A 225,980-nucleotide genomic window follows, 5' to 3' on the forward strand; every position below is an offset into this window, starting at 1 on the left:
TTTGCTGAGAAACGAATTCAGGAGGACTGACCAAGCGCCTGCGGCTCGGCTTTGACGACGCCTGCATGGGCGAACTCGCGCGCCTTCTCGGCCGAAACAGGTCGCGAGAGCCAGTATCCCTGCAACTCGTCACAGCCCAGATCGCTCAATACCCTGCACTGTGTCTCGTTCTCGACACCTTCCGCGAGGGAGCGAGCGCCAAGGTTGCGACACATCTGGATAATGGTCTTGATCATGTCGCGTCCATCATAGGGATCGCTGACCCGCACAACGAAACTTCTGTCGATCTTGATTAGATCGGGACGGAAATGGTGCAGGGAGCTAAGGCTGGAGTAACCGGTGCCAAAATCATCGATCGCGATGCTGCTGCCGATGGCCCGCAGCATATTCAACGCACTGAGTATGATATCGAGTTGGTCGCTGAACGCACTCTCGGTGATCTCGAAGGTCAGTTGCTGGCCGGAAACACCCGATCGCTCGATGATAGTCAAAAGGGCCAGCATCTGGGACGACGAAGACAGGTCGTAGATCGACAGATTGACCTTTAGTCTCAGACCTTCAGGCCAGTTCTGCATCTCGCTCAGCGCCCGTCGCAGAACAACGCGGGTGATCGCATGGATGGTGCCGCAACGCTCCGCCACCGGAATGAACTCTCCAGGCATGACGTCGCCAAGGTGCGAACTTCGCCATCGCACAAGGACTTCGAAGCCAATGAGCTGCAAGTTTCTGGCATCGACGACAGGCTGAAAAACGAGGTGCAGTTCCTCTTCCAGGTCGGCGCTTTTGAGAGATTGCTCGACGATGGCGGTACGCCGGATCTGGTCTTCATGCTCCGGCGCATAGAGCTCGACCCGGCCCCGACCGGTCTGCTTGGCATGAAAGAGGGCAAAATCCGCGCGCTCGATATGCTTGCTGGGCTTCTCGTCAATGTCGGTCTCGGTAACCTCGTTGATGCCGATCGACGCCCCCACGGTAACGACCAGATCGCCCTCGTAGATCGGCATGGCACACTGTCTGATGATGCGCTCGCCATAGTCGATCAGTTTCTGCGAACCGCCTTGCTGCGGAAGAAGGATAGCGAATTCATCCCCTCCCATGCGGGAAATGGAGAGAACGCCTTCTCCTTCGCTGGCCTCGGCCAGACGTTCGGCTACGACGCGAAGCACCTGATCGCCGACCGCATGTCCGTGCGCATCATTGAGCTTCTTGAAGCCATCGAGGTCCATCATCAGGACTGTAAATGCGCAGCCGCTTTGAACCGCCTCTTCAAGCTTGTCGTTAAAACTGCGCCTGTTGTCGAGTTGTGTCAGAGAATCGGTAGACGCCAGTCGTTTCTGCCGAACATACATCTCGTCCAGTGCGGCGCGGGATTCGACCAGATTGGCAAAATCGCGCGAGAACACATAGGCGACATACAGCATAGCACTGGCCACTAGCATCAGGTTCACGGCGACGGCCCATTCGATGGGCGATCCATTCGCAGCAAGGATCAGAGAGAACGCCGGAATCACCAGGAGCGTCGTGAGCATGGCGAGCGTGCGCACATGCATTAGCAGCGCTATACATGACACCACGGTCACACCTACGAAAAGAACAATATGTCCACGGCGACTAATGCCTGCGCCAAAGCCGGGTCCCGGCTCGGGATACATGTAAAGAATTCCCGACCACGCCATGAGTGTGACGGACAACAGAACGGTCAGAAGGGTTGTCTTGACGACGACCCGACGCGACTCGTCAGGCGAGAGCACCTGATTGCGAGCCCGAAACCACTGGACGCAGCGGATCACCATGACGGTGATTGCAATCAACGAAGGATAGACGCTTAAATAGGTAGGAACACTACCGAAATGAGTGATGGCCATTGCAAGGGTTTCGATCCCGAGCACGACATAGAGAATCGGGACGCGATGCTTGAGCGCCTCGACTTGAGAGACGACGAGCGTGTCGGAGGTTTTCCCTGTCAGAATCTTGGCCAGCACTTCACCCATACGCTAAGATCCTGCTGCCCGTCGCGCCTGACAGCAAGTGCAGCGACATGTGCGTTTCAATGGCATATTCTTTCGAGATTCTATTCCCATCGAATTCCGTTTTGCCTTCACGAGTAGATAAGTTTCGCACGCAGCCGTAGACGAGAGCTTAACGCCGCAGAATATTCAGGCATCGGAAACAACAGACTACTCTAACCTACCTTCTATTTTAAGATAATGATTCGAGCGCTGGGATACAGCCCATCTTGCTCCAGGCAAGAAAATCTGTCTGACGCATCTGCATTTTGTAAAAATCCATACAAATTCACAGACCTCGCCGTACTGCGCCGCACAACGTGACACGTTTTTGACAAACGAGTCGTCAGTTTGCGCGTGACATTGGGAAGACCGCAGACCATATGGCTTGGCAAGCGGTTCGGTGGATCGCGGGAGGGGTCTCTTCCGCACTGCCGCATCAAAGAAGCGTTACAGATTTTTACATTGTCATAGAGGAGGGGCGAGATGAGCGCCTATCAGCAAGATATCCAGGCCATCAAGGATCTGAAGAAGAAGTTCGAGAGCTGGGGTGACATCGAGCCCGAAGCGGTCGCTCGCATGCGCGCCCAGAACAAGTTCAAGACCGGTATCGACATTGCCCGCTATAACGCTGCGATCATGCGCGAAGACATGGCGGCCTACGACAATGATCCCGCCAATTACACGCAGAGCCTCGGCGCATGGCATGGCTTCATCGGCCAGCAGCAGATGATTTCGATCAAGAAGCACTTCGGATCGACCAAGCGCCGCTACATCTATCTTTCAGGCTGGATGGTCGCAGCGCTGCGCAGCGAGTTCGGTCCCCTGCCCGACCAGTCCATGCATGAGAAAACCTCCGTGCCGGAACTGATTGAGGAGATCTACACCTTCCTCAAGCAGGCCGATGCCCGCGAGCTTGGTATGCTGTTCCGTGAGCTGGATGACGCCCGCGAAGCCGGCGACACCAACCGCGCCACCGAATTGCAGCACAAGATCGACAATCACGAAACCCATGTCGTGCCGATCATCGCCGATATCGATGCCGGCTTCGGCAACGCGGAAGCGACCTATCTGCTGGCCAAGCAGATGATCGAGGCGGGCGCTTGCGCGCTGCAGATCGAAAATCAGGTTTCGGATGAGAAGCAGTGCGGACACCAGGACGGCAAGGTCACGGTCCCGCACGAGGATTTCCTGCAGAAGATCCGCGCCCTGCGCTACGCCTTCCTGGAGCTTGGCGTTGAAGATGGCGTCATCGTCTCCCGCACCGACAGCCTCGGCGCCGGTCTTACCAAGCAGATCGCCTACAGCAAGGAGCCGGGCGATCTCGGCGACCAGTACAACGCTTTCCTCGATTGCGAGGAGGTCACGGTCGACGACCTCAATTCCTCCGACGTCGTCATCAAGCGTGACGGCAAGCTGATGCGTCCGAAGCGCCTGCCGTCCAACCTGTACCAGTTCAAGCAGGGCACCGGCGAGGACCGTTGCGTGCTCGACTGTATCACAAGCCTTCAGAACGGCGCGGACCTACTCTGGATCGAAACCGAAAAGCCGCATATCGGCCAGATCGGCGGCATGGTGAAGCGCATTCGCGAAGTCATGCCGAACGCCAAGCTGGTCTACAACAATTCGCCGTCCTTCAACTGGACGCTGAATTTCCGTCAGCAGGTCTTCGATGCTTGGAGCGAAGAAGGCAAGGATGTCTCGGCCTATGATCGCGACAAGCTGATGAGCGTCGATTATGACGGTACGGAACTTGCCGAAGAGGCGGACCGTCGCATCCAGTCTTTCCAGGCGGATGCAGCCCGTGAGGCCGGCATTTTCCACCACCTCATCACGCTCCCGACCTATCATACGGCAGCCTTGTCCACGGACAATCTCGCCAAGGGTTATTTCGGAGACGAGGGCATGCTGGGTTACGTCAAGCCGGTCCAGCGGGCGGAGATCCGTCAGGGCATCGCCTGCGTCAAGCACCAGAACATGGCCGGCTCCGACATTGGCGACGACCACAAGGAATACTTTGCCGGTGAAGCAGCCCTAAAGGCTGGCGGCAAGGATAATACGATGAACCAGTTCGCCGCTGAGTGACCTCCGGCACTGCGATTGGTTACATCAGAAAGGGCAGGCTCAACGTCTGCCCTTTTTGTGTTCCGCAACCCCTTCCCGATGGCGTAAACAATCCGTTAAGCGTTTCGGCGCATCATCCCGGTATGAAACACGGTCGACCAATCGGATTGTCATCCCTCGACCACCGGCTGCCCCATTCTCCAGTCGGCGACGACGATCATGTGATCGATTTCGCCGATCTGTTTCTTCTGCCACAACGTCCGACGATCCATGCCCTCGTCTCGCGTCTGATCCAGCATTGCCTTCGCTGGCGTAGCGTTTCTCGCGATCATCGCGAGAGGCTTTGATCCTCTTCAGCCCCGACTTCGTACTTGGCCAGAAAGGCCTCGATCGGCAGGCTCTGCATATCCTCGATCGCCGAATAGAGAGCATCGAGCGACCAGTCCCAGATGCAGAGAGCCTCCAGCCGCTTTGCAATCAACTCGGAAAAGCGCTGCCGGATAGGCCGCGCGGGTACGCCGCCGACGACCGTATAGGGTGGAATATCGCGCGACACGACGGCATTGGCGCCGATAACCGCACCGTTACCTATGGAAACCCCCGGCAGGATGACGGCGCCGTGACCGATCCAGACATCATGGCCGATGATCACCCTTTGGCTGGCACGCTTGGACCGCCAATCCGCATCGAGCGATTTCCAGCGGAAATACTCATTGGGCCGATAGCTGATCTTGTGGCTGAGAGGCCGCTCGATCGGATGCGCCAGAGCGTTGATCCGGACATTGGCAGCGATGGAACAGAATTTGCCGATATCGGCATGGATGGCTTCACCGTGCCGTTCGAAATAGGAAAAGTCGCCAACGACCACGTCGCGAAGGACAACCTTTTCACCGATCTCCGTATAAGGGCCGAGCCGGCAGCCTTTTAGCCGGGCCGTACCGGCGATACGCGGCTTGGGGTCCAGAAAACGCAGTTCGGACTCCACGCTCTCTTCCTCGCCTGCCTGATCGCCCCTATCGCTACTCACTGGCTGGGCTCGCCCTCTTCCCAAACGACATCGGCATTCCAAAGCGGCACAGTCGAAATGCTCATCTTGGCCGATCCGTCCTGCACCTGCGTGGCGTGGGCGAGATAGATCAGCGTCTTATTCGCCGCATCATAGATGCGGGTCACACGGACGCTCTTCCAGATCAGGGATTGCCGCTGCGAGAAGACGTGCTCGCCTTCCTCGTCGAGTTCTATATCGCCGATCTCGACTTGTTCAGCCGTTTGTCGGCAGGCAATCGAGCTGTTCGATGGGTCTTCGAACCAGTTACCCTTCTGCAGGCGGTCAATCACGCCACGTTCGAAATAGGAAACATGGCAGGTCACGCCCTTCACCTTTGGGTCGGCAATCGCCTCGACAACGATGTCGTTACCGAGCCAGTCGACATCGACCTCTCCGATCTGCTCCGCGAAGGATGGTTGGGCGAAAGCGCACATCGCAGCAAGTGCGGGCAGGAAAATCCTCAATTTCGAATACATCAGAAGAAGCCTTTCTGGACGTCTGGGGGCATGAAATGGCATATAGGCGAAATGATATGGCAATCCCACACCAGAAGACTGATCGGCGTAAGCGTTCTCGGCGGTATTCTCGCAATCGGTGGCGCCACGCTTCTGGCCGGCTGGCAACAGCATGGCATGGCCATATACCAGGCTCTGCTGATCAACGGGCTGAATTGCTTCTGACCCGATAAAGCGGCTTGCTGCCGTGAGAAGAAACGCCAAGCCCGTCACCCATATTGCCTCGGAGGGTCTTTCGGCTATCTTTGGCACCTCTTGAGGTTGCACCTCGCCGCGGAGCGGAACTCTTGCACGATATTGCACTGAAACTGGCCTTTATCGGCGCGGCTGGCATCGCTGCGCAATGGATTGCCTGGCGGCTTCACCTGCCGGCGATTGTTCTGTTGCTGGTCGCCGGCTTCACCGCCGGGCCATTGACGGAATTCATCGATCCTGTTCGCGATTTCGGCGATATTTACCGACCCGTGGTCTCGCTCGCCGTCGCTATCATCCTTTTCGAAGGCGGTTTGACGCTGAACTATCGCGAAATTCGCGAAACCTCGATCGGCGTAAGGCGGCTGATCTATTTTGGCGGGCCGCTTGTCTGGGCCTCGACCGCTCTGGCGGCACACTATGTCGGCGGCCTGTCATGGCCGACAGCCGCGGTGCTGGGAGCGATCCTCGTGGTGACGGGTCCAACAGTCATCATGCCGATGCTACGCCACGCGCAACTCGCCAATCGCCCCGCTTCGCTCCTGAGATGGGAAGCCATCGTCAATGATGCGCTCGGAGCGCTTTTCGCCGTCATCGCCTTCGAAACCTATCTGGTGGTCTCCGGCTATCACGAGGCCGGCAATTTGCTCGTCAGCATTGCTTTGGCTTTCGTGGCTGCGGTGGGCGGCGGCTATCTTCTCGGACGTTTCATCGCCTATGCCTTCACACGGGGCCATGTCCCTGAATACCTCAAGGTGCCGACCCTTTTCGCATTGGTCATCGCAGGTTTTGCGCTCACCAACCTGATCCTGGAGGAAGCCGGGCTTCTGACTGTCACGGTGATGGGTATCACCCTTGCCAATAGCCGCATGGCGAGCCTTGGCGATCTGCGACGCTTCAAGGAAGCGATGACCGTTCTCTTGGTTTCGTCGCTGTTCATCCTGTTGACGGCTGCGCTGGATATGGAGGTTATCCGCCAACTCGGCTGGCAGGCCCTCGCCTTCGTGGCTCTCGTCATGTTCGTGATCCGGCCGCTGATCGTCGGCCTGGTCACCATCGGTGCAAGCCTTTCGTGGAAAGAGCGGCTTCTCGTCGGCTGGATTGCGCCGCGTGGCATTGTGGCCGTGGCCGTGTCCGGCCTTTTCGGCGCCGCTCTGACAGCCAATGGCGTCGAAGACGGCCCCGTCATGGTCGCCTACGCTTTCGCCGTGGTCACGGCCACGATCCTTGCTCATGCGTTCACTCTCTCACCCCTCGCCCGCCTGCTGGGCCTGCGAACGGCGACACGACCCGGCGTTCTCATCGTCGGTGGTTCGCGCTTCACGACCAACTTTGCCGCACGGTTGAAGGATGAGAAGGTTCCCGTGCTCGTGACCGATCGCGAATATGACAGGCTGCGCGAAACGCGCTTGCGCGAGATCCCGACATGGTTTGGCGAAGTGCTGAGCGAGGAGGCTCATCACCGGCTTGACCTGAACCGCTTCTCGACCATTATCGCGGCGACAGCGGACGATGCCTACAACACGCTCGTTTGCACCGATTTCGGCCCTGAAGTCGGCCGCGATCGCGTCTTTCAGATCGGCGATGGCCGGCCTCGACCCGAAAGCCAGACCATGAACTTCACGCTGGGAGGGCGTCCTCTCACACGCGATCCGGAACTGGCCTATTTTGATCTTCGCGCGCTGATCGACCGTGGCTATGTTTTCACATCGACAACGCTGACGGAGGAATTCACCTTCGAGCGTTATCAGGAGACACGGCCCGAAAAGACCATTCTTCTGCTCTGGATCACCAATGCGGGCGATCTTGTCTTCCGGTCCACAACCCGCGAGACCGATCCGGCGCCGGGGCACCGTCTCATCAGTTTCGGGCCGCCGCCGCGCGATGCGGAAACACGCAAGCGCGAGCACGAGGAATGGCGGAGTGGAAAACCGGCCCAGCCGGACACCGAACGTCAGACTCGGGAACCCGTGCCGCTGGAAAACCTCCCCTCCGATCCACCGAAGCCCAACCTGCCATGACCGACGAGAGCTGCCGCCTCTATCTCACAGCGGACAAGCCGACGGCGACCGCTGCTTATGAGTGGCTTAGCCAAAACTATGAGGATGACGGCTATGCCGTCGCCCTTCAGGAGATCGATGAGAAAAAGCAGGTGTTCGAAGCCTCCGTCTACCCGCTCGACCAGGTCGACGCGATAGCGACGAGGTTCGAAGACTGGATCGCCAGGAACGCGTCCAGTTTCAATCTGCAAAGAGAGACGTTTGAGGACGTCGATTGGGTCGCGCGGTCGTTGGAAGGGCTGAAGCCTGTCCATGCGGGACGGATCAGCGTCCACGGCCACCACGATTGTGACTCGATCGCTCCCGGACGTCTCAAGATCGAGATCGAAGCAGGACAGGCTTTCGGCACCGGCCACCACGGAACGACATCAGGATGCCTGCTGATGCTTCAGCAGATCATGCGTTCGGAAAGGCCAGGCAGGATCCTGGACCTTGGAACGGGCAGCGCAGTGCTCGCCATCGCGGCGGCAAAGCTCGCGCCAGCCTCCGTGCTCGCAACGGATATCGATCCCGTGGCGGTTTCGGTGGCAAGACAGAATATTGATCTGAACGGCGTCGCTTCGCGGGTGAAATGCTGCACCGCAACAGGATTTGCGCATCCGGCAATCGCAGCCGGCGCGCCATATGATCTGATTGTTGCCAATATCCTTGCCGGGCCGCTCAAGAAGCTGGCGCCCGAGATGGCACGCCACGTTACAGCGGGCGGGTCTATTCTGCTATCCGGGATTCTGGATGAGCAGAGACGGAGCGTCATAGCCGCCTATAGCGGCCAGAATTTTCGTCATATCAGGACCATCCATCTTGAAGGATGGTCCACCATTCATCTCAAGCGTTGAAAGGCTTAGCGCTCGCGCTTGGTGCTCGTGAAGCCGGCGCGGCGGAGGTCTTCGCCGTCGACCATGGAGAGCGGGCCACGAACATAGGCTGCTGCCTGGCGGGTGCGGGCTTCGACAAGGGCGTCGAACATACCGCGAAATACGTTTCTGCTGGTCATCGCATTGTTCCTTGCTGGGAGTTTTCTCTGTTTGGTTGATGAGAAGATGCGACCTTCAGCCCGTCTGCACCAGAGTCATATGTGCATGACTATCCTTCGTTTTTTGCATATGCGAAGAGACCATCCAATTAATCGTTTGTTTAGCACGCTTAAGGTGCGGCCTGCCTTGAACGGGGGCTCGTTGCGCCTTAGCGTATCGTCCTCTTTTGATTGAATAAGGCAGATTGGAATTATGGCGCGTTTTCAGTCGTTTACGGACCCTTCTTCGAAATCGCCCGTCGCGGAACGCGTCGCGGCGCTGAGGAAGCTGATGCGACAGAAGGAACTCGACGCCGTACTCATACCCCATGCCGATGAGCATCAGAGCGAATATCTGCCCGAGCGCGCCGAGCGTTTGGCCTATGTGACCGGATTCACCGGATCCGCCGGCGCTGCCATTATTCTTGCGGACGAAGCGATTCTCTTTGTTGATGGCCGCTACACGGTTCAGGCCGGGAATCAGGTCGATCCTCAACTCTTCCGTATCGAGAGCCTTGTTTCGGATCCCCCCGCCCGCTGGCTCAAACAGCAACGCGCTCCGCTCCGGCTTGGGATCGATCCCTGGCTCCATACGATCGGCGAAACCAAGGCCCTCGATAATGCCCTGCACGCAAGGAACGGGGAACTGGTCCTGCTCGAAGACAACCCCGTTGACGTGATCTGGTCGGACCAGCCGCCCCCGCCCCTCGGCCAGACGCGTATCCAGCGTCAAGAACAGGCTGGCAAACTGGCGAGTGAAAAGCTCGAGGAATTGCAGGCCAGCATCAAAGAGGCCGGTTTCGATGCGACGGTGCTCACCGACCCGGCGTCGGTTGCATGGGCGCTCAATATTCGCGGTTCCGACGTCACCCATAATCCGTTGACCCTGGCCTATATGATCCTGCTGGCAGACGGTGAGCCTGTGCTGTTCGTTGATCGGCGAAAGCTGGACCGTGAAACCCATGCCTATCTGCGGCAGATGGTGACGCTGAACGAACCCGACGAGTTTGCAGGGGCCTTGAGCGCGCTCGGCAAAGAAGGCATGCGGATCGGGTTGGACCCCGCTCTCGCCTCGCGAGGTATCGGCGACGCCATCACAGGCGCCGGAGGATCGGTTGATCCTTTCGAAGATCCCGCACGGTTGCGCCGAGCGATCAAGAACGCCGTCGAAATGGAAGGCGCAAGACGGGCCCATCGGCGAGACGGCGCAGCGATGGCAACCTTCCTGCACTGGCTGTCGGATCAGGCGCCGGGAAGCGTCACCGAGATTCAGGCCGTGGAAAAGCTCGAGAAATGCCGGATCGAGATGGCGGAAGCCGACGGGGTCGCACTGGAAGACATTTCATTCGACACGATTTCCGGCGCAGGCCCAAACGGCGCGATCATCCATTATCGCGTGACGGAGCAGACCAATCGCACATTCGGCGAAGACGAGCTCTATCTCGTTGATTCCGGTGGCCAGTATATCGACGGCACGACCGATATCACACGGACCGTCGCGATCGGCACGCCGACCGGTGAGATGAGACGCCACGCCACCACCGTCCTGCGCGGTATGATCGCCCTTTCGCGCGCTCGTTTTCCCGAGAAGAGTTGGGGCTCCGAGCTTGATCCAATCGCCCGCGCGCCGCTCTGGTCGGCAGGTATGGACTACGCCCATGGCACGGGCCACGGCGTCGGCTCGTTTCTGGCGGTGCATGAGGGACCGCAGCGCATTGCCAGAACGGGCAAGGTTCCGCTGAAAGCGGGCATGATCGTCTCGAACGAGCCGGGTTTCTATCGCGCCGGCACCTACGGAATCCGCATGGAAAATCTTCTGCTAATCGAGCCGGCATCGGAGATCGCGGGCGGCGACACGCCGATGCACAGCTTCGAGACGCTGACGCTTTGTCCCTTCGATCGTGCCGTCCTCGACAAAAACCTGATGAGCCCGGATGAAGTTGCCTGGCTCGACGCCTATCATGCCCGTGTGATGGAAGAGATCGCACCGCTGGTTACGCCGGAGGTGCGTGCATGGCTGGAACGTGCCTGCGCGCCGCTCGCCAGTGTCTGACTCGGATTAGCTGAACCCGATCTGCCGCAGAGCGATCAGCAGCACGGCGGAAGAAAAGAACATCCCCGTCAGCTTGGCCCGAAGGCCGACAAAGGCTGCGAAAACGATGGCGACCCACTCGGCCGGCCCCGCGTCTATCAGGGCGGGGGCCACCAGCGTCGTCAGCACCGCAGCGGGAACCGCGTTCAATCCAGCCTGAACCCGCGGGTGGATGTGGTCGAATCGACTCAAGACGAGATGGCCGCCAATGCGCGTGCCGTAGGTCGCAATTCCGCCGAAGATGATGATCCAGATCATCGGATTCATGTCGGCCGCTCCTCCGGTTCTGCGTCCGTCGCCGGAGCGCCGATAACGACGGCCGCCGCAATGCCGCAGAAAGCGCCCAGAGAAACATGCCATGGCGAGCCGACAGTCACCATTGCCACAATGGAGCCGATCGCGCTCGAGATCACGATCGGAAAGAACGGCTTTCGCGAGCGGAAGTCGTAGAGCATCCCGAAGAAGTAAAGAGGCAGCATGAAATCGAGGCCAAGCGCCTCGGGATTATCGATCAACGAGCCGAACCTCGCACCAAGGTAGCTTTCCAGAACCCAGAGACCGTAGAGGATCAGTCCGAGACCGAGATACCAGGAAAACGGCACAGGGCGCTCCTCGGCCATCTTAGCCGATTCCGCAAATTGCGGATCGGTCAGGACGAACCAGGCAACGGCTCGCTGCCAGACCGGCCAGTGCATGAGCTTCGGGCCGATCGCCGCAGAATAAAGGATATGGCGGAAATTGACGGCGAAGATCGACAGCACGATCAGCCAACCGGGCACTCGCCCGTCGAAAAGCTGCAACCCGACCATCTGGCTCGCACCGCCGAAGATCACCGCGCTCATGAAGGTTGCTTCGAAGATGGAGAGGCCGGAATCAACCGCGAGTGCGCCGTAAAGAAGACCGAACGGCGCGATTGCCGCACAGACTGGCAGGCCCCGAAGAACACCAGCCCAGAAACCGGGCGCGGATGAAGACTGCGTGAGCGCACTCATCAGTTCAGCCTCCAGCAGGGAGAAACGCGCGCGATGGCTTCACCGGCAGGAAAACGGGCTGCCCAGATCGTTTCAAGCACCGTATTCATGCACCTTCACCCACCCGCTCGAACCACTCTTCTTCGGAGATAACCTCGATGCCGAATTCTTCCGCTTTCTTAAGCTTGCTGCCAGCGCCCGGGCCCGCCACCACCAAATTGGTCTTCTTCGAAACCGAGCCGGCAGCTTTCGCGCCAAGGCGTTCGGCCATGGCCTTGGCTTCGTCCCGTGACAGCCGCTCGAGCGAGCCCGTGAAGACGATCGTCCAGCCGGCGACAGGGGAGTCGGCTGCAGCCGGTGCTTCGCTTTCCTGCACATCCAGCTCGGCGATCAGGCGATCGACCATCGCGCGATTTTCTTCCTCGGAGAAATAACGGCCTGACGCTTCGGTGACCGCACCGCCGATATCATCGAGCGCCTCCATCTCGGCCTTCGCCTCATCATCGCCCTCGGCAAGTTTTCGCGCGGCATCCTCAAATGCAGCCCATGAACCATACGCTCGGGCGAGCGTTCGTGAGGTCGTCTCGCCGACATGCCGTATACCGAGCGAATAGATGACGCGGTCGAGAGGAACGCTCCGCCTCGCTTCGATAGCATCGAAGAGGTTGCTCACGGAGGTTTCTCCCCAACCTTCCATGTTTTTCAGTTTGTTGAGGGAGACCTGCTGCCGTCTCTGCAAGGTGAAGATATCGGCCGGTTCCCGGATGCGGAGGTTGTCGTCATCACGCTCGTAGAACCAGTCGATCTGCTTGTCGCCGAGCCCGTCAATATCGAAGCCCTTGCGGCCAACGAGGTGTTTCAGATGCTCGCGGCGCTGATAGGGACAGGCGAATTCGCCGGTGCAGCGACGCACCACGCCTTCGACGCCGCCAGCCGTCGTCTCCCGCACCAATGGCGTTTCGAGATGGCAAACGCAGTGGCTGGGAAAGCTGTAGGGTTCGGAATCGTCCGGTCGCTTGTCTTCGTCCACTCCGAGAATCTGTGGGATGACGTCCCCTGCCCGCTGAATCTGCACCGTGTCGCCAATACGCACGTCGAGCCGCGCGATTTCGTCGGGATTGTGCAATGTCGCATTGGTCACCACCACGCCGCCAACCGTCACCGGTAGCAACCGGGCGACCGGCGTATGCGCGCCGGTCCGACCCACCTGAATGTCGATAGCCAGAAGCTCGGTGACCGCCTTCTCGGCCGGAAATTTATGGGCGATCGCCCAACGCGGCGAACGGGAGACGAAGCCGAGGCGCTGCTGCAGTCCGAGATCGTCGACCTTGTAGACCACGCCATCGATATCGTAGCCGAGGGACGCCCGATCTTCTTCAATCCGATGATAGTGTGCGATCAGCGTTTCCAGATCGGTGAAACGCTCCATCAAAGGGTTGATGGAAAACCCGATCTCCGACAGCCATTGAACCATGCCCATCTGCGTTTCGCGCGGACGTTTGGACAATTCGCCCCAGGCATAAGCAAAAAAGGCGAGCGGACGGGAGGCGGTAATCGACGAGTCAAGCTGCCGTAGCGAACCGGCGGCCGCATTACGGGGATTGGCGAAGACACTCTTGCCCGCTTCTTCCTGACGCTTGTTCAGCTCTGCGAAATCATCGTGGCGCATATAGACTTCGCCGCGCACTTCCACGATTTCCGGCACGTTCCCTGTCAATTCGACGGGGATCGTATCAATGGTCTTTGCATTGATCGTTACGTTCTCGCCCACGCGGCCATCGCCGCGCGTTGCGGCAGTCACCAGGCGCCCCTTCTCATAGCGAAGCGAAAGCGACAGGCCGTCTATCTTCGGCTCTGCCGTCAGCGCCAATTCGCTGTCGGGGTTCATTTTTAGAAATCGGCGGACCCGCGTGGCAAAGTCCCGCACATCTTCATCCGAGAATGCGTTGTCGAGAGACAGCATGGGCAGCGCATGCGTGACCTTCTCGAATTTCTCGGACACCGGTGCTCCGACACGCTTCGAAGGTGAATCCGGCAGCACCAGTTTCGGAAAGCGCGTTTCGATCGCAGCATTGCGCTTGCGCAGTTCATCATAGGCGGCATCGGAAATGGTAGGATCGTCTTCGCCATGATAGTGGCGGTCATGTTCTGCGATCTCGGCTGCAAGCCGGTCGAGTTCGGCGCGTGCCTCAGTTTCGGTCAGTTCCTCGACCGTCTTCTTGCTGGCCACCTTCGATCTCCCATACGCCCGACAGACGGACAGCGATAGCGGCCCGACGCTACGACGATCAAGCGTAAACCTGTCGCGACGACAACAAGTCAGCCGGCCTGTGTCGCGTGAAGCAATTTTTCAGCTGCGGCGCGCGCTTCATCCGTCACCGACGCACCGGACAGCATTCGAGCGATCTCCTCGCTGCGCTCCCGGCGCTCCATCAGCGAAACGGATGTCGCCATGCGGTCCTCTCCGCTCTTTGCGATGAGGAAATGGTGCTTGGCCTGCGCCGCAACCTGCGGCGCATGCGTAACGGACAGGACCTGAACGTTTTCAGCCAAACGGGCCAAGCGCGCTCCGATGGCGTCGGCCACCGCGCCCCCCACTCCGGTATCGATCTCGTCGAACACCAGCGTCGGCGCCGATCCGCGATCCGCCAATGCGACCTTGAGAGCGAGGAGGAAGCGCGACAACTCACCACCCGAGGCGACCTTCATCATCGGTCCGCCATTGGTGCCAGGATTGGTCTGGACCCAGAATTCGGCACTATCGATACCGTCCGCCGCCCGGTTGGAGCCATCGCTTTCGAAATGGACGAAAAACCGGGCGCGGTCGAGCTTGAGAGCAGGCAACTCAGCCATCACGGCGTTGGACAGGGCATCCGCCGCCGCCTTGCGCTTTTCAGACAGCACAGACGCCGTAGCGTCATATTCCGCCTCTGCCTCTGCCACGGCTTTTTCCATTGCCGCCAAGCGCTCTTCACCAGCGTCGATATCGGCGAGATCGCTCACCATTCGGTCGCGAAGTTCCGGCAGGTCGTCAACCGACACCCCGAACTTCCGGCTGGCTGCGCGAAGGGCGAACAACCTTTCCTCGGTTGCCTCAAGATCGTGGGGGTCGAACTCGGCGGCGCGCTGCGCCTCATCCACCCCGGCCTGGACAGCATCCAGCGCAATCATCGCCTCATCCAGCGCCGAGACGATTCCGGAAAGCAGCTCGGGCTCGTCCTGGCTCTTGCGCTCAAGTCGCCGCATTAGACCGGCAAGTTGGCTCATCGGGGCATTCGGGTCCGACAAAACCTCCTGCGTGTCTGCAATTTCGACCGCAATCTTCTCGGCCTTCTGCATATTGGTACGGCGGATCGCGAGATCCTCTTCCTCGCCGGGCTGAGGGTCGAGTTCCGACAATTCTTCCGACGAAGCCCGCAGATAGTCGGCCTCACGCGCGGCCTCCTCGATCTTTGCCCGGTGCGCCGAAAGCTCATGCTCGGCTTTCCGCCAGGCCGCATGGATACGGCCAAGGCTCTGCACCTCCCCGACGAGACCGCCGAAAGCGTCGAGGAGCAAGAGATGCGCCGCCTGATCGACCAGCGCTCGATCGTCGTGCTGTCCGTGAATTTCGACGAGTTCCGCCCCAAGCCGACGCATGAGAGCGACGGATGACGGCCGATCATTGACGAAAACGCGTGTCCGCCCGTCGGCAGTCTGGACACGGCGGAGAATGATGTCGCCATCATCCTCCAGTTCGTTATCGCGCAGGACCTGCCTCGCCGGATGGCCGGCAGGAATGTCGAAAACAGCCGTCACCTGTCCCTGAGATTGTCCGGCGCGGACCAGGCCGGCATCGCCACGCGCACCAAGCGCAAGAGAAAGGGCGTCGAGAAGAATGGACTTTCCGGCTCCGGTCTCGCCCGTCAGAACGGACAAACCGTCCGACAAATCGAGATCGAGCCTCTCGATCAACACAATGTCACGAATCGAGAGAGAAGCCAGCATCGCTTGCCGATAGGTCCGTTTCGTCGGTTGCCGGCGCGGCCTCAGCTTCCCGACGTCTCGCCGAAGACGACGCGGCTCAACCACCCACCGGAGCTCTTCTGCGGCTCATAGCCACCCTTGTTCAGCAGAGCATAACTGTCCTTATACCACTGACTGTCCGGGAAGTTATAGCCGAGAATGGCGGCAGAGTTCTGGGCTTCATCGACGAGCCCCATAGCCAGATAGGACTCGGTCAGACGAGCAAGCGCTTCTTCCACGTGGCGGGTGTTGGAATAATTTTCAACCACGTAACGAAACCGGCGGATTGCTGCGAGATATTCGCGGCGCTCCAGATAATAGCGGCCGACCTGCATTTCCTTGCCGGCGAGCTGATCGCGACCGAAACGGATTTTCGCCTGCGCATCCGGAACATATTCACTGTCGGGCCAGCGCGTCACCACCTGATTCATGGTGCTGATCATCTTCTGCGCCGCGTCCTGATCGCGCGTGACGTCCTTGATCTGCCGCCAGTAGGACAGGCCGGCAATATAGGTCGCATAGGCGGCGTCATCGGTCGCCGGATAGAGCGTAGTGTAACGCTTCGCGGTCAGAATGGCGTCATCGTACTGGCCTTGGCGATATTGCGTGAAGGCCTGCATGACGAGCGCCTTGCGCCCGAAGTCGGTGTAGGGATGCTGATTCTCGACGGCCTTGAACTTGCGGCCGGCTTCAGTCATCCGGCCAGCTTCAAGATTGGCAAGGCCCTGATTGTAAAGTGTATCGGCGGGCTCGATGTTTTCGACGTACAGAGCCAGATCCGCGTCGTCCGTCGACGAACATGCCCCGAGGGCCGGTAATGCCGCCAATGCGACAAGACCCGCGATCATTTTGATGCGTCCCATTGGAAAGCGCTCGATCTGCTCGACCATTTCTATTCCCTCAACCCCAAATTCCGGACTACGCCATAAAGGAAGCGAAGCCCGGCGGCAATCACGCATCTCTGGTGTTCCGTCAATGTGGCAGCGCTGGGGCGAAACGGTCATTTGAGTCGCATGCCCGCGACTGATGCCGACCGTGTGATGCGCGAGCCTCAGTCAATCAGTCGGTCTGCGGAGACAAATTCGGAGCGGCTGCAACCGGCATGGCCATAGCACCGGCTCGCGCCCCGGTCCGCGTTTTGGCGCTCTCGACACGCCAGGCGCTCTTGTCATCGAGCAGGGCCTTCAGCGCCATCGCGTTGATGCGATGGCCACTGCGATACGAGTGGAAAGTGCCGATGAACGGCATGCCGGCCAAGGCCAGATCGCCGACCGCATCCAGCAGCTTGTGACGAACGAACTCGTCCGCTCCACGAAGACCACCGGGATTGACGACACGTTCATCGTCTCCGACGACAACGGTGTTCTCGAGGGATGCGCCAAGGGCATAGCCAGCGGCCCAGAGGCCTTCAACGTCCTTCATGAAACCGAAGGTACGAGCAAAGGCAATCTCGTCGCGGAAATCGCCGGCTGCCATATCCAGTGTCGCATGCTGCGCACCGATGACAGGATTGGCGAAGTCGATCGATACATCGAAACGCATACCATCCGACGGCAGGAATTCCGCAAAGGCCTGTCCGCTCTGCACGCGAACAGTCTTCAAAACGCGAAGATAACGCCGCGCAGCTGAAAGCCTGCGGATACCCGCTTCCATAAAGCCGTCCACGAAGGCTCGGGCGGAGCCATCCATGATCGGAACTTCGCCCTCATCGATTTCCACGATCATATTGTCGATGCCACAGCCCATCGCGGCCGCCATCAGATGCTCGATCGTGGCAATGGAAGTTCCGCAAGGCGCGCCAAGCACGGTCGCGAAAGAGGTTGCGATCACGGACTGGGACTTGGCCGGCAGGCTGACAACACGCCCATCATCCAGGGTACGATGGAAAACGATGCCGGTGTCAGCGTCAGCGGGATGACATTCGATACGTACGAGACGGCCGGAATGCACACCCGCGCTCTCGAATTGAATGCTTTCACGCAAAGTCGTCTGACAGTCTGACACTCACTTGGTCCCCAAGTCGTAAAGCATGACTCATGCTTCTTAATGGTTCTGAAAACCCGCCCCATCCCCATAGGCATTCGGGTATTGGACGTTGGTAACCGGCGGATCGGAAAGAGGGAAATCACGCTTGTTTACCTGAGTGCGACAATTCGTAACGTTCACGTCAAAGGCGTTGCCGTATTTGCCTCAATCCCTTGCAAAGCAAAGGGCCGGCTCCTTTCGGAACCGGCCCTGAAACGTGATGACTTTGTGGCGATCAGTTGGCCTGACGACGAAGGAATGCCGGAATTTCGAGCGCTTCCTCTTCGCTGCGGACGGCCGGGTTGAGGCGTCCGACATGGTCCGTCTGGCCACGGCGTGGTGCATAGACCGACGAGTCCTGACCGGTCGGGCGACGATCGGCGGCAGCCGGAGCATTCTGGCGAAGCGCCGGCGCACGCGGTGCTTCGGCGTGAGCCGCAGCGTCTGCATGACGGGCTTCTTCCTCGCGGCGGCTAAGGCCGGTCGTCAGCTTCTTGATCAGGCCGAGCGGACCCCGCTCGGCTTCATCGGCACGGACGTCGTGACGATGAGCGATCTCTGCGCGAAGCTGCGGCGGGAAATCCTCGACGCTCGGCATACGCGGCATTTCGCTGGCCGGTTCGCTCCGCTCGACGGGCTTGGGCGCGGGAGCCGCAACGCTCTCACGTGCAACGGCCTCGTTGAAAGCCAGGCTTTCCTGACGCGGTGCCGGAGCAGCGGCAGGCTGAGCCGGCATTTCGCTCTCACGACGCTGCTGAACAGCCGGGGCTGCCGGTTTCGGTGCAGCAGGAGCCGGCGCGGATTGCGGCATGGCGCCGAAGATCTGGCTCGTCGGACGAGCCGCTGGCTCGGTCACGGCCGGACGCGGCTGCTGCGGGGCTGCCGTCATTTCTGACGGACGCTCTGCTGGCGCCGGACGGGGAGCCGGCTGCGCCGGAGCAGCGGGACGGACTGACACCGGGCGCGATTCCAGAACAGGCTGCTCCATGCTCGTGGCGTTGCGATCGATACCGGTGGCGACGACGCTGACCCGGATAATGCCTTCCAGGCTCTCATCGAACGTCGCGCCGAGAATGATGTTGGCATCGGGATCGACTTCCTCGCGGATGCGGGTTGCCGCCTCGTCCACCTCGTAGAGGGTGAGGTCGCGACCGCCGGTGATCGAGATCAGCAGCCCTTCCGCGCCCTTCATGGAGCTTTCGTCCAGAAGCGGGTTCGCGATAGCAGCTTCGGCGGCAGCCATTGCACGGCCCTCGCCCGATGCTTCGCCGGTGCCCATCATCGCCTTGCCCATCTCGCGCATCACGGAGCGGACGTCGGCGAAGTCGAGATTGATAAGGCCTTCCTTGACCATCAGATCGGTGATGCAGGCGACACCGGAGAAAAGAACCTGGTCCGCCATGCCGAACGCATCGGCAAAGGTCGTCTTGTCGTTGGCGATACGGAAGAGGTTCTGGTTCGGAATGACGATCAGCGTGTCGACGGCCTTGTGCAGGTCCTCGATGCCCTGGTCGGCGATCCGCATGCGGCGCTTGCCCTCGAAATCGAACGGCTTGGTCACGACACCGACGGTAAGAATTCCCTTTTCACGGGCAGCGCGCGCCACGACGGGAGCCGCGCCTGTTCCCGTGCCGCCACCCATGCCGGCCGTCACGAAGCACATATGTGTCGACGAAAGATGATCGACGATCTCGTCGATGCATTCCTCTGCAGCGGCGCGGCCGACTTCCGGCTGGCTGCCGGCGCCGAGGCCTTCGGTCACGTTCGCGCCAAGCTGGATGATCCGGTCGGACTTGCTCATCGCCAGCGCCTGGGCGTCGGTGTTGGCGACGACGAAGTCGACACCTTCCAGGCCGGCGGAGATCATGTTGTTGACAGCGTTGCCACCGCCGCCACCCACGCCGAAAACGGTGATGCGAGGCTTCAGTTCGGTGATGTCAGGCTTATGCAGATTGATACTCATGGTCTTCCCGTCCTTTAACCCTCTAGGGAGGCTCCTGCGACTAATTCTGGCGATGGCCACGGGGGCAGCCTTCGCCGGTTCTTAAAAACTCTCCCGCAACCAGGCGCCGACCCGCGCGAAGCGGCTGCCGGACTGCATTGCGAACCCTGTACGAACGCCACCCCGCTGGCGTGTCTCGAAATGGGCGACCTGCGGATAGATCAGCAGGCCCACCACGGTAGAAAAAGCAGGCCCTTTGGCCATTTCCGGAAGGCCGGAAACACCGAGCGGCCGTCCGACGCGAACGTTACGGCCGAGAATGCGGCGCGCCACTTCCGGCAATCCGTTCAGCTGCGCGCCACCGCCGGTCAGGACGAGGCGCTTGCCGACGATACCGGCATGGCCCGACGCATTGAGTCGGTCACGGATAAGCTCCAGCGTCTCTTCCGTCCGCGCGCGGATGATCTTAGTCACCACGGACCGCGGCACGGTGGCGTGTTCCTCGCCGGCCACGGCCGGAACCGTGATCAGTTCGCGATCGTCAGCGGCACTCGGAAGCGCCGAGCCGTGCATCACTTTAAGGCGTTCAGCTTCGTCGATGGCGGTCGACATGCCACGCGCCAGATCGAGCGTGACGTGATGGCCCCCGATCGGAACGGAGTCGGCGTGAATGAACCGGCCGTTCTGGAAGACCGAAAGTGTCGTCGTTCCGCCGCCCACATCGATGCAGGCCGCGCCCATGGAAACCTCGTCGTCAACCAGCGTGGAAAGGCCGGAGGCATAAGGCGTGGCAACGATCCGCTCTACCGAAAGGTGACAACGGTTGATCGCAAGTTCCAGGTTGCGAAGCGGTCCGGCATCGCCCGTCAGGACGTGCATCGTGACGCCAAGCCGGTCGGCCACCATGCCACGAGGGTCTGAAATGCCGCTTTCCTCGTCCAGCGAGAAGCCGGTCGGCAGGGAGTGAATGACGGTCCGCTCCGCTTCTTCCGACAAGCGCGCTCCAGCGGCCAGCACACGAGAGATATCGCCGGATTCGACCTCATGTCCGGCCAGATCGACCTGCGCCATGAAGCTCTCGGACTTCAACCGTCCTGCCGCCAGATTGACGATGATGGAATCAACGGTAAGCCCGGCCATGCGCTCGGCCGACTCGACCACCTTGCGGATCGATTCCTCGGCCGCGTCCAGATCGACGATCACGCCGCTCTTGACGCCCTGGCTGCGGCAGTGACCGATGCCGATCACCCGCATCTGATGCGTGCGACCTTTCAGGACTTCACCGTGCTCTTCGCGTGGCTTCAGCCGGGCGATGATGCAGGTCAGCTTCGTCGATCCGATATCCAGAACGGTCAGGACACCGCCCCTGACGCTACGACGGCGCGGGAATGGAATGATCGTCATGTCCGGCCCTCCGAAAGAGAGTGGCGGATTTTCTTTTCGATGGTTTGGAACGCCTTTTCACGCGCTTTCATCACATCATCCGATGTTGCAACGACGAGTTGACCTTCGATCCGCATATCGATCGAGCTGATATCCCGGGCGACCAGTTCGCCGAAGAGATTGCCTTCCTCCAGCCGTGCTAGTGCCTCGGCCGGACGGCGCTCCGGCAGTTTGACGGTTACGCCGTTATCGAGCTGCAGGTCCCAGCGACGGTGACCGACGCGAATAAAGGCCCGGACGCGGTCGGCAATGGTCGGATAGGCAGCGACAAGATCGCTGATCTGACGGGCATTCTCGGCAGCGCCCTCGCCCACGACGAGCGGCAGCCCGGAAAGCACCACACCCTCATAAGGCGCAAGAACAGCTCCGGAACGGTCGATCACCTGCACGAGCGAGCCCATCTGCCAGAGCGCCGCCGGCTTGTGCTCGGTCACGTCGATCGTCAGCCGCGAGGGATAGGTCTTGCGCACTTCCGCCGACTTCACCCATGGAAGAGCCACCACGGCATTCCGGGCCTCCGCGACACTGAAACCGAGAAGCGCCTTGCCGTCATCAAGACCGACTGCGTGTGCGATTTCCGTCTCATCCGTGAACCGGTTACCGGCCACAGCCAGTTCCGCCACGCCAAAACCTGTTGCATTCGCGGTAGCCGCGGCAATGGTCGAAACATGCCCGCCGATCACGACGCCGGAGACGATCCAGGCGGAGAAGAATCCGCCGATCACGATCGGCGTCGCCGCATTGGGGACGGCCACGTCGCCCTGAAAGAAGCGCCGGCAAAAGCGGGCCGGACGCCGTAGCGGACGAGGCAACACGCCCAGACCGTGCCCAAACCGAGACTGGCCGATCAACGCCCGCATGATGCGTCCTCCACCAGCCAGCTTACCAGTTCCGCCATAGAGTGGCCGGCATAGGCTGCGAGCTCAGGCGCAAGCGACTGTTCGGTCATGCCCGGCTGAGTGTTGATCTCTAGCCAGATGATCTCGCCATCTTCGGAGTGACGGTCATCATAGCGAAAGTCAGAGCGTGAAATGCCACGGCAGCCCATGATTTTGTGAGCGCGCAGAGAATAGTCCTGAATCTGGGACTTCACATGCGGGGGAAGGTCTGCCGGGCAGACGTGACGGGCACCGCCAGCGGTATATTTTTCATCGTAGTCGTAGAACTTGTCGCTATTGGGAATGATCTCGGTCACGCCGATCGCAACATCGCCCATGACAGCGCAGGTCAGCTCGCGACCATGAATGTATCGCTCCACCATAACCATGTCGCCATACTTCCAAGAGTCAGAGGAAACAGACTGCGGCGGATGAGGCTGGTTTCCATCAACGATGAGAACGCCAAAGGACGAGCCCTCAGTGACGGGCTTGATCACGTAAGGTGTTGGCATCGGATGAGCCGAACCGATTTCGAAACGGTTCATCACCTTGGACTCTGCGATCGGAATGCCGGCGTTTCGGGCCAGCACCTTGCTGCGCTCCTTGTCCATGGCAAGAGCCGAGGCAAGCACACCGGAATGCGTATAGGGAATGCCCATAAACTCCAGCACACCCTGAACGGTACCGTCTTCGCCGAAGGGGCCGTGCAGCGCGTTGAAAGCGACATCCGGCTTCAGTTCGGCGAGCCGCGCTGCCAGATTGCGTTCCACGTCGACACGCGTCACCTGATAGCCGGCCTCTTCGAGCGCAGCCGCGCAGGCTTCGCCGGAATTCAGGCTCACCGGCCTTTCCGACGAGAAACCACCCATTAATACTGCGATATGGCGGCTCATGGTGCCCCTTGCAAATGGCAAGATTACGCTACGATTCAGCCGCCACCCTAGGAGGTGGATGGTTAATCAGTGGTTAGCATTTTAGCTTCTGGAAAGATTTTGTCAGGGTTTCGGAAACTTTTACGCGAGGGTCCAGGCGCCGGCCAAGCAAGGCTGAACCTCTCCGAAAACCATGGTTTCGAAGAGGCTTGAGAAGGAAAAAGCAGAGAGTTTGCCGCGTCTCGCGCGGCGCTCGGCCAATCAGGCGTCGCCGCCAGCTTCCAGCTGTTTCGGCAAGTCGTTGGCCCAGAGGCTGATTGAGCCAGCGCCAAGCATCAGGACGAAATCACCCGGTTTCGAAACCTCACGCACGAAGGGGGCGATGGCCTCCTTGCCCGCCAGATCGCGCGCGTCACGGTGACCGCCAGCGCGGATGGCCGAGACGAGCGCCTCGGAATTGATACCCTCGATCGGATCTTCGCCCGCTTCGTAAACGGGGAGAACCGCGACGCAGTCGGCATCGTTGAAGCAGCCTGCGAAATCATCGAAGAGATCGTGAAGCCGGCTGTAACGATGAGGCTGCGCGATTGCGATGACCTTGCCGGGCGCCGCATCCCGGGCGGCAGCGAGCACGGCTCTGATCTCAACGGGATGGTGGCCGTAATCATCGAAGATTTCGACACCGTTCCACGTCCCGGTATGGGTGAACCGCCGTTTGACGCCACCGAAGGACAGAAGGCCCTCGCGGATATCGTCGGCGCTCATCTCCAGCGCATTTGCCACCGCGATAGCAGCCGTTGCATTGGAAATATTATGCCGGCCCGGCATTGGCAGCTTCAGATTTTCGATCAGAACGCCTTCCGTGCCCTTTCGCGGACGAATCATCACATCAAAGCAGCTATGCCCTGCCTCGAAGCGGGCATTCAGAAAACGAACATCGGCCTGAGGGTTTTCGCCATAGGTGATGATCCGCCGATCCTCGATACGGGAAACCAGCGCCTGCACTTCCGGGTGATCGATGCACATGACGCCAAAGCCGTAGAACGGCACGTTTTCGACGAACCGCCGGAAGGCGGCCCGCACCGCGTCGAAATCGCCGTAGTGATCCAGATGCTCGGGGTCTATATTGGTGACCACGGCGATCTCGGAGGGCAGCTTCAGGAAGGTACCGTCGCTCTCATCCGCCTCGACGACCATCCATTCGCCTTCGCCCATGCGCGCATTGGTGCCATAGGCATTGATGATGCCGCCATTGATGACGGTCGGATCAAGTCCGCCGGCATCCAGCAAGGTTGCGATCATCGAAGTGGTCGTGGTCTTGCCGTGCGTGCCCCCAACAGCGATGGCCTGGCGAAAGCGCATCAACTCGGCCAGCATTTCGGCCCGGCGGACGATCGGCAGGGTCCGTTCGCGAGCCGCCTGAAGCTCAGGGTTATCCCGCTTGATTGCCGTCGAAACAACGACCACTTCGGCTTCGCCGAGATTTTCGGCGCGCTGACCGACATGAACCGTAATACCCTTGTCACGCAGCCGTTGGACATTGGCATTATCGGACTGGTCCGACCCCTGAACGGAATAGCCAAGGTTATGCAGCACCTCGGCTATGCCACTCATCCCGATTCCGCCAATGCCGATAAAGTGCACGGTCCCGATCGTCTGCGGCATAGCCATGGATGATGGCCCTCTCTTGTACTGGTTGATGGTTTCGCGACGCGAAATTTAGCGCGAGGCAATAGCCTCTGCCTCATCGGCAAGCAAGACAGCCGCGTTTGGACGACCGGTCGCCTTGGCGGCAGCGGCCATATCGGCAAGCCGCGACGGGCTTTGGCCGAGTTCCGCGATCAGGCCGGCCAACATTTCGGGCGAAAGGCTGCGCTGCTCACGCACCTGACATCCACCGGCCGCCTGCAGCGCTGCGGCATTCGCACTCTGATCGTGATCGAGTGCGTGAGGATACGGGACGAGAATTGCCGGGCGGCCGATCGCCGCCAGTTCGGAAACGGTCGAAGCACCGGCCCGACTTATGACGAGATGTGCGCCAGCAATGCGAGCTGCCATGTCGGAGAAGAACGGCGAGACCTCGGCCGGGACACCAAGCCTTGCGTAAACCTGCCGTATCTCATCCTCATCATCGGCGCGCGCCTGCTGCGTGATCGACATGCGCTGACGCAAGTCAGCCGGCAGAAGCTCGATGGCAAGCGGCAAGGCCTCGCCGAAATATTGCGCGCCCTGACTGCCGCCGAAAACAAGAAGCCGAAACTGTTCGTCCGGGCCAGGCGGAGCGTATGGCTGGTCCAGAACGTCGAGCACGGCGGGACGAACGGGGTTTCCGGTCTGCACCGTCTTTCCCGCAAAACCACTCGCTTGCGGCGTCAGGAACCCTCCGGCGATACGGTCAACGCGAGCCGCAAGGGCCTTGTTGGCGCGGCCCATGACCGCGTTCTGCTCGTGAACCATGCTCGGCACACCGCGCCGGGTTGCAGCGAAAACAGGCGGCAACGTTGGATAGCCGCCAAAACCGATCACGGCCTTCGGCTTCAATCTGTTCAGGACCGCGACGGATTGCCGATAGCCGGCAAACAGCGTCGTCAGCGTCTTCCACAGAGCAATGGGATTGCGGCCGCCGATTGTTGCCGAGCGCACCAGATGCACTTCTCCCGGAAAGCGCTCGGAATAGCGCTCCGCGCGCTCATCAGTGGCAAGGTGGACCGTCCAGCCACGGCCGATCAGTTCATGTGCCAGCGCTTCGGCAGGAAAGAGGTGCCCGCCCGTGCCGCCGGCACTCAGCAAAATGGCGCCCTTATGCTCGCTCATCGCTATTCCGCCGGCATCAGGGCGCCGGTCGGCGCGGGCGACAGGTTGAGCTCGAAACCAGCCCGTTTTTCCGGCCTGTGGCGCGTCAGAGCCAGCACCATACCCATGGCGATGGCAGTCGCGATGAGAGACGAGCCGCCGTAGGAAACGAAGGGAAGCGTCATGCCCTTTGCCGGCAGCAATTGCAGATTGACGCCGATATTGATGATCGACTGAAGCCCGAAAATGGTGACGAGCCCGCAGGTCGCCAGGCGGGTGAACTCGTCGCGCTCTCGAAACGCCAGCCAGAGCCCCCGAACCACGACGACCATAAAGAGGCTGAGAAGAAGAAGGCAGAAGATCGCGCCGAACTCTTCCGCAGCTACCGAAAACACGAAGTCGGTATGGCTATCCGGCAAGGAGCGTTTGACGATGCCTTCCCCAGGACCCGTACCGAACCAGCCGCCGTGCTGGATCGCCTGCATACCTTGCATCACCTGATAGTTATCGCCCTCGCCTGTCAGGAAGCGGTTGATGCGGCTCTGGACGTGATCAAAGGAGAGATAGGCGGCAGCCGCGGCGCCGACACTCATGAGGCCGAGCCCGCCGATCAGAAGCCAACCAAGCCCTGATAGGAAGAACAATACACCGAACGTCGCCGCAACCAGCATGGTCTGGCCGAGATCCGGCTGTCCGACCAAAAGAGCCGCGACCAGCAGGAAGAGCACGATGGCAAAAATATTGCCTGGAATCTCGGGCTTTTTCATGTGCTCGGAGAACAGCCAAGCGGCCATCACGACGAAGGCCGGCTTCATATATTCCGATGGCTGAATCGAGAAGCCGAGAATGTGGAGCCAGCGGCGCGAGCCCTTCACTTCCATGCCGACGAAAAGAACCAGCACCATCATAAGAAGGGTGGCCGCGAGCAACAATGCTGCAAAGCGGCGAACCTGCCTTGGCGTCAGAAACGAGACGGCCACCATCACGGCGACGGCCGGGATCATGAAGACGATCTGCCGGATGATGAAATGATAGGTGTCGAGCCCGATACGTTCGGCAACAGCAGGACTCGCCGCGAAGGAGAGCGTGATGCCGAAGAGCATGAGTGCGAGAAACGTGACCAGCAGCCAGCGGTCGATCGTCCACCACCAGTCGGATATCAGACCACGCTCGGTTCTCTTGAGGCTCATGAGGCACCCCCTGCAATAGGCTCGGCGCGCGGTAGCGCGAGGACGGCATCGCGGAACGCATCGCCGCGAACTTCGAAATTCCGGAACTGATCGAAACTGGCGCAGGCCGGCGACAGCAGCACGACTCCGCCGCCTGCGTCTTCGGCATCGCGCGCCGCGTGAGAAACCGCGATGTCCAGCGTGTCGCTGATTTCGTAAGGCACGCGGTCGCCGATCGTGGCCGCGAAAGAGGGCGCGGCCTCACCGATCAGATACGCTTTCTCGACGCGATCGAAGAGCGGCGCCAAGGCCTCTATGCCGCCCTGTTTTGGAAGGCCGCCCGCGATCCATCGCACGCGATCAAACGACGACAGAGCCGGAGCAGCCGCTTCGGCATTGGTGGCCTTCGAATCATTGACGAAAAGCGTCTCGCCGATATGGGCGACCTGCTCCATCCGATGGGCAAGCCCGGGAAAGCTCTTCAACCCGGAGACGATGGCGTCTTCATCGAGACCCAACTTGAGGCATGTGCCGATGGCGGCCATGGCATTCTGTGCATTGTGAAGGCCGCGCAGCGCGCCGATCCCTTCCAGGGAGGCGATTACCCGGCGTTCCGTTCCGGCGGCCAGAATGACGTTCGGCCCTTCGGAGAAAAGGCCTGTCCCGAGATGCTGTGTCGTCGAGATCTGAAGCGGCACCTGCCCGTCCTGGCGCATGCCATCCACAAGAGCCCGGCCGTAGCGATCATCAACGCCGACGATGGCATGCCGGCTTCCACGAACGAGCTTCGCCTTGATCGCAGCATAGTTCTCTATGGTGCCGTGCCGGTCGAGATGGTCCGGTGTCACATTCAGCAAAATGCCGACCGTCGGATCGAGACTCGGCGCAAGGTCGATCTGGTAGGACGAACACTCCACCACGTAATGCCGGCCCTCGGCGGGCGGATCGAGCGTCAGAACCGCGCGGCCGATATTGCCGCCCATCTGCACATCCTTGCCGGCATGGCGCAGGACATGCGCAATCAGCGCCGTCGTTGTGGATTTGCCGTTCGTGCCTGTGATCGCGATGAAGGGGGCCGTCGGCCCGAAGGCTCGCCTCTCGCGAGCGAACAGCTCAACGTCGCCGATCACCGGAACGTCCGCCTCTCGAGCGAGTATCGCAGTCCAGTGCGGTTTCGGATGGGTCAACGGCACACCGGGCGCCAGCACCAGCGCATCGATGCCACTCCAGTCGAGCGTTCTCAGATCGCATGTCGTCACCCCCTGCTGCGCCGCGCTTTCGACACTGTCCGGGCTGTCGTCGAACGCGGTGACCGTCGCGCCGCCAGCGGCAAGAGCGCGGGCCGTCGCAATGCCGGACCCACCAAGGCCGAACAGCGCGACATTTCTGCCGGAGAGGGAGTGGACCGGTATCATGAGGCTAACGCACCTTCAGGGTGGAAAGGCCAACGGCCGCTAAAATGAGAGCGATGATCCAGAAACGAATGACCACCTGGCTTTCGGTCCATCCCTTCTTTTCGAAGTGGTGATGGATCGGCGCCATCAGAAAAACGCGCTTTCCCGTCCGTTTGAAGACGGCGACCTGAATGATGACGGAGAGCGCCTCCATGACGAAAACGCCGCCAATGATCGCGAGGACCAGTTCGTGTTTGGTGGCGACCGCGACGGTGCCGATGAGGCCACCGAGCGCGAGGCTTCCCGTATCGCCCATGAAGATCGCGGCGGGTGGCGCGTTGAACCAGAGAAATCCCAGTCCGGCCCCGACCACCGCGCCAAGAATGACCGCCAGCTCACCGGTGCCGGGCACGAAATGAATCTGCAGATAATTGGCGAAAATCGCGTTACCGGAAAGATAGGCGATCAGGGCGAAACTGGCCGCCGCGATCATGACGGGCACGGTTGCCAGACCATCCAAGCCATCGGTCAGGTTCACCGCATTGGCGGCGCCGACCACCACGACGGCAGCAAAGACCGCGAAAAACCACCCCATATTGATCATCAGATCCTTGAAGAAGGGGAAGGTTAGCGAGGAGGAGAACGGTTTCTGCCCGGCCTGAATGATCGTCCACGCGGCTATGCCGGCAATGATGAATTCGGCAGCCAGCCGCGCCTTCCCGGAAAAGCCCAGATGGCTCTGCTTGGTGACCTTCAGATAGTCATCATAGAATCCGATGATCCCGAACGCGATTGTCACGAGCAGGACACACCAGACATAGGTGGAGTAAGGGTTCGCCCAGAGAATCGAGGACCCCAGAATGCCGACAAGGATCATTACGCCGCCCATGGTGGGCGTGCCGGCCTTCTTGAAATGGGTTTGCGGTCCATCGGCACGGATTGGCTGCCCCTTACCCTGACGCACGCGCATCGTGTTGATGATCCACGGTCCGAATAGGAAGACGATCATTGCCCCCGTCACCATGGCCGCTCCCGTCCGGAACGTGATGTAGCGAAAAACGTTGAAGAAAGAGACGGTCTCTTTCAGATCAACCAGTAGATATAGCACTGGGAATCATCCCCTCTTTCAACGTTGTCGTGGCGGCTTGCGCCGCGCCGTCATTCTATCGTTTCGCTTCGGTACCCCGAAGAACGGCAACCAGCCGTGACAGCCCAAGCCCGTTGGAACCCTTCACAAGGGCGATATCGCCCTCGCGCAAGGTTTCGCGGGTCTGTCGGGCAAGCTCATCCAGATCATCGCAATGGCGGCCCTCGACCCCTTCGGGCAAAGCCTCCTGCAGCGCCTGCATGTCGTCGCCGATTGTCAGTACCACATCCACGCCTGCCGCCTCGATCGGCCCGACCAGGGCGGCATGATAGTCAGCGCTCCTTTCGCCAAGCTCGCGCATTTCGCCGAGAATGGCGATACGTCGACCGCCCTCGCCCGGCGTCATCTGGCCCAGCTCGTCGAGCGTGGCCGCCATCGAAGCGGGATTGGCGTTGTAACTCTCATCGATCAGCGTCGCGCCTCCGCCACCGGTCAGCGTAATGGTGTGCGTTTCGCCGCGGCCCGCGCCAGCCTGCAGGCTGGCAAGTGCAATCGCCGCCTTGCCGACATCGGCGCCAGTGAGCTTGGCGGCACCGAGAGCCGCGAGCGCGTTATGGGCCATATGTCGACCGCGTACGCCCATCTTTAGTTCCATCAGGTCATCCGAAAGGCTGATCGACAGTAAGGCACCCTCGCGTGTCGCTTTGTAATCGCGAAGCTGAAAGGCCGAGCGCGGATGTTCGCCAAATCCAAGCACATGGTCGACGCCCGCCTTTCGGGCCAATTCCTCAAGAAACTCGAAATGGTCGTCATCGCGGTTCAGAACCGCAGTCCCACCCCGAACCACGCGCTCGAAAATCTCGGCCTTCGCACGCGCAATTTCTTCGATCGAGGAGAAATGCCCGATATGAGCTGGCGCTACGATGGTGATAATGGCGATGTGCGGCCGAACGATCTTCACCAGCGGGCGGATTTCGCCGGGATGGTTCATGCCGATCTCGAAAATGCCGAACTGCGTATTTTCCGGCATTCGCGCCAGTGTCAGCGGCACGCCCCAGTGATTGTTGAAACTCTTGTCCGAGGCATGCACCGCGCCCGAGGTCTCCAGCGCGGTTCGCAGAATCTCCTTGGTGGTCGTCTTGCCGACAGATCCCGTGACCGCAATGATACGCGCGCGGCTGCGTGCTCGGGCGGCCTCGCCCAGGCGGCTCAACGATTCCAGCACATCGCGGACAACGATCATCGGCGTCCGCAAACGTCCCATCGCAGGCAATTTCGCCTCCGAGACGACGAGGAGCGACGCGCCATTCGCAATCGCCTTCGTGCAGAAATCGTGACCATCGAAGCGGTCACCCTTGATCGCGAAAAAGGCTTCGCCCTGGCTGATCGTACGGCTATCGATCGATATGCCGGTGATACCTTCGGGCATGACGCCCACGGGTCGGCCGTCCATGGCCGAGATCATGTCCTCCGTGGTCCAGAGCCAGCTCATTGGGCAGCTCCGCTCGCTCGTTTTTCACGCGAGACAAGAGCCGCACGCGCTTCTTCATGATCGGAGAAATGGACCGTTTCGCCGCCGATGGTCTGCCCGGTCTCATGTCCCTTGCCAGCGATCACGAGGGTGTCACCGCGATCGAGCATATCAATGCCGATCGCGATTGCCCGCCGACGATCGCCGATCTCCTGAGCTTCCGGGACCGCGTCCATAATGGCCCGGCGGATAATGGCCGGATCTTCGGAGCGGGGATTATCGTCCGTCACGATCACCGTATCGGCCAAACGACCGGCAATCTCTCCCATGATCGGCCGCTTGCCGGGATCGCGGTCGCCGCCGCAGCCAAAAACCACCACCACCTTGCCCGTGGTGAACGGGCGAACGGCCTTCAGAACGTTTTCAAGGGCTTCGGGCTTGTGGGCATAATCGACATAGATAGCCGCGCCCGCGTCAGTTTCGCCGACTTTCTCCAACCGCCCGCTAGCGCCCTTCAATTCCCTCAAGGCAGAAAAGACGGATGCGGCGTCACTACCGGTCGCGATGGCCATGCCCGCGGCAACGAGCGCATTGGCCATCTGAAATTCGCCGGCGAGCGGAAGGTCGACCTCATGATGAAGGCCCGCATGTAGAATGTGCGCACGCTGGCCGTCGCGCAATTGCTCGCAGCGTTCGAGCTTGAGAAAGTTGCCACTACGGCCAACGGTAAGGACCTCGCAGCCCCCTTCTTCGGCGGCGGCGATTGTCGGGCCGCTCCAGGCGTCGTCAGAAAAAATGACGGCGGGCGCCCCCTCCGGCAGCAATTCCCGGAAAAGCCGCATCTTGGCGCGGTGATAATCCTCGGCTGTCGCATGAAAATCCATATGGTCGCGACCGAGATTGGTGAAACCCGCCGCGGCCAACCGAACGCCGTCCAGTCGATACATCTCCAGACCATGGCTCGATGCCTCCATCGCGCCATGCGTCACGCCTTCCGCCGCAAGTTCGGAAAGCAGAGCGTGAAGCGAAATCGGATCGGGCGTGGTGAGCGAGCCATATTGATCCCGGCCTGGCGCCGTTACGCCGGTGGTGCCGATCGAAGCCGCCGGCAGGCCGTCATGAGCCCATATCTGGCGCATGAAGGACGCAACCGATGTCTTGCCCGCCGTTCCGGTAACCGCCACCATCGTTTCAGGCTGCCCGCAGGAGAACCGCGACGCGCATATCGCCAGCGCCTTGCGAACTTTGTCGGTGTGCAGGACGGGAACGCCAACCTCGCCGATCGCGGCATCCCTGCTGGCGACGATGGCCACCGCGCCGGCCTTTGCGGCATCGCCTGCATAGGACGCGCCATCCGTCTTCGTGCCGGGTATCGCAAAGAACAATGTGCCCTTGGCCACTTTGCGCGAATCGCTTGCAATGGCTGCCACGGTGCTGTCCGGGTCCACATCGCCAAGTTCTACCAGATCAGCAATATCAGCGAGTCGCATCGGGTCCCCTTCATCTGGCCTCACCTGTTTTGAGTAGGTAAGGCCTTCGTGATTCTCAATCCGCAGCCAGAACTGACTCGTTTTCAGGGCCGAATTCGGGTTCCACCCCCAACAAGGGCGCTGACCGCAAGATGATATCCCCAACTGTCGGTGCGGCATTCGAGCCCGCCGTAACACCGCCACCCTCTGGTGGCGCCTTCGGCTCGTCCAACGTCACGAAAACGATGTAACGCGGATTGCGGATAGGGAAGGCCGCCAGAAAGTCATTGTAGCGCTTTGTCTTGGAATAGCGGCCATTCACAACCTTCTCGGCCGTACCGGTCTTGCCCCCGACATCGTAACCCGGCACTTCGGCGCGCTTGCCCGATCCTTTCTCGACATTCAGTCGGAAGAGGTAGCGCATATTGGCGCTCGTTTCGGGCTTGATGACCTGCGTGCCGACCTTTCGCGCCTCGTCCAGCGAGCGCGGAACAAGCGTCGGCGGGATCAGATGCCCCCCATTCATGAGGGCTGCGGCAGCCGATGCCGTCTGGAGCGGGGTCGTCGAAAGACCGTGACCGAAGGCGATAGTCAGAGAGTTGATCCGTTTCCACTCATCCGGATATTGCGGCGTGCCGATTTCCGGCAATTCCAGATCCATCTTCTTCATCACACCCATCTTCTCCAGGAAGGCGCGATGTTGGTCGATGCCGGCCTGATCGGCGAGCTTCGCCGTGCCGATATTGGACGAGAAGATGAAAACTTCCGGCACCGTGAGCGGCCGGTATTTGCCGTGGAAATCTCCGATGGCAAAGCGTCCGACCCGCAACTTCTGACTGGCATCCACGATCGAGCCCATGTGGACATCGCCGGAATCGAGAGCCATTGCGATGGTGAGCGCCTTGAAGGACGATCCCATTTCATAAACACCGGACGTCATGCGATTGAGACGATCGGGCGCCTGCTGATCATGCGGGTCGTTGAGATCGTAATCCGGCAGCGACGACATGGCGACGATCTCTCCGGTTAAAGCGTCCAGGACGACGCCTGCCGCGCCGATACAGCTATAACGCTTCATCGCATGCGCGAGCGCGTCACGCAGGACATGCTGCACCCGAAGATCGATCGATGTACGGACGGGCTCCAGACTTTCCGCTTCGGCAAGCCCCGCCTCCCTAAGGGATTGAAGCCCGTTGGAGTCGATCCATTTTTCGAGCCCCGCAATACCCCGACCATCTGCGCTGGTCAGACCCAGTACGTGGGCTGCGGTTGGACCACCGGGATAGAACCGCTTTTTTTCCGGCTCGAATTTGATGCCCGCAAGGCCAAGTTCGTGAATGGCCGATTGCTGGCGAGGCGTGAGGTCACGGCGAAGCCTGATATATTTCGCCGAACTGGTGAGCCGGCGGCGAGTCTGTTCGTAATTGAGGCTCGGCAGAACCGTGCGGAGCTTCTCGACCACTTCGTCTGGATCGCCAATCCGATGCGGTTCGGCAAAAAGCGATGCCGTGCGAATATCGGTCGCCATCACCTGACCGTTCCGGTCGAGAATTTCGGGTCGCGCCATTTGAGCGACGCGCGGAATCGATCCGGTGACGACGCTGTCCTGCACGGCCAGCTGCACCACGCGACCGCCCATCACGCCGTAAACGGCGACAAAGAGCGTCATCATCATGGCGACGCGGCCACGTGTACGCCCACCACCCTTTTTGCCGAGCCCGTCGAGGTGAATAGCTGCTTCGCTCACCGTCCGCTTGCCTCCGGAATCGAGCCGGTCGTCACGGCATCATGGCTGAGATTGTCACGGCCGAGAATCGCAAGAGCTTCGTCCAGCCCCGCTTCACTCGGCTCTTCGAGGGGACGAAGCGGCAATTGCCCGACCCGCCCATATTGATCGGGACGCGCGGGTTCGAGCGGCAATTGCGATTCGAAGGTGCGTAGATGCGACTGAAGCCGATTGGGCTGCGTCATGAGCGCCCAGTCGGTTTCCAGAATATCGATCGCCGTCTTGCGCTTCTTGATCTCGCGCTCGACCTTGGCGATCTCCTCAAGGGTCGTGTCCGTGCGGTGCTTGGCAGTATAGGTATAGCCGACAGCCGAAACGATAATCGCGATCATCAACATGTCGCGCAGCCGAAACATCTTCATCGGCGATCTCCTGTCAGTCTTGGAGCATGAACGTCGGGAAGACCGAGCATCTTGCGATCTTCAACCGGTCGTGAGGGCGCACCCGTCCGGCGAGCCGCCCGAAGGCGCGCCGAGCGAGCGCGTGGGTTGGCGCCCGCCTCCTCTTCCGAAGCAGAGACAGCGCCACCCATCCGCTCGAAAGTTGATTCCGGCCCGTCGGCCACTGGCATATGCCGCGAAACCGCCTTCGTTTCCGAGCGGTTTTGCAGGAAGCGTTTGACGATACGGTCCTCCAGCGAGTGGAAGGTGACGACCACCAGCCGACCACCTGGCTTCAGTGCCCGCTCGGCCGCTTCGAGTGCCGAGACCAGCTCGCCAAGTTCGTCATTGACGAAGATGCGCAGCCCCTGGAAGGCGCGAGTGGCAGGATGGATCCTCTCGCCTTGTCGGCGCGGCATGAGATCAGCAATCGCACTTGCCAGATCGCTCGTCCGCAAAAAGGGCCGCTCGGCACGCCGGCGTTCGATCATGCGGGCAAGGCGGGCGGCCTGTTTTTCTTCCCCAAGCAGGCCGAAAATCCGCGTCAGTTCCTTCGCGTCCGCGCCGTTCACCACATCCGCCGCGGACTGCCCTTCCTGCGCCATCCTCATGTCGAGCGGGCCGTCCTGCTGAAACGAAAATCCGCGCTCAGCCTGATCGAGCTGCATGGAAGAGACCCCGATATCGAGGACAATCCCGTCGAGTGGGTCGGCAACATATTCGTCGAGATGACCGAACGTGCCAGCGACGAAGCGAAAGCGCTCACCATAGCGTTCGGCAAAGGCCTGCGCAGTCGAAGCGACATCCGGATCGCGGTCGAGCGCGATCAGATTGGCGCCACGTTCCAACACCGCGGCACTGTAGCCACCGGCGCCGAACGTTCCGTCCAGAATCGTTTCCCCGACCCGGGGGGAGAGCTTTTCGAGCACCTCGGACAGAAGAACCGGAATGTGGCGAGCCGGTCCGCCAACGGAGGATGATCGATCTCCGTGACCCGCCATCATTCCCGGCCCTCCGGGCCACGCGCATTCTTTCTCATGTCCAGGAGCCGCTGCCGAACCGCCCTCGTATGCGCTTCGGCCTGAGCCGGCTCCCACATCTGAAAGAAGCGCCCACGCCCGACAAATGCCACCTCGTCGCTGATACCGGTGTGCGCTCTGACAAAGTCCGTGACGACGATCCGCCCCTCCTTGTCCAGCTTCAGAAACGTACCATCGCCGTGAATGAAGAAACTCATATCGTCCGCGCTGCCAAGAAACGGATCCTCCATCTCGATTCGCTGTTCGTAGCGATCGAGGAGATCCGGGCCGCCGACATCCATGGCGGCACAGTCCAGCGCACGAAGCGCGTAGAGTTCCTGAGTATTTGTAGAAGCGAGAATAGAACGAAAATGAGCCGGAACCGACACCCGCCCCTTGGCGTCGATACGGTTGATGGCATTGGAAAGAAATCTCTCTGCCACCGAACGGCCTCACCCTCGCACCTCACCTGAAAATCGTGCTTCTCCGAACGACGCGGGCCCGCAGGCCAGCACGCCATTCCATGAACTTTACAAAACGCGATTTCCAACGAAATCAGAATGTTACCGAGAAACCCAAGTGCCCCTGCCCGAGTCCTCATACTCCACGCTGATACCCTGGAAGGGGTATCATGGGCATTCATGGGCGTCAATGGGAACAGTCCCTCACATTGCTGGCTCCGGCCCTCTCCTGAAAGCGGAAATCGCATCCGTTCACACTTTATGAACCAAGCTGATTAAGGAATCCTTAGAGGCCGGCGGTGGCGTCGACATCCGTTGAAAAATAATGCCGTCAAGGCTGCGAACCGGGAAGTGGACGGGAGGCGTCGGATGGAAGTGTGGGACGCCATCCCACGATCTTGGAAAGAGAGGGTGTCAGCTGGCCTGTAAGCCGGGTTCTGTGCGCTGCCATCGGCAGATGGCATTGCGGTGACCATTCCTCTGGGACCGCCTTTGCAGACGGCCTCAAGCAACCAACCCGGACGGCAGAAGCGGAAACGCTCCGGCGCTCACGCACCGCGCCGTCCCTATTCGGTTTTGCTCCCGGTGGGGTTTACCTTGCCGCTTCCGTTACCGGTCGCGCGGTGCGCTCTTGCCGCACCCTTTCACCCTTACCGAACGACATTCGGCAAAACCGAAGCCGCCCGGCGGTTTGCTTTCTGTGGCACTTTCCCTGGGGTTGCCCCCGCCGGGCGTTACCCGGCACCGTGTTTCCGTGGAGCCCGGACTTTCCTCACCGGCCGCCTTTCGGCATTGGACGGTGCGGCCACCCGGCCAGCTGACCGCGCCGACTTAAGCGGTCCGGCGCAGAATGTCCACGCAGCAAAAGGCCCGCTGCGCAAAGAGCGAAGCGGGCCTTTTTTACAACTCCTCAGCAATAGCGCGCTCAGGCGCCGAGAATCCGTTTGATCTTTTCGCAATAGCGCTTGGAGATGGGGTTCATCTTCTTGGCACCGTGGCCGGCATTGTATTTGAGAATCGTGCCACAGGTCGATCCGCCGCCGAGCTTGTGAGCCTTGGCGAGATACGCAACACCGAAACGGATATTGGTGGCCGGATCGTAGAGATCCTTCGTTTTCCCCTTGAAGCCCATCATCTGAGCGGTGGTCGGCTTGATCTGCATCAGACCGATTTCGCCAGCCGCGCCAGTAACGTCGGGACGATAGCTGCTCTCCACCTCGATCACCGCTTTGACCAGAGAGGCTGGAACGCCCTGCTTCTTGGCTTCCCGGTTGATGATGGAACTGAACTTGTGGTCCACGCTCGTCGCCTTCTCGGCAGGGCCATCGACGCCCTTCTCCAGAGCCTCACTCAGCGTCTTGCTGGCCAAGGAGGACTTTCCCTCGAACGCCTTGGCGAAATGGGTCACGCCCGGCAGTTTTTTCTCGGCGGTCTCGGCATGGACGGACGCACTCATCAGAGCGGCGGCGATGAACGCCACCGTTGCAACGGTCGCTTTGCTCATAGTCTCTCGTTTCTGTTTTGTGCAGCGTTCGGCCCGACCCTCGGAACCGGCTCAGTGATCGGGCATGGCCTACTGAGCCTGCTGCTTGCCCCACATCCGGCGACGAACCCTCGCCGCCCTCGACAAGGGGACGTTTCGCAACCGAGCTTTGCTAAAATACGGCAGCGTCAGTAACGAAATGTAACAGCGATCAAATCGATGGAACCTGGTCGAAAGTCGATCTTACGCGGGATCGCTCTTTGCCTTGTTAACCAAGTGATAGAGCCGTTCCATCGTTGCCCGATCCGCCTCTCCGTCGATGCAACTTTTTCGATAGTGCATCTGGAAGGCCTGCACGACAGTGCGGGTTCTATCGTCATATTCACCCGTGTTTGCCACATCATAGCCATAGAGTGACAACAGCGCCTGCATGGCTTCCACTGGCTGTCCGCGCATTCCGGAGCGCAGCAGGATTTCGCCGCGCGGACCTTCAGGTTCGTAGAGTCCGATGCCACTCTCCGCCAGACGCTCCCATGGAAAATGCTCACCCGGATCAATCTTCCGGCCAGGGGCCACATCCGAATGCCCCAGAACACGGCTGGGCTTTATGGCATGACGTTCGACAATATCCTGTGCCAACGCGATCACCGCATCGATCTGCCGGTCGGGATAAGGCGGCAGGTTCGCGGGATGACCGCCATTGACGATTTCGATGCCGATCGAGCGGGAATTGACGTCGGCCTCGCCCTCCCAGCACGAGGCACCGGCATGCCAGGCACGCATCGCCTCCGGCACCATCTGCACGATGCGCCCATCTTCGTGAACGATATAATGGCAGGACACTTCGCTGTCGGGACGGCAAAGCCACCGCTCAGCTTCATCGCCGGTCGCCATCCCGGTATAATGGAGGAGGAGAATGTCGGGCCTTCCCGACAGTTTACGCGGCCCGCAATTGGGTGAAGGTCGCACCCGGGCCTCGCCATGATCCGGCGAAAAACTCATGCCTGCCGGTTCTCCCGATTGTTCCTCAACGCTTCGATTGCCGACATAGCCTCGTTGAGAGCGGCCATTCTCTGATTGGCAATCTCGAGAAACTCCTCCGGTACGCCCCGCGCTACCATGAAATCGGGATGCCACTGGCGTGCCAGTTCACGATAGCGCTTCTGCACCTCGGCCTTCGTCGCATCGTCGGGCAAGCCCAGCACCGCAAAAGGATTGGCAACACCAAGGGCGACATGCCGCGCTGCGATCGTTTCAAATTCATCGTCGGAGAAACCGAAAATCGAACCGACGATCTGAAGAAATTCCAGCTCGCGTTCATGCAAAACGCCGTCTGCCGTCGCGATGTGGAAAAGTCCGTCCAGAACGTCCTCGGTTAACCTTGGCGCATCATCGTTTTCGCGGCGATCTTCGCTGCAAAGCTCGGCCATCTGCTTGGCGTAGGCTTCAAACCCGGCAACGTCCTGCCGCGCCAGTTCGTACAGGCGAAAGACGTTCCGGGTCTCGTCTTCGGGTATCTCGAAAATCTGCTGGAAAGCGGCGACCTCCGACTGTGTGACAACGCCGTCGGCCTTGGCCATCTTTGCCGAAAGAGCGATCATCGCCACAGAGAAGGCCACCTTGCGGCGCGTTTCCGGGTCCCCCCAGAAGAAGGACCGGAACATCTCCACCATGGCCGACAGAATGCTCTCCGCCTGCGCCGGCAGCCGGTTGATCAGTTCACCGAATAGAGACCAAGCATTCATGCCGTGCCTTGTAACGATCCCTGCCCCCATCGCAAAGCGTCATGCGCCGTCGAAACACAAAAAAGCCGGCTCGAAAGAGCCGGCTTTTTCCACCATCAATCGATCCCGCTTAGTTTGCCGGCTCGGTTGTGGTGCTGTTTACCGTATCATCGGTTTCGCCATCATCCGGCTGAAGGGTCATGTCATCCATGTCTTCCGGCTGAGTGGCACCGGTCTCACCCATTGTCTCACTCTGCATGCCTTCGTCTGCCGGCATGGCCTGGGTTTCTTCCTGCGTCGTCATCGGCTGAGTCTCTTCCACAGTGCTCTGTGTCGTCATCTCGTCGGTGCCGCTATCGGAGCAGGCAGCAAGACCCATGACGGCGACAGCGGAGAAACTGGCGATAAGAAGCTTTTTCATAAGAAATATTCCTTTGCTTATATCTTCACGACCGGTTCTGCCGATCCTGCCAGTTCAACGCAGTCCTCCCGAGCGGGTTCAGTCACAAACTGCTAACGCTCAAGACGCTGTGTGAGACTCCCGCCGTATTACTGCCCAACTTGCTCGGTTTCCGGGTCACCGTCCTCCGTGCGCAGTTCAACCGCCGTTTCGTCAGCAGCTTCATCGATCGACGTACCCGCTTCATCAGCGGAGTTTTCAAGCGAATCTCCTGCTGCATCGACCGCGTCTCCCGTCGCCTCTGCAGCATCCTCAATGGTCTGGGCCGCATCGTCAGCCGCTTCGGCCGCGGCATCCGCTGCATTTTCTGCGGCATCGGCGGCGCTGCGCGCCGCATCGGCAGCGGCCTCACCGGCCTGGTTCGCTGCATCCTCAGCAGCATCTTCTGCCTGTTGAGCCGACTGCTCGGCTTCAGCAGCAGCTTCTTCAGCCTCAGCCGCATCGTCCGTTTCGATGTCGGCATCAGCTTCTACCGCCGCGTCGGTCTGCGTCGTCTCTTCGGTTTCGATCGCTGTATTATCGACAGCCTCATCGTCCTGGTCGCCACATGCAACCAGCCCGGTCAGGGCGAGGGCGGAAATAGAAGTCAGCAGCAATTTTTTCATTTCGAAATCTCCTATATGCGAATTTGAAAAGGATACGACGCCAACGTCCTGATGCCGATTTCGTTTCATAGTGATTTGAGGAATGGCTGGACATCGCCGCTGCAGTCATGGCCTTAAGGATCGGCCTTCAGCGGGCAGTTGATAAATCCATCCTCCTGTCACCAACCCCAGGCGACTATGGCTCGCCCCGGTGGGGTTTTCGCCTAGCTTCAACCGGGAGCCGAATCGGAACAATCGGCAGCAGGGAGGCCGCTTCGATGAACGACAGCACGGATTGTATTCGCCTCAATGCCAATGGGGGCATTCCCAATAATCCGGACCACCCGGCGCGGATCTACGTCAACGCGATCGATGCGTCCGGTGGCTCCTCGGCTGTGAGAAGACTGCTGGAGAAAAACGGCTGGACCGGTACCTGGACATGGCAGGTCTACGACTTTCATCACTATCATCCCGATGCATGGGAAGCGCTCGGCGTCGCGGAAGGGTCAGCGAAACTGATTATCGGTGGGCCGGAAGGCAGGTCAATCGACGTCAGGGCCGGCGATCTTCTTCTCGTGCCACCGGGATGGGGACACTGCCAGCTTTCGGCATCGGAGGACTTCACCATTTGCGGCGCCTACCCCCCAGGGCAGGAAAATTTCTCTCTGATCAAGGCCGATCAGAGCTATGACGACGCTATACTTCGGCAGATCGCGACGGTTTCCCTGCCAAAGACCGATCCGGTCTCTGGGGAAAGCTTCGTAGCGGATTGACGTTCAAGCCTTTTCCTCCCTGACGGAGGAGATATGTTCGCATCAACGATGACATTGCGAGGGGACGATCATGACAGGAAAAGTGGCGATGTTGACGGCTGGCGGTTTGGCCCCATGCCTGTCTTCAGCGGTTGGCGGACTTATCGAACGCTGGAGCGAGATCGCTCCCGAGCGCGAACTGCTCGCCTACACCTCCGGTTATCAGGGCCTGCTGACGGGAAAGAGCATCTCTGTTTCGGCCGATATGCGACGCGACGCCCCCTTGCTCCACGCCATGGGCGGATCGCCGATCGGCAATTCGCGCGTCAAGCTGACCAATGCCAAGGACTGTGCCAAACGCGGTCTGGTCAAGGAGGGGGAGAACCCGCTTGAGGCCGCCGCCCGACAGCTTCAGGCCGATGGGGTCTCCGTGCTTCACACCATCGGTGGCGACGACACCAATACCGCCGCGGCCGATCTGGCCGCTTATCTCAAGGAGAATGGCTACGATCTGACGGTTGTCGGCCTACCCAAGACGATCGACAACGACATCGTTCCGATCCGGCAATCTCTCGGCGCCTGGACGGCCGCCGAGGCGGGCGCCGCCTTCTTCGACCACGTCGGCAATGAACAGAGCGCCCAGCCGGGCTGCCTCGTCGTCCACGAAGTGATGGGCCGTCATTCCGGCTGGCTGACGGCGGCCACGGCAAGGGCCTATCGAGCCCGGATAGCCGGCCGTGCCTATCCCGACAATTTCCTGATGAGTGCCGCGCTCAAGGATCTGGAAGGCGTATACGTCCCGGAACTGTCGATTGATCTTGAGTCCGAGCGTGAACGCCTCAAGAAGGTGATGACCGATCATCGCTTCGCGACCGTCTTTGTCTCCGAGGGCGCGTTGGTCGATACGATCGTCGCCGAGCGCGAGGCGGCGGGTGACGATCTGCCGCGTGATGCATTCGGCCATGTTCGGCTGGATAAGGTCAATGTCGGCGAATGGTTCGCCGGACAGCTCGGGCCGTCCATCGGCGCCGACAAGGTGCTCGTGCAAAAGAGCGGCTACTTCGCACGATCCGCCCCTGCCAACACCGACGATTTGCGACTTATCAAGGGGATGGTCGACCACGCGGTCACCTCTGCGCTTGATGGCGTAAGCGGCGTCGTGGGCCATGATCTGGAAGCGGGAAACCGTCTTCGGACCATCGAATTTCCGCGTATCGGCGGCGGCAAGGCCTTCGACCCGACGGTGGAATGGTTCACGACGATGCTCGCGGAGATAGGCCAGCCCTCATCGCGCTGATCCCATTCGCCTTAGAAACGGCAAGATCGGGGTTCTCTTAGACACCACGAATTGGTGCGAAGAGCATTCTAATGTTTGGTAAGAGTTTCTGTGCGGCCATCGCGCTCGCATTTCTTTCGGCTTGCACGACAGCGAACCGAGAGTCGGTTGCGAACATGTCGGTCTCCGAGACGGAAAGCGAGCCGACCGTGCAAGCCGATGCGTCCGGTCGCGAAGAACTGGAGCCGTTGATCTCGCATTACGCGGAGAAGTACGAGATCCCGGAATCCTTGCTGCACCGCGTAGTCACTCGTGAGAGCCGCTACAATCCACAGGCGCGCAACGGCCCTTATTGGGGGCTCATGCAAGTCCGACACGACACGGCGCAGAGCATGGGTTATCAAGGGCCGGCGAGCGGGCTGCTCGATCCCTCAACCAATCTGGAATATGCGGGACGTTATCTCCGCGGCGCGTGGCTTCTGGCCGATGGCAGCGAAAGCCGCGCTGTCGGCCTCTATGCCTCCGGCTATTATTACGTGGCCAAGAAGCGGGGAATGCTATGCGAGACCGGCCTGCGCAACTGCTGAGGTCGCGTGGCAAGGGCCCTCTGATCTTCTAGCGCTTGCAGATTACTTAGAGAGACGCTGCGACGGCCTGATGATGAGCTCGACCAAGCGGGACGCAAACAGGGTCGCCGTCACGAGACCGATCTTTGCGAACCGTCGCATATCGTTTACCCTTTCTTGACCATGGCTCATGCAGCATGTCACGGGGAACGAATGCGCAGCCTCCCGACGCCGGATGCCACAAGCAAAACCATTCCGGGATTATCACGCAAGCGCGGCGCGGTGACTTTTCGCACTTTCGCCTTGGGGTTTTCCGTATGTCCGGCCGCCGCCTGATTTCCTCGCTTGCCGTAATCGGCGCAATCCTGTCCTCAGCCACGCTCTCAGCTTGCAGTTCCACCGATACCCTCGGGGCTCTCTCGCTGGCCGAGCCACCACGAAGCGGCGCAAAAGGGCTGCGTTTCGACGATCACGACCCGTTTGATTTTACCGGCACCGCACCCTGGCATCATACGGTGCATGGGGTCGATGTGGCCAAATATCAGAACAAGGTCGACTGGCCCCGCGTAAAAGGCTCCGGCATTTCGTTCGCCTTCATCAAGGCGACCGAAGGCGGCGATCGCGTGGATAGCCGCTTTCGTGAAAACTGGGCGACGACACAGGCGATTGGCCTGCCGCGCGGCGCGTATCATTTCTTCTATTGGTGCCGCTCCGGCGGCGAGCAGGCGGACTGGTTTATCCAGAACGTCCCGCACGAAACGGGCGCATTACCACCGGTACTCGACGCAGAGTGGAACCCTGACAGCCCGACCTGCCCCAATAAGGTGCCGCCGGCTCAGGCGCGGAAAATGCTGAAGGACTTCATCGCCAAGGTCAGCCGCCGCTACCGAAAGACGCCCATCATCTACACGACGGTCGACTTCTATCACGACAATGATCTCGCCCGGCTGGACAATGTCCAGTTCTGGTTGCGTTCAACGGCGGGCCATCCTTCCGAGAAGTACCCGGGCCAGCACTGGACCTTCTGGCAATACACCGGAACGGGAAAGGTGCCCGGAATCGACACGCCGGCCGACATCAATGTCTTTCGCGGCTCGCAATCCGATTTCCGTCAGTGGGTCTCTGACAACAGCTGATCCATCAGCCGCTTAACATCAAACATGTTTGCCGGCTGCATTAAGCCATTCGCCGTGCTGGCGGCCATGACGCAGTGCGGTATAGTGTCGGTCATGATCGTTTTTACCGACCTCGACGGCACCCTTCTGGACCATTCCAGCTATTCCTACGAGCCAGCTCTTCCCGCTGTTCATCGCCTCCAGACGAGCGACATTCCCATCATTCCCGCCACGTCCAAGACCGCAGCGGAAGTCGCTCCGCTGATGGAGGAGATCGGGCTGAGAGGACCAGCGATCGTGGAAAATGGCGGCGGTGTTCTGACCGCCAAGGAACCCGCGCGCCCGAGTGAGGACTATCTGACCGTTCGCGAGAAACTGAACCAGTTGCCCGCCTCACTGCGATCACGGTTCACCGGCTTTGGGGACCTCGGCGATGAAGGGATCGCCAAAGCCACCGGCTTGCCGCTCGATGCTGCACGGCGCGCTGGCAAACGTCAGTTTACCGAGCCGGGCACGTTCGAAGGAAGCGATGACGATCTTCGTGAATTCCTCGATACGCTGAACAGCCTTGGCATTTCCGCCAAGAGGGGCGGTCGGTTTCTGACCCTTTCCCATGGACGGCACAGCAAGGCGGATCGCGTTCCCGGCATCTGCGAAACGCTTGAGGCGAGCGGCCCCGTGATTGCGCTGGGTGACGCGCCAAACGACAGGGCGATGCTGGAAGCTGCTGAGATTGCCATTGTCGTAAAGAACCCGGACCATGATGGAATCGAGATCGCCGAACTGGCAAACCGCCGCGTCATTTATACGAACCAGCCCGGCCCTGCAGGATGGAACCAAGCCATTCAAAGCATTCTGGACGAATACGGGATATAATCCCTAGCGGGCGACAGCCCGGCCTTAAGGAGACAAGGTTTTGAGCGATTTTCACCAGACGGGTGCGATCACCACTTTTCATAATGTCACTCGCCGAGAGGAAGACGGCCTCATTGAGGAAGTCGCCCGCTACGCAAAATTCCGCCCCGTTACGCTGGTTCTTCCCTCACTGTTCTCCGAGCTTGAAGGCGCAGCGCTCGAAAAGATTGTCGATACGCTCATCGAGATGCCGTGGATCAACAATATTTATGTGGGCCTGGATCGGGCGAGCGAGGAGGAATTCCGCTACGCCAAAAACTTCTTCTCGCGGCTGCCGCAGCACCATCGGGTGCTCTGGAACGACGGCCCGCGAATGCAGGCCATTCACGAAAAGCTGGCTGGCGAAAACGTTGCACCGACAGAACTCGGAAAGGGTCGCAACGCCTGGTATCTGATGGGTTATGCGCAGGCCGTTCCGCGTGGGAGCCAGGTTCTGGCTCTACATGATTGCGACATTCTCACCTACAACGCCGCACTCCTGGCGCGGCTCCTTTATCCGGTCATCCATCCCGATTTCAAATTCGTCTTCTCCAAGGGATTCTATGGCCGCGTCGCCGAGGGCAAGTTCAACGGGCGGGTCGCGCGCCTGCTCGTCGCACCTCTTCTTCAGGCTCTCGACCTGGTGATCGGCCCGCACAATTTCACACGCTACCTCGCAGCGTTCCGCTATCCACTCTCCGGCGAATTCGCGATGAAGATGGACATCGTTCCAGACGTTCGCATTCCTTCGGACTGGGGTCTGGAGATCGGGTTCCTGTCCGAGGTTCGGCGTAACGCCAATCAGGGTCAGATCGCGCAGGTCGATATCGCCGATATCTACGATCACAAACATCAGGCTCTGTCGGAAGACGATGCCACCAGCGGCCTGTCGCGCATGAGCACCGATATCGTGAAGGCCATCCTGCGCAAGCTGGCGACAGAGGGCGTGGTGATCAGCGAAAGCACCTTGCGGGCACTGAAGGCGAGCTATTACCGAACCGCCCTCGACATGATGGAAGCCTATGCGGCCGACGCGGTTTTCAACGGCGCTCGGGTCGATCGCCATCAGGAGGAAAAGGCGGTCGAACTCTTCGCCAGCAACATCATGGAAGCGGGAGAGGTCTTTCTGCGTGACCCGTCCTCAACGCCGTTCATACCCAACTGGCGGCGGATCAAATCCGTTTATCCCAATATTTTCCATGATCTGGCCGAGGCCGTCAAAGATGATATGGAAGAGATTTGAGAGCAGCGGTTGCGATTGCGGCTCGCTCTCATCCGCGACGATTGGCGATCCAGACGCACTGATAAGGCGCCAGCGTCAGCGTCTCTTCTCCCTCTTCATATCGGCGGCCTGATAGAAGGTCGATCACAGGCTCGTCCATGATGAGATTGAGCCTGTTGAAGGGAATGCTCTGCGGCTCATTGCTGACCGAATGCACCGCATGGATCGATTGCGTGCGGTCGCGTGACTGACGCCAGAGCGAAAAGAGGCCCGGCCCCAGATCGAGCGTCATCTGTGTGGCGTTAGGATGGAAGGCTGGCTGCCGGGTACGGATGCCAATGCGCCGCTTCATCTCCGCGAAAACCTTGGACTGATCGCTATCCGGCTGGCTGAGCAGATCCTCCAGTTCTCGATAATCCCAGATATGCCTGTTGAGGGCGCGTTTGGTTCCGGTCCGCTCCATGCGTTCCTTGTCGTTTGGCGTCGCGAGGAGGGAATGAATGTAGATGCCGGGAATACCCTCCAGCGCCATCTGGATTGTCTGGTTCACCATGAAGCGGTCGAATTGGTACGCGTGCCCGCCGGGTCCGGCTTTCATGGCGTCCCACAAGGAAACATTGATTTCGTAAGGTTTTTTCGAGCCGTCCGGCAAGGCGCGCATCGAAACCTCTCCGCCCACCTCGGAGACAGAGCCGATCATGTCCGTCACCTGCTCGTCCGTCAGATACCCTTCCGCCGCGCGCACGCCGATCCCGTCGTGACTGGCGGTGAAGTTGAAATAGAAGCTGCCGGCCGGCGCTGGCGGCTGATGACGCTGCCAGAGTGTCAATTGCTTGGCATCGCCGGTGGTCAGCGCATGCAACATCAATGGCGGCAAGGCAAAGTTATAAACCGCATGCGCCTCGTTGCTGGCACCGAAATAAGAAATATTCTCACGGTTTGGAACATTGGTCTCGGTGATGATGACCATCGCTTCGCGACTGTAGTCGGAGAGGGTCCGCATCAGCCGCACGATCTCATGCGTCTGCGGCAGATGGACGCATTTCGTTCCGATCTCCTTCCAGATGAAGGCAACGGCGTCCAGCCGTATGATCCGAACACCCTCGTTTAGAAACAGCCGGACAATCCGGATAAATTCGAGCAGCACGTCCGGATTGGCAAAATTCAGATCGACCTGATCCCGGGAGAATGTGCACCAGACATGCTTCTCGCCCTCGCTTGTCTCGAAACTCTGCAGGAGAGGCTGAGGGCGGGGACGCACCACGTCTGAAACATCGGTCCCGGGCTCGACGGTCCGGAAGTAATCGCGGCCCGGCTCCTGTCCTTGCAGGAACTGGACGAACCACGGATGCAGCGCGGAAACATGATTGAGGACGAGATCGGCCATCAGCTTATGGTGGCTCGCAATGCGCCCCATATCCTGCCAGCTTCCGAGTTCCGAATTGACACGCGTGTAATCGACCACGGCAAAACCGTCATCGCTGGTCCATGGAAAGAACGGAAGCACGTGAGCGCCGTTGATGACGCTACCGACATGGCGGGTGAGAAAATCATCAAGGATATGAAGCGGCGGGTGCTCACCATCCTGCAGCGTATTGCCGTAGGTGATGAGAATGGCGTCGCGTTCGCTCCATGATGGGGCGGAGACGCGGCGGCGCTGCGGGCGGCAGAGAACCCGTTTATCGGCAGGCCAGAACGCGTCGAGCAGACGCCGGGTCAGCGCCGGTATATCCTGGTGCGGATAAAGAAACGACAGGTGATAGTCGAGTCGCTTGACCAGAAGGGTTGGGAAGGCTTCCAACAGATCGTCCTGGATTTCGATCTCCTCCGAACTTGTCGCCTGATCCATCCTAACCACTTCACCCATGTCTGCCCTATCCTGCGTTTGTTATCGTCAATCGTCAGGGTTGTATCCACCATATGCGAGCTTTGCGGCAGAGGTCACGCCTCTCCCTGCTCTAGATGCATGACTGCAATGCGCAAATCAGTGGTCTCGACCTTGAGGCTGTTGGCTGATGCGGGCCTGACGTTTCAAATCGCGCATCTCGCGGCGGATGCGCTGGCGCTTGCGAAAAGCATAGCGTCCCGCCCTCCAACGCACGCGCATCCCGTAGAAGCGTCGCCCGCGGCGCGCGCGGTCTTCCGAAAGAAAGAGTTGAAGCCCTTCCCTGTAGTTCCAGTAGCCCTCGGTTGCGAGATTCTCGACGCGGTGCATCAGGAACGTCCAGGCTGGTGAGACGAGAAGCGTGACAGCCGTGACGGCGATAGCCAGCCGGTAGAAATCGTAGCCCAGCGCACCGGCGGAGAGACCTGTCGTCGCCAACACGAAAGAAAACTCCCCGATCTGTGCCGTCGAGAGGCCAGCGATCAGCGCCGTTTCGCGATCATGGCCGGTCAGCGCCAGCAACTGAATGTTGAGCAGGCTCTTTGCTGCAATGACGGCAAGCGACGTTCCGACGACGAGCGCAAGGTTGGACCAGATGTAATTCAGATCGATCAGAAGGCCGATCGACAGAAAGAAGACGACCAGCAGCACGCTCTGAATCGGCTCGATGACAGGGATCACCTTAGCCCGCAGCGTGGAGTTGCCAAGCAGCAGGCCGGCCAGAAACGCCCCATAGGCCGGAGAAAGGCCACTATAGCCCGAGACGGCTGCGCCGCCAAAACAGATCGCCAGCGCACCGAGCGCCAGCATCTCGACATTGCCCTCGATCGCCGAGGTGAAAGGAAAGCGCAGCTTGCCTCGCTTGCCGAGCCACCAGAGGACAACCGCCAGGACGGTGACGGCGGCCAGCACCTTGACGATCAGAAGAAACATCGAGGCCTCGCCCCGACCAAGCGCGCCAATGATAATCAACATCGGCACGACGGCGATATCCTGCGCGATCAGAATGGCGATTGCGATCCGCCCGGCGTCGCCGCGCAGTTCGTCCATGTCGTCGAGCATCTTCATGGCGACCACGGTGGATGAGAGCGCGATGATGAAGCCGAGAATGATGCCTTCCGCCGTCGTCGCCTCCCCCGCCCATGCGATCAAAAAACCGACCAGCAGACCGGCGACCAGCTGCCCGGTCGCGATCAGCACGGCGGGCCGCAGACTGAGAACGAACGCCTTCAGCGAAATTTCGAGGCCTATGAAGAAGAGCAGAACCAGCACGCCCATCTCGGCCAGCGCGTTGACCGATTCGGAGGTGCGGATGAAGCCGAGCGCGGTCGGCCCCATCAGCAGACCCGCCAGAATGAACCCGACGAGCGGCGGCTGACGCATCCGCATCAGCCCAAGGCCGAGAATGGTGGCCACGGCGATGACCAGCGCCACATCGATCAGCGGGAAGGCGATATGATGTTCATCCATAGCGTCGAATTATAGCCTTTGCTGCCGATATAGCACCGAGGGAAACAGGTTCAGTCGTCAATTTTCCCGAAATCGGTTTTCGGGTGGAACAGCCTCACTGTATCCGGCAAGACGCCAGAAAAATAAGAGGAAATTGCGGATGACCGACAGACAAATGTCGGCGCGCGAATGGATGAAACTCATCATCCTTTCGGTGCTCTGGGGTGGAACATTCGTGCTGACGGTCGTGGCGCTCAAAGGCTTCGTCCCGGTGGCGCTTGTCGCATGGCGACTTGCCATTGCGGCCATCACGCTCTTGCTCATCTGCTCGCTCTGGCGAATTTCCCTGCGCCCTCTTTTCCAATGCGGAAGACGCCTCGTTCTGCTGGCCATCCTCAACAATGCAATCCCCTTCTTTCTGATCAGTACGGGCCAGACCGAAATCGGCGCTGGACTGGCATCGATCTTCAATTCCACGACCCCGTTATGGACGGCATTGATCGCCACCTATGTCGTTGGCCGTGAAACCTTGAAGGGATTGAAACTGGCCGGAATCATCATCGGGATCGTAGGCGTCGCCACGCTGGTGGGGCCCGCGGCGCTCGCGGGGCTCGGCGGTCCGCCCTGGGCAATGGCCTGTCTTGTCGGTGCTGCCATTTCCTATGGTTTCGGTGCCAATCTGGCGCGAGGTTTCGGCGACATACCGCCCATCCTCATTGCGACCGGCCAATGCGCCTGTTCGAGCGTGATCGTCATGGCCGCAGCGCTCTTCACGGTCGGACCGGAGGGGCTGGTCACTGAGAATGTTGCGGCCATTGCCTCGATCGTCACGATCGGCACCCTGATGACCGCTGGCGCCTATCTGCTCTATTTCGACCTCATCGCAAAAGCTGGTGCGACCAATGGCTCCCTCGTTACCGTCCTCATTCCGATAAGCGCCATTCTGGCAGGCGTCTTCTTCTTCGGCGAAACAATGACGGCGAATGGATGGCTCGGCTTCGGTCTCATTACGTCGGGACTACTGATGATCGATGGTCGCATTTTTCGGAGAGCGCCGCGCCGCGTACCGCCTACCCCGTGAGACGATCCATAATTTCCGGTTAATACACAGCCAAAAAGGTTGCTGCGACGCAGCATGAGCAAAGGCGGGCATTTCAGCATCTCAGGGCGTAGCAGCACCACTCCTGCGTGGCTGCACGTCGCAGCGCAGCACATTTTCCGACTAGGCCGCCTCGCTTTTGATGCGTAATCTCACTCCTGCCAATTCTCCTGAAGGGAGTCCGCCATGACCTCGTTGAGCTTGGTAAACCGGGTAGCAATCGGAGCTGTCTTTTTGTTCGTCGGCGTTGCCGTCATAGGGCTTCTTCCCTGAACCTGACCGGTTGCAGAAATGACTGAAAGAAGGCGCCAGCCCTAGCGACCGCCCGCCGCTTCTTTCATCGCCAGCCAGATATTAACGGTCAGCTCCTGCCCCGCCTGGGAGGGCGCGATCGTATGTCGGTTGACGACTTTAAGACCGGCTAGATCCAGCCATTCCGACATCTGCGCGTCCGAAAAACCAAGCCGCAAATGCGCGAATTCGGAGCGTAGAAATTCAAGATCGTGTGATTGAAAGTCGATGATCGCCATGCGGCCCGCCGGCCGCAGGGCCTCAGCCGCCTGTTGTACGGCGCGGCCGGGTTGATCGAGATAATGAAGAACCTGGTGGATTGTGATCAAATCGACGCTTTCCGGACCGACCGGCAGGTCAAAAACGCTGGCCTGGCGCAACTGCGCCGGAACGGGCCCTGCCTCCTCAAGCCGCGAGCGGGCAATCGTGAGCATTTCCCGCGACGTATCGATGCCGACCGCTCGTCGGAACAGGGGAGAAAAAAGGGTGATCATACGCCCCGTTCCCGTCCCGATATCGAGCATGGTATCGACAGGCCGGTCCCCGATCAGCTCTTTGAGAGCCTGCTCAACAGATGCGTCCGGCGCGTGGAGTGATCGAATCCGATCCCACTCTTCCGCATTGGCGGCAAAATAGGCACCGGCTCTCGCGGCGCGGCTATCCCGAATAGCAGCAAGACGTTCACGATCGGCAACAAACTGCGCATCCGTTTCATCAAGTGTGTCGAGGACGCTGTCGCAGAGGCCCCGTGCACCACTATCATCGGTCAGATGAAAATAAGCCCACGCACCCTCCTGATACCGTCCGACAAGCCCAGCCTCCATAAGCACCTTCAAATGGCGCGAAACACGCGGCTGCGATTGATCGAGAATGGCAGTGAGGTCCGAAACGGTGGCTTCCCCCTGACGCAGCAAGAGCAGAATGCGGAGCCGACTGGATTCCGCCATGGCTTTGGCGCTATCCAGCAAATGTTCAAAACTGAGTTGAGATCCGACGACCAAAACTGCCTCCATCGCATAAGGATAGGTTTATGTGGCTGAGATGGCTTTCGCAACCGGAGGAACCGGCATGGCCGAATTCGAACAGCGTCAGGGCGAAGCGCGACTGCCGTTTGACCCGGCTGAGCGCAAGCCGGATGCAGGACTGGTCTTCATCGGAAAGGTCTCATCGCCTTGGCTCCGCCGCGAGGATTGTCCGAAAAACCTTCGTCAGGCCCGTGAGCGGGACCGTACCGCCAGCATTATCATCGAAGAGCCTTACCGCCCTGCCCTCGCCGGGCTCCGAGCCGGCGATTATTGCCATGTCTTGAGCTGGCTCCATCACGCGCCCCGCGACCTCATCAGCCAGAAGCCGAGACATCTCGAGACTGCAAAAGGTACGTTTGCCCTTCGTTCACCGGTGCGGCCCAATCCGATCGGCCTGCATACGGTCAGGATCGTCTCGCTGGATCACCAGAGGGGAACGATCGAGATGGACGCCATCGATCTGCTGGACGGAACGCCTGTCCTGGATCTCAAACCCTATTATCCCTCAATCGATGCCTTCGCCGAGGCATCCGGCGGAGCCAAAGACTGAATGGCGCGGACGGAGCGGCAAAAGGCTCTCAGAGCTGATCTTCGTCTTCTTCTCCCCTCGGCTCCGTTGGCCGATTTCGAGACGATCTACGATGATGCCTCGCGGCCTCATATGCGCGAGCTACGGACAGGAGCCGCCGCCTGGCTCGCCGCCCTCGCCCATATCCGCCATCAATATACAGACTACGATCAATTGCGCGACGAGGGCTATGACCGCGACAGCGCCTTGCATTTCGTGGTGGACGACATCAACACCGTGCTGACGCGGTGGCGCGCCACCCGCCTGCTCGATCCCTCTGCGGCTTTTGAAGATGGCGGCGATGCAAACGACGAGGAAGCGCAGCCGAAACGCCGGAAGGCCACGAAGCGAACCGAAAAATAGGATTCGCATTCAATACCTTGCGTTCTCTTGCTGAATCAAACTCCTCACGAGTTGAATCCTTTGATGAAGAGCCCGGCAGGCAAGGCTTAACATCAATCGTGTTGCACGCCCCATCACGGTTGCCAGTTGGGTAAGAGCGGCTGGGCACGCTTTGACAGCAGGAGAAACTTCATGGATTTCAGCGCGATCTTCTATCAGGACTGGGCGGGGGTCGTCCGGACGGCGATCGTCGGCATCGTCGCTTACGCTGCCCTCGTTCTGACGCTTCGCATCTCGGGCAACCGCACTTTAGCCAAGCTCAATGCGTTCGACCTCGTCGTGACTGTTGCGATGGGATCGGTGCTGGCAACGATACTGCTCTCGGAAGACGTCGCCCTGGCAGAAGGCATCACCGCCTTTCTCGTCCTCATCATCCTGCAATGGGTTGTGGCCTGGCTGTCGGTGCGATTCAGCGGCTTTGCAAAGCTGATCCGCTCCGAACCCACCCTGCTTTTCCGCAATGGCGAAATGCTTCGAGGCGCCATGCGGCGTGCCCGCGTCACCAAGGCGGAAATGGAAACAGTGATCCGCACTCATGGCCGCCCGAATTTCGCAGGCATCGCCTCGATCATTCTGGAAGCTGACGGTTCCTTCTCCATCGTCGATAAGGAGAAGGAGAGTAAACGAGAACAACGGCAGCGTGAGAACGAACGGAACAGCCCGGCCTGAGCCGGGCCGCATTGCACTCACTGTTGACGCTGCCTACCAGCTATCGCGCTCGCTGCCGTCCCAGTTCCAGTAGCGCCCTGTCTTTTCGACGGTCAGGCCTTCCGCGAGATCGAGAATGCCCTTGGCGCTTTCCTCTGGCGAGATCGAGGCCGAAGAGCCGCCCATATCGGTCCGCACCCAGCCCGGATGCAGATTGGCGACGGCGATTCCGTCATCGCGAAGTTCCGTTGCGAGCGCCCGGCCGATCTTGTTCACGGCCGTCTTCGACGTGCGGTAGGCGATGTTGCCGGGGCTGTCGTTCAGATCGCCCATCTGTGACGAGACGATCAGCACCTTGCCCTCATCGCTTTTCTTCAGGGCGGGCACGAAAGCCTGCGTGACCATGAGAGGTCCCAGCGCATTGACCTGCAATGTCTTGAGGAAGCCGTCCATATCGTCGACCGAGAGGATTGAGCCATTCGGCCCCTTCACGCCGGCATTGTTGATGAGAATATCGACAGGCTGGTCGAGATCGCTCGCCGCTTTCGCCAGCGCGTCGCGGCTGGTGACATCGAGGACCATCGGCGTGAAACCGCCCTCCCCTTTTAGATCACCGAAATCATCGTCGCTGCGCGCCGTGCCGATGACTTGATGGCCGCGCGACAGCGCTTCTTTCGCCATGGCCCGGCCAATGCCGCGCGACACGCCGGTAATGAGAATTGTGGTCATGAAAGTCCTGTCGATAGATTTGTTCTCGATTGCATTTAGGGCGCTTCTGAATAATAATAGTGCTGAGACTGGATAGTCTCAGGTTGAAACCAGCGACTGGTTTCGGAAATTACGCTGCCGCGATGGCTCGGAACAATCCGAACCAGTCCTCTTACTATGGAGGGCTGTTATGTCCAAAAATATTATCCTTAAAATTGAGCAATGCAGCGAACAGGAATGCGGTCCGGTTCGCAAGATTATTGGCCTGATAGGGCCAAAGTCGTTCTGTCAGCTCATCGATGCAGCGGACCTCTCTGCGAATCCAAGGTCGGCAAAGAAGGGGGCAGTTACCTCCGACATCGAAACTTCGCTTGCCGAGAAGCCCGAATTGTTTCCTGCGATGACAAAAGGGATTCTAATTGCCGCTAGCAACTACAAAGAATTAGAGCGACAGCGCTATAGACTAACCTTCGAAGATACCGAAGTAGAAGGCCTCCTCGATGGTGGTCATAACGCCTTGGCCACTGGACGCCATGTGCTGACACAAGCTGACATAGATGAAAAGACACTTCGGCGTGCCAAAGATTGGGATAGTTTTTCGACCATTTGGGCAGAAAAGCGCGAGGAAATTTCTGATATTGAGGAACTTCTGGAATTTGAAATGCCTGTAGAAATTCAGGTCCCAGCCAAAATGAGCGATCCTTATGTTGTGTCAGAATTCAAATCTTCGCTGCTCGAAATTGGTTCTGCTAGAAACAATAACGCACAGCTGACAGAGGAAACCAAAGGTAATAAGCAAGGGCTATATGACGATCTAAAATCATTTTTGCCGGCACATATCTCTCAGAACGTCGAATGGAAATCGAACGACGGAGGGCGCATTAAGGTTCGAGAACTCTTGGCTTTAAGCTGGATACCTTTAGGGCTTCTAGAGCTCCCTAATGGAATCCATGTACTTCCAAATCAGATCTATCGCAACAAAGCTGTATGCGTTGACGCGTATAATAGACTCCTAAAGCATCCGGACGTTTCTTCGAATGTTGAGGGTGGATATGACTTTGAATTAACTGACGGCCGAGTAGAGGCAGCGCTTCGTATAGCGGCGGACCTCCCGGATATATATGATTCGCTCTATGCGAAATTTCCTGACGCATACAACAAATCGGGAGGAGCATTCGGCAAAATCAATGCGGTGAGAATGTATGTAGAAGAAAAAACGACGTCGAATGATAAAAAATATCTGAAAAACCCTCCGAGAACACCGTTCCGCCAAGACGAAGTTAAATACACTTGCCCTGATGGATTCCTCATTCCTTTCCTCTACGGGATGCGTTCGCTTATGGCGTTTGGCCCCGATGGTCTTCTGAAATGGGCGGTCGATCCAGATGATTTTATTTCAGAAAAGCTAGTCGACGCGCTGAAAAGTTACAGACTCGCGATTGAGTTGGGAAATTGGGATCCCCAACAGGTTGGCAAGAAACTTAGCGCGTACGATTTCTCCGAGAGTGCCATACGCAATCTGATTTGACTGAAACATGAAGAGGGATGAACTCCCTCTTCATGTATAACAGCACTACCGCGTCAGTCGCTTATACGTCACGCGCTTGGGATTGGCGGCCTCGGGGCCGAGGCGGCGGATCTTGTCCTTTTCGTAGTCCTCGAAATTGCCCTCGAACCATTCGACATGGCTGTCGCCCTCGAAAGCGAGGATGTGCGTCGCGAGGCGGTCGAGGAACATGCGGTCATGGCTGATGATGACAGCGCAGCCGGCGAAGCTTTCCAGTGCGTCTTCCAGCGCGGCCAGCGTTTCGGTGTCGAGATCGTTGGTCGGCTCGTCGAGGAGAAGGACGTTGCCGCCCTCCTTCAGGAGCTTCGCCATATGCACACGGTTGCGCTGGCCGCCGGACAGCGTGCCGACCTTCTGCTGCTGATCACCGCCCTTGAAGTTGAAGGACGAGCAATAGGCGCGGCTGTTCACCTCGTGCTTGCCGAGCTTGATGATGTCGTTGCCGGCGGAAATTTCTTCCCAGACGGTCTTGTTCGGGTCGAGCGCATCGCGGCTCTGGTCGACATAGGACAGATCGACCGTCTCGCCGACCTTGATCGCGCCGTCATCCGGCTCTTCCTGACCGGTGATCATGCGGAAGAGCGTGGTCTTGCCGGCGCCGTTCGGACCGATCACGCCGACAATGCCGCCGGGCGGCAGGCTGAATTCCAGATCGTCGATCAGAAGCTTGTCGCCATAGGATTTCTTCAGACCATTGGCGTCGATGACATTCTGGCCGAGGCGTTCGCCGACCGGAATGACAATCTGAGCATCGCCGGGACGGCGGTCGGCTGCACTTTTGACCAGTTCGTCATAAGCTCGGATACGGGCTTTGCTTTTCGCTTGGCGTGCCTTGGGCGACGACGAAATCCACTCGCTTTCGCTGCTGATCGCCCTTTGGCGACCCTTTTCCTCGCGCGCCTCTTGCGCCATGCGCTTGGCCTTGGCTTCCAGATAGGCGGTGTAGTTGCCCTCGTAAGGAATGCCGCGGCCGCGATCGAGCTCGAGGATCCAGCCCGTGACATTGTCCAGGAAGTAGCGATCGTGGGTGATCATCAGAACAGCACCCGGATATTCGCGCAGGTGCTTTTCGAGCCAGGCAATCGTCTCGGCATCCAGATGGTTGGTCGGCTCGTCGAGCAGCAGAAGATCGGGCTGGCGCAGCAGAAGCTGACATAGCGCCACGCGGCGCTTTTCACCGCCGGACAGCTTGTCGATCTGCCAGTCACCAGGCGGACACCGCAGCGCTTCCATCGCCATTTCGACCTGGCTATCGAGATCCCAGAGGTTCTGGTTGTCGATCATGTCCTGGAGTTTTGCGCCCTCCTCCGCCGTCTCGTCGGAGTAGTTCATCATCAGCTCGTTGTAGCGGTCGAGGATGGCCTGCTTTTCGGCAACGCCGGCCATGACGTTGCCCTTGACGTCGAGCATCTCGTCGAGCTGCGGCTCCTGCGGCAGATAGCCGACCGTCGCGCCTTCGGCGACCCAGGCTTCGCCGGTATATTCCGTATCGAGACCCGCCATGATGCGCAGCACGGTCGACTTACCGGCACCGTTCGGACCCAGAATACCAATCTTTGCATCGGGATAGAAAGAGAGATGAATGTTCTCCAGCACCTTCTTGGCGCCATAGGCCTTGTTCAGGCCACTCATGTGATAGATGAACTGTCGTGCCATGGGGCGGACGTTTCCTGTTTGCGAATGCATGAATGAGATTGCGCCTCACATAGAAGATCGGCGCCAGTCCCGCAACGGCGCGCAGACCCTCTGTGCAGTCGGAAGGGTTTGACCCGCTACGGACTTTCGGCTGATCTGCAGATCCGATCCCGGAGAGACCCATGGTTCAGTCATCGATACAGGAAGAGATATTCCAGTCACCGACTGGCGCGCGGTTGAAGCTCTATGTCGCCACGCCGGATGAGCCGCCGCGAGCGGTGGTGCTGATCTGCCACGGACTGGCGGAGCATGCCGGGCGCTACCGCCCCTTCATGAAGGCACTCGGCAACGCCGGTATCGCCGCCTTCGCGCCAGATCACCGTGGACACGGCCAGACCGAGATCCCGGATACGCCAGCCCACACCTTTGCGAGGGAGGATGGCGCGCGAAAGGTGCTGGATGATGTCGCAGCGGTACGGGCCGAGGCACAGAGACGTTTTCCGGACAGCCCCCTCGTCGTTTTCGGCCATTCCATGGGCGGTATGATCGCCATCAATCACGCCATGAATCAGCCGGAAAAGCTGGCTGGCCTTGTCGTCGCCAATTCCGACCTACGTGGCGGCGCGCTCATAAGTTTGGCCAAAACGGTTCTCGCATGGGAGCGCTTTCGCAAGGGGTCTGATGCCGAGAGCACCGTGCTGAAGGCGCTGACCTTCGACGCCTGGAACAAGCAGATTGGCGAGAATCGCACCGAGGCGGACTGGCTTTCGCGCGATCATAACGAGGTCGACGCTTTCATTGCCGATCCTAACTGTGGCTGGGCGCCGACGGTTTCCCTCTGGCGGGACGTCTTTCGGTTCGTCGAAGGGGGAGCCAACGACGAACGCCTGAAAAACCTGCCGAATGATCTCCCGGTTCTGCTGATCGGTGGCGGCCAGGACCCAGCGACGCGAAAAGCGGCGGCGACACGCGAACTTCAAAAAAGGATGACGAAGACCGGCATGTCGAACGTGACGTTGCGGATCGATGAAGAAGACCGCCACGAAACCCTCAACGAGACCGGGCGCGATAAAGCCATGGCAGACATTATCGCGTGGATGACCCGAGTTCTGAATTGAGCGCCGGGACGCGCCGATCTTCTGACTGATAAGAGCCCGAGCGTCGACGGAGACACCGCGTCCCTGCTCCGGCTCATGGGGAGGGCTTGATTTTCTGGCTCGAAATGTCGAGATAAAGAGAGCAACGTAACACCAGCGCACGTTTTGCAAAGAATGACAGTCAGCACACAGTCGCACTTACAGACCGCAGGATCACCTTGCTGGGCCTCGCGCCTGCGTGACAGGATGCGCGACCATGGCCTGCGCCCGACGCGCCAGCGCATGCATCTGGCAACCTTGTTGTTTACGCGTGGGAACCGGCATGTAACGGCCGAAGAGATTCACGCCGAGGCGCATGGCGAAGGCGTCTCCGTCTCGCTGGCAACTGTCTACAATACGCTGCATCAGTTTACCGAGGCAGGCCTGCTTCGCGTCCTCTCGATCGAAACCAATAAGACCTATTTCGACACGGACGTTTCTGACCATCACCACTTCCTGGTCGATGGCGGCGCGCAATTGTTCGATATTCCCGAAGGGTCTCTGGAAATGGGACGCTTGCCGACCCCGCCCGAGGGTTATGAGATTGCCCATGTGGATGTGGTAATCCGTCTTCGCCGCAAGGACTGAACCACTTTCAGGCATGCCATTCTGGAAGACAGCTCGCGCTAACATTGGCGAGGGCTGGAAAGTTCGTGCGTTTTTAGACAGCTATTCGCAAACAAAAAGCGCCGCCAGGGACGTGGCGGCGCTTTATGATGTCCGGTGCTGGAGGACACCGGATAAAGATCAGTTGGCGATGAGGGAACTATCTGCCTGAGCGTAACGCGAAGACGAAGCCATCTCGATATCGCTATCGAACTCAACGGCAGCGACCAATTCGCCCGCAGGATTGATATCCCAGGTGATCCAGGCGTCTTCTTGCAGCTCGTTAATATTCACGCTGACGCACTTGCCCAGAACAAGAGGAGCAGAAGATGCATTCTGCCTAATCGCGTCGCCCACCTGTGTTTCACAGATTTCCTGCGTCTCGTAGGCTGCCTGAGGCGCTTCAACTTCAGTGCACATGGACATATCGTCCGAGCAAGAAACCAGAAGCATGATCGCTGCGAGTTGTTCCATCACCGTATCTCCTTGCGCCATCAACGGAGCGTAGGCAGATCGGTTCCCATCGAGAAAGTGTTTCTTTTTACTTAACGCGTTAGATGACGGTGGCCGTGAGGTCCGCGACTAGGGAATTGTGGGGCAGAGCGCCTTATTGCGAAACGGTTGTAGCCCTCGCACCACAGTCAAATGAAAGTCGATGCCGATCGCTGTCCTCACGGAAAAGTGATGAAACGGGCCTGCCTTATCGGCCGAGATCACTTTCTCTCAATTCCACTCGTCGATCCATCACGAGAAAGATCATTACGACCGCTTGCCCCCTTTTAAGCAGTGCGCGTCGGCAGAAAGGCCGCGCGCACGAAAGGAATAATATAATCTATATATTTCAAATACTTATAATTTTATTGGATGGGAAGGCAAAAAAAATCGCTCTCCATGCAACCATTTCTCCCTGACCCCGTTTTGCTAGCACACCGGGACAGCCAGCCCCCACATCCCCGCACCCCAATGGCTCTCTCGGCATTCTCCTTCGTTCCCCTCACGAGGAGAGACAAACCGGCTCCGCCTCCCCCGGCGGAGCCGGTTTTTTTATGGCCTTCATGTCGAGACAAAAGAAAACCCGGTGTGGAACCACACCGGGTTGATGAACTTGTCGGAACGGAAAAGAAAAAAGCCGACGATCAGGCTGCGTCGTTCACGCGCTCATTGAAGAAGAGAGCCTGACTGATCAGCGCCTTCACCATTGCCGGATTGAAGGGCTTGGTCACAAGGAAAGCCGGCTCCGGTCGTTCGCCCGTCAGCAAGCGCTCCGGGAAAGCCGTGATGAAGATGACGGGCACATCGGCCGTCGTCAGAATCTCATTCACCGCATCGATACCCGACGATCCATCGGCAAGCTGGATATCCGCCAGGACCATTTTTGGACTGGTCTCCTCAAAGAGCTTGACCGCCTCGCCATGCGTCCGGGCAATGCCTGTCACGGTATGGCCGAGATCGGTGACAAGCTGCTCGATATCCATGGCGATCAGCGGCTCATCCTCGATAATCATGATCGAGGTCGCGACCTGCCGGCTGATCTCTTCGGACGCGCTCGCAAGAAGCGTGTTCAATTCCTCAACATCCTTGTCGAGGATCTCAGCAGCTTCACGAACAGAAAAATTCTCGACCGATGTCAACAGAAAGGCCTGGCGCGGGATCGGCGGAACGTTGGCCAGATTGGCCGCAGCCTTCTGCTCCCACGCAAAGGGCGAAGAAGGTCGAGGCTCGATTTCCACATTGATCTGACTGAAGAGTTTCGCAAAAAGCTTGTAGACGGCGACACGATCTCCACTGGCCTGCGGAAACATCGACACATCAGCGATAAGCGCTTCCAGGACGGTTGCCACATAGGCGTCCCCGGATGCCTGCGATCCAGTCAAAGCGCGGGCGTAGCGGCGCAACAGCGGTAAATGGGCCGCGATGCGTGTGGACAATGACATTATTCTAAAACTCCCCTAAGAGCCGGCGATAACGCGGCAACCGTCCTAATTGTTCCCACCGGACTGGAACTTTCGATCCCCCGCATCATTTAGTGCCAATGCCGGAGGGGCCGCGGGACTGCAAGTATGGCAGCGTACGGCCCGTAACAAGGGATAGGGATGTTTTTGCAAATGAAAGACCCCGCTCCGTCGGAGCAGAATAGCGAAATCTCGAGAAAGCTGCGCTTGCTCTACGACACTGTGCAGGAAGAGGATATCCCGGATAAGTTCTTGGATCTTCTGGAAAAACTCGACCAAGCGGAGCAGGCGTCGCGGAGCACGTCAGATGACAACTGATCCGAAGAAGGAAAAGGGCTCATCAACTGGAGACCTGGCCGAAAGCGCTGTCTTCAAGCGCGATCTGCTGGCCACCCTGCCCAGCCTCCGCGCCTTTGCCATTTCGCTTATTGGCCGACATGACAAGGCGGACGATCTTGTCCAGGAAACGATCATGAAAGCCTGGGCGAAGCAGGAGAGCTTCGAAGCCGGCACAAATATCAAGGCCTGGCTGTTCACGATCCTGCGCAACGAATTTTACAGCCAGATGCGAAAGCGTGGCCGAGAGATTCAGGATAGCGAAGGCACCTATACCGAAGGCCTTTCCACGCATCCGGAGCAATATGGTTCGCTTGATCTGAAGGATTTTCGCAAGGCTCTGGATCAACTGCCCGCCGATCAGCGCGAAGCGATCATCCTCATCGGTGCATCCGGCTTCGCCTATGAAGAGGCGGCCGAAATATGCGGCTGCGCGGTCGGCACGATAAAGAGCCGGGTAAGCCGTGCACGAACTCGCCTTCAGGAAATGTTGGGGGTGGCTGGCGAGGGTGACTACGGCCCCGATGCCGGCAGCGCGGCCGTCACTTCGCGCGCCTTCATTTCGTGAACATAAACGGGCTGCGCTTTTCTGTGCGGGGCGGCGTTCGCGCCGTCCCGTTTTTGTTGAGGCTGGATGACTGACCATGAAGGCAATTGCGGTTCTCAATACTGACGGCGGAACGCTTCAGACGACCGATCTGGATGCGTTCTCGGACCATCTTCGTCGATCGTTCGAGGAGCGCGGCCACGAGATCGAGATCAGACGGGTCGCCGGGGAAGAGATCGTCGAGGCCCTGGAGCAAGCCGCAGATGATGCCGAAATCATGGTTGTTGGCGGAGGTGACGGAACCGTATCGGCAGCGGCTGCAATTGCTTGGAAAAAAGAGCGGGTTCTGGGCGTCCTGCCTGCGGGCACGATGAATCTTTTCGCACGCTCGCTCGGTCTGCCGCTCGACCTCAACGAAGCTGCGGAAGCACTCGCCCAGATGAATATCGGCCCGAGCGATATCGCCGACATGGATGGAAAGGCATTCGTCCATCAGTTTTCTGTCGGCCTGCAGCCGCGTATTGTCGAAAAGCGCAGTGAGATCGAATATCACTCGAAAATCGGCAAGATGGCGGCTTCGACACGAGCCGCGCTCGGCGTGTTTTTTCACCCCACATGGTTTCGGGGCGAATTGAGCACCGATGGCCGCAAGCTGAAAAGCGGACGCTTTGCCGTCATCACCGTAACCAACAATCCTTATGGCGAAGGCCATATGCCTTACGCCGACAAGCTCACGACAGGCCAGCTTGGCGTCTACTGGAGCCGGCCTCTGAGCACTTTCGCCTCAATGCGTTTGACCAAGGACCTGTTACTTGGCACCTGGAAGCGCAATCAGGATTTCAAGGAAGAGGCCGGAGACACGGTCAAACTCCGGTTTTTTGGCAAGATGCACCATGTGAGCGCGTCTTTGGACGGCGAATTGATGGAGCCAAAGAACCCGACGATCATCACCATCCATCCGGGCGGCCTGCGCGCGATTTTCTGTCCCTCCGACGAGAACTCGCAAAGCGATGAAGCCGGCGGCGGTAAAGCCCCGTCACAGCGCGAAACCACAGATGAGAGAAACGCTTCGGACTGAACGGGCCGCCGCAGCGGATGAGAGCGCCCTCGGCCGCCTCAACAATTCAGGTGCAACCGTCGAGAGCTTCGCAAATAAAGGGCGTGGCATAGAGCCACGCCCTTCTTACAGTCTGACCGGTCGCAATCGACGTCAGTTGGCGGGGGCTGTCTCACTCTCCGCGCCGCTATCAGTGCCGAAATCCTCGGCCGGTTCTTCCTGGCCGGTCGTACCGCCAGGAGCCTGATCCGGCGTCGCCTGCGAGGTCGATGCATCGGGGGCTTCAGCAGGATCTTCGATGGCTGGAGATGCCGGCTTCTGCTCGACCTCCTGAACCGTCAGGTCTCCATTGCTCTGCTCGGAAATGGTCGCCGTGCCGTCTTCTTCGGGAGCGATTGCCTGGCCGTAAATTGCGACGAAGAACCAGACGATGAGAGCAAGGGCGATGCTGACGATCATGATCATCAGGATCGGCAAACCGCGACGCCCCTGCTTGGCCTCAGTACTTTGAATTTTTTCGTTCATGAATAATCCTTCAAACTACATCCGTTCCCTGCGGAACGGCCCGATCTCAAAATAACGTGCGGCGAGATAGGAACTTCCTGCAGCCGCCGTCAGCCCCAGAAGAATACGGGACTTGATGATCAGCGGAACCAACGGCACCGCCGCGCCGACAAGCGCAGACTGTCTTGCAGCCCGTTGAGCCTTCTGACGACGCCGTGCAGCCGCATTCATCAAAGATGCCACGACAACCACGATGATCGCCAAAAGCACCAGAGCGCCGGCGACGCCAAGAGCAGCAGCCACCGGGCCGTAGATCTGGCCGATATAGACGATAGCCGCCGTAAGGAGACAGGCCACGGCCAGCAGCCCCAGAACGCCCGCTATCGCATAGGCGACAGCCAGGCGCCTGGCCCGATTGAGACGAATACCCAGCTCCTCCGTCGAAAGACTGGTGAGGAGTGTGACAAGTGAACTCATAAGCGCGTCAGCTCCGCCAGATCACGCCAACAAGAAATCCGACGCCAGCCGCAATGCCGAGCGCCTGCATCGGATTCTCACGGACGCGCTCCTTGATTTCCTCTTCCTTGACACGGAGCTGGTCGGAAAGCTCGTCCCGTTTGTCATAGGCGCGGCTCTGAATATCCCGAACAGTCGAGGTGCCGAGCGATTTGATCGTATCGGTGAGAGACGCCACATCCGCGCGCAGCTGTGCGATCTCGTTCTCGACATCCGCGGTGGTCGTGCCGGTCGCAGGCTTCTTCGCCGCCGATCCGGTGGTGCCCGCCGTTGTGTTTGTCATGGAAATAGTCTCCTTCGTTTTGTTCCATTCGGTGAACGGGGCGATCAGCCTCCGGGTTCCCGTCTTTTTGACCGTAACATAGCGAAAAGCCGGCCAAAATGGCCGGCTTCCCTAAAGGTTCATCCGTGGGACGGATTACTTCAGAACAACGCTGTCAGGATTGTTCTCATATTCCTCTTCCGAGTACTCGGCCTGCTGGTCGAGCTGCTCTTCCGTGAACTTGGTGAAGATTGCGAAATCATCCGATTCCGGCTGCTTCATGAGCTCGACGGCGTCCGGCGAAATCGCGACAGGCTTTTCGCCAATACCAAGGAAACCGCCAACATCGATCACATAGGCTTCGATCGACTTGTCTTCGCCAAGAATGACGTCACCGATCTCACCAAGGCTCTCTTCGTTCGAACCGTAGACGGTTGTGCCGATCAGGTTTTCAGCCGAGATGCTCTCCATATCGGCCGGCTGCATGCCTTCGCGAAGGCTCGGCTGCTCAGCCGCTGCCTGCTGGTCGGTGGTCATTGTCTCACCATCGGCCGGAACGGTCGGAGCTGCGGCCTGGTCGTTCTCGACCATCGGCTCGGCTGTATCGCCTTCCGTCTGATCGGTTTCAGCAGTCTCTTCACCGTCCATTGCCTGGTCGGTTTCCTGAGCAACCTCGTCGCCAGCCTCTTCGGTTTCCTGGGCAACTTCGTCGCCGGCTTCTTCCGTCTCCTGAGCGGCTTCATCGCCAGTCTGTTCGGCGGAAGCGGCCGCGTCTTCAGCGCCTTCTTCCATTTCCTGGCCAGCATCGGTGTCAGCAGCGTCGGCTGCTTCCTGATCGTTCATTCCCTCAGCGGAATCGCCAGCCTCGGTGCCATCCATCTGCTCATCGGGCTCGAGCATCGAAGCATCGAATTCCTGCATCTGGTTGAGCTCTTCGCTGGTCGTATCAGCAACGAGCCATTCTTCATTGTCGCGCATTTCCATGCTGATACGATCAAACGGCAGTGCGACCGTCTTGTCGCCAATTCCAAGGAAGCCACCGACGGAAACAACCACACCGTCAACCTTGCCCGACTGATCGAGGATGACATCCTCAACGTCGCCGATTGCTTCGGCATCGTCATTTGCAGAGGTGTACACGGTCTTGCCAATGAAGTTCGATGCAAGAACATCATCTTCATTGATATCCGAGCTCATCTGCGCCGATGCGCCTTCGGTCTGCGTTGTGGAGGAAGCCTCCATCTGCTGCTGATCAGCCTCCGGCTGTTCGGCAGCATCCTGAGCCATCACCGGAGCGGTCATAAGCGCGGCGATAGCAGTCGTTGCAAACATCTTGCGTAGCATAAATACCTCCTAATTTTCAGGCGGTCGTAGAGGCCAATTTCGGCCTCCTTCGTCATGATCAATTAATTTTAGCGACCGTTGCCCGAATAACGTGAGACCCAATTCTTGGTTCCAAACCAACACCACGTTTCTTCATAATAATCAGCGGTGATATCATTTTATATGCAGCGGCATCTTGATGCACGCACGGACCCCCGATGCATTTGGCTCGATATCCACCGTCGCCCCGATCACCTTGTCGAGGCTGCGGCGGATAAGAAGCAGGCCGAAGCCATCCTCCTCGAGGCAGGAAGTCGATCCGCCCTCTTCCTGCCAGTCGATGCATATCGATTTGCGGCCCTCCTCCTCGGAGGAGATTTCGGTGAGAACATCGACCGTCCCGCGCCGACCCGAGAGAGCGCCATGGCGCAACGCATTCGTCGTCAGTTCATGGACGATCAATGCAAGGCCCACCGATTCTTCGGCGCCTATCATGGCGGACGTGCCGGAGATCGTGACCCGAGAGCGTTTTTCGCCAAGCAAGGGATCGATCTGCTGGCTTAGAAGCTCTTGCACATCCACCGCCTCCCAATCCTGTTCGGTCAGCAGATGATGGGCGTTCGACAAGGCTTGAAGTCGACCTGAGAACGCGGCGTTGAATTCTTCTGCATTGGCCGAACGTCGCATGGTCTGGCCAGACAGGCTCTGAAGCATCGCAAGAGTGTTGCGCACCCGGTGGTTCAGTTCCTTGAGCAACTGCCTGCGCTTTTCTTCAGCGAGCCGTCGGTCCGTAACATCGATCATGACACCAAAGACGGTCTGATCCGATGTGGTCTCCTGAGGCAGTTCCAGCACACGCCCAAACACGTTGAGCGTACGACCACCCTCGATGAGCGGTGCCTCGACGGAAAATTCCAGTTCGCTTTCCAAGCCCTTCGAGACGACCGCCATCAGACGGCTGCGATGGGAAGGGAGGATCGCTGCAGCGACGTCATCGATCGTCGGGCGGGCCGTAGCTTCAAGGCCAAGCATCCGACGAAACAACTCGTCTCCTTCGAACGTGTCAGTCATTCTGTTCCACGTCCAGGTCGCGATGCGGGCAGCACGCAGCGCAAGATCGTGCCGCCGCTGACTGCGCGCCAGATTGAGCGCCGTCTGCTCTGCACGCCTTTCCGACTCCCGGCTCATGATCAGCGCGCTCGCAACTTGCGACAGATGGCTCATCATTTTTTGAAAGGATGGATCGAAATCCGAGCGCGGCTCACGGCCTGCCACACAAAGGGAGCCGATCAACTCCCCTTCGAGAAGGACCGGAAACCCAGCATAGAACCGCAACTCCGGCTCGTGCCTAACGAGGTCATTCTCGCAGAAACGATCGTCGGCGAGCAGGTCCTCGATGATAAAGGGCTCAATCGTCTCGCCGTGCAGACCGTGAAGGCCATGCAGAAAGATCGACTGTTCGAGCGGAATCTCGCGGTTCTCGAAACGATGACACCCGACCATTCGCTGATGGTCGGCGTAGAGAAACGAAAAGAATGCGTAGTCTGCATTGGCGGCGAGGCTGGCGGCGTCGCAGAGCGCAGCCAGATCAGGATCGTCATCGCGAACGGCAAACATTTTCCGGTTGACGACGTCCAATCGAATGGGGTCGTTCAATCGCTCCAGAACATCGCTTGATAAGGCCTGCATGACCGACGCTTACTCCCTGGTCACTGGGTGGAACCCAGACCTGCAGTGAACACGAGAAAGCGCGCGTCAGCGGGGATAGCATTCCTGCCGCGCTGCGATCGTCTTCAATGCAGTCCACCTGGCACAGCCTCCGCCGAACGCTCGGCGCTTGTCCCGGCGGTTTTTATTTTCAAGTTACTCCACTGCAGACAATGTGAGATAATCGCGTTGGTTCCCGATATCGACGCCTGCGCGCCTCACCGCCGGGCTCCTCCAGCGGAATCATGCCGCCATCAGCCGAAAGCGAATATTGGTCTCAGCCTTCATGAATATCCTCTCGATCCTTTCCCTCATCGATATTGCGGCGCTTCTCCTGTTTTTCGTGCTGTGGCTGGCTTTTGGCTGGCTCGTGGAGCGCTCACGCTATGCGTCCCGTACGCTTTCGATGCGTATGAGCGTGGAAAGAGCTCACTGGATGGAAGCCATGGCCCAGCGTGATCTCAGAATGATCGATACCGGCATCATGGCCGGGCTGCAGCAAGGCACGGCCTTCTTTGCATCATCGGCGTTGATTGCGATTGGCGGTGCGTTCACATTGCTGGATCAGGAGCGGGGATTTACCGCCTTGGCCGAAGAACTGCCTGAGATCACCTCCAGCGAGCCGCATCTCTTTCAGTTCAAACTGCTCGGTATGATCGCCATTCTCGCCTACGGCTTTTTCAAATTCGCTTGGTCCTACCGTCTGTTCAACTACGCTTCCATCCTGATCGGCGGGGTGCCGAACGTGGCCGACGCACCAGTTCGCGAGCGTCGACTGCAGGCGCGCAAGGCAGCCGGTATGAACATTGAAGCAGGCCGCAATTTCAACGCCGGCCTTCGCGCCATCTTTTTCGCGCTTGGCTATATCGGCTGGTTCGTGAGCGGCTTGACCTTCATATGCGCGACGGTCTTCATCACCGTTGTCCTGATACGTCGGCAGTTCAGTTCCCCGGCTCGCATCGCCGTTCTCTTTCCAAGACTGGCGGATGAAGAGCGTGACGAAGAAGGAACGCCCGCATGACGCTTCCCCGCCGCAAACTTCTTTTCGCAGGTGCCGGTGCCACGCTGGCCGGTCTTCTCGGTTGGGGCCTCGCGCCTCGCAGCAATCCTTACTATCAGGGGCCCGTCACCGACCATTTCGACGGAGAGCGGTTCTTCAATCCCGGCAGCCCGATGACCACGGACCTCGGCGACTTCATTCGAATGCGCTGGTCGGAGGATAGCGCGGAATGGCCGGACAATTACCCAGCAGGGCCGAAGGACATACCACCGGCACGGGTCGAGGGAGAAGGACTCCGTGTGAGCTTCGTCGGCCACGCGACTTTTCTCATTCAGACTGCAGGCCTGAACATCCTCACCGATCCTGTCTGGTCGGAGCGTGCATCGCCTTTTTCATTTACTGGGCCGAAACGCGTCAACGCGCCCGGCATCGCCTTCGATGACCTGCCGAAGATCGACATCGTCCTGCTGTCCCACAATCATTACGATCACCTGGATGAGGCTACGATCGGCCGTTTGGCCCAGCGGGACAATCCCCGTTTCATCGTTCCGCTCGGCAATGACACTATTCTGCGTTCCATCCTCCCGGATATCGCCGTCGAAGCCTTCGATTGGGGCGGCAAGACCGTTATCGAGAATGGATTTACGATCCAGCTTCACCAATCGCACCATTGGTCGGCACGCGGGGTCAAGGACAGACGCATGGCGTTGTGGGCGGCCTTTTCGCTGCATGGCCCGGCCGGGAACATTTACTTCGCGGGCGATACGGGCTTCGGCGACGGTCATCATTTCCGTGCCGCCCGACAAGAAGCCGGGCCGTTCCGTTTGGCGCTCCTGCCGATCGGCGCTTATGCGCCGCGCTGGTTCATGAGCTATTCGCATCAGGATCCCACAGAGGCCGTCGCGGCCTTCGAAATTCTTGAAGCTGAACAGGCGCTTGCCTATCATTGGGGAACGTTCAAGCTGACGGCCGAACCCGTCGACGAGCCACCTAATCTGTTGGTGGAGGCCCTTAAAGCAAAATCATTTGATAAGAATCAGTTCCTGTCGCCCCGTCCGGGTGATATCTGGGAGACAAGTTAAGCCGCTGGCACCTTCGTGCAAGCGTCGATATAGTTACAAAATCTTGCCCCCTGAACCGGTCGATCCCATGCCCCTGCCCAAATTGAGTGCCGACACACCCAAACATCTGCAATCCACTTATCTGGAAAATGCGCGCCGAGCAGCGGATTACCTGAAAGCGCTTTCACACGAATCTCGCCTGATCATTCTTTGCATTCTCTCTCAGGGCGAAAAGTCCGTCTCCGAGCTTGAGACTATCCTACAGATGCCCCAGGCGGGCGTCAGCCAGCAGCTCGCTCGTTTGCGTGCCGACGCACTCGTCGGCACGCGGCGTGAAGGCAGAATGATTTTCTACTCCATTGCCGACCCCGCCACCTCCAAGCTGATCGAACACATCTACGATATGTTCTGCGGTGACGAACCGGCGGATGCGGCGGAAAAGTCGGCGGCGGAATGAAAAAGCGCCGGGCCCTTCGGACGCCGGCGCTTCGATCTTGAAATGCAGCAACGCTACTTGTTCTTGAAGCTCGGCTGCCGCTTCTCGATGAAGGCGGCCATGCCTTCCTTCTGATCTTCGGTCGCAAACAGCGAATAGAACAGCCGCTGCTCGAACAACAGGCCTTCTGCCAGCGTCGTTTCCTGAGCCCGGTTGACCGCTTCCTTGGCGACCATGACCGCAGGGCGTCCGAATCCGGCAATTGCCTGCGCAGCCTCGATTGCGGTTTCCATCAGGCTTTCCGGCGGCACGATCCTCGATACCAGTCCGGAACGCTCGGCTTCTTGCGCATCCATCATTCGCCCCGTCAGGACAAGATCCATGGCCTTCGCCTTGCCGATGGCGCGTGTCAGCCGCTGCGTCCCGCCCCAGCCGGGGATCACGCCGAGACGTATCTCAGGCTGGCCGAACTTCGCCTTTTCCGATGCGATCACCAGATCACACATCATCGCGATTTCGCAGCCTCCGCCCAATGCAAAGCCGTTGACAGCGGCGATGATCGGTTTGCGCACGCGCGTCAGGCGCGTCAACTCGTTCATCTTGCTGTTCATGAACATGTCCATGTAGCTGCGCTCGGACATCGCCTTGATATCAGCCCCGGCAATGAACGCCTTCTCGCCGCCACCGGTGATAATCATGGCGCCGATCCGCTCGTCGGCGTCAAATGCCTCGACAGCTTCCACCAGCCCGTCGATCACTTCATCATTCACGGCGTTTAGCGCCTCTGGCCGGTTGACGGTCAGAATGCCAACATCCCCTTCCGTGCGGGTTTCGACGACTGCCATGTAAATATCTCCCTATGATTCCGCGAGTAGCTCTAGCGGCAATGGTTGACCTATCACCGGTCGCCCGCAAGCCTCAATGAGGGCGCTACAATCAAATTGTTTCGACGATCTTTCAGATAGTCTTGTGCGATCCGTTCGGCCTGTCATCGAAGCCGCCGATGCTGAGACCGGTATGGTCGCCGAAATCGGTATGAGACGCGAAGTCAGGGCGTTCGATCTCTCCGCAGGACCAGACCCTCTGCAGGGCTTCTTCACTCAGATAGAGATAGCCCGGGTCGAATTGAGCGAGCTTCCAGAGGCCACCGAGATCGCTGATCTCAACGGTGTTATCTCGGAAGGTTGCAAGGCCGCGCTCTCGAAGCTCACGCAGGACGCGGTTGGTGTGAACAACAGTCAGGCCGGATACATCGGCGAGATCGGCCTGTGTAAGCCCCAGTTCAAAGGACGTCCCATCGGAGAGCCCTACACCTGTCATCCGCGCATGACACTCGCAGAAGAAGTGGGCAACCCGTGAAACCGCTCGAAGTCGTCCCAGGCGCCAGACCCATTTGCGATGAAGCGCTGCGTCCAGAAGGGTTGCGAACCAGAGCTTCCTCATGATCGAGGGCGACTCATGCTGCAAGGCTTCCAGGTCGGAATGGCGGATCAGCGCGACGCGCACATCGGTCAGCGAGCCGACATCGTGATCCAGCGATTTCAGTGGATAGGCATGCAGATCCAGAAAATCGCCAGCAAAGTGGATCGAAAGAAGCTGACGGCGACCGCTGCTATCATCGAGAAACCGGGAAATGATCCCCTCAAGACACAGCATCGAAAAGTCCAGCTTGTCGCCGTGACGGACGAGTGTATGCCGCGCCGGAACAAGCCTCTCCTCCAGCACGATCTCGGAAAGCACGGCCTTCTCTTCATCGGTCAACTGACCGTGATCGCGTCCATTCAGCAGATAGGGCCCGACATTATAGCTCGATCGATGGCGCTCAGAGCCGCCCTTACCATCGATTTGTACAGACATACTCTCGCTCCCCTCGGACCGCCGCCTGAAATCAGGCGTGAACACCCTCAACATTCCACAAATCAAAGAAATGGTGAACCGGCCCGTTACCGCGGCCGATCGAAAGCTCGTCAGCGGCGGCGATCGCCCGGGAAAGCCAGTCGTGAGCCAGCCTGACGGCTGTTTCCAGATCGGAGCCTTTTGCCAGCTCGGCGGCGATGGCCGAGGACAACGTGCAACCGGTGCCGTGCGTATTGGTCGTATCCAGCCGTTTGGCGCGGAAAGCACTGGTCGCACCCTCTTGCCGGACCAGAAGATCGGTGCAGATCGGCCCGCTGGCATGCCCGCCCTTGACGAGAACCGCGGAGCAGCCTTCAGCGAGAAGGTCCCTGCCCTGATTTTCCATCTCGGCTTCGCTCGTCGCCTCGCTGGCTGCCGCCAGAACGGCAGCTTCCGGCAAGTTCGGCGTCAATAGAGTTGCCAGCGGGAACATGTGCTCGCGCAAAGCCGTCACGGCATCTTCTGCCAGAAGCCGGTCGCCGGATTTCGCAATCATGACCGGATCGAGGACGATGGGGCCGGTATAGTCTGCAATGGCCTCTGCGACCGCTCTCGTCAGTTCCGCCGTCCCCAGCATGCCGATCTTGATCGCGTGGACATCGATATCCGAAAGAACGGCCTTGATCTGGCCGACCACGATTTCCGGCCTGATCGGCTCGACTGCGGTAACACCAACCGTGTTTTGCGCGGTGATCGCGGTAATGGCCGAGGCGCCATAGACCCCCAGCGCGCTGAATGTTTTCAGATCGGCCTGAATGCCGGCGCCGCCGCCCGAATCCGAACCTGCAATGGTCAACGCTGTCGGCGTCATTGGGGTAAGCATACCTTTGCTGCTTCTGCTAATGTAGCATCCCTTGTTGCACAGGATGTTTCTATGAAAAAGGGCCGGTGATCGTTCACCGGCCCCGCTTCGTCGGAATGCTGCTTTTATTGTGGAAGATCGCCTTCCATCCCTTCGACATAGAAGTTCATGCCAAGCAGCGTACCGTCATCGGCGCGCTCCCCTTCAGCAAGAAACTCCGAACCGTCCTGCTTGCTCAGTGGTCCGCTGAAGGGCTCGAGTTCGTCGCCGGCGATCTTCTGCTCGGCTTCTTCGGCGTCTGCCTTCACGTCATCGGGCATATTCGTATACGGCGCCATTTTGACATTGCCTTCGGCAAAGCCGTGCCAAGTGTCGGACTGCTCGTAATTGCCTTCCAGCAGCGCTTTCACGCGTTCGACATAGTAAGGGCCCCAATCATCCACGATGGCGGTGAGCTGGGTTTCCGGTCCGAAATTGATCATGTCGGATGCTTGGCCGAACGCCTTGATGCCACGCTCGGACGCCACCTGCATCGGGGCCGTGGAATCGGTGTGCTGGGTGATGATATCCGCACCCTGATCGACCAGAGCCTTGGCCGCATCGGCTTCCTTGCCCGGATCGAACCAGGTGTTGGCCCATACGACATTGACCTTCACGTCTGGATTGACGCTCTTGGCACCGAGAAAGAAGGAGTTGATGCCGCGAACGACCTCCGGGATGGGGAACGAGGCGATATAGCCGATCGTGTTGCTCTCCGTCATCTGGCCGGCGATGACGCCCTGGACGTAACGTCCCTCGTAAAATTTTGAGTTGTAGGTGGAGACGTTGTCGTGTTCGCGCTTATAGCCGGTGGCGTGCTCGAACTTCACGTCCGGGAACCGACCGGCGACGGCATTCGTCGCATCCATATAGCCGAAGGAGGTGGTGAAGATGATGTTGCAGCCCGAGCGCGCAAAACGCTCGATCGCACGCTCGGCATCGGCGCCTTCCGGCACGCTTTCGAGAAAGGCCGTCTCGACCTTGTCGCCAAGCTGCTCTTCGAGCTGCTGGCGGCCCTGGTCATGCTGGTAGGACCAGCCGAAATCGCCAACCGGTCCGACATAGATGAAGCAGGCCTTCACCTTATCCATCTGAGCGGATGCACCGCCTGCCGTAGCGAGGATGAGAGCCGCTGAAGCAGCCAATAGAGTACCGAGTCTTTTCATATGCAGACCTTTCTGTGATTGCCGAAAAGGGACGAACCTAGCGGTCCGGTACGAAGGGTTGGCCTAGACAGGCCGGAGTGTTGACCATTGCAAGCCGTCTGTTCTGTGAAATCAGCACCAGAACGATGACGGTTGCAAGATAAGGAAGCGAAGAGAGGAACTGGCTCGGCACTGCCTTCAGTGCGCCGATCATCGTGTCGAACGGTGCCGGCAGGCCGGAAATGGTCGACAGGCTCATGGCCTGCACCTGGAGCTGGCCAATCGTGATTGCGCCGAAAAGCCATGCGCCGAGAAGAACGCGGACCGGACGCCACGACGCGAATACCACCAAGGCCAGCGCAATCCATCCGCGCCCGGCCGTCATCGCCTCGACCCATTGCGGCGTGTAGACGAGGCTAAGATAGGCGCCCGCAAGCCCGGCGCATGCGCCGCCGAAGGCAACGGCCGCGTAGCGGATCAGGATCACGGGCAGGCCGAGGGCATGCGCCGACACATGGCTGTCGCCGACCGCACGCACTTTCAAGCCGGCCTTGGAATGGAAAAGGAACCAGGCCACGGCCACCAGCAAAACCAGGGAAAACCAGAAGATCGGATCGAGACCGAGAAAGACCGGGTCCATGCGGACGCCGGGCTGCCCCACATAGGCTTCGCCGATCTGCCCGGAGACGCCGAGCCCCAGAAGAGTCAGCGCCAGACCCGTGGCCACCTGGTTGGAGGCCAAGGATAGCGTGAGAAACGCGAAAAGCTGCGAGAACAGCGCACCGACCACAATCGCCGCCAAAGCGCCGAGCATGGGGGAGCCGGTGGCAAGAGCGACGGCAAAGCCGGTCACGGCTCCCATCGCCATCATGCCTTCGACCCCGAGATTGAGAACACCGGCGCGCTCGGCGACGAGCTCTCCTATCGCGGCAAGGAAGAGCGGCGTGGCTGCGGTGGCAATGGAAATGAGGATCGCTTCAAGCATGGCGGCCTGCCTCCGGAACGGCGCCCGCTGCCGGGTCGATGTCGCGCTTCTGCTCCGGCCCGACCGTAGCGGCAGGCGTTTCTGCCCCCTCCCCGCTTCCGCCGGACCGTCGTTTCAGGCCGATACGATATTGAATGAGCGTATCGCAACCGAGCACGAAAAAGAGGATCATGCCCTGAAACACGCGAGCGATCTTGTCGGAAACGCCGAGCGAAATCTGAGCCGCCTCTCCTCCGAGATAGGAAAGTGCGAGCACAAGCCCCGCCAGAATAGCGCCTGCTGGATTAAGCCGGCCGAGAAACGCGACGATGATGGCGGTAAAGCCGTAGCCGGGTGAAATGATCGGACGCAACTGGCCGATCGCGCCGGACACCTCAATGATACCGGCGAGACCCGCAAGGGCACCCGACAGAAGAAAGGCAAACATCGTCATCCGACCCGGGGAAAAACCGCCGAACCGTGCCGCGCGCGGGCTCTGCCCCGTGACCCGAAGCGCAAAACCCCGCCGCGTCTTGGCCAGCATGAACCAGAGCGCCAGCGCAATAACGACCGCGACGGCGAAGCCCCAATGAGCGCGGCCCGACGCATAGTCGATAGCCGGCATCGTCGCCTCCGGCGAAAACCGCACCGTTTGCGGAAAATTATAACCCGCCGGATCGCGCCACGGACCGCGAACCAGCCAATCCAGAAACAACTGTGCGACGTAGACCAGCATCAGACTGGTCAGGATTTCACTGGTTCCGAATTTCGATTTCAGAAGGCCAGGGATCGCGCCCCATAGCGCGCCACCCGCCATGCCGAGAAGCAACATCAGAGGCAGCGTGAGAATGTTGCGAAACTCCGGCATCAGAACCGGTACTGCGGCGCCCGCGATGGCGCCCATCACCAATTGGCCCTCAGCGCCGATATTCCAGTTCCCGGAGAGGAACGCGATACAGAGGCCGGCCCCGATCAGGATGAGAGGGGTCGCTTTCACGGCCAGTTCGTGTAGCGACCAACCCTCCGTCAGAGGCTCGACGAAATAGGCATAGAGCGCCGCACCGGGATCCTTGCCGATGGCGACAAAGAGGATGAACCCGGCAATCAATGTGAGCGCCAAAGCGATGAAGGGCGAAAGCGCGGCAAAGACCGGCGACGGATTGGGGCGTTTTTGGAGCGCGATCATAGAAGCGCCTCGTTCAGCTCTGTATGGTCGGGGTCGGCGCCTCCCATGAGAAGACCGATCCTTTCACGCGTCGCCTGCTCGATAGGCACGGGATGCGACAAGCGTCCATGATGCATCACGGCGATGGCATCGGCGATCTCGAAAAGTTCGTCCAGATCCTGACTGATCGCCAGCACCGCTCCGCCGCGGCGAGCAACATCCACCAGAGCGGCCCGGATACGCGCAGCAGCACCGGCATCGACACCCCATGTCGGCTGATTGATGATGATGAGCTTGGGATTTCGGTCCAGTTCGCGACCGACCAGAAATTTCTGCAGGTTTCCACCCGAAAGAGCAGAAGCCTGCGGGTCCGGTGCACCCTTGCGAACGTCCATGGCCTCCGAAATCTTTGCGGCGACCGATTTCAGTTTCGTTTTCAAAATGTTGCCGATCGACCCGGTGAAAGAGCCACGATCGGTCCCGTGCCGGGAGAGAAACAGATTGTCGGTCAAGGGCATCGCAGGCGCCGCGCCGTGGCCAAGCCGCTCTTCAGGCACGAAAGCCGCGCCGAGAGCCCGCCGGCCTTCAATGTCCATCTGACCCGCCGGTGCGCCATCAATCGAGACCATATCGGCCTTGGCCTGCAGCACCTCACCGGAAAGCGCCTCGAAAAGTTCGCCCTGGCCGTTGCCGGCAACACCCGCAATCCCGATCACCATGCCAGCAGGAACGGACAGATCGATACCATTCAGCGGCACCGCAAAGGGCGATGCCGCCGGCAACGAAAGCGCATTTAATTGGAGGAGGATGCGGTTGTCGCCGGCTGCGGTCGCGCCGCTCCGCGAAAAACCGGCAACTTCCTCCCCCACCATCATTGCAGCCAGACTGGAAGCGGTTTCATCGCTTGGCGTGCAATGAGCAACGACCTTGCCATGGCGAAGAACGGTCGCGCGGTCGCACAAGCGGCGCACCTCGTCCAGCCTGTGGCTGATATAGAGGACGCTCCGGCCCTCCCCGCGCAGTCGCTCCAGCGTTTCGAAAAGCTTCTCCGCCTCTTGCGGCGTCAGGACCGACGTGGGTTCGTCCAGAATGATCAGCTCTGGATCCTGCATCAGGCAGCGGACGATCTCGATACGCTGCCGTTCACCGACGGAAAGCTCGCCGACAAGCGCATTCGGATCGATCGGCAGTCCATAGACCTCCGAAATCTCTCGGGCCTTTTGCCCGATCGCGCCGCGCCCGGTGCCGCCCCCCTCGAAGGCAAGGGCGATATTCTCGCCGGCGGTCAGCGCTTCGAAAAGCGAAAAATGCTGAAAGACCATACCAATGCCGAGGGACCGCGCCTCGGCCGGTGTATGAATATGGACCGGCTCGCCTTCCCAGCGGATCACTCCCTCATCGGGGCGAAGAGAGCCGAAGAGCATTTTCACGAAGGTCGATTTCCCGGCGCCGTTCTCACCGAGAAGGGCATGAATTTCCCCAGGCTGAATAACGAGGTCGACGTCGTCATTGGCGAGAAGTGAACCGAAGCGCTTGGTGAGCCCTTCCACCGAGAGCATTGCCGTTTCGTTGCTCATTTCCCCCTGCAAGATCGTCAGCTTCCCTCTTTACCGCTTCCGTGCGGCCTTGGTTCAGGCACATAAGCTTCAAGGTTCCTGCATGGCCAGCTTCCGGTCAAGAGAAAACTGCCGTAGAATTTTGCAGTGCACAAAATTATGGCAGGCTTTACCGGTTGAAGTCCATGCGCCGGGCTTTGGCGAGACGTCTCTCCCGCGCCCAGATGAACAGCCCTGCACCGCTGACCACGAGAGCCCCGGCGATCGTAAGCCCGTCGGGATACTGGCTGAAAATCAGTGCGCTCCACAAGGCCATCCAGATCAGGAACGAATAGGAAAATGGCGTCAGTACACCGGCCTCGGCAAAGCCGTGTGCCCGCGAGAAGATCTCATGGCCGCCCCAGCCGAGCAAACCGATGCCGAAGAGGAGAACCCATTCGAGTGGCTGATCCGGCTGCTGCCAATAATAGATGGCGAAGGGAGCAAGGACGATCGTGCCGACAAGACCGCCGTAAAACTGCATGGTCGTCGGCGATACTGTTCCGGAAAGCCGCCGCGTCAGAAGCGCATACATCGCCATACAGAACGGCGTGAAGATCGAGATGAGCACGGCCCAGTGCAGATCGGCGCCAAACGGCCGGATTGCGACCAGAAGGCCACCGAAACCGACCATGATGGCGGACCATCGCCATATTCCGACGCGCTCTCCGAGTATCGGGCCGGAAAGAGCACAGACGATGATCGGGGCGGAGAAACCGATGGTCGCGGTCAGAGTCAGTGGCAGGTAGCGAACCGCGATGAAGTTGGAGACAGACGAGCCGATCAGGAAAAGCGCCCGCGTGACGACAAGAGCCGGCTTTTCGGTGGCGAACCGTTCGATGGTCAGTCCGCCGCGACCGATGAGCCCGATGGTTAGAACAAGGTGCACGGCATACCGCATGAAGGCGATCTGCAGTGCAGCGAGACCCGCCTGCCCCATCCACTTGGCGCTCGTATCGACGGCGGAAAAAATAGCGTACGCCGCCAGTACCATGAGGATCGCCAGTGTCAGACGATCCTCCCTTTCGCGTGATGCCAGCCCAACCATGCGCTCTACTCCGACCGATTCAGCCCAGCCTGCTCAGCACCTTGGTCAGACAAAAGAGGACTTTGACCCTCAACTGCCCCGTTCTATCTCGTCGTGCAATACGCAAATTTCGAAAGGCGGCGAGCGATGAAGCTGGTGCGATACGGCGAAAGAGGCAAGGAAAGGCCGGGGCTGATCGACGCTGAAGGAACCTTGCGTGACTTGTCCGGGCAGCTCGGCGATATCACAGGCGCAATCCTGGCGCCGGAAAGCCTCGCCCGCATCGCCGCGCTGTCACCGACAGACCTGCCGCCCGTTGAAGGCACGCCCCGGTTGGGGCCGCCGGTCGGCCAGGTTGGCAAGTTCATGTGCATCGGCCTCAACTATGCCGATCATGCCGCCGAGACCGGATCCGACCTGCCCGAACACCCCATTCTCTTCATGAAGGCGACGAGTGCCATCAATGGTCCTCATGACGATGTGGTTTTGCCGCGTGGCTCGAAACGGTCCGATTGGGAGGTCGAGCTCGGCGTGGTGATCGGCAAGGCGGCCAAATACGTTTCCGAAGCCGATGCTCTCTCTCACATCGCGGGCTATTGCACGATCAATGACGTTTCCGAGCGGCGTTTTCAGGGCAGATTGTCGGGCCAGTGGACCAAGGGCAAGAGCTGCGACACCTTTGGGCCGATCGGCCCCTGGCTTGTGACTCCCGACGAAGTGCCTGATCCGCAGAATCTTTCTCTGCGATGCACCGTCAATGGCGAAACTATGCAAAATGGCTCGACGCGGACAATGGTGTTCACGGTCGCCCAGATTATTGCTCATCTGTCCGAGCTTTTCACGCTTCACCCCGGCGACGTGATCGCCACCGGCACACCGCCCGGTGTCGGCATGGGCAGGAAGCCCGAACCGGTCTATCTCAAACCGGGCGACGTGATGGAGCTCGAAGTGGAAGGGCTCGGAATTCAGCGCCAGACCGTTCGGATGGACGAGGCACCGCGATGAGTTCGATTCTGGTGTTCGGCACCCCATCGAAGGAACGGATTTCTGCCATTCAGAAGCGTACCGGTGCGCCGGTGTACCACGTCGAAGGGCCGGATGACGCCACGCTGCCGCAATTGTTGCAAAGTGAAGCCGACAAGATTGAAATCCTCGCCGTCTTTACACATGGAATCGACGCCGATCTGATTGGCCAGTTCCCGAACTTGCGCATGATCGCCAATTACGGCGTCGGTTATGACGGCATCGATATGCGGGCTGCGACAGACAGAAGGATCGTCGTCACCAACACACCCGGAGTGCTGGATGAAGATGTAGCGGACATGGCCGTTCTGCTTCTGCTCGCGACCGTGCGCGGGCTGCTTCCGGAAGATCGTCTTGTTCGAAACGACGGATGGCGCAAGCGGCAAAGGAGCCAATTGCGACCGTCGGTTCATCGGATGACGATCGGCATGCTCGGTCTCGGCAATATAGGAATGGCGATCGCCCGGCGGCTGGAGGCTTTCGGCTGCACCATTCTCTACCACACCCGGCATAGCAAAGCGGTGGATTACGATTACCACTCCGATCTGAATGCGATGGCGCGGGCCTCCGACGCACTCATCGTGATCATACCCGGCGGCAGGGAGACACACCATCTCGTCGATGCCGGTGTTCTCGAAGAGCTCGGCGAAAACGGCTATCTCATCAATGTGGCGCGTGGCAGCGTTGTCGATGAACCGGCGCTGATCGCGGCACTGGAAAACGGCACGATCGCGGGGGCGGGCCTCGATGTTTTTGCCGATGAACCGAATGTGCCGTCTTCCTTGCGGAGCGCCGACAATGTGGTTCTAACACCGCACATCGCCAGCGCCACACCCTTCTCGCGCGATGCAATGGCGGATCTTCTGATTGAGAACATTCAGAAATTTCTTCAGGAGGGCAGAGTGATCACGCCGGTGCGCGAGAGCATGGATTATGCACAGATGGCCGAACGATAAACGCTTGGCCTTGCAGTCCCCGGCATCTTCATTGAAAGCTCTGCGGGATTGACGATCGACCGGAACTGGAGAGCCTTGGTGGCCAAAATCCTTCTTCTCAACGGGCCGAACCTGAACCTGCTTGGCGACCGGGAGCCGGACGTCTACGGCCATGAGACCCTGGCGGACGTGGAAGCCTCCGTCCGCGCCATCATGACGGAACATGGCCACGAACTACGCGCCGAACAGTCCAATCGCGAATATGAGCTGATCGACTGGGTGCACGAGGCGCGCGGCAACTGCGACGCCATCATCATCAATCCCGGCGCTTTCACACACACATCCATTGCGCTGCTGGATGCTCTCAACGCCTATAGCGGCCACGTGTTCGAGGTGCACATCTCCAACATCCACAAGCGCGAAGAATTCCGCCATCATTCCTATATCAGCGGTCGTGCCGATGGAATCATCGTAGGATGCGGCGTACAGGGTTACGACCTTGCGGCGCGTCGGATTGTTTCAGTTCTCGCGGCAAAAGGCTGAACCGGATACCTGAATGAACACCCTGCTGATCGTCTACCATTCGAAAACCGGGGGCACTCGGCAGATGGTGGAAGCGGCAGCCGACGCGGCGCGCCGTGAAGATGTGGATTTAGTGGTCAAAGCGGCCGAAGAATCCGGCTCTGAGGACATCCTGGCAGCGGATGGCTACATCTTCGCCGCACCGGAAAACCTCGCCGCGATCGCCGGGATGATGAAGGATTTCTACGACCGGACCTATTACGATGTTCTGGCCAAGATCGAAGGCCGGCCCTATGCGCAAATGGTCTGCGCGGGAACGGACGGGGAGAATGCGGCCCGGCAGACCGCGCGGATCGCCCAGGGTTGGCGGCTGAAAGCCGTGGCGGAACCGCTTATCGTCTGCACTCACGCCGATTCCAGAGAAAAGATCCTGTCAGACAAGACCATTCCGAAGGACGAACTCGATCGTTGCGCCGAACTTGGCCAGACACTCGCTGCGGGGCTCGCGCTGGGCGTTTTCTGAAGGCTGCTAGCCGAGCGCATAACCTTCGCCGCGAACGGTGCGGATCGGATCCTCACCGCCATGCTGGCGCAGCGCTTTGCGAAGCCGGCCGACATGCACATCGACTGTCCGCGTTTCCACGTCCAGATCATGTCCCCAGACCCGGTTGAGAAGCTGTTCGCGGCTGAAGACCCGCCCCGGCCGTTCGATCAGAACAGACAGAAGGCGAAACTCGGTCGTGCTCAGCGAGATGCGCTGGCCACTTCGCTCCACAAGATGCCGACCGGCATCAAGGATCAGATCATCATGCTCAAGCCGCTCGCCAACCGAAACGGGATGCGTCCGCCGAAGCTCCTTGCGGATCCGTGCAATCAGTTCCGCAACGGAAAATGGCTTGGTGATGTAATCGTCCGCGCCGATATCGAGGCCGCGCACGCGATCGCCTTCCTCCGTGCGGGCAGAAAGCATGATGACCGGCGTATTGCGGCTCTCGCGCCCCGACTTGATCTGGCGGCATATCTCGATGCCCGATATGCCCGGCAGCATCCAGTCCAGAACGACAAGATCCGGCTGGGTCTCGGCCAATCTCTCCAGCGCCTCGTCGCCCGTCTCCGCCAAAAGGACATCAAACCCTTCCGCAACGAGGTTGTAACGCAGAACCTCGCGCTGGGCCGGCTCGTCCTCGACAATCAGAATGGACGCGCGGCTACCCATCAGATTTCCGTCTCGGAGTTCTCGGCCATGTGGACCGGAGCGTTCGCCTTCGGCCGGTCATCGGACGGCAATTCACCGGAGACCAGATAGATGGCCTGTTCGGCGATGGACGTCACATGATCGCCCATCCGCTCGATGTTCTTGGCAATGAAATGCAGATGCATGCAGGCCGAGATGTTCCGCGGGTCTTCCATCATGAAGGTCAGGAACTCGCGGAAGATGGCATTGTACATCTGATCGACTTCGAGATCGCGATGACGCACCTTCTCGGCCAGAGCCTGGTCCTGCCGAATATAGGCATCCAGCGCATCGGACAGCATGACCAGAACTTCGTTCGACATGCGCTGCAAGGAACCGGTCGCGCCGTTGACCGGGTTCATTTCGGCCAGAAGGCTGGTGCGTTTGGCCATGTTCTTGGCATAATCGCCGACGCGTTCCAGGTTGCCGGCAATCTTCATGACCGAAAGGGCAAGCCGCAGGTCGGAAGAAACAGGCTGCCGCAGCGCCACGAGCCGCGCGCAGTCCTCATTGACCTCCTGCTCCAGCTCATCGATGGTTCGATCGTCCTGGCGAACGCGATCGGCAAGTTCAAGATCGCGAGTACGCAGAGCCTGGGCGGAATTGCGGATAGCGTTTTCCACGCACCCGCCCATACGCATGAGCTTGGCCTGGATCGTCTCCAGATCCCGGTCGAAGGCAGATGAAATATGCGGTTTCTCGTTCACGGGGTCCTCGCTCAGCCGATACGGCCGGTAATGTAGCTCTCGGTGCGCTTGTCATCCGGTGAATTGAATATCTTCTCCGTATCACCGTATTCGACAAGATCGCCCAGATGGAAGAAGGCGGTCTTCTGGCTGACACGCGCAGCCTGCTGCATGGAGTGGGTCACGATCACCACACAGAAATTCTGTCGCAATTCATCGATCAGCTCCTCGATCTGAGCGGTTGCGATCGGATCGAGTGCCGAGCACGGCTCATCCATCAGGAGAACCTCGGGCTGCGTGGCCACCGCGCGAGCGATGCAAAGGCGCTGCTGCTGGCCGCCCGACATGCCGGTGCCGGATTCCTTCAGCCTGTCCTTCACCTCGTCCCAAAGCGCCGCACGCCGCAAAGACGCCTCGACCACATCGTCAAGCTCCGACCGGTTCTTGGTCATCCCATGAATGCGGGGGCCGTAAGCCACGTTGTCGTAGATCGACTTGGGAAACGGATTGGGCTTCTGGAAAACCATCCCGACACGGGCGCGGAGCTGAACCGGATCGACCCGCTTGTCGTAGATATCCTCGCCATCGAGAAGGATGTCTCCCTCGATCCGTGCAATATCGATCGTGTCGTTCATGCGGTTCAGGCACCGCAAAAAGGTCGATTTGCCGCATCCCGACGGTCCGATGAAGGCCGTGACCGTCTTATCGTCGATATCGACGTTGACGTCCTTGATGGCGTGGTTGTTGCCGTAAAAGACATCGACCGAACGAGCGGCGATCTTAGCCGTATCGGCTGCCGATTGTGTGACGGGCTTTGACGACTGTGCCGTTTCCGTATGAGCCATAGCGTCCATGACGTTTCCGTTGATTTGAGGTTACCAGCGACGTTCGAAACGACGCCGCAAGATGACGGCGAGAATGTTGATCGTGAGCATGAACACCAGCAACACGATGATGCCACCCCAGGCCCGCTCATAGAAAGCGGGGTCGGCGCGCTTGCTCCACTCGTAGATCTGCGCCGGCAGGGCCGAGTTCGGAGAGACGAACCCATCGAGAAAGCCGTCGGGATAGTTCGATGCGATATAACCCACCATGCCGATCAGCAGCAAAGGAGCTGTTTCTCCCAGCGCCTGCGCCAGGCTGATAATGACGCCGGTCAGAATGCCCGGCATGGCGAGCGGCAGCACATGCTGAAACACCATCTGATTGCGCGATGCGCCAATGCCGAGCGCGGCCTGGCGGATCGACGGGGGCACCGCCTTGAGCGCGGCGCGCGCTGGGATGATGATCTGCGGCAGGCTCATCAGCGTCAGCACGAGGCCGCCGACCAGAGGGGCCGATTGAGGAAGGTTGGCGAATTGAATGAAGGCAGCCAGACCAAGAATACCGAAGACGATAGAAGGGACTGCCGCCAGGTTGGAGATATTCACCTCGATGAGATCGGTGAATTTGTTCTGCGGAGCGAACTCTTCCAGATAGATCGCGGCACCAACCCCGATCGGCACGGCAAGGACGATCACCACGAGGATCATGAAAAGCGAACCGAGCAGTGAAACACCGACGCCCGCCTCTTCCGGCCTGTTGTCGGACGCATCCGACCCGGTGATGAAGTCCAGGTTGAACTTACGCTCCACCATGCCGCGCTCTTCAAGCGAATCGGCAATATCCAGATGCTCGGGCGTCAGGACCATGCCGCGCTCGACCGAAGCCCGGTCGACGCGCCCCTTGAAGTAGCCGTCGACGCGGCTTGAGGCCAGCAGGTCGAACTCGACGGTCTTGCCGACAAGGTCGGGGTTGCTCAGGACCTGATCGCGGACATGAGACGCCGCGCCATCGGACAGAAGATCGGCCAGATCGCCACTATCTTCGAAAGATGTCTGGATACCGTTGGCCGCAAGCGCATCGACAAGGCCTTTCTCGATCAGCGGCTTGTAGCCGAAGGTCGAGACTTTGCGCATTTCCGATGCGTTTCGATTGCCGGTCTTGTCCAGCGTCGCCTCTGGCAGCGCGACGGGAATGGTCACATAGGTCTGCGTAAAAGCGGGCAGCCCATTATAGATGATCGACCCGAGGAGAATTACGAGGAAGAGAAGCCCGGTGAGAACGGCGCCGAGCCCAAGCGCCTTGAACCAGGCTTCATTCCGCCGACGCTTTTTCAGCAGCGTGTCGGGTTCGAGAAGAGAGGTGTGGCCGTTTCTTGCTGTCATCGGTGCGGATACCGTCATGTCACTCATTCATATTGCTCCCGATAACGGCGGACGATGGCAAGCGCCACGATGTTGAGACCGAGTGTGACCACAAAGAGGGTCATGCCGAGCGCGAACGCCACGAGAGCCTCGGGGCTGGCAAAGTCGGCGTCGCCCGTCAACTGGCTCACGATCTTGGCGGTCACCGTGGTCATGGCCTCGAAAGGGTTGAGCGACATGCGCGCCGCCGCGCCTGCGCCGAGCACGACGATCATCGTTTCGCCGATGGCGCGCGAAGCCGCCAGCAGGATCGCCCCGACAATGCCCGGCAGAGCCGCCGGAAGGATCACTTTCCGAACGGTCTCGCTCTTGGTGGCACCGAGCCCGTAGGAGCCGTCGCGCATCGCCTGCGGCACGGCATTGATGACGTCGTCCGAAAGGGAGGACACGAACGGAATAAGCATGATTCCCATAACGAGACCGGCCGTGATGACGGCGGTGTCACTGGGCATCCAGCCGAGCCCGCCTCGACCGAAAACGGATGAAAGGGCCGGCCCGACGATCAAGAGGGCAAAAAGACCGTAGACGATGGTCGGAATGCCGGTCAGCACCTCAAGAAGCGGCTTGGCCAAAGAACGAAATTTCGGGTGCGCGTACTCGGCCAGATAGACGGCGGAGAAGAGCCCGAGAGGCACGGAAACAAGCAGCGCGATGAATGAAATGTAGAGCGTACCCCAAAGGAGCGGCAAAATGCCCAACTCCGAGCCGCCGCCGAAACTTGGGCTCCAGATGAGACTGAAGAAAAATTCGTCGGCCGGATAGATCGAAAAGAACTCGATCGTGTTGAAGAGCAGGGAGAGGACAATTCCGAATGTCGTGAAGATCGCCACGCAGGCGGCCGCCACCAGAAGACCCCTCACCCCCATCTCTGTCCGGTTACGGGCGCGAAGGTCGGGGTTCGTGGCCATGAAACCATAGACAGCGCCGGCAAGCGCCAGAAGAATGACCAGCCCGGCTTCAAGAAGATGGCCGGTTGAAGACGCAGAGTAATGCAGGCGCGCAGATTCAAGGATCTGCGGGGGAACGTTCGAGAGAACCGGAATATCCGTGCTTTCCAGACGCCGACCGAGATCTTCGCGATCGAGACGATCGACTTCTCCGACCGAGATCTGGTCCGAAGCGATCACCGTGCCGATGGCATCGGCGACGCGGCGGACTTCACTCATCGCCAGCGAGCGCTCGCCCGACGTGTCGTATTGCTCACCAGACAGATGAGATGCGGCCATGCGGTCGACGACGACAGGCTGCAGGGCGCTCCATGCCAGCAAGACGAAAAAGGCAGGCACGACAGCGAAAAGAAGCGCATGCATGCCGTGATAGTGCGGGAGCGAATGCATCCGCCGGCGGTCACCATCCGCCAGACGCAAGACCTTCTGGCGGGACACGAAAAAGGCAATAGCAGCGATAGCGGCGATAGCCAGGAAAAGCGTTCCGAAGCTCATCACTTCTCCTTAATCGGAAAGGGATGCGGACCGGGTGGAGGCCCGGTCCGCAGAGTGCTCTATCACAAGCACCGATTAGGGCGGAGCAACCTGTGATTAGTTGCTGGCCGGCTCCATCGTCGTTTCGTTCTCAACGGTCGCCTGGACGTCCGCGAGATCCGGGGTCGGGACCAGGCCGTAATCAGCCAGCGGGCCACCAGAACCTGCGATCTCGTCGGAGACGAAGAAGGAGGCGTATTCCTTCAGGCCCGGGATCGTGCCGATATGCGCCTTCTTGATGTAGAAGAAGAGCGGACGGCTGACCGGATACTCACCGGACGCAATGGTCTCGGTCTTCGGCTCGACGCCGCCCATGGTGGCGACTTTGAGCTTGTCGGCATTGTTCTCGTAGAAAGACAGGCCGAACACGCCGATGCCATTCGGGTTGGACTGAATGCGTGCAAGTGTCTCGGTGTAGTCGCCGTCAATGTCGACTGACTTGCCGTCTGTACGGACGGACATGCACTGATCTTCGGCAGCGTCTTCGTCCATGCCGCCATCGGTGAAGGCCTTCATGGCGCCACTGTCTTCACAGCCCTGAAGCAGGACTTTCTCTTCGAAGACTTCCCGGGTACCGTGTTTCGTGCCCGGAATGAAGGCGGCGATATCGGCATCCGGCAGCTCGGAATTGAACTCCGACCAGCTGTTGTAGGGATTGTCGACGACTTCGCCGTCCTTGACGACCTTGGCCGCGAGCGCGTTGAAGATGTCTTCCGGCTCGAACGCGGTGAAGGCCGGGCCGTCCTGCTGGCTGGCGAAGACGATGCCGTCATAGCCGAACTGAACTTCGATGATCTCGTTCACACCGGCTTCGGCACATGCCTTGATTTCTTTTTCGCGGATCTGGCGCGAGGCATTGGCGATATCGATGGTGTTCTCGCCGACGCCTTCACAGAAGCGCTTGAGACCAGCGGAAGAACCGCCGGATTCAACGACCGGGGTCGGGAATTCGAAGTTTTCGCCGAAGGCTTCGGCAACGATGGAGGCATAGGGCAGAACCGTCGAGGAACCGGCAATCTGAACCTGGTCGCGCGCCATGGCGGTCGTCGCGGAAAGGGCAGTCGCAGCCGCGGCAAGCACGGTGAGTTTGGCGATAGACATTGGAAGTCGCTCCACTGTGGTTTTTTCGTCCGGGGATCGCACAAGAGTTTGTTGCACTCCCCTTGCGGACGGAGTCCCTAGTGGGGGTTTGTAACAGTGGCGTGACACATTCCGGAATCATCTTCGGAAGACCAGGAGCCCATCATTCAGCCGGCAGAAGAACCGTAAACGTGCTTCCCTTGCCGACCTTCGAAGCGATCCGAAGCCAACCGCGATGGCGGCGAATGATATGTTTGACGATGGCAAGCCCAAGGCCCGTCCCGCCGACCTGCCGCGAGCGGTGCCGGTCTACGCGATAGAACCGTTCCGTCAGTCGGGCAATATGCTCCTGACCGATCCCCCGCCCCGTATCCGTGACAGCGACACGGATAGCCGGGCCTCGCAAAAGGGCCGCGTGATCCTCTCGCGTGACGTTGATCGTCACCGTGCCGTTTTCATCGCCATACTTGATGGCGTTCTCGATCAGATTGTTGAAAACCTGGCGAAGCTGATCGGCATCGCCAAGAAGAAACGCCGGTGCATCGCAGCCCTGCAGGACAAGCGATATGCCCCGTGCTCCGGCATGATCGGAGAGGCTGCGCCTCGCCGCCTCGATGACATCGCAGAGGTTGAGACGCTCTCGCCTTGTGATGACGTCGGCGTCTTCGAGGCGATTGAGAGACAGGAGATCGGACACGAGGCGGCTCATCCGGCTGGTCTCTTCGGCCATCATGCCGAGAAAGCGTCCCCTCGCCTCCGCATCGTTCTGCGCTGCGCCGGAAAGCGTCTCGATCAGGCCGGAAAGGGCAGTCAGCGGTGTCTTCAATTCGTGGCTGACATTGGCGACGAAATCGGACCGCATCCGCTCGGCGTCGTGAGCCTCCGTCTGGTCGATCAGCGCGATAACTGCGCCTGCTTCGTTTCGCGGCGAAGCGGTCAGCGAGAAGATCCGTTCCTTCTCGTCGATTGGTCGCCGCAGTTCGGCCGCCTGCGAGGGGCGTCCATTGATGGCGGCCTCCACCTGCTGCACGCAGAAAGGTTCGCGAATAACCGTCATGTAGTGACGGCCCACCATGGCGGCACCGAAAAGCGACTGTGCCGGCCCGTTCAATTCGAGAATATGACGGTCGCCATCCACGACGATCAGAGGAATCGGGACAGCTTCGATGACGTCAGTGGGCATGAAATGAGGCACAATCCGAGTTTTGTATCGCAGCGGCAGGATAAACACAGAAGAGCGAAACGAAAGGCGCAGTTTTCAAATTGCGCGCCCCTTTTTCGTTTCGGCCTTCCGACAATTCTGAAAATCTGTTCGGCAATTGGCGATATCCTTTTGTGGCCGCATATGCTCCACAGACGAGGAACGAACATATGGACGACGTATCATGCAGGAATATTACAGTCCGGTCGGCGGACTGCCGGGACGTGACCAACTCCTGACAGGCCGGGCAATTTTCACGGACGCCTACGCCGTCATTCCGCGCGGGGTCATGACGGACATCGTCACCAGCCGCCTGCCGAACTGGGACATGACACGAGCCTGGGTACTGGCTCGCCCGCTGACCGGCTTTGCCGAGACCTTCAGCGAAACAATCCTCGAAATCGCCCAGGGCGGCGGCTCAAGCAAGCCCGAGCCCGACCCCGATGCGGAAGCGGTCCTCTTCGTTCTTTCCGGCAGCGGTCATCTGAAGGCGGATGGCGAGGATTTCGAGCTCGCAGAAGGCAGCTACGCCTATCTCGCGCCGGGCTGCGAATGGTCGTTGCTGGTCGGCAGCAACGCTGCCCATCCACTCAAATGCGTTTGGATCCGCAAGCGCTACGAGACCATCGAAGGTGTTGCACCTCCTCGGTCTTTCGTCACGCGCGATCAGGATGTCCAGCCGACCTCCATGCCGGGCTATGACGGCGCATGGTCGACGACCCGTTTCGTCGATCCCGACGATGTCGCCCACGACATGCACGTCAACATCGTGAACTTTGCGCCGGGTGCCTCGATCCCCTTTGCCGAGACCCATGTGATGGAACACGGGCTCTATATGCTCCACGGAAAGGGCGTCTATCGGCTGAACGGTGACTGGGTCGAGGTGGAGGCCGGAGATTTTCTCTGGTTGCGGGCGTTCTGTCCGCAGGCTTGTTATGCTGGCGGCCCCGCTCCCTTCCGCTATCTTCTCTACAAGAACGTCAATCGGCATATGCCGCTCTCCCCCGGCCGGTAGGAACGCCATTCGCGCTCCCGCCAGCCGAAGGGTTGCGGATCAGTGGCGCGGAGTTTCCAGCGGAACCCCTTCTGGCGGCACCGTCTCGGTAACGACCGTATCCACCGGTTCATCGCCGGCGAGTTGCTCAGGGAGGATCAGGTTGAGGACGACGGCGATGAAGGCAGCCGGCACCAGTCCGGACGTCATCAGCACCCGGAGCCACTCCGGAAGATACTGAACCGCATCCGGCTCAAGCTGAAGGCCGAGACCAATCGACAGGGCAACGGCGAAGATCACCATGTTGCGACGGTTCCAGAGAACCTCGGCAAGCATGGAGACCCCGGCCGAAACCACCATGCCGAACATAACGATAACGCCGCCCCCCAACACTTCGATCGGAATGGTGCGAATGACGGCGCCAACCTTCGGAATGAGGCCGCAGACGATCAGGAAGATCGCGCCGATCGTCACGACATGTCGGCTCATCACGCCGGTCATGGCAATCAGCCCGACATTCTGGCTGAAGGACGTATTCGGAAAGCCGCCGAAGATACCAGCGACAGCCGTGCCGATACCGTCGGCATAGGTCGCACCCGCGACTTCCTCATCCGTTGCTTCGCGCCCCGCACCGCCCTTGGCGATACCCGAGACGTCGCCCACGGTCTCGATGGCGGAAACAATCGCCATCAGGCAGAAGCCGACAATTGCCGCCACCGACAGTTCGAAGCCGTAACGGAAGGGCTCGGGCAGAGCAAAGGCGGCCGCGCTCTGCCAGGAATTGCCGATCCCCTCGAGCGTGACCATTCCGAGTAGAAGCGCATAGATATAACCGGCGAACAGGCCGATCAGCACAGCGGAGACGGCAATCATCCCGCGAGTGAAGAATTTCAATATGAGGGTCACGACGATCACAACCATCGCGGCCGACCAGTTCAGTGCCGAGCCATATTCAGGCGTGCCGATCGCTGGAACGCCGCCGGCGGCATATTGAATGCCGACGCGGATCAGGGCCAGCCCGATCAGCACCACCACCAGCCCTGTTACCAGCGGCGGCAGCGCAAAGCGTATCCGCCCGATGATCAGGCCGAGACACGCATGGAAGATGCCGCCGATCAAAACGCCCGCAAACAGCGCCGCGAGACCGTCAACGCCCTTGCCGGCCACAAGAGGAATCATGATGGGTAGAAAGGCGAATGAGGTTCCCTGCACGACCGGAAGACGCGCCCCTACCGGCCCGGCGCCGATTGTCTGCAGCAGGGTGGCGATACCGGCAAACAGCATCGACATCTGTATGAGATAGAGAAGCTCCGGGAAGTCCGGCGAATTGGAGCCGAAACCGAAACCGGCAGCCCCGGCCACCACGATGGCAGGGGTCACATTCGAAACGAACATCGCCATGACATGCTGGATTCCGAGCGGAATAGCCGTGCCGAGCGGTGGCGTGTAATTGGGATCCCTGAGTTGGGCGGGTGTCCCGATCGAGTGGTCTGCCATAAGCGATATCCCCTTCTTTCGCCGTTTCTTGCTAATTCAGAACGACCGTGAACGGAGCGTCATATCGCCACTCCTCCAGATTGGTCCCTCCACCAATCCGATCGACCACGGCAAAAAGTCCGCTGCCCGCTATCGGCGTCAAAACGCCGTGCCAGGTGCCTCGATGAAGATTGATCGCTTGTCCGGGCTCGGTCACGAACGCATGAGGGCTGCCGGGCACACCGCTTTCGTCCGGCGCTACGATCACGAGAAACGGGACCAGTTCCATCGGTATGAAGGCCTGGCTGCCCGCCGGATGCCGCTCGACAAGCGAGAACCGGTAAGGAAGCGGGCGGATATCGGCGCGAAAGATGCTGATGCCGGCACGGCCGTCGGATAAATCGAGCATCGCCAGATCATGCCAGCGGCCACATGCCCCTTCATTGATGAGTTTCGTCGGATCGCCAGCAGCTTCGAGGACATCTCCAAAGGGTGCAAATGCTTCTGCCGTCAGAGGCACCGCGAGCAGCGTCCGGTCATCGGTCATAGCAGCAGAGCCCTCAATCTCAGTTCGGCAATCCGCTCCACCTGACGCGCGGCGGTCTCGCGCTCGGTTTCAGTATCGTTCCCAATTCTCTCCTCGAAGGACCGGAGGATCGAATTCTTGTCGTGATCGCGCACCGCGATAATGAACGGGAAATCATGCTTCTGCGTATAGGCCGCGTTCAATTGCTCAAAGCGGGCGCGTTCCTCGTCCGTCAGGGCATCCAGACCGGCCGAAGCCTGCTCGGCCGAAGAATCGGCCGTCAGACGTCTTGCGGATGCCAGCTTTCCAGCCAGATCGGGGTGCGCCTTGAGAACCGCCAGCCGGTCTTCGGGCGAGGCGCGGCGAAAAGCGCGCGCCAACGCGTTGGCAAGGCCCGCCGCGCGATCATGTGCCGGACCGAGTTCGAGCTCGAACGCCTTTTCGGCGACCCAGGGCGAGTGCTCGTAGACCCCACCAAATTTCTCGACGAACTGAGCTTTATCCATGGAGCTTGGCCGCTCGCGTGTCTCGGGCGGATGGACCTGCCGCCAATGCTCGGCAATCTGAAGACGGGTGGCGAACCAGACCTCGTCGCCATGGCCCAATGCGTGTTCCAGAAAGCGCTTCACCGCCATGGCGCGCCCAGGCCGGCCCGCAAGGCGGCAATGGAGCCCGACATTCATCATTTTCGGCGCCCCGGCGCGGCCCTCTTCGAGGAGCATATCGAAGGCATCGCGCAAATAACGGAAAAACTCTTCGCCATCGGCAAAGCCGGCTGCAACGGCAAAGCGCATATCGTTGGCATCGAGCGTATAGGGGACGATCAACTGCTCGCGATCACCAAAGCGCATGTAGTGGGGTAAATCGTCGTCGTAGGCATCGGCGAGATAGGCGAAGCCGCCCTCTTCCGCGCCGAGTCGGATGGATTGCATGGAACTGCGACCGACATAGAGGCCGCGCGGGCGCGCGCCGACAACTTCCGTGTGAAGGCGGACGGCTTCGGCGATATGCTCCCGCTCTTCCTCCTCTGAAATATCCTTGTATTCGACCCACTTCAGGCCGTGCGAGGCGATTTCCCAATCGGCCGCTTTCATGGCCGCCACCTGCTCCGGCGAGCGGGCAAGCGCTGTCGCGACACCGTAGATGGTCAGCGGTACGCCGGCTTCGGTAAAGATCCGGTGCAGGCGCCAGAATCCGGCCCGGGCCCCATACTCGTAGATGCTCTCCATATTCCAGTGCCGCTGGCCCGGCCATTGCGCCGCGCCGATGATCTCGGAGAGGAACGCTTCAGACGCCGCGTCGCCATGCAATATGTTGTTTTCGCCACCTTCCTCGTAATTCAGGACGACCTGCACCGCGATCTTCGCGCCAGCCGGCCATTTGGGATCGGGTGGGTTGGGACCGTATCCGATCATGTTTCGAGGATAACGCTTCACGTCTTGGCTCATATCGGTCACTTTCTCGTCATCATCACGTATCCCGCAGGACAAGTCTTTCAAATCATGGCAGAAGGCGTTTCGGCCTGATAGGTGCTGTATCGGTAGGCGGCGTGCGTCATTCTTGAGCACGCGATCTGGAAGAAGGGATAAAGAGATGGCCGGATATCTGACGACGCACGTGTTGGACACCGCACGCGGCACCCCGGCGTCGGAGCTTCTCATCCGCCTTTTCAGGATCGAGGATGGCGCGAAGCGCCAACTTGCCGAGATGACCACCAATGATGACGGGCGGACCGATAGCCCGATCCTTCCCGAAGATCGTTTCGAGACAGGAACCTATGAATTGGTGTTCATGGCAGGCGCCTATCTTCGCAGTCAGCCCGGAAGCCAGGATGGACTGCCCTTTCTGGACGACATTCCCATTCGCTTCCGGATGGAAGACCCCGACGCCCACTATCACGTCCCGCTTCTTCTGAGCCCTTATGGATACAGCACCTATCGCGGCAGCTAGAAGGCCAGTCCGCCGTCGCGGGCCTGATCGAGAATGCTGTCGATCATGAAATCCATGAAAAGACGCGTCTTCGGATCCTGATGCTTGCGATGAATGTAAAGACAGGCAAGCTGCGCCGGAACGGGCGGCGTTTGCTCGCAGACCCGAACTAGAGCGCCGGTCTCCAGATGGTGGGCGACTTCAAATAGCGGCTTCATGGCAATGCCGAGGCCCGCCAGCGCCCAATCGGTCAGGACATCTCCATCGTCGCATTCCAGCGGACCACGCACGGAAAATGCCTGCTCTCCATCATCGGTCTGGAGCGTCCAGCGATATTCTGCTGCACCCGGAAACCGGAGATTGAGGCAATCGTGACGGCCCTCGGCGATGGCCTCGCCATGGGTGGGATGACCTCTTTCCGAAAGATAGGCAGGGCTTGCCACCAGTACGCGCTGGCATTGGGCGATCTGACGAATACGCAGATTGCTGTCTTTTGGCCGGCCCAGGAAGAAGGCGATGTCTAGCCCCTCATTCGCGAGATCGATGCTGCGATCCGACAGACGCAGCCGTACCGAAATCCGCGGATAGGCCTTGCGGAACTCTCCCATCGCGGGAGCGATGAAACGGCGGCCGAGGCCGAGAGGCGTCGCGACGGAAAGCGTGCCCGCCGGAGCGCCGGTGACCGCCGAGACACCGGCTTCCGCCTCCTCCACCGCGCCGATGATCCGCGTTGCACCGTCATAAAAGATGCGGCCCTGCTCCGTCGGCGAAAGGCTGCGCGTCGTCCGCTGGAAAAGCCGGACATCGAGATGCTGCTCCAGTTGCGAGATCCGGGCCGATGCCACGGCCGGAGAAATATGGAGATCGCGCGCCGCCGCGCTCATCGAGCCCAGCTCGTAGATTCGCACGAAAGTGCGCACATTATCCAAATAGGCCATTCTTCGGCTTTCCTTGATGACGCTAACAGGATTAACTGGATAATCATCAGACCGCCACCCGCCTAGGATTCAATAAAAGCAGAGAGAAAAGTGAATCGATGATCGATCTTGCCATCGCCTGGGACTGGTTGGCCTTTGCCGTCCGCTGGACGCACGTCATCGTCGCGATCGCCTGGATCGGCTCATCCTTTTATTTCATCGCTCTTGATCTCGGTCTGCGCCGTGACGGCGAACTCCCCGAAGGCGTGTCCGGCGAAGAATGGCAGGTTCACGGCGGCGGCTTTTACCACATCAACAAATACATGGTCGCGCCCCAGCATATGCCGGAGCATCTGACCTGGTTCAAATGGGAGAGCTATTCGACCTGGCTCTCCGGCGCGGCGCTTCTGATGGTCGTCTATTGGGCCGGCGCGGGCCTCTACCTGATCGACCCCGCCAAAGCCGATCTAGCCGTATGGCAGGCCATTCTGATCTCCGCCGGTTCGCTGGCTATTGGCTGGCTGGTCTATGATTTTCTCTGCCGTTCGGGCCTTGGCGAGCGCCCCACCATCCTCATGATGCTGCTTTTCGTGCTGCTCGTCGCGATGAGTTGGGGATACAACCAGATTTTTACCGGCCGGGCATCTCTCCTGCATCTCGGCGCGTTCACGGCGACGATCATGAGCGCCAACGTCTTTTTTACCATCATGCCCAACCAGCGCATCGTGGTCGCCGACCTGAAGGCCGGGCGTAAGCCGGACCCCAAATACGGAAAGATCGCCAAGCTGCGCTCGACACACAACAACTATCTGACGCTGCCCGTCATCTTCCTGATGTTGTCGAACCACTATCCCCTGGCCTTCGGGACCGACTACACCTGGATCATCGCCGCACTGGTCTTCCTGATGGGTGTGACGATCCGGCATTTCTTCAACACTCATCACGCCGGCGGCGGCAAGCCTTACTGGACCTGGGCGATCACCGCCGTGATCTTTCTTGTCATCGTCTGGCTATCCTGGGCGGGGCGCGCCAATGCGGAAGCCGACGAGATGGCCGAAAGCGCTCTATCTGCCGCGCAACAACAATTCGTCGCCACGCAAGAGTTCGCCGATGCTGCGGAGATCGTTCGGAGCCGCTGCAGCATGTGCCATGCGCGAGAGCCGGTTTGGGAAGGCATCAACTGGGCGCCACGGGGCGTCTATCTGGAGACGGATCGCGACATCGCCGCTCACGCGCGTCTGATCTATCTGCAAGCCGGGGTCACCCATGCCATGCCGCCGGCCAACATCACACAGATTTCGCCAAAAGAGCGCGCTGCCCTGGCCGAGTGGTACCGGAGTGCATCCGGTGGTTAAAGCAGGCCGGTAACCACCCTAGTTGAGCGGTATGGCGTTATTTGCCTTACCGGACTGATACTTCTCGGAAAGACCGTCATAAAGCGAGGCGATGTGACGCGCCTTCTCTTCCAGCGGCGCTCTTTCCGCCTCCGGCAGATCCGCGATGGCCAATCGTATGCCCTGGGCCTGCCAATACTGGTTCTCCTTGGAATATCCTCCCGGCTCGAGGCGGAAAACCTCCTTCAGAATATTGAGATCATGCGGAATAGCGAAGCTGTCCCGACTGTCCTCGTGACTGAAGAAATAATAGAAATTATCGAAGCCGGCCCATGTAATCGCCGACAAGCAGAGCGAGCACGGCTCATGGGTCGTCAGGAAGATCAACTCCGAAGTGGCGGGACGGTCCTCCTCCCGCATCTCGTAGAAACGCTTCAGGCAATGGATTTCTCCATGCCAGAGGGGGTTTTCCATCTCGTTGTTGGTTTCCGCCAGAACCAGGGAATGATCGCTCTTTCGCAGGAGGGCCGCGCCGAAAATCTTGTTGCCTTCCTTAACCGCAACATCGGTGAGCGGAACGATATCTTCGGCGATCACATCGAGCAGTCGATGGAGTAGGGCGGCGTCGGTTTTGGGCATAAGAAGACCTTTCGGTGGACTGCGCCGTTCATAGCGCTCCGGCGCAGAGTATTGTCCACGCGAATAGATGAAAGACCTTCCAACCATTGCGAAGGATGACCACTTGCGCAATGGCAGGTTGCGGCGCACCCTGACACCATGACGATGAGCGATATTCCTTCGGTGGATCAGCGCATTCCAGCGAAGCGGCAACAATTGCGCTTTCTTCTCAATGGGGACGAGGTCACGCGCGCAGATGTTGCGCCAGAGGACACGTTGCTCGACTTTCTGCGTCTGGAAAAGCGGCTCACCGGCACGAAGGAAGGCTGTGCCGAGGGCGACTGCGGCGCCTGCACCGTACTGATCGGCCGCATCGGCGCCGATGGCAAGCTGCACTACCGGTCGGCCAATGCCTGTATCGTGCTCATGGGCATGATCGACGGCTCTCATGTCGTGACCATCGAACATCTTAGTCCACGAGGCGGACCACTCCATCCGATCCAGCAGGCCATGGTCGACCATCACGGGAGCCAATGCGGCTTTTGCACGCCCGGCGTCGTGATGAGCCTTTACGGCCTTCTGATGCGCGACGCCAGGCCGGACCGCCTTGCGGTCGAGTGCGCGCTTCAAGGCAATCTCTGCCGTTGCACCGGCTATGCGCCGATCATTCGCGCCGCGCTGTCGGTCGCGTCTCTGCCGGAAAGTGGCGACCCGGTTCTGGCCGAACGCAAGACCGTGACCGAGACGCTGGCCGCATGGAACGATGGCATCCGGCTGGAGATCTCGGGTCGAAAGGAAACAGAAGCGCCCTCGTCTTTGGGCGGCGCAGCTGTCGAGCCCGCCGATATCCCGTATGAGGGCGATGTTTCAGAGGCAGAGGAAGGTGGCAAGCGCATCCTCCGGCCTGCATCCGTTGATGATCTTGCAACGCTTCTTGTCGCCAATCCGAAGGCCCGGATTGTAGCGGGGGCGACGGATGTCGGCCTGTGGGTCACGAAATTCATGCGACAGATCGGACCGCTTGTTCCGATCGGACATCTGACAGAGCTACAGACTGTCGAAGAGCGTGATGGCGTTCTGCACATCGGCGCCGGCGTTTCCTATACCGACGCTCTTGAAAGCCTGGCCGCTCATATACCGGCATTCGAGCCGCTTCTCTGGCGGATTGGCGGCAACCAGATCCGCAATATGGGGACTGTCGGCGGCAATATCGCAAACGGCTCTCCGATCGGAGACATGCCGCCACCGCTGATCGCTCTCGATGCAAGACTTCATCTGCGCAAGGGTGAGGAGCGACGCGCTCTCTCTCTGGAGCGCTTCTTCATCGAATATGGAAAACAGGACAGGCAGGACGGCGAATTTGTCGAGGCCGTCTCCGTTCCCCTGCCCTCTTCCAGCGCAAAGGTCGCGATCCACAAAGTTAGCAAGCGAAGGGACGAAGACATTACGGCCGTGCTCGGCGCTTTCCATCTTCAACTGGATGTCAGCGGCAAAGTCGATTCGATCCGCATCGCGTATGGCGGTATGGCCGGTGTTCCGAAACGCGCAATGGCAGTGGAGAAGAGACTGGCCGGTGCACCATGGACGCTCGATAGCATCGAAGCCGCCATCGCCGCATTCGACGATGACTTCAAGCCGCTGAGCGATATGCGTGCCTCGGCGGACTACCGGATGCTCGTCGCCCGAAATCTTCTTCGGCGTTTCTTTCATGAAACGACGGGCGACGCAGCTCAAACCATGGAGGCAGCGGAATGAACGAGGTTCTCGCGCGAGGTTCCGACCGCAGCCACGACGACCAGGCCAAGGTCGAAGGGGCTGCGGCCTTGTCCGATGCGCATGAACATGCGCCGGTGCATCAGCCCAAACGACACGATTCTGCTCATCTGCACGTTGCCGGACGTGCGCCCTACACCGACGATCTGCCAGAGCCGCCCGGCACGCTGCACGCCTATCTCGGTCTTTCGACCATAGCCAATGGCCGCATCCGCGCGATCGACCTGGAAAAGGTTCGAAGGCAGCCGGGCGTCCGGGCCGTCATTACGGGAGACGAGCTATCGCACAATGATGCGAGCGCCTGGCAGATCGGCGACGAGCCGTTCCTGACGACCGGAAAGATCGATTTTCTCGGCCAGCCGATCTTCATGGTGATAGCCGACAGCCGCAAGGCGGCGCGCCACGCCTGCGCCCATGCCCACATACAATATGATGAAGAGGCGCCGATCCTGACGGTCGACGAGGCGCGGGACGCCGGGGGCAAAACCGTTATCGACGGCATGACCCTTGAGAGAGGCGATGCCGACGCCGCCATCGCCGGAGCGCCGCGCAAGCTGACGGGCTCCATGCTGATCGGCGGACAGGATCACTTCTATCTGGAAGGCCAGATCGCCTTCGCCGTGCCGGGTGAAGACGGCACGATGACGGTCTACTCCTCGACGCAGCATCCATCCGAAACGCAGATGCTTATCGCTCACACACTGCATCGGCCGGCCGCCATGGTGACGGTCGAAGTCCGGCGCATGGGTGGTGCATTCGGCGGTAAGGAATCGCAGGCCAATCTGTTTGCGGCGCTCGCCGCTTTTGCCGCCGACCGCCTTGGCGTTCCGATCAAGATTCGGCCGGACCGCGATGACGATATGGTCGCTACCGGAAAGCGGCATGATTTTCGCGCGGACTATGAAGTCGGTTTCGACGATGACGGCCGCGTCCACGGGGTGAAATTCGTCTATGGCGCGCGCTGCGGCTTTTCCGCCGATTTGTCGGGGCCGGTGACCGATCGGGCACTTTTCCACTGCGACAACGCCTATTACTGGCCTGCGGTCCGGGCCGTTTCGCAACCGCTCTTCACCAACACCGTGAGCAACACCGCTTTTCGCGGCTTCGGCGGCCCCCAAGGCATGATGGGAGCCGAACGCGTCATCGACGAAGTCGCGTTCGCGACCGGACTGGACCCGCTTGAGGTTCGCCAGCGCAACTTCTACGGCGAAGGCGACAGGACAACGACACCCTATCACCAGCAGGTGGAAGACTTCATCCTGCCGCGTATCATCGACGAACTTCTCGAAAGTTCCAAATACGAGCACCGCCGAAAGGCGCTCCAGGAGGCCAACCGGTCCGCCCGAGGCTTCAAGCGGCGGGGCATTGCGCTGACACCCGTCAAGTTCGGCATCTCGTTCACGGCGACGCATCTTAACCAGGCCGGCGCGCTGGTCCATGTCTATACGGACGGGTCCATCCACCTGAACCATGGCGGCACCGAAATGGGTCAGGGCCTGAACACGAAGGTGGCGCAGGTGGTCGCGGCCGTTTTCGGAGTTCCGCTTGAACAGGTGCGCATCACGGCAACGTCCACGGGCAAGGTCCCGAACACCTCGGCGACGGCCGCTTCATCCGGCGCAGATATGAACGGCATGGCAGCCAAGATCGCAGCGGAAACGATTCGCCAGCGTCTCGTCGATTACGCCGCCGAGGAGCATGGCGTGCCCGCCGAACAGATCGCCTTTCGCGAAAGCAATGTGCTGATCGGCAACCGGGAAGTGCTTTTCTCTGACCTCGTCAAGGAAGCCTACGCCGCGCGCATTCAGCTATCTTCGACCGGTTATTACCGTACGCCAAAGATTCATTGGGACCGCGCCTCGGGCAAAGGTCACCCATTCTATTACTTCGCTTACGGCGCGGCGGTCGCAGAGGTCGAGATCGACACGCTGACCGGCGAATACACGGTCGAGAGAGTGGATATTCTCCATGAAACCGGCAAGAGTCTGAACCCCGCAATCGATATCGGCCAGATCGAGGGCGGATTCGCGCAGGGCATGGGTTGGCTAACGACGGAAGAACTGGTCTGGGACGAGAAGGGCCGACTGCGCACCCACGCGCCTTCCACCTATAAGATTCCTGTCGCCTCGGACATGCCGCGCGAGTTCAATGTCAGGCTGGCCGATTGGGCGCGCGCCAACGAACCGACCGTTTTTCGCAGCAAGGCTGTGGGAGAACCACCCTTCATGCTGGCCATGTCGGTCTTTCATGCGCTGTCGGACGCAGTGGCCTCCGTCGCCCATCACATGATTCACCCTCGTCTGGATGCCCCCGCGACGCCGGAACGGATACTGATGGCGGTGGAGCGTCTGCGCGCAGAGGCCAAGACCGAGAGCTGATGCGCGCCTCCGACCTCGTACATCTGATCCAAGCTGCCGAACCTGCCATCCGTATCAGCGTAACCGACACGAAGGGCTCGACGCCTCGCGAGGCGGGCGCATCGATGATCGTCACCGAAGCGCGTACGATCGGGACGATCGGTGGCGGTACGCTGGAATTTCGCGCGCTGGAACGCGCCCACGACATGCTGAAATCCCACCAGACGACGGCAGAAACGATGGAACTACCGCTTGGCCCCGAGATCGGCCAATGCTGCGGTGGACGCGTCGCTCTTTCTCTCCAGCCGGTCGATCTCACCACCCTGCTGGAGATTCACGATCAATTGCGCGAGCAGGAATCGCGACAACCGGAAATTCTCATTTTTGGCGGTGGCCATGTCGGCACGGCTTTGGCGAGAGCGCTCGCTCCCCTTCCCTTCCGGTCCAGAATGGTCGAGACTCGCCCCGATATTCTGCCAGACGGCCTGCCCGTTCCAAGTGAAATTCTGGCAATGCCGGAAGCGCTCGTTTCACAGGCCAAAGCCGGTTCGGCGATCGTCGTCCTGACCCACGATCATGCACTGGATTTCATGATCATATCGGAGGCGATGCAGCGCGACGATCTCGCTTATATCGGCATGATCGGCTCCAAAACGAAACGCGCCACCTTCGCAAGCCATTGGCTTGATAAAGGTGGCGCGTCAGAAAAACTGAAAGAGCTGATCTGCCCGATAGGCGGAAGCGCCGTCAGCGACAAGCGCCCCGAAGTTATCGCCGCCATGGTCGCGGCGGAGATCACTCAGTCTCTAATCAGCTTTGAAGTTTAGGCGTCCGGCCCGACTTCCGTCTTGTCCGACGAATCGGCATTGAGTCCACCGAACTGCTCCGGCCCGATCTTCTCGTAAAGGTGAAGCTGCGTTTCAAGGAAATCGACGTGCCCTTCCTCGTCACGAAGCAATTCCTCGAAAAGCTTCATGGAGACGTAATCGCCGAGCTCGTTGCAGATTTCGCGGGATTCCTTGTAGGCCTTCACCGCATCCAGCTCGCCGGCCAGATCGGCCTCGAGCACTTCCTTGACATTCTGCCCGATCCGCAGCGGTGCCACCGACTGCAGGTTCGGATGACCTTCGAGGAACACGATCCGGTCGATCAGACGGTCGGCGTGCTGCATTTCTTCGATGCTCTCTTCCCGCTCCTTCTTGGCCAGCTTCGTGAAGCCCCAATCATTGAGGAGACGGTAATGCACCCAGTACTGGTTAATCGCGCCCAGCTCCATGAAGAGCGCCTCATTGAGGCGCTCGATCACACGCTCATGACCTTTCATAAAAACCCCTTAAAACCCGTGACTTATTTAGGCTACGCGAACAGACGCTGACCGAGCTCGCGCTTCGCGGCGCTTCTGCTCCACCAGGGCGTGTTTTGTACGCAACCGACCAATAAAGTCTACGACGTCGGCGGCCGGGGTTGCAAGGCGTTCATGGTAGGCTTCGGTTGTTTCCACGATCAGATCGACGACCGCCGGGAAGCACCCGCAGCAGCGGCCACGTTTTTCCATGGCATGATAAACCTGCACGGGCACAATGAGCCGCCAGGGATCCTGATCCAGCATTTCTGTGATGACGTCACGGATCTCCTGAGACGTAATCAGGTTGCAGCTGCAGACAAGCACGGCAAAATCCTCGGTCTGGTACCCCGCAGAAATATGCTCGGCATAAAGCTGTGTCAAAATGTCTAGTTTGGAATTGCTCTAATGTACTGCCTGTATTAAATAGGGAGAACAAGACGGAGGTGTGGAAGCGACCATGCGACTGACCAAGCAGACCAACTACGCGATACGCATGATGATGTATTGCACTGCCGACCCGGACGGCCTGAGCAGAATTCCCGATATCGCCAAGTCGGCAGAGGTCCCGGAGCTCTACCTCTTCAAAATCCTCAAGCCTTTGGTCGAAGCCGGCCTCATGAAGACCGTTCGCGGTCGAAAGGGCGGTGTCTGTCTGGCCAGGCCAGCCGAAGAGATCACCCTATTCGACATTGTACGGGTGACCGAGGAAGGTTTCTTCATGGCCGATTGCTTCGAGGAAGGCGACACACACTGCCCCCTCGTTGATCATTGCAGCCTGAACGCGGCGCTTCGGGAAGCTCTCAACGCATTCCTGGAAGTTCTCAGTCGCCATACGCTTGCCGAGCTTGTGAGGCAAAAGCCCGAACTTACCGATCTTTTCGGTCTGCGCGTCGCTTAACACCCGAGACAGATTGCGCCACGACCAACGCGAACGTGTTGAGCGATTGCGGCGTAGCCGGTCGCGCTATTGACAAAACATTACCTTCACGATCATCTTTAAACGAAATCGACACCGCGATGCGTTCGCGGGTCCGTTCGCCAAAAGACCGACTGTGAAGGACATTGGTATGAGATGGGGCTATCTGCTCACGGCCGCGGTAGCGAGCGTGGGCGTTTTTTCTGCGGGCGCGATTGCGCAAGAGGCAAAACCGGCGACGGCGGAACAAAAGAGCCTCACTCTGGAGCTCAATTCCGTCTCATCTCAGGCGAACAATTCGTGCCGCATGACCTTCGTCGCCCATAACGGTATCGAGGCAGATCTGGAATCGGCCGGCTTCGAGGTTGTGCTCTTCGACAAGAAGGGTCTGGTCAACCGTATGACTGTTTTCGATTTCGGCGCCCTGCCGAATGGCAAGACATTGGTAAAGCGTTTCGATTTACCTGAAACGGACTGCGCCGATCTTTCGAGGGTTCTCGTCAACGGTGTCGCGCGATGCGAAGGAGCCGGCATCGACAGCAAGAACTGTGCGAACGCCATCGCGACCCGAAACAAGACCGATCTGACCTTCGGCAGCTAAGGGGCCTGAACATGAATATTATCAGCCTTTTCGCGCCGATCCGTTCTTTTTTGGCGCTGGGCGGTCCGGTGGTCGCCATCCTCGCCATTATCTCGGTCATCTCACTGGCATTGATCCTTCTGAAACTGACCGGTTTCGGCCACGCCCGGATCGGACAGACCTCCCGCGCGCGCCACGCCATCGCCCTTTACCGGCAAGGAAAGGCTGCGGAAGCCGAAGCCTATGCAGCAAAAGGCCGTAGTGGCGCTGCACAAGCCGTTGCGCTGGCTCTCGCCATGCAGCGCGATACGCGTTTTTCAAAGACGCAGATCGAAGAAGAAATCGCCCGCTTCGCAACCGAGCATCTGCACAAGCATCAGTCGGGCTTTCGCTTCCTCGACGCTGTCGTTCAGATCGCGCCGCTTCTGGGGCTGTTCGGAACGGTGCTGGGCATGATCGAAGCCTTTCAGAAGCTCCAGCAAGCCGGCAACTCCGTCGATCCGTCCATTCTGGCCGGTGGCATATGGGTCGCGCTTTTGACGACCGCCGCTGGACTTGCCGTGGCAATGCCGGTCTCGGTTATCCTGACCTTCCTAGAGCAACGGCTGGAAAACGACCGGGTAGCGATCGAAACGCTGGCAACGGAAGTCCTGGCACCGCAATTGCCATCAATATCCGGCGCGAATTCGAATGCCGACGGGTCGGCCCGCCTGAGCGGACAGGCCGCCCATGCGTATTGACGCTGCCATCCGCCGCAGAAAACGAATGTCGATGACGTCGCTCATCGACGTGATCTTTCTCCTGCTGCTGTTCTTCATGCTTTCATCGACCTTCTCGCGCTTTGCCGAGGTGCCGATCGGCTCGGCTGGCAATGCCGGAACCGGCGCCAACCGCCCGGACATCGTCGCGACGATCGATGCCGAAGGCGTGCAGATCAATGGCGAACAGGTTCCGGCGGACAGGATCGCCGACCGCCTCGCTTCACTGCGGGAGGCGGGGGCCGCTTCGGCGACCCTCTTCACCCGAGATGGCGCCACATCGCAGACACTCGTTGCAACCCTGGAGCGTTTCAGAGCCTCCGGAATCGAAACAGCCCTCGCCAGATAGACCGATGGTCAAGCTCAACCCTCCCTATACAAAGCCGCGTGAGGCGGACAGCACGATCGCGCTGATCAACATCGTCTTCCTGATGCTGATCTTCTTTCTGATCGCCGGTACACTGACCCCACCCGTCGACAGGGCACTCGATCCCGTAACCACGGAAGAGGCCACGCCGGGTGCCCCACCGGATGCATTGGCCATTGGCGCGGATGGCACGATGACCTGGCGCGGACAGCCGGTGACGCTGGAAGAGACCCTCGCGGCTCATGAGCGGAGCGGAATCGGCGCTGACGCGCCCCTCCGCATCCTTGTCGACCAATCCTTGCCAGCACCCGATCTTGTGGACCGGCTTGCCGAACTCCGCAGAGCCGGTCTGACCAATCTCGTCCTCGTCACCGAACGGGAGCAGAATTGATGGCTGGCAGACGGGCCTGGACAGTGGCGATCGTAGTCTCCTCGGCTCTGCATCTGGCGGGCTTTACCAGCCTGCCGGAGGAGGAAGAACTCGTTCAGGTCGAAGGTGGCAGCGGCGGCGCCGTGACGATGGCCGGTGACAGTTTCACCGACGCCGTGGCCGAAGGCGAGGAAAGCGACGTTCTTGAACCCACCGAGATTGCCGAGACGAATCCCGAAGCCGCTCCCGTAACACCGGAGTTGGAAAGCGACGTCTCCGAAGCCGAAATGCCGGAGACGGCAAGCGAGGCAGCGCCGGAAACCCTCCTCGCGGAAACGTCGCAGCAGACGCCTGCCGTGACCGAAAGCGCGATAGAAACGGTGCCGGTTGCTCCTGCGGAGGCGACTGAAGACATTACCGAAACAGAAACGGTCGAGCCGGCAGAGATGGCGGCGGTTTCCGCCACAGAGCCACTGGAAACCATCACGGAAACCGTTCAGATTCCGCTCCCTAAAGCTCGCCCGGCCTATACGCCGCCGCCCAAGCCAAAGCGTGCCGCGACGCCGCGCAAGACCAAGCAGCAAGCCAAACGAAGCAGTTCCAAGCCACGCCAGACGGCGAGCGGCAACCGGGGCAATTCGGCCCGCAACGCCAAGCGCTCATCCAGCGCCGGAGCGGCGAGGAGGTCGTCCAGCAAAGGCAATGCCGCCGTCGCAAACTACCCGGGCAAGGTGCAAAGCCGCGTTCGCCGTGCCGCCCGGGCATCGGGCCGTGCATCGGGCACGGCAGTGGTGTCGTTCACCGTCTCCGCCAATGGACGCGCGAGCGGCATTCGACTGGCGCGAAGCTCTGGCTCTTCCGCCGGTGATCGTGCGGCACTGGCAGCCGTCCGGCGCGCGTCGCCCTTTCCGCCGATCCCACCCGGCGCAGGCCGTGGCAGCTGGTCCTTTTCGGTCCCGATCGCGTTCCGCTAGCGTCGGAGACTCTCGGCCAAACGTTCCCATGCGATTTCGGATGCAGGCAGGCCCAGGCGCAACATGTTGGGGTCCTGCTCGAAGCGACGCACCCAGATTCCGTTCTGACCAAGACGTTGAAAGAGCGCGTCGGCGCGACCGTCATGGATCGTACGGAACAGGGGACTTTCGCCCGCCGGCCTATAGGCCGACTTTGCAAGAAGCGCATCGAGACGCTCCTGCGCTTTCGCCAGTCGTCGTCGCTGCTCGTTCTGCCAATGTACGTTTGCCAGCGCTTCGCGACCGACAGCAATCGCCGGCCCGGAGACCGGCCACGGGCCAAGACGTGACGTCAGCCGGTTCGCAAGCGCTTCACCCGCGACAGCGAAACCGAGGCGCAGACCGGCGAGTCCATAAAACTTGCCGAAGGACCGGAGTACCGCAATGCGCCGGCCCTCTACCGTTTCCGCAAGTGAGAATTGGGCCGCGCCGGCGACACTGTCCATGAAGGCTTCGTCGACCACGAGCAGTCCGCCGCGTCTCTCCATCTCGTCGGCGACTTGCAGCAGGCGTTCGCGGCTTGTCAGAGATCCAGTCGGATTGTTCGGATTGACGACGATGACGAGCCGCGCCGCATCGGACAGATTGTCCCACTCTCCGAACGGCAAAACGCCATGGCCCGCCTGCATGCATAGACGTGCATGCTCTTGATAGGTCGGGCTCAGAATTGCCGCCTCAGCTGGCGGGACCGACGCGGCGAGCGCCGCCATTAAAGGCTGGGTCCCGGTGGCCGGGACGATCTGAGCAGGCTCGGCGCCATAAGCGGAGGCCGCTGCCTGCCGAAGAGAATCGATCTCGCTCCCCTCAGGAAGGCGCGTCCAGACCTCGCTGTCAAAAGGCGGCAACGGATAGGGATAAGGGCTGATCCCCGTTGAAAGATCGATCCAGGGTTTTGGCGCGTCCGGAAACAGCCGGTTCGCTTCGGACAGATCGCCGCCATGATGAACAGCGGCTACCGGCCCGGAAGCGTCGGCCGAAGGGAGACCTGCTTTTACATAACCCTGCACGTGTGTTCCAGGCTCAACGGGCATTGTGAAGCAGACCGTCAATGTCGCAATGAAGTTCCAGATGATCGGCCAGTCCGTCGAGCGCGGCTTCCACCCCCTGCTCGAAGGCGGGCAGGCGGCTGTCGCCGCCGAGACGACGCAGGAAGGCCTTTCGGAAAGCGTCATTGGCGAAGATGCCATGCAGATACGTTCCGATAATGCGCCCGTCGGCGCTCACCGCACCCTCTTCGGTGCCATCCGACAGATAGGCGAAGGGTCGCCCGCGATCGGGGCCATCCGTCGTCCCCATATGCATTTCGTACCCGTCTAGCGGGAGATCACCGTCCCGGCTTCGGCCATGGACCTCGCTCAGGCGCTTCTCGGTCGCGATCACCGTCTCCAGATCGAGGAGGCCGAGACCTTCCAGTCGCTCGGGTCCGCCCTCCGCGCCCGCAGGGTCGCTGATGCTCCGACCAAGCATCTGATATCCGCCACAAAGGCCGACAATGGCGCCGCCCCGGCGGGAATGAGCGATGATATCGTGCAGCAGTCCGCTCTCATGGAGCACGGATAGATCGCTGAGAGTGGCTTTCGATCCGGGCAGAATAACGCAATCGAGATGGGCCGGCAGCGCCTCATGCGGCGCGATCCGCAGAAGATTGACGTCCGGCTCGGCCGCAAGCGGGTCGAAATCGTCAAAGTTGGAAATCGATGGCAGCGCGATCATCGCGATATTGAGGGTGGCTTCGGCCTTTTCCTTCACCCGTGCGCGCAATGCCAACGCATCTTCGGCGGGAAGCCGCGCGGCATCCTCGTAATGGGGGATGAGCCCGAATGAGCGCCAACCGGTCCGCTGCTCGATTTCCTTGATTCCGGCGTCGAAAAGGGAGGGATCGCCACGGAATCGATTGACCAGAAAACCGCAAATCTGCGCCGCGTCCGCCATGTCGATGACGGCCTTCGTGCCAACCAGCGAGGCGATCACGCCGCCGCGATCGATATCGCCGATCAGCACGACCGGCACATCGGCCTGCCGGGCGAAACCCATATTGGCGATGTCACCAGCCCGCAGATTGATCTCGGCGGCCGAACCGGCCCCCTCAACCAGGACGATGTCGGCCGTCTCTTTCAGGCGAGAAAAACTCTCCATCACCGAACTCATCAGACCGGGCTTCAGCGACTGATATTCCGCCGCTTTCGCCGTACCGCGCACCCTGCCCTGGACCACGATCTGCGAGCCGTTACCGCCCTGCGGCTTCAGCAGAACCGGATTGAAATCCGTATGCGAGGGGACGCCGCAGGCGCGCGCCTGGAGGGCTTGCGCCCGGCCGATCTCTCCGCCGTCGATCGTAACGGCGGCGTTGTTGCTCATATTCTGCGGCTTGAAGGGACGGACGGCAAGACCGCGACGCTTCAGCGCCCGGCAAAGGCCCGCGACAATCAGGCTTTTGCCGACATCGGATCCTGTGCCCTGAAACATCAGGGTTCGGGCCGGGCGACTGGCATGTTGGCGGTTCTCGCTCGTCACCTCAGAATTCTATGCCCTTCTGGGCTTTGACGCCCGCTTTGAAGTGATGTTTTACCGCCCCCATCTCCGTGACGAGGTCGGCAGCGTCGATCAGTTCGGGCTTGGCATTGCGGCCGGTCACGACGATGTGCAAACCCTCACGCCGGTTCGTCAGGGTTTCGACAACCTCTGAGAGATCGAGATGCTCATAGCGCAAAGCAATGTTGAGCTCATCGAGGACGAGCAGGGCGATCGACGGATCCGCCATCAATTCCCTGGCTTTAAACCAGGCTGCCTGGGCGGCAGCCACATCGCGCTCCCGATCCTGCGTCTCCCACGTGAAACCCTCGCCGAGAATATGCAGCGCGATCTGATCGCCGAAACGCTTCAGGGCGTCGGCCTCGCCGGTTTCCCAGGCGCCCTTTCCAAACTGCACGATGCCGACTCTTTTGCCGTAGCCCAGCATACGAAGAACCAGACCGAAAGCCGCCGTGCTCTTCCCCTTGCCCGGTCCCGTGTGGACCATAAGAAGACCTTTTTCCTCCACCGTCTTGGACGCCACTTCCGCATCCTGAACAGCCTTTCGCTTAGCCATCTTCGCGCGGTGGCGGTCTGCTTCGTCGGTCTGCATCTCGGCTTCCTTTCTCCATTGGAGGACAGATCAACTGCCCGATTCCGAGCGGCAAATGCAAGCGCCGGCCGATGAGCCAGCGCATAGTTGCGAAGTCGGGTCGCGTCCGCTAGAGACTGTCCTGTCTGGTTCTTCCCGAAAGGGGAGCGAAGAGGGAATACGGTGCAGCGTCCCAGCCCAAGCCGTAGCCGCCCCCGCGACTGTAAGCGGTCCGCGCAGATCCGTTGAGCCACTCGGTGCTGTCATGCCGGGGAAGGTGGATCAAGCGATCGGCCGCAAGCCAGGAGACCTGCCAGGCAAAACCGCTAGACGCTGTCGGTGGGACGGCGAGGAAGGACCAATTATGCCTGGAAACGCCACCAAGGCGATTCTACCCTCATCTGTGTATGTGCATCCAGAACGCGAGCGCTAGACCATGGCGCTCCGTCTCAAGCCACTTGCCTTGCTTGCCATTGGCCTTGTCTATGGCGGCGGCATCGGTTTCACGCTGGCCGCAGCGAACAATATTTCGCTCGGCGGTCATGAGCACTCCCATGCAGAGGCTGCCGGAAATCATGCGGGCGTACACGATCACAGCAAGGTTCTGAACGTCTCCAGCAGCGTTGCGCCGGCACTTTCCGCGACATTGATCCCCGATCCGGTGACAGGCTGGAACCTGCATGTGGAAACTCAAAAGTTCCGCTTCGCGCCGGCCCATGCCGGGCAAGCACACCGGCCGGGAGAAGGCCATGCCCATGTCTATGTGAACGGCGAAAAACTTGGCCGTCTCTACGGTCCCTGGATGCACATTGCAAAACTGCCGGAGGATGCCGTGGTCGAGGTCACGCTGAACAGCAACGACCACGCACCGCTCGCCGTCGATGGCGCACCGCTGAAAGTCCGGGCCACGCCTCAGAAGCAAAATGAAATGCCTGACGGCCAATCGAACCCAGAAGAAAAGGCGCATCATTGATGCAAGCGACAAGCCGTATTCCCTGCACCATCGTCACCGGTTTTCTTGGATCCGGCAAGACAACGATCATCCGCAATCTGCTGGAGAACGCCAAGGGCCGCCGCTTCGCCGTCATCGTCAATGAATTTGGCGATGTCGGTATTGACGGCGAAATCCTTCGCGGTTGCGGCGTCGAGAATTGCAGCGAGGAAGACGTGGTGGAACTTGCCAATGGCTGCATCTGCTGCACCGTGGCGGATGATTTCCAGCCCGCGCTCGACGCAATTCTAAAGCGCGAGCCGGCGGTCGATCACATTCTCATCGAGACGAGTGGCCTCGCGCTCCCGAAACCTCTCGTGCAGGCTTTCAACTGGCCTGCCATCCGCAGCCGAGTCACGGTCGACGGCGTCATTACCGTGGCCGATGGAGCCGCACTGGTCTCTGGCGAGGTGGCCTCCGACATGGATGCGCTCTCCGCCCAGCGGCTTGCCGATGAAAGTGTCGATCATGACGACCCGATAGAAGAAGTCTTCGACGACCAGATTGCCTGCGCCGACCTCGTCATCCTCTCCAAGACCGATCTTCTTTCCGAGGACGATCGCCAGAAGGCCGAAGACCGTCTGCAAGGAGAATTGAGCCGACCGGTGCGGATCGTGCCGTCACGTAACGGCCAGCTTGACCCCGCCATCCTGCTGGGTCTCGATGCGGCAACCGAAGATGGCATCGAAGCAATCCGCACCCATCATGACGGCGCGCATGCCGATGGAGTGGCGCACGATCACGACGAATTCGAAAGTTTCGTCGTCGAACTGCCGCCCGTCGCCTCGCCGGAGGATCTGACAGCGCGGGTCGAAGCGGCCTGCGCGATACCGGATGTTCTGCGTGTCAAAGGTTTCGCGGCGATTGGCGACAAGCCGATGCGCCTTCTGGTGCAGGCGGTCGGAAGCCGCGTCCAAAGTCATTACGACCGTCCCTGGAAGACCGATGAGACACGTGGGACCCGCCTTGTCGTCATCGGCCTTCATGATCTGGATGCCGAAGCGGTTCGCGCCGCTCTGGCCGGCTAGGAACGCGCGCGAGCCATGCACATCCCCTCCATCTCCACCGCATCCCTGGACGGATCGATCGAACCGCTCGATCTGGGACAGGATGCTGCGGAGATGGTCCTGCTTTCCTTTTCGGATTCCGATTTGCGCGGTCTTGCGGGGGCGCACGGTCGTGCAGATGGTGAGGAGCCCGACCCTACCCTCAGGCTCGCCAGCCTGAGGGATCTGCGTCATCCGATGAGTGTCGATTTGTGGCTCGACGCGGTCGCCGCAAAGGCCAAGATCGTGATTGTCCGCATTCTGGGCGGCTATGATGCATGGGCCTATGGCTGTGACCGGCTAGCCGAAACTGCCGCAAAGAATGGCATCGCGCTGGCTCTCCTGCCCGGAGAGTGCAGCGAGCGCGACGAAAAACTGGAATCCCGTTCAACGCTTCCGGAAGACCAATACGCGACGCTTCTCTCCTATTTTCGCGAGGGTGGCCCTGCCAATATGGACCGCTTGCGCCAGGCAATGGCTCTGTTGACGCGGCCCGATCTTGGAGAGAAGCCGGACAAGGCACAAACACCGCCCCGCATGGGTTTCTGGTCGCCGGCAACCGGCACATCCGAAAACCCGGACGACATTCTTCGAGCGCAAGAGCCGTCAGCGCCCTGCGTGCCGATCATCTTCTACCGCTCCTTGCTCATGGCCGAAGATGCGGAGCCCGTTTCCGTTCTTTTCGAAGCCTTGGCCAAGGAAGGGATCGCCGGCCTCCCGGTTTTCGTTCCCTCGCTGAAGGACCCCGCCGTGACGGCCTTTCTCGATAAACTTGTCGAGAGGACCGATCCGGCGCTGATCGTTGCTACCACCGGTTTCGCCGCGTCTTTGGACAGCCGCATTGCCGGAGACGGCACAACAAGGGCCGTACCGCTTTTCGAACGGCTCAATCGTCCTGTTATTCACGCGGCAATCGCCACCACGCGTCGCGAAGGATGGAAAGAGAGTGATCGCGGGCTCGGCGCCACCGACATGGCCATGCACTGCGTCCTGCCGGAGCTGGATGGACGGATCATGGGGGAAGCCATCTCTTTCAAGGCCTTGGGTGAAAGAGATGCATCCTACCAGATGGCGTTACAGCAGAACGCCGCCGAGCCGGATCGTATAGAGGCGATGGTCACTCGCATCCGCCGAATGATCGCGCTTCAGACAACGCCGGCGAGCGAACGCAAGATCGTGATGATCCTGCCTGATTATCCGGGAGCCGAAGGGCGCGAAGGCTATGCCGTCGGCCTCGACGTCTTCTCCTCGGCGCTCGCTATTCTCGGCGACCTGGCCGAAGCCGGCTATACCGTACGCGATGTGCCGGAACGTCCGCGCGACCTGCTGACCCTTCTTCGCCATCCGCATCCAGTTGCTGCGGCCAAAGACTGGCCCGAGGCTTTTGTAGCCCTTCCCGAAACGGCGCAGACGTCGCTGATCGAAGCATGGGGCAAGCCGAAACAGGCAAAGCTGGCGCTTCGGCATGCAACGTTCGGCAATATCGAGGTCTGTTTTGCGCCGGATAGAGGGCGAGCCTCCGAGCGACGTGCCGATTATCACGACCCGGCACTCCCGCCGACGCACGAACTGCTGGCCTTCGGTCACTGGATGAAAGAAGCCGTCGCCGCAGACGCCATCATCCACCTCGGCGCCCATGGTACGCTGGAATGGCTGCCCGGCAAGGCAGTCGCACTGTCACAATCCTGTTTTCCCGAAATCGTGACCGGGCAGATACCAGTGGTGTATCCCTTTATCGTCTCCAATCCGGGAGAGGCCGCGCAGGCCAAGCGGCGGATCGGTGCAGTCACGCTCGGCCACCTGCCGCCGCCGCTCAGGACAGCCGGCCTGACCGATGATCAGGCCGAGCTGGAACGACTTGTCGACGAGTTCGTGCAGGCCGATGGAATGGACCCGCGTCGCCGCGAGCGACTGCGTGATCTCGTTCTGGAAAAGGCGGAAGCGACAGGTTTCGATCGGATAGCCAATCTTTCGGCGGAGACCGACCCGGATCAGCGTCTGCTGTCGATCGACGCCTGGCTCTGCGATCTGAAAGAGATGGCAGTCAAGGATGGGCAACACATCTATGGGCGTGCGGAAGAAGGCGCGACGGCTGGTCGCACGATGGCGGCCGATAGCGAACGCGACCGCCTGATCGACGCGCTCGATGGACGCTTTGTTCCGCCTGGCCCGGCCGGTGCACCCGATCGCGGGCGTACCGACGTTTTGCCGACTGGTCGGAACCTCACTGTCATCGATCCGCGTACGATGCCGACGCCGACGGCTTTCGCAATGGGCAAGGCGGCAGCAGACGAGGTTCTGCGCTATCACTTGCAGAAACATGGCGACTGGCCAAAGAGCCTCGTCATGGATCTCTGGGCATCGGCATCGTTGCGAACCGGTGGTGAAGAACTTGCCCAAGGACTTTCGCTCATGGGGTGCCGTCCGGTCTGGGATCATGCGTCCGGGCGGGTCAAAGCCATCGAAGTCCTGCCTGTTGCCTTGCTGGGCCGTCCGCGCGTCGACGTGACATTTCGTCTCTCCGGCCTGTTCCGCGATATGTTCGCCGCCCAGATCGAGCTTCTTCACAAGGCGATCCAGGCAGTGGCCGATCGAGATGAGGACGCGCAGGAAAACCCTCTTCGTGCCGCAGTCCGAAACGCAGACGTTCCATCACGTGTTTTCGGCACCGCGCCCGGCACATATGGCGCCGGTGTGGAAGATATGCTCCAGCGCAGCGAATGGGATGAGCGGACAATCGTCGGCGAAGCCTACCTTGCGGCAACCTCTTACAGTTTCGACCACGCAGGCGATGCGCTTGAGGCTCCTGACGCCTTCCGCGAACGCGTTTCGGCGGCGGATATCCTTGTCCATGTCGGAGACGATGCGGGCCGCGACCTGCTGGAAGGCAATGCGGATGCCGCGCATATTGGCGGATTTGCAGCAGCCGCAGCGGCGTTGGGAAAGGCGGTCGATCTTGTCTGCCTCGACACGACCGACCCGGACCGGCCCCGAGCGCGGGACGTAGCGGACGCCGTCGCGCGCGTGGTGCGAGGCCGAGCCACCCGACCCGATTACATTCAGGGACAGATGCGGCATGGGCCGCGTGGCGCATCCGATTTTGCCGAGACGGTCGATCGGCTGGTCGCCTTCGCGGAGACCACCCTGTCGATCGATCCGCAACTCATCGAGGCCGTCTGCGATACCTATGTGCAGGACGATGCGGTTCGCACCTTCATCCTGGAGGAAAATCCAGCCGCGGCGCGCGCCATTGCGCGGCGCCTGAATGACGCAATACGGCGCAATCTCTGGCAACCGCGCCGCAATAGTACGCCTTCCATGCTTGCCGAATTGCTGGATGAAGCAGAAGGAAAGCTGGACCTCGGCGCGAACACCAAACGAGAGGCGGCGGAATGACAACGGCCGTAGTAGATAGACCGGACATCGGATCATTTGAGCCTCGCCCTGCCCCACGAAGACGCGGTGCATGTCCCTCCCTCCATCATCCCATGCAAACGGGCGATGGCCTGTTGGTACGGTTGACGCCAGCGCGTGCCGGCCTGCCCTCGGCGATCGTCCGCGAGCTGGCGAAGCTGGCCGAACGCCACGGCAATGGGCTGTTGGAAGTCTCCACGCGCGGCAACTGGCAAATCCGCGGTTTGACCAGCGAGAGCACGGCGGCGCTCTCGTCCGAGATTGAAGGCGTCCTCGACCAGTTCCGCTTTGGCCTGACACTCGATGCCAACCCCTTTACAGCGGCAGGCTCCGATAGCGCGCGGCTCGTGGCCGCCATCGAAGAGATGTCGGAGCATCCGAATTTGAAACAGCGCCTTGCGCCAAAATTCTCGATTGTTGTCGATGATGGAGGATGCATCGATCTTGCAGGCGTGATCGCGGATATCCGCCTGCGATGGGCGGCGTCGGATCGATGGGCGATCGTCCTCGGTGACAATGAAGAGAGTGGTCGTCTTCTTGGTTATGTGAGACCGGCGGATGGATGCGCGGCGGTCTCGGCGCTGGCCGAAGCGATTGCCGAAATCGGCCCTAATGCGCGCGGCCGAGACCTGTCCTTGCCAAGGGCGCAGATCGCCACCACCGCGGCCGCAAGTTCTTTCGAATCTGGTGCCGACCCAATCCCCGAACGGGCCATGACGATCCATGTCGGGCACATCAGACTCCAAGATGAAAGCCTAGCCGTCCTCAGCCCGGCCTATGGGATGATGCACGCTTCATCACTCAACGCCATTATCGACGCGATCGACGAAATAGCCGGTGCGCGGCAGATCCGGCTGTGCACGACAGCCGGACGGCTTATTTCTGTGCGCGGATTGGATGACCACCATATCGAGCGGCTGCTGACCCATGAGGCTGCGCGGGATTTCATTACAAAGGATGATGATCCTCGGCTTTCGATCGCGGCTTGCGCAGGACACCCCGCCTGCGACTGCGCTCATTTCGATACCCATGCCGCAGCCGATCGACTCGTCGAGCGGGGATTGCTGCCGCATGACGGCTCGACCGTCCACCTGTCCGGCTGCGAGAAGGAATGCGCCAGACCGGCTCATGCGGCGGTCCACCTGATCGGCAGGCCGAACGGGATCGATGCATTTGACGATCATGGGAGCAGCCTCGGACACTTCACCGAGCCGGAAGACGCAGTCGTGTCGACGCTACCATCCGCCGGAGGCATCGCATGAACGCAACCGCAACGCTGAACGACCATATCCGTGACGGCACGGCGATCTATGAGCGAAGCTTCGCCATCATTCGCGACGAAGCGGATCTGTCGCGCTTTTCCGAGGGCGAGGCCGACGTCGCCATCCGGATGATCCACGCATCCGGTATGGTCGAGGCAGCCAGGCATTTCGTCTTCGGCGCGGGCGTTTGCGACGTCGCAAGACAGGCGCTTCAAGCCGGTGCGCCAATTCTCTGCGACGCGGAAATGGTGGCCCGGGGTATCACCCGCGCCCGGCTACCCGCCGATAATGAAGTGATCTGCACCCTGCGCGATATGCGTGTGCCGGAGCTTGCCAACAAGATCGGCAATACCCGCTCCGCCGCCGCTCTGGAGCTCTGGCGCGACAGGATGGCCGGAGCTGTCGTGGCCATCGGCAACGCCCCGACCGCACTCTTCCATCTGCTCAGCATGATCGATGACGGCGCGCCGAAACCGGCCGCCATACTCGGCATGCCCGTCGGGTTCGTCGGCGCAGCCGAGTCCAAGGAAGAGCTTGCCAACAACCCGCGCGGCATTCCTTTCGCCATCATTCGCGGACGCCTTGGCGGCAGCGCCATGACCGCCGCCGCGCTCAACGCGCTGGCACGGCCGGGGATTTGACGATGGCATGGAGCAGCGCAAAAGCGGTCAACGGGACGGGGCGTCTCTATGGCGTCGGAACCGGGCCAGGCGACCCCGATCTTCTCACCCTCAAAGCCGCGCGCATTCTGGAGCGAGCAGACGTGATCGCCTATTTTGCGAAGGCGGGAAACAGTTCCAACGCCTTGCGGATCGTGGCCGCCTATCGCCGGCCCGACATTATGGAAGTCCCCCTGCTCTACCCCGTGACCACGGAACTGCATCGTCATAGCGACGGATACCGCAGCGCGGTGACCGCATTTTATGATCAGATGGCAGAAACGCTGTCAGCCCATCTTTCGAAGGGTCGGACGGTCGCCATCCTCTCCGAAGGCGATCCACTGTTCTATGGCTCGTACATGCATCTCCATGTCAGACTTGCCGATCGTTATCCCACCGAGGTCATTCCCGGCATTACAGCCATGAGCGGATGCTGGAGCCTTGCCGGCGTGCCCATCGTCCAGGGCGACGACGTCCTGACCGTTCTGCCGGGCACGCTCGACGAAGACGATCTCGCGGAGCGGTTAACGCAGACCGAAGCCGCAATCATCATGAAGCTTGGACGCAACCTTCCCAAGGTGCGCCGCGCGCTGATACGCGCCGGCCGCCTCGATCGCGCCATCTATGTCGAGCGCGGCACGATGGTGGAAGGCGGGTATCAGCCGCTGATCGAAAAAGCGGATGAGGATGCGCCCTACTTTTCGCTGGTGCTGGTGCCCGGGTGGGCCGCACGCGATCTTCCCACCGCCCCGGGCAGAAGCGAGAAGGAAGAAGCGCTCCCTTCCAGCCGCGAAAAGCCGGTGATGTCATGAGTGGGCGGTTGGCCGTTATTGGCCTCGGACCGGGTTCCGAAACCATGATCACGCCACAAGCGCGTGACGAGGTCGGCCGCGCCACACACATTTTCGGCTATTTTCCTTACGTGGAACGTCTTTCGCCAAGGCCCGAACAGATCATGCATGGCTCAGACAATCGACAAGAGTTGGACCGCGCCCGCGCTGCGCTTGACCTCGCCTCAAGCGGACAGAACGTGGCCATTGTCTCCGGCGGGGATCCCGGCGTTTTTGCCATGGCCGCAGCGATCTGCGAAGCCATCGATGATGGTCCCCCGGCCTATCGCGACATTGATCTCGTCTCGGTACCGGGCGTGACCGCGATGCTGGCCGTGGCGGCTATCTGCGGCGCGCCTCTCGGCCACGATTTTTGTGCGATCAACCTGTCGGATAATCTCAAGCCGTTCTCGGTCATCGAAGAGCGTGCCCTTTGCTGCGCGCAAACGGGAATGGCGATGGCGTTCTATAATCCGATCAGCAAATCGCGACCTTGGCAGCTCGACCATATTTTCGATCGTCTCCGCTCTCACCTGCCTCCGCAGGTCCCGGTCATATTCGGCCGCGCGGTGGGACGGCCCGATCAGTGCGTTAGCTCCGTTGCTCTCGCCGATGCAAAAGGTTCCATGGCGGATATGGCGACCTGCGTCATTGTCGGCTCGGTGACCACCCGATCGATCGAGCGGCCCGGCCGCGATCCGCTTATCTATACGCCACGCTATTGGCCGGACGAACTCGCCGGGGACGTCCGATGAGCGGCCCATGGCTGACAGTCGTGGGAATTGGGGAGGACGGTATCTCCGGCCTCTCCCCCAATGCGCGCAAGGCGATCGAGAGCGCTTTGCATGTCTTCGGAGGAGAGCGCCATCTGGAGCTTGCCGCGCCGTTGATTGCCGGAGAAATCCATCCATGGCCTTCTCCCTTCGATACGACGATGGACGGGGTTCGGAAATGTGCGGGGACACAAACCTGCGTTCTGGCATCGGGCGACCCCTTCCATTTCGGCGTCGGCGTCACTCTGGCCCGGCTCATCGCCCCTTCGGAAATGCGGACTATCCCGCACCCTTCGGCCTTTTCACTCGCTGCCGCGCGCCTCGGCTGGGCGTTGCAGGAAATTCAAATGGTCTCACTGCACAGCCGTCCGGTCGCGACCCTGCGGCCTCATTTGCATGACGGTGCGCGTCTCATCGTCCTGACATCGGATGGATCGTCGCCAACCGAGATTGCCCGCCACATCCGTGATCTGAGAATGGGAGAGAGTACGCTCCTCGTGATGGAAGCGCTTGGCGGCGATCGCGAAAACATCAGCAAGCACAGAGCGGCTGATCTTGCGCAGAGTGGACAGCGTTTTGATCCGCTGAATGTCATCGCGTTGACGGTGGAGGCCGAGCCCACAGCCGCTCTCATTCCGCTCACGCCGGGCCTTCCGGACGAGTATTTCGATCACGACGGTCAGATGACCAAGTCCGACATGCGCGCCGTCACGCTGAGCGCTCTTGCGCCGGCGCCGGGCGATCTCCTGCTCGATATCGGCGCGGGATCGGGGTCGATCGCAATCGAGTGGATGCTCGCCCATCCGCGTAACCGCGCAATTGCCGTCGAAGCCGATCCAACCCGCGCGGAGCGCATTGCCTCAAATGCGGAACGGTTTGGTGTGCCCGGGTTGGAGATTATCCAAGGTACCGCGCCTGATGCGATCCGGGAACTCCCCCATCCCGATGCAATCTTTGTCGGAGGGGGGGCGACCCATCCCGGTGTGATGGGGGCCGCGCTCGATCTCCTGCCACCCAACGGACGACTGGTCGCCAATGGCGTGACGCTGGAAACCGAAGCGCTCTTGGCGGATCTTCAAAGCCGTCTTGGCGGTTCGCTGACCCGTATTCAGATCGCCCATTCGGCACCGGTCGGCACCATGCGCGGCTGGCGCAATGCCATGCCCGTCACACAGTGGCGCTATCGCAAGGAGGCCGGCACATGATCGTTGCCGGTTTCGGATTCAACAGTCGGGCCACGGCCAAAGATTTCGCGGAAGCATTGGATAAAGCACTGGCGGAAACCGGCCTTGCTCGCCGCGATGTTTCAGCCTTCGCGGCGCTGGAAGAGAAGGTGACGACCCCGGCCCTCCAGCAGTTCGCCACGGAAGTGGGAGCCCACCTTGTCGGCGTGGACCAAGATCAAGCGACCGAGATCATGACTGTCACATTTTCCAAGAAGTCTTTTGAAGCGAAAGGCCTATCCTCCGTTGCGGAATGCGCAGCGCTTGCCGCGGCTACGTCAGACACCAATGGGATGACTGCCGAGCTTGTCATTCCACGCATCATCGCAGGCGCGGTCACCTGTGCATTGGCGAAGACGGTCTTCTCGTCTGCCGATACTGAGACCGAAGCGGTGACGTCATGACCATTTATTTCATCGGCGCCGGTCCCGGCGCGCCGGATCTGATGACACTGCGTGGGAAAAGTCTGATCGAAAAATGTCCGGTCTGCGTCTATGCCGGTTCGATCGTGCCGCCTGATATTCTGAAGTGGTGCCCCGAAGGTGCAAGGCTCATCGACAGCGCACCGATGAGCCTCGACGAACTCGAGGCAATCTTTGTCGACGCTCATGAGAACGGTCAGGACGTCGCCCGTCTTCATTCCGGTGACCTCTCAATGTGGAGCGCGGTCAACGAGCAGATAAGGCGGCTCCAACGACGCGGCCTCTCCTACCAGCTTGTCCCGGGCGTTCCCGCTATCGCGGCTGCAGCAGCGTCCATCGGGCAGGAACTCACCATCCCGGCCGAAGCCCAAAGTCTGATTCTCACTCGTGTGCAGGGCCGCGCGTCGCCCATGCCAGCCGGCGAGACGCTCGAAAACTTCGCGAAGAGCGGTGCGACACTCGCGATCCATCTGGCGATCCATGCCCTCGGGGAAGTCGTCTCGCGGCTCATGCCATTCTATGGCGCAGCATGCCCCGTCATGATCGTCGCTCACGCCAGCCGGCCGAAAGAGAAAATCATTGTTGGCACATTGGCGGATATTGAGGAGCGTTTTGCTGCCGATCCGGTGGAACGGACGGCCATCATTCTTGTCGGACGGTCTCTGGCCAGCGAGGATTACCGCGAAAGTGCCCTCTACGACGCCCAATATCAGCGTCGTTTTCGCGGACGCGACACCTCGGATAGCCAATGATCGAAGTTCTTCTCGCCAAAATGCGCCAACAGCGTCCTGAATTTGCGTCCGGCCATGTCTGGCTGGCGGGTGCTGGGCCGGGCAGTCTCGAATTGCTGACGATCGGCGTTCTGGCTGCGGTGGCTGAAGCGGACGTCATCGTCTACGACGCGCTCGTCAATGCCGACCTGCTCGACTATGCCGACGCCAATGCGGACCTCATCTATATGGGTAAGCGCGCGGGCGAACCGTCCGCCAGTCAGGACGCGATCAATGAGCGCATCATCGATCTGGCAAGGCAGAACCTTCGCGTCCTCCGGCTGAAGGGCGGCGACCCCTTCATCTTTGCGAGGGGCGGCGAAGAGGCGGTCGCCTTGCACGAAGCGGGTATTCCCTTCCGCATTCTGTCCGGTGTGACCGCCGCGATCGGCGGAGCCGCTTCCGCGCGGATGCCGATCACCATGCGCGGCGTCAACAATGCGCTCGTCCTGATGACCGGCCACGATCGCGCGGGCGTGACGGAGTTGAACTGGCCGGCTCTTGCCCAACTCGATCAACCGATTGCGATCTATATGGGCATGACCCATCTCGCCACTCTGGCGGAAAGGCTGATCGACGGCGGCATGGCCGCGCAAATGCCGGTCGCCATCATTCAAAATGCCACCCGGCCGAACGAGAAAATACTCGTCACCACGCTCAGCGACGCGGTTCGCGATGCCGAACGCGAAAACATTCGTTCGCCGGCTGTCGTCTATGTGGGACGAGTGGTGCCGGTCGGCGAAGAGCTCCGTCAGTTGGCTGGAGAGATGGTATGACGGCGCCTAGGGCGATCATTGTCGGCGCACCCCGTTCCGGCTCCGGCAAGACCTCGGTCACAAGCGGGCTATTGCGTGCTTTTGCACGGCGCGGCATCCGGGTACGCGGCGCCAAGAGCGGTCCCGACTATATCGATCCGGGCTTCCATGCCGCAGCGACCGGCGCCCCGGGCGTCAATCTCGACAGCTGGGCGATGCCGCCTGACCTGCTCTCCACCATGCTCGCAGAGCACGCGGCGGAAGCAGAACTCGTCATCATCGAAAGCGCGATGGGGCTCTTTGACGGGATTGAGGGTGGCCCCGGCCGCTCAGGCGCCGCAGCCGACCTGGCACGCAGATTCGGCATTCCCGTGCTGCTGGTGCTCGACTGTTCGGGCCAGTCGCGAAGTGCCGCAGCCGTCGCCCACGGCTTTGCGACATTCGACAACGACATCGCTCTTGCCGGTGTCGTTCTGAACCGCATTGCATCGGATCGCCACGAAACGCAGGTAGCGGATGCAATCCGCAAGGCCGGAATGCAGGTATTCGGGACAGTTCGGCGCGATGCGGTCGCGGCGATGCCCGAGCGCCATCTCGGCCTCGTACAGGCGCGCGAACACGCGGCTCTGGATGATTTCATCGACCAAATGGCCGATACGATGGAGACGTCGCTCGATCTCGATGCCATTTTCGAGGCAGCGAGCCCCTTGGCGATACCGAATGAGAACGGAGCGGCTGTCGCATTGCCACCGCCCGCGCAACGCATCGCCATGGCGCAGGACGACGCGTTCTCGTTCATCTATCCGCACTTGTTACGGCAATGGCGCAGTGCCGGCGCAGAAATCGTCTTCTTTTCACCTCTCGGGGGCGAAGTCCCGCCGGCCGATTGCGATCTTTGCTGGCTGCCCGGCGGGTACCCCGAACTCCATGCGGGAAAGCTGGCCGCCGCCACGGCCTTCAAGGAGGGTGTGCGGCGCTTTGCCGAGCAAAAGCCCGTTCATGGCGAGTGCGGCGGGTTCATGACCCTTGGCACGATGCTGGAGGATGCCGAGGGCGTCCATCACGAGATGCTCGGCCTTTTGTCTCATGCAACCAGCTATGCAAAGCGGAAGATGAACCTCGGCTACCGACGCGCAACCCTCGCGGCAGACAGCCCTGTGGGCCGCGCAGGCAGCGTCGTTCGAGGCCATGAATTTCACTATGCGCGGGTCATCGATCCTGGCCATGACGAAGCGCTGGCGAGCCTTGAAGACGGTGTCGGTAACAATCGCGGCGTGTCTGGCGGAAGACACGGCCATGTGACGGGAACCTTCTTCCATGCCATTGCGCGGGAGCCACTCGCGTGACGTCCCACAAGTTCGGCGAGATCCGATCGGTCATCCGGCAGGGGAGCGCGGATATTCTCGTGGTGGTCGGCTTTTATACGCGGCTTCCGACGTGGCGCATTCCCCTCGCCCAACGAGAAACGGACTTCGCCCGGGTGCAATGGGCTGCGCCGATCGCCGGTGCTCTGATCGGCCTTATCCTCGGCCTTTTCAATGCGGCGCTAGATGGTCTCGACATTCCTGATGTCCCTCGTGGAATCATGGTCGTCGCGGCCGGGCTCTTGCTCACCGGAGCGCTCCATGAAGATGGTCTGGCCGATATTGCCGACGGTTTCGGCGGGGGCGCCGACAAGGAGCGAAAGCTGGCAATCATGAAGGATAGCCGACTGGGGACCTATGGCACGCTCGCGCTCATCGCATCATTCGGATTGCGCGCCAGCCTGGTGGCCGCTTTGACGTCCCCCACCCTGGCACTCACCGCACTTGTCTCAGCTCATGCCTCGGCCCGTGCGATGATGCCTCTTATGCTCGCCCATTTGCCGAATGCGCGCGGCACGGGCGTCGCTTTCCGTATCGGCACGCCCTCGCCTGGGGATATTGGCCTCGCGCTCTTCCTCGCCGTCCTCGCCTTGCTGCTCATGGGGCCTCTGGCAACCATCGCCGGCATCACAATTCTGGCGGCCGCATATCTCGCGATCTGGTCGCTCGCCATCAACCAGATCGGCGGCCAGACCGGCGACGTCTGCGGTGCCCTCGAACAGACTGGGGAGATCGCCGTTCTCACCGTCTGCGTAACTCTTCTCATTTAGTCCTGCAGGAAATCAGCATGTTCGATACTCTCGACGCCATCGCCGAAACGGTCCGCAACATCCCCGATATGGATCACGACGCCGCCGCGAAAGCCGCTGAACGGCAGGCACAATTGACGAAGCCGGCGGGTAGTCTTGGCCGGCTGGAAGACCTCGCGGTCTGGCTCGCGGGTTGGCAGGGAACGCCACGTCCACGGCTCGAAAGGATCGTGACACTGGTATTCGCTGGAAATCACGGCGTCGTGTCGAAAGGCGTTTCGGCGTTTCCCTCCAATGTCACCAGCCAGATGGTCGCCAATTTCGAGCATGGCGGTGCTGCCATCAATCAGCTCTGCCGTGTCGCCGGATCGGAACTGAAGGTCATGGCGCTGAATCTCGACGAACCCGCTTCCGATTTTACGCAAGGACCATCCCTTTCGGAGGAAGCCTTTCTCAAGGCGGTCAATATCGGTTTCGAGGCCGTGCCGGCCGACGCGGATCTCGTCTGCATCGGTGAGATGGGTATTGGCAACACCACGGCCGCCGCAGGCGTAGCCTATGGGCTTTTCGAAGGCGCGGCCGAAGATTGGGCCGGGCGCGGAACCGGGGTCGACGATGAGGGCCTTCGCCGCAAGGTGCAGGTCTTGAACGCCGGTTATGACACCAACAGCGCGCTGCTTCACTCATCACTCGGTGCTCTGCGGGCCTTTGGCGGTCGCGAACTCGCCGCCATGTTCGGCGCGGCTCTGGCCTGCCGGGTCAAAGGCGTGGCGCTCTTGGTGGATGGCTATGTCGCGACCGCTGCGGTTGCGCCCCTTTTTGCAATGAACGGGAAAGGTCTGGACCACGCGGTCTTCGCCCACCGCTCTGCCGAGCAAGCACACCAGCGGCTTGTGGCTCGGTTTGGACAGACGCCGCTCCTCGACCTCGGAATGCGGCTTGGCGAAGGCTCCGGAGCGGTGGTGGCGACACTGCTTATCAAAGCGGCGGTCGAAACCCATAATGGCATGGCGACCTTTGCCGAAGCGGGTGTCTCCGAACGCGAATCTCAGAGCTGACGGAACCCTGCCCTGTTTGCCCTTCTCACCCTTCTTGCCCTCCTGATTGAAGCGATCTTCGGCTATTCGAGCCAGCTTTATGCATGGATAGGGCATCCGGTGACGTGGATTGGCAAGCTGATCGACTGGCATGAAAAGCGGTTCAACCTGCCCGCGGCACCGCGTGGCCTGACGATCTTTCGAGGGGTTCAACTGACCGTCACACTTGTGGTGGTGGCGGGGCTTGCCGGGTTGACGTCCTATCTCCTGCCCCTGCTCATACTGCCCGATCTCCTTGCGCTGATGGTCATCGGCTTGCTGGTCGCCAGCCTCCCTGCGCAGCGGAGCCTTCACCAGCATGTCGGCGCGGTACGCGATGCCTTGAAACAGAAGCAGGATCTGGGGCCGGCCCGTCAGGCTCTCTCGATGATCGTTGGACGCGACACGGCCCAATTGAATGAGAGCGAGATCGCGCGGGCGGCGACCGAAAGCCTTTCCGAGAATTTCTCCGATGGCGTGACGGCGCCCGCCATCTGGCTGGTTGTCGGCGGTCCGGCTGGCGGCTTGATTTACAAGGCCGTCAACACCGCCGACAGCATGATCGGCCACCGAAACGAGCGATATGAAGCCTATGGCAAAGCAGTTGCGCGGTTGGACGATCTGCTGAACCTGCCGGCCAGTCGCCTCTCGGCGCTGCTCATCATCGCTGCCGCAGCGCTTACGAGAGGGGCGGATGCCAAGATGGCGTCACGCGCGGTTCTTGCGGATGCACACCATCATACATCGCCCAATGCGGGCTGGCCCGAGGCAGCCATGGCCGGAGCTCTTGGATTGGCGCTCGCGGGACCACGCACCTATGCCGGTTCAACGATTGAGGCCGCCGTGATGAACCGGCAGGGTAGAAGAGATGCGACAGCCCAGGACATCGATTTTGCCCTTCGCCTTTATCGGCGGGCCGATGCACTACTGATCCTGTTGATCGCCGCCGTCGCCTTTCTCCTACTCCTCTGATCCGCAGCGAGACCGATGACCTCTGGAAAAACTCTCATTCTTGGCGGTACAGCGGACGCACGGCAGCTTGCATTCCTCCTGGAGAACGAGGGATACGAGGTCTTGCTGACTCTAGCAGGCGTGACCCGCTCACCGCGCGATCAGGGCGTTCCGGTCCGGATCGGCGGATTCGGAGGGGCGGCAGGTCTCGCCCGCTATCTGCGCGAGCACCGCTTCGACCTGCTGATCGATGCCACACATCCCTATGCCGCACGAATATCCGCCAACGCGGTGGAGGCGGCGGGCCGGGCGAACCTTCCGATAATCGCACTGCGAAGAGCCGCTTGGGAATCTCAGAAGGGAGACGATTGGCACGATGTCCCAGACCTCACCTCAGCACTTTCCGCTCTCGGAACACAGCCAAAACGGATCTTCGTCGCGCTGGGCCGCAAGGAGATTGCCGAGCTTTCGGATGCTGCGCACCACCATTATGTGATCCGATCCGTCGATCCGATCGACGCGGCGAACGCTCCGCCAAAGCGGCATGAAATCCGAGGGCGCGGCCCCTTCCCCATCGAAGCCGAGCGGGAGCTTTTGCGCCATCAGCAGATCGATGCCATCATCTGCAAGAATAGCGGCGGCTCGTCGGCTGCGGCGAAACTGCATGCTGCCCGTGAATTAGGACTGCCGGTCTTTATGCTGGTGCGCCCGACACTTCCTGAAGTCCCCTCGGCTTCGACCCCAGACGAGACGCTGAAATTGACCACGACAGTTCTCGCCTTCCAAACACAGACTCATGGCCATCGCGAATGAGTTTCGGCCGGAACAGCGCTCGAAAAGACGCCATTGGCGATAATCTACCGCTGGCGGTCGCCGTTATCATTTTCACGGTGTTCGGGCTTTCGCTTGGCGATGCATTGATCAAGCTGACCAGTGGCGATTTCGTAATCTGGCAGATCTTTGTCCTGCGTTCAGCGCTCGCTCTTCCGGCACTTTTGGCAGCCGTGCTGATCGTCCGGCCGGATCTTCTGCAACGCCCGCCAGCCCTCATCTGGACGGCCATTCGCAGTCTGATGCTGGTCGCCATGTGGATCTGCTATTACCTGTCGCTTCCTCATCTCAGCCTGGCCGTTGCAGCTGCCGCCTATTACACATTGCCGATCTTCATCACGCTTTTCTCAGCGGCAATATTGGGCGAGCGGATCAGTCGGCTTGGATGGGCAGCCGTCGCGCTCGGCTTTATGGGAGTCCTTCTGATCCTTCGACCAAAGGCCGGGGATTTCAATCTCTACGCCCTTTTGCCGCTCACCGCTGCAATGCTCTACGCCGCGTCCATGCTTCTTACACGGACGAAATGCCGCGCCGTCCATCCCCTCATCTTGTCCGTTGCTCTCAACATTGCCTTCATCGGTGTGGGCGCGCTCGCTTCTCTTCTCATCGGCGCATTCGTTACCGGCGAAAGAGATGGCTTCCTCCTCGCCGCCTGGGCCAAAATGGGCAGCAGCGAATGGGTTTCGATGGGACTGCTGGCCGTTTCCATCATCATTGGTAGCGTCGGTGCCGCCATCGCCTATCAGATAGCGCCGCCTTCGATCATCGGCAGTTTCGATTTTGCCTATGTCGGCTTCGCCGTTCTATGGAGCGCCGTCTTTTTCTACGAATGGCCGGACATGCTGACATTGTTCGGAATGGCTCTGATCGTTATCGCCGGTATCATGTCGCTGCGGCAGTAAGCTTCACCTCAGCCCTCGGTAAAGCGCATCGCGCCGGCGACCGCGCTTTCCCATCGCTGATAGCGGCGTTCTCGTTCATCTGCTTCCATCAGCGGTTCGAACCTTTGGTCTAATGACCAGCTTCGAGCGAATTCCTCTTGCGACGGGTAGAAATCAGCCGCCATGCCGGCCAGCCAGGCCGCGCCCTGCGCCGTTGTCTCCAGCACTTTCGGCCGGTCCACCGAGGCGCCGAGAATATCGGCGAGGAACTGCATCGCCCAGTCGGACGCGCTCATGCCTCCATCAACACGCAGAACCGCATCCTCGGCGCTAGCGTCCGGGCCGCCGCCCCTTGATTCATGCCAGTCCGCCCGCATCGCCTCCATGAGGTCACGGGTCTGGTAGCCGACGCTTTCCAGCGCTGCACGCGCCAGCTCTGCCGGGCCGGTATTGCGTGTGAGGCCGAAGATCGCGCCGCGGCAATCGGCATCCCAGTACGGCGCACCGAGGCCGGTGAAGGCAGGCACCAGCATCACACCCTGCGAAGCGTCAGCAGCTTCCGCCAGTGGCTGGGTTTCCTCGGCATGACGGATCATCTTCAAACCGTCGCGCAGCCATTGCACCACCGCGCCGGCGATGAAGATGGATCCTTCCAGCGCATAAGTCGGCTTGCCATTGAGCTGATAGCCGATCGTTGTCAGAAGGCGGTGCTGCGAGGCGACCGGCGTTTCGCCGGTGTTCATCAAGGCAAAACAGCCGGTGCCATAAGTCGATTTCAGCATGCCGGGTGAGAAGCAGGCCTGTCCCACTGTTGCCGCCTGCTGGTCGCCGGCCACGCCCAGTATGGGAATTTCGCCACCGAAAAGATCCGCGCGGGCCGTGCCGAACTGCCCGGCGCAGTCGCGCACGTCAGGGAGCATTTCCATCGGAATATCGAGCAGGTCGCAGATCGTCGTGCTCCAGCGGCCCTTGCGGATATCATAGAGGAGGGTCCGCGCCGCATTTGTGGCATCGGTCACATGCGCCCGGCCGCCGGTCAGCTTCCAGATCAGGTAGGAGTCGACCGTTCCGAACAGCAATTCGCCGGCTTTCGCCCGCTCGCGGGAGCCGTCCACCTGGTCGAGAATCCAAGCCAGCTTAGTGCCGGAGAAATAAGGATCGAGCAGAAGGCCCGTCTTCTCCGTAACCATCTCCTCATGGCCCGCTTCCCGCAACTGGCGACAGGTCGCTGCCGTGCGCCGGTCCTGCCACACAATGGCGTTGTGAATGGCCTTCCCCGTCTTTCGATCCCAGACGAGAGTGGTTTCGCGCTGATTGGTGATGCCGATTGAAACGATATCGGCCGCCTGAACATCCGCACGCTCCATTACCTGCCGGCACGTACCGGCGACGGTAGTCCAGATGTCGTCGGCCTCGTGTTCGACCCAGCCGCTCTGCGGAAAATGCTGCGGAAATTCCTCCTGAGCGGTGGCGACCGGTCGCATCTTTTCGTCAAACAGGATCGCCCGGCTCGAGGTCGTGCCCTGATCAATCGCAAGAATATATTTCATGTCGGTAGGCTCCTCCTCGGCCTCAAGCATAGAAATTTTAACAGGAAAGGCGAGCACCCGGCCCTCCCGGGGCGCTCACACCTTCCAGCGGTATCGGTGCCGGCGAAATTCTATTCGGCTGCCCTTGCCGAGGTGTCCGCTTTCGCCAGGCCCCCATTAGCCACCATAAAGGCTTCGAGACCCTCGACCTCGTCGTCTGTCATGCGAAGACCAAGCTTCGACCGGCGCCAGAGCACGTCCTGGGCGGTGCGGGCGAACTCATGCGCCATCAGCCAGCGAACCTCTCTTTCACTCAAGGTTGCACCAAAAATCTCACCGAGATCGGATTTTGTCCTGACGCCGGCGAGCATTCTTTCAGAATCGGTGCCATAAGCGCGTACGAGACGCAGCGCCCATTTCTGGTCCAGAAAGTCATGGCTCGCACAAAGCGAAGCCACGAGGTCCTCAACTCCATCGACCGGGAAGTCGCCGCCCGGAAGCGGTGTCCCTGCCGTCCACGCCTTTGCGCCGCGGCTGGACCGGCCCGTCAGCTTGTCGAGTGCGTGTTCCGACAGCCGGCGGTAGGTCGTGATCTTGCCGCCGAAGACGTTCAGAACCGGAGCGCCGTCTTCATCATCGAGAACCAGAACATATTCGCGGGTTGCAGCCGTGGCGGAAGAGGCTCCGTCATCATAAAGAGGCCGGACGCCCGAATAGGTCCAGACAATGTCATCCGCGGTGACAGACTGCTTCAAATACTCATTGGCGAAAGCGAGAAGATAATCCCGCTCCTCATCGGAGATACGAACGGGCGCGTTCGGATCATCATGGCTCACATCGGTGGTGCCGATCAGTGTGTAGTCATTCTCATAGGGAATGAGGAAAATGATGCGGCCATCCTTGCCTTGCAGGAAATAGGCTTTGTCATGCTCGTAGAGCTTCCGCGTGACAATGTGGCTGCCCTTGACCAGACGCACTTCGGCTTCGGTATCCGACTGTTCCGTCCGACCGATGAGGTCGCGGACCCAGGGGCCGGCTGCGTTGGCCAACATACGGCTGCGACGCTTGAACTGCCGGCCGGTCTCGACATCCTCCAGTGTCACGAGCCACTCGTTATCGTGGCGTTCCGCCCCGACGAGCTTGGTTCGCGTCATGATGGTCGCACCGCGTTCTGCCGCGTCACGGGCATTGAGGGCGACCAGCCTCGAATCCTCGACCCAGCAGTCTGAATATTCAAAAGCGTGCTCGAACTCTTCCTTGAGAGGCGCTCCGGCGGGATCGGTGTCGAGATCGACCGTCTCGGTGCCGGGCAGCAGTTTTCGCCCGGCAAGGGTGTCATACATCAGAAGGCCCGTACGGATCAGCCAGGACGGGCGACGGCCCTTCATCCATGGCATGACCGTGGAAAGCAGTTTCGAGGTCGGCGTATCGCTCTCGAAACGCATCTTGTCCGTATAGGGCAGAACAAATCGCATCGGCCAAGAAATATGCGGCATGGCGCGCAGAAGCACTTCGCGCTCGGAAAGCGCTTCGCGGACCAGCTTGAATTCAAAATATTCCAGATACCGCAGCCCGCCATGGAACAGTTTGGTCGAGGCCGAAGAGGTGCCCGACGCAAGGTCATCCATTTCAACGAGGCAAACCGAGAGACCGCGGCCCACAGCGTCGCGCGCTATGCCACAACCGTTCACACCTCCACCAACAACCAGCAGGTCGACCAGAGGAGGATTATCGTGCGAGTTGTCGGCCATTCGGCGTCCTTTCTTCGCGTGGCAATTTGAATAGGGCAGCTAACTCCACGGTGGCGAAAGGGTCAACCTTCTGATGTTCGTAAATTTTCGTTTGCTGGCGAGCCATACCCTGACTGGGCCACTCGGAGCGTAAGAGGCACCGATTCACGTTCTCTTTTTTTCGTTCTTATCAAAATGAGAGACCACCTCGTCCGGCACGCCTCTCGTGCGGGGAACGAGCCGGGATGAACATGCATAGCGTCGATGCGTCTGGACGTAGCATCCATTCTGCGGCAAGCAGACCGCACCGGGAGGAGACGCCATGTCGATCACATTAAAGAAAAATCGAACTCGAACTGAGCGGCGGCTCGATGAGGCTTTGCATGATCTCCGGGCCGCTTTCGGCGAACGCATCAGCACCGGCCAGTCTGTCCGCGAAATCCATGGACGCGATGAATCGTGGCATCCGCCAGCCTTGCCGGATGCTGTCGTCTTTCCGCGAACAACCGAAGAAATTTCCTTTATCTGCCAAACCTGTACGAAATACGGCGTGCCGATCATCGCTTTCGGCGCGGGTTCGTCGATCGAAGGCGCTCTTATTCCCGTCGAAGGCGGCATTGTGGTCAGCACGGTCGAGATGAAGCAGCTGCTCGATGTCGACTCGATCAGCTTCAACTGTACCGTGCAGCCAGGCCTTTGCCGGCGCGAACTCAACGAGCAGCTGCGTGATACCGGCCTGTTCTTCACGGTGGACCCCGGCGCCGATGCCTCGATCGGAGGCATGGTCGCGACACGCGCCAGCGGAACGAACACCGTCCGCTACGGCACGATGGCCGACGCCGTCCTCGGGCTGGAAGTGGTCCTCGCAGACGGGCGGGTGATAAAGACCGGCAGCCGTGCGCGCAAAAGCGCAGCCGGATACGACCTGACGCACCTGTTCACAGGCTCCGAGGGCACGCTGGGTATCGTGACCAAAATCACGCTTAAACTGGCGCCGCTTCCCGAGACAATCGCATCGGCCACCTGCGCCTTCAGCGATCTGGAGAACGCGGTCGAGGCAGCGGTTGCCGTCATCGGCAGCGGCATGGGCGTCGCGAGGATCGAACTGCTCGACGAACTGATGATCGCTGCGGTCAACGATTATTCCAAGACGGACCTGCCGGTCTCGCCGCATCTCTTTCTGGAGTTTCATGGCACCACGGAGAGCACCAGAGCAGAGGCGGAGCTGGCCGCTTCAATCGCGGCCGACTATGGAGGAGAAGCGTTTCAGTGGACGACCAAGGCGGAGGACCGCAATCGCTTGTGGCGGGCGAGGCATGACTGCGCTTATGCCTGCATGGCCTCTCAGCCCTCAAAACGGATGTTGACGACCGATGTCTGCGTTCCGCGCTCCGCCTTGACGGAGTGCATCCTGCAATCGCGCAGGGATGCCGAAGAAAAAGGCCTGAGCGCGCCGGTTCTGGGCCATGTCGGGGATGGCAACTTCCATATGGCGCTGCTGATCGATCCAGAGGATCGGGGTGAACTGGCTGCGGCGAAATCGGTCGCAAGCGCCTTGGTCGAACGGGCGCTTGCCGCCGGCGGTACGGCAACCGGCGAACACGGGATCGGCCTGGGCAAACGGGACTACATGCGACGCGAACACGGCGACAACGCCGTGGATATGATGGCCGGCATAAAGGCGCTGTTCGATCCCGACAATCTTCTGAACCCCGGCAAGGTACTGCCGGATTAGATCGAACATGACCGGCTGGCGCGGTTATCGCGGTTCGGGTTTCGCCCCCTCACCAAGGGCCGTCGATGGACAGGAGCCGGCCTTACGGCTGCCGCTGAAAGACCGGACCTTATCGCCGACGCCGTGGATCAGCTGAAGCGTATGTCAAAGAGTGATCGAGAGCAGATGGGTGCCAGAGGGCGAGAGGCCGCTTATCAATACCATGAATATGGGGAGATCGCCCGCCAGCTCGACAGCGTTCTTGGCACTCTATGATATGTCGCTCTACCTCCAGGCCTCGAGGCCGGGAGTAATCAGAATGATCTGTCCCTCCCCCATCGGCACGTGACCCGGTGTTATGGTCGGCGCAGCAAAAAGCAGCTCTGTTCTGGGCATCGCATAGAGACCGAATATGGACGGATGATAGCCCGAAAAGCCTGAAGGCACCCGATCGTAAAGCCGCGTGGCCTGACACCAGCCATCGTCCGGCAAAATCTGCGTCGTCGCGCCAACTTCGAATCCATCGATAAAAGTCCGGCCGAACGTATCGGCAAGAACTGCGGCCGAGCCACTCAAGACATGAAGATGGTAATTCACCGTCAGCTGGGCGGGGATCGGCACGGAGGGCGACGTGCAGAGAAGAGCGTGCGGATCGGCCCCGGATACGCCAACACTGGCCGCGCTCCCCTCTCCAGCGGTGATGCGGAGCGTATGGAATTCGACGCCGTACCGTTGTGCCGACCCGGTCCTGACCTTGAGCATCAGGGCCTCTATCTCCGGGTGGAGCACCGCATTGCTTCCGCCAAAGGTCGCATTGTTGTGATGAAACTGGGGACCGGCCACGATCTCAGCGCCATTGTAAGCCCCGACATAGCCCGGCGCCACGAAAGCGCCGACGGCCACCGAAGTCGGCTCCGGCACACCGGCAAACCGCCCCCCATCCTTCAAGAGATTGAACGGTGCGGCGACCGGCGGCGTATTGGGCTGGCTCACCCGGCCACTTTCCCGGTCGATCACGAGGACAGGCCGGAAGACCACACCGTCCGCCGACACTTTGATCTGGAAATCGTCCTTCTCGTCGAGGCCGATCTCCGCTCTGCCCTCAAAGCCGGTCTGCAGGATCAGGCTTGCAGCATCGCCTCCCGACCGCCTGTTGAGACAGAAACGAACACTGCCGTTTCCTGGCGTGACATCGTCATGACTGATGAGAACAGCGTCGGACTTCACAGCGAGACGATTGGTCGCGTCTGCCTCGGTATTGATCCCGAAGCGCGGCAAGGTGTCAGGGAAATCCGGCAACAGGTCGGTCCAGCCGCTTCCGTCGAAAGCAAGCAGGCTTTCCTCGTCCGAGACATAAACGATCCAACCTGCTGACGGCGTGGAGAAGGACCAGCCCTCATCCTGCCAGGCAACAAGGTCGTTATCGCGGCCAGCCCAATCGCCAACGGCATTCTCCGGAACGATCCAGCACTGTCCGTCTTCGGGAAGAAGAGATTGGGGGTCGATGATCTGGCGGCTAAGAGGCGCTGGTTGTACCAGCATGTCGAGCGCTCGCAGCGCCTCGTTCACGGTCACATGCTTCTGCGCCTGCTGCGGATAGAGGTAAGGCAGTTTGAGCGTAGATGTTGTCGACATGTCAGGTACCCTGGTTCCGTTTCCATGCCATTCTAATGGCACGTCGAACCGGGTGGATTGACAGCATCGAAGTCAGACCTGGCGAGATGAGGAGGTCGGGTCAAACACCGACCGTTCCCCTCCCAAACCATCCGAACAAAAGCGCCTGACCGCCTAAGGAAAGCGCGACCGTCCCTAGCGCATCGCGTCCGGCAAATCTCCCGGCGTCACCGGAGATGTGCGAATGGACGCGAGGGTTTCGATCGATGGACGCGTTTCCGATAGGGGGAAGCCGTTTCCGGCCAGAATTTCCTGATAAGACCGCGTATGCAGATCCGTGAAGCCGGCAGAAAACTCGATTTCGCTGCCGTCCACGGTGATCGAGCGGAAAGTGCGTTGGCCTGCCTCTTTCTGAGCGTCGGGAAGATCGGTGGCGTCGATCGAGAGGAACCAGCGGACGCGCGCACGCTCATATTCCAGATATCCGGCGGCTTTGGTCTCGTCCCTCAAATGGAGCCGGCTTTCTTGAAGGTCGCCAAAGACGAAATACAGCATGTCGAAAAAATGAACGCCGATATTTGTGGCGATACCGCCCGACTTTTTCTCCTCGCCCTTCCAACTGCGAAGATACCAGTTTTCTCGAGAGGTTATATAGGTGAGGTCGACCTCGTGCTTGGTATCCTGGTCCTTTCGCGCAGTTCGATGATCGAGGGGTGCTGACGTAACTGGAGGATCGTATTGACCTTGCGGCCCGTCGACTGCTCGATCTCCTGAAGGCCGTCAATGTTCCACGGGCTCAGAACCACGGGCTTTTCGCATATGGCGTCCGCGCCCGAACGAAGCGCGAATCGCATGTGGCTGTCATGCAGGTGATTGGGCGAGCAAATCGAGACATAGTCGATCTTCGGACCCTCACTGCGGCGCAGTTTATCGATATGACGGTCGAAGCGCTCGAACTCGGTGAAGAAACGGGCTTCAGGAAAATAGCTGTCGATCAGACCCACCGAATCGTTCGGATCCAGGGCAGCCAGAAGATCGCCACCGACCTCTTGTATCGCTTTCAGGTGCCTGGGCGCGCTGTAGCCGCCAAGTCCGATAAGGGCGAAATTGGGATTGGTCTGATCGGTTTGCATCCGTCGCTGTAACCTTCTGCTATCGGACATCGGCGAGATCGCCGGCTTTTGTGCGGACGTTGAATCGCCCGGCTGCAAGTTGATAACAGGCCTCCCGTTTGCGCAAATGACCGTTGGAGTTTCTGCAATGAATCCGCGCGATTTTTAGATAACAAAACGTCTTCGCCAAACGGGATACCATGCATCTCTGGTTTGAGCTTGAGTGTAGGAATAAGAGACACTAAGCATCGCGCCAATTATCGTGACGTCCAGTCAAAAGAGTTGGACGATTGGCGATTCGTTTCTGAACCAACGTTCAAGGTGCCTGCGGCACGAAGGAGATCCGCCCAGCCATGGCTACGCTCGATGGAAAGATCGCAATTATCGGCCTGGGATATGTCGGGCTGCCGCTTGCCGTCGCGTTCGGCGAGAAACGGCCGGTCATAGGCTTCGATATACGACAGGAGCGGATCGAAGAATTGCGGGCGGGGAAAGACCTTACCCTGGAGACGACGGACGAGGAACTCGCAGCGGCGACTCAGCTGGAATACACCAGCGACCCGGACGATCTGCGAGAGTGCCAGACATTCATCATCACCGTGCCGACACCGGTCGATCACGCCAACAGACCAGATTTGTCACCGGTCCGACGGGCCTCGGAGATGGTCGGGAAGATTATCGGTGCGAATTCAGTCGTGATCTATGAGTCGACCGTATTTCCGGGCTGTACGCAAAATGTCTGTGTTCCGATTTTGGAAGAACAAAGCGGACTGAAGCACAACCAGGATTTCCACACGGGCTACTCACCGGAGCGTATCAATCCGGGTGATCGCTCTCACCGCTTGCAGACGATCGTAAAGGTGACGTCGGGATCAACCCCGCAGGTCGCGGAGAAGATCGATTCGCTCTATGGCGAGATCATCCATGCCGGAACCTACAAGGCTCCTTCCATCGAGGTAGCCGAGGCTGCTAAAGTGATCGAAAACACTCAGCGCGACCTCAACATCGCCCTCATGAACGAACTGTCGATCATCTTCGACAGGCTTTCCATCGATACGATAGAAGTATTGAAGACGGCAGGCACGAAGTGGAATTTCCTCCCGTTTCGGCCAGGTCTCGTCGGCGGTCACTGTATCGGTGTCGATCCTTATTATCTGACCTATCGGGCTGAAGAAGTCGGATACCACCCTCAGGTCATTCTGGCCGGCCGTCGGATCAATGACGGCATGGGCCGCAGCGTGGCCGAACGAGTCATGAAGCTCATGATGAAACGCGGCTTTCCGGTCGTCGACAGCCGCATCCTGGTTCTTGGTCTTGCTTTCAAGGAGAACTGTCCGGATCTGCGTAACAGCCGGGTCATCGATGTGATCGAGACGCTGGCCGACTACAATGCCAATGTCGACGTCCATGATCCATGGGCAAGCGCCGAACAGTCGAACCGGGAATATGGCGTTGATCTCGTGGAGGAGCCGGAAAAAGGCGCATACGATGCCGTGATTCTGGCTGTCGGCCATCGCGAATATATTGAGGCAGGCGCACAACGCCTCCGTTCCTACGGTAAGCAGGACGCCGTCTTTTACGACGTCAAGTCAGTTTTCGAGCGGGACGAAAGCGACGGAAGGCTCTAAGCGGAGGATTTCCGAGGCAAGGTCATCGACCAGAGGATAAAGCATAGATTACGCATTGCCGAAGCATCGGCCCCCGTGCAAAAGGTGGTGCCTGCGGGGCCGAAATTGCTGAGGACTCATTTGAAGCGTCTGTTCGACATCGTAATATCCGCATCGGGGTTGATTATACTTCTTCTTCCGATGGCGATACTTGCCTGCCTCGTTGCAGTAAAGCTCGGCCGTCCCATTTTCTTTCGCCAGGATCGTCCCGGGATGCACGGACGAATCTTTCAGTTGGTCAAATTCCGGACCATGACGGATGAGCGGGATTCGTCAGGTGAATTGCTGCCGGATGCGCAGCGGCTCCCACCTTTTGGCCGGTGGCTCCGCGCGACGTCTCTGGATGAACTGCCGGAACTATGGAATGTCCTGAAAGGCGAAATGAGCCTGGTCGGCCCCCGTCCGCTTCTGGTGCAGTATCTGCCGCTCTATTCAGAACGTCAGAGTCGACGCCATGCGGTACGCCCGGGCCTGACCGGCTGGGCGCAGATCAACGGGCGCAATGCTCTCTCATGGCCGGAAAAATTCGAACTGGACGTTTGGTATGTCGAGAACCAAAGCTTCTGGCTTGATCTCAAGATTCTGGCGCGGACGGTCGCGGCAGTGCTGAAAAGTTCGGGAATATCAGCCACGGGCGAAGCGACCATGCCGCCCTTTCGCGGTGAACGATGAAGCCGCTCGCTTTGCTCGGCGCCGGGGGGCATGGGCGCGTCGTTGCCGACACGGCGGAAATGGCGGGCTGGCGTGATATTGTTTTTCTCGACGACTGCTTTGACGAGCGTGCCAATAACGGCGTGTGGCCCGTCATCGGCCCCTTGGGCAAGTGGCACGAATTGATGCGGTCGCACGACCTCTTCATCAGTGTCGGCCACAATCAGACAAGACAGAACATCCTCTCGGAATTCAATCGTCTCAATATTCGTCAGCCGACGATCGTTCATTCTTCCGCCAGTATTTCTCGCCATTGCTCGCTGGACGCGGGGACGGTGGTTATGGCGGGCGGTATTGTGCAGGCTTTCGCGAATATAGGCAGTTCCGTTATTGTTAATACGGGAGCCACTGTGGATCACGACTGCCAGATTGCGGAAGCGGTTCACATTTCGCCTGGAGCCCACCTGGCGGGTACAGTGTCGGTTGGTGAGCGGAGCTGGATCGGTATTGGCGCCTCGGTCCGGCAGAACACGAGCATCGGTGCAGATGTCATCGTCGGTGCCGGCGCGACGGTCGTCGATGATATTCCTGATGAAACCATGGTCACGGGCACACCGGCAAGAGCGACCCTAAGATCGGAGACCGGACGTGGCTGATCACGCACCTTGGCCGAATTTCACCGACGAAGAAGCGGAGGCCGTCAGCCGCGTACTGCTGTCCAATAAGGTCAATTACTGGACCGGACAGGAATGTCGGCACTTCGAAAAAGAGTTCGCCACTTTTGCCGGAACAGATCACGCCATTGCAGTGGCGAACGGCACAGTGGCACTCGACCTCGCGTTGCACGGTCTGAAGATCGGCGCGGCCAATGGCGGCGATGCGGGTGATGAAGTCATCGTGACGCCCCGCAGTTTCATCGCTTCAGTCTCTTGCGTCATCCAGGCCGGCGCCAGACCCGTCTTTGCCGATGTGGGAGAGGAAAGCGGGAATCTGGAACCAGAGACCATCGCCGCAGCTCTATCCCCGCGGACACGCGCCGTTCTTTGCGTCCACCTTGGCGGTTTGCCATGCGATATGGATGCCATCCGCCAGACGGTGGGAGCCGATGTCTTTCTGATCGAGGACTGCGCTCAGGCCCACGGCGCCTTATACAAGGGGACCCCCGTCGGAAGTCTTGGCGACGTGGCAGCGTGGTCGTTCTGCCAGGACAAGATCATGACCACCGGCGGTGAAGGCGGCATGGTCACCTGCCATGACGAAACACTCTGGCGCCGGATGTGGTCATACAAGGATCATGGCAAAAGCTATGCCGCCGTCTACGAACACGATCATCCGCCCGGCTTTCGGTGGCTACACGAATCGATCGGCATGAATGGGCGGATGATCGAAATGGAAGCCGCAATCGGACGTATCCAGTTGCAGCGAATGGAGAGCTGGCACGCCGAACGCGCAGAGAACGCCCGACAACTTCACGAGGCTCTGCTGCCTTATAGCGGACCCGAGGGCTTCATCCGACTTCCACAGCCCGTTTACCTCGGAGCAACGCAGGAAGCGGATCAGGCGAACAGCTACCGTCACGCATGGTACAGATTTATCGCGTTCGTCAGGCCCGAAAGGCTGCCCGCGAGTTCCGATCGCGACGCTATTCTGAGGCACCTGCAACAGCAGGGCGTCGCATGCATGCAAGGAAGCTGCTCGGAAATCTATCTGGAAAAAGCGTTCGATGGGCTGGGCTGCCGACCTTTGGAGCGACTGCCCGTCGCAAGACAGCTGGGGGAGACCAGCCTTACCTTCCTGATCCATCCAGGACTGACGATACCGTCTTTCAATCTGAGCGCGGAGCGTCTTTCCGATGCATCGATATGTTGATCGACTGACCCGCCGACAGAAGGCGGCAGCTCTACTGGCTGTTGACATTCTGTTGGTGCCGCCCTGCTGGTTCGCTGCGCTGGTCCTGCGCCTGAACGACTTCACACCGCGCTTCTGGATCGCGAACAGCGTAGAGGGGGTCATATTCGCGACCGCACTGTCGATCGCATTCGCCATCGGCCTGCGCATTCACAGAATTCAACTTTCGACCTTCGGCAGCACCGGCGTTCTTCGAACCGCCATTTGGTCGATCGGCGTTGGCATTACCGTCTTTCTGGCAAACCTTTTCCTCCCGCTTGGCGCACCTCGTACCGTGCCGCTGATCTTCGGCCTTCTGCTCCTGGTGAGCGCACTCGGCCTGCGTCTTGTCATGCGGGTTTGGCTCGATCACAGCCGCCGTAGTCATTCGGACCGTAAACCGGTCGCCATTTACGGCGCGGGCGCCGGCGGTGTTCAATTGGCCTCGGCACTCCGCCGTTCCAAAGAATACCGTCCGGTTCTCTTCATCGATGACAAACCGGGCCTTCGAGGCGCGACGATCGTCGGACTTCGGGTCGTCGGCCCTGATTCGCTCTCTCCCCTGGCTGCCGCGGGACGCTTTCAGTCGGTCTTCCTGGCGATTCCCTCCTTGCCACCTCCCGCACGGCGCCGCCTGCTTCGTACGATCAGCGAGGCCAAGGTCGAGGTTCTGGAATTACCATCCTATCTCGAGATCATTCGCGCGGGCGGCGTGATGCCCGCTGTCCGACATGTCGAGACCGACGATCTGCTCAATCGCCCCCATGTCGACTTGAAATCTGACAGAATCGGCGAAGCCTACCGCGGCGAAACCATCATGGTGACGGGTGCGGGCGGATCGATCGGTTCAGAGCTTTGCCGACGCATCGTTCAGGTCTCGCCACGCCGGCTCGTTTTATTCGAAGTGTCGGAATTCGCTCTTTACAACATCGCAAGAGAACTCGAACCGCTCGCACGCGAGCGGGATATCGAGATCGTCAGTTGTCTGGGCTCGGTCCAGGACATTGAACGCATCCGTCAGGTCATCATCGAACACGGCGTCACGAATATTTTTCATGCCGCGGCCTACAAGCACGTCCCGATGGTCGAGGATAACGTCCTGGAAGGCGCCAAGAACAACATTCTCGGCACCATGCTGACCGCGAAAGCCGCCGGAGAACTCTCAATCGAACGCTTCATTCTCGTCTCGACCGACAAGGCCGTTCGACCGACGAACGTGATGGGCGCGACCAAACGCATGGCCGAGATTGCAATACAGATCCAGCAGGCCCTTTTTCCAGACACCACTTACGCCACGGTGCGCTTCGGCAATGTGATCGGCTCATCCGGATCGGTCATCCCTCTGTTTCGCGAGCAGATCGAGGGTGGTGGACCGGTCACGGTGACCGACCCGGAGGTGACACGCTATTTCATGTCGATTCCGGAAGCGGCCCGCCTCGTGATGCTTGCTGGCGCGTTCGCCGAGGGGGCGGAGGTGTTCCTTCTGGACATGGGCGAACCCGTTCGCATCGTCGACCTTGCCCGCCGCATGATTGAATTGTCCGGCCTGACTGTACGCGACGACGACACGCCCGACGGCGATATCGAGATACAGATTACGGGGCTACGTCCGGGCGAGAAGCTCTATGAAGAGCTACTCATCGGCACTAACAGCCTGCCGACGCCGCATCCGAAAATTCTGCGAGCCCGTGAGGACGCTCCTGTACCGCGAAACGATCTCCTCGACAGAATCGCGGAGACCATCGCGCAAGGCGACCGGCACGGTCTCATTGGCCTTTTGGTGGAATATGTCGACGGCTACAGGCTGTCTGAACCTTGCCCCCGCGTGACCGGGCCAGGTCTGATCAACCACCCCGACGACCCCCACCGCCCCGACGCTTGAACAAGCTCATTGGGCGGGCGCTCGCATCTTCCACACCAACGCGCTTCGAAACTGTCAGAACTTTTTATCTGATGATGGGTGGTGGGCCCGGAGGGACTCGAACCCCCAACCAAGCGGTTATGAGCCGCCGGCTCTAACCAATTGAGCTACAGGCCCGACCCGTCCTCCGCATAGAGATTTCATGCGCCGCCTGCAAGCATCCAAATGACATCGTTGACGCCGTAATCCTGCCGTTCTGATTGGCGAATTTCCCCGTTCCATTTCAACAATTGGATGATCTCATGAATTTGCCGTCTTCTCTTTCCACTTCGCGCTCCTGCGGCCTGGCCTTTGCTGCCGTGCTGGCTCTTGGCGCATCGTCCCCCGCACTCGCCCAAGATCAAAATCCGGTGCCCTCGATCAGCGTCTCGGCGGAGGGATCGGCCAGCGCCGTGCCGGACATGGCCATCACCCGTTTTACCGTTTTGCGAGAGGCAGATGACACCGTCGAGGCGATGGACGCCGCCAACAAGGCGATGGCCGATGTCATCGCCGCCATGAAGGAGTTCGGTATCGCGGCCCGCGACCTGCAGACGGCCGGCTTCAATGTCCGACCGATCTATGACAATCGCCCCCGCAAACCTGTCGATAACGGCGAAGATGAGGGCCCGCGCATTACCGGCTATACAGTTTCCAACACTTTGACCGTGCGTATCCGCGATCTCGCCAAAACGGGAGAGATCCTGAGCAAGGCCATCGAACTGGGCGTCAATGCGGATGGAAATCTCAGCCTTACCAGCGCCGATCCCGATCAATATCTGGAGGAAGCGCGGCGTGATGCCGTTGAGCAGGCCATGGATAAGGCGCGCACGCTGGCCGAAGCAGCCAAAGTCAGCCTTGGCGATATTCTTTCGATCGAGGAAGGCGGTTACTCCCGTCCGCCTATGCCTATGGGCCGGATGGAGATGAAGATGGCTGACACTTCGGCGCCCGTTCCGGTTGAGGCGGGTGAGAACGAATACACCGTCACCGTCAGCATGAAGATCGCCATCGACCGGTCGGAACAGTAATTCCGGTATGAGAAGAGCCTGGCGCGAGATGTGCCAGGCTCGTTCATGAATTCCAGGTTTTGTCGCCCTCAGCGAATACGCGGACAGCCGCGAGCATTCGCAAAGGTCACGACGGTGCGATAGCCGTGGCGCTTTCCGGCCACGCGAACGACCCGGTGATTGCGGCGCACGACATGAGCGCGACGAAGACCGTGACGGTGTGCTGCCTTGCGCACAGCCTGGCCGGACCGGCAGACGCCGCGTCCGTAAGCGCGAGCGCGGTGATGACGGCGGGCGCGACGGTCATGCCGATCGCCGATGCTGAAGTAGATACCACCCGAACCGGCGACGACACGCAGATCGGAAGCGTTCGCCGGGGCTGAAACACCGGCTATGGTACCGAGAGCGATGGCGGCGGACAGGGCGACATTGCGAAGGGATTTGAACATGGTCTTGCTCCTTTGGCTCTTGTGAGGCGACCAGTTCGCCGCCCTTTGTAGGGAGCCTTATGAAGGAGCACGTCTGAACTGGCTTCGAACCAGCCGTTCATTCACCATTCAGGTCACGGAGCCACAGCGTCAGCGTGTGGTCCGACTCGTCGCTATGCCCTCTCTCGCGCCAGGAAATATGAGCCTTCGGTCCATCGATTTTCCGATAGCCGCGTGTTCGCCAGAACGGCTCCAGGGACCGCGCGTCTGACGGGCGTCGCGGGTCGTCGGGTTGGCGATCCACGGCGCAGAACATACTGGCGCGAAAGCCCTGGCGCATCGCTTCAGCTTCGCGCATGTCGAAAAAGCGGTGGCCAATACCCGATCCCCGATACTCCGAAAGCAGAACGGATTCGCTGAGATAGAAGATCGCAGCCGGATCAAGGTCGAGCGCTCTCACAGGCTCGGCGATATCATCCATGTGCTGAACAAGCGGTGCGGCCGTTGCCGCGCCGACCAACTGGTCGCCATCGAAAGCCGCGGCGACGAAGGCGCCCTCACCGGCCAGGAAATGACCAAGATACCGCGCCTCATATTCGCGATCACCCTCATAGAGATAAGGCCAATCCGCGAAGACTTTGATCCGTAGAGCCGCCAGTCCGTCGACCAGACTGCCGGCCTCAGCACCGCGATAAGCCTGGAGGCGAATGTCGGAAGACATTCCGTCAGGCGCCCCGCACCTGACGCTGCCAGTCGGCCATGTTGTAATAGATCGTCACACGACTGATCGTATCCCCATCGACCACAAAGAAGAGCCCGGCAGAGAGCGAATAGGACTGGTCGCTCGCCTCGGGCTGGTCGGGCGCCGTCTCGAGATAGCGGCCACGCACCGTGACTTCGGCGGCAGCCCGGTTCCCCGTTTCATCGGTCATGATGACGACATCGCCGAGTTGCTCGTCATAATAGCGGCTATTCTCGACGAGAAACCGGTGGAAGGCATCCCGGCCGATCTGCCTGTCACCCTGATTGACATCGTGGGCCACATCCTCGCCGACCATCGCCGCCATGCCATCCCAGTCGGACTCGTTGAAGCGGTCGATATATGTCTCGATCAGTTTGCGTGTTTGTTCGGCGCTCATTGACTGCTCCTGTCTCCCATGGCTTTGCGGAAAAATGCCGCGGAAGCCGATCGTTTCAAGAGCTGAAAGCTAAGCGTCAGGGCTCTTCGTCGAGAACATAAGGAAAATAGTCTTCAGGTTGGTCCAGCTCGGTTTCGGATGCCTTGACCCTTCCCCTCATGCTTTCCCCCTGTCGGTGGATACGATCCGTATCGCCACAGACCAGATGGTGCCAGGACGGCAGCGGCTTGCCTTCTGCGATCAGCCTGTAGGCACAGGTCGAAGGAAGCCATGGCAATGTCCGGACCTTCTCCGGCGTCAGGTCGACACAATCGGGCACACGGGCCAGGCGATTGGCATAGTCGCTGCACCTGCAGGTCTTCGCGTCGAACAGTCGGCAACCGACACTGGTCCAGTAGATATCGCCAGTGTCCTCGTCCTCGAGTTTGGCCAGGCAGCATTTTCCGCAGCCGTCGCAGAGACTTTCCCACTCTTCGGGGGACATCGTCTCCAAGGGCTTCCACGTCCAGAAAGGAGCTTTTTTCGCATCGTTCATCGTTGCCTTGTCAAAGCGCGGACCGCCAAGGTCAAGGTCTTTTGAGCGGTTGCTCATGCTTGGCATGAAAGAAAGGTGCCGACGGAACTTGGCCACAATCAGGGCGTTGTTGGGCATTGAAGGGTCGTTTGGGCTTTAGCCCGTAACGTTGTGGGAGATATCCTTGAAAAAATTTCGCATGAATCTCGTGGCCGGCACCGCGCTAAGCCTTGCCATGGCCAACCCGGCATTTGCTGCCGGTACAACATCTGTCGCGAGCGCGGCCGAGCCGCTGCTTCTTGCCCAGAGCGACAGTGGTTGCTCCGAGGGTGAAGCGCCGCTTGGTGCAGATGGCGCTTGCGTAGCTGTCGACGCAGACGGAAACCCGATCGAAGAGGCAGCCCCCGTCGAGGAAGAGGCAGCACCTGTCGAACCCGAAGCTCCACCCGCTGTTGAAGAAACAGTAGAGGAGACGCCCCCGGCGGAAGAGACCGTCGAGGAAGAGGTTGCGCCAGACGAACCGGTTACCGAGCCTGCTCTCGAAGAGCCCGTTACGGTCGAACCGGCTGAGGCCCCCGCAGCCGAAGAACCGGTTGCAGAGGAACCCGCTCAGCCGGAAGAACCTGCCGAGGCGCAGGAGACACAGGTCGAGGACCAGACCACCGACACTGCGCCCTCGACGGAAGATGAGGCCACCCCTGAAGAGCCCGTGGTCGATCAGTCCGAACCAGCTCCGGAAGAGATCGAAGACGCCACGCCGGCTGCCGAAACCACTGAAGAGATGGCTCCGACAACTGAGGTTGAAGAGGAGCAGGCGGCTCCCGCGGCGATAGGAGAGCAGCCAGCTGCCGAAACCGAAGCGACCACCGAGACAGACGCCACGACCGAGACGCCGACTGACCTCGAGCAGAACGTGGATGCGGAGGCCGATACCACGACGGAAGAACGATCCGCCGAGGAAACGACAGCCGAGCAGGAAAGCATTCAGTCTGACACAACGGACACAACCGAGGTTCAGGAAGAGCCCGTTACCGACACGTCTGAGAATGTCGAGACGGTCGAACAGCCCGTTGCACCAATGGATGGTGAGGAAGCCGCCCTCACCGATAGCGGCAAGGAAGCGGGTGTAAGCGCTGAAGGTGAAGCCGAAGCAGCCGCCGAAGCCGAAGAGGCTCCTGCGGGCCAGAGCGAAACCGTTGTTGTGACCGAAGAATCGGCCCCTCGGAGTGATGAGGAGGCTCAGGCCGCAGCACTGCCGACAGAGATCGAATCGGTCGAAGCGGAGCAGGGTCAGGAAATCACGGGAGATGCGGCAGCGAGAGCCGTTGTTCGGCGTCCGCAAGAGCGTGAAGGTTCGCGGGTTGTCGGTCGCTACGGCAATCGCGAGATCGTGCAGCTTGCAACAGGTGCTCTGGTCGTCGCGACCGTGGCCGCGCTTGCCGCCAACGCCAGCAATAATGCCAATCGTGATGATCGCCGCGACGAATATGTCCCTCGCTACCGCCGAGGCGCCGAGCGCGTTTATGTTGAAGAGCTTCGTGGTGGCCGGTATCGCGAGACAGTCGAGCGGCGCAATGGCGTTCGCGTCGTGACCGTCTACAACGAATATGGCGAAGTTCTGCGCCGGACGCGTATTTCGCCGGACGGCAATGAACGCACGCTGGTCTACGTCCCCCGCGACCGCTGGGACAGCCTTCGTGACCCGAACTACGATCCGGGCGACGAATTGCCACCTCTCGTCATTCGCATCCCGCGTGATGAGTACATCTTCGATGTCGAGGAGCCGGTATCGGAAGAGCGCTATTATGACTTCCTTGCCCAGCCGCCGGTCGAGCGCGTGGAGCGTCTCTACTCGGTGGATGAAGTGCGGCGTAGCGCCCGTATCCGCGACAAGGTTCGGCGCGTCGATCTTGGAACCGTGAATTTCGAGTTCGGCCGGGCCGGTATCGAGGATTCGGAGATCGACGAACTCCAGTCTCTCGCTGAAGCCATGGAGCGGCTTCTGGATCGCAATCCTGCGGAGGTGTTTCTGATTGAAGGCCATACCGATGCGGTGGGTTCCGATGCGGCCAATCTGGCGCTTTCCGATGCCCGCGCCGAAAGCGTGGCCTCGGCGCTCACCAATGTCTTCGGTATTCCGCCGGAGAATCTGGAGACCCAGGGGTACGGCGAGCGTTACCTGAAGATCCGTACAGAAGATCCGGCCCGTGAGAACCGCCGCGTCGCGGTCCGGCGTATCACGCCTCTGGTTTCACCGGAGCGTATCGCAAGTTCGCGCTAACTTGCTGAGGCCGGCTTTCCAGCCTCATTGAAAAACGAACGGCCAGCCGGAACTCCATAGCCGGCTGGCCGTTTTCTCTCGAATAGAGCGCCAACTGCGGCGCCGAGGGAATGAGATGTCACCGGACCACCATATCGATCCCGCAATGGAACAGCCTATCGGCGGCAGGGCGGTACGACGCCAGCCCGACGTCGCGGCGCGCGGTTCGCTGTGGTTCTTCACCGGTGTCCTTGCCGTTCTTCTCGTTTTCGGATCATTGTGGATGGGAGGCGTCGTGCCAGCTTCGCTTTTGCAAGGCGATGTCAAGGCGATTTCCCCCCAGATCGCAGATAGCACGATCGACACGAGTTCGCGCACCGGTTCCACCTCGCTTCTCGACAAGCAGTAAAACCCTCGCTGTTTACCCCGGTAGAAACTGAAGCACGATCTGCCGGCGATGCGGTCTGTCGCGATGCTCGAACAGATAAAGGCCCTGCCAGGTCCCGAGCATCATCCGTCCTTTGTCGACCGGTATGGAAAGGGAGACTGCCGTCAATGCCGCTTTGATGTGAGCTGGCATGTCGTCAGGCCCTTCCGAGCGGTGTCGAACCCATCCCATCGACGCATCGTCGCTCGGCGGCACGATGCGATGAAAGAATTCGCGCAAGTCTCGAACGACATCCGGATCTGCATTTTCCTGAATAAGGAGGGAGCAGGAGGTGTGACGAGTGAATACGGTCAAGAGCCCGTCCTCGGCCCCCATATCGCTCAAGGCATCGGCTGCCGCATCGGTGAACTCGTAAAGACCCTGGCCGCCTGTCTCGATCTGAAATTGTTGTCTCGGCATATCTCCGTCCCGGCTTGCTGTTGAACCTCAGAACTCTCGGTCTGGCAGTGAAAATGCCGGCTTGTTGATCGAAATCAACCGGACGACTTTCCCCAAGGTCTAGCCTTACGACTATGAAATTGGGAGCGTCTCTTGGCTCCCAACGATTGATAAGACGAGAGGCCACCATGCAAAACCATGCCGCCGCCGAAGAGATCCTGCGCAAACGCAAGCAGGAACTTCAACATCGTCTTTCGGGCATTGATGCGTCCTTCAGCGAGCCAGCACCGGCAGATAGCGAGGAAGCAGCCGTCGAAGCTGAGGATGATGAGGTTCAGATCGAGCTTGGAGTAAGCGGCGAGACCGAATTGAAGGCGATCGATGCGGCACTTAAGCGGGTCGAAACCGGGATTTACGGCGTCTGCCTGCATTGCGGCACCGCAATCGACGAAAAGCGGCTGGAGGTTATTCCCTGGACGCCGTTCTGCCGGAACTGCGCACAGACGCTCTGATATTTCAGACACTCGCTCGGAGGGGGCGAAGAGGCCAGCCCGGTGATGCTCATTCGGAGCCCGGGCTGGCTTCTTTTTCCGCAGAACCGTCTCCACGCAGAAGCGGAAGCGGCTCTTTGAAGGTGAGCGTGCGATAGGGGAACGGGATTTCGATCCCGGCATTGTCGAGCGCGCGTTTGACGGCAGCGACCACCTCATCGCGGCTTTTGCGCTCATCGACCGGCTTGGAACCCGTCCACCACGTGACCTCGAAATTGATGGACGAATCCGCAAATTCCTGCGCGAAAATCTGGATGGGTCGCGCAGCATTGCGGATCACCGTATCGCAGCTTTCGACCGCGTGGCGAATAACCTCGCGCGCTTCGTCGACATCTTCACCATAGGCAATACCGGCGATGATGGTGGTCCGGCGCAGCTCCATGTCGGTCACGATCCGCAGAGGGTTGGTGAACAGCATCGCATTCGGCACGATGATAAGCTGGCCGTCCGTGCGGCGGATATGCGTTTCGCGGACCGAAATGCGCTGGACACGCCCTTCGATTCCCTCGCATTCGATGAAGTCACCGGTCCGCATCTCCTTACGAAAGAGGATGATGATACCGGCAAGGAAGTTCTCGAAGATATCCTTGAAGGCAAATCCAATGGCGACGGTGCCGATTCCAAGGCCCGCCAGCATCGACGCTGGCGTGAGCGAGGGAAACATCACGACGGCGGCAACCATGATTCCCAGCACCCAGATACCGATGCCAAGCAGCATGACGAAGAGTTCCTGCAAACTCGATCGCAATCCGGTTCGCTTCAGGCCCTTTTTTAGAAGCCAGCGGGCAGAGGCCGCCAATATGCCTGTCGCCACGATCACCAATATGGCGACGATAATCTGCGGGAGCATGCTGATCGAGGCTGCGGCCATCCCCCTCAGTTGATCTTCGAGGATGTTCACCGGCTCGATATCGATAGCCTCGATCGCATCTTCCATTCGAAAACCCCTCGCTGATCAAGTGGATGATATGGCAAGAAGAATGATAGCTTCAAGCGAGACTGTCACAAGCCAATGAGTTGAAGATGACAAGACCCGATCCGGATCAGCCGCTGAATGGCGGCTGCCATTGTGGCCGCGTGCGTTTCGAGGTTCGCCTGAAGGAGGGGTATAGTCAGGCACGCCGCTGCAATTGTTCTTATTGCGCCATGCGCGGCGCGGTCGCACTGACGGCGCGGACCGAAGACCTGAAGGTGGTTAAAGGTGCGTCCGATCTGACGCGTTACGTCTTCAACACCGAAAGCGCGCAGCATTATTTCTGCAGCCATTGCGGCATTTACACGCACCATCAACGCCGCTCGAACCCGCAGGAGTTCGGCATCAACGCGGCATGTATCGATGGGCTGAGCCCGTTCGATTTCGAAGCCGTGCCGGTGCACGACGGCCAGCATCACACGAAGGATGGCGGCACGGACGAAGTTCTCGGCGTTCTGAGGTTCGACAAAAAATAAGGCCGGCGTTTCCGCCGGCCTGATCTTTCAGAAAGTCCCAGGTCCTGGGCTCTACTGATCCAGGAAGCTGCGCAGCTTTCGGCTACGGCTCGGATGTTTGAGCTTGCGAAGCGCCTTGGCCTCGATCTGGCGAATACGCTCGCGCGTCACGGAGAACTGCTGACCGACCTCTTCAAGCGTGTGGTCGGTGTTCATGCCGATGCCGAAACGCATGCGCAGAACACGCTCTTCGCGTGGCGTCAGCGAGGCCAGAACGCGTGTGGTCGTTTCACGAAGATTGGCCTGAATGGCAGCCTCGATCGGCAGAACCGCGTTCTTGTCCTCGATGAAGTCGCCGAGATGGCTGTCATCCTCATCGCCGACGGGCGTTTCGAGACTGATCGGCTCCTTGGCGATCTTCAGAACCTTGCGCACCTTGTCGAGCGGCATTGCCAGCTTTTCGGCCAGTTCTTCCGGCGTGGGTTCGCGACCGATCTCGTGAAGCATCTGGCGACTGGTACGGACGATCTTGTTGATCGTCTCGATCATGTGCACCGGAATGCGGATCGTGCGCGCCTGATCGGCAATCGAACGCGTGATCGCCTGCCGAATCCACCATGTCGCATAGGTCGAGAATTTGTAACCACGGCGGTATTCGAACTTGTCGACGGCCTTCATCAGGCCGATATTGCCTTCCTGAATGAGATCCAGGAACTGCAGACCGCGATTGGTGTACTTCTTGGCGATGGAAATAACGAGGCGAAGGTTCGCTTCCACCATTTCCTTCTTGGCAATGGCCGCCTCTCGCTCGCCCTTCTGAACCTGATTGACGATGCGACGGAACTCGGAGATCGAAATACCGGTCTCTTGGGCGAGAACCTGAATTTCGGTCCGCAGTCGCTCCGCCTTCTTCTTGTCGGCGGCGAACTTGTCCCAGCCCTTCCCGCCGGCCACGCCCATCTTGTCGAGCCAGTTGGGATCGAGCTCATGGCCGTAGTAATTCTTCAGGAAGTCTTCGCGGGTCACGCCGTGGCTTTCACCCAGTCTCAGCAACTGACCTTCCTGCCTCACAAGCCGCTTGTTGATGTCGTAAAGCTGCTCGACCAGCGCTTCGATACGCGCATTGTTGAGAGCCAGGCTCTTGACCGCTTTAATAACGCGATCCTTGAGATCCTTGACCTCTTTTTGCTCGTTGTCGCTCAGCGCACCAGATGCAGCCAGCCGGTTCTCCACCTGCTGATCCTGCAATTTGCGCAGCTCGGCATATGTCGTGGCGATATCGTCGAGCGTCTGCATCACCTGCGGACGAAGCTCGGCCTCCATGGCGGCGAGAGAGAGGTTCTGTTCGTCCTCTTCTTCCTCGTCCTCCTCCACGCGGCCTTCGCCTCCGACATCTGTGATGTCGTCGCTGCGGCGGCGAGGCTGACGAGCAGCCTTTTCCTTGGCTTCGCGCTCTCTCTTCTGCTGCTCGATCTCTTCGGGCGTCGGAACGTTGACCTTCTTGGCCTCCGGTCCGGCATAGGTCGCCTCGAGATCGATAATCTCGCGCAGAAGAATATCGCCTTCATTGAGCTCGTCGCGCCAGATAATCAGCGCCTGAAACGTCAGCGGGCTCTCGCAGAGCCCTGCGATCATCGTCTCGCGGCCAGCCTCGATGCGCTTGGCGATCGCAATTTCGCCCTCGCGGGATAGCAGCTCGACGGTGCCCATCTCGCGCAGATACATCCGCACAGGATCATCCGTACGATCAGACGACGAGCGTGTATTTCCGGTGCTGACCGCACTACCACTGGCTTTCGCAACCGATCGTGTGCTGGTCTGGCTCTCGTTCTGCTCGGTTTCGTCTTCGCTGGGCGCCGCTTCCTGCTCGTCTTCCTCGCCTTCTTCCACCACAGTGATGCCCATATCGGACAGCATGCTCATGGTGTCCTCGATCTGCTCCGACGTCACTTCCTCGCTTGGAAGAACGGCGTTGAGCTGATCCATGGTGACGTAGCCGCGCTGCTTGGCAGCCTTGATCATCTTTTTGACGGCGGCATCGGAAAGATCGAGCAGTGGACCGTCGGGACCATTCTCGCGCTCGTTTTCGACGTCTTCCTTCGCCTTTGTTGCCATTCATGTCTCTCCGGACCTGTATCCATTCCGTAACGGCCAGGTAACGAAACGGTTCAATTCTCTGTCGTATCGCCGCGTAGCCAGAATGCGCCAAGCGGAAACTAGAGCCGGTCCAGGCTCTAGCAACCCGCAATTAACGCGCACTTAACCCTGCTCACCCGCCATAAAAGGCCGTTTCGGAAGTATCGGACGACTTCCGAAGCGGCCAGCGACAGAACTTCGATGAGCCGGCGCCTTATCACTCCAACTCTCCAAACGCGAATCTTTATTGCCACGCTCTCGCGCCGGCCGTTGGAGTCATCGGTTCAATTGCGACGAACGAACTTTGTTTAGCTCTCGACATGGGCTTTGCCGCGCCCCGACTGCAGACCGAAACCTTCCAGCAGAGCTTCAGTGGCTCCCACATCCTGAAAACGTCGTTGTATTTCCAGAAAGTGCCGGTAATTGGCTTCGGTAGGATCGCGGCCGAGCGCAGCTTCAGCATCACGCAGCTCTTTATTTAGAGACCGAGAGACCTGGTGCAAGTGGAGGGCCTGACGAAAGGCTTCTCGGGCATCGTCCAGGGCGGCGCCAGTTTCAGCCGGCCAGAAACGCGCCCGGCGGACCAGTTCCTCCATATGCGCCAGAGTCTCGCCAAGCCCGCGTTCGTTCAGAAACTGGCGCGCGTCCTCAGCATCGTCGGTCACAGCACCGATCGCAAGGCTCTCCATCAGAGCGGAAAGAAGCGCGGACAGATCGGCATGGCCGAGGTCGAGTCTTTCAAGCGCTTCGAAATGCTCGCCGACCAGCGCCGGATGCGTCACCAGGGTCATCACCAATGCTGCTTCGCGAACACCTATGGACGGTCCCCGCATCAGTAGACGCGAACGGGCCAGACTGTCCGAAACAGTCAAGCGACCGCGCGCCTCGGGCCCGGCATTTCTGTTTGACGCGTTTCGCGGGCGTCCCCGATCGCCTCCGGCCGACCGCGCTGGACCGCTACCGAACAGACCGTTCAGCCGGCGGCGCATATCCTGGCCATAGAAGCGACGAACGGTTTCGTCCGCAATCCGCCCGACCTGTGCGAAAAGCGTCCGCTCCAGATCGGCCCGGCGTTCGGGTGTATCGAAGATGCCGTTCGCTGTTTCACGCATGAAGAGAATGTCCGCGAGCGGCATGGCGCGGTTCATCTCGTCCTGAAAAGCGCCAGCTCCATCCTGACGCACCATATCGTCAGGATCCTTGCCGTCGGGCAGTAACACGAAGCGCAGCGAACGACCCGCAGCGATCTTCGGCAGAGCCAGATCGGCCGCGCGGTAGGCCGCCTTGCGGCCAGCCTCGTCTCCATCGAAACAGAGAACCGGTTCTCCAGTCATGCGCCAGAGCATTTCGAGTTGCTCTTCGGTCAGCGCGGTACCCAAGGGTGCGACGGCATTATTGAAACCGGCCTGCGCAAGAGCAATCACGTCGACATATCCCTCGACGACGATAATCGACCCGGCAGCTTGAGCCGCTTTGCGCGCCTGACCGTGATTGAAGAGCACATTGCTCTTGTGAAAAAGCTCCGTCTCCGGCGAATTGAGATATTTGGCCAGTGCGTCCGGCTTCATGGCCCGACCGCCAAAAGCGATCACCCGCCCGCGCGTATCCTCGATCGGAAACATAATCCGATCGCGAAAACGATCATAGGAAACAGCGATGTCGTCTCCGAACACAATCAGTCCGCAAGCCTCCATCGCCTTCTGGTCTATCCCCTTGTCCGCCAGATAGGATTTGAGCGCGTTGCGGCTGTCAGGCGCATAGCCCATCCCGAAGCGGGCCTGAACTGAAGACCCCAGGCCACGCTCACGCAGGTAAGCGCGAGCATGAGCGCCCTGCCCTCCCTGCAACTGTTCCTGAAAGAAAGACGCCGCCATCGCCATCACGTCTGAGAGCGTCCCTCGCTTCTTTTCGCGCTGCGCAGCCTGAGGGTCCGGCGTTGGCATGGAAACGCCGGCCATTTCCGCTACCCGTTCGACAGCCTCGGGAAACGGCATGCCGTCCAGCTCTGTCAGAAAGCGAAAATGATCGCCCGACACTCCGCATCCGAAGCAATGGTAGCGGCCCTTGCGATCCTCACAGTGAAAGCTCGGGGTCTTTTCGCCGTGAAAGGGGCAGCAGGCCCAATAATCGCCCTTAGCTGGAACGCTCTTCTTCCTGTCAAACGTCACCCGCTGGCCGATGACAGCGGAAATCGGCACGCGATCACGTATCTCGTCCAGAAAGCTTTGCGAAAAGCGCATGGCGTAGGAAATCCCGGCGAAGGCAAGAGCACTTCAAACGAACTGCGTACATGATGAAAATGTCGAAGGCAAAGCGGCATCGATTTCTTGCCCGCGATTCACAGCAAGGACTGGGACGGCGAACGATGTTGGCCATTGCCGCACGGTTTGCGCAATCTCAGGCTCTCTGTGAAGAAGTAAGAGCCAGCGCGGCATCCAAAACGTGGCTTTTAGCGCAGCATGCCTTTGACGATGCCGGATGCCCGGCCGAAATCCATCTGGCCTGGAAATTTTTGTTTGAGTGCGTTCATGCACCGGCCCACATCGCGCAAGCCGCCTGCATCGACCTCTTCGATCACCTGCGCGCAGGCGCGGCGTGTGTCGTTCTCGTCGAGCTGTCGCGGGAGGAGATCCTGAATGATACCGATCTCTTCGCGCTCGTCTTCGGCTTCGGACAAGCGCCCGCTGGCCTCATATTCCGCCGCCGACGCCTCGCGCTGATGAATCATTTTCATCAGCATGGTGCCTATCTCTGCTTCCGAGATAGGGTCCCTGCCGTCCGCCCGCGCGGCCACGTCACGGTCATTGATGGCTGTCTGAATGAGACGCAACATACAGGCACGATTGCGATTGTCTGCCTGCACGGCCTCATTCAATGCCGCACTGATCTGATCCCGCATGGATGTGAGTTGCCCCGTTGATCCTCGGCGTGTTTTATCCTCCGGCTTCCGAACGGGCAAATTCTTATCGTCCGCCATCGCCTCGGTCTCGCCGGTATTTTGCCATGTTTTCATTTTTTTTGCTCCGCACGCAAGCGCGTCCGTCCGACAACCCTTCATAAACGTTCCAGATCGGCATTGAGTTGCGCAGGGCGCAAGCGACAATGTGGCACGGCCTTTCGAACGGCTCCGCGATATTCGCAGTTGAAAACCGGCCCGACCTTGTTTCAGCCCTCTATATATGGTTACGCACTGCGGCGAACGCACCGTTCCACATCGACGACGTGCAAAAAAATCAGCCACGCATAACGGAGATCTTCATGTCCAGCGCTTGGGAAGTATCAAGGCCGACCGCCCTACTGGTTCTTTCGGATGGCACGGTCATCGAGGGCCGAGGATGCGGAGCCACCGGCGAGGTCGAGGGAGAGGTTTGTTTCAACACCGCTCTGACCGGTTATGAAGAAATCCTCACGGATCCATCCTATGCGGGCCAGATCGTCACCTTCACTTTCCCGCATATCGGCAATGTCGGGGCAAATGACGAAGACATCGAGGATCTCGATCCGGAAAAGCCGCAGCGCGCTGTCGGCACAATCCTTCGCGCCGATATCACCGATCCATCGAATTACCGGTCCAGTACGCATTTCGACGAGTGGCTGACGAGCCGGAGCATTATCGGCATGTCGGGAATCGACACACGGGCGCTGACGGCCATGATCCGCGAAAAGGGAATGCCGAACGCCGTCATCGCGCATGATCCGGACGGGCAGTTCGACTTGGAGGCGCTCAAGGAGCGCGCTAGGGCGTGGGCGGGCATTGTGGGCGCCGATATGGCAAAAGACGCTACGAGCGCCGGAAGCCGCCCCTGGTCGGAAGGTCCCTGGGTGTGGAACGAAGGCTATGGCGGTGCTGATGCCGACAACATTCATATCGTCGCGATCGATTTCGGCATCAAACGCAACATTCTGCGTCTGCTCGCCAGCCTCGGTGCCAAGGTGACGGTGGTCCCGGCCAGCAGCAGCGCCGACGAGGTTCTGGCCCTCCAGCCCGATGGCATCTTCCTGTCGAATGGGCCGGGCGACCCCGCCGCAACCGGTACATACTCCGTCCCACTGATCCAGAAACTGATCGAAAGCGGAATCCCGATGTTTGGCATCTGCCTCGGTCACCAGATGCTTGCTCTGGCCGTCGGCGCCAAGACAGTCAAGATGCATCAGGGCCATCATGGCGCGAACCATCCGGTCAAGGACTACACGACGGGCAAGGTCGAGATCGTTTCCATGAATCACGGTTTCGCGGTCGACAGCGAAAGCCTGCCGGAAACGGTGGAAGCGACGCATGTGTCGCTCTTCGACGGCACCAATTGCGGTCTGGCACTGAAAGACAAGCCGGTTTTCTCGGTACAGCATCACCCGGAAGCGTCACCGGGCCCACAGGATAGCTATTACCTCTTTCAGAGATTTGCCGACAGGATCCGCGAGCACAAGCAACGCGCCGACGCTTGACCCAAGCGCCCTCCGGCCGTCGCTCCTACACTCTGCGTGAGGCGGTCGTCGCGCGCCGCTGGCCGAACATCCTTTTGCCGCGCAAAGGTCGACTGATCCGATGCAGGAGCGAAATGATAAAGGCGATAATCAGAGCGCCGGCGCCGGCATAGACGAAACCGTCGGTCGTCACCGGTATACCTGGCCGGAAATCGCGCATCGCGCCTTCCGATAATCGCGGGTCGGGATTGCGTGCCACCACGAGCGGCCAGGCAATCGGCGGTTGATCGGCAAACGCTTCGGCTTGGCTCTCCAGCCGCGCAAGGCGCTCCAGAGAGTCCTGCATCGATAGCCCCCGCGCATTGAGAAACGGCTCCGCCGACCGGTCATAGGAAGACAAGGCCTCGGCCCGGGTCAGGCCATTGGCGCTCGCATCGCGATCGAAATCCGCGATGACGGCCTGCAACTCTTCCAGCGCACCGCCCAGCCTTTGGCGGTATTGCTGGGCATATTCGGGTGCCTGGGATGCCGTGACGCCGGCCGCAGCAGCGGCGGCCAACCAGAAACTGCGATAGAGCATAGCCGCCCCCCTCTCGAAAACGCGTGAATCATAATGGGTCGCGGAAAGGAAAAAAGCCTTTCTTTCACGGCGATGAGTTGCGATGACCACCGGATCGAACGGAGGAGTCATAATGACCGAGAGTGCATCTCTCCCCAAGCCGGCCCAGAACGTGCTGACTGATGCCACAGAACGCGGCTTGGACATCAAAATTATCCGTACTGAGAAAACCGCGCGTTCGGCCGTCGAAGCAGCCGAAGCCGTGGAGGCCGAAGTCGGCCAGATCGTGAAATCGCTCATTTTTCAGGGCAAGAAAAGAGAGCAGCCGATCATGTTGCTGGTCGCGGGCGACAAGCGCGTGGACGAGAAGGCGGTGGCAAGCCTGATCGGCGAGAAAATTCGTCGGCCGGATGCCGATTTCGTACGCCAGGCGACGGGCTTTGCGATTGGCGGAGTATCTCCCTTCGGGAGCAGCGCTCCAATCCAATGCCTGATGGATGAATCCTTGTTCCGCTTCGACACCGTCTGGGCCGCGGCGGGAACGCCGCACCATGTCTTCGCCATTGATCCCACCTCTTTGCGCGACGCCACCGGGGCAACCGTCGCGCAACTAGGTTGACCGGTCAGAAATTCGCGATCAGGCCTCTGACCGAGTGAAGCGATATGAGCCCCCGCGCTCAAGCGCCTTCTTGTAAGCCGGCCGCGAACGGATCGTCTCCAGCCACGCCGAAATAGCGGATTTCTTCCCCTTGTAATCGATCCGGCTCAGGCCGGCCTCCACCGGGAAGCTCATCATGATATCCGCGGCGGTGAAATGTGGTGCGGCGAAGTAGCCCTCTTCCTCGAGAGACTGTTCCCAAAACGCGATGTGCGTGTTCACTTCCGGATCGATGACCTTGCTGGCAGCGCCCTTGGAGATCGCCTTTGCCACAGGCTTCACCACGAAAGGCGTCTGCTCCGGCAACATGGAGAAGATAAGCTTCAGCAACAGGATTGGCATGGCCGACCCTTCCGCATAGTGAAGCCAGTAGGTGTAGCGGCGCAGATTCTCCGCGCCCTCGGGCATGAGCTTGCGATCGCCACCATATTTGCCGACGAGGTATTCGGTAATCGCTCCGCTTTCGGCCACGATCACGCCGTCATCCTCGATGACCGGAGATTTGCCAAGGGGATGAACGTCCTTGAGACTCTGCGGCGCCCGCATGTCGCTGCCGCGTTTGTAGACCTTCACCCCGTATGGCTGCTCAAGTTCCTCAAGCAGCCACAGAGCCCGATGGGCGCGTGAATCTTCTAGGTAATGAACTGTAATCATTGTCGACTTCCATAGTCTTCCACGCCAACAGCGTGTCAGGCCTTTGACTGTTAAAATTGGTTCGTAGCGGGACTGCGATCAAACAGGGTTATTCATCGTGTCGCACGCATTCATGCGTCCGCTTTCGAACCCCTTCGCGAACCATGTCTGCCGCTGCTCGCTCGTGCCGTGGTTGAAGCTCTCGGGCACGACGTAGCCCTGGGTGCGCCTTTGCAGAGTATCGTCACCGATCTGCTCGGCCGCGTTGAGGGCTTCCTGAATATCGCCCTCCTCGAGCAGTCCCTTCTGATCCGTGTAATACGCCCAGACCCCGGCAAAACAGTCAGCCATCAACTCGACGCGAACACTCATGGCATTGGCCTCGGTCTCGCTCATACGCTGGCGCGCTTCGTTGAACTTCGGCAGGACACCGATGAGGTTCTGGACATGGTGGCCGACCTCGTGCGCGATGACATAGGCTGCGGCGAAATCGCCAGATGCATTGAAGCGTTCCGCAAGCGTCTGAAAAAATGATGTGTCGAGATAGACCTTCTGGTCGACGGGACAGTAGAACGGGCCACTCGCGGCGCTGGCAAAACCGCACCCGGCCTGTGTCGAACCGGAGAAGAGAACGAGGGTCGGCTCGCGGTAATTGTCGCCCTGCTGCTCGAAAATGCCGTTCCAGACTTCTTCCGTCTCGGCAAGCACGACGGAAACGAACTGGCGCATTTCGTCGCTGGCGCCATCGGCATTCGTGGTCCGTTCGCTCTGAGTCTGTGGCGTGCCGACTGATCCACCGCCGCCGGATAAAATATCGCCGATCGGCACCCCGCACATCTGCAAGACGAAGAAGACGACGATCAGCAGGACGATCGTTCCGATCGACAGGCCGCCTCGGCCTCCTATCGGTATGCCGCCCGGAATCCTCATCCGTCCTCCGCGGCCGATACCACCGCCAAAACCGCCCTCTCCCCGGCGATCCTCGATATTGCTGCTGCCTCGGCGACCTCTCCAACGCATATTATTCTCCGGGTTGGATCAACGTGTCTCGCCATTGTTATAGGCGCGTCTCGTCAGGCTTCTACTGTAGCAATAAGCCATTCTTCGAAAGCTGGCTTACCACCGCAGACGTTCGCCAGCACAATCTGAGGATCCGTCGGCCGGTAAGAACAGATGTGAATTCGTCATCCCGCGACCGATTCGGGGGTGTTGCATGGGCCCGGTTCTGACTATAAGCCCCGCTTAGCCTTCAGTATGAGATGAAGCCGGATGGGTACCCCCCGCCCGGCTTTTGCGCGCAAGAAAAATGGGATTTCCATGCCGAAACGCACAGACATTCAGTCCATCCTCGTCATCGGCGCAGGCCCCATCATCATCGGTCAGGCATGTGAGTTCGACTATTCCGGCACTCAGGCCTGCAAGGCTCTGAAAGCCGAGGGCTTCCGGGTCATTCTGGTCAATTCGAACCCTGCGACGATCATGACCGATCCGGAACTGGCCGACGCGACCTATGTCGAGCCGATCACACCCGAGGTCGTTGCCAAGATCATCGCCAAAGAGCGCCCCGACGCGCTGCTGCCCACGATGGGTGGCCAGACTGCGTTGAATACGGCCCTCTCCCTGAAGCGGATGGGTGTTCTGGAGCGCTATAATGTCGAGATGATCGGCGCCAATGCCGAGGCGATCGACAAGGCAGAGGACCGCAAGCTGTTCCGCGAGGCGATGGCGCGTATCGGCCTGGAAACGCCCAAATCGATGCTCGTCAATGCGACCGAAGTGAAGAACGCCGACCGCGAGAAACACGAGGAACGCCGCAGCGAGTTGCGCCAGACGCTCTCAGGCGATGCGCTCGACGAAGCACTGGACGAACTGGAAGCCGAGTGGAACCGCGGCGAAAGCGACCGCAAGCAGCGCTATATGCGCCACGCGATGGGTCAGGCCGCCGTCGCGCTTGAAACCATCGGACTGCCCGCCATCATACGCCCGTCTTTTACACTCGGCGGCACCGGCGGCGGCATTGCCTACAATGAAGATGAATTCAATCAGATCGTTTCCTACGGCCTCGATGCCTCGCCGACGACGGAAGTGCTGATCGAGGAGAGCGTCCTCGGTTGGAAAGAGTACGAGATGGAGGTCGTGCGCGACCGTGCAGACAATTGCATCATCATCTGCTCGATCGAGAACGTTGATCCGATGGGCGTCCATACCGGCGATTCGATCACGGTCGCGCCGGCTCTGACCCTGACGGACAAGGAATATCAGATCATGCGCAACGCATCGATTGCGGTGCTGCGCGAGATCGGTGTCGAGACCGGCGGGTCGAACGTGCAATTTGCTGTAAACCCGGCGAATGGTCGCCTCGTGGTGATCGAGATGAACCCGCGTGTATCGCGGTCCTCGGCCCTTGCCTCAAAGGCCACCGGCTTTCCCATCGCCAAGGTCGCCGCCCGTCTTGCGGTCGGCTACACACTCGACGAGTTGGAAAACGACATTACGGGCGGCGCCACGCCGGCCAGCTTCGAGCCCTCGATCGACTACGTCGTTACGAAGATCCCGCGTTTCGCCTTCGAGAAATTCCCCGGCGCCAAACCTTTCCTGACGACCGCCATGAAAAGCGTCGGCGAGGTCATGGCGATCGGCCGCAGCTTTCAGGAATCCCTCCAGAAGGCTCTGCGGGGACTGGAAACCGGTCTGACCGGCCTCGACGAGATCGAGATTCCTGGCATGGCGGGCGACGATGACGACAAGAATGCCCTGATCGCGGCGGTCCGCACAGCGACACCCGACCGGCTGCGCCACGTTGCCCAAGCCATGCGCCATGGGATGACGCTGGAGGCCATTCAGGACGCATCGCATATCGACCCGTGGTTCCTCCGCCAGATCAAGGCGATCATTGACACGGAAGAGCGCGTTCGGGAACACGGTCTGCCGCAGGATGCCGACAATATGCGCATGCTGAAGGCGATGGGCTTTTCCGACGCAAGGCTCGGCGCGCTGGCTGGAATCGACGAAGATCAGGTCAAGGCGCTTCGCAACAAGTTGGATGTGCACCCGGTCTTCAAGCGGATCGACACCTGCGCGGCCGAATTCGCTTCGCCGACCGCCTATATGTATTCCAGTTACGAGAAGCCGTTTGTGGGCCAGCCGGCCAATGAAGCGGAAGTCTCAGACCGCAAGAAGGTCGTCATTCTCGGCGGCGGTCCGAACCGGATCGGCCAGGGTATCGAATTCGACTATTGCTGCTGTCATGCCGCCTTCGCACTGGCGGATGCAGGCTATGAATCGATCATGGTCAACTGCAATCCGGAGACGGTCTCCACCGATTACGACACGTCGGACCGGCTTTATTTCGAGCCTCTGACGGCCGAAGACGTTCTTGAAATTCTGCGGACCGAGCAACAGGCGGGAACACTCCATGGCGTCATCGTTCAGTTTGGCGGACAGACGCCGCTGAAGCTCGCCGATGCCCTTGAGCGGAACGGCATTCCGATTCTTGGCACCAGTCCCGACGCGATCGATCTGGCGGAGGACCGCGACCGGTTCCAGAAACTCCTGACCAAGCTTGGCCTCAGCCAGCCCAAGAACGGCATCGCCTATTCAGTCGAACAGGCGCGGCTGGTCGCCGGCGAACTGGGTTATCCGCTGGTCGTTCGCCCATCCTATGTGCTGGGCGGCCGCGCCATGCAGATCATTCGCGACGAAGGGGGCCTTCAGAGCTATCTGCTGGACACCGTGCCGGAACTCGTCCCCGAGGACATCAAGGCCCGCTATCCGAACGACAAGACCGGACAGATCAATACGTTGCTCGGCAAGAATCCGCTCCTGTTCGACACCTATCTCGCGGGAGCAATCGAAGTCGATGTCGACTGTCTTTGCGACGGCCAGAACGTCTACGTTTCCGGCATTCTGGAGCATATCGAGGAAGCCGGCATCCACTCCGGCGACAGTGCGTGCTCCTTGCCCGTCCATTCGCTCGGCGACGCGGTCGTGACGGAACTTGAGACCCAGACCGCGGCCCTTGCCCGCGCGCTCAAGGTTGGCGGCCTGATGAACGTGCAATATGCGATCAAGGACGACACGGTCTTCATTCTCGAAGTGAATCCGAGAGCGTCCCGTACCGTGCCATTCGTCGCGAAGACGATCGGTCGCCCGATTGCCAAGATCGCTGCGCGCATCATGGCTGGCGAGACCCTTGATGAAGCCTTTGCAGATTATGGTGACAAGCCTGACATCCGCGAGCTTCAGCACATCGCCGTGAAAGAGGCGGTTTTCCCCTTCGCCCGCTTCCCCGGTGTCGATACGCTTCTCGGGCCGGAAATGCGTTCGACCGGCGAAGTCATGGGGCTGGATCGGGACTACGCGCTGGCCTTTGCGAAAAGCCAGCTCGGTGCGGGCGTCGACCTTCCCCGCAGCGGCACCGTGTTCGTCTCGGTGCGCGACGAGGACAAGGAAGGGATGCTCAGCGGTATCCGCCGCTTGCGCAATAACGGCTTCGACATCATTGCGACTGGCGGAACGGCGCGTTTTCTGAATGAAAACGGCGTGGAGGCGAACAAGATCAACAAGGTGCTCGAGGGACGGCCTCATATCGAGGACGCGCTTCGCAATCGCCAGGTTCAACTCGTCATCAACACGACCGATGGGGCCAAAGCCGTTAGCGATTCAAAATCGCTAAGGCGGGCCGCCCTCATGCAGAAGGTGCCCTACTACACCACCCTGTCGGGAGCCGAGGCTGCCTCGCTCGCCATCGCGGCGCTGCGTGCCGGCAACCTGGAGGTTCGCCCTTTGCAGGATTACTTCGTCTAAAGGCGCTACAGCAGAAAGACGAGCCGGCCAGACAGCCGGCTCTCTTCCGAAGGGCAAATACCGTCGGACGTCCCGTGCCGCCCTATCTCCCTGCCCTGCAAATCAGTATCGGCAGAACATGTCTCCCAGACGACAATTGTCACGTTCGGGAATCTGGCACGTCAGAAGACGGCATTTGCCCTCACGCCGAAAGACGGTTTCGCCGATGGCAAGCTCGCCAGGCTGACAGAAGTGATCATCTGCGACAAACCGGTCATAGAGAATCCGGTCCGATTGTCTGGACGAATAACGGAGAATGGCCGCGCCCGTCCGCGCAACAACATTGCGAACTTCCCTGCAGCTCATGCCGTCGACATTGATACGCGGATCGCCCGGCGCGGCGGCACTGGCCGTCGCCATCAGGCCGAAAACGATTATCGTCAGAGGCAGTTTTCTCACGCTCTCTCTCCCGAAAAGCCTTTGCGCGTGATCGAACCGACCAGAGACGCCGTTTATTTATTAGCCTTCCCTTGAAGATTGAAGTAACGAGCCCGCCGTCAAGTCATGAGTGTATCGGCTCAGCCTTTCTCTTCGGGGAGCCAGTCGAGCGGGATATGGTCCGGATCCTGTTCGACACGCCGCAACCATTCCTCCAGTGCCGGCATATCGGAGAGGTCGAAACCTCCCCGGCTCTCTGCGGTCGCGCTGTAGGGATAGAGGCTGAGATCCGCCAGGCTTATCTCGTCGCCAATGAGATAAGGCGTTTTCTGAAGCTGGATTTCCATTCGGTAGAGGTTGCGCTGTCCCGCATCGAAAAGTGGATCGAGAACATCTGACCGGCGCTCCGCTTCGCGGTGACGATAATTCAGGATGGCGGCACGAACGGCGACCGTCGCTTCATGCGAGTTCTGCTCCCAGAACATCCATTCGAACATTTTGGCTCGCTTGAAAGGGTCGCCGGGAATGAACCGCGTGCCTTCCCCGAAATGGCAGAGAATGGCGTTGCTTTCCGAGAGGACCCTGCCATCGTCCCACTCGACGAGCGGAACTCGACCGTGCGGGTTCTTTTCGAGAAATTCCGGACTGCGGGTGACGCCGCTGCCATACTCTGCTGCCACGTGGCGATACTCGATACCGAGTTTCTTGAACAGCAAACGAACCTTGTGGGAGTTGCCGGAACTCGGCATGGAATAAAGTGTCAGCACAGCGATCCAACCTTTCTATGTCAGGCCTAATTCGATCCTGAACGCACTCTTGCGTCAAACGTTCTGCTGTCACCCTGACATCGACCATGTGAGCGGGCGTCTTGCTCCTGCTCGCAAGCAGCGCTAAGGAGCGCCGACCTCTGACGGGTCCGCCCAGAAACGACAAAAGTTTAGGGAGCCAGCACCTCATGGCCTTTCTCGCCGACATTCTCTCACGCGTTCAGCCTTCCGCGACAATCGCTGTCGCCCAGAAGGCACGTGAATTGAAAGCACAGGGGCGGAACGTGATCAGCCTCGGTGCAGGCGAACCGGACTTCGATACGCCTGATAACATCAAGTCGGCAGCCAAGGACGCGATCGAGCGCGGCGAGACGAAATATACGCCTGTCGCCGGCATACCGGAATTGCGAAAGGCGATCGCCGAGAAGTTCAGCCGGGAAAACGGCATCGAATACGACTGGCAGCAAACGATCGTCGGCACCGGTGGCAAGCAGATCCTGTTCAACGCCTTCATGGCAACCCTCAACCCGGGCGACGAAGTCGTGATCCCGGCTCCATACTGGGTTTCCTATCCCGAGATGGTGGCGATTTGCGGCGGAGAATCCGTCTTTGCTGAGACCCATCTTGAGGATGGCTTCAAGCTTCGGCCCGAGGCTCTCGAAGCTGCGATTACCGACAAGACCAAATGGCTGGTCTTCAACTCGCCGTCCAACCCTTCGGGCGCGGCCTATACCAAGGACGAGATCAAGGCTCTCACAGACGTTCTCATGCGTCATCCCAACGTCTGGGTGCTTACGGACGACATGTATGAGCACCTCGTCTACGAGGGTTTCAGCTACCATACGCCTGTTCAGGTGGAACCCGGTCTGAAAGACCGTACCCTCACCATGAACGGTGTCTCCAAGGCCTATTCCATGACGGGCTGGCGCATCGGCTATGCGGCTGGACCGAAGGAGCTTATCAAGGCCATGGAGACCATCCAGAGCCAGCAGACCTCGGGGCCGGCTTCCATCAGTCAGTGGGCGGCCGTGGAAGCGCTGACGGGCCCGCAGGACTTCATCGAGAAGAACAAGGCAGTGTTTCAGCATCGGCGTGATCTGGTGGTGTCGATGCTGAATCAGGCGAACGGCCTCACCTGCCCCACGCCGGAAGGTGCCTTCTACGTCTACCCGTCCTGCGCCGGATTGATCGGCAAGACCGCTCCCTCCGGCAAGGTCATCAAAACGGACGAGGATTTCGTCACCGAATTGCTCGAAGCCGAAGGCGTCGCCGTCGTTCACGGTTCGGCCTTCGGGCTGGGTCCGAACTTCCGCATCAGCTACGCGACCAGCGAAGAGCAGTTGGAAGACGCATGTTCTCGCATCCAGCGCTTCTGCGGCAATTGCAAATAACGTCGCAATCAGTCTCTCTTCTCCTCTGAACAGCGGAGGGGAGAGAATGAAAGCGCTCGTTCATGCTGTGATACTCGCGACCAGCCTTTCGGTCGTTTCGATCGACATGGCTTTTGCCGCACGGTGCGCCGATTACAGCAATTGCCGGGAGGCCGTGATCGCATGGTGCGCGGGCATGCATCCGCGTGCCGATGGCGACAATGACGGCATACCCTGCGAAAACGTCTGCAAGAGCCGTGTTCAGGTCGTCGCGATCATGGCCGAGATCGGGTGCACAAGATAAGTACAGTCGTCACTTTGTAAATTTGCAACACAGTTGCGATTTAAGAACTGATCACGAGACATCGCCCCTGATTGGCGTAGCTTGAATCAGCTCAGCATGGCAATTGCTGGTTGATACAGAAGAGGGGGATGTACACTCTATGCGATTTAAACTGACTTTTGCCGCCTCCGTGGCGGTTTCGCTTGTGGCGGGCGTCTCGGCGCATGCCGCCGATCTCGCCATTCCAGAAGTCGCGCCCGAAAGGTTCGCCGATCTTCCCGCCGTCGATGGTTTCAACGGAAAGATTTCTGGCGGCGGCTATTACTACGATGTCGACAATCTTGGCGATTCAGCCGGTTTCTACGGCGATGCGTCATTCTCGGCGCCGCTTGGCGAGCGCTTCGGCTTGCAGGCCGATGCCGCGATCCTCGCCGGAGACGGCGATGCGGTCTATGGCGGCGGTCTTCATGGCTTCACCCGCGATCCGTCGCTCTATCTGGCAGGTATCTACGGCGAACTGGTCGGCTCGGATTCCTTCGACGGCGCGCTCTACAAAGTCGGTGCCGAGGGCGAGGTTTATCTTAACCGCTTCTCGGTCGAGGCCTTTGCCGGCGTCCAGGGGTCGACGGAAGGCGGCGATGTCTATTTCAACGGTGATCTCACCGGGGCTTTCTATCCGGTCGATAATCTGCGGCTTTCAGCAGGCATCGCGACGGCCCTTGAAGAAGTTTACGGAGAGGCGGGTGCGGAATTCGCTTACCAGACCAATAGCGGGTTTGCTCCAGCCGTCTTCGTCGACAGCGCCTTCAATGAGGATTTCGTGTCGGTCCGTGGTGGCCTTCGCGTCTATTTCGGCGGCAAAAGCAAGAGCCTGATCGAGCGTCACCGACAGGACGATCCGAAGATTCGGATCGGCAACACGCTTGACGGCTTCGTCGCGCTGGCCGCAAGCTCGGATAATGACTCGGACAACGGCGATGGTGAAGTAGCGCAGCCACCAAAGGACCCGTGTTCCGGACCAGCTGTTCCTCCAGAATGTGACAAGCCGGCTCTCCCGCTTGAATAGCAGCTAAGCCGTTTCGATCCGATGGCCAGGCCTCCTCAGGTCTGGCCATCGGATTGATGGTCTCGATATTTTTCCGAGATGACGAAACTTGCGATACGGCCTCGGATAGACCTTATCGCCCGAATGCTGAATGAATATTAGAAGCTCCAGCGCCGGGCTTTTGCAAACATGAAGTCGCGAAATGCTTCCAGCTTGGCCTGGCTCCGCATCGCTTCGGCATAGACGAAAAAGGTGTCGAAGGTCGGCACCTCGACTTCCGGAAGGATATGGATAAATCCGGAATCGTGGTCGACAATGTAGTCCGGAAGCATAGCGATCCCGAGACCGCGCTTAACGGCGCTCCGGATCGAATTGAGATCGTTCATCTGCAAGCTGGGCTGAAGGCGTTCTCCACTGGAGACCTGCACCGTTTCCAGCCAGTTCAGATTCCGCAGATAAGCGATGACCGGCTCGCCGAAAGTGATCAATCGGTGATTTTGCAGCTCTTCCAATGATTGAGGCTGCCCCTTGCGGCGCACATAGTCCTCGCTCGCCCAGAGGTGGAAGTGAACAGTGAAGAGTTTTCGCTGAATGAGATCCGGCTGCTGCGGCTGACGCAGCCGGATCGCGCAGTCCGCTTCGCGCATCGTCAGATCCAGTTCTTCATTGGAGAAGAGGAGCTGTAACTGAACATCCGGATATTGCTGCATGAATTCATCGACGCGCTTGGCTAGCCATCCCGTGCCAAGCCCGACCGTCGTGGTCACGCGGAGTGGACCGCTCGGCTTGTCCTTCGATTCGGTCAGGTTTGACCGAACCGTCTCGAGCTTCAGCAGGACTTCCTGGGCGGTGTTGAACAGCGTTTCACCTGCCTCCGTCAGCACGAGGCCGCGCGCATGGCGGTGAAAGAGCGAGACGCCAATTTCGTGTTCCAGTGCGCTGACCTGCCGGCTGATCGCCGATTGCGAAAGGTTGAGTGTGTCTGCCGCATGTGTGAACGAACCAGCTTGCGCCGCGGCGTGAAAAACCCGCAATTTGTCCCAATCGACCGGCATACTTTGCTCCTCTTGCTGCCGATCCGACAACCGGGCCTTGCGGCTCAGTCTTATTCGGCAGCCTGTACTTCGGTTTCCGATGCAATACCGGCGAGATAGCGTTCGGCCTCAAGGGCAGCCATGCAGCCAAGGCCGGCGGCGGTAACGGCTTGGCGATAGATATCGTCTGCCACATCGCCTGCGGCAAAAACGCCGGGCACCGAGGTGCGGGTCGAATCCGCTTCCGTCCAGAGGTAGCCGTTGGGCTTCTGCTTCAGCTTGCCCTCGAAGAGCGAAACGGCCGGCGCATGCCCAATCGCGACGAACACGCCGTCAATATCCATTTCGCGGGTCTCGCCCGTTGTCACATCTTTCAGACGGACAGCATTGACCGATGGCGGAAGGGGCGCCTTGGGTTGGGTGCCAAGCATTTCGTCGACCTCGGTATTCCAGAGGATTTCGACATTCTTCTGGCGGAACAGACGATCCTGAAGGATACGCTCGGCGCGGAATTCGTCGCGACGGTGAACGACTGTCACCTTCTCTGCGATATTGGCAAGATAAAGGGCCTCCTCGACCGCTGAATTGCCCCCGCCGACCACAAGCACATGCTTGCCGCGATAGAAGAACCCGTCACAGGTTGCGCAGGCTGAGACGCCAAATCCCTTGAACGTCTCTTCGCTCGGTAGTCCAAGCCATTTGGCTTGCGCACCCGTTGCAATGATGACGGAATCGGCGGTCCATACCGCTCCGCTGTCGCATGTGATGCGGAACGGGCGGATATCCAGATTGACGTCCGTCACGATATCCGAAACGAGACGCGCCCCGACATTTTCGGCCTGCTGACGCATCTGCTCCATCAATTGCGGCCCCATGATGGGGTCTGCAAAGCCGGGATAGTTCTCCACATCGGTGGTAATCATCAACTGGCCGCCCTGCTCCAGCCCTGCAATCAGGACCGGCTCCAGCAGAGCGCGCGAGGCATAGATGGCAGCGGTATAGCCAGCCGGGCCGGAACCGATGACGAGGACGCTTGTGTGCTGAGCGGACGCTGGCATTCATGTCTCCTGAGACGACGTATGGCTGGCTCGCCCTGTACCAGGACAGGGCTATTAAGTTGGCAGATAAGCGTAGGCCTTGGCCGCCCGCAAGGTCAGCGGGCCGAATCCCACGATTCATTGGCCAGGCGGCGGTAGATCGCGAGCAACGTTTCGACTTCCGTTTCGATCGAAAAATGTTGCTCGGCATAGCGCCGCGCCGCCACGGCCATCGCTTTCCGTTCAGCCTCATTATCCATAAGACCGGCGAGCGGACCAATCATCGCATTCTCATTTCCCGGCTCTATGAGAAAACCCGTTTCGCCGTCGACGATGAGTTCGGGAAAAGCGCCGACCCGTGTGGCGACCGTCGGAACGCCTGTCGACAATGCTTCCAGAACCGTCAGACCAAACCCTTCCCAGCGTTGTGGGGCCACGAAAATATCGAGTGCCTTGTACCATTGCGGCACTTCGTCGACCGGTACTTCCGGCGGATAGAGAATCCTGTCGGCAAGACCTGCGGCCTCCGCTTTGCTCTGGAGTTCGCCGAGGAAAGCCTGGTGGCCCTCCGTCGCGCGTCCCAGCACCACCCCCTGCCAGGCCGGGCGTTCCGCGAGAAGCGCGATCATCGCCTCGACGAAGACGTCAGTGCCCTTTTGCCTGCGGATACGTCCAAAACAGCCAATCGTGGGTCTCTCGGGAAGCCCAAGCGATTTTCGTGACGCAGCCCGGTCGGAAGGAGGTGAAAAGCTGTCTATATCGATGCCGTGATGGACGACGTCTGATGGCACGGCCAGATAGGCCTGCCCCGCCGCCGAGGTGGCAATGACGTGATCCATCCGGGAGATCAGAAAACGGCTCCAAGCGGTATGGTGCCGTTGAGAGGCTGAGGTGAAGAGCAGCTTCCAGCGTCCGAACAGAAGGTCACGGAGAACGAGCCCCAGCAGCATTTCGGTATTGCGCCGGGCATGGAAGACCGGCTGGCCAGACCGCCGCCGATAGCCCTCCCGCAGAAGCCGCAACGTGCCGATCGTCGGCACATCGTGCGGCAATCCCGTCCCGTAGGCAGCAACCGGCTCCTTTTGAGCCTGCAATGGCACCAGACGTGCGATCGTCGCGGTGACACCGGACAGCCGTCGCTTCAGATTGGGCGCGACCGCCAGCAAAGGTTCAGGCGATGCCGCGCGGCGCGCTGCGGGCGGGGACGTAACCATCAGGGTTTTTCTTTGAAAAGACGTATGTATTGGTCGCAGATCGCCTGTTTGGAAAAACGGCTTTTGAGGGTTGCCATCCCCCCCGCTGCCAGACGTTCTGCCAGGCCGTCCTCTTCTTTTAACCTCGCGAACGCTTTGGCAAAGCCCTCCGCATCGCCGATATCGACCATCAGGCCATCGGCGCCGTCCTCCATGAACCAACTCGGGCCTTCGCACCGTGTCGAGACCACCGGCTTGCCCTGTGCCCATGCCTCCAGCACGACATTGCCGAGAGGCTCGTGGTTGGAAGCCATCGCGAAGGCGTCGCTGGCCGCGACAAACGGCCGGATATCGGACTGCCAGCCGAGAAATTTGACCCTGTTTTCGACACCGCGTTCCTTCGCCTGCTCCGCCAGAGCCTCCGCCAGTTCGCCGTCGCCCATGATCCAAAGATGAATGGAGGGGTTGAGAGCGGCTGCATCGATCAGAACGTCAAAACCCTTGCGGGGCACGAAGCGGCCCATCGTCGAGACCACGAAATCGTCCGGGCCCGCGCCATATGCAGCGCGATCGACCGGCGCAACGCGCTCCTCATTCGTGAAATTCGTAATGACCTCGACATTGCGCGTCCAACCAAGTTCACGCACACGCTCCGCTATGCCTGGCGTATTGCAGACCAGCGTGTCGAGCCGGTCGAAATGCTTGAGGCGTAGCGGATAATCGCCCAGCCGCGCGATCTTGTGTGTCTTCGGGTCGGCGGGCATCAGCTTGGCTCCCTTCGGCATCCATGCCAACACTGCATCCGGTCTTTCTTTACTGACACGCCGTTTCATCCGTAGCGGCAAGAGCAGCCTGTCGGTCGACAAATCCCGAAAATGGCTTTCGATAATCGTGGCATAGGGCGCGATGGCTGGCCGCCAAAGACGTTTCGGGCGGATGACGGCGGTCTGTTCGACCCCGCGTTCGCCGAGCGCGGCGACGAGATGGGTAAAAAAACGCTCCGCGCCGCCATCCTTGCCAAAATGAAAGTGAAAGACCTTCAAGCGATGTCCCTTTCTTCGCTGTTCCCGGATTCACGCCACCAGATTTCCGTCCCATCCTCCACGGGTGGGCCATCACGCAATGCCGTGCGCTCGAACTTCTTCGCTTCCGTCATGAAGGAATAGGCCGCGCCGGTCATCGCCTGGATCAGGCCCGGCACGCCGCAGCGCCACAGGCCCGTGCGGAAATAAAGACGAAGAAAATAGGTTGTCGGACTGAACAGGAGTTTGACGACACTGGGCTTTCGTCCCCTCTCCAGCTGCATGTCCGCTTTCAGCGAGGAATAGTTGTTCTCCTTGAGGATCTGCTCATCGAGCGGCAACGGCCTGAAATGCAGGAGACTCCCCTCTTTGGAAGGGCGAACCTCTCCATCCGGAACGATCCCCTCATGAACCATCAGCGAAAGATCGTATGTGCCTCGTCCTTTCCGGATCAGACGCAGATTGCGCCGCTCATGAGCGTGCTCCGGCGTATAACCGTACCCAATCAGGAAAGGCCGACGCGCAATCTTCCAGCCGGCAATGTGATCGGAGGCCGCGAGCAAAGCCGGCAGGGCGTCGACCAAGGCGCGGTCGAGACGCTCATCCGCATCGATGTTCAGACACCATGGTTGCGTGCACTGCTCCAGCGCAAACTGTTTCTGCGCGGCATAACCCGGCCAGCCACGCTCAAAAAGGCGGATCGGAAAGCCGCGCTCGGCATAATCCGCAATCAGATCAAGCGTGCCGTCAGTCGATCCGGAGTCGACGACGACAATCTCGGAGCAGCAACGCAGGCTTTCGAGACAATTGCCGAGATAGGCGGCCTCATTCTTGCATATGATGAAGGCGGAGAGCGGAAGTGCCATTAACTGGTTCTATCCTTCCCGCGATCGAGCGCCGAAACAAGAAAGCCGCTTGATCGCAATGTTTCCATATCCTTGAGATGCACCGAGCCGTTATATTCGAAACTCTCCGGCATCGCCGTGTCCATCTGGTCCTGCATCTGCTTATAGATGGAAGCACCGTCATAGTGCTGTCGATTTTCGACGACGGCAGCAACCTGCTGCTTCAAATCCGAAAAGATTTTGAAATGCAAAAGCACGCCCCATTCTGTCGGGGAGTTGCGCCATGAGGGGTCAGGGGCATGAATGGATTTGCGCAGGCTGGTATCTGAATCCCACCACAGGACCGGATATTTCGTCAATTTCGCATTGACGCCGAACACCCGGTGTCTTGGCCCGCCATAGATCGAAATATTTCCACTTTCTGACCGCTCATATCGATATCCATCGCGATCGAAATGGTCGGCGACGTCCCAGGGATAACCGCCGGAACCCGCGTCGAATTTCGCATGAGACAGAGACCCGATGGGATACAGATCGATCATCGGCGCGATGATGCGCCGCTTGTTCAAGCCGAAGATACGGCGAAGATAGGTTTTGAAGTCCATCTTCCCGTTACACGGCGGTATCAGATATTCATCCGAGTCCACGTTGATGTACCAGCGATCGAAGCCATAGGAGAGCGCAAGCTGCTCCCGCCACAGGCGGCCCCGTCGGGCTTCGGCAAATCGAAGCTTGGAAGTGTAGAGATCCACGTCGGCCTGACCGCTGAGAAATTCGACGCTTCCATCCTCGGACCCGTCGTCGACGAACACGAACCTGTCCACGCCCAGACTGCGATAGTGCTTGAGGAAGGACGGGAGAAATCTCATCTCGTTCCGAGCCGTACAAAGACAGATCAAGTCGGTGGGAGCGACGGTCGAGGGCCCCGACCCTGAAACCGCGTGCAGCTTGGCTTTCGAACGATCACGTGCGAAACGGAAAGCATTCCGCGCTTTATAAGCAAACGCCTTGGGGAGACTGTAATCGTCGGTATAAGAAGGCACGCCTTTGAGAAAAGGATATTCTGCCATCGCATCCTTCATAAATCTGCGTCTCGACCAATCTGAAATCACGTATTCTCGCGAAATTCTATCGCGCTTTTGAGAAAGTCCCTCGAACGAAGCGATTGAGGGCCTGTATAATTGATCGTCTTTTCATAGATGAAATTCGAGCTTTCTGCTTTCTCCAAATGGTTTTTTAGGGCGATATAATTTTCAGCACCACCCATGTGCTGCCCCTCCTGGATTGCCTGCTGAACCTGGCCGGCAAGATCGGAGAAGATTTTGAAATGAAGGAGTACGCCCCATTCGGTCGTCCAATTGTAGCGAGCCGGTTTCGGCCAATGAACCGATGCTCCGAGTGTGCAAGCTCGATCCCAATAGAGAAGAGGGTATTTCATCAGATGATTGTCGGAATGAAAGACCCGCCGCCTCACGCCGCCGAGCAGGATCGGACCAGCCTGCTCTAGCCGGCCTTCATAATCGCCTCCGTCAAATAAGGGGGCTACCTCCCATGGCTTCTCACCATTTGTGCCGTGAAAGACCGCTTCCTCGAGTTCCCGCGGATAGAAATCGATCATCGGCGCAGCGACACGTCTGATGGCTCTTCGGTTCAGTACCGCAACGTAATCACTCAATGGCATTTGATCGTGCAGTGGCGCGATGAAATATTCGTCACTATCCACATTCAAATACCATCGTCCAAATCCATAGCGACACATGAGCCATTCACGCCACACCTTACCGCGCCGAGCCTCACGATATCGCCTTGCCGAGACCCACAGGTCGACATCTTCCTGCGCTTGCAGAAACTCTCGCGATCCGTCGGTCGACCGATCATCGACGCATATGAAGCGTGAGACGCCCATCGATCGATAGTGCTCGAGAAAACTCGGTAGAAATCTCAGATCATCATGGCAGAGAAAGACGCAAGCGATGGCGTCACCAGAAAAACGTTCGGGGCCGGCACCGCTCGACAGCGAAAGCTCGGCGATGCGCAGGTTTTTCAGGTATCGGTATTGAGCAGATAGAAAATCTCGCAGACGCATCGTGTCATCTGCGCTGCGAACCGCTCCCTCGCCGCAAAACGGATAGGAAAAAGGGGTGCCTTCATCATTTGCCATTTCGGCCCCCAATTTCGCTTAAAAGTCTCAGGCGCTTAGCGCCACTTCACTTCGAGGATTTCGTAGTATTTGCTCCCGCCAGGCGCTTTCACCTCGATTGAATCGCCAACCTTCTTGCCGATCAGCGCACGGGAGATCGGCGAGGAAACGGAAATCCGACCCTCCTTGGGATCAGCCTCCTGATCGCCGACGATCTGATAGGTCTTTTCGTCTTCCGTATCCTCATCGACGAGCCTGATCGTCGCGCCGAACTTGATCGTGTCGCCGCTCATCTTGGAGACGTCGATAATTTCCGCGCGAGTGGTTAGATCTTCGAGTTCCTTGATCCGGCCCTCATTCAGGCTCTGCGCTTCCTTGGCCGCATGGTATTCGGCATTCTCGGAGAGATCGCCATGGGCGCGCGCTTCCGAAATCGCATCGATGATGCGCGGCCGTTCTTCCTGCTGGCGCCAGCGCAGTTCTTCCTTCAGCTTGAGATGACCCGGAGCGGTCATGGGCACTTTCTGCATTGTCTCATTCCATTTGTACTGACGCCGATAGCGGCCACGGAAGGCTTGGCCATCGACCAAAAAAGAAACCCCCGGTCGCCATTTCGGCGGCCAGGCGTTACATCCACCATGAGTCTAGCGAACCGTTTTGCTGCTGCCAAGCGGGGGGACGACGTCCACTACGCAACTTGACTTCGCGATCCTATCGCGCAACTGGCCCGCGATAATCCACATGGGGATCAATTCGGCATGAAAATCTTCCTGATCATCCTCGCCATTCTTGTCGCCGTTGCAATTGCTGCGTTTCTTGGCGCGATCGCTTACGGCAGACTGACGGGATGGGAGACCCGAACGCGAAAGGCCGATCAGGGCATGTATGATTTTGACGCGGCACAGCGTTCCGCGACTGATAATGACGCGCTGGGCTGCACGAAAGGCCTCTGCGCCGAGCCGGACGTGGTCCTGCCGGAGCCGCCCGACAGCGCCGAAAACGCATTCGCGCGGATTGAACGGCACATCGAAGCCGACCGATCGGAGGTCGAGCGGGTGGATGATCGCTCAGATATCACATATCGCCGTTATGTCGTTCGAACGCCGCTCATGCGGTTTCCCGACACTGTCGACCTGCGCTGGTCGCCGGAAGGTTGGCGCGCCATGAGCCGCTCTCTACTTGGACGAAGCGATCTCGGCGCCAATGAAAAACGCCTGCGCCAGTGGTTCGATATCGAGAATGACTGACGTCGCATTGCCGCAAACCGCCTCAGCAGATTTTCCGCTCAGAACACGCCTGATAGCTGCTTTCATGCTGCTGTTTGCCGGCGCGATCTGGGGCATGGGCTTCGTCGCCCAATCCACGGCGATGGATTCGCTTGGACCGTTCGGGTTCATCGCTGCCCGGTTTGCCGTGGCGACGGTCGGCCTTCTGCCCTTCGCATGGCTGGAACTGCGCAAGGCGCGCCGCTTGAGGGAAAGCGGCAAGGCGCTTCCCGATCACGGCACGCTGATGCCGGAATGGGGTGGTTATGCGCTGGCGGGCCTTGCCTTCTTCACCGGCATGGCGACCCAGCAAGTCGGGCTGGTAACGACGACCGTCGGCAATTCCGGCTTTCTCACAGGCCTATATGTTGTTTTCACGCCTTTCATCGTGCTTCTGCTCTTCCGCGAGAAGCCGAGGGCGATCGTCTTCCCTGCCAGCGCGCTGGCCCTCTTCGGTATTTTCCTACTGTCGGGTGGCCTTGGCGGCAGCCTCAACTCCGGCGACTGGTGGACCATTCTCAGCGCGAGCTTCTGGGGTCTTCAGGTGGCGCTCACCGGCCGCCTCTCAGAGCGCACCGGTCTGCCCGTCACGCTGACGACGGTGCAGATGGTGGTTGCATGCCTTCTGGCCCTGCCCCTGGCGCTCGTCTTCGAGACCGTCAGCACGGCGTCACTCCTGGTCGCCCTGCCCGAAATCATCTACACAGGCCTTTTTGCAGGCGGTCTCGCCTTTTCGCTTCAGGCGCGAGGCCAGCGCTACGTCAAACCCGGGCCGGCGGCGATCCTTCTGTCCTCAGAGGCGGTCTTCGCCGCCATCTTCGGCGCCATCATCCTCGGTGAGCGTCTGGCATCCATCGCGCTTGTCGGCTGCGGCCTGATCCTTGCCGCGATCCTTCTCGCCCAATGGCCGCAAAAGCGCCCGAAATCCTAAAATTCGGGATAACTTTGAATTCATTTGTCGCGGCTAAAATACCCGGACTGGCCGCGTGGAAGGCCAGCACCTTGTGTATCCGGGTTGCGTATCATGGTCCGTCCGTCCCACCTCCGTCTCATGGCCGCCATCGGCGGCGCCCTGCTCGCCCTGTCGGGCTGTGGCGACGATTCCGGCCGCTATAGCGGCGCCTACGGCTTCGCGGGAGGGTTCGGAAGGACAGTCGACGGCTACGGCGCGCCCGCCGTCATGCCGCGCGAGGAGGCCGAGTGCCGCCGCAAGCTCAAGCGCATGAAGGTGCAATACACCGATGTGGCCCCCATCCATGACGGCCCCAGTTGCGGCATCGAATGGCCGGTCCAGCTCACCCGCCTGCCCGGCAAGGTGGCAGTGGAGCCGGCCGCGACGCTGACCTGCCAGATGGCGCTGGCGACGGCGGTCTGGGCCAAGGAGGAGCTGAACCCCTCCGCCCGCTGGCGCTTCTTTTCCGGCGTCGAGAAGATCCGCAACGGATCGAGCTATCGCTGCACGCGCATAGGCGGCAGGGGCAAGTGGAGCGCCCACGCATCCGGCAACGCGCTCGACGTGATGGAGATCGTCCTGAAGAACGGCAAGAGCATCGACGTCACCAAGCCCGGCTTCTTCTCGTTCCGCCAGAAGGGGCTTCTGAACGCGGTGCGCGAGGACGCCTGCCCCTATTTCACCACCGTGCTCGGCCCCGGCTACGACAAAGCCCATGGCGACCATTTCCACTTCGACCTGATGAGCCGGAAGAACGGCTACCGCGTCTGCAAGTGACGGCTTCGCCAGCGCCTTGGCCACGCGAGCGACCAACAGGAGATCGCCCATGAGACTGCCGCTCCCGGCCCTCGCCATCCTCGCCGCCACGCTCGCCCTTCTAACAGCCTGCACCGGCGGAGTGCCGGGCGAGCGTCCCGCCCCAGCCGAACCCGATCCGCTGCCCGACTCCGACCGGGTCTGCACGCAGCAATATGAACCGGTCTGCGCCCGGCGCGATGGCGACATGCGCACGTTCGGAAACGCCTGCGAAGCCGGCGCGGCGGGCTACCGCACGGTCCATGACGGGCGATGCGAAGACAAACGCTGAGGCCGCGCCTCACTGCACGGTGAATTCGACACCCTTGGAATTGCGATAGCGGTTCGGCCCGATCTTCTCGAAGGTCACGCATTCGGTGCCCTTGGCCGGGCCGCGCGGAAAGGTCGTGCAGACCTGGTTGCCGTTAGCGCGCCAGGTGCCGTCGACCGAGCCGAGGAAGGCGCGCGCCGTCACCGTGCCATTGGCGCGATAATTGAGCGTGATGGCCATGCCGAAGCGCCGCGTCTTGATGGTCTTGCCTTCCATCTGCGCCTTGATTTCGGCGGCGGTGAGCGGCGCGGCGCTGGCGGGCGAGACCGCGCCAGCCAGAGCGGCAGTCGCGATGGCCATCGCGATAAGGGCGGAAGGAAACAGGGCGCGCATGGAAATCCTCCGGTCCGATGCGAACGGCGCGGCGGGATGCGCGCCATGCGGCAGACTAGCCGATGGCACCGGAACGGCCAAACGGCCCGCCCGGTTTCGCCGATAGCGGAGAAAACCGCACGGCGCGGCCGTCCGCGAAACGGCGGACATGCCGAAAGACCCGCTGGCCATGCGCGTCGGCCGCCGGCGGGTGGGAAAGGAAATGAGCAAAGACGGTGGCCGGAAAGGCGCGTGTCCTTGGGTGGTGTGAGTGCGACCTTCCGGCCACCGTCCAGGCGATTATCGACTGAGCGTCTCTGTGACGGCAGCATCCTTCCCGGCGGAGACCCGCCCGTGAATACTGCCGCCTCCTGCTTCAGCTCTCCGCTCGTGCTCCGAGCGTTCAGCCCTCGGATCGACAAATCGTTGTCGATCCGCAAGACGGGCTTCACTGCCCCGCAGGCTCGAACGGTCTTGGCTCACCGAAAGTCCGTAGCCAAAGGGGTGAGGAATGGTCCGCGAAGCGGACCGGAAGCCAACGATTTGGCTTTCGGAATGACGAACGGGCGAAGCGGAAGCGAGCCCCGGCACCCACCACCGATGACCACGGATTCGTCACCGGCGCGCTACGGTGAGAAGCGGTCCGCTTCAACGGACGGAAAGCAGAGCTTTACGAGCGCCGAACGCCCGGAGCCGAAGCGGAGGGCAGGCCCCATCGAAATCTCCGGTTCGCGATCCGTGCTCCGCACCTCAAGGAAGGCAGTGCGGGCCAGGATAAGGGAGGTTGGAAGGGCGTGGATAGGACCGGCTGATCAATCAGAATAAATTTGCTAGTTTTCGTCTAAGCTAAGCTTTACGAGTCAGCAATAGAAAGAGATGGCGAACTGCTCAGCGCTATATTCGTAGCCTTAATTATTCCATCAGCATTAATGGAAATAACCTTCTCATGTAGCGACTCAGCGGTCAAAATATCAGCTTGATCAGTGACATCCGACGCATTTGGAGCTGCACTCATAATCTTGGTTATAGCAGCGAGTTGAGGGTCTCCATTTTCAATGGACTCCATAATGGATCGATGGGTAGCCCCATCGTAAAGCCCATCGATAATCTCACCGGTACCGTCTACCATCTTCTGAAGTACTTTTTGACCATCCTCGGAAGCGCGTAAACTGAGTATCTTACCGTAATCAATTGCATATATCACGTAGGATTCAAGCTTTCCGATGACGTCATTATAGTACTGATAGTTGTTATCAATCAAATGTATCAACCGTTGAGCCCAAAGATCTTGTAAAAGTAAACTTTGCCGATCAACGTCTGTAGAAACAGAAAATATCTTGGTTTTCTCGTGTAGGCAGTGCTGAAAGAGAAGCTCGAAAAGCTCTAAAGAATTTTGAGAAGATCCATCGAAATTTGATACTTTTGTGTTTGCAAAATAGTTTATCGCCGACGCTTGAACTGCTTTCATACTAATTGGCAATTGTGCGGTGCCGTGGGTTGCACAGCATTCTGCAATCATCGCCAAAAAATCTCTTGGGTTACCTTCGGACGTTCTGACAAAGAAATCAAAAGCTTTCTCAGATTCAAAAACCTCTGAAAAGAGCTTGTCAAATATAGCATTGATTTGGGCCGCGATAAATTTCGTGGGGTCATTAAAATCCATCTCGTATATTTCTCTGCCAATTGCCTCTAAAAAATGCTTTAGAAGTATAAGTAGCAGAAATGATTTAACTGACTCCTTATCTAAATCAAATGTAAATATATGATTCAAATCAGTTAATTCTGTAATATCTATCCCCGGCTGAAGCCCAATTCTTCGACCAGAGGAAACCGACGTGAAAGAAGTCAAATATTTCAAGGCACCGATTTTACAGGAAATCCGATTTGAAGTACCAATCGTTCGCCTTATCATTTCGGCAAATATAGGCTGAATATTTCTATCTATCTGAGACCATTCATCAATCAAAAAGACAATTTGTTCAACACCAAACGACTCTGCAAGTTCATTGAACGCCAATCTAATTTCAGAAATATCGATAAAATGACTTGCCTCGATTACATACTCTGTAAATTCTTCATTCGAAATAGAAGCATTTCCAGAAATCGCAAAGTCTATATCGAATTTTTTCGACGATATGTGCGAAGAAGCGCCAGCATCTGCCCTAGCATCCGACTTTCTTTTGACAGTTTTCTTATAACCCTCTATTCGCTCCCGCATATTTTCGTTGCGAAACGCCCGCCTGAGCCGCTTGGATGCGGCCTTGATCCGCGACTGGGTGCGAACTGACTTATACCATGATACCCATTCTTCATCGAGCACTGGTGGAGTTTCATAATTACTTGCTAACTCTATAGCTCTCTCGGCGCACACATTTAAAAAATTGGAAAAAAATATTTCGACAACATCAATATCCGTCAATACCGGGGCAATTCTACTTATATCCAACTCTCTCATATCGAAGTAAATAGGTATACATTTATAATAAGGCACTCTCTGACGAGAAACTTCCTCGAAACACTTTAATATATGAGTCTTTCCTGTGCCGTTTCTGCCGTATATAACTTGTGTATTTTTATTATTAAGTAGACTTATATCTAAAACAGGAACGTAGCTGGGAAAGAAAGCAGAAAAATCGTCAGATTTTTCTGCTCTGTGCTTCAAGCTACTTATCATATCAACGATTTTAGATGCACTCAAAATCTTGGTGCGATAAATAGATTTAGAACCGGTCGGAAAATCTGACATTCGATTTCCTTATTGATCATTCAGGCGTTGTATCTCTCTTCAGAAATCGAAGCTTTTGCAAAAGCTTCGATTCGTTAGAAGCTCTCATCGGGGACGACTGTAACATCGCTGAGTAGCTTTGCCATAAAATTTTGATAACGTGTTAGACCGAGAGCACGGCATTTTAGTAAAGTTCCAACTTTACCCAAGTGGGGCATTGTTTTGGCCGCGTTCGCTGCGCCGGCCCGATCCTTTCCGTGATTGGCAGGGAAGCGCTGAAAGAGTAGCGAACCGGTCGAGCCACCCTTTCCCTATTGGCTCCTTTCCCCAACCATCGCGGGCCGGAAAATATTCCGGCCTGGGGCGTCGTAACCCCTCATAGAGCGGTCGGTATCGACCGGTAACGATACCTCCTCGCGTCGATATGGCCGGGGAGGCTGCGGCGTATGTCCAGAGCTCCGGCTTAAAGGCCGTAGCGGTCGTCTTCGTGCGGCTTACGAACTCCCCGGTCACCAGAGGTCCATCCTCGGGTGACCGATTTCCTTCAAACGGGGAGTTGCCGATGAACGACTATAATTTCCGTGCCGATCTGCTCGACACATTCCAGTCCGCGCCGGACGCGATCAAATCGCTGATGCTGATTCTGCCGCTGGCCTTTGCGCTCGGCCTAATCGCGCTGGTGTTGCATCACCGCCGCGCGGCCTGGCGCATGGAACGCCACGACGCGATGGAGCGTGACGCGCGCGAAGCCGAGTGGGAGCGGATGATGGAGACGACGCTTGCCGATCTGCGCTGGCAGGAGGATGGCGGGACGGCCCGACCGCCGCACCCGCTGCGCAAGGATGAGCGCTTCGACGAGACCTTGATGCTGGGCCGGAATTAGGGGTGCTATACGATAGGTGGCCACTCTCTCCCCCTCGGGGAGAGGTGCCCCGTCAGGAGTAGAGAGGGGTTCTGACGCCCCCACCCCCCTCTCTGTCGGCTGCGCCGACATCTCTCCCCAAGGGGCGAGAGTGGCGCGGCATACACCCTTCCCCGTCGTGGGAGATGGGCGGTTCCTGCTTCGCCGTGATGACGTTCGATGGTGCCGTGCATGGATCCTCGGGTCAGAGCCCGAGGATGACGACCGTGTGGGAAGGGAGGCCTACTTTCCCGGCTTGCCGCTCTTCGTCGGGCGCTTCTTGCGCTTGGCGTCGCCCTCGTCTTCATAGGAGCCAAGCCCGATCTTGGCGCGGCGCACCGGCTTGACCTCATCGGCAATGTCCGCGGCTGACAGGCCCGGCACCTTTTCCGGCGCGGGGTGGATGACGCGGCTGGTATGGACCGGCTTCTCGGGCAGCGCGCCCCCCTTCCCCTTGATCTTCTCGGTGCGACCGACGGTCATCTCGTCGAGACCCGGCTTGCGGAAGTAGCTGCCCGCCGCTCTCTCCCCCTCGGGGAGAGATGGCCCGTCAGGGGCAGAGAGGGGTTCTGGCGCCGAGGGTTGCCCCCTCTCTGTCGGCTCCTCCGACATCTCTCCCCCTGAGGGAGAGAGTGCCGTGTCATCCTTTGAACGTTTCCCTTTCGGTGGCTTGCCCTGGGCCTTTCTCTTCCGCGAGTCCTGAGTGTTTTCGATGCCGGAGTCGCGCTCCATCGGATCGGCAAGCACTTCCAGCTCGGTCTGCTGGAGGCGGCGCACCTCGTCGCGCAGGCGCGCGGCGGTCTCGAAATCGAGATCGGCGGCGGCATCGCGCATCTGCTTTTCCAGCGCTTCGAGATGGGCGCGCAGATTGTTGCCGACCAGCGCGCCTTCGTCCCTGGCCGCGCCCTTCCTACCCTTCGCGCCGGTAATGTCGGCGCGGACATGGTCGCTTTCGTAGACGCTCTCCAGAATGTCGGAAATCTGGCTCTTCACGCTCTCCGGCGTGATGCCCTGCTCCTCGTTCCACGCCTGCTGCTTTTCGCGGCGGCGCGCCGTCTCGTCCATGGCGCGCTGCATGGAGCCGGTGACCTTGTCGGCATAGAGGATGACCCGGCCGTCCACATTGCGCGCGGCGCGGCCGATGGTCTGGATCAGCGAGGTTTCGGAGCGCAGGAAGCCCTCCTTGTCGGCGTCCAGAATGGCGACGAAGCCGCATTCTGGAATGTCGAGACCCTCGCGCAGCAGGTTGATGCCGACAAGCACGTCGAACGCGCCGAGCCGCAGATCGCGGATGATCTCGATGCGCTCCACCGTGTCGATGTCGCTGTGCATGTAGCGGACGCGGATGCCCTGCTCATGCAGATATTCGGTGAGGTCTTCCGCCATGCGCTTGGTCAGAACGGTGCAGAGCGTGCGGTAACCGGCCTCGGCGGTGGCGCGGATTTCGCCCAGCACGTCGTCCACCTGGCTGCTGGCGGGCCGCACCTCGACGGGCGGATCGATCAGGCCGGTCGGGCGGATCACCTGCTCGGCGAAGACGCCGCCGGCGGCGTTCATCTCCCAGTCGGCCGGGGTGGCGCTGACGGCGACGGTGGCGGGGCGCATCGCGTCCCATTCCTCGAAGCGCAGCGGCCGGTTGTCCATGCAGGACGGCAGGCGGAAGCCATATTCGGCCAGCGTCGCCTTGCGGCGGAAGTCGCCGCGATACATGGCGCCGATCTGCGGAATGGTGACGTGGCTCTCATCGATGAAGAGCAGCGCATTGTCGGGAATGTATTCGAAGAGCGTGGGCGGCGGCTCGCCGGGTTTCCTACCCGTCAGATAGCGCGAATAGTTCTCGATGCCGGGGCACGCGCCGGTGGCGGCCATCATCTCCAGGTCGAAGCGGGTGCGCTGTTCCAGTCGCTGCGCTTCGAGAAGGCGCCCGGCCTTCTCCAGCTCTTCCAGCCGCCATTTCAGCTCGGCCTTGATGCTCTCCATCGCCTGGTTGAGCGTCGGCTTCGGCGTGACGTAGTGGCTGTTGGCGTAGATCTTGACGCTGGAAAGTTCGCCGGTCTTCTTGCCGGTCAGCGGGTCGAATTCGGTGATCTGCTCGACCTCGTCGCCGAACAGGCTGATGCGCCAGGCCTGGTCTTCCAGGTGGGCGGGGAAGATCTCGATCGTATCGCCCCGCACACGGAACGAGCCGCGCACGAAATTGACGTCCTGGCGCTTATATTGCTGCGCGACCAGGTCGGCGAGAAGCTGGCGCTGGTCGATGCGGTCGCCGACGGCGATCTGGAACGTCATCGCGGTATAGGTCTCGACCGACCCGATACCGTAGATGCAGGAGACCGACGCGACGATGATGACGTCGTCCTTCTCCAGAAGCGAGCGCGTGGCGCTGTGGCGCATCCGGTCGATCTGCTCGTTGATCGACGAATCCTTCTCAATGTAGGTGTCCGTCCGAGGCACATAGGCCTCGGGCTGATAATAGTCGTAATAGGAGACGAAGTACTCCACCGCATTGTTCGGGAAGAACTTCTTGAACTCGCCATAGAGCTGCGCGGCGAGCGTCTTGTTGGGCGCGAGAATGACGGCGGGCCGCTGCGTCTCCTCGATCACCTTGGCCATGGTGTAGGTCTTGCCCGAGCCGGTGACGCCGAGCAGCACCTGCGTGCGCTCGTTCTGATTGGCCGCCGCTACGAGATCGGCAATGGCGGTGGGCTGATCGCCCGAGGGCTCAAATGACGTCACCATGTCCAGCTTGATGCCGCCTTCGGACTTGGCGGGCCGCGCCGGGCGGTGCGGCATCCAGGTGCCGTCCTTCATCTCCGGCCTGCCATGCTCGATCAGGTTGGAGAGCGCTTCGACGGTCGCCGTCACCGCGCCGGTCGATTGGAGCTTGGACGCTTCTTCCAGGCTGACGTCGAGACCGGCGACGGGGTTGAGGCCCGCGGCTGCGCGTTCCTTCGGGTCGTTGGTGCCACCGATCAGGATGCCCGCACCGGTGCGCTTGTTACCGACCTCGCCGGAATTCTTCTTGGCGTCACGCTTCTTCTTGGCTTCGGCGGCGCGCTTCTTCTTTTCGGCGAGCACATCCTCGGCCTCGGCCTCCTGAACGCGCTTGCGGTGTTTCCCGGCCTCGGAGGCGCGCTTGCGATTGGCTTCCTTACGCGCGGCCTTGGCTTCGGCCTCTTCCGCTTCGCGCGCGAGATCCTTCGCCCAATCGGTGATCGAGCCGCCCTTGTAGGGCGCACCTTCGAAATCGGATTGCGGCGCCTCGCCGAAACCGGTTTCGGGCTTTTCAGTCTTGGGTGAAGAGGATCGTCTGGCCATCGCGTCAATATGGTGAAAGCGGCGGCGCTTGAAAAGGCGTTCGCGCTTTGTCTCCTGACAAAAACGAGTGGCGGGTGGGGGAGCGCCGCTCAGCGTTCCTCGTGCTGCAGCACGCCAGTAAACCCGACAATGGTTATGGCTGTCAGAATCGCACCGAGCAGACGAAGCGCCATAGAGCGGATCAATGCCAGCCAGCCAATGGCTAGATTGAAGCTGCGATCACGCTCATCGGCACCGATGCCGGGAATGCTTTCTGGAAGCGTAACCGGTAGGAAGCGATCCGTGTCAGCGCGCCAGAAGCTTTCGACGTTGAAGTCGAGGATGGGAACGAAAGTGTCGAAAGCGTGGAGGAAGGGCCGGAAAGGCGGATAATCCGCCGCCGTGCCGCCAGCCTCCGAGCGGAGCGTGTCGCCGACCCGCACTGGCTGGAACAGTCCCGCACCGTCGGCAGCCGACGTGCCGCCGCAAGCACCGTTCGCGCAAAGCTGCTCACCGCCCCAGAAGAGACTACCGGCGAATGCGATCACCGCGAGCGACCAGAGCAGCGTCTTGCCGGGCCGGTAGCCATAGTCGGAAACGAGGTGAAGAAACCAGCCGACGAACCGATGGCCGAGCGGCGTACCGTGCGCCCGGCGCGCCCGCAGACGCCGCTCGATCGTCACCTTGTTCGCCGCCCGGTCATAGCCCATTTCACGCAGCACACTGGCCGTCATTCGCCAGGGCTGCGGATCGAAGTTCAAGGTGAGATTCGCCGCAGGCTGGCCGGCCAGCCAGTCGATCCGGGCGGCGGCGATCGCGTCTTCGCCCGCCGGCGCGCGGCGAAAGCGGTTCCGCAATCGTTGGAAACGGCCGGAACCCACAGCGACCGGCGTCTCATGTACACCGTCGGGATATTCAAAGTGCCGGCATGTGAATCCATCAAGAATGAAATGCTGGCAGTCGATCGCTCCACTCTCGGTCGCGAGGCATTCGCGTTCCGCACAAATCTGACCACCCGCTCGAAGGGGCGGCGCCCAGCCGCTTTGGGTGTCGACCAGCGTATCGCAACGCGCCCGCGATAGATCAACGATACCGCGCGGTGTCCGACCGGGGAGTACCAGTTGCCCGTCGATCCGCGCCGAACGCAGGTCGAGTGCTACAAGTCTTTCGGTAACGTCCGATGTCGTGTCGTCAGACGCGAGAGCGGAGCACGTGAACACGCACAAAAACGCATTGAAGTGATCCGCGCTCATGGAATGACCGCAAAACCAACCATCGATGACAGCATCTGCAAGGTTCCACTGTCCCGCCCGACTTGTCGCGGCCTGAACGGCCATTCCGCCCGCATTGCGAAACTTGGCATTGTTCGCGTTGAACTGAACGTTGATCGTCGCGCTGTTCATGTCAAACAGCCCATCGACCTCCGCGCCATCCACGAACCAACCCTTCGCCCCGCAGTCTTGTGCGCTGATCGCCACTGCGCCGGTATTGCAAAACTTAGCATTGTTCGCACTGAACTGACTGTCGAGCGTCGCACTGTTGATGTCGAACAGCCCGTGGACCTCCGCGCCATTCATGAACCAGCCGATCGCCGCGCAGCCTTGTGCATTCACTGCCATCTCGCCGGCATTGCGAAACTTGGCGTTGTTCGCGGCGAACTGACCGCCGAGCGTCGCGCTGTTGATGTCGAACAACCCATCAACCTCCGCGCCATCCGTGCACCAACCCTTCGCCGCGCAGCCCTGTGCGTAGATTGCCTTTTTGCCCGCATTGCGGAACTTGACGTTGTTCGCGACGAACGGACCGTCAAGCGTCGCACTGTTGATGTCGAACAACCCATCAACCTCCGCGCCATCCATGAACCAACTCTTCGCCGTGCAGCCCTGTGCATTCACTGCCGTCTCGCTGGCATTGCGGAACTTGGCACTGTTGGCAACAAACTGGCCGTCGATCGTCGCGCTGTTGATGTCGAACAACCCATCCACCTCGGCCTCGAGCATGAACCAGCCCTTCGCCGTGCAGCTCTGCGCCTTGACCGCCGTTCCCCCCGCATTGCGGAACGTGGCGTTGTTCGCAGCGAATTGGCCGTCGATCGTCGCGTCGCTGACGTCTAGCGTGCCGTCGATTTCGCATTCGTCGAACCGAAGAGCGCCTCGGATATGCGCGTCGGGTAGTCGGAGACCCGCTTTGAAATGCGATCCAGCGAACCGGAGGCCGAACCGTATTTCAGCCCATTCCAGATCGGGTTGATCTCGAAAGATCAGTCCGTTCGCGCCAATCCCTTCGGGGCCGACCTGACCGTCCGACCAATCGGAGTGGTGGAAGGTCTCGAGCGCCAGCGCCTCCAGCAGCGCAGCCGAGACGATCCGGTCATCTTCCGAGAGGTCCGAACAATCAGCCGATTCGCCAGAAAAGACGGCGTTACAGAGACGGCGTTCGGCTTCGGTCGGAGCGCCATCGGCACCGGAAAAGTGATTGAACTCGTTGCCGGCCATCATCACCCCACCCGCAGAACATATAGGTGACTATGGGGAAGACGATGCAGGATGAAAAGGCGTTCGCGCTTTGTCTCCTGACAAAAACGACTGGCGGGTCCGAAGGCGTCCCCTAGATCAGGATGCAGACCAACACGAGCAGGAAGACGAGCTGTCATGACCGACAAAGCGAACGCCACCTGCCGCAAGATCCATGTGACGGGCCGCGTGCAGGGGGTCGGATTTCGCGCATGGACCCAGGATCAGGCACATGAACTCGGCGTGACCGGATGGGTTCGCAACAATCCGGATGGCTCGGTCACGGCTCTTGCCTGCGGAGACACCGAGACCTTGAAACGTTTCGGTGAGCGGCTTCAGGATGGGCCAGTGGCGGCCTCGGTGGATGAGCTTCGGACAGAAACGGCAGATCAGGCGGATGCCCCGCCGTCCGGCTTTTCCATTCACAAATAGTTCCGCCCAAAACAGGAACGGCCAGGCGGATGCCCGGCCGTCCTATCTCGAAAACTGGCTGCTCGTTCAGAACTTGACGGCGAGCCCCATCTGAATGTTGTGCGTGTAGAGATTGCCATCATCAGCGGTGGTGCCAGCATCGTCGACGGCTTCAAAGTCGCCAGTCGCCTTGAACCGATAGCCGAGATCCAGTGAGACCCGCTCGTTGAAGTCGTACGTCACGCCCGCTCCAAGCTGGCCGGCGACAACCCATTCATCGGCGTCTACGGTGCCGAGACCAACTGCGTCGAAATCGAGGTCGACATAGGCTGCACCGACACCACCGCCGGCGTAAAAGCCGATTCCGCGATAGGCGAAAATGTCGGCCCAGAGATTGCCAAGAATATAGACTGCATAGGCATCACCATCGAGATCGGTTTCGATGCCGCCGAATGAAAATTCATCGCCGCCGAAACGCTGATAGCTGACCTCGAGTTCACCCCGGATGCGCTCGTAGCGATACCCAACCGTTCCACCGACAACGAAGCCTGTGTGGAGATCAAGATCGACTTCAGTGCCGGCCACGTCAAACTCCAGATCATGCGGGATCGCCACGCCGCCGAAGATCGAAGCATAGAAGTTACGTGTCGGTACATAGTCCACCGTCTCCTGGACGGGTTCGTAGACAACAACGTCAGCGGCCGTTGCGACCTGAGCGTAGGCACCGATGGCGAGCGCCGTGCTGCAGAGAAGAAGAAACTTTTTCATCACTTCGAACATCCGGTTCTGTTGAAACACGCCCCTGTAATATTTCCTAAGGGAAGGACGCGATCCGGACCACGAAAATCGTCTCACCCCCGCGCCCCCGCCGCGCCTTTCGAAAAGCATGTGATCGAAACCACACAGAAGTGCGGGCTAACGATCGCAGGAAGCCGATATTCGACCGCTTAGAGGACACCACTCAGGTATGATGACGGACCTTTTCGAGCAGCTCGCGGCGACGGCGTTTCGAACGGATCTGTTCCGTCCGGACATTGAGCGGCGTTACCTTCGGGCCGCGCGGGATATCCCGGTCGAACTGGAATCGTCTGAACGCTCCGACAGGGAGGCTTTCCGGCGCATAGAGGGCGACAACCATGAGATCGAGCTGCGTGACGTCCTCCACCGTAGCGGAGACATCGTCGGAGCCTTCGAGCATCACCGTGACGATTTCGTCGAAATGGCCGATATCCAGATATTGCCCGGTGTTGAGACTGCCCTGTCCCATCTTCGAGCGCGGGTCGTTTCCGAGGTCTTCGGGCAGGTCGCGCAGATCCGTCAGCGCCAATTCAACCTGCCTGTCGCCGAAATGAAGGGTCGCGATCAGGCTTGTGACGTAAAGCGGCTGGCTGCTCATATTGGTGACCAGGCATCGGCTTCTCATGCCTTTGCCCGCTGCGCGGGTAATGAGGATGGAAGATCGGCGCCCTGCCCGAAACTGAATCAGGAGAAGCTGAAGATACGTAATCCAGACCACGAGCATGCAAGCGCTGATGATGGCGCTGAGGGCACCGCTAAACTCTGAGAACCACTGCCACATGAGGTTTTCGTCCGATCTTCCTCCGCAGCCGAAGCCGCCTTCGCTCGCGTTAGCCCGGCCAACGGCTCGCGACCAATTCCGTTTCATCATTCATCCTGTTACGAACGATAATGTTGACTGGCATCTGTTGCCGGGAAAGAGAAGCCAAAGGCCACCGAAACCGCTGGAGAAGTCATGGACGACGACAAGCCATCCCAAAAGAGCACGGTGCGTGTGCCGGCCATGCCGGCGGACGCAAACGCGGCCGGCGATATCTTTGGCGGCTGGGTGATGGCCCAGATGGACCTTGCCGCGGGAATCCATGCCGCAGAGCGCGCCGGTGGACGCGTCGTCACCAAGGCTGTCCGCGAAATGGCTTTTGAAAGGCCGGTCAAGGTGGGCGACACGGTCGCGGTCTATACGGAAGTCATCGGCGTCGGACGAACCTCGATGACGCTGGCGGTGGAAGCCTGGGCGCAGCGCTATCTGACCCATGAAAGTCTGCGCGTGACGCGCGCCGAATTCATAATGGTCGCGCTCGACAGCGAAGGGCGCCCTACTCCGGTACCGGTCCAAAACTGACACTCGTCCTCTCGACGCCGTTGAATGTCATGGAAGTTTTACTTGCCGGCCAGCCATGTTCGGGCAATAATCCTCATGTCTGGGCGATGGTCCGGGTGAAGAACCATCGCGATGCGAGGTCTTTCTCCGGCTTTCCTCGGCAACACGGCGCCTGACAGCCGTTTCCACTCCCGTCACGCCATGATCTCCCCCGCCATGGTCTGATCGATGAGCCGCAGAGGGGGAAGGACGACTTCGCATGAGCCAGACCGGCACCGTCAAATTCTTCAACGCCGAAAAGGGTTTCGGCTTCATTACGCCAGACGGCGAGAGCAAGGATGTGTTTGTCCACATCTCTGCCGTCCAGGCTTCCGGCCTCGACACGCTGTCCGAAGGTCAGAAGGTCAGCTTCGAAACGGAGCCGGATCGCCGTGGCAAGGGCCCGAAGGCCGTCGACCTCACGGTGCTCTGACGCAATTTCCCGATTGAACGACGTAAAAGGCCGTCCCTTTGGGGCGGCCTTTTTCCATGGAAGACTGAACGGTTCATTCAGCTACGGTTCAGCGAGCGCGGCGCAATCTCCAGACAGTTCGCAGACAACGGTGTCTGCCCTCTTTACCGGAGATTTTCGCATGTTTCGTCGTTTGCTCCACACCGCCCTCTGCGCAACCTTGATCGCCGGCGCGGCTCTGCCCGTCGCCGCCGAGGCCGGACCGCGTTACGGCTATCGCGATTACTACGAGCGTTACGATGCGGACCGCGACTGGGAGCGGCGGCACCACCGCCGCGAAGCCAGGCGTGAGGCGGAACGTGAAGAACGCCGTGCACGCGAACGGGCGGAGCGTCGGCGCGAGGAGAGACGACGCGCCAGACGTGACGACGACGATGCGGAAAAGTTCATTGCCGGTGCGATTGCCGGTCTGGCAACAGCGGCAATCATTTCAAGCGCGACGCGCGATAACCGGCCGGTCTATCGCACCGTACCCGCCCCGACCTACCGCGAGACGGGCGGGCTGGAGCCATGGACCCCGGAATGGCGCCGCTGGTGCTCCGAGCGTTACCGCTCGTTCAACCCGTCGACGGGGTTCTGGCGGGGCTATGATGGCCGGACCTATTTTTGCCGCCCGTAAGCACAGACAAGAGCGCCGGACAAACCGGCGCTCTTTTTTACGCTCTCTAGCGAAGATACGGGTTGGTTTGCCGTTCTTCGCCCAGAGTGCCGCCAGGCCCGTGACCGCAGACAAAGGTGATGTCGTCGCCGAGCGGCAGAATCTTGTTCTGAATGGACTGCAGCAGGGTCGCCATGTCGCCACCCCAAAGGTCGGTCCTCCCGATCGAACCACGAAAGAGCGTATCCCCGAGCTGAGCGAATTTGTGCTCGGCATTATAGAAGATGACATGCCCCGGCGCGTGGCCCGGCGTGTGATAGACCGAGAAACTGTGATCTCCGAAGGAGACGCTTTCGCCTTCATCCAGCCACCGGTCGGGCGTGCAATTGCGAACGGGATCGCCTGATCCGAACATGGCGGCCTGCTGCTGAAGATTGTCCAGAAGCGGCTGATCGTCCCGATGAGGACCAATGATCGGGACCCCGCCGAGCTTTTCTTTCAGATCAATGGCGCCGGCCGCATGATCGATGTGCCCATGCGTCAGCCATATTGCCTCGATCTTCAATCCCTTTTCCTCGATCATTTCGACAAGGCGCGGGACTTCGCCACCCGGATCGATGACGACACCGACGAGACTGTCCTGGTCGAACAGAACCGTACAGTTCTGCTGAAACGGCGTGACCGGAACGATTTGGCAGGCAAGTTGACCCATAAAATTCTCCCATGGACCTCGCGGCGGACCATATCGACCCTCCCAACTCATGAACAGGCATGAACGGCCGCTTCTTGTCTGCCGGCGAAGGCTTGCCTATGATATGTCAGCATAGTTGACTTGTTTTACTTTGAGACCGATTACCGCATGGGTGACGCCTCTTCCCCTGCCGAGCACGGCCCGTCCGACGCCGCCTTTAGTGGCAGCAATCGCGACTTCGCCAGAATGCAGGAGCTATTTTTCTTCGCCTATCGCGATTTCACCGCCGGTCCGGATGCCATACTGGCGCAATACGGCTTCGGTCGCGCCCACCATAGGGTTCTGCACTTCGTGGCCCGGTGGCCCGGCCTGACGGTCGCCGACCTTCTGGAGATATTGGGCATCACCAAACAATCCCTGGCGCGCGTCCTGAAGCAGTTGATCGATGCGGGTCACGTCAAGCAGAAGACCAATGTCCGCGACCGTCGCCAGCGCGAACTCTATCTGACAGAGGAAGGCGAAGCCCTTGCCGACGCATTGTCGGCGCCGCAATGGCAGTTGTTGGAAGACGCCCTGCAGCGCGCAGGCGATGAAAACTACGACGCTATTGTCGCCTTTTTACGCAGCATGATCGATAAAGATGCCCGTGAGGCGATGTCGGCGCTCACGCATCATCGCAAGCGCCAACAAGAAGGAGTGTGAGCAATGGCCGAGGCACTGGAAGAGCCCGTTTCGCCTGCAGGCATGCCGCATCCCGACGATGAGAAGCTTCATCTTCTGATCGTGGACGACGACAGCCGTATCCGCGAATTGCTCCAGACGTTTCTGGTCCGGCGCGGCTTCAGGGTCACGGTGGCGGAGGATGCGGCCACCGCCCGGCGTGCGCTCAAGGGCCTGACCTTCGATCTGCTGATTCTGGACTGGATGATGCCCGGCGAGGACGGCGTGTCGCTGACGAAATCTCTTCGCGATACGATGAACGTTCCGATCCTCATGCTCACCGCCAAGGCGGAAACCGACAGCCGGATCGGCGGCCTGGAAGCGGGTGTCGACGACTACCTGTCGAAACCGTTCGATCCGCGCGAACTGCTTCTGCGGATCGAATCGATCCTGCGGCGGGTCGCACCGCCCCGCGAGGACGAACCGGCCGTCATCGCCTTCGGGCCTTTTACCTGGGTCACGGCCACACGCGAGCTCAAACGCGGCGGCGAAGCGGTTCATCTTACCGATCGCGAACAGGACATGATGGGTATTTTTACCGCCCGCCTGGGTGAGACGGTCCCCCGCCATGAACTGGTCGCGGAGGGTGTCGAAATTGGCGAGCGAACGATCGACGTGCAGATCAATCGCCTCCGCCGCAAGCTTGAAGTCGATTCGGCCAATCCGCTCTGGTTGCAGACCGTCCGGGGCATTGGGTACCGGCTGAACCCCACCATCGAATGAGCGTCGACCCGCAAAGCGGCAGTGCTCGAAGAGACGAGCAGGAAGACCGGGACGCCCCCTCACCGTTCTGGATGGTTCTGATCGCCATCCGCGACGGCTGGCGCAGCTTCTGGCGGCCGATCTTCCATCGCCTGCCCAAGCGGCTCTATGCGCGTTCCCTCATCATCGTCATTGCGCCGATGTTGCTCCTTCAATCGGTGGTCGCACTCGTCTTCATGGAGCGACACTGGAACCGTGTGACGGAGATGTTGTCCGATCGCGTCTCGCAGGAAATTGCTGCCGTCATCGATCTGATCGAGGCAGACGGCCGCTCCCTTGATATGGAGCGCATCACGCAGATCGCGCGCCAGCGTTTCGATCTACAGGTCGAATTGCTGCCGCCGACCCCCTTGCCGAGCGCGACGAGCCAGCCCTTTTTCTCGCTCCTCGACAGCGTTCTCTCGGAGCGGATCGAGGATAATATCGGGCGGCCTTTCTGGATCGATACGGTCGGCCAATCGCGTTTCGTCGAAATTCGCATCGCGCTCGACGATGCCGTGCTGCGCATCGTGACCAACCGAAACCAGGCCTATGCCAACAATAGCGAGATCTTCATCTTCTGGATGGTTGGCGCGTCCGTTGTGCTGATCGCCGTCGCCGTCATCTTTCTACGTCAGCAGATCCGGCCGATCCAGCATCTCGCGGCCGCGGCGGAAAGTTTCGGCAAGGGCCAGCCCATGCCGACCGAATTCCGCCCGCGAGGCGCCGAGGAGGTCAGGCGCGCCAGCCTCGCCTTCATTCAGATGCGCGAACGGATCGAACGACAGATCGAGCAGCGGACGGCCATGCTAGCCGGCGTCAGCCACGATCTTCGCACCATCCTCACCCGCTTCAAGCTGCAACTGGCACTGGCAGCAGAGGAAACCGACACCGAGGCGCTGGAACGCGATGTGGCCGACATGCAGACCATGCTGGAAGCCTATCTGGACTTTGCGAGAGGCGACAATGAAGAAGCAGTGGCGCCTTTCGATCTGGCCGCCTTCTTTGAGACCATGGCCGAAGAAGCAGAGCTGAAGGGATGCGATGCGGTCTGTCACATCGAAGGTGACCCGCAATTCACTGTCCGGCCCATCGCCTTCGGCCGGATGCTGCACAACATCGTGGCTAACGCCATGCGCCACGGCGACCACATCAGGCTCTCCGCCTTCCGCCTCGAAAGGACGATCACGATCCGCATCGAGGACAACGGTCCTGGCGTGGCGGAAGAGCACTACGACGTCATCTTCCGCCCCTTCACGCGCCTCGACGACGCCCGCAACCTCGATCAGTCGGGAACGGGACTGGGGCTATCCATTGCGCGAGACATTGCGCGCTCGCATGGTGGCGATATCAAACTGGAGAAATCGGAGATGGGCGGCCTGGCCGTGACCGTCCGGCTCCCGCTCTAGCTGACAGACCTTAGAAAAGACGACCACCGACAGGAACATCGATGTCGGGAGCAAGCAGGACCACCTCACCCTCGGGATCAGGCACGCCCAGCGTCAGAACTTCGCTCATGAATGGGCCGATCTGGCGCGGCGGAAAATTGACCACCGCCATCACCTGACGGCCGACCAACTGCTCCGGCGCATAATATTTTGTGATCTGCGCGCTGCTTTTCTTCTCGCCGATCGGATCGCCGAAATCGATCCTCAGCTTGATGGCGGGCTTCCGTGCTTCTGGAAACGGCTCAGCCGCGACGATCCGGCCCACCCGGATATCGACTTGAAGGAATGTCGAAAAATCGATCTCTGCCGGCGCGTCGCGATCTGCCATGGCAGTCAGGCCGTACCGAACGTTTCAAAGATTGCGGCGGCCATGGCGTCTTCGGCGCGCGCACCTTCGACGACGAAGTGGAAGGCCTGAAAATAGGCTTCGCAGCTTTCCAGCGACGCGGCCAGAAGACGCTCCACCTGGAGCGTCGTCGGCTCCAGCCCGCCCGGCAGAATCAGCGAGTGACGGAACATGATCGCGCCTTCGCTCTCCCATAGGTCGAAATGGCCGAACAGAAGCTGCTCGTTGATAATGGAAAGCAAGCGCGTGATTTCACTCTGCCGCGGACGGGTCACGGTCATGTCGAAGGCGCAGGCCAGATGGAGAGCCTCGTGCTCGTCCAGCCAGGAATAGCTGATGTGATAGTCGGCCCACTGGCCGGCAACTGAGATCGCAATCTCGTCATCCGCCGTGCGCTCGAAGCTCCAGCGATTATCGTTGGCGACCGACTCGATCACGTCCACGGGGTGAACGTCACGCGCATCGAAAATGGAGTGGAGCGCCATCAAAGCTGTTCCTCGTTCCTGCTGCTGCCCATGCCGCCGCGCATGGAGCAATTGCTGTCCGGTCCAACCTCGGCCAATTGGCCTCGGCTCGAATCATCTTGTAGATTCAGTCTATTGATCCGGACTCCCCGGGAAAGCCCCGAGACAATCTCAACAGTGAACAAAGTCGGAGGCAGTTGAATCAAATGATTCAGAGACCGCCCATAAGTGACTCCGTCGTTTAGCTTTTTTGAACGAACGCCATTGTTGAAAACTTTTTGTGAAACAGCGACATGATGGTCCGCAGCCTCACTCGCTGGCGGCAGCCCCCTTGTCCGCATCCGCGCCGAGACGGGCTTCCAGAGCAGCCACGCGATTCTCGAGCGCCTTGGCGTCTGCACGCGCCCGCAAGGCCACGTCGCGCATGGCCTCGAACTCTTCCCGACTGACCAGATCCAGCGACCCCGTCAGGCGTTCGGCCTGAGACCGGACAGCGGTTTCCACCTCGCGCCGCGCGCCTTGCGCCACGCCAGCCGCATCAGTGACCAGCCGGGCGATCTCATCCAGAAAGCGACCGGCGCCCGGTCCGGCACTCCGGCGCTCGCCCCGCGGCCGTCCAAACGGGTCGGTGCCATAGGGGTCATTGCCGTAGCCATCTTCGCGGAACGCATCGCCCGCGCCCGGATTGCGAGACGCGAAGTCATCCTCACGGAAGGGGTTGCGGTCGTCATTCTGCATAGCAAGCTCCAATCTCTGTTGGCGCAGATTTAACGCCAGCAGCATGCGTTGCAAGACACATCTTGACCGGAAAGGGATGCGCCGCGCATGGTCCGCGCCATTATCGCCCCGCCAATCGAAGGAAATGCTTTCGTGCTGGACGCCCTGCGCCCCCTCGCCCTGATCCCTTATCCGGACATCGATCCGATCATTTTCTCCCTCGGACCATTGTCCGTCCGCTGGTATGGGCTCGCCTATATTGCCAGTCTTTTGCTGGGATGGGTCTATGTCAAAAGGCTGGTGCGGACCGAGCGGTTGTGGCCGCATGGCCGCGGACCGATGACGATCGCCCAGGTCGACGATTTTCTGCTCTGGGCTGTGGTCGGTGTCGTTCTTGGCGGGCGCCTCGGCTACGTCCTCTTCTACGAACCGATGCGCTATCTGAGTGACCCGGCGGCCATTCTGCAGATCTGGTCGGGCGGCATGAGCTTCCATGGTGGTGCGCTCGGCACGATTCTGGCCATGATCCTCTATAGCCGCAGGCACGGCATACCCACCTGGTCGATGCTGGATACGGTCGCGGCAGCCGTGCCGATCGGCCTTTTCTTCGGACGTATCGCGAACTTCATCAATGCCGAACTCTGGGGCGCACCGACCAACCTGCCCTGGGCCATGATCTTTCCGACCGATCCCGAGGGCCTGCCCCGCCATCCCAGCCAGCTTTACGAGGCCGCGCTGGAAGGAATCGTTCTCTTTCTGATCCTGCGCTGGCTCACCCATAGCCGCCTCATGCTCAAGCGGCCGAAGTTCGTCGGCGGCGCGTTCGTGGCCGGCTACGGCATCTGTCGCATTCTGGTGGAATTCGTTCGCGTGCCCGACGCCCAGCTCGGCTATCTGCTCGGCGGCTGGCTGACTATGGGAATGGTCCTGTCGCTGCCGATGGTCATCGCCGGGACCTGGGCGATGGTGACGGCGAAGCGGCCCGAAGCCCGGCCGGTGCCTGCATGAGCTTGAAGGCGCGCATCCGCGCACAGATTGCCGCCGAAGGCCCCATGCGAATTTCCGATTATATGGCGTTCTGCCTGTTCGATCCCGCCGAAGGCTACTACACCACAGCCGAGCCGTTCGGCACTGACGGCGACTTCACGACCGCACCGGAAATCAGCCAGATCTTTGGCGAGCTCATCGGTGCGGCTCTCGTCGGGCACTGGCAGATGCTTGGTTCGCCTGCCAGCTTCACCCTCGCCGAGATCGGACCGGGACGCGGGACGCTCTTTGCCGACATGGCAAGGACTATCACGGCTCTGTCGCCCGCGATGGCGGAGGCTGCCGACGCAGTGCTGATCGAGGCCAGTCCTCGATTGCAGGCGCTGCAGGCCGGACGATTGCTGAATGCGCCATTGCGCCCACGCCACGTCATGACGCTTCGCGATATCGAAGAAACAAAACCTCTTCTGATCGTCGGCAACGAACTGTTCGATGCGCTGCCCTTTCAACAGTTCGTGAAAGCCGCTGACGGCTGGCGCGAACGCATGGTTCTGGTGGATACGCAAGGAGAACTTGCATTCGGCATCGGCGCCGGAAGCGCCGATGAGACTCTCCTGCCGCCCGGTTCCCGGGAAGCGCCGGAGGGCACCATCGCCGAACTTTCACCGCAGCGCGCGGCGCTGATGGACGAAATCGCCTATCGGATGGCCAACCAGGGCGGCGCAGCTCTCTTCTTCGATTACGGCTACCTGACACCAGGGCTGGGCGACACGTTCCAGGCGGTGTCTCATCATGCTTTCACCGACCCTCTGGCAGAGCCCGGCCGAGCCGATCTGACATCGCATGTCGATTTTGCCGTGCTCGCCGCAGTCGCGGAACGCCACGGCCTCACCGTCAAACTTGAAACACAGGGGAGCTGGCTCTTGAAAAGAGGATTACTCGAGCGGGCCGGTGGGCTTGGAGCTGGCAAGGACGAAGCAGTCCAGAACGTTATCCGTTCCGCCATTCAGCGCCTGGCCGGCGACGGACCGAACGAAATGGGCGATCTTTTCAAGGTGATCGAGATAACAGGCGCCGGCGGGGCATGACGCCCGGAGGCGAATTCGATTCCGCATCAACCGCTTGATCGGCAAAACCTGAATCGGTTTCCGAAGGACTTCACGTACCGCAGAAGGTTGCCGTCACCCGCTCCTGTTCCGATGGCGGGCTGGCATAGTTCGCATGATCCGGTTGGTCATCGAATGGCTTCGACAGGACCGCCATAAGATCTTGCACGGGTTTGAGATCGCCCTCGAGAGCGGCCGCGATCATCTCCTCGATCCGGTGATTGCGCGGTATGAAGGCCGGATTGACACTGTCCATCTTCGCCTGACGATCGCCTTGCGGGATTGTCTGCCGGGCAAGGCGACGCCGCCAGCCTTCCGCCCACTGATCGAAGGCGGTCGGGTCGACGAACAGATCACGCGTCGGAGCATCCGTCTGTTCTCCGCCTTCATCCGGCAGGCGGCCAAGCGCCCGGAAAAAATTGGTGAAATCGACCATATTGGCAGCCATGCGCGACAGCAGATCCGCAATTAACGCGTCGTCGCCTTCGGTAAAGTCGTCTGTCAGGCCGATCTTCCGGCGAAAGTGCGAAAGGATGGCCGCATCGAAGCGTCCCGGCACGCTGTCGATCAACGCCTGGGCATCGGCGACCGCCTTCTCCTCATCCTCGCCGAAAAGCGGCAGAAGCGCTGAAGCGAGGACCGCCAGGTTCCACTGTCCGATGACCGGCTGGTTCGCATAGGCGTAGCGCCCGCCCTGATCGATCGACGAGAAGACGGTCGCCGGATGATAGTCATCCATGAAAGCGCAAGGGCCGTAATCGATCGTCTCGCCCGAGAGCGTCATATTGTCGGTGTTCATCACGCCGTGGATGAAACCGATCGACTGCCAGTGACTGATCAGCGCCACCTGCGCTTGGATGACCGCTTCGAGAAGAGCGAGATAGGGTTCATCCGCCTCGACCGCCTGCGGATAGTGCCGGGCGATCACGTGATCGGCCAGCGCCTTCAGTCCGTCCAGATCGCGGCGGGCCGTGAAGTACTGGAATGTGCCGACGCGGATGTGAGAGGTCGCCACGCGGGTCAGAACCGCGCCGGGCAAAATCGTTTCGCGGATCACCTGCCCGCCGGTCGAGACCGCCGCCAAAGCGCGGGTCGTCGGAACGCCGAGGGCGGCCATCGCTTCGGAGACGACATATTCGCGCAGCACCGGACCAAGCCAGGCGAGGCCATCCCCGCCCCGGCTGAACGGCGTCCGGCCGGCCCCTTTGAGTTGGAGATCACGGCGGACGCCGTCATTGCCGATGATCTCTCCGATCAGGATCGCGCGGCCATCGCCCAGTTGCGGCGCCCAGCCGCCAAACTGATGGCCCGCATAGGCCATCGCGATCGAGGCTGCCCCGTCCGGCAGCTCTCGCCCCGACAGCATCGCTAGACCCTCCTCGCCGCGCAGCCATTGGAGATCGAGACCGAGGGCCCCGGCCAATGGCTCGTTCAGTGCGAGCAGCACCGGCGCCTCTGGAATAGCGGGCGCGACGCTGGCGTAGAAGCGCTCTGGCAATTGTTGATAGCTATTGTCGAAATGCGGGGCGGTGGCAGACATGATTTCACCCAATTCGGGATTTTTTGGTGTGCGCCTCGTTTGGGCGATGTTGATCTTCTATGTAGGTCGGCAAGCCCATACCGAAACCGCCGGAGGCCCATAGAGACATGAGCAATTCAACGGAAGATCCGGATCGTCGCGACGAGGCGCCTGCCATCCGCCACGAGATGCTGGATGCGCTGCACGGCATACGGCACGGTTTCTTCACACGACGGGGAGGTGTGTCGGACGGCATCTATGCGTCGCTCAACGTCGGAGCAGGCAGCGATGACGATCCGGCGGCGGTCGCGGAAAACCGCCGGCGCGCGGCCGAAATGCTCGGCAGCGCAACCTCCATCTCGACAACCTTTCAGGTTCATTCTCCGGATGTCGTCACCCTTACCGAGCCGTTGGGCGATGAACGGCCGAAATGCGATGCGCTGGTCACGGCCACCAGCGGTCTTCCAATCGGCATTTTGACGGCCGATTGTGGCCCCGTCCTTTTTGCCGATGGCGAGGCCGGGGTGATCGGTGCCGCTCATGCCGGCTGGCGCGGCGCATTTAGCGGCGTTCTGGAGAATACGGTTCATGCCATGGAGGCGCTTGGGGCCAACAAGCAGGATATCGTCGCGGTGCTTGGCCCGTCGATCAGCCAGACGGCCTATGAGGTCGGGCCGGAATTCGTCGAGCGCTTCGTGATGGCTTCCGACTCCAACCATCAATGGTTCCGTCCCTCCTCTAAGGTAGGGCATGCCTATTTCGATCTCGGCGGCTACATCGTTCACAGGCTGACGACGCTCGGCATCAAGGCGCGAAGCCTTGGCCTCTGCACCTATGAGGATGAAAAGCGGTTTTTCTCCTACCGGCGCACGACGCACCGCAAGGAGCGCGATTACGGCCGTCAGATCAGCGTCATCATGCTCGCCCGTTAATCTTCTCCACACATCCGCTGGCTATCGCGGGTTGCAAAGGGCGTGAGCGCCCCTTATGGCAGCCTCAGAACATCGGGCGGAACTTTTTCGATGAAGCTTTTCACGGGCAACGGCAATTCCCATCTGGCCAAGCTGGTCGCGGAATATCTCGACATTCCTCTCGGCAAGGGAACGGTCCGCCGTTTCGCCGACCAGGAAATTTTCGTCGAGATCAACGAGAATGTACGCGGCGAGGACGTTTTCGTCCTGCAGTCCACATCTTTCCCGGCCAACGATCATCTGATGGAGCTTCTCATCATGATCGATGCGTTCCGCCGCTCTTCGGCGCGTCGCATCACGGCTGTCATTCCCTATTTCGGCTATGCCCGGCAGGACCGCAAACCGGCTGCCCGCACGCCCATTTCGGCGAAACTGGTGGCGAACCTCATCACCGAAGCCGGCGCTGACCGCGTTTTGACCCTGGATCTCCACGCCGGACAGATCCAGGGTTTTTTCGATATCCCGACGGACAATCTCTACGCCGTGCCGGTCATAACGCGCGATGTGAAGGCGAAATACGACCTCTCCAACACCATGGTGGTCTCGCCGGATGTCGGCGGCGTGGTCCGCGCCAGAGCGCTGGCCAAGCGGATCGATGCGATGCTTGCCATCGTTGACAAGCGTCGCGATCGTCCCGGTGAATCCGAAGTGATGAACGTGATCGGTGAGGTCGAAGGCAAAGACTGCATTCTGATCGATGACATCATCGATTCCGGCGGCACACTGTGCAACGCGGCCGCGACGATCATGGAACGAGGCGCAAAGTCGGTAACCGCCTACATAACCCATGGTGTGCTGTCCGGCAAGGCGGTGGAGCGGATCGAGAATTCCAAGCTCAAGGAACTGGTGATAACCGATTCCATCGAGCCGAGCGAGGCGGTGAAGGCGGCCGAGAAGATCCGTGTCCTCTCGATATCCGCCCTGATCGGCGAAGCGATCAATCGGACGGCGTTGGAAGAATCGGTCTCGTCGCTCTTCGACTAGGCGTTCAGAACGCAACATTCGACGACACAAAAAAAGGGCGCCTTTCGGCGCCCTTCTCAGTCTGCGGCAAGAGCCGTCAGATATGATTACATGCCTTCCACGGCTTTCACGACCGGCTCACCGTTCACGGTCGCCGGCGTATCGACATCCGTCGAACCCGGACCGAAATCGTAGGTGGTGTTGTCGTTGGTCTCGTCGTGAAGCATCAGCGACAGACCCGGTCCCGGCGTACCGGTCAGCTCGATGGAAATGTTTTCCGTGCTGCCAGGCTGAACAGCGATATGGCCGAGGCTGGCAGGCGGTGCGCCGGCAGCATCGTCATGAACAACCAGATAGCCGGCACGATCGACATCGACACTGATGCCGGTGATCTTACCATCTTCGACCTTGGCGTTGTCGACGCCGATCGTGGTCGCCATGTCGGCCGGCTGATCCGATGCTTCCTGCGCATAGGCGCCCGAAACACCGAGAGCCATGACTGCAGCAGCGGAAAGAATAAGCTTTTTCATAATAGTTCTCCCAAATTTACGAGATCGCACAACTTCTGCGCGATGATCGTTCAGCCAGTTAACGCAGCGCCCGATCATTCCGTTCCGTGGCGATTTAGCGGTATTTTCATGACGCTTGCCCTTATCGCCCTCATGCGATAATGGCCTCCCATCCACGCAGACACCCTTGGAGGCAACGTGGTCGAGGCGGACGATGGCAAACGCTGTCGGGCGCTCTCTGGCGTTTCGGGAAAGCCCGGCGCGTCACTCCATAATTTTGAAAGGAATACGCTATGAGCGAGAGCTACGAGCTCAAGGCCGAGCGTCGCGAACGGGTCGGTAAGGGGTCCGCCCGTGCACTGCGCCGCGAACACAAGATCCCGGCCGTCATCTATGGTGACAAGAAAGATCCCCTGTCGATCACCCTGCCCTACAAGGAAGTTCACCTCAAGGCGACATCGCCGGGCTTCCTGACGACGATCGCGACGATCAATGTCGATGGCGAGAAGATCCAGGTGCTGCCGAAGGACTTTCAGGTCGATGTGGTGAAGGACTTCACCATGCATGTCGACTTCCTTCGCGTCGGCAAGAACACTCAGGTGACGGTTGCCGTGCCGGTGCACTTCATCAATGAAGAGCAGTCGCCTGGCCTGCATCCCACAGAGACCGTGGATGAAGACGGCGAGACAATCGTACCGGGCGTGCTGAACGTCGTCCGCCACGAAGTGGAAGTGGTCTGCGCCGCAACGGCCATTCCGGACTACATCGAGGTCGACCTCGCCGGTGCCGAGATGGGCGCTTCGCTCCACATCTCCGGCGTGAAGCTGCCGAAGGGCGTCGAGCCCTCCGTCACCGATCGCGACTTCACCATCGCAACGATCGCGGCGGCCGACTCTCTTGCTTCGCAGAGCGAAGAAGAGGAAGTCACCGAGACCGAGGTCATCGAGCAGAATGCCGAGACCGTCGAAGGCGAAGAGTCCGCGACCGAGGAAGCCGGTACGGACCGTCCCGACGAGGAATAAGGCGAAAGCCATTCCCGAGACAAACAAGGGGCGGAGCGATCCGCCCCTTTTCTTTTGCCTCGGCCTTTGCCAAGTCGGTGCAGGAAACAGATGAGGTAAAGACCATGCTGCTGATCGTTGGTCTCGGCAATCCTGGCGCGAAATACGCAGCCAACCGGCATAATATCGGCTTCATGGCGGCCGACGAGATCGCCCGGCGGCACAATTTCGGACCGTTTGCGAAGAAGTTTCAGGGCGAACTGGCCGAAGGAAGGCTTGGCGGCGACAAGGCGCTGATCCTGAAACCCCAGACCTTCATGAATGAAAGCGGCCGCGCCGTCGGCGAAGCGCTTCGCTTCTACAAGCTGACCACCGCGGACCTCATCGTTCTCTACGATGAACTGGATCTCGCCCCCGGCAAGGTGCGTGTAAAGACGGGTGGCGGCGCCGGCGGCCATAACGGAATCCGCTCCATCGACGCCCATTGTGGCAAAGACTATCGGCGTGTGCGGATCGGCATTGGTCATCCTGGCGTGAAGGAACTGGTGACACGCCACGTCCTCGGTGACTTTGCGAAAGCGGATGGTGAGTGGCTTGATCCGCTGCTGGATACCATTGCCGACGCCATGCCCATGTTGGCGGACGGCAAGGATAGCGAGTTCATGAACAAGGTCGCCCTGGAGATGCAGGGCAAAGCCCCTGCAGCAAACGAAAAACCGGCGACTGGACAGTCCGGCAAGCAAAAGCCGACCGGGACGGCACCCGGCAAAAAGCCGGTGCCAAAGGGCAAGAGCCACATCCATCAGGCCCGGAAGAACGGCCCGGCAATTGCCACGCCCACCACCGGCCCCATGGCCGACATGTTGAAGAAGCTGTTGGGGAAGTAATCAACGCCTATCGGCAGCGAGGCCCCTGCCGATGATGGCCAGTGCCGCGCTGACCATTTTTTCGCGCTCCGCTGCCGATCGGCGGAAAAGGGCTTGGTGGAGAACCAGCCCGTCCAGCATCGCAGCCAGCGCGCGCCCGGCGTGATCCGGGTCGCATTCGGAGAGGACTTGCCCGCGATCCTGAAGAGCCCGGAGTCTCTCCGCAATCCGTGAGCCAAACTGATCGAAAGTTCGCGTGAGCCGCTCCGCGACAGGTGGGGAGGTCAGCGCAGAGCCGAAAATCAGGAAGAAATTGACGACGCTTCGCCCATCTTCATCTCGCCCAGTCAGGCGGCGGTTGATCTCGTCGAGAAATTCGTCGAGCGTCGCCGGCAGGTCCACCGGAGCCAGAGCCGTCTCGATATCCTTCGTCATTCTCTCCAGAAGCGCTGCGACGAGAGCGTCCTTGCTATCGAAGTAGAGATAGATTGTACCCTTGGCGATACCGGCCTGCCGCGCGACCTGTTCCATCCGCGCTTCGGCAAGGCCTTCACGCACCAGCACCGCCTTGGCGGCATCCAGCACGCGCAGCTTCATTGCATCCCGATCCACGACCTTCGGCATTCGTATTCCTTCGTCACCGGCACGCTTTAAAATGACTTGCAGGTCATTTTAAACTGGCGATAAATGACCAATCGGTCATTTTAAGGATAGCCTCCATGTCTCTTTCTGCAAGCCGCCTTCAAACCGGTGTGAGCCGCCCGCTCGGCTTCCTTCTGCTCACCCTCGTCGCCACCTTCGCGACACTGGTGCCGGGCGGCCCCGTGGAAACACGAGACTTCAAAGCTCTCGGGGGAGCCGTTTTCTGGGGCTTCAACGTCTATCTGATCGCCCTTGGCCTGACGGCACTTCTCGCGGGGGGCATGGCCCTGAAGGGCAAGCGAAGTGCGGGGTGGCTCGCCATCATCTGCGGCTGGAACTACCTCTTCGTCGTATTTCTGGATCTTGGAGAGGTCTTCCCCCGATCTTCTGATCCGATGCCGTTCCTTCTGGGCGTTATCGAAATTCTCGATGCGATTCTCGCAGCCTACGCGATCGTGTTGGGTCACCGCGTTCTGGACCATTTTGGCTTCTCAGCGCGCGAAAGTGCCGCAGAACAATCGTGAAGGGTTAAGAGCGACGACCCAGACGGCTCACTCCTCCGGTTCTGTCGTAAACATCAGCGGGAAGCCTTCGCTTCTGCCAAGGTCGGTCGCCTCCTTGGCTTTCTCCTCGGCAATCTCCCGCGTCGCGACGGTCACGACGCAGCTTCCTTTCTGATGCGCCGTCATCATGACGCGGCGGGCCTGATCGGTCGAGATGCGGAAGACGGCGCGTAGCACCATCGTCACGAAATCGCGCGGCGTATAATCGTCATTCAGCAGGATCACCTTGTAGAGTCGCGGCTTCTCAAGTTTGGGCTTCGTGATCGTGCCGCGCTCGATCTCAGGCGCGTCCTCCAGCAGGCTCGGCTCTTTCTTCACGGCTTGTCTCCATGGGGAACTGTCACCTGTGATATTAGGGCGGTCCTTGACGCCCGCCCTCCCCTCGCCCATAGCCTGCGGCAAATTCCAAATATCTATTCCGAGGACCGTTCCCCCATGGGTTTCAAATGCGGCATCGTCGGACTGCCCAATGTCGGCAAGTCCACCCTGTTCAACGCCCTGACCAAGACCGCCGCGGCACAGGCCGCCAACTATCCGTTCTGCACCATCGAGCCGAACACCGGAGAGGTCGCTGTTCCGGACAGTCGGATGCGGGCGATTGCCGGCATTGCCGGCAGCAAGGAGGTCATCCCGACGCGGATTTCCTTCGTGGATATTGCCGGCCTCGTGCGCGGCGCGTCCAAGGGCGAAGGGCTCGGCAACCAGTTCCTCGCCAATATTCGCGAGGTCGACGCCATCGTCCACGTGCTGCGCTGCTTCGAAGATGACGACATCACCCATGTCGAAAACCGGATCGACCCGGTGGCCGACGCCAATACGGTCGAGACCGAACTCATGCTGTCCGATCTGGAGAGCCTCGAACGGCGGATCGTCAACACCCGCAAGAAGGCTACGGGCAAGGACAAGGAGTCCATCACGCTCCTGCCGGTGATGGAAAAGGCCCTGATTCTGCTACAGGACGGCAAACCGGTCCGCCTCATGCTCGACGGAATCGCGGCGGAAGATCTGCGTATATTGCGCAGCCTCAACCTTTTGACCAGCAAGCCCGTCCTCTATGTCTGCAACGTTGCCGAAGAAGACGCTGCCGAAGGCAACGCGCATAGCGCCGCCGTCAAGGCCATGGCGGACGAGCAGGGTGCATCCACCGTGGTCATTTCTGCGGCGATCGAAGCCGAAATCGCACAGCTCGACGATGAAGAAGCCGCCGAATACATGGAAACGATGGGGCTCGAAGAACCCGGCCTCGACCGCCTCATCCGTGCTGGATACGAGTTGCTTGACCTCATCACTTATTTCACCGCAGGACCGAAGGAAACGCGAGCCTGGACCATCGCGCGGGGGACAAAGGCGCCAGGCGCGGCGGGCGTCATCCATACCGATTTCGAGCGCGGCTTCATCCGCGCGCAGACCATCGCTTATCCCGACTATGTCGCCCTGAAAGGCGAACAGGGCGCGAAGGAAGCCGGCAAGGCGCGCGATGAAGGTAAGGAATATGTCGTTCAGGACGGCGATGTGCTGCTCTTCCGCTTCAACACCTGACGGATCGTGAGTGACAGGTATCTCGGAAAATGAATGAGATGAACGCAGAGGGTCAGATACTGGCATTCGAAGACTTCACGGTCGGCCGGCAATTTCAGCTCGGACCCCGCCATGTGACGGCCGAGGAGATTATCGCCTTCGCCGAGGAGTTCGATCCCCAGCCCTTTCATCTCGACGGCGACAGCGAGCAGGCGAAACAGACCGGCGGCCTGATTGCATCCGGCTGGCATATATGCGGTCTCTTCATGGCGATGGCGTGCGAGGCTTTCATCAATAACAGCCTGTCGGAGGGCGCACCGGGCGTCGAAGAGGTCCGATGGATGAAGCCGCTCCGCCCTGGCGACACACTTTCCGGAACGGTGACTGTCGGCGAACGGCGGGTATCCAGATCACGACCGGAGCGCGGCTTCGTCGAGTTTGAAACGGTCCTGACAGACCAGAACGGGCAAACGATTGCGTCGCTGCGCTATCCCGCCATGGTGCGTCTGCGCGACCCTGCCAATTTCGACGGGGATGCAGCATCATGAGCGACATATTCTTTTCGCGTCTCAAGCCGGGCCTGATCTTCGATCTGGGCAGCTACACATTCGAAGCCCACGCCATCAAGGACTTCGCACATAAGTTCGATCCGCAGCCCTTTCACATGGACGAAACGGCGGCCAAGCAGAGCCATTTCGGAGGTCTATGCGCATCCGGCTGGCATGTGTGCGCCATCTTCATGAAACTCAATGTCGCCAATGGCGACGAGGCGTTACTCTCCGCGACGGGCTGGACAGGTCCGCTTCCCGAACGCGGCCCCTCTCCTGGGCTACGCGACCTGCAGTGGCGCTGTCCCACCTATGCCGGCGATACGCTCACCTACCGCTCAACGCTCACCGAGGCGCGACATACGCAATCACGACCCGGCTGGGGCCTGATGCAGACCGAAGTCGAGGCAACGAACCAGAATGACGAAAGCGTGATGCTCTTTCAGTCGGCGGTCTTTCTGCGCTCCGACACGTAGGTCCCCTTCATGAGCGCACACAACTGGCAGGCGGCCCGCGGGGCTATCACCGTTTCTGTGGCGAACGACCAGCCGTCGTGAAGGTCAGTGCCCTTCGAAGCTGAGCAGGATCTCGACATGAACGCCCCGCTCCGCGAGCCGGGCTGCACCGCCGAGGTCCGGCAGGTCGATGACGAAAGCCGCTGCGACCACATCGCCTCCCAGTTCCTCGACCAGTTCCACACCGGCAAGAGCTGTCCCTCCGGTCGCGATCAGATCGTCGATCACAAGGACACGTGCGCCATCGGGCAAGGCGTCGATATGGACCTCCAGCCGGTCGGTACCGTATTCGAGCGCATATTCGCGGCTGATCGTCTTGTGCGGCAGCTTTCCGCTTTTTCGGATCGGCACGAAGCCAACGCCCATGGCGTGCGCCACCGCCGCACCCAGCACGAAGCCCCGCGCCTCGATGCCGGCAACACAATCGATCCGCTCGCCGCGGAACCGGTCCGCCATTGCATTGACCGCATCGCGAAAGGCCGGTCCGTTGGACAGAAGTGTCGTGATATCGCGGAACATGATGCCGGGCTTCGGATAGTCCGGAATCGTGCGAATGGCACTTCGCAGACGTTCGGCAAGATCAGCATCGGCAATCGTCGCAGGCATGGAGCAACCCTCTAAGGCTCTTGGTTTGTTTTTGCGCGCCATGACATGTCAGGCAAGTCACCGGCGCAAAAGAAAAGGCGCCGCATGAAGCAGGCGCCTTTTCCGTTTTTCGATTTGAAGCGAGATCAGTGCTTCACGCTGTGCCAGACCTTGCGTTTGGTGAGCCAAAGAAGCGCACCGAAGAGCACCAGGAAGAGCATGACACGAAGACCGATCTTCTTGCGCTGCTCCAGCTTGGGCTCTGCCGCCCACATCATGAAGGCAGCGATGTCCTTGGAGTACTGATCGAGCGTCTGGGGCGAACCGTCATCGTAATCCACCATTCCCTCAAAAATGGGCTTGGCCATTGCGAGGCCTGCCGCAGAGATGAAATAGGGATTGTAGTTCACGCCGTCGGGAAGCTCGATATGCTCCGGTGTCTCTTCATCGTAACCGTGCAACAGGCTGTAGATATAGTCCGGGCCGTTTTCGGCATAACCGGTGAAGATATCGAAGATGAAGTGAGGGAAACCGCGCTCGACGGCCCGCGCCTTCGCCAGCAGCGAGAAGTCGGGGGGCGCAGCGCCATTGTTGGCGGCGGCGGCGGCCTCTTCATTCGGGAACGGCGACGGGAAGCGGTCCGAACCGGTGGCCGGACGGGTGAACATGTCACCATCGGCATTCGGGCCATCCTCGACTTCGTAGTCGGCGGCAAAGGTCTTCACCTGCGCTTCGGAGTATCCGAGCTCTTCCAGATCGCGGAAGGCGACCCGCTTCATGCTGTGGCAGGCCGAGCAGACCTCCTTGTAGATCTTCAGGCCACGCTGAAGCTGCCCGATGTCGTAATGACCGAACGGGCCGGCAAATGACCAGTCGACATGCATCGGCTTCTTGATCGGATAGTGCTGGGTGTGGGAAGCTTCTCCCTCACCCTCATGCTCTTCCTCACCTTCGGCAGTAGCGTCCTGTTCGCCCTCTTCATCGGCAGCCGACGCCGCACCGTCTTCCGGCACAGACGTGTCGGCGTCCGCCTCGGCATCTGCTGCGGCGGCATCACCTTCGTCGTCCGCAACAGCTTCGCCTTCACCGCCCGCCGCGGTGGCGTCTTCGCCTTCGCTCGTGGCAGGCGCCGTTTCATCCTGCGCCGCCGTATCGGAAGCCGCGCCGGTATCTTCGCCTGCCGTTTCGTCTGCCGGAGCGGCCTGCTCCGTTGCAGCCGGCTGTTCCGTCTGATCCTGTGCAAACACGACCGTGGCTACACCGAGACCAAGACCGACGCCGACCAGGCCCTTGAGAAGATTATTCATCAGTTTCATTCCCTGTCGCTGGTCCAAGCCACTTATTCCGCCGGTTGAGCGGCTGTGTTGTCCCGCTTCGCCAAGACAGATTCGGTGATCGAGTTGGGCAGCGGTTTGGGTTTCTCGATAAGACCGAGAAGCGGCATGATGACCAGGAAAAATGCGAAGTAGAATAGCGTAGCGAACTGCGAATAGCCCACATAGTTTCCGCTGAAATCACCCTGGAACAGCAAACCGATCAGGCCCGAACCTTCGGCCGGGCGCGAGCCGAGCCAGCCGAGGAAGATGCAGTCGACCACGAAGATCCAGAAGAAGAGCTTGAACCACGGGCGGTATGCCGCCGAGCGGACGCGGGACGTATCGAGCCAGGGCACGAAGAACAGGACCGCGATCGAAGCGAACATGGCGATAACACCGCCAAGCTTGGAGTCGATCGGCCCGATATTGAAGGTGATGGCGCGCAGGATCGCGTAGAAAGGCAGGAAGTACCATTCGGGAACGATGTGCGCCGGTGTCTTCAGCGGGTTGGCCGGAATGTAGTTGTCCGGGTGTCCGAGATAGTTCGGCATGTAGAAGATGAAATAGGCGAACACGAGGAGGAACACGACCATGGCGAGGCCGTCCTTGACGGTCGCGTAAGGCGTGAAGGCCAGCGTGTCGGTCTTGCTCTTCACTTCGATGCCCGTCGGGTTCGTCTGCCCGACCACATGCAGCGCCCAGACGTGAAGGATCACGACACCGGCGATGATGAAGGGCAGAAGGTAGTGGAGCGAGAAGAAGCGGTTCAGCGTCGGATTGTCGACGGCGAACCCACCGAGAAGGAAGGTCTGCAGCCAGTCACCGATGACCGGAATGGCCGAGAAGAAGCCGGTGATGACGGTCGCGCCCCAGAACGACATCTGCCCCCACGGCAGAACATAGCCCATGAAGGCCGTTGCCATCATCAGGAAGAGGAGGAGGACGCCGAGAATCCAGAGCAATTCGCGCGGCGCCTTGTAGGAGCCGTAATAGAAGCCGCGAGCAATATGGAGGTAGACGGCGATAAAGAAGAACGATGCGCCGTTGGCGTGCATGTAACGCAGCAGCCAGCCGGAATTGACGTCCCGCATGATAAACTCGACGGACGAGAAGGCGACGCCCGTCTCGGCGGCGTAGTGCATGGCGAGCACGATGCCCGAAAGGAGCTGCACCACCAGCATGACCATCAGGATACCGCCAAAGGTGTAAGCGTAGTTGAGGTTACGCGGCACCGGATAGGCGATGAAGCTGTCGTACATCATGCGCGGCAGCGGCAGGCGGGCGTCGATCCACTTTTCGACTCCCGAATTCGGCGTATAGGTGGAATGTCCACTCATCTCTTAAATCCCCCTTCCGAAATGTCAGCCGATACGAATGGTCGTATCGGAAGTGAAGGCGTAGGTCGGAATAGCGAGATTTTCCGGCGCTGGGCCTTTGCGGATACGGCCAGCCGTATCGTAGTGACTGCCGTGGCAGGGGCAGAACCAGCCGTCGAAATCACCGGCCTGGCCGAGCGGCACACAGCCCAGATGGGTGCACGAGCCGATCATGACGATCCAGTTTTCGTTACCCTCACCAGCAGAGCGGTTGAGATCCGTGGCCTCGACATCGCCGCTGAGATTTTCGTTGCGGGCCACCGGATCCTTGAGATCGCCGAGAGGCACTTCCTGCGCCTCCTGAATTTCGCGCTCTGTACGATTGCGAATGAAGATGGGCTTACCGCGCCATTTCGCCGTCAGGCTCATGCCGGGCTCGACCGCCGAGACATCGACATCGATCGATGCCAGTGCCAAGGTCGACGCATCCGGCCGCATCTGGTCGATGAACGGCCAAACCGCGCCGGCTGCACCAACAACCGCCGCCATACCTGTCGCAATGTAGAGAAAGTCGCGACGAGTCGCCTCGTCTTCGCCACCATGTCCGATCGTGTCGTTTCCGCTCACGTTCACTGTCCTCTGCTGGGAGACCGGCCCCCGGAGAACCCGTCGGAACCTGACGGCCGATACGTTGTCAAACACGCGTCTATGCCGCCGGGACCCCCGACTACCCGGTCTTTTCGCGCCCTTCTATTGGCCAGAGAGACCCTTGTCCAGAGTCCCGCACCTTACTTTCGTCCAAAAGCGGTGGAGCGAAACGTTTCAGTCAGGCCGCGCCGAGCCGTGCAAGCACCGATTGCGGTATACGGTACTGCGCAATCGCGTCATGGTGGCGCCGCAAGCCGCATAATTCGCGCTGGATGAAATAGGCATGAGTCGCCCGTGCAGCCCGGCGCAGTAGCTCCGATCGCATGGCGCGTTCCGTCTCGCCCAAACGGTTCTGATCGGCGTCATTCTCGGCCTCGAACTGACGCAATGCTTCAAGTGCTTCGCCGACAGACTTTCCGGCCCGCCCCAGGCTGGACGCCTTTTCGGCGGCGATCTCGTAGCCAAGCGCATCGCTTCGGTCCGCGATGGATTCCATCGCGTCCCGGTAGCGGGAGGGCGGGCGCAAAGCCATCCGCCTACTCCGCGGCCAGATTGCGCGGCAGGAAACCACCCGTCTGCCGCTTCCAGAGGCGCGCATAGAGGCCGTCCTCGGACAAAAGCTCGTCATGGCTGCCCTGCTCCACGATCTGCCCGCCATCGACGACGATGATCCGATCGAGCTGCGCGATGGTGGAGAGCCGGTGCGCAACGGCAATCACTGTGCGTCCCTCCATGAGCGTTTCGAGCGATTCCTGGATGGCCGCCTCGATCTCGGAATCGAGAGCGGATGTCGCTTCATCCAGAACGAGGATCGGCGCGTCCTTCAACACCATGCGAGCGACCGCAATACGCTGTCGCTGACCGCCGGACAGCTTGACGCCGCGCTCGCCCACATGAGCATCGAATCCCGACCGGCCGCGATGATCGCCCACCTTTTCGACGAAGGTATCGGCGGCCGCCCGCCGCGCGGCTTCGCGGATATCCCCGTCGCTCGCTTCCGGCCGGCCATAGGCAATATTGTCGCGGATCGAGCGATGCATCAGCATCGGCTCCTGACTGACCATGCCAAACTGGCGACGCAAAGAACCTTGGGTCAGGTCGCGAATATCACGCCCATCGAGCGTAATCCGACCCTCTTCGACGTCGAAAAGCCGAAGGAGAAGAGACAGGATCGTGGTCTTTCCGCCACCAGACGGGCCGACGATCGCGACCCTCTCGCCCGGCTCGATGCGAAACGACAAGTTCTTGATGACGGGCATGTCGTCACGCCCATAGCTGAACGAGACATTCTCGAAGGCGATCGCGCCGCGCGCCCTGGGAATATCGATCGCATCCGGGGCGTCCTGAAGCGCGGGCTGTACGGAGATCGTGCCGGTCGCGTCCTGCACCGTGGCGAAGTTGCGCACGATGCCGTTGATGTTGAACATCACCCAGCCGCTCATCTGGTTGAGGCGGAAGACAAGTCCCATCGCAGCCGCGATTGCGCCGGTGGTCACATCTCCGGCAAGCCAGCCCCGCACCGCGATGATGCCGACCGCCGCCATCATCCCGCCATTCAATATGGCGACCGACGCCCGTACGGTGGTAATCGCACGCGCTGCATGAGCCGTCGCATAGAGCAAATGCTCCACCCCTTCACGGACAAAGGCATGTTCGCGCCGGCCATCGTCGAAGAGTTTGACGGCGAGAATATTGGTGAAAGCGTCGACCAGACGTCCGCTCAGAATGGAGCGGGCGTTCGCCCGGCGGCGCGAGGTCTTGCGAACGCGCGGCAGAAGGAAGCGCGCGACTGCGACGTAGCAGACTGCCCAGACCGCCACGACCACACCAAGAATAGGATCCATGGAAACGAGAATTGAGGCGGTCAGCACAACGAATGTCGCAAATGACCAGAAGGTGCCGATAAGCGAGGTGATAAGGTCGGTCGTGCTCTCGCCGGCCTGAATGATCTTTTGTGCGATGCGCCCGGCAAAATCGTTCTGGTAGAAGGAAAGCGGCTGCTCGATCACCCGTCGGAACGATTGCCACCGGATCATGGCGATGAAGCGGGGCGAGATGACCTGCTGTTCCAGCATGGTCTGACCGATCATGACGGCCGCGCGGACCACAAGGATGAGAAGAAGAAGGCCAGTCAGCGGCAGCCAATTATCCGACAGGAAATTTGCCGGTCCTTCCTGCTCCATCAGATCAACCAGCCAGCCAACCGACCAGTAAAGCGCAGCGTCGACCGCACCCGACAGGCCGCCAACGATCAACATCGCCGCGAAGGGGCCTTTTGCCTGTTTGGCGAAATGCATGATGAAGGCCACGGCATCGCGCGGAAGAAGGCTGTCATCATCTTTCTGGAACGGATCGATGCGGTTTTCCGCAATGCCGAAGACCCTGTCCGAAATCGTTTCGCGCCGGTTGTAATCGGTACGAAGGTCATCTGCCTGTGTCGGAAGGTCGGGGGACTGGCCGGCTTGCCTCACTGCGCTGCCACCCCGTGCGCATTTTCGCTGGTGGCGTCGTCGAGCGTCAGGAAGCCGCCCGACTGACGCGCCCACAAGCGGGCATAGAGCCCATTATTGGCAATCAGTTCGTCGTGGGCGCCCTGCTCCACGATTGCGCCATGATCCATTACAACCAGCCGATCCATCTGTGATATGGTGGAGAGGCGGTGTGCAATGGCAATAACGGTCTTGCCTTCCATCAGTTGATCGAGGCTGTCCTGAATGGCGGCTTCGACTTCGGAATCGAGCGCGGATGTCGCTTCGTCGAGAACGAGGATCGGCGCATCCTTCAGCATGACCCGGGCTATGGCGATGCGCTGACGCTGACCGCCGGACAGTTTGACGCCACGTTCGCCGACATGGGCCTCGAAGCCTGTCCGACCCGTCGGGTCACTAAGGTCGTTGATGAAGTCGATGGCCTTGGCTTGCCGCGCGGCGCGTTCGATCTCGGCCATTGCTGCATCGGGGCGCGAATACTGGATGTTGTCCTGAACGGAACGGTGCAGCAGGGCGGTATCCTGCGTGACCACGCCGATATGCGCGCGCAGGCTCTCCTGATCGACTTTGGCAATGTCGGTTCCGTCGATCCGGATGCTGCCATCCTCCACATCGTGGAAACGCAGAAGAAGGTTGACCAGAGTCGATTTGCCCGCACCGGAGCGGCCGACGAGGCCGATCTTCTCGCCCGGCTTGATGTCGAGATCGAGATGGCCGATTACGCCTTCGCCCTTGCCGTAATGGAAGCTGACATCGTCGAAATGGATTGCGCCAGCCGTCACCGAAAGCGGCTTGGCATTCGGCTTGTCCTTCACCTCCTGCGGCTTGGCCAGCATCTGCGCGGCATCCTCGGCCATGCCGAGATTTTCAAAAAGGCCGGCGAGCTCCCACATCACCCAGTGGCTCATGCCTTCCAGGCGCATAACGAGACCAAGTCCGACGGCCAGTGCACCGACCGTCGCCGTGCCGAGCGACCACGACCAGAGCCCCAGCGCCGCGACGGAAAAGAGAAGCGATGCGTTGAGGAAGCCAAGGGTGGTGTTCAGCAGCGTGACCAGACGCATCTGCGGAAAGACCGAATGCAGGAAACGCTCCATCGCGTCGCGCGCATAGCGTTCTTCGCGCCCGGCATGGGCGAACAGTTTGATCGTGGCGATATTGGTGTAGCTGTCCACCACGCGGCCGGTCATCTCGCTCCGGGCATTGGCCTGCACCTCCGAGGTCTTGCGCAGACGCGGCAGGAAAAACGCCATAGCCGAGAAATAGAGGCCGATCCAGACCAGGAAGGGTGCCATCAGGACCGGGTCGAAGGTCGCCATCAGGGCGACGGCGCCGACGAAGTAGACAGCGACATAAGCGAAGACGTCGACCGTCTTCATGACAACCTCGCGGGTGCCGAGCGCACCCTGCATCAGCTTTGTGGCGACACGGCCAGCAAATTCGTCCGAGAAAAAACTCACCGATTGCCGGAGCAGATATTTGTGTCCCTGCCAGCGAATGATCATCGGGTAATTGCCGGCGAGGGTCTGAAACAGCAGCAGATCGTGCAGGATGCCAAGAATAGGCATCACGATCATGATCAGCGCGCCCATGCCGGCCAGTGTCCAGAATTCGTCCTGGAAGAAGTTTTCCGGCGGCCTGCCGGCAAGCCAGTCCACCACATCGCCCATGAAACTGAAGATCACGATCTGAGCCACAGAAATCGCGGCCGCCAGAATACCGCCCAGCAGGACCAGCGGCCAGACGGGCTTTGTATGGTGCCAGATAAAGGCGAAGAGACCTTTGGGAGGCCGCTCCGCAGGCATTTTCGGAAAGGGTTCGGCCAGTCGCTCAAACCAGCCGAATAGCGAATTGAACATGTGCTCTCCGGCCGTTCGCTGGTCAAAGATGAGTGTGAATGGCGCGCTCGACGCGACGCGTTGCGACGATATAAGGCTGCGCTCGGAATTTTTCCACGCATGGCGGCTCTGCCTGCGCGAACACAATACTAGGAGCGGATCATGACAGGTCAGCGCGCCCGGTCGGGCGATCGTCCCCTTATCGCCCTGTACCAGCCGGATATACCCGGCAATACGGGCACGATCCTGCGTATGGGCGCGTGCCTCGAACTACCGGTGGCGGTGATCGGCCCGGCAGGGTTCGACCTTTCCGATCGCGCGCTCAAACGTTCGGGTATGGATTATCTTGAGATGGCGACCCTCACCCGCTTCGACGATTGGATGGCTTTCGAACGCTGGCGGAAGGCCGAGGGCCGGCGGCTTGTGCTTCTGACGACCAAGGCCGACCGCGCCTATCACGCCTTCGAATGGCGCGCCGGCGATATCGTTCTGTTTGGCAGGGAAAGCGCCGGTGTGCCGGACCATGTGCATGAAGCAGCGGATGAGCGCCTGACGATCCCGATGCGCCAGGGCGCGAGAAGCCTGAACCTTGCCGTCAGCGCGGCGATGGTGGCCGGCGAGATCACGCGACAATTCGCTATCGGCGGGGACTGACCTGACTAGTCGGCGCTTTTCAGCCGGCGCATGGTGAACTCGATCTCGTCGTCGCCGACGATCCGCCAGCTTTCGACCTCGCTCCAATAGGCGGCCTTTGGCCAGCGGTTCAGAAAGTCACGCGCGGTCTGCCGCGCCTCTGGCCTGGGAAGACGGAAGGTTTCACGCACGAAACTGTCACCCGCGCCGTTGCGCCCCGCGGCGATCTGCTGCGACAGCCCCTTGAGGGCCGGACGTTTCGGCGGACCCATCACGGCCTCCATTGGTGTCGGGCCGCCCCGAACTGGACTTGCCCTGCCGGGGAAGATTAGGCATGGCCGACGAAAATTGCGAATCGGCGGCTGCATGAACGGCTGCCGGCAAGAATGACGCATCGAACACGACCGAGGATAAAGCATGGAGCGCCCGACCCTGCCGCAAGGCCTGCCGCCCGATATCGAGGCCAGGAAGAAGACGGCGCGCCAATGGTTCGAGTCGCTTCGCGACCAGATCTGCTCGGCCTTCGTCACGCTTGAGGACGAAGCCGATGGCCCATTCCCGCCAGGCGTCGACGAGCCGGGCCGCTTCCAGCGGACACCATGGGCAAGGGATGAGGGCCATGGTGGCGGCGGCGTCATGGGAATGATGGGCGGCCGCGTCTTCGAGAAGGTCGGCGTTCACACCTCGACCGTCCATGGCGAGTTCTCGCCGGAGTTCCGCAAGCAGATGCCGGGCGCTGAACAAGACCCGTCTTTCTGGGCCTCCGGCATCAGCCTGATCGCCCACCCGTGGAACCCCAACGTACCCGCGGTTCACATGAACACCCGCTTCGTGGTGACGACGAGTTGGTGGTTCGGCGGCGGTGCGGACCTGACACCGGTGCTGGATGCGCGCCGGAGGCAGGACGATCCCGACACGATCGCCTTCCATCAGGCGATGGAAGCGCCCTGCCGCGCCCATACGGTTGCCGACTATCCCAAGATGAAGGCGTGGTGCGACAGCTATTTCCACCTGGCGCACCGGAACGAGCCGCGCGGTATTGGCGGCATCTTCTACGATTGGCAGCACTCCAGCGAGGACGATGGTGGCTGGGCGGCGGACTTCGCCTTCACGCAGGATGTCGGCAAGGCGTTTCTGCGCGTCTACCCGGAGCTGGTGCGGCGCAATTTCGAGAAGCCGTGGACCGAAGAGATGCGCGAGGAGCAGCTTGTCCGGCGCGGCCGCTATGTCGAGTTCAACCTGCTTTACGACCGCGGCACGATCTTCGGCCTGAAGACCGGGGGCAACGTCACCTCGATCCTCTCATCCATGCCGCCAGCGGTGAAATGGCCGTGAGATGAGCCGCACCGAAACGTGATCTTTGGACGATGCGCCGAACGGACCTAATTGCGATAGAGCGCAATGCGGGTCAGAAGGCAGCATATCGGGACACGTGCCATGTCGGAAAACGGAAATCGGGCTCAAGAATCGGAACTGCAGAAGACCACGGCCAAGATCTTCGAGAAGTCGGGCGGCAAGGTCGATGAATTCCGCAAGCTGGCCGAGCGCATCGCCGATGGCGAAGAGGTCATCCCGCCCGTCCTGCTGAAAGGCCAGGCAAGGCGCAGGCACGTTCGCTCGACCCTGCGCGAGGATCACGCCGACCGGATCGAGCAACGAAATCCTGCGGCGGAAGTGAAGTTCAACGAATTGGCGAAGGACTTCTTCAAGTTCTATCGCGGCACGGCACTGCTCTTCTATCGCGACATGGTCGGTATGGATTCCGACATGCCGTCGGTCATGGCCCTTGGAGACGTCCACCCGCAGAATTTCGGCGTGATGCCGGACAAGAACGGTGCGCCGATCTTCGGCGTCAATGATTTCGACGAGGCCGTCTATGCGCCCTTCACCTGGGATCTGAAACGCGGCGCGGTCGGCTTCTGGATCGCCGCGCGCGAGGCGGGCGGTATGAAACGCAAGAAACGGCGCAAGATCGTGAAGAAATTCGCCAAGGGCTATCTGCAGGCGATGCAGAACTATGCGGACCGCGCAACCGAGAGCAATGACGACTACCGCATGGACAACTCGCCGGACGTCATTCAGCGCCTTTTCAAGGAAGCGTGGACGGATCGGCAGGAATGGCTTTCGGGGGACTATCTCAAGCCATCGGGTCGCGGCTTCCGCGCTAGCGATGAACTCCAACCCATCTCAAGCGAACGGGACAAGTTTCAGCAGGCAGTCAACGACCTCGCCAAGTCCAACGGCATCGAGGTGACACCGGACCGGGCGGGCGAACTCAAGGTCAAGGATGTCTGCGTCCGCCACGGACAGGGCACCGCATCGCTCGGCCTGCCACGCTTCTATGTGCTGATCGAAGGCCCGTCCAAGGATGCGACCGACGATATCATCATCGAATTCAAGAAGGCGCGCCGGTCCGCGCTGGAAGGCCTGACGCCGCCGACGGAATTCCATGCCGGCGAGGAAGCGGACCGCATCGCCCACGGTCAGTCCGTGCAGCTTGCCCATGGCGACATTTTCTATGGCGCGGTCAAGATCGACGGCGAGAGCTATATGAGCCGCGAACGCGCGCCCTTCCGCGACGATATCGACCTGGACGATCTCAGCTACGGCACCTGGAAGGACTATGCCCGCGTCTGCGGCGCGGCGCTCGCCCAGGCTCATGCGCTGTCGGACGATCTCGGCCAGATCGATTACGACGTCGAGCCGTCCATCATCGAAGCGGCGAAACCGCGCAAACTGTTCATCAAGGATCTGATCCGCTTTGCCGAGGAAGCCGCCGACCGGCTCGCCGCCGATCACGAATTCTTCCGCGAGGACCACAAGGACGGCGCGTTCGAACGGGTCGATATCATCTACCGCTGAAGCCGGACCGGGTGATGCACGCAAAATTTGAACTTCCGGCGCCCCTTCCTCGTTAGTCTTCTACATCAACGCGAAAGAAGGAGGTTCACCATGAAACGCTTCGATTGCGGAACCCTGGTTCCGGGCTGCCACTGGCACACCCAGGCCGAGGAAGAGGCGGAAGTGGTCCGCCGCGCCAGCGAGCATCTTCGTTCCGCCCATGGCGAGACGCATGTCCGCCCAAATATGGTCGACGAGATCAAGAGCCGCATCCGTGAGGTGCAACCGGCCTGATCCGCTGCAGATAACCAATGAAAAACCCGCCGGGGAAACTCGGCGGGTTTTTTGTCTGGTAACTTAGGTCTCAACAAGCCAAATTCTTAGAATGAGTACTGTCTTTCGCGAGCCATGTTATTTTGACCGCTTCTGGCCGTTGCGCTGGTCTTTCTGCGCCAGATTGACCAGAACCCGTCTACCCCAACTCGTAGGCCTACTACCATTGTTAGGCTATATCGTACTTTTCGGCGACGTATTCCAAGACGCAATTCTAAAATTTACTGTACTTGGTGAAGGCATGTGGTTGACGCCCTTGCAGCGTGTTTACCTGCTGTATGGCGGAAGCGTGCTAGTTGCCTTAGGGCTTCTAATTTACTGGATATTTTGCCCCACGCAGATAAGGGAATTTGGCGACAGAAATTCCTATGTTCGCTCAATCGTTGAAGGTTTGAAACCTGAAGAATTTCGTTCAATTTTAGAAAATTTTGGGAGCGTTTTCCCGAAGAACGAGATCGGAGACAATATAAGCGGCGATAGAATAATGTTCGGAATTATAGGTGAACATGATGTTCGAAAATCAATGAGTTATTTTCACAACGGTAGAGCTATCTCGCAAACGGTCGCAAACAAACGCCGTCGAGAAGAGGCAGTAGCCGCCATAGTCGCAAATTTCGAGCTTTTAGATCGTCAAAGGGCCGGTCGGTGCTTTTTTAGCTTCTCATTACTCGTAACAGGCGGTCTGATCTTTCTAATTCCGAGCATTGAGGTGTTCTTAAGAGTGATATCTCGCATGATAAATTTACAGTTATGATTGAAAAACGCGACCGGTGATGACATTTTCAGCGATGCGCCTTCATACCACTCATAGGCCGCATCGACCGCGACGACTGACGAAATCGGCAGAACGCTGACATAGGCGGAGTCGTCGCTGGAAGCCGCGATACAATGCCCGCCGGCCTTCCATCAGATGACTACTCCCAATCCGCCCGCCCCCTTCGACCCGGGCGGCCATCCATCAGACCGAGATCGCGCAGACGATCCTCCGGCGCTGTCTCCAGATCGATCTGGAGACGCTTGTTCGAAGTCGTTTTCCTTCGAGAAGCGATTGAATGACGGAATGAGAATACTGCACCGGCCAGACCTCTGACCAGACGGACGACGAACGGAATGGCTGACTGCAAAGCGCGTGACATGCATGATCCTCCTTATGGTCGAGGATCGACAAACAGCATCTATAAGCCTAAATCCAACGGAATATGAGACGTTCGATATAAGGTGTCTTTATGCATGTCGCGCCATGATCTCCCGCCTCTCGCCAGCGTTCGCGTCTTCGAGGCCGCGGCGCGCCATCTGAGCTTCACCCGCGCCGCAGATGAACTGGGCATGACGCAGGCGGCCGTCAGCTATCAGATCAAGATGCTGGAAGACCGCGTCGGCGCGCCGCTCTTCATCCGCCGACCGAGGGCGGTCGAACTGACGGCAATCGGCGATACGCTGGCGGTGGCGGCCAGCAAGGCGCTGGATCAAGTCGGTTCGGCATTCGAGGCGGTGCGCGAAAGAGCCTCGGGCGTTCTTTCGATCAATGTGATTCCGACCTTCGCCGTTCAGAAACTGTCGCCGATTCTGGGCCGGTTTCAGATCGCCCATCCCGATCTTGCGACCCGTATTACCGCGACGCGTGTTCTGACGGATTTTGCCAGCGAGGAGGTCGACGTCGCCATTCGCTCCGGCAAGGGCAAATGGCCGGGGCTGCGCTCTCACGAACTGTTTAAGGCGAGCTTTACACCGATGCTTGGCCCCGCTCTACTTGAACGATACGGGCCGCAGCGCGAACCTCGCGATCTTCTCAAGCTGCCGCTGATCGATGCCCGGGACCCCTGGTGGGACGCCTGGTTCACTGCCGCGGGTGTCGATGCCGAGGAATTGAAGGAGCGGCCCAAATCGTCCATGGGCGACCAGTTTCTGGAGGCGCGGATGGCGCTCGGCGGAATGGGTGTCGCCATCCTCACCCCGGACTTTTACCGCTCCGAGCTGGAGAGCGGCACATTGATCCAGCCCTTCCCACTGGTGGAAGAGATGGGCCAGTCCTATTGGCTCTGCTATTCCGAGCGGCGGCGGAACGTGCCGAAGATCAAGGCCTTTCGCGACTGGCTTCTGGCCGAGATGGCGGACGACATGAAGCCGGACGCCAGTCCTCACTCCTGAGGGCGGGCATCCTCTTCCGGCTTATTGCTTCGATCACCAGGGCGTCATGCCGTCGGGCTCGATGAACCGGCCGCTTTCTTCGCCTTCCAGTGCATATCGAACAGGTAGGCGAGCGCCCTCTTCAGGCGTCATCGTGCCATAGCCTGTCAGGTCGGTCTTGACGAAACCGGGACTGACCGAATTGACCTTTATGCCGGTCTCCTTCAGTTCCTCGTGCAATTGCACGGTGAGCATGTTCAGCGCGGCCTTCGAGGCGTTGTAACCGATATATCGCTGCGAATAGTAGGCCGAATCCGGATCGCCGTTCAGGGTCAGAGAGCCGAGCGAACTCGACAGATTGACGATGCGTCCTTCCGGCGCGGCCTGCAGAAGTGGCAGCATGGCCTGCGTCACCGCGAGCGTGCCGATGAAGTTCACCTCCATCACATGGCGGACGGCATCGATCGACGCTGTGGCGGGCGGGCCGTCACCAAAGTCGAAGATCCCCGCATTGTTGACCAGAATGTCGAGACGGCCATGCCGGGCCTTCAACGTGTCAGCCGCCGCAAGAAGTGTTTCAGGTGCGTTCAGATCAAGCTCGATGCTGCTTGCCGAAAGCTGGTCTTCCGCCAGTTCCGCCACCGCCTCTGCGCCGCGCCCTTCGTCGCGCGATCCGATGACGACTTCGATGCCGGCCTCGGCCAATTGACGCGCGATCTGAAAACCGATCCCCTTATTGCCGCCGGTCACGAGAGCAATGCGTTGCTGGGTCATGTGTTCTTTCCTTTGCTGTTCGCCTCCTCTAAAAATGAAGAAAACTTCAGCTTTTGGAATTCGCATATGCCACACGATACGCCAACCGCTCTGAAAGCGCGGAAAACACCGGTCCAGAGCCGCTCGCGCGTGACCGTCGACGCCATATTCGAAGCCACCATTCAGGTTTTGCTCGGCAAAGGCATGAATGGTCTGACGACCACGCTGGTGGCTGAACGCGCCGGCGTGTCGGTCGGCACGATGTACCAGTATTTCCCGAACAAACAGGCGCTGATCTATGCGCTGAACAAGCGCTATCTCGATACTCTGGCCGGGCGGATCGAGACCACTTGCGCCGAGCAGGAGGGGATGCCGCTCGCGCACATGGTCGAGGCTCTGATCGCGACCTATTGGCGTGCAAAGATGGAGCGTGCCGATCTCACACGAGCACTCTACCGCTCGGTGGCCGAGCTCGATAACGACGCGCTGATGCATGAGTTCGCCGCGCGCGTCGACAGAGCGACCGAGGCGATGTTCGCAAGCACCAGCGACAGCGCGCTCTCCGATGTCGCAGCGACCAACCTGACGTTGACATCGGTGATCTACGGCACCGTCCGCAATGCTTTCGAAAGGGGCTTGCCTTCGGACGATGCGGAGGAACTGCGGCGAAACCTGGTTGTCATGTGCCAGACCTATATTGCCGCTGCTTCGTCCTCCGCCTCACTCTCCGATGCGGCCTCCTCATACCATTCATAAGCCGCGTCCACGGCAACCGCCGAGGAGGTCGGCAGCACGGCGATATAGGCCGAATCGTCGCCGATAGGCGCCGCGCGTTGCGTCACCCGCCAGCCGGTATAGGCCGCAATCATCGCGAACAGGATCGTCATCAGAACCCAGAAGATGGCCGGTCCAGCCATTTCCATCGCCTGGCCGATGATGATCGGGCCCGATACCGCGCCAACGCCATAGATGAAGATCATGCCGCTGGCGGCAGCCGGCATGTCTTCGCGCTCCAGATAGTCGTTGGTGTAGGCGATCATCAGCGAATAGAGCGGGCTCGCAACACCGCCGGCGAAAAGACCCGCGACCAGAAGAACCAGAAAGCTCCCCTGGATGAAGAAGGGAAAGAGGCTTGCCACCCCGCCGACCACCGACAGCGTTATGATGAGGATGCGCCGGTCCATCAGGTCCGACAGGCGCCCAACCGGATACTGGAAGATGAGCGAGCCGAGGAAGATCGACGCGATGAAGATCGAAACGTCTCGCACATTGAGGCCGATCTTTGCGCCATAGACGGCCGCCATGCCCATCTGCGCCGCGATGACCGCCCCGACGATGGCCGTGCCGACCGTCGCCGTCGGCGAACGATCGTAGAGTTCGCGCAGCGTCATCGGCTTGACGGCCTCCACCGCCGGCAGCGGCACGGCGGAGAGCAGCACGGGCGTAAAGGCTAGCGACACGAAGATCGACGCCAGGATGAAGGGGACCGAACTGGCCGCGTCGCCGACATTGACGAGGCCCTGCGCGCCGACCAGACCGGCCATCTGCGCCAGCATATAGGCCGAGAGCAGCGCGCCGCGCGTCTCGTTGGTCGCGCTGTCGTTCAGCCAGCTCTCCGAGGTCACGTAGATGCCGGATATGCTGAAACCGAGCACGATGCGCAGCAATGTCCATGACCACGGATCGGTCAGCAGAGGATAGGCGATCAGCACCGCCGACATGAGCGAGCCGAGCGCCGCAAAGGAGCGCACATGCCCCACCTTGCGGATCAGGACCGGCGTGATACGCGAGCCGACGAGAAATCCGAGAAAGTAGCCGGAGGTCACGAGGGAAAGCGCGAAGGTCGAGAAGCCTTCGATCTCGCCGCGCACGCCCATCAGCGTCGATTGCATGCCGTTCCCGATCATGATCAGGAACACACCGAGGAGTAGCGCCCAGACGCCTGCGACAAGCTTCAACATGGCGCTCTCCGATTCCGCCAGCAAAAACGCGCCATGCCGTTTTTGGGCTTTGGCGTCAATCGCCCGATTGGATAACGGCGGATTGGATCAGTTCAACGCCTGTGTCAGCAGGTCCTCACGGGCCAGACTGAAATCGCTTTCGATCCAGCTCTCTTCAGCGGCCTTGAGACGTTTGCCGATTTCAGGCCCGGCCGGAATGCCGGCTTCCAGAAGGTCTGCGCCGCGCAAGGGAAAGACGGGAATGTCCCAGCTCTCGACGAGATCGAGCATGGCGGCGTAACGGCCCGCCTCGATCAGTGCACCGTCCTGCTCCGCTGCCCTGCCCCGCGCAGAAGCCAGGGAAAGGCGCAGACGATCACGTACAGGCCCGTGGCCCTGCCGGTAAAGGCGCACCTTCAACTCACGGTCGGAGACACCCGCCGCAACAGGGTCCGTGGTCGCAAAGGCCAGGAGACGGTCGCGCTCGGCATTGGAAAGTTTCAGACGCTCCGCGAGAGCGGCGAGCCGGCTCGCGTCCGGCGGCAGCATCGCTATCAGCCTGAGAAGCGCGTCGGGTTCCCAGCCGGCCTGTTCGCCTGTTTCGACAAGAGGCGCGACAAGGTCGATGCCCCATTTTTCGCTTTCGGGAATAATGGTGGTGAGCACACTCGCTGTCCGCATCCAGAGGAGCGCGCGGCGCGGATGAGGCGCGGCAAGCAATTTGCGCATTTCGCTCCAGACGCGCTCGGCGGACAGCCGGTCGAGACCAGTCTTCAGGGCCGCACAGGCCCGCAAACCGTCGGCATCCGGCCGGCCTTCGCCGTACCACGCAAAGAACCGGAAAAAGCGCAAAATCCGCAGATAATCCTCTTCGATCCGCTCGCGCGCATCGCCGATGAAGCGGATCGTCCTTGTGTCGAGATCGTCCAGGCCGCCGACGAAATCATGCACCGTGCCATCCGCATCGGCATAGAGAGCGTTGATCGTAAAATCACGCCGTCGGGCGTCATCTGCCCAATCCGTCCCGAAACGAACTTTCGCGTGGCGACCATCCGTCGCGATATCAGCGCGAAGGGTTGTGACCTCCAAGACGCGGCCGCCGGCTACCGCCGTGATCGTCCCGTGTTCGACACCTGTCGGGATCGCGCGAAAGCCGGCGCCTTCGATCCGGCGCGTGGTCTCGGCTGGATCGGTCGTGGTGGCGATGTCGATGTCGCCGGCCGGCATGCCGAGCAGCACATTGCGGATTGCGCCGCCAACGATGCGTGCTTTTTCGCCTTCCGAACCCAAGGCAGCAAGAAGGGTTTGTAGCTCCGGCTCTTTCAGCCAGGAGGCGCGATCAGCGATCGAGATCGGTTCGTTCAAGGGTAAAGTCTCTCCTGCATCATCCGAATGATGCCGGCGGTTACGCCCCAAATGTGCCAGTCGTCAAACGGCATGGTCCAATAATAGCGGCGCTGGCCTTCCCAGATGCGACTATCCTGAATGTGATTGGCCTGCTCCATCAGGAAAGAGAGCGGCACTTCGAAAATGTCCGCCACCTCGCCCGGTTCGGGCATAAGATCGAACGGCGGATGAAGCAGGGCCAGAACGGGCACAATCCTGAAACCGGAGCCCGTGGAATAGTCGGGTAGGCGGCCGAGCACTTCGACGCGATCCTGCGGCAGCGCCACTTCTTCCTCCGCCTCGCGCAATGCCGCGGCAACCGGCCCGTCATCACCGGGATCAATCCGCCCGCCCGGAAAGGCCACCTGGCCGGAATGGGTTTTCAGATGATCGGTGCGACGGGTCAGCAGAACGTTCGCGCCCTCCGATCTCTCGATTACGCCGATAAGAACGGCCGCGTCGCGTTGCGATCGCCGGAAGAAATGATCCGCAATGTCGAGATTCCAGCGATGATCGCCC

General features: G+C 59.9%; 222 protein-coding genes, 1 tRNA gene, 1 other RNA gene, 3 pseudogenes and 1 riboswitch (1 of these 228 cut by a window edge). Of the genes and pseudogenes, 103 read left to right on the forward strand and 124 right to left on the reverse strand.

The annotated features are described in order from the left end of the window. Window positions 1–17: 17 nt before the first annotated feature. On the reverse strand, window positions 18–1,991 hold the full coding sequence (locus tag D8780_RS08085) for a putative bifunctional diguanylate cyclase/phosphodiesterase (protein WP_121645132.1): 1,974 nt from the start codon (window positions 1,989–1,991) through the stop codon (window positions 18–20). 501 nt (window positions 1,992–2,492) lie between these two features. On the opposite strand from D8780_RS08085, the gene D8780_RS08090 reads away from it, so the two are divergent. After that, the gene (locus tag D8780_RS08090; RefSeq protein WP_121645133.1) at window positions 2,493–4,091 is read left to right on the forward strand and encodes an isocitrate lyase; all 1,599 of its coding nucleotides are present in this window, start codon (window positions 2,493–2,495) and stop codon (window positions 4,089–4,091) included. A 149-nt stretch (window positions 4,092–4,240) separates the two neighbouring features. On the opposite strand, the gene D8780_RS16000 is transcribed toward D8780_RS08090, so the two are convergent. The 3 genes from D8780_RS16000 to D8780_RS08100 are packed head-to-tail and all read right to left on the reverse strand — an operon-like array spanning window position 4,241 to window position 5,594. Continuing rightward, window positions 4,241–4,369 (reverse strand): hypothetical protein, encoded by a 129-nt coding sequence (locus D8780_RS16000; RefSeq protein WP_281004563.1) that lies wholly within the window; start codon window positions 4,367–4,369, stop codon window positions 4,241–4,243. A gap of 29 nt (window positions 4,370–4,398) precedes the next feature. After that, complete coding sequence (locus tag D8780_RS08095; protein ID WP_245412389.1) at window positions 4,399–5,055, reverse strand: DapH/DapD/GlmU-related protein; 657 nt, start codon at window positions 5,053–5,055, stop codon at window positions 4,399–4,401. Window positions 5,056–5,093: 38 nt separating this feature from the next. Next, entirely contained in the window at window positions 5,094–5,594 is a 501-nt protein-coding gene (locus D8780_RS08100) for a CreA family protein (protein WP_121646458.1), read from the reverse strand. Window positions 5,595–5,624: 30 nt separating this feature from the next. On the opposite strand from D8780_RS08100, the gene D8780_RS15745 reads away from it, so the two are divergent. From D8780_RS15745 to D8780_RS08110, 3 genes are all read left to right on the forward strand, one after another. Then, a complete protein-coding gene (locus D8780_RS15745) occupies window positions 5,625–5,798 on the forward strand; it encodes a hypothetical protein (RefSeq protein ID WP_158598467.1) in 174 nt (57 codons plus the stop codon). A 122-nt stretch (window positions 5,799–5,920) separates the two neighbouring features. Beyond that, a complete protein-coding gene (locus D8780_RS08105; RefSeq protein WP_121645135.1) occupies window positions 5,921–7,846 on the forward strand; it encodes a cation:proton antiporter in 1,926 nt (641 codons plus the stop codon). Further along, a complete protein-coding gene (locus D8780_RS08110; protein WP_121645136.1) occupies window positions 7,843–8,721 on the forward strand; it encodes a 50S ribosomal protein L11 methyltransferase in 879 nt (292 codons plus the stop codon). The genes D8780_RS08105 and D8780_RS08110 overlap by 4 nt, the downstream gene beginning before the upstream one ends. A gap of 5 nt (window positions 8,722–8,726) precedes the next feature. Here the strand turns inward: D8780_RS08110 and D8780_RS15825 are convergent, their stop codons facing one another. Then, window positions 8,727–8,879 carry a hypothetical protein gene (locus D8780_RS15825; protein ID WP_199699569.1) on the reverse strand — a complete coding sequence of 51 codons (153 nt, stop codon included), beginning with the start codon at window positions 8,877–8,879 and terminating at the stop codon, window positions 8,727–8,729. A 232-nt stretch (window positions 8,880–9,111) separates the two neighbouring features. On the opposite strand from D8780_RS15825, the gene D8780_RS08115 reads away from it, so the two are divergent. Further along, on the forward strand, window positions 9,112–10,950 hold the full coding sequence (locus tag D8780_RS08115; protein WP_121645137.1) for an aminopeptidase P family protein: 1,839 nt from the start codon (window positions 9,112–9,114) through the stop codon (window positions 10,948–10,950). 6 nt (window positions 10,951–10,956) lie between these two features. On the opposite strand, the gene D8780_RS08120 is transcribed toward D8780_RS08115, so the two are convergent. The 27 genes from D8780_RS08120 to D8780_RS08250 all read right to left on the reverse strand — a co-directional run bounded on the left by D8780_RS08120 (window position 10,957) and on the right by D8780_RS08250 (window position 40,426). After that, window positions 10,957–11,256, reverse strand: a complete 300-nt coding sequence (locus D8780_RS08120; protein ID WP_121645138.1) for an AzlD family protein — start codon at window positions 11,254–11,256, stop codon at window positions 10,957–10,959. Continuing rightward, window positions 11,253–11,981, reverse strand: coding sequence for an AzlC family ABC transporter permease (locus tag D8780_RS08125; protein WP_121645139.1), 729 nt, complete (start codon window positions 11,979–11,981; stop codon window positions 11,253–11,255). The genes D8780_RS08120 and D8780_RS08125 overlap by 4 nt, the downstream gene beginning before the upstream one ends. 85 nt (window positions 11,982–12,066) lie before the next feature. Then, on the reverse strand, window positions 12,067–14,190 hold the full coding sequence (gene ligA, locus D8780_RS08130; protein ID WP_121645140.1) for an NAD-dependent DNA ligase LigA: 2,124 nt from the start codon (window positions 14,188–14,190) through the stop codon (window positions 12,067–12,069). 89 nt (window positions 14,191–14,279) lie between these two features. Further along, a complete protein-coding gene (gene recN, locus D8780_RS08135; RefSeq protein WP_121645141.1) occupies window positions 14,280–15,947 on the reverse strand; it encodes a DNA repair protein RecN in 1,668 nt (555 codons plus the stop codon). 41 nt (window positions 15,948–15,988) lie between these two features. Beyond that, window positions 15,989–16,828, reverse strand: a complete 840-nt coding sequence (locus D8780_RS08140) for an outer membrane protein assembly factor BamD (protein ID WP_121646459.1) — start codon at window positions 16,826–16,828, stop codon at window positions 15,989–15,991. Between the two features lie 196 nt (window positions 16,829–17,024). Further along, entirely contained in the window at window positions 17,025–17,969 is a 945-nt protein-coding gene (lpxC, locus tag D8780_RS08145; RefSeq protein ID WP_121645142.1) for a UDP-3-O-acyl-N-acetylglucosamine deacetylase, read from the reverse strand. A gap of 256 nt (window positions 17,970–18,225) precedes the next feature. Continuing rightward, window positions 18,226–19,953 carry a cell division protein FtsZ gene (gene ftsZ / locus D8780_RS08150; protein ID WP_121645143.1) on the reverse strand — a complete coding sequence of 576 codons (1,728 nt, stop codon included), beginning with the start codon at window positions 19,951–19,953 and terminating at the stop codon, window positions 18,226–18,228. An 81-nt stretch (window positions 19,954–20,034) separates the two neighbouring features. Beyond that, the gene (ftsA, locus tag D8780_RS08155; protein ID WP_121645144.1) at window positions 20,035–21,336 is read right to left on the reverse strand and encodes a cell division protein FtsA; all 1,302 of its coding nucleotides are present in this window, start codon (window positions 21,334–21,336) and stop codon (window positions 20,035–20,037) included. Continuing rightward, a complete protein-coding gene (locus D8780_RS08160; RefSeq protein WP_121645145.1) occupies window positions 21,333–22,235 on the reverse strand; it encodes a cell division protein FtsQ/DivIB in 903 nt (300 codons plus the stop codon). The genes ftsA and D8780_RS08160 overlap by 4 nt, the downstream gene beginning before the upstream one ends. Then, window positions 22,223–23,146 carry a D-alanine--D-alanine ligase gene (locus tag D8780_RS08165; protein WP_121645146.1) on the reverse strand — a complete coding sequence of 308 codons (924 nt, stop codon included), beginning with the start codon at window positions 23,144–23,146 and terminating at the stop codon, window positions 22,223–22,225. The genes D8780_RS08160 and D8780_RS08165 overlap by 13 nt, the downstream gene beginning before the upstream one ends. Window positions 23,147–23,386: 240 nt before the next feature. Next, a complete protein-coding gene (murC, locus tag D8780_RS08170; protein WP_121645147.1) occupies window positions 23,387–24,796 on the reverse strand; it encodes a UDP-N-acetylmuramate--L-alanine ligase in 1,410 nt (469 codons plus the stop codon). Between the two features lie 48 nt (window positions 24,797–24,844). Next, window positions 24,845–25,939, reverse strand: a complete 1,095-nt coding sequence (murG, locus tag D8780_RS08175; RefSeq protein WP_121645148.1) for an undecaprenyldiphospho-muramoylpentapeptide beta-N-acetylglucosaminyltransferase — start codon at window positions 25,937–25,939, stop codon at window positions 24,845–24,847. A 2-nt stretch (window positions 25,940–25,941) separates the two neighbouring features. Beyond that, on the reverse strand, window positions 25,942–27,108 hold the full coding sequence (gene ftsW / locus D8780_RS08180; RefSeq protein ID WP_121645149.1) for a putative lipid II flippase FtsW: 1,167 nt from the start codon (window positions 27,106–27,108) through the stop codon (window positions 25,942–25,944). Then, a complete protein-coding gene (murD, locus tag D8780_RS08185) occupies window positions 27,105–28,502 on the reverse strand; it encodes a UDP-N-acetylmuramoyl-L-alanine--D-glutamate ligase (protein ID WP_121645150.1) in 1,398 nt (465 codons plus the stop codon). The genes ftsW and murD overlap by 4 nt, the downstream gene beginning before the upstream one ends. Before the next feature lie 4 nt (window positions 28,503–28,506). After that, window positions 28,507–29,589 carry a phospho-N-acetylmuramoyl-pentapeptide-transferase gene (gene mraY / locus D8780_RS08190; RefSeq protein ID WP_121645151.1) on the reverse strand — a complete coding sequence of 361 codons (1,083 nt, stop codon included), beginning with the start codon at window positions 29,587–29,589 and terminating at the stop codon, window positions 28,507–28,509. A gap of 55 nt (window positions 29,590–29,644) precedes the next feature. After that, on the reverse strand, window positions 29,645–31,060 hold the full coding sequence (locus D8780_RS08195; RefSeq protein ID WP_121645152.1) for a UDP-N-acetylmuramoylalanyl-D-glutamyl-2,6-diaminopimelate--D-alanyl-D-alanine ligase: 1,416 nt from the start codon (window positions 31,058–31,060) through the stop codon (window positions 29,645–29,647). Continuing rightward, the gene (locus D8780_RS08200; protein WP_121645153.1) at window positions 31,057–32,529 is read right to left on the reverse strand and encodes a UDP-N-acetylmuramoyl-L-alanyl-D-glutamate--2,6-diaminopimelate ligase; all 1,473 of its coding nucleotides are present in this window, start codon (window positions 32,527–32,529) and stop codon (window positions 31,057–31,059) included. The genes D8780_RS08195 and D8780_RS08200 overlap by 4 nt, the downstream gene beginning before the upstream one ends. Window positions 32,530–32,584: 55 nt before the next feature. Further along, window positions 32,585–34,255: a peptidoglycan D,D-transpeptidase FtsI family protein gene (locus D8780_RS08205; RefSeq protein ID WP_245412301.1), complete on the reverse strand. Its 1,671-nt coding sequence runs from the start codon at window positions 34,253–34,255 to the stop codon at window positions 32,585–32,587. Beyond that, window positions 34,252–34,656, reverse strand: a complete 405-nt coding sequence (ftsL, locus tag D8780_RS08210; protein ID WP_121645154.1) for a cell division protein FtsL — start codon at window positions 34,654–34,656, stop codon at window positions 34,252–34,254. The genes D8780_RS08205 and ftsL overlap by 4 nt, the downstream gene beginning before the upstream one ends. Then, window positions 34,653–35,678: a 16S rRNA (cytosine(1402)-N(4))-methyltransferase RsmH gene (rsmH, locus tag D8780_RS08215; RefSeq protein WP_121645155.1), complete on the reverse strand. Its 1,026-nt coding sequence runs from the start codon at window positions 35,676–35,678 to the stop codon at window positions 34,653–34,655. Before rsmH ends, ftsL begins: the two co-directional genes overlap by 4 nt. Next, window positions 35,675–36,136: a division/cell wall cluster transcriptional repressor MraZ gene (mraZ, locus tag D8780_RS08220; RefSeq protein WP_121645156.1), complete on the reverse strand. Its 462-nt coding sequence runs from the start codon at window positions 36,134–36,136 to the stop codon at window positions 35,675–35,677. The genes rsmH and mraZ overlap by 4 nt, the downstream gene beginning before the upstream one ends. Before the next feature lie 428 nt (window positions 36,137–36,564). Beyond that, window positions 36,565–36,975: RNase P RNA component class A (gene rnpB / locus D8780_RS08225), an RNA gene on the reverse strand. Window positions 36,976–37,079: 104 nt separating this feature from the next. Then, a complete protein-coding gene (locus D8780_RS08230; RefSeq protein ID WP_121645157.1) occupies window positions 37,080–37,658 on the reverse strand; it encodes a lytic transglycosylase domain-containing protein in 579 nt (192 codons plus the stop codon). Window positions 37,659–37,880: 222 nt separating this feature from the next. Then, a complete protein-coding gene (locus D8780_RS08235) occupies window positions 37,881–38,639 on the reverse strand; it encodes an N-acetylmuramoyl-L-alanine amidase (protein ID WP_121645158.1) in 759 nt (252 codons plus the stop codon). After that, window positions 38,636–39,382, reverse strand: coding sequence for a J domain-containing protein (locus tag D8780_RS08240; RefSeq protein ID WP_121645159.1), 747 nt, complete (start codon window positions 39,380–39,382; stop codon window positions 38,636–38,638). The genes D8780_RS08235 and D8780_RS08240 overlap by 4 nt, the downstream gene beginning before the upstream one ends. Window positions 39,383–39,491: 109 nt before the next feature. After that, window positions 39,492–39,782, reverse strand: coding sequence for a hypothetical protein (locus D8780_RS08245; RefSeq protein ID WP_121645160.1), 291 nt, complete (start codon window positions 39,780–39,782; stop codon window positions 39,492–39,494). 128 nt (window positions 39,783–39,910) lie between these two features. Next, a complete protein-coding gene (locus D8780_RS08250) occupies window positions 39,911–40,426 on the reverse strand; it encodes a hypothetical protein (protein WP_147440297.1) in 516 nt (171 codons plus the stop codon). 257 nt (window positions 40,427–40,683) lie between these two features. On the opposite strand from D8780_RS08250, the gene D8780_RS08255 reads away from it, so the two are divergent. The 6 genes from D8780_RS08255 (at window position 40,684) to D8780_RS08280 (ending at window position 46,251) form a co-directional block, all read left to right on the forward strand. Next, complete coding sequence (locus tag D8780_RS08255; protein ID WP_121645162.1) at window positions 40,684–41,178, forward strand: cupin domain-containing protein; 495 nt, start codon at window positions 40,684–40,686, stop codon at window positions 41,176–41,178. A 67-nt stretch (window positions 41,179–41,245) separates the two neighbouring features. Next, a complete protein-coding gene (locus D8780_RS08260; RefSeq protein ID WP_121645163.1) occupies window positions 41,246–42,454 on the forward strand; it encodes a pyrophosphate--fructose-6-phosphate 1-phosphotransferase in 1,209 nt (402 codons plus the stop codon). A 71-nt stretch (window positions 42,455–42,525) separates the two neighbouring features. Continuing rightward, window positions 42,526–43,020, forward strand: a complete 495-nt coding sequence (locus D8780_RS08265) for a lytic transglycosylase domain-containing protein (RefSeq protein WP_121645164.1) — start codon at window positions 42,526–42,528, stop codon at window positions 43,018–43,020. A gap of 296 nt (window positions 43,021–43,316) precedes the next feature. Continuing rightward, window positions 43,317–44,135, forward strand: a complete 819-nt coding sequence (locus D8780_RS08270; protein WP_121646461.1) for a glycoside hydrolase family 25 protein — start codon at window positions 43,317–43,319, stop codon at window positions 44,133–44,135. Window positions 44,136–44,201: 66 nt separating this feature from the next. After that, window positions 44,202–44,990 carry an HAD-IIB family hydrolase gene (locus D8780_RS08275; RefSeq protein ID WP_210209459.1) on the forward strand — a complete coding sequence of 263 codons (789 nt, stop codon included), beginning with the start codon at window positions 44,202–44,204 and terminating at the stop codon, window positions 44,988–44,990. Window positions 44,991–45,030: 40 nt separating this feature from the next. Beyond that, a complete protein-coding gene (locus tag D8780_RS08280) occupies window positions 45,031–46,251 on the forward strand; it encodes a glycosyltransferase family protein (RefSeq protein WP_121645165.1) in 1,221 nt (406 codons plus the stop codon). A 28-nt stretch (window positions 46,252–46,279) separates the two neighbouring features. On the opposite strand, the gene D8780_RS08285 is transcribed toward D8780_RS08280, so the two are convergent. Then, window positions 46,280–48,097, reverse strand: a complete 1,818-nt coding sequence (locus D8780_RS08285) for a sugar phosphorylase (protein ID WP_199699570.1) — start codon at window positions 48,095–48,097, stop codon at window positions 46,280–46,282. Between the two features lie 117 nt (window positions 48,098–48,214). Then, window positions 48,215–49,585, reverse strand: a complete 1,371-nt coding sequence (locus D8780_RS08290; protein WP_121645167.1) for a cation:proton antiporter — start codon at window positions 49,583–49,585, stop codon at window positions 48,215–48,217. 139 nt (window positions 49,586–49,724) lie between these two features. Here D8780_RS08290 and D8780_RS08295 point away from each other — a divergent pair, with 139 nt between their 5' ends. Then, the gene (locus D8780_RS08295) at window positions 49,725–50,645 is read left to right on the forward strand and encodes a DMT family transporter (RefSeq protein ID WP_121645168.1); all 921 of its coding nucleotides are present in this window, start codon (window positions 49,725–49,727) and stop codon (window positions 50,643–50,645) included. Window positions 50,646–50,977: 332 nt separating this feature from the next. Here the strand turns inward: D8780_RS08295 and D8780_RS08300 are convergent, their stop codons facing one another. Next, entirely contained in the window at window positions 50,978–51,901 is a 924-nt protein-coding gene (locus tag D8780_RS08300) for an ArsR/SmtB family transcription factor (RefSeq protein ID WP_158598468.1), read from the reverse strand. Between the two features lie 121 nt (window positions 51,902–52,022). Between D8780_RS08300 and tsaA the strand changes: the two genes are divergently transcribed. The 3 genes from tsaA to D8780_RS08315 all read left to right on the forward strand — a co-directional run bounded on the left by tsaA (window position 52,023) and on the right by D8780_RS08315 (window position 53,618). Next, window positions 52,023–52,529 carry a tRNA (N6-threonylcarbamoyladenosine(37)-N6)-methyltransferase TrmO gene (gene tsaA / locus D8780_RS08305; protein WP_245412302.1) on the forward strand — a complete coding sequence of 169 codons (507 nt, stop codon included), beginning with the start codon at window positions 52,023–52,025 and terminating at the stop codon, window positions 52,527–52,529. Continuing rightward, the gene (locus D8780_RS08310; protein WP_121645171.1) at window positions 52,530–52,910 is read left to right on the forward strand and encodes a DUF2293 domain-containing protein; all 381 of its coding nucleotides are present in this window, start codon (window positions 52,530–52,532) and stop codon (window positions 52,908–52,910) included. Window positions 52,911–53,081: 171 nt separating this feature from the next. Continuing rightward, the gene (locus D8780_RS08315; protein WP_121645172.1) at window positions 53,082–53,618 is read left to right on the forward strand and encodes a DUF421 domain-containing protein; all 537 of its coding nucleotides are present in this window, start codon (window positions 53,082–53,084) and stop codon (window positions 53,616–53,618) included. 33 nt (window positions 53,619–53,651) lie between these two features. On the opposite strand, the gene D8780_RS08320 is transcribed toward D8780_RS08315, so the two are convergent. Next, on the reverse strand, window positions 53,652–54,326 hold the full coding sequence (locus D8780_RS08320; protein WP_121645173.1) for an SDR family oxidoreductase: 675 nt from the start codon (window positions 54,324–54,326) through the stop codon (window positions 53,652–53,654). Window positions 54,327–54,495: 169 nt separating this feature from the next. Here D8780_RS08320 and D8780_RS08325 point away from each other — a divergent pair, with 169 nt between their 5' ends. Further along, window positions 54,496–55,833 (forward strand): hypothetical protein, encoded by a 1,338-nt coding sequence (locus tag D8780_RS08325; RefSeq protein WP_121645174.1) that lies wholly within the window; start codon window positions 54,496–54,498, stop codon window positions 55,831–55,833. Window positions 55,834–55,878: 45 nt separating this feature from the next. Here the strand turns inward: D8780_RS08325 and ettA are convergent, their stop codons facing one another. Beyond that, window positions 55,879–57,528 carry an energy-dependent translational throttle protein EttA gene (gene ettA, locus D8780_RS08330; protein ID WP_121645175.1) on the reverse strand — a complete coding sequence of 550 codons (1,650 nt, stop codon included), beginning with the start codon at window positions 57,526–57,528 and terminating at the stop codon, window positions 55,879–55,881. Window positions 57,529–57,689: 161 nt separating this feature from the next. Here ettA and D8780_RS08335 point away from each other — a divergent pair, with 161 nt between their 5' ends. Further along, window positions 57,690–58,625 carry an alpha/beta fold hydrolase gene (locus tag D8780_RS08335; protein ID WP_121645176.1) on the forward strand — a complete coding sequence of 312 codons (936 nt, stop codon included), beginning with the start codon at window positions 57,690–57,692 and terminating at the stop codon, window positions 58,623–58,625. A 153-nt stretch (window positions 58,626–58,778) separates the two neighbouring features. Then, window positions 58,779–59,231, forward strand: a complete 453-nt coding sequence (gene irrA, locus D8780_RS08340; protein WP_121645177.1) for an iron response transcriptional regulator IrrA — start codon at window positions 58,779–58,781, stop codon at window positions 59,229–59,231. 159 nt (window positions 59,232–59,390) lie between these two features. Here irrA and D8780_RS08345 read toward each other — a convergent pair whose 3' ends face one another. Both D8780_RS08345 and D8780_RS08350 read right to left on the reverse strand, forming a co-directional pair. Then, a complete protein-coding gene (locus D8780_RS08345; protein WP_121645178.1) occupies window positions 59,391–59,723 on the reverse strand; it encodes a hypothetical protein in 333 nt (110 codons plus the stop codon). A 662-nt stretch (window positions 59,724–60,385) separates the two neighbouring features. Then, window positions 60,386–61,183 (reverse strand): response regulator, encoded by a 798-nt coding sequence (locus tag D8780_RS08350; protein WP_121645179.1) that lies wholly within the window; start codon window positions 61,181–61,183, stop codon window positions 60,386–60,388. A gap of 171 nt (window positions 61,184–61,354) precedes the next feature. On the opposite strand from D8780_RS08350, the gene D8780_RS15750 reads away from it, so the two are divergent. The 3 genes from D8780_RS15750 to D8780_RS08360 all read left to right on the forward strand — a co-directional run bounded on the left by D8780_RS15750 (window position 61,355) and on the right by D8780_RS08360 (window position 63,162). Then, a complete protein-coding gene (locus D8780_RS15750; RefSeq protein WP_425373626.1) occupies window positions 61,355–61,519 on the forward strand; it encodes a NepR family anti-sigma factor in 165 nt (54 codons plus the stop codon). Further along, window positions 61,509–62,105: an RNA polymerase sigma factor gene (locus tag D8780_RS08355; protein WP_199699571.1), complete on the forward strand. Its 597-nt coding sequence runs from the start codon at window positions 61,509–61,511 to the stop codon at window positions 62,103–62,105. The genes D8780_RS15750 and D8780_RS08355 overlap by 11 nt, the downstream gene beginning before the upstream one ends. 76 nt (window positions 62,106–62,181) lie before the next feature. Next, window positions 62,182–63,162: a diacylglycerol/lipid kinase family protein gene (locus D8780_RS08360; protein ID WP_121645180.1), complete on the forward strand. Its 981-nt coding sequence runs from the start codon at window positions 62,182–62,184 to the stop codon at window positions 63,160–63,162. Between the two features lie 132 nt (window positions 63,163–63,294). Here D8780_RS08360 and D8780_RS08365 read toward each other — a convergent pair whose 3' ends face one another. The 5 genes from D8780_RS08365 to D8780_RS08385 all read right to left on the reverse strand — a co-directional run bounded on the left by D8780_RS08365 (window position 63,295) and on the right by D8780_RS08385 (window position 67,435). Continuing rightward, on the reverse strand, window positions 63,295–63,666 hold the full coding sequence (locus D8780_RS08365; RefSeq protein WP_121645181.1) for a hypothetical protein: 372 nt from the start codon (window positions 63,664–63,666) through the stop codon (window positions 63,295–63,297). A gap of 15 nt (window positions 63,667–63,681) precedes the next feature. Beyond that, window positions 63,682–64,122 (reverse strand): hypothetical protein, encoded by a 441-nt coding sequence (locus D8780_RS08370; RefSeq protein ID WP_121645182.1) that lies wholly within the window; start codon window positions 64,120–64,122, stop codon window positions 63,682–63,684. A 7-nt stretch (window positions 64,123–64,129) separates the two neighbouring features. Next, window positions 64,130–64,444 carry an ElaB/YgaM/YqjD family protein gene (locus D8780_RS08375; RefSeq protein ID WP_121645183.1) on the reverse strand — a complete coding sequence of 105 codons (315 nt, stop codon included), beginning with the start codon at window positions 64,442–64,444 and terminating at the stop codon, window positions 64,130–64,132. Between the two features lie 135 nt (window positions 64,445–64,579). Beyond that, window positions 64,580–65,767, reverse strand: a complete 1,188-nt coding sequence (locus D8780_RS08380) for a PRC-barrel domain-containing protein (RefSeq protein WP_121645184.1) — start codon at window positions 65,765–65,767, stop codon at window positions 64,580–64,582. 153 nt (window positions 65,768–65,920) lie between these two features. Further along, on the reverse strand, window positions 65,921–67,435 hold the full coding sequence (locus D8780_RS08385; RefSeq protein WP_121645185.1) for a sensor histidine kinase: 1,515 nt from the start codon (window positions 67,433–67,435) through the stop codon (window positions 65,921–65,923). Between the two features lie 304 nt (window positions 67,436–67,739). Between D8780_RS08385 and D8780_RS08390 the strand changes: the two genes are divergently transcribed. The 3 genes from D8780_RS08390 (at window position 67,740) to D8780_RS08400 (ending at window position 69,971) form a co-directional block, all read left to right on the forward strand. Continuing rightward, window positions 67,740–68,474, forward strand: a complete 735-nt coding sequence (locus D8780_RS08390) for a DUF599 domain-containing protein (protein WP_121645186.1) — start codon at window positions 67,740–67,742, stop codon at window positions 68,472–68,474. Then, window positions 68,471–69,535 (forward strand): MBL fold metallo-hydrolase, encoded by a 1,065-nt coding sequence (locus tag D8780_RS08395; RefSeq protein ID WP_121645187.1) that lies wholly within the window; start codon window positions 68,471–68,473, stop codon window positions 69,533–69,535. The genes D8780_RS08390 and D8780_RS08395 overlap by 4 nt, the downstream gene beginning before the upstream one ends. A gap of 67 nt (window positions 69,536–69,602) precedes the next feature. Continuing rightward, a complete protein-coding gene (locus tag D8780_RS08400) occupies window positions 69,603–69,971 on the forward strand; it encodes an ArsR/SmtB family transcription factor (protein WP_121645188.1) in 369 nt (122 codons plus the stop codon). 53 nt (window positions 69,972–70,024) lie between these two features. Here the strand turns inward: D8780_RS08400 and D8780_RS08405 are convergent, their stop codons facing one another. The 9 genes and pseudogenes from D8780_RS08405 to D8780_RS08440 form a co-directional block, all read right to left on the reverse strand. After that, complete coding sequence (locus D8780_RS08405; RefSeq protein WP_121645189.1) at window positions 70,025–70,795, reverse strand: enoyl-CoA hydratase; 771 nt, start codon at window positions 70,793–70,795, stop codon at window positions 70,025–70,027. A gap of 112 nt (window positions 70,796–70,907) precedes the next feature. Next, entirely contained in the window at window positions 70,908–71,807 is a 900-nt protein-coding gene (locus tag D8780_RS08410) for a Crp/Fnr family transcriptional regulator (protein ID WP_121645190.1), read from the reverse strand. A gap of 31 nt (window positions 71,808–71,838) precedes the next feature. Then, on the reverse strand, window positions 71,839–72,669 hold the full coding sequence (thiD, locus tag D8780_RS08415) for a bifunctional hydroxymethylpyrimidine kinase/phosphomethylpyrimidine kinase (protein ID WP_245412304.1): 831 nt from the start codon (window positions 72,667–72,669) through the stop codon (window positions 71,839–71,841). Between the two features lie 104 nt (window positions 72,670–72,773). Beyond that, the gene (locus tag D8780_RS08420) at window positions 72,774–73,853 is read right to left on the reverse strand and encodes a BMP family ABC transporter substrate-binding protein (RefSeq protein ID WP_121645192.1); all 1,080 of its coding nucleotides are present in this window, start codon (window positions 73,851–73,853) and stop codon (window positions 72,774–72,776) included. A gap of 37 nt (window positions 73,854–73,890) precedes the next feature. Further along, a pseudogene (locus D8780_RS16050) lies at window positions 73,891–74,025 on the reverse strand (ABC transporter permease); the annotation flags it as partial. A gap of 65 nt (window positions 74,026–74,090) precedes the next feature. Then, window positions 74,091–74,817 (reverse strand): annotated as a pseudogene (locus D8780_RS08425) (ABC transporter permease); the annotation flags it as partial. Between the two features lie 121 nt (window positions 74,818–74,938). Further along, a pseudogene (locus D8780_RS08430) lies at window positions 74,939–75,982 on the reverse strand (ABC transporter permease); the annotation flags it as partial. Beyond that, a complete protein-coding gene (locus tag D8780_RS08435; protein WP_121645195.1) occupies window positions 75,979–77,538 on the reverse strand; it encodes an ABC transporter ATP-binding protein in 1,560 nt (519 codons plus the stop codon). The pseudogene D8780_RS08430 and the gene D8780_RS08435, both read right to left, overlap by 4 nt. A 148-nt stretch (window positions 77,539–77,686) precedes the next feature. Next, on the reverse strand, window positions 77,687–78,604 hold the full coding sequence (locus D8780_RS08440; RefSeq protein ID WP_121645196.1) for a DMT family transporter: 918 nt from the start codon (window positions 78,602–78,604) through the stop codon (window positions 77,687–77,689). 126 nt (window positions 78,605–78,730) lie between these two features. Between D8780_RS08440 and D8780_RS08445 the strand changes: the two genes are divergently transcribed. From D8780_RS08445 to D8780_RS08460, 4 genes are all read left to right on the forward strand, one after another. Next, on the forward strand, window positions 78,731–79,588 hold the full coding sequence (locus D8780_RS08445) for a fumarylacetoacetate hydrolase family protein (RefSeq protein WP_121645197.1): 858 nt from the start codon (window positions 78,731–78,733) through the stop codon (window positions 79,586–79,588). Then, window positions 79,585–80,562 carry a 2-hydroxyacid dehydrogenase gene (locus tag D8780_RS08450; protein ID WP_121645198.1) on the forward strand — a complete coding sequence of 326 codons (978 nt, stop codon included), beginning with the start codon at window positions 79,585–79,587 and terminating at the stop codon, window positions 80,560–80,562. Before D8780_RS08445 ends, D8780_RS08450 begins: the two co-directional genes overlap by 4 nt. 78 nt (window positions 80,563–80,640) lie before the next feature. Next, window positions 80,641–81,084 (forward strand): type II 3-dehydroquinate dehydratase, encoded by a 444-nt coding sequence (aroQ, locus tag D8780_RS08455; protein WP_199699572.1) that lies wholly within the window; start codon window positions 80,641–80,643, stop codon window positions 81,082–81,084. Window positions 81,085–81,097: 13 nt separating this feature from the next. Then, window positions 81,098–81,586: a flavodoxin family protein gene (locus D8780_RS08460; protein ID WP_121645199.1), complete on the forward strand. Its 489-nt coding sequence runs from the start codon at window positions 81,098–81,100 to the stop codon at window positions 81,584–81,586. Window positions 81,587–81,592: 6 nt separating this feature from the next. Here the strand turns inward: D8780_RS08460 and phoB are convergent, their stop codons facing one another. From phoB to D8780_RS08495, 7 genes are all read right to left on the reverse strand, one after another. Beyond that, on the reverse strand, window positions 81,593–82,279 hold the full coding sequence (gene phoB / locus D8780_RS08465) for a phosphate regulon transcriptional regulator PhoB (protein WP_199699573.1): 687 nt from the start codon (window positions 82,277–82,279) through the stop codon (window positions 81,593–81,595). Then, window positions 82,279–83,004 carry a phosphate signaling complex protein PhoU gene (gene phoU, locus D8780_RS08470; protein ID WP_121645201.1) on the reverse strand — a complete coding sequence of 242 codons (726 nt, stop codon included), beginning with the start codon at window positions 83,002–83,004 and terminating at the stop codon, window positions 82,279–82,281. The genes phoB and phoU overlap by 1 nt, the downstream gene beginning before the upstream one ends. An 11-nt stretch (window positions 83,005–83,015) precedes the next feature. Next, entirely contained in the window at window positions 83,016–83,837 is an 822-nt protein-coding gene (gene pstB / locus D8780_RS08475) for a phosphate ABC transporter ATP-binding protein PstB (RefSeq protein ID WP_245412305.1), read from the reverse strand. A gap of 21 nt (window positions 83,838–83,858) precedes the next feature. Continuing rightward, complete coding sequence (gene pstA / locus D8780_RS08480; protein WP_199699635.1) at window positions 83,859–85,208, reverse strand: phosphate ABC transporter permease PstA; 1,350 nt, start codon at window positions 85,206–85,208, stop codon at window positions 83,859–83,861. Window positions 85,209–85,213: 5 nt separating this feature from the next. Next, window positions 85,214–86,671: a phosphate ABC transporter permease subunit PstC gene (gene pstC, locus D8780_RS08485; protein WP_121645203.1), complete on the reverse strand. Its 1,458-nt coding sequence runs from the start codon at window positions 86,669–86,671 to the stop codon at window positions 85,214–85,216. Window positions 86,672–86,767: 96 nt separating this feature from the next. Then, complete coding sequence (locus D8780_RS08490) at window positions 86,768–87,811, reverse strand: PstS family phosphate ABC transporter substrate-binding protein (protein WP_121645204.1); 1,044 nt, start codon at window positions 87,809–87,811, stop codon at window positions 86,768–86,770. Between the two features lie 142 nt (window positions 87,812–87,953). Next, entirely contained in the window at window positions 87,954–88,973 is a 1,020-nt protein-coding gene (locus D8780_RS08495; protein ID WP_147440298.1) for an ATP-binding protein, read from the reverse strand. Between the two features lie 202 nt (window positions 88,974–89,175). On the opposite strand from D8780_RS08495, the gene D8780_RS08500 reads away from it, so the two are divergent. Next, window positions 89,176–90,006 (forward strand): bifunctional allantoicase/(S)-ureidoglycine aminohydrolase, encoded by an 831-nt coding sequence (locus tag D8780_RS08500; protein ID WP_121645206.1) that lies wholly within the window; start codon window positions 89,176–89,178, stop codon window positions 90,004–90,006. A 39-nt stretch (window positions 90,007–90,045) separates the two neighbouring features. Here the strand turns inward: D8780_RS08500 and D8780_RS08505 are convergent, their stop codons facing one another. Genes D8780_RS08505 through puuE form a run of 3 tightly spaced genes read right to left on the reverse strand, consistent with a single transcriptional unit; the run spans window position 90,046 to window position 93,435 of the window. Continuing rightward, window positions 90,046–91,482, reverse strand: a complete 1,437-nt coding sequence (locus tag D8780_RS08505) for a uracil-xanthine permease family protein (protein WP_121645207.1) — start codon at window positions 91,480–91,482, stop codon at window positions 90,046–90,048. Window positions 91,483–91,513: 31 nt separating this feature from the next. Further along, window positions 91,514–92,008 carry an ureidoglycolate lyase gene (locus D8780_RS08510; RefSeq protein ID WP_121645208.1) on the reverse strand — a complete coding sequence of 165 codons (495 nt, stop codon included), beginning with the start codon at window positions 92,006–92,008 and terminating at the stop codon, window positions 91,514–91,516. After that, window positions 92,005–93,435 (reverse strand): allantoinase PuuE, encoded by a 1,431-nt coding sequence (puuE, locus tag D8780_RS08515; protein ID WP_245412306.1) that lies wholly within the window; start codon window positions 93,433–93,435, stop codon window positions 92,005–92,007. The genes D8780_RS08510 and puuE overlap by 4 nt, the downstream gene beginning before the upstream one ends. Before the next feature lie 145 nt (window positions 93,436–93,580). Here puuE and uraH point away from each other — a divergent pair, with 145 nt between their 5' ends. Then, window positions 93,581–93,937, forward strand: coding sequence for a hydroxyisourate hydrolase (gene uraH, locus D8780_RS08520; RefSeq protein WP_121645209.1), 357 nt, complete (start codon window positions 93,581–93,583; stop codon window positions 93,935–93,937). On the opposite strand, the gene D8780_RS08525 is transcribed toward uraH, so the two are convergent. Further along, the gene (locus D8780_RS08525) at window positions 93,934–94,854 is read right to left on the reverse strand and encodes a LysR family transcriptional regulator (protein WP_121645210.1); all 921 of its coding nucleotides are present in this window, start codon (window positions 94,852–94,854) and stop codon (window positions 93,934–93,936) included. The genes uraH and D8780_RS08525 overlap by 4 nt on opposite strands. A 98-nt stretch (window positions 94,855–94,952) precedes the next feature. On the opposite strand from D8780_RS08525, the gene D8780_RS08530 reads away from it, so the two are divergent. Beyond that, entirely contained in the window at window positions 94,953–96,188 is a 1,236-nt protein-coding gene (locus D8780_RS08530) for a urate hydroxylase PuuD (protein ID WP_121645211.1), read from the forward strand. A gap of 18 nt (window positions 96,189–96,206) precedes the next feature. On the opposite strand, the gene D8780_RS08535 is transcribed toward D8780_RS08530, so the two are convergent. Next, window positions 96,207–96,806: a nucleoside deaminase gene (locus tag D8780_RS08535; RefSeq protein ID WP_121645212.1), complete on the reverse strand. Its 600-nt coding sequence runs from the start codon at window positions 96,804–96,806 to the stop codon at window positions 96,207–96,209. A gap of 144 nt (window positions 96,807–96,950) precedes the next feature. Between D8780_RS08535 and xdhA the strand changes: the two genes are divergently transcribed. From xdhA to xdhC, 3 genes are read left to right on the forward strand one after another with little or no spacing between them, the layout of a single operon-like run. Next, window positions 96,951–98,540 carry a xanthine dehydrogenase small subunit gene (xdhA, locus tag D8780_RS08540; RefSeq protein ID WP_121646467.1) on the forward strand — a complete coding sequence of 530 codons (1,590 nt, stop codon included), beginning with the start codon at window positions 96,951–96,953 and terminating at the stop codon, window positions 98,538–98,540. Then, window positions 98,537–100,936 carry a xanthine dehydrogenase molybdopterin binding subunit gene (gene xdhB / locus D8780_RS08545; RefSeq protein WP_121645213.1) on the forward strand — a complete coding sequence of 800 codons (2,400 nt, stop codon included), beginning with the start codon at window positions 98,537–98,539 and terminating at the stop codon, window positions 100,934–100,936. The genes xdhA and xdhB overlap by 4 nt, the downstream gene beginning before the upstream one ends. Then, window positions 100,936–101,742 carry a xanthine dehydrogenase accessory protein XdhC gene (gene xdhC, locus D8780_RS08550; protein WP_121645214.1) on the forward strand — a complete coding sequence of 269 codons (807 nt, stop codon included), beginning with the start codon at window positions 100,936–100,938 and terminating at the stop codon, window positions 101,740–101,742. The genes xdhB and xdhC overlap by 1 nt, the downstream gene beginning before the upstream one ends. On the opposite strand, the gene bfr is transcribed toward xdhC, so the two are convergent. Together bfr and D8780_RS08560 are read right to left on the reverse strand one after the other, a co-directional pair. Continuing rightward, window positions 101,739–102,239: a bacterioferritin gene (gene bfr / locus D8780_RS08555; RefSeq protein WP_121645215.1), complete on the reverse strand. Its 501-nt coding sequence runs from the start codon at window positions 102,237–102,239 to the stop codon at window positions 101,739–101,741. The two genes, xdhC and bfr, sit on opposite strands and share 4 nt — an antisense overlap. Window positions 102,240–102,266: 27 nt before the next feature. Further along, window positions 102,267–102,641: a (2Fe-2S)-binding protein gene (locus D8780_RS08560; RefSeq protein ID WP_158598470.1), complete on the reverse strand. Its 375-nt coding sequence runs from the start codon at window positions 102,639–102,641 to the stop codon at window positions 102,267–102,269. Between the two features lie 76 nt (window positions 102,642–102,717). On the opposite strand from D8780_RS08560, the gene rirA reads away from it, so the two are divergent. The 6 genes from rirA to D8780_RS08590 all read left to right on the forward strand — a co-directional run bounded on the left by rirA (window position 102,718) and on the right by D8780_RS08590 (window position 106,225). Next, entirely contained in the window at window positions 102,718–103,158 is a 441-nt protein-coding gene (rirA, locus tag D8780_RS08565; protein WP_121646468.1) for an iron-responsive transcriptional regulator RirA, read from the forward strand. 169 nt (window positions 103,159–103,327) lie between these two features. Then, complete coding sequence (locus D8780_RS08570; RefSeq protein ID WP_121645217.1) at window positions 103,328–103,777, forward strand: hypothetical protein; 450 nt, start codon at window positions 103,328–103,330, stop codon at window positions 103,775–103,777. 11 nt (window positions 103,778–103,788) lie between these two features. Further along, window positions 103,789–104,496 carry a MotA/TolQ/ExbB proton channel family protein gene (locus tag D8780_RS08575; RefSeq protein WP_121645218.1) on the forward strand — a complete coding sequence of 236 codons (708 nt, stop codon included), beginning with the start codon at window positions 103,789–103,791 and terminating at the stop codon, window positions 104,494–104,496. Next, on the forward strand, window positions 104,486–104,863 hold the full coding sequence (locus D8780_RS08580; protein WP_121645219.1) for an ExbD/TolR family protein: 378 nt from the start codon (window positions 104,486–104,488) through the stop codon (window positions 104,861–104,863). The genes D8780_RS08575 and D8780_RS08580 overlap by 11 nt, the downstream gene beginning before the upstream one ends. Before the next feature lie 4 nt (window positions 104,864–104,867). Next, window positions 104,868–105,272 (forward strand): ExbD/TolR family protein, encoded by a 405-nt coding sequence (locus tag D8780_RS08585; RefSeq protein WP_121645220.1) that lies wholly within the window; start codon window positions 104,868–104,870, stop codon window positions 105,270–105,272. Next, the gene (locus D8780_RS08590; RefSeq protein WP_121645221.1) at window positions 105,272–106,225 is read left to right on the forward strand and encodes an energy transducer TonB family protein; all 954 of its coding nucleotides are present in this window, start codon (window positions 105,272–105,274) and stop codon (window positions 106,223–106,225) included. The genes D8780_RS08585 and D8780_RS08590 overlap by 1 nt, the downstream gene beginning before the upstream one ends. On the opposite strand, the gene cobD is transcribed toward D8780_RS08590, so the two are convergent. Genes cobD through cobO form a run of 3 tightly spaced genes read right to left on the reverse strand, consistent with a single transcriptional unit; the run spans window position 106,222 to window position 109,388 of the window. Continuing rightward, entirely contained in the window at window positions 106,222–107,271 is a 1,050-nt protein-coding gene (gene cobD / locus D8780_RS08595; protein ID WP_245412307.1) for a threonine-phosphate decarboxylase CobD, read from the reverse strand. The genes D8780_RS08590 and cobD overlap by 4 nt on opposite strands. A 13-nt stretch (window positions 107,272–107,284) precedes the next feature. Beyond that, on the reverse strand, window positions 107,285–108,730 hold the full coding sequence (locus D8780_RS08600; RefSeq protein ID WP_121645223.1) for a cobyric acid synthase: 1,446 nt from the start codon (window positions 108,728–108,730) through the stop codon (window positions 107,285–107,287). Window positions 108,731–108,779: 49 nt separating this feature from the next. Then, entirely contained in the window at window positions 108,780–109,388 is a 609-nt protein-coding gene (gene cobO / locus D8780_RS08605; RefSeq protein WP_121645224.1) for a cob(I)yrinic acid a,c-diamide adenosyltransferase, read from the reverse strand. A 109-nt stretch (window positions 109,389–109,497) separates the two neighbouring features. Then, a riboswitch (cobalamin riboswitch) is annotated at window positions 109,498–109,699 on the forward strand. A 104-nt stretch (window positions 109,700–109,803) separates the two neighbouring features. Here cobO and D8780_RS08610 point away from each other — a divergent pair. The 17 genes from D8780_RS08610 to D8780_RS08690 all read left to right on the forward strand — a co-directional run bounded on the left by D8780_RS08610 (window position 109,804) and on the right by D8780_RS08690 (window position 127,385). Beyond that, a complete protein-coding gene (locus D8780_RS08610) occupies window positions 109,804–110,340 on the forward strand; it encodes a hypothetical protein (protein WP_199699574.1) in 537 nt (178 codons plus the stop codon). After that, the gene (gene cobW / locus D8780_RS08615; RefSeq protein WP_199699575.1) at window positions 110,340–111,386 is read left to right on the forward strand and encodes a cobalamin biosynthesis protein CobW; all 1,047 of its coding nucleotides are present in this window, start codon (window positions 110,340–110,342) and stop codon (window positions 111,384–111,386) included. The genes D8780_RS08610 and cobW overlap by 1 nt, the downstream gene beginning before the upstream one ends. Window positions 111,387–111,401: 15 nt before the next feature. Continuing rightward, the gene (gene cobN, locus D8780_RS08620; protein ID WP_121645226.1) at window positions 111,402–114,800 is read left to right on the forward strand and encodes a cobaltochelatase subunit CobN; all 3,399 of its coding nucleotides are present in this window, start codon (window positions 111,402–111,404) and stop codon (window positions 114,798–114,800) included. A gap of 92 nt (window positions 114,801–114,892) precedes the next feature. Continuing rightward, a complete protein-coding gene (locus D8780_RS08625; protein WP_158598471.1) occupies window positions 114,893–116,080 on the forward strand; it encodes a hypothetical protein in 1,188 nt (395 codons plus the stop codon). Continuing rightward, the gene (locus D8780_RS08630) at window positions 116,077–116,721 is read left to right on the forward strand and encodes a precorrin-8X methylmutase (RefSeq protein ID WP_121645228.1); all 645 of its coding nucleotides are present in this window, start codon (window positions 116,077–116,079) and stop codon (window positions 116,719–116,721) included. The genes D8780_RS08625 and D8780_RS08630 overlap by 4 nt, the downstream gene beginning before the upstream one ends. Before the next feature lie 2 nt (window positions 116,722–116,723). Next, window positions 116,724–117,551 (forward strand): precorrin-2 C(20)-methyltransferase, encoded by an 828-nt coding sequence (locus D8780_RS08635; RefSeq protein WP_121645229.1) that lies wholly within the window; start codon window positions 116,724–116,726, stop codon window positions 117,549–117,551. Next, the gene (locus tag D8780_RS08640; RefSeq protein WP_121645230.1) at window positions 117,548–118,324 is read left to right on the forward strand and encodes a precorrin-3B C(17)-methyltransferase; all 777 of its coding nucleotides are present in this window, start codon (window positions 117,548–117,550) and stop codon (window positions 118,322–118,324) included. Before D8780_RS08635 ends, D8780_RS08640 begins: the two co-directional genes overlap by 4 nt. Then, window positions 118,321–119,547: a precorrin-6y C5,15-methyltransferase (decarboxylating) subunit CbiE gene (gene cbiE / locus D8780_RS08645; protein WP_121645231.1), complete on the forward strand. Its 1,227-nt coding sequence runs from the start codon at window positions 118,321–118,323 to the stop codon at window positions 119,545–119,547. Before D8780_RS08640 ends, cbiE begins: the two co-directional genes overlap by 4 nt. Then, on the forward strand, window positions 119,544–119,969 hold the full coding sequence (locus D8780_RS08650) for a cobalamin biosynthesis protein (protein ID WP_121645232.1): 426 nt from the start codon (window positions 119,544–119,546) through the stop codon (window positions 119,967–119,969). The genes cbiE and D8780_RS08650 overlap by 4 nt, the downstream gene beginning before the upstream one ends. Further along, window positions 119,966–120,739 carry a precorrin-4 C(11)-methyltransferase gene (gene cobM, locus D8780_RS08655; RefSeq protein WP_121645233.1) on the forward strand — a complete coding sequence of 258 codons (774 nt, stop codon included), beginning with the start codon at window positions 119,966–119,968 and terminating at the stop codon, window positions 120,737–120,739. The genes D8780_RS08650 and cobM overlap by 4 nt, the downstream gene beginning before the upstream one ends. Continuing rightward, complete coding sequence (cobA, locus tag D8780_RS08660; RefSeq protein ID WP_121645234.1) at window positions 120,736–121,533, forward strand: uroporphyrinogen-III C-methyltransferase; 798 nt, start codon at window positions 120,736–120,738, stop codon at window positions 121,531–121,533. The genes cobM and cobA overlap by 4 nt, the downstream gene beginning before the upstream one ends. Beyond that, window positions 121,530–122,858 carry a cobyrinic acid a,c-diamide synthase CobB gene (locus D8780_RS08665; protein ID WP_121645235.1) on the forward strand — a complete coding sequence of 443 codons (1,329 nt, stop codon included), beginning with the start codon at window positions 121,530–121,532 and terminating at the stop codon, window positions 122,856–122,858. The genes cobA and D8780_RS08665 overlap by 4 nt, the downstream gene beginning before the upstream one ends. Further along, window positions 122,855–123,646 (forward strand): adenosylcobinamide-GDP ribazoletransferase, encoded by a 792-nt coding sequence (gene cobS / locus D8780_RS08670; RefSeq protein ID WP_121645236.1) that lies wholly within the window; start codon window positions 122,855–122,857, stop codon window positions 123,644–123,646. The genes D8780_RS08665 and cobS overlap by 4 nt, the downstream gene beginning before the upstream one ends. Before the next feature lie 17 nt (window positions 123,647–123,663). Continuing rightward, on the forward strand, window positions 123,664–124,683 hold the full coding sequence (gene cobT / locus D8780_RS08675; RefSeq protein ID WP_121645237.1) for a nicotinate-nucleotide--dimethylbenzimidazole phosphoribosyltransferase: 1,020 nt from the start codon (window positions 123,664–123,666) through the stop codon (window positions 124,681–124,683). Window positions 124,684–124,725: 42 nt separating this feature from the next. Continuing rightward, window positions 124,726–125,673 (forward strand): adenosylcobinamide-phosphate synthase CbiB, encoded by a 948-nt coding sequence (gene cbiB / locus D8780_RS08680; protein WP_342633441.1) that lies wholly within the window; start codon window positions 124,726–124,728, stop codon window positions 125,671–125,673. A gap of 15 nt (window positions 125,674–125,688) precedes the next feature. After that, window positions 125,689–126,465 carry a cobalt-precorrin-6A reductase gene (locus tag D8780_RS08685; protein ID WP_121645239.1) on the forward strand — a complete coding sequence of 259 codons (777 nt, stop codon included), beginning with the start codon at window positions 125,689–125,691 and terminating at the stop codon, window positions 126,463–126,465. Beyond that, a complete protein-coding gene (locus tag D8780_RS08690; protein ID WP_121645240.1) occupies window positions 126,462–127,385 on the forward strand; it encodes a DMT family transporter in 924 nt (307 codons plus the stop codon). Before D8780_RS08685 ends, D8780_RS08690 begins: the two co-directional genes overlap by 4 nt. A gap of 8 nt (window positions 127,386–127,393) precedes the next feature. On the opposite strand, the gene glpK is transcribed toward D8780_RS08690, so the two are convergent. Together glpK and glpD are read right to left on the reverse strand one after the other, a co-directional pair. Continuing rightward, the gene (gene glpK, locus D8780_RS08695) at window positions 127,394–128,914 is read right to left on the reverse strand and encodes a glycerol kinase GlpK (protein WP_121646469.1); all 1,521 of its coding nucleotides are present in this window, start codon (window positions 128,912–128,914) and stop codon (window positions 127,394–127,396) included. Between the two features lie 110 nt (window positions 128,915–129,024). After that, on the reverse strand, window positions 129,025–130,644 hold the full coding sequence (gene glpD, locus D8780_RS08700; RefSeq protein ID WP_121645241.1) for a glycerol-3-phosphate dehydrogenase: 1,620 nt from the start codon (window positions 130,642–130,644) through the stop codon (window positions 129,025–129,027). Between the two features lie 301 nt (window positions 130,645–130,945). Between glpD and D8780_RS08705 the strand changes: the two genes are divergently transcribed. After that, window positions 130,946–132,358: an FAD-binding oxidoreductase gene (locus tag D8780_RS08705; RefSeq protein ID WP_121645242.1), complete on the forward strand. Its 1,413-nt coding sequence runs from the start codon at window positions 130,946–130,948 to the stop codon at window positions 132,356–132,358. Between the two features lie 264 nt (window positions 132,359–132,622). On the opposite strand, the gene D8780_RS08710 is transcribed toward D8780_RS08705, so the two are convergent. The 3 genes from D8780_RS08710 to D8780_RS16010 all read right to left on the reverse strand — a co-directional run bounded on the left by D8780_RS08710 (window position 132,623) and on the right by D8780_RS16010 (window position 135,084). After that, window positions 132,623–133,972, reverse strand: coding sequence for a DUF2793 domain-containing protein (locus D8780_RS08710; RefSeq protein ID WP_121645243.1), 1,350 nt, complete (start codon window positions 133,970–133,972; stop codon window positions 132,623–132,625). A gap of 174 nt (window positions 133,973–134,146) precedes the next feature. Then, entirely contained in the window at window positions 134,147–134,602 is a 456-nt protein-coding gene (locus D8780_RS16005; protein WP_281004582.1) for a Gfo/Idh/MocA family oxidoreductase, read from the reverse strand. Continuing rightward, entirely contained in the window at window positions 134,599–135,084 is a 486-nt protein-coding gene (locus tag D8780_RS16010; RefSeq protein ID WP_281004564.1) for a Gfo/Idh/MocA family protein, read from the reverse strand. The genes D8780_RS16005 and D8780_RS16010 overlap by 4 nt, the downstream gene beginning before the upstream one ends. Window positions 135,085–135,416: 332 nt before the next feature. Here D8780_RS16010 and D8780_RS08720 point away from each other — a divergent pair, with 332 nt between their 5' ends. The 5 genes from D8780_RS08720 (at window position 135,417) to D8780_RS08740 (ending at window position 141,150) form a co-directional block, all read left to right on the forward strand. Beyond that, complete coding sequence (locus D8780_RS08720) at window positions 135,417–136,691, forward strand: nucleotide sugar dehydrogenase (RefSeq protein WP_121645244.1); 1,275 nt, start codon at window positions 135,417–135,419, stop codon at window positions 136,689–136,691. Between the two features lie 87 nt (window positions 136,692–136,778). After that, complete coding sequence (locus D8780_RS08725) at window positions 136,779–137,402, forward strand: sugar transferase (protein WP_342633442.1); 624 nt, start codon at window positions 136,779–136,781, stop codon at window positions 137,400–137,402. Further along, complete coding sequence (locus tag D8780_RS08730) at window positions 137,399–138,037, forward strand: acetyltransferase (RefSeq protein WP_121645246.1); 639 nt, start codon at window positions 137,399–137,401, stop codon at window positions 138,035–138,037. Before D8780_RS08725 ends, D8780_RS08730 begins: the two co-directional genes overlap by 4 nt. Beyond that, window positions 138,030–139,250, forward strand: coding sequence for a DegT/DnrJ/EryC1/StrS family aminotransferase (locus D8780_RS08735; RefSeq protein WP_121645247.1), 1,221 nt, complete (start codon window positions 138,030–138,032; stop codon window positions 139,248–139,250). Before D8780_RS08730 ends, D8780_RS08735 begins: the two co-directional genes overlap by 8 nt. Further along, window positions 139,234–141,150, forward strand: coding sequence for a polysaccharide biosynthesis protein (locus D8780_RS08740; RefSeq protein WP_121645248.1), 1,917 nt, complete (start codon window positions 139,234–139,236; stop codon window positions 141,148–141,150). Before D8780_RS08735 ends, D8780_RS08740 begins: the two co-directional genes overlap by 17 nt. A 79-nt stretch (window positions 141,151–141,229) precedes the next feature. Here D8780_RS08740 and D8780_RS08745 read toward each other — a convergent pair. Next, window positions 141,230–141,306 (reverse strand) — tRNA-Ile (locus tag D8780_RS08745). Between the two features lie 125 nt (window positions 141,307–141,431). On the opposite strand from D8780_RS08745, the gene D8780_RS08750 reads away from it, so the two are divergent. Further along, window positions 141,432–142,199, forward strand: a complete 768-nt coding sequence (locus D8780_RS08750; protein WP_121645249.1) for an SIMPL domain-containing protein — start codon at window positions 141,432–141,434, stop codon at window positions 142,197–142,199. Window positions 142,200–142,267: 68 nt separating this feature from the next. On the opposite strand, the gene D8780_RS08755 is transcribed toward D8780_RS08750, so the two are convergent. The 4 genes from D8780_RS08755 to D8780_RS08770 all read right to left on the reverse strand — a co-directional run bounded on the left by D8780_RS08755 (window position 142,268) and on the right by D8780_RS08770 (window position 144,280). Then, complete coding sequence (locus D8780_RS08755) at window positions 142,268–142,627, reverse strand: hypothetical protein (RefSeq protein ID WP_121645250.1); 360 nt, start codon at window positions 142,625–142,627, stop codon at window positions 142,268–142,270. A 97-nt stretch (window positions 142,628–142,724) separates the two neighbouring features. Continuing rightward, complete coding sequence (locus D8780_RS08760) at window positions 142,725–143,327, reverse strand: GNAT family N-acetyltransferase (RefSeq protein ID WP_121645251.1); 603 nt, start codon at window positions 143,325–143,327, stop codon at window positions 142,725–142,727. A 4-nt stretch (window positions 143,328–143,331) separates the two neighbouring features. Further along, a complete protein-coding gene (locus D8780_RS08765; protein ID WP_121645252.1) occupies window positions 143,332–143,745 on the reverse strand; it encodes a ketosteroid isomerase-related protein in 414 nt (137 codons plus the stop codon). Between the two features lie 76 nt (window positions 143,746–143,821). Beyond that, window positions 143,822–144,280, reverse strand: coding sequence for a YcgN family cysteine cluster protein (locus D8780_RS08770; protein WP_121646470.1), 459 nt, complete (start codon window positions 144,278–144,280; stop codon window positions 143,822–143,824). 163 nt (window positions 144,281–144,443) lie between these two features. Between D8780_RS08770 and D8780_RS08775 the strand changes: the two genes are divergently transcribed. Continuing rightward, complete coding sequence (locus tag D8780_RS08775; protein ID WP_147440299.1) at window positions 144,444–146,540, forward strand: OmpA family protein; 2,097 nt, start codon at window positions 144,444–144,446, stop codon at window positions 146,538–146,540. Window positions 146,541–146,655: 115 nt separating this feature from the next. Continuing rightward, on the forward strand, window positions 146,656–146,928 hold the full coding sequence (locus D8780_RS08780; protein WP_121645254.1) for a hypothetical protein: 273 nt from the start codon (window positions 146,656–146,658) through the stop codon (window positions 146,926–146,928). A gap of 12 nt (window positions 146,929–146,940) precedes the next feature. On the opposite strand, the gene D8780_RS08785 is transcribed toward D8780_RS08780, so the two are convergent. Continuing rightward, window positions 146,941–147,366, reverse strand: coding sequence for a secondary thiamine-phosphate synthase enzyme YjbQ (locus D8780_RS08785; RefSeq protein ID WP_121645255.1), 426 nt, complete (start codon window positions 147,364–147,366; stop codon window positions 146,941–146,943). Window positions 147,367–147,533: 167 nt separating this feature from the next. On the opposite strand from D8780_RS08785, the gene D8780_RS08790 reads away from it, so the two are divergent. Continuing rightward, entirely contained in the window at window positions 147,534–147,857 is a 324-nt protein-coding gene (locus D8780_RS08790) for a TraR/DksA family transcriptional regulator (RefSeq protein WP_121645256.1), read from the forward strand. A gap of 49 nt (window positions 147,858–147,906) precedes the next feature. Here the strand turns inward: D8780_RS08790 and D8780_RS08795 are convergent, their stop codons facing one another. Continuing rightward, window positions 147,907–148,833, reverse strand: a complete 927-nt coding sequence (locus tag D8780_RS08795) for a mechanosensitive ion channel family protein (RefSeq protein WP_121645257.1) — start codon at window positions 148,831–148,833, stop codon at window positions 147,907–147,909. Window positions 148,834–148,919: 86 nt separating this feature from the next. On the opposite strand from D8780_RS08795, the gene D8780_RS08800 reads away from it, so the two are divergent. Continuing rightward, window positions 148,920–149,345 carry a GFA family protein gene (locus tag D8780_RS08800; RefSeq protein WP_121645258.1) on the forward strand — a complete coding sequence of 142 codons (426 nt, stop codon included), beginning with the start codon at window positions 148,920–148,922 and terminating at the stop codon, window positions 149,343–149,345. 51 nt (window positions 149,346–149,396) lie between these two features. On the opposite strand, the gene rpoD is transcribed toward D8780_RS08800, so the two are convergent. The 3 genes from rpoD to D8780_RS08815 all read right to left on the reverse strand — a co-directional run bounded on the left by rpoD (window position 149,397) and on the right by D8780_RS08815 (window position 154,473). Beyond that, window positions 149,397–151,439 (reverse strand): RNA polymerase sigma factor RpoD, encoded by a 2,043-nt coding sequence (gene rpoD / locus D8780_RS08805; protein ID WP_121645259.1) that lies wholly within the window; start codon window positions 151,437–151,439, stop codon window positions 149,397–149,399. A gap of 329 nt (window positions 151,440–151,768) precedes the next feature. Then, the gene (gene dnaG / locus D8780_RS08810) at window positions 151,769–153,700 is read right to left on the reverse strand and encodes a DNA primase (protein WP_121645260.1); all 1,932 of its coding nucleotides are present in this window, start codon (window positions 153,698–153,700) and stop codon (window positions 151,769–151,771) included. Window positions 153,701–153,909: 209 nt separating this feature from the next. Next, window positions 153,910–154,473, reverse strand: a complete 564-nt coding sequence (locus tag D8780_RS08815; protein ID WP_342633429.1) for a GatB/YqeY domain-containing protein — start codon at window positions 154,471–154,473, stop codon at window positions 153,910–153,912. 245 nt (window positions 154,474–154,718) lie between these two features. On the opposite strand from D8780_RS08815, the gene carA reads away from it, so the two are divergent. Further along, window positions 154,719–155,903 carry a glutamine-hydrolyzing carbamoyl-phosphate synthase small subunit gene (carA, locus tag D8780_RS08820; RefSeq protein ID WP_121646472.1) on the forward strand — a complete coding sequence of 395 codons (1,185 nt, stop codon included), beginning with the start codon at window positions 154,719–154,721 and terminating at the stop codon, window positions 155,901–155,903. Between the two features lie 25 nt (window positions 155,904–155,928). On the opposite strand, the gene D8780_RS08825 is transcribed toward carA, so the two are convergent. Then, entirely contained in the window at window positions 155,929–156,462 is a 534-nt protein-coding gene (locus D8780_RS08825) for a DUF2937 family protein (protein WP_158598472.1), read from the reverse strand. A gap of 82 nt (window positions 156,463–156,544) precedes the next feature. Here D8780_RS08825 and D8780_RS08830 point away from each other — a divergent pair, with 82 nt between their 5' ends. Next, a complete protein-coding gene (locus tag D8780_RS08830; protein ID WP_245412309.1) occupies window positions 156,545–157,060 on the forward strand; it encodes a YbaK/EbsC family protein in 516 nt (171 codons plus the stop codon). A gap of 18 nt (window positions 157,061–157,078) precedes the next feature. On the opposite strand, the gene D8780_RS08835 is transcribed toward D8780_RS08830, so the two are convergent. Together D8780_RS08835 and ypfJ are read right to left on the reverse strand one after the other, a co-directional pair. Further along, a complete protein-coding gene (locus D8780_RS08835) occupies window positions 157,079–157,753 on the reverse strand; it encodes a glutathione S-transferase (RefSeq protein WP_121645262.1) in 675 nt (224 codons plus the stop codon). A gap of 78 nt (window positions 157,754–157,831) precedes the next feature. Then, a complete protein-coding gene (ypfJ, locus tag D8780_RS08840; RefSeq protein WP_121645263.1) occupies window positions 157,832–158,752 on the reverse strand; it encodes a KPN_02809 family neutral zinc metallopeptidase in 921 nt (306 codons plus the stop codon). 297 nt (window positions 158,753–159,049) lie between these two features. Between ypfJ and carB the strand changes: the two genes are divergently transcribed. Continuing rightward, entirely contained in the window at window positions 159,050–162,538 is a 3,489-nt protein-coding gene (gene carB / locus D8780_RS08845; RefSeq protein ID WP_121646474.1) for a carbamoyl-phosphate synthase large subunit, read from the forward strand. A gap of 102 nt (window positions 162,539–162,640) precedes the next feature. Here carB and D8780_RS08850 read toward each other — a convergent pair whose 3' ends face one another. Beyond that, the gene (locus D8780_RS08850) at window positions 162,641–162,976 is read right to left on the reverse strand and encodes a hypothetical protein (RefSeq protein WP_121645264.1); all 336 of its coding nucleotides are present in this window, start codon (window positions 162,974–162,976) and stop codon (window positions 162,641–162,643) included. A 119-nt stretch (window positions 162,977–163,095) separates the two neighbouring features. After that, window positions 163,096–163,722 (reverse strand): glutathione S-transferase family protein, encoded by a 627-nt coding sequence (locus D8780_RS08855; RefSeq protein WP_121645265.1) that lies wholly within the window; start codon window positions 163,720–163,722, stop codon window positions 163,096–163,098. 188 nt (window positions 163,723–163,910) lie between these two features. Here D8780_RS08855 and D8780_RS08860 point away from each other — a divergent pair, with 188 nt between their 5' ends. The 3 genes from D8780_RS08860 to D8780_RS08870 all read left to right on the forward strand — a co-directional run bounded on the left by D8780_RS08860 (window position 163,911) and on the right by D8780_RS08870 (window position 166,441). Continuing rightward, window positions 163,911–165,113 carry a pyridoxal phosphate-dependent aminotransferase gene (locus tag D8780_RS08860; RefSeq protein ID WP_121645266.1) on the forward strand — a complete coding sequence of 401 codons (1,203 nt, stop codon included), beginning with the start codon at window positions 163,911–163,913 and terminating at the stop codon, window positions 165,111–165,113. A gap of 46 nt (window positions 165,114–165,159) precedes the next feature. Next, window positions 165,160–165,396, forward strand: coding sequence for an excalibur calcium-binding domain-containing protein (locus tag D8780_RS08865; protein WP_121645267.1), 237 nt, complete (start codon window positions 165,160–165,162; stop codon window positions 165,394–165,396). A 139-nt stretch (window positions 165,397–165,535) separates the two neighbouring features. Then, window positions 165,536–166,441 carry a hypothetical protein gene (locus tag D8780_RS08870; protein ID WP_121645268.1) on the forward strand — a complete coding sequence of 302 codons (906 nt, stop codon included), beginning with the start codon at window positions 165,536–165,538 and terminating at the stop codon, window positions 166,439–166,441. Window positions 166,442–166,578: 137 nt separating this feature from the next. On the opposite strand, the gene D8780_RS08875 is transcribed toward D8780_RS08870, so the two are convergent. From D8780_RS08875 to greA, 8 genes are all read right to left on the reverse strand, one after another. Next, on the reverse strand, window positions 166,579–167,475 hold the full coding sequence (locus D8780_RS08875; protein WP_121645269.1) for a LysR family transcriptional regulator: 897 nt from the start codon (window positions 167,473–167,475) through the stop codon (window positions 166,579–166,581). Between the two features lie 50 nt (window positions 167,476–167,525). Next, window positions 167,526–168,512, reverse strand: coding sequence for a thioredoxin-disulfide reductase (gene trxB, locus D8780_RS08880; protein WP_121645270.1), 987 nt, complete (start codon window positions 168,510–168,512; stop codon window positions 167,526–167,528). Between the two features lie 95 nt (window positions 168,513–168,607). Continuing rightward, a complete protein-coding gene (locus D8780_RS08885) occupies window positions 168,608–169,705 on the reverse strand; it encodes a glycosyltransferase family 4 protein (RefSeq protein ID WP_121645271.1) in 1,098 nt (365 codons plus the stop codon). After that, window positions 169,705–170,727: a glycosyltransferase gene (locus D8780_RS08890; protein WP_121645272.1), complete on the reverse strand. Its 1,023-nt coding sequence runs from the start codon at window positions 170,725–170,727 to the stop codon at window positions 169,705–169,707. Before D8780_RS08890 ends, D8780_RS08885 begins: the two co-directional genes overlap by 1 nt. Next, window positions 170,724–171,572, reverse strand: a complete 849-nt coding sequence (locus D8780_RS08895) for a glycosyltransferase family 2 protein (RefSeq protein WP_121645273.1) — start codon at window positions 171,570–171,572, stop codon at window positions 170,724–170,726. Before D8780_RS08895 ends, D8780_RS08890 begins: the two co-directional genes overlap by 4 nt. Then, window positions 171,572–172,420: a glycosyltransferase family 2 protein gene (locus D8780_RS08900; protein ID WP_158598473.1), complete on the reverse strand. Its 849-nt coding sequence runs from the start codon at window positions 172,418–172,420 to the stop codon at window positions 171,572–171,574. The genes D8780_RS08895 and D8780_RS08900 overlap by 1 nt, the downstream gene beginning before the upstream one ends. Before the next feature lie 239 nt (window positions 172,421–172,659). Next, a complete protein-coding gene (locus D8780_RS08905; protein ID WP_121645275.1) occupies window positions 172,660–173,712 on the reverse strand; it encodes a glycosyltransferase family 2 protein in 1,053 nt (350 codons plus the stop codon). 35 nt (window positions 173,713–173,747) lie between these two features. Continuing rightward, window positions 173,748–174,221 carry a transcription elongation factor GreA gene (greA, locus tag D8780_RS08910; RefSeq protein ID WP_121646475.1) on the reverse strand — a complete coding sequence of 158 codons (474 nt, stop codon included), beginning with the start codon at window positions 174,219–174,221 and terminating at the stop codon, window positions 173,748–173,750. A gap of 228 nt (window positions 174,222–174,449) precedes the next feature. On the opposite strand from greA, the gene D8780_RS08915 reads away from it, so the two are divergent. The 4 genes from D8780_RS08915 (at window position 174,450) to D8780_RS15830 (ending at window position 176,995) form a co-directional block, all read left to right on the forward strand. Continuing rightward, window positions 174,450–174,938 (forward strand): DUF1499 domain-containing protein, encoded by a 489-nt coding sequence (locus D8780_RS08915; RefSeq protein WP_121645276.1) that lies wholly within the window; start codon window positions 174,450–174,452, stop codon window positions 174,936–174,938. After that, complete coding sequence (locus D8780_RS08920; protein ID WP_199699577.1) at window positions 174,931–175,887, forward strand: DMT family transporter; 957 nt, start codon at window positions 174,931–174,933, stop codon at window positions 175,885–175,887. The genes D8780_RS08915 and D8780_RS08920 overlap by 8 nt, the downstream gene beginning before the upstream one ends. A gap of 120 nt (window positions 175,888–176,007) precedes the next feature. Further along, window positions 176,008–176,685: an extensin-like domain-containing protein gene (locus tag D8780_RS08925; RefSeq protein WP_245412310.1), complete on the forward strand. Its 678-nt coding sequence runs from the start codon at window positions 176,008–176,010 to the stop codon at window positions 176,683–176,685. A 49-nt stretch (window positions 176,686–176,734) separates the two neighbouring features. Further along, window positions 176,735–176,995, forward strand: coding sequence for a hypothetical protein (locus tag D8780_RS15830; protein ID WP_199699578.1), 261 nt, complete (start codon window positions 176,735–176,737; stop codon window positions 176,993–176,995). A 9-nt stretch (window positions 176,996–177,004) separates the two neighbouring features. Here D8780_RS15830 and D8780_RS15675 read toward each other — a convergent pair whose 3' ends face one another. Both D8780_RS15675 and D8780_RS08940 read right to left on the reverse strand, forming a co-directional pair. Further along, window positions 177,005–177,367, reverse strand: coding sequence for a hypothetical protein (locus tag D8780_RS15675; RefSeq protein ID WP_147440301.1), 363 nt, complete (start codon window positions 177,365–177,367; stop codon window positions 177,005–177,007). An 832-nt stretch (window positions 177,368–178,199) separates the two neighbouring features. Beyond that, window positions 178,200–180,092, reverse strand: coding sequence for an ATP-binding protein (locus D8780_RS08940; protein ID WP_147440302.1), 1,893 nt, complete (start codon window positions 180,090–180,092; stop codon window positions 178,200–178,202). A 541-nt stretch (window positions 180,093–180,633) separates the two neighbouring features. Here D8780_RS08940 and D8780_RS08945 point away from each other — a divergent pair. Further along, window positions 180,634–180,954 (forward strand): hypothetical protein, encoded by a 321-nt coding sequence (locus D8780_RS08945; protein ID WP_121645280.1) that lies wholly within the window; start codon window positions 180,634–180,636, stop codon window positions 180,952–180,954. Window positions 180,955–181,215: 261 nt separating this feature from the next. Here D8780_RS08945 and uvrB read toward each other — a convergent pair whose 3' ends face one another. Continuing rightward, window positions 181,216–184,290 carry an excinuclease ABC subunit UvrB gene (uvrB, locus tag D8780_RS08950; RefSeq protein WP_121645281.1) on the reverse strand — a complete coding sequence of 1,025 codons (3,075 nt, stop codon included), beginning with the start codon at window positions 184,288–184,290 and terminating at the stop codon, window positions 181,216–181,218. An 89-nt stretch (window positions 184,291–184,379) separates the two neighbouring features. After that, the gene (locus D8780_RS08955; protein ID WP_121645282.1) at window positions 184,380–186,767 is read right to left on the reverse strand and encodes a hypothetical protein; all 2,388 of its coding nucleotides are present in this window, start codon (window positions 186,765–186,767) and stop codon (window positions 184,380–184,382) included. A 153-nt stretch (window positions 186,768–186,920) separates the two neighbouring features. On the opposite strand from D8780_RS08955, the gene D8780_RS08960 reads away from it, so the two are divergent. Then, complete coding sequence (locus D8780_RS08960; protein ID WP_121645283.1) at window positions 186,921–187,214, forward strand: acylphosphatase; 294 nt, start codon at window positions 186,921–186,923, stop codon at window positions 187,212–187,214. A gap of 66 nt (window positions 187,215–187,280) precedes the next feature. Here D8780_RS08960 and D8780_RS08965 read toward each other — a convergent pair whose 3' ends face one another. Together D8780_RS08965 and D8780_RS08970 are read right to left on the reverse strand one after the other, a co-directional pair. Beyond that, a complete protein-coding gene (locus tag D8780_RS08965; protein WP_158598474.1) occupies window positions 187,281–187,961 on the reverse strand; it encodes an outer membrane protein in 681 nt (226 codons plus the stop codon). Window positions 187,962–188,154: 193 nt separating this feature from the next. Continuing rightward, entirely contained in the window at window positions 188,155–188,616 is a 462-nt protein-coding gene (locus tag D8780_RS08970; protein ID WP_245412311.1) for a hypothetical protein, read from the reverse strand. A 330-nt stretch (window positions 188,617–188,946) separates the two neighbouring features. On the opposite strand from D8780_RS08970, the gene D8780_RS08975 reads away from it, so the two are divergent. The 3 genes from D8780_RS08975 (at window position 188,947) to D8780_RS08985 (ending at window position 190,442) form a co-directional block, all read left to right on the forward strand. Then, a complete protein-coding gene (locus tag D8780_RS08975; protein ID WP_121645285.1) occupies window positions 188,947–189,333 on the forward strand; it encodes an acyl-CoA thioesterase in 387 nt (128 codons plus the stop codon). A gap of 238 nt (window positions 189,334–189,571) precedes the next feature. Continuing rightward, a complete protein-coding gene (locus tag D8780_RS08980) occupies window positions 189,572–189,784 on the forward strand; it encodes a cold-shock protein (RefSeq protein ID WP_121645286.1) in 213 nt (70 codons plus the stop codon). Between the two features lie 160 nt (window positions 189,785–189,944). Then, a complete protein-coding gene (locus D8780_RS08985) occupies window positions 189,945–190,442 on the forward strand; it encodes a BA14K family protein (protein WP_121645287.1) in 498 nt (165 codons plus the stop codon). 46 nt (window positions 190,443–190,488) lie between these two features. Here D8780_RS08985 and D8780_RS08990 read toward each other — a convergent pair whose 3' ends face one another. Beyond that, window positions 190,489–191,133, reverse strand: coding sequence for an MBL fold metallo-hydrolase (locus tag D8780_RS08990; RefSeq protein WP_121645288.1), 645 nt, complete (start codon window positions 191,131–191,133; stop codon window positions 190,489–190,491). A gap of 147 nt (window positions 191,134–191,280) precedes the next feature. On the opposite strand from D8780_RS08990, the gene D8780_RS08995 reads away from it, so the two are divergent. Genes D8780_RS08995 through D8780_RS09005 form a run of 3 tightly spaced genes read left to right on the forward strand, consistent with a single transcriptional unit; the run spans window position 191,281 to window position 193,982 of the window. Beyond that, entirely contained in the window at window positions 191,281–191,814 is a 534-nt protein-coding gene (locus D8780_RS08995; protein WP_121645289.1) for a MarR family winged helix-turn-helix transcriptional regulator, read from the forward strand. Between the two features lie 42 nt (window positions 191,815–191,856). After that, window positions 191,857–192,555: a response regulator gene (locus D8780_RS09000; RefSeq protein WP_121646478.1), complete on the forward strand. Its 699-nt coding sequence runs from the start codon at window positions 191,857–191,859 to the stop codon at window positions 192,553–192,555. Next, the gene (locus D8780_RS09005) at window positions 192,552–193,982 is read left to right on the forward strand and encodes an ATP-binding protein (protein WP_245412312.1); all 1,431 of its coding nucleotides are present in this window, start codon (window positions 192,552–192,554) and stop codon (window positions 193,980–193,982) included. The genes D8780_RS09000 and D8780_RS09005 overlap by 4 nt, the downstream gene beginning before the upstream one ends. Before the next feature lie 10 nt (window positions 193,983–193,992). Here the strand turns inward: D8780_RS09005 and D8780_RS09010 are convergent, their stop codons facing one another. From D8780_RS09010 to D8780_RS15920, 3 genes are all read right to left on the reverse strand, one after another. Beyond that, a complete protein-coding gene (locus tag D8780_RS09010; protein WP_121645290.1) occupies window positions 193,993–194,349 on the reverse strand; it encodes a tRNA-binding protein in 357 nt (118 codons plus the stop codon). Between the two features lie 5 nt (window positions 194,350–194,354). Further along, complete coding sequence (locus D8780_RS09015; RefSeq protein WP_121645291.1) at window positions 194,355–194,852, reverse strand: type III secretion system chaperone family protein; 498 nt, start codon at window positions 194,850–194,852, stop codon at window positions 194,355–194,357. Window positions 194,853–195,140: 288 nt separating this feature from the next. Further along, on the reverse strand, window positions 195,141–195,398 hold the full coding sequence (locus D8780_RS15920) for an accessory factor UbiK family protein (RefSeq protein WP_245412391.1): 258 nt from the start codon (window positions 195,396–195,398) through the stop codon (window positions 195,141–195,143). A 303-nt stretch (window positions 195,399–195,701) separates the two neighbouring features. Here D8780_RS15920 and lgt point away from each other — a divergent pair, with 303 nt between their 5' ends. Next, entirely contained in the window at window positions 195,702–196,556 is an 855-nt protein-coding gene (gene lgt, locus D8780_RS09025) for a prolipoprotein diacylglyceryl transferase (RefSeq protein ID WP_425373647.1), read from the forward strand. Continuing rightward, complete coding sequence (locus D8780_RS09030; RefSeq protein ID WP_121645294.1) at window positions 196,553–197,623, forward strand: class I SAM-dependent methyltransferase; 1,071 nt, start codon at window positions 196,553–196,555, stop codon at window positions 197,621–197,623. The genes lgt and D8780_RS09030 overlap by 4 nt, the downstream gene beginning before the upstream one ends. Before the next feature lie 70 nt (window positions 197,624–197,693). On the opposite strand, the gene D8780_RS09035 is transcribed toward D8780_RS09030, so the two are convergent. Next, entirely contained in the window at window positions 197,694–199,181 is a 1,488-nt protein-coding gene (locus D8780_RS09035; protein ID WP_121645295.1) for a protein adenylyltransferase SelO, read from the reverse strand. A gap of 167 nt (window positions 199,182–199,348) precedes the next feature. On the opposite strand from D8780_RS09035, the gene pgeF reads away from it, so the two are divergent. Then, a complete protein-coding gene (gene pgeF, locus D8780_RS09040; protein ID WP_245412392.1) occupies window positions 199,349–200,092 on the forward strand; it encodes a peptidoglycan editing factor PgeF in 744 nt (247 codons plus the stop codon). Between the two features lie 90 nt (window positions 200,093–200,182). Next, complete coding sequence (locus D8780_RS09045; RefSeq protein WP_121645297.1) at window positions 200,183–201,115, forward strand: ribose-phosphate pyrophosphokinase; 933 nt, start codon at window positions 200,183–200,185, stop codon at window positions 201,113–201,115. A gap of 86 nt (window positions 201,116–201,201) precedes the next feature. Here D8780_RS09045 and D8780_RS09050 read toward each other — a convergent pair whose 3' ends face one another. Further along, window positions 201,202–201,624: a DUF7282 domain-containing protein gene (locus D8780_RS09050; RefSeq protein WP_121645298.1), complete on the reverse strand. Its 423-nt coding sequence runs from the start codon at window positions 201,622–201,624 to the stop codon at window positions 201,202–201,204. Between the two features lie 272 nt (window positions 201,625–201,896). Here D8780_RS09050 and D8780_RS09055 point away from each other — a divergent pair, with 272 nt between their 5' ends. Both D8780_RS09055 and pth read left to right on the forward strand, forming a co-directional pair. Next, the gene (locus D8780_RS09055) at window positions 201,897–202,625 is read left to right on the forward strand and encodes a 50S ribosomal protein L25/general stress protein Ctc (RefSeq protein ID WP_121645299.1); all 729 of its coding nucleotides are present in this window, start codon (window positions 201,897–201,899) and stop codon (window positions 202,623–202,625) included. A 104-nt stretch (window positions 202,626–202,729) separates the two neighbouring features. Beyond that, complete coding sequence (pth, locus tag D8780_RS09060; RefSeq protein WP_121645300.1) at window positions 202,730–203,491, forward strand: aminoacyl-tRNA hydrolase; 762 nt, start codon at window positions 202,730–202,732, stop codon at window positions 203,489–203,491. On the opposite strand, the gene D8780_RS09065 is transcribed toward pth, so the two are convergent. After that, window positions 203,492–204,094, reverse strand: a complete 603-nt coding sequence (locus D8780_RS09065) for a TetR/AcrR family transcriptional regulator (RefSeq protein ID WP_121645301.1) — start codon at window positions 204,092–204,094, stop codon at window positions 203,492–203,494. 95 nt (window positions 204,095–204,189) lie between these two features. On the opposite strand from D8780_RS09065, the gene D8780_RS09070 reads away from it, so the two are divergent. Next, entirely contained in the window at window positions 204,190–204,636 is a 447-nt protein-coding gene (locus tag D8780_RS09070; protein ID WP_199699579.1) for a DUF8051 family protein, read from the forward strand. 27 nt (window positions 204,637–204,663) lie between these two features. Here D8780_RS09070 and clpS read toward each other — a convergent pair whose 3' ends face one another. After that, on the reverse strand, window positions 204,664–204,993 hold the full coding sequence (clpS, locus tag D8780_RS09075; RefSeq protein ID WP_425373627.1) for an ATP-dependent Clp protease adapter ClpS: 330 nt from the start codon (window positions 204,991–204,993) through the stop codon (window positions 204,664–204,666). A gap of 117 nt (window positions 204,994–205,110) precedes the next feature. Here clpS and ychF point away from each other — a divergent pair, with 117 nt between their 5' ends. Genes ychF through D8780_RS09090 form a run of 3 tightly spaced genes read left to right on the forward strand, consistent with a single transcriptional unit; the run spans window position 205,111 to window position 207,217 of the window. Beyond that, complete coding sequence (gene ychF, locus D8780_RS09080) at window positions 205,111–206,214, forward strand: redox-regulated ATPase YchF (RefSeq protein ID WP_121645303.1); 1,104 nt, start codon at window positions 205,111–205,113, stop codon at window positions 206,212–206,214. Window positions 206,215–206,252: 38 nt separating this feature from the next. Continuing rightward, window positions 206,253–206,741 (forward strand): MaoC family dehydratase, encoded by a 489-nt coding sequence (locus D8780_RS09085; protein ID WP_121645304.1) that lies wholly within the window; start codon window positions 206,253–206,255, stop codon window positions 206,739–206,741. Then, window positions 206,738–207,217 (forward strand): MaoC family dehydratase, encoded by a 480-nt coding sequence (locus D8780_RS09090; protein WP_121645305.1) that lies wholly within the window; start codon window positions 206,738–206,740, stop codon window positions 207,215–207,217. Before D8780_RS09085 ends, D8780_RS09090 begins: the two co-directional genes overlap by 4 nt. A gap of 84 nt (window positions 207,218–207,301) precedes the next feature. Here D8780_RS09090 and D8780_RS09095 read toward each other — a convergent pair whose 3' ends face one another. The 7 genes from D8780_RS09095 to D8780_RS09125 form a co-directional block, all read right to left on the reverse strand. Then, window positions 207,302–207,862 carry an adenine phosphoribosyltransferase gene (locus D8780_RS09095; protein WP_121645306.1) on the reverse strand — a complete coding sequence of 187 codons (561 nt, stop codon included), beginning with the start codon at window positions 207,860–207,862 and terminating at the stop codon, window positions 207,302–207,304. A 125-nt stretch (window positions 207,863–207,987) separates the two neighbouring features. After that, the gene (locus tag D8780_RS09100; protein WP_245412394.1) at window positions 207,988–208,854 is read right to left on the reverse strand and encodes a cytochrome c1; all 867 of its coding nucleotides are present in this window, start codon (window positions 208,852–208,854) and stop codon (window positions 207,988–207,990) included. Between the two features lie 326 nt (window positions 208,855–209,180). Further along, complete coding sequence (locus tag D8780_RS09105; protein ID WP_121645307.1) at window positions 209,181–210,494, reverse strand: cytochrome b; 1,314 nt, start codon at window positions 210,492–210,494, stop codon at window positions 209,181–209,183. A gap of 24 nt (window positions 210,495–210,518) precedes the next feature. Next, window positions 210,519–211,100 (reverse strand): ubiquinol-cytochrome c reductase iron-sulfur subunit, encoded by a 582-nt coding sequence (gene petA / locus D8780_RS09110; protein ID WP_199699580.1) that lies wholly within the window; start codon window positions 211,098–211,100, stop codon window positions 210,519–210,521. A 199-nt stretch (window positions 211,101–211,299) separates the two neighbouring features. Beyond that, complete coding sequence (locus D8780_RS09115) at window positions 211,300–211,653, reverse strand: DUF6665 family protein (RefSeq protein ID WP_121645308.1); 354 nt, start codon at window positions 211,651–211,653, stop codon at window positions 211,300–211,302. 4 nt (window positions 211,654–211,657) lie between these two features. Continuing rightward, window positions 211,658–213,592, reverse strand: a complete 1,935-nt coding sequence (locus tag D8780_RS09120; RefSeq protein WP_245412313.1) for an ABC transporter ATP-binding protein — start codon at window positions 213,590–213,592, stop codon at window positions 211,658–211,660. Next, window positions 213,589–215,469: an ABC transporter ATP-binding protein gene (locus tag D8780_RS09125; protein ID WP_121645309.1), complete on the reverse strand. Its 1,881-nt coding sequence runs from the start codon at window positions 215,467–215,469 to the stop codon at window positions 213,589–213,591. Before D8780_RS09125 ends, D8780_RS09120 begins: the two co-directional genes overlap by 4 nt. Window positions 215,470–215,610: 141 nt before the next feature. Between D8780_RS09125 and D8780_RS09130 the strand changes: the two genes are divergently transcribed. Further along, complete coding sequence (locus D8780_RS09130; RefSeq protein ID WP_121645310.1) at window positions 215,611–216,102, forward strand: tRNA (cytidine(34)-2'-O)-methyltransferase; 492 nt, start codon at window positions 215,611–215,613, stop codon at window positions 216,100–216,102. A gap of 5 nt (window positions 216,103–216,107) precedes the next feature. Here D8780_RS09130 and D8780_RS09135 read toward each other — a convergent pair whose 3' ends face one another. Further along, window positions 216,108–216,356: a hypothetical protein gene (locus tag D8780_RS09135; protein ID WP_425373648.1), complete on the reverse strand. Its 249-nt coding sequence runs from the start codon at window positions 216,354–216,356 to the stop codon at window positions 216,108–216,110. 142 nt (window positions 216,357–216,498) lie between these two features. On the opposite strand from D8780_RS09135, the gene hemF reads away from it, so the two are divergent. The 5 genes from hemF to D8780_RS09160 all read left to right on the forward strand — a co-directional run bounded on the left by hemF (window position 216,499) and on the right by D8780_RS09160 (window position 221,403). Beyond that, complete coding sequence (gene hemF / locus D8780_RS09140; RefSeq protein ID WP_121645312.1) at window positions 216,499–217,416, forward strand: oxygen-dependent coproporphyrinogen oxidase; 918 nt, start codon at window positions 216,499–216,501, stop codon at window positions 217,414–217,416. 102 nt (window positions 217,417–217,518) lie between these two features. Continuing rightward, window positions 217,519–218,943: a DUF2252 domain-containing protein gene (locus D8780_RS09145; protein WP_121645313.1), complete on the forward strand. Its 1,425-nt coding sequence runs from the start codon at window positions 217,519–217,521 to the stop codon at window positions 218,941–218,943. 90 nt (window positions 218,944–219,033) lie between these two features. Then, on the forward strand, window positions 219,034–219,216 hold the full coding sequence (locus D8780_RS09150; RefSeq protein WP_121645314.1) for a DUF1059 domain-containing protein: 183 nt from the start codon (window positions 219,034–219,036) through the stop codon (window positions 219,214–219,216). A 280-nt stretch (window positions 219,217–219,496) separates the two neighbouring features. Further along, window positions 219,497–220,009, forward strand: coding sequence for a hypothetical protein (locus tag D8780_RS15680; RefSeq protein ID WP_147440303.1), 513 nt, complete (start codon window positions 219,497–219,499; stop codon window positions 220,007–220,009). A 476-nt stretch (window positions 220,010–220,485) separates the two neighbouring features. Further along, window positions 220,486–221,403: a LysR substrate-binding domain-containing protein gene (locus tag D8780_RS09160; RefSeq protein ID WP_121645316.1), complete on the forward strand. Its 918-nt coding sequence runs from the start codon at window positions 220,486–220,488 to the stop codon at window positions 221,401–221,403. Between the two features lie 33 nt (window positions 221,404–221,436). Here the strand turns inward: D8780_RS09160 and D8780_RS09165 are convergent, their stop codons facing one another. Continuing rightward, window positions 221,437–222,156 carry an SDR family oxidoreductase gene (locus tag D8780_RS09165; RefSeq protein WP_121645317.1) on the reverse strand — a complete coding sequence of 240 codons (720 nt, stop codon included), beginning with the start codon at window positions 222,154–222,156 and terminating at the stop codon, window positions 221,437–221,439. 66 nt (window positions 222,157–222,222) lie between these two features. Between D8780_RS09165 and D8780_RS09170 the strand changes: the two genes are divergently transcribed. Next, window positions 222,223–222,891 carry a TetR/AcrR family transcriptional regulator gene (locus D8780_RS09170; RefSeq protein WP_121646484.1) on the forward strand — a complete coding sequence of 223 codons (669 nt, stop codon included), beginning with the start codon at window positions 222,223–222,225 and terminating at the stop codon, window positions 222,889–222,891. On the opposite strand, the gene D8780_RS09175 is transcribed toward D8780_RS09170, so the two are convergent. The 3 genes from D8780_RS09175 to D8780_RS09185 form a co-directional block, all read right to left on the reverse strand. Next, window positions 222,828–224,096 carry an MFS transporter gene (locus D8780_RS09175; protein WP_121645318.1) on the reverse strand — a complete coding sequence of 423 codons (1,269 nt, stop codon included), beginning with the start codon at window positions 224,094–224,096 and terminating at the stop codon, window positions 222,828–222,830. The two genes, D8780_RS09170 and D8780_RS09175, sit on opposite strands and share 64 nt — an antisense overlap. An 87-nt stretch (window positions 224,097–224,183) precedes the next feature. Next, the gene (locus D8780_RS09180; protein WP_121645319.1) at window positions 224,184–225,440 is read right to left on the reverse strand and encodes a CCA tRNA nucleotidyltransferase; all 1,257 of its coding nucleotides are present in this window, start codon (window positions 225,438–225,440) and stop codon (window positions 224,184–224,186) included. Beyond that, window positions 225,437–225,980, reverse strand: partial view of a CoA pyrophosphatase gene (locus D8780_RS09185; protein WP_245412314.1) — the 3' portion only. The gene runs 113 nt beyond the window's last position; only the last 544 of its 657 coding nucleotides appear in the window; its start codon lies off the right edge, out of view; it ends in the stop codon at window positions 225,437–225,439. Before D8780_RS09185 ends, D8780_RS09180 begins: the two co-directional genes overlap by 4 nt.

This window comes from Notoacmeibacter ruber (assembly GCF_003668555.1).
Lineage (GTDB): Bacteria > Pseudomonadota > Alphaproteobacteria > Rhizobiales > Rhizobiaceae > Notoacmeibacter > Notoacmeibacter ruber.

Coding starts and splice junctions, on each gene's coding strand:
- D8780_RS08085 (WP_121645132.1), bottom strand. CDS start 1,991: ATGGGTGAAGTGCTGGCCAAGATTCTGACAGGGAAAACCTCCGACACG.
- D8780_RS08090 (WP_121645133.1), top strand. CDS start 2,493: ATGAGCGCCTATCAGCAAGATATCCAGGCCATCAAGGATCTGAAGAAG.
- D8780_RS16000 (WP_281004563.1), bottom strand. CDS start 4,369: ATGCTGGATCAGACGCGAGACGAGGGCATGGATCGTCGGACGTTGTGG.
- D8780_RS08100 (WP_121646458.1), bottom strand. CDS start 5,594: ATGTATTCGAAATTGAGGATTTTCCTGCCCGCACTTGCTGCGATGTGC.
- D8780_RS15745 (WP_158598467.1), top strand. CDS start 5,625: ATGAAATGGCATATAGGCGAAATGATATGGCAATCCCACACCAGAAGA.
- D8780_RS08110 (WP_121645136.1), top strand. CDS start 7,843: ATGACCGACGAGAGCTGCCGCCTCTATCTCACAGCGGACAAGCCGACG.
- D8780_RS15825 (WP_199699569.1), bottom strand. CDS start 8,879: ATGACCAGCAGAAACGTATTTCGCGGTATGTTCGACGCCCTTGTCGAA.
- D8780_RS08115 (WP_121645137.1), top strand. CDS start 9,112: ATGGCGCGTTTTCAGTCGTTTACGGACCCTTCTTCGAAATCGCCCGTC.
- D8780_RS08120 (WP_121645138.1), bottom strand. CDS start 11,256: ATGAATCCGATGATCTGGATCATCATCTTCGGCGGAATTGCGACCTAC.
- D8780_RS08125 (WP_121645139.1), bottom strand. CDS start 11,981: ATGAGTGCGCTCACGCAGTCTTCATCCGCGCCCGGTTTCTGGGCTGGT.
- recN (WP_121645141.1), bottom strand. CDS start 15,947: ATGCTGGCTTCTCTCTCGATTCGTGACATTGTGTTGATCGAGAGGCTC.
- D8780_RS08140 (WP_121646459.1), bottom strand. CDS start 16,828: ATGGGACGCATCAAAATGATCGCGGGTCTTGTCGCATTGGCGGCATTA.
- ftsZ (WP_121645143.1), bottom strand. CDS start 19,953: ATGAGTATCAATCTGCATAAGCCTGACATCACCGAACTGAAGCCTCGC.
- ftsA (WP_121645144.1), bottom strand. CDS start 21,336: ATGACGATCATTCCATTCCCGCGCCGTCGTAGCGTCAGGGGCGGTGTC.
- D8780_RS08160 (WP_121645145.1), bottom strand. CDS start 22,235: ATGCGGGCGTTGATCGGCCAGTCTCGGTTTGGGCACGGTCTGGGCGTG.
- D8780_RS08165 (WP_121645146.1), bottom strand. CDS start 23,146: ATGAGCCGCCATATCGCAGTATTAATGGGTGGTTTCTCGTCGGAAAGG.
- murC (WP_121645147.1), bottom strand. CDS start 24,796: ATGGCTATGCCGCAGACGATCGGGACCGTGCACTTTATCGGCATTGGC.
- murG (WP_121645148.1), bottom strand. CDS start 25,939: ATGAGCGAGCATAAGGGCGCCATTTTGCTGAGTGCCGGCGGCACGGGC.
- ftsW (WP_121645149.1), bottom strand. CDS start 27,108: ATGAGCCTCAAGAGAACCGAGCGTGGTCTGATATCCGACTGGTGGTGG.
- murD (WP_121645150.1), bottom strand. CDS start 28,502: ATGATACCGGTCCACTCCCTCTCCGGCAGAAATGTCGCGCTGTTCGGC.
- D8780_RS08195 (WP_121645152.1), bottom strand. CDS start 31,060: ATGAGCTGGCTCTGGACCACGGAGGACATGATCTCGGCCATGGACGGC.
- D8780_RS08200 (WP_121645153.1), bottom strand. CDS start 32,529: ATGCGACTCGCTGATATTGCTGATCTGGTAGAACTTGGCGATGTGGAC.
- ftsL (WP_121645154.1), bottom strand. CDS start 34,656: ATGAAGATGTTTCGGCTGCGCGACATGTTGATGATCGCGATTATCGTT.
- rsmH (WP_121645155.1), bottom strand. CDS start 35,678: ATGATGGCGGGTCACGGAGATCGATCATCCTCCGTTGGCGGACCGGCT.
- D8780_RS08230 (WP_121645157.1), bottom strand. CDS start 37,658: ATGAGCAAAGCGACCGTTGCAACGGTGGCGTTCATCGCCGCCGCTCTG.
- D8780_RS08235 (WP_121645158.1), bottom strand. CDS start 38,639: ATGAGTTTTTCGCCGGATCATGGCGAGGCCCGGGTGCGACCTTCACCC.
- D8780_RS08240 (WP_121645159.1), bottom strand. CDS start 39,382: ATGAATGCTTGGTCTCTATTCGGTGAACTGATCAACCGGCTGCCGGCG.
- D8780_RS08245 (WP_121645160.1), bottom strand. CDS start 39,782: ATGAAAAAGCTTCTTATCGCCAGTTTCTCCGCTGTCGCCGTCATGGGT.
- D8780_RS08250 (WP_147440297.1), bottom strand. CDS start 40,426: ATGAAAAAATTGCTGCTGACTTCTATTTCCGCCCTCGCCCTGACCGGG.
- D8780_RS08255 (WP_121645162.1), top strand. CDS start 40,684: ATGAACGACAGCACGGATTGTATTCGCCTCAATGCCAATGGGGGCATT.
- D8780_RS08265 (WP_121645164.1), top strand. CDS start 42,526: ATGTTTGGTAAGAGTTTCTGTGCGGCCATCGCGCTCGCATTTCTTTCG.
- D8780_RS08270 (WP_121646461.1), top strand. CDS start 43,317: ATGTCCGGCCGCCGCCTGATTTCCTCGCTTGCCGTAATCGGCGCAATC.
- D8780_RS08275 (WP_210209459.1), top strand. CDS start 44,202: ATGACGCAGTGCGGTATAGTGTCGGTCATGATCGTTTTTACCGACCTC.
- D8780_RS08285 (WP_199699570.1), bottom strand. CDS start 48,097: ATGGGTGAAGTGGTTAGGATGGATCAGGCGACAAGTTCGGAGGAGATC.
- D8780_RS08290 (WP_121645167.1), bottom strand. CDS start 49,585: ATGGATGAACATCATATCGCCTTCCCGCTGATCGATGTGGCGCTGGTC.
- D8780_RS08295 (WP_121645168.1), top strand. CDS start 49,725: ATGACCGACAGACAAATGTCGGCGCGCGAATGGATGAAACTCATCATC.
- D8780_RS08300 (WP_158598468.1), bottom strand. CDS start 51,901: ATGGCGGAATCCAGTCGGCTCCGCATTCTGCTCTTGCTGCGTCAGGGG.
- tsaA (WP_245412302.1), top strand. CDS start 52,023: ATGGCCGAATTCGAACAGCGTCAGGGCGAAGCGCGACTGCCGTTTGAC.
- D8780_RS08310 (WP_121645171.1), top strand. CDS start 52,530: ATGGCGCGGACGGAGCGGCAAAAGGCTCTCAGAGCTGATCTTCGTCTT.
- D8780_RS08315 (WP_121645172.1), top strand. CDS start 53,082: ATGGATTTCAGCGCGATCTTCTATCAGGACTGGGCGGGGGTCGTCCGG.
- D8780_RS08320 (WP_121645173.1), bottom strand. CDS start 54,326: ATGACCACAATTCTCATTACCGGCGTGTCGCGCGGCATTGGCCGGGCC.
- D8780_RS08325 (WP_121645174.1), top strand. CDS start 54,496: ATGTCCAAAAATATTATCCTTAAAATTGAGCAATGCAGCGAACAGGAA.
- ettA (WP_121645175.1), bottom strand. CDS start 57,528: ATGGCACGACAGTTCATCTATCACATGAGTGGCCTGAACAAGGCCTAT.
- D8780_RS08335 (WP_121645176.1), top strand. CDS start 57,690: ATGGTTCAGTCATCGATACAGGAAGAGATATTCCAGTCACCGACTGGC.
- irrA (WP_121645177.1), top strand. CDS start 58,779: ATGACAGTCAGCACACAGTCGCACTTACAGACCGCAGGATCACCTTGC.
- D8780_RS08345 (WP_121645178.1), bottom strand. CDS start 59,723: ATGGAACAACTCGCAGCGATCATGCTTCTGGTTTCTTGCTCGGACGAT.
- D8780_RS08350 (WP_121645179.1), bottom strand. CDS start 61,183: ATGTCATTGTCCACACGCATCGCGGCCCATTTACCGCTGTTGCGCCGC.
- D8780_RS15750 (WP_425373626.1), top strand. CDS start 61,355: ATGAAAGACCCCGCTCCGTCGGAGCAGAATAGCGAAATCTCGAGAAAG.
- D8780_RS08355 (WP_199699571.1), top strand. CDS start 61,509: ATGACAACTGATCCGAAGAAGGAAAAGGGCTCATCAACTGGAGACCTG.
- D8780_RS08360 (WP_121645180.1), top strand. CDS start 62,182: ATGAAGGCAATTGCGGTTCTCAATACTGACGGCGGAACGCTTCAGACG.
- D8780_RS08365 (WP_121645181.1), bottom strand. CDS start 63,666: ATGAACGAAAAAATTCAAAGTACTGAGGCCAAGCAGGGGCGTCGCGGT.
- D8780_RS08370 (WP_121645182.1), bottom strand. CDS start 64,122: ATGAGTTCACTTGTCACACTCCTCACCAGTCTTTCGACGGAGGAGCTG.
- D8780_RS08375 (WP_121645183.1), bottom strand. CDS start 64,444: ATGACAAACACAACGGCGGGCACCACCGGATCGGCGGCGAAGAAGCCT.
- D8780_RS08380 (WP_121645184.1), bottom strand. CDS start 65,767: ATGCTACGCAAGATGTTTGCAACGACTGCTATCGCCGCGCTTATGACC.
- D8780_RS08385 (WP_121645185.1), bottom strand. CDS start 67,435: ATGCAGGCCTTATCAAGCGATGTTCTGGAGCGATTGAACGACCCCATT.
- D8780_RS08390 (WP_121645186.1), top strand. CDS start 67,740: ATGAATATCCTCTCGATCCTTTCCCTCATCGATATTGCGGCGCTTCTC.
- D8780_RS08395 (WP_121645187.1), top strand. CDS start 68,471: ATGACGCTTCCCCGCCGCAAACTTCTTTTCGCAGGTGCCGGTGCCACG.
- D8780_RS08400 (WP_121645188.1), top strand. CDS start 69,603: ATGCCCCTGCCCAAATTGAGTGCCGACACACCCAAACATCTGCAATCC.
- D8780_RS08405 (WP_121645189.1), bottom strand. CDS start 70,795: ATGGCAGTCGTCGAAACCCGCACGGAAGGGGATGTTGGCATTCTGACC.
- D8780_RS08410 (WP_121645190.1), bottom strand. CDS start 71,807: ATGTCTGTACAAATCGATGGTAAGGGCGGCTCTGAGCGCCATCGATCG.
- thiD (WP_245412304.1), bottom strand. CDS start 72,669: ATGCTTACCCCAATGACGCCGACAGCGTTGACCATTGCAGGTTCGGAT.
- D8780_RS08420 (WP_121645192.1), bottom strand. CDS start 73,853: ATGAAAAGACTCGGTACTCTATTGGCTGCTTCAGCGGCTCTCATCCTC.
- D8780_RS08435 (WP_121645195.1), bottom strand. CDS start 77,538: ATGAGCAACGAAACGGCAATGCTCTCGGTGGAAGGGCTCACCAAGCGC.
- D8780_RS08440 (WP_121645196.1), bottom strand. CDS start 78,604: ATGGTTGGGCTGGCATCACGCGAAAGGGAGGATCGTCTGACACTGGCG.
- D8780_RS08445 (WP_121645197.1), top strand. CDS start 78,731: ATGAAGCTGGTGCGATACGGCGAAAGAGGCAAGGAAAGGCCGGGGCTG.
- D8780_RS08450 (WP_121645198.1), top strand. CDS start 79,585: ATGAGTTCGATTCTGGTGTTCGGCACCCCATCGAAGGAACGGATTTCT.
- D8780_RS08460 (WP_121645199.1), top strand. CDS start 81,098: ATGAACACCCTGCTGATCGTCTACCATTCGAAAACCGGGGGCACTCGG.
- phoB (WP_199699573.1), bottom strand. CDS start 82,279: ATGGGTAGCCGCGCGTCCATTCTGATTGTCGAGGACGAGCCGGCCCAG.
- pstB (WP_245412305.1), bottom strand. CDS start 83,837: ATGGACGCTATGGCTCATACGGAAACGGCACAGTCGTCAAAGCCCGTC.
- pstA (WP_199699635.1), bottom strand. CDS start 85,208: ATGACGGTATCCGCACCGATGACAGCAAGAAACGGCCACACCTCTCTT.
- pstC (WP_121645203.1), bottom strand. CDS start 86,671: ATGAGCTTCGGAACGCTTTTCCTGGCTATCGCCGCTATCGCTGCTATT.
- D8780_RS08490 (WP_121645204.1), bottom strand. CDS start 87,811: ATGTCTATCGCCAAACTCACCGTGCTTGCCGCGGCTGCGACTGCCCTT.
- D8780_RS08495 (WP_147440298.1), bottom strand. CDS start 88,973: ATGCCCACTGACGTCATCGAAGCTGTCCCGATTCCTCTGATCGTCGTG.
- D8780_RS08500 (WP_121645206.1), top strand. CDS start 89,176: ATGCAGGAATATTACAGTCCGGTCGGCGGACTGCCGGGACGTGACCAA.
- D8780_RS08505 (WP_121645207.1), bottom strand. CDS start 91,482: ATGGCAGACCACTCGATCGGGACACCCGCCCAACTCAGGGATCCCAAT.
- D8780_RS08510 (WP_121645208.1), bottom strand. CDS start 92,008: ATGACCGATGACCGGACGCTGCTCGCGGTGCCTCTGACGGCAGAAGCA.
- puuE (WP_245412306.1), bottom strand. CDS start 93,435: ATGAGCCAAGACGTGAAGCGTTATCCTCGAAACATGATCGGATACGGT.
- uraH (WP_121645209.1), top strand. CDS start 93,581: ATGGCCGGATATCTGACGACGCACGTGTTGGACACCGCACGCGGCACC.
- D8780_RS08525 (WP_121645210.1), bottom strand. CDS start 94,854: ATGGCCTATTTGGATAATGTGCGCACTTTCGTGCGAATCTACGAGCTG.
- D8780_RS08530 (WP_121645211.1), top strand. CDS start 94,953: ATGATCGATCTTGCCATCGCCTGGGACTGGTTGGCCTTTGCCGTCCGC.
- D8780_RS08535 (WP_121645212.1), bottom strand. CDS start 96,806: ATGCCCAAAACCGACGCCGCCCTACTCCATCGACTGCTCGATGTGATC.
- xdhA (WP_121646467.1), top strand. CDS start 96,951: ATGAGCGATATTCCTTCGGTGGATCAGCGCATTCCAGCGAAGCGGCAA.
- xdhB (WP_121645213.1), top strand. CDS start 98,537: ATGAACGAGGTTCTCGCGCGAGGTTCCGACCGCAGCCACGACGACCAG.
- xdhC (WP_121645214.1), top strand. CDS start 100,936: ATGCGCGCCTCCGACCTCGTACATCTGATCCAAGCTGCCGAACCTGCC.
- bfr (WP_121645215.1), bottom strand. CDS start 102,239: ATGAAAGGTCATGAGCGTGTGATCGAGCGCCTCAATGAGGCGCTCTTC.
- rirA (WP_121646468.1), top strand. CDS start 102,718: ATGCGACTGACCAAGCAGACCAACTACGCGATACGCATGATGATGTAT.
- D8780_RS08570 (WP_121645217.1), top strand. CDS start 103,328: ATGAGATGGGGCTATCTGCTCACGGCCGCGGTAGCGAGCGTGGGCGTT.
- D8780_RS08575 (WP_121645218.1), top strand. CDS start 103,789: ATGAATATTATCAGCCTTTTCGCGCCGATCCGTTCTTTTTTGGCGCTG.
- D8780_RS08580 (WP_121645219.1), top strand. CDS start 104,486: ATGCGTATTGACGCTGCCATCCGCCGCAGAAAACGAATGTCGATGACG.
- D8780_RS08585 (WP_121645220.1), top strand. CDS start 104,868: ATGGTCAAGCTCAACCCTCCCTATACAAAGCCGCGTGAGGCGGACAGC.
- D8780_RS08590 (WP_121645221.1), top strand. CDS start 105,272: ATGGCTGGCAGACGGGCCTGGACAGTGGCGATCGTAGTCTCCTCGGCT.
- D8780_RS08600 (WP_121645223.1), bottom strand. CDS start 108,730: ATGTTTCAGGGCACAGGATCCGATGTCGGCAAAAGCCTGATTGTCGCG.
- cobO (WP_121645224.1), bottom strand. CDS start 109,388: ATGCAGACCGACGAAGCAGACCGCCACCGCGCGAAGATGGCTAAGCGA.
- D8780_RS08610 (WP_199699574.1), top strand. CDS start 109,804: ATGGCGCTCCGTCTCAAGCCACTTGCCTTGCTTGCCATTGGCCTTGTC.
- cobW (WP_199699575.1), top strand. CDS start 110,340: ATGCAAGCGACAAGCCGTATTCCCTGCACCATCGTCACCGGTTTTCTT.
- cobN (WP_121645226.1), top strand. CDS start 111,402: ATGCACATCCCCTCCATCTCCACCGCATCCCTGGACGGATCGATCGAA.
- D8780_RS08625 (WP_158598471.1), top strand. CDS start 114,893: ATGCAAACGGGCGATGGCCTGTTGGTACGGTTGACGCCAGCGCGTGCC.
- D8780_RS08630 (WP_121645228.1), top strand. CDS start 116,077: ATGAACGCAACCGCAACGCTGAACGACCATATCCGTGACGGCACGGCG.
- D8780_RS08635 (WP_121645229.1), top strand. CDS start 116,724: ATGGCATGGAGCAGCGCAAAAGCGGTCAACGGGACGGGGCGTCTCTAT.
- D8780_RS08640 (WP_121645230.1), top strand. CDS start 117,548: ATGAGTGGGCGGTTGGCCGTTATTGGCCTCGGACCGGGTTCCGAAACC.
- cbiE (WP_121645231.1), top strand. CDS start 118,321: ATGAGCGGCCCATGGCTGACAGTCGTGGGAATTGGGGAGGACGGTATC.
- D8780_RS08650 (WP_121645232.1), top strand. CDS start 119,544: ATGATCGTTGCCGGTTTCGGATTCAACAGTCGGGCCACGGCCAAAGAT.
- cobM (WP_121645233.1), top strand. CDS start 119,966: ATGACCATTTATTTCATCGGCGCCGGTCCCGGCGCGCCGGATCTGATG.
- cobA (WP_121645234.1), top strand. CDS start 120,736: ATGATCGAAGTTCTTCTCGCCAAAATGCGCCAACAGCGTCCTGAATTT.
- D8780_RS08665 (WP_121645235.1), top strand. CDS start 121,530: ATGACGGCGCCTAGGGCGATCATTGTCGGCGCACCCCGTTCCGGCTCC.
- cobT (WP_121645237.1), top strand. CDS start 123,664: ATGTTCGATACTCTCGACGCCATCGCCGAAACGGTCCGCAACATCCCC.
- D8780_RS08685 (WP_121645239.1), top strand. CDS start 125,689: ATGACCTCTGGAAAAACTCTCATTCTTGGCGGTACAGCGGACGCACGG.
- D8780_RS08690 (WP_121645240.1), top strand. CDS start 126,462: ATGAGTTTCGGCCGGAACAGCGCTCGAAAAGACGCCATTGGCGATAAT.
- glpK (WP_121646469.1), bottom strand. CDS start 128,914: ATGAAATATATTCTTGCGATTGATCAGGGCACGACCTCGAGCCGGGCG.
- glpD (WP_121645241.1), bottom strand. CDS start 130,644: ATGGCCGACAACTCGCACGATAATCCTCCTCTGGTCGACCTGCTGGTT.
- D8780_RS08705 (WP_121645242.1), top strand. CDS start 130,946: ATGTCGATCACATTAAAGAAAAATCGAACTCGAACTGAGCGGCGGCTC.
- D8780_RS08710 (WP_121645243.1), bottom strand. CDS start 133,972: ATGTCGACAACATCTACGCTCAAACTGCCTTACCTCTATCCGCAGCAG.
- D8780_RS16010 (WP_281004564.1), bottom strand. CDS start 135,084: ATGCAAACCGATCAGACCAATCCCAATTTCGCCCTTATCGGACTTGGC.
- D8780_RS08720 (WP_121645244.1), top strand. CDS start 135,417: ATGGCTACGCTCGATGGAAAGATCGCAATTATCGGCCTGGGATATGTC.
- D8780_RS08730 (WP_121645246.1), top strand. CDS start 137,399: ATGAAGCCGCTCGCTTTGCTCGGCGCCGGGGGGCATGGGCGCGTCGTT.
- D8780_RS08740 (WP_121645248.1), top strand. CDS start 139,234: ATGCATCGATATGTTGATCGACTGACCCGCCGACAGAAGGCGGCAGCT.
- D8780_RS08750 (WP_121645249.1), top strand. CDS start 141,432: ATGAATTTGCCGTCTTCTCTTTCCACTTCGCGCTCCTGCGGCCTGGCC.
- D8780_RS08755 (WP_121645250.1), bottom strand. CDS start 142,627: ATGTTCAAATCCCTTCGCAATGTCGCCCTGTCCGCCGCCATCGCTCTC.
- D8780_RS08760 (WP_121645251.1), bottom strand. CDS start 143,327: ATGTCTTCCGACATTCGCCTCCAGGCTTATCGCGGTGCTGAGGCCGGC.
- D8780_RS08765 (WP_121645252.1), bottom strand. CDS start 143,745: ATGAGCGCCGAACAAACACGCAAACTGATCGAGACATATATCGACCGC.
- D8780_RS08770 (WP_121646470.1), bottom strand. CDS start 144,280: ATGAACGATGCGAAAAAAGCTCCTTTCTGGACGTGGAAGCCCTTGGAG.
- D8780_RS08780 (WP_121645254.1), top strand. CDS start 146,656: ATGTCACCGGACCACCATATCGATCCCGCAATGGAACAGCCTATCGGC.
- D8780_RS08785 (WP_121645255.1), bottom strand. CDS start 147,366: ATGCCGAGACAACAATTTCAGATCGAGACAGGCGGCCAGGGTCTTTAC.
- D8780_RS08790 (WP_121645256.1), top strand. CDS start 147,534: ATGCAAAACCATGCCGCCGCCGAAGAGATCCTGCGCAAACGCAAGCAG.
- D8780_RS08795 (WP_121645257.1), bottom strand. CDS start 148,833: ATGGAAGATGCGATCGAGGCTATCGATATCGAGCCGGTGAACATCCTC.
- D8780_RS08800 (WP_121645258.1), top strand. CDS start 148,920: ATGACAAGACCCGATCCGGATCAGCCGCTGAATGGCGGCTGCCATTGT.
- rpoD (WP_121645259.1), bottom strand. CDS start 151,439: ATGGCAACAAAGGCGAAGGAAGACGTCGAAAACGAGCGCGAGAATGGT.
- dnaG (WP_121645260.1), bottom strand. CDS start 153,700: ATGCGCTTTTCGCAAAGCTTTCTGGACGAGATACGTGATCGCGTGCCG.
- D8780_RS08815 (WP_342633429.1), bottom strand. CDS start 154,473: ATGAAAACATGGCAAAATACCGGCGAGACCGAGGCGATGGCGGACGAT.
- carA (WP_121646472.1), top strand. CDS start 154,719: ATGTCCAGCGCTTGGGAAGTATCAAGGCCGACCGCCCTACTGGTTCTT.
- D8780_RS08825 (WP_158598472.1), bottom strand. CDS start 156,462: ATGCTCTATCGCAGTTTCTGGTTGGCCGCCGCTGCTGCGGCCGGCGTC.
- D8780_RS08830 (WP_245412309.1), top strand. CDS start 156,545: ATGACCACCGGATCGAACGGAGGAGTCATAATGACCGAGAGTGCATCT.
- D8780_RS08835 (WP_121645262.1), bottom strand. CDS start 157,753: ATGATTACAGTTCATTACCTAGAAGATTCACGCGCCCATCGGGCTCTG.
- ypfJ (WP_121645263.1), bottom strand. CDS start 158,752: ATGCGTTGGAGAGGTCGCCGAGGCAGCAGCAATATCGAGGATCGCCGG.
- carB (WP_121646474.1), top strand. CDS start 159,050: ATGCCGAAACGCACAGACATTCAGTCCATCCTCGTCATCGGCGCAGGC.
- D8780_RS08860 (WP_121645266.1), top strand. CDS start 163,911: ATGGCCTTTCTCGCCGACATTCTCTCACGCGTTCAGCCTTCCGCGACA.
- D8780_RS08865 (WP_121645267.1), top strand. CDS start 165,160: ATGAAAGCGCTCGTTCATGCTGTGATACTCGCGACCAGCCTTTCGGTC.
- D8780_RS08870 (WP_121645268.1), top strand. CDS start 165,536: ATGCGATTTAAACTGACTTTTGCCGCCTCCGTGGCGGTTTCGCTTGTG.
- D8780_RS08875 (WP_121645269.1), bottom strand. CDS start 167,475: ATGCCGGTCGATTGGGACAAATTGCGGGTTTTTCACGCCGCGGCGCAA.
- trxB (WP_121645270.1), bottom strand. CDS start 168,512: ATGCCAGCGTCCGCTCAGCACACAAGCGTCCTCGTCATCGGTTCCGGC.
- D8780_RS08885 (WP_121645271.1), bottom strand. CDS start 169,705: ATGGTTACGTCCCCGCCCGCAGCGCGCCGCGCGGCATCGCCTGAACCT.
- D8780_RS08895 (WP_121645273.1), bottom strand. CDS start 171,572: ATGGCACTTCCGCTCTCCGCCTTCATCATATGCAAGAATGAGGCCGCC.
- D8780_RS08900 (WP_158598473.1), bottom strand. CDS start 172,420: ATGAGATTTCTCCCGTCCTTCCTCAAGCACTATCGCAGTCTGGGCGTG.
- D8780_RS08905 (WP_121645275.1), bottom strand. CDS start 173,712: ATGGCAAATGATGAAGGCACCCCTTTTTCCTATCCGTTTTGCGGCGAG.
- greA (WP_121646475.1), bottom strand. CDS start 174,221: ATGCAGAAAGTGCCCATGACCGCTCCGGGTCATCTCAAGCTGAAGGAA.
- D8780_RS08915 (WP_121645276.1), top strand. CDS start 174,450: ATGAAAATCTTCCTGATCATCCTCGCCATTCTTGTCGCCGTTGCAATT.
- D8780_RS08920 (WP_199699577.1), top strand. CDS start 174,931: ATGACTGACGTCGCATTGCCGCAAACCGCCTCAGCAGATTTTCCGCTC.
- D8780_RS08925 (WP_245412310.1), top strand. CDS start 176,008: ATGGCCGCCATCGGCGGCGCCCTGCTCGCCCTGTCGGGCTGTGGCGAC.
- D8780_RS15830 (WP_199699578.1), top strand. CDS start 176,735: ATGAGACTGCCGCTCCCGGCCCTCGCCATCCTCGCCGCCACGCTCGCC.
- D8780_RS15675 (WP_147440301.1), bottom strand. CDS start 177,367: ATGCGCGCCCTGTTTCCTTCCGCCCTTATCGCGATGGCCATCGCGACT.
- D8780_RS08940 (WP_147440302.1), bottom strand. CDS start 180,092: ATGTCAGATTTTCCGACCGGTTCTAAATCTATTTATCGCACCAAGATT.
- D8780_RS08945 (WP_121645280.1), top strand. CDS start 180,634: ATGAACGACTATAATTTCCGTGCCGATCTGCTCGACACATTCCAGTCC.
- uvrB (WP_121645281.1), bottom strand. CDS start 184,290: ATGGCCAGACGATCCTCTTCACCCAAGACTGAAAAGCCCGAAACCGGT.
- D8780_RS08955 (WP_121645282.1), bottom strand. CDS start 186,767: ATGATGGCCGGCAACGAGTTCAATCACTTTTCCGGTGCCGATGGCGCT.
- D8780_RS08960 (WP_121645283.1), top strand. CDS start 186,921: ATGACCGACAAAGCGAACGCCACCTGCCGCAAGATCCATGTGACGGGC.
- D8780_RS08965 (WP_158598474.1), bottom strand. CDS start 187,961: ATGAAAAAGTTTCTTCTTCTCTGCAGCACGGCGCTCGCCATCGGTGCC.
- D8780_RS08970 (WP_245412311.1), bottom strand. CDS start 188,616: ATGAGAAGCCGATGCCTGGTCACCAATATGAGCAGCCAGCCGCTTTAC.
- D8780_RS08975 (WP_121645285.1), top strand. CDS start 188,947: ATGGACGACGACAAGCCATCCCAAAAGAGCACGGTGCGTGTGCCGGCC.
- D8780_RS08980 (WP_121645286.1), top strand. CDS start 189,572: ATGAGCCAGACCGGCACCGTCAAATTCTTCAACGCCGAAAAGGGTTTC.
- D8780_RS08985 (WP_121645287.1), top strand. CDS start 189,945: ATGTTTCGTCGTTTGCTCCACACCGCCCTCTGCGCAACCTTGATCGCC.
- D8780_RS08990 (WP_121645288.1), bottom strand. CDS start 191,133: ATGGGTCAACTTGCCTGCCAAATCGTTCCGGTCACGCCGTTTCAGCAG.
- D8780_RS08995 (WP_121645289.1), top strand. CDS start 191,281: ATGGGTGACGCCTCTTCCCCTGCCGAGCACGGCCCGTCCGACGCCGCC.
- D8780_RS09000 (WP_121646478.1), top strand. CDS start 191,857: ATGCCGCATCCCGACGATGAGAAGCTTCATCTTCTGATCGTGGACGAC.
- D8780_RS09005 (WP_245412312.1), top strand. CDS start 192,552: ATGAGCGTCGACCCGCAAAGCGGCAGTGCTCGAAGAGACGAGCAGGAA.
- D8780_RS09010 (WP_121645290.1), bottom strand. CDS start 194,349: ATGGCAGATCGCGACGCGCCGGCAGAGATCGATTTTTCGACATTCCTT.
- D8780_RS09015 (WP_121645291.1), bottom strand. CDS start 194,852: ATGGCGCTCCACTCCATTTTCGATGCGCGTGACGTTCACCCCGTGGAC.
- D8780_RS09030 (WP_121645294.1), top strand. CDS start 196,553: ATGAGCTTGAAGGCGCGCATCCGCGCACAGATTGCCGCCGAAGGCCCC.
- D8780_RS09035 (WP_121645295.1), bottom strand. CDS start 199,181: ATGTCTGCCACCGCCCCGCATTTCGACAATAGCTATCAACAATTGCCA.
- pgeF (WP_245412392.1), top strand. CDS start 199,349: ATGCTGGATGCGCTGCACGGCATACGGCACGGTTTCTTCACACGACGG.
- D8780_RS09045 (WP_121645297.1), top strand. CDS start 200,183: ATGAAGCTTTTCACGGGCAACGGCAATTCCCATCTGGCCAAGCTGGTC.
- D8780_RS09050 (WP_121645298.1), bottom strand. CDS start 201,624: ATGAAAAAGCTTATTCTTTCCGCTGCTGCAGTCATGGCTCTCGGTGTT.
- D8780_RS09055 (WP_121645299.1), top strand. CDS start 201,897: ATGAGCGAGAGCTACGAGCTCAAGGCCGAGCGTCGCGAACGGGTCGGT.
- pth (WP_121645300.1), top strand. CDS start 202,730: ATGCTGCTGATCGTTGGTCTCGGCAATCCTGGCGCGAAATACGCAGCC.
- D8780_RS09065 (WP_121645301.1), bottom strand. CDS start 204,094: ATGCCGAAGGTCGTGGATCGGGATGCAATGAAGCTGCGCGTGCTGGAT.
- D8780_RS09070 (WP_199699579.1), top strand. CDS start 204,190: ATGTCTCTTTCTGCAAGCCGCCTTCAAACCGGTGTGAGCCGCCCGCTC.
- ychF (WP_121645303.1), top strand. CDS start 205,111: ATGGGTTTCAAATGCGGCATCGTCGGACTGCCCAATGTCGGCAAGTCC.
- D8780_RS09085 (WP_121645304.1), top strand. CDS start 206,253: ATGAACGCAGAGGGTCAGATACTGGCATTCGAAGACTTCACGGTCGGC.
- D8780_RS09090 (WP_121645305.1), top strand. CDS start 206,738: ATGAGCGACATATTCTTTTCGCGTCTCAAGCCGGGCCTGATCTTCGAT.
- D8780_RS09095 (WP_121645306.1), bottom strand. CDS start 207,862: ATGCCTGCGACGATTGCCGATGCTGATCTTGCCGAACGTCTGCGAAGT.
- D8780_RS09105 (WP_121645307.1), bottom strand. CDS start 210,494: ATGAGTGGACATTCCACCTATACGCCGAATTCGGGAGTCGAAAAGTGG.
- D8780_RS09115 (WP_121645308.1), bottom strand. CDS start 211,653: ATGGCTTTGCGCCCGCCCTCCCGCTACCGGGACGCGATGGAATCCATC.
- D8780_RS09125 (WP_121645309.1), bottom strand. CDS start 215,469: ATGTTCAATTCGCTATTCGGCTGGTTTGAGCGACTGGCCGAACCCTTT.
- D8780_RS09130 (WP_121645310.1), top strand. CDS start 215,611: ATGACAGGTCAGCGCGCCCGGTCGGGCGATCGTCCCCTTATCGCCCTG.
- hemF (WP_121645312.1), top strand. CDS start 216,499: ATGGAGCGCCCGACCCTGCCGCAAGGCCTGCCGCCCGATATCGAGGCC.
- D8780_RS09145 (WP_121645313.1), top strand. CDS start 217,519: ATGTCGGAAAACGGAAATCGGGCTCAAGAATCGGAACTGCAGAAGACC.
- D8780_RS09150 (WP_121645314.1), top strand. CDS start 219,034: ATGAAACGCTTCGATTGCGGAACCCTGGTTCCGGGCTGCCACTGGCAC.
- D8780_RS15680 (WP_147440303.1), top strand. CDS start 219,497: ATGTGGTTGACGCCCTTGCAGCGTGTTTACCTGCTGTATGGCGGAAGC.
- D8780_RS09160 (WP_121645316.1), top strand. CDS start 220,486: ATGTCGCGCCATGATCTCCCGCCTCTCGCCAGCGTTCGCGTCTTCGAG.
- D8780_RS09165 (WP_121645317.1), bottom strand. CDS start 222,156: ATGACCCAGCAACGCATTGCTCTCGTGACCGGCGGCAATAAGGGGATC.
- D8780_RS09170 (WP_121646484.1), top strand. CDS start 222,223: ATGCCACACGATACGCCAACCGCTCTGAAAGCGCGGAAAACACCGGTC.
- D8780_RS09175 (WP_121645318.1), bottom strand. CDS start 224,096: ATGTTGAAGCTTGTCGCAGGCGTCTGGGCGCTACTCCTCGGTGTGTTC.